The sequence below is a fragment of the Paenibacillus amylolyticus genome (genome assembly GCF_003719335.1).
Taxonomy (GTDB): Bacteria; Bacillota; Bacilli; order Paenibacillales; family Paenibacillaceae; genus Paenibacillus; species Paenibacillus amylolyticus_D.
Map to the genome: position 1 here is coordinate 57672 of NZ_RIAS01000010.1, position 222971 is coordinate 280642.

The 222971-nt window shown below is 46.5% G+C and carries 187 protein-coding genes, 1 pseudogene and 3 riboswitches (1 of these 191 only partly in view); of the genes and pseudogenes, 133 read left to right on the forward strand and 55 right to left on the reverse strand.

Annotation, left to right across the window (positions count from 1 at the left end; translation table 11 throughout):
• A protein-coding gene (locus EC604_RS17995) for a hypothetical protein (RefSeq protein WP_123065472.1) crosses the window boundary here: on the reverse strand, positions 1 to 15 show its start. 426 nt of this gene lie to the left of the window's left edge; only the first 15 of its 441 coding nucleotides appear in the window; it begins with the start codon at positions 13 to 15; the stop codon falls past the left edge of the window.
• 130 nt (positions 16 to 145) lie between these two features.
• Here EC604_RS17995 and cdaS point away from each other — a divergent pair, with 130 nt between their 5' ends.
• Together cdaS and EC604_RS18005 are read left to right on the forward strand one after the other, a co-directional pair.
• Complete coding sequence (cdaS, locus tag EC604_RS18000; protein ID WP_123065473.1) at positions 146 to 781, forward strand: sporulation-specific diadenylate cyclase CdaS; 636 nt, start codon at positions 146 to 148, stop codon at positions 779 to 781.
• Between the two features lie 389 nt (positions 782 to 1170).
• On the forward strand, positions 1171 to 2277 hold the full coding sequence (locus EC604_RS18005) for a Glu/Leu/Phe/Val family dehydrogenase (RefSeq protein WP_123065474.1): 1107 nt from the start codon (positions 1171 to 1173) through the stop codon (positions 2275 to 2277).
• 247 nt (positions 2278 to 2524) lie between these two features.
• Here the strand turns inward: EC604_RS18005 and EC604_RS18010 are convergent, their stop codons facing one another.
• Together EC604_RS18010 and EC604_RS18015 are read right to left on the reverse strand one after the other, a co-directional pair.
• Positions 2525 to 3913 carry an MFS transporter gene (locus EC604_RS18010; protein WP_161556972.1) on the reverse strand — a complete coding sequence of 463 codons (1389 nt, stop codon included), beginning with the start codon at positions 3911 to 3913 and terminating at the stop codon, positions 2525 to 2527.
• A gap of 84 nt (positions 3914 to 3997) precedes the next feature.
• Positions 3998 to 5239, reverse strand: a complete 1242-nt coding sequence (locus tag EC604_RS18015; RefSeq protein WP_161556973.1) for an ATP-grasp domain-containing protein — start codon at positions 5237 to 5239, stop codon at positions 3998 to 4000.
• 202 nt (positions 5240 to 5441) lie between these two features.
• Between EC604_RS18015 and EC604_RS18020 the strand changes: the two genes are divergently transcribed.
• A complete protein-coding gene (locus EC604_RS18020; RefSeq protein ID WP_090918912.1) occupies positions 5442 to 6005 on the forward strand; it encodes a hypothetical protein in 564 nt (187 codons plus the stop codon).
• Entirely contained in the window at positions 6002 to 6412 is a 411-nt protein-coding gene (locus EC604_RS18025; protein ID WP_123065477.1) for a DUF2000 family protein, read from the forward strand. The genes EC604_RS18020 and EC604_RS18025 overlap by 4 nt, the downstream gene beginning before the upstream one ends.
• Positions 6413 to 6654: 242 nt before the next feature.
• Here EC604_RS18025 and EC604_RS18030 read toward each other — a convergent pair whose 3' ends face one another.
• A complete protein-coding gene (locus tag EC604_RS18030) occupies positions 6655 to 7875 on the reverse strand; it encodes an MFS transporter (protein WP_123065478.1) in 1221 nt (406 codons plus the stop codon).
• A gap of 284 nt (positions 7876 to 8159) precedes the next feature.
• Here EC604_RS18030 and EC604_RS18035 point away from each other — a divergent pair, with 284 nt between their 5' ends.
• The 16 genes from EC604_RS18035 to EC604_RS18110 all read left to right on the forward strand — a co-directional run bounded on the left by EC604_RS18035 (position 8160) and on the right by EC604_RS18110 (position 25334).
• Positions 8160 to 8741 carry a TetR/AcrR family transcriptional regulator gene (locus tag EC604_RS18035; protein WP_123065479.1) on the forward strand — a complete coding sequence of 194 codons (582 nt, stop codon included), beginning with the start codon at positions 8160 to 8162 and terminating at the stop codon, positions 8739 to 8741.
• Between the two features lie 6 nt (positions 8742 to 8747).
• The gene (locus EC604_RS18040; protein ID WP_123065480.1) at positions 8748 to 8957 is read left to right on the forward strand and encodes a hypothetical protein; all 210 of its coding nucleotides are present in this window, start codon (positions 8748 to 8750) and stop codon (positions 8955 to 8957) included.
• Positions 8958 to 9235: 278 nt separating this feature from the next.
• The gene (locus EC604_RS18045) at positions 9236 to 10621 is read left to right on the forward strand and encodes a helix-turn-helix domain-containing protein (RefSeq protein ID WP_123065481.1); all 1386 of its coding nucleotides are present in this window, start codon (positions 9236 to 9238) and stop codon (positions 10619 to 10621) included.
• Between the two features lie 254 nt (positions 10622 to 10875).
• A complete protein-coding gene (locus tag EC604_RS18050) occupies positions 10876 to 12246 on the forward strand; it encodes a transcriptional regulator (protein ID WP_123065482.1) in 1371 nt (456 codons plus the stop codon).
• Positions 12247 to 12275: 29 nt separating this feature from the next.
• Positions 12276 to 13631 (forward strand): transcriptional regulator, encoded by a 1356-nt coding sequence (locus EC604_RS18055; protein ID WP_123065483.1) that lies wholly within the window; start codon positions 12276 to 12278, stop codon positions 13629 to 13631.
• A gap of 388 nt (positions 13632 to 14019) precedes the next feature.
• Positions 14020 to 14220 (forward strand): aspartyl-phosphate phosphatase Spo0E family protein, encoded by a 201-nt coding sequence (locus EC604_RS18060; protein WP_123065484.1) that lies wholly within the window; start codon positions 14020 to 14022, stop codon positions 14218 to 14220.
• Positions 14221 to 14390: 170 nt separating this feature from the next.
• Complete coding sequence (locus tag EC604_RS18065) at positions 14391 to 15074, forward strand: hypothetical protein (RefSeq protein WP_123065485.1); 684 nt, start codon at positions 14391 to 14393, stop codon at positions 15072 to 15074.
• An 81-nt stretch (positions 15075 to 15155) separates the two neighbouring features.
• Positions 15156 to 15425 carry a hypothetical protein gene (locus EC604_RS18070; protein WP_123065486.1) on the forward strand — a complete coding sequence of 90 codons (270 nt, stop codon included), beginning with the start codon at positions 15156 to 15158 and terminating at the stop codon, positions 15423 to 15425.
• Positions 15426 to 16255: 830 nt separating this feature from the next.
• On the forward strand, positions 16256 to 16444 hold the full coding sequence (locus EC604_RS18075; protein WP_123065487.1) for an aspartyl-phosphate phosphatase Spo0E family protein: 189 nt from the start codon (positions 16256 to 16258) through the stop codon (positions 16442 to 16444).
• Between the two features lie 302 nt (positions 16445 to 16746).
• Positions 16747 to 18618 (forward strand): sensor histidine kinase, encoded by a 1872-nt coding sequence (locus EC604_RS18080; RefSeq protein ID WP_123065488.1) that lies wholly within the window; start codon positions 16747 to 16749, stop codon positions 18616 to 18618.
• A gap of 5 nt (positions 18619 to 18623) precedes the next feature.
• On the forward strand, positions 18624 to 19400 hold the full coding sequence (locus EC604_RS18085; RefSeq protein ID WP_123065489.1) for a response regulator: 777 nt from the start codon (positions 18624 to 18626) through the stop codon (positions 19398 to 19400).
• A gap of 102 nt (positions 19401 to 19502) precedes the next feature.
• The gene (locus EC604_RS18090; protein ID WP_123065490.1) at positions 19503 to 20798 is read left to right on the forward strand and encodes an ABC transporter substrate-binding protein; all 1296 of its coding nucleotides are present in this window, start codon (positions 19503 to 19505) and stop codon (positions 20796 to 20798) included.
• Between the two features lie 110 nt (positions 20799 to 20908).
• The gene (locus tag EC604_RS18095) at positions 20909 to 21934 is read left to right on the forward strand and encodes a hypothetical protein (protein ID WP_240037002.1); all 1026 of its coding nucleotides are present in this window, start codon (positions 20909 to 20911) and stop codon (positions 21932 to 21934) included.
• A gap of 77 nt (positions 21935 to 22011) precedes the next feature.
• Entirely contained in the window at positions 22012 to 22845 is an 834-nt protein-coding gene (locus tag EC604_RS18100; protein ID WP_430538808.1) for a carbohydrate ABC transporter permease, read from the forward strand.
• A complete protein-coding gene (locus EC604_RS18105; RefSeq protein ID WP_123065637.1) occupies positions 22838 to 23683 on the forward strand; it encodes a carbohydrate ABC transporter permease in 846 nt (281 codons plus the stop codon). Before EC604_RS18100 ends, EC604_RS18105 begins: the two co-directional genes overlap by 8 nt.
• 268 nt (positions 23684 to 23951) lie before the next feature.
• On the forward strand, positions 23952 to 25334 hold the full coding sequence (locus EC604_RS18110) for an FAD-dependent oxidoreductase (RefSeq protein WP_123065492.1): 1383 nt from the start codon (positions 23952 to 23954) through the stop codon (positions 25332 to 25334).
• 577 nt (positions 25335 to 25911) lie between these two features.
• Here the strand turns inward: EC604_RS18110 and EC604_RS18120 are convergent.
• The 4 genes from EC604_RS18120 to EC604_RS18135 form a co-directional block, all read right to left on the reverse strand.
• Positions 25912 to 26562: an amino acid ABC transporter permease gene (locus EC604_RS18120; protein WP_123065494.1), complete on the reverse strand. Its 651-nt coding sequence runs from the start codon at positions 26560 to 26562 to the stop codon at positions 25912 to 25914.
• Between the two features lie 191 nt (positions 26563 to 26753).
• On the reverse strand, positions 26754 to 27476 hold the full coding sequence (locus EC604_RS18125; RefSeq protein WP_123065495.1) for an amino acid ABC transporter permease: 723 nt from the start codon (positions 27474 to 27476) through the stop codon (positions 26754 to 26756).
• Between the two features lie 267 nt (positions 27477 to 27743).
• Complete coding sequence (locus EC604_RS18130; RefSeq protein WP_123065496.1) at positions 27744 to 28583, reverse strand: transporter substrate-binding domain-containing protein; 840 nt, start codon at positions 28581 to 28583, stop codon at positions 27744 to 27746.
• Positions 28584 to 28820: 237 nt separating this feature from the next.
• The gene (locus EC604_RS18135; protein WP_123065497.1) at positions 28821 to 29549 is read right to left on the reverse strand and encodes an amino acid ABC transporter ATP-binding protein; all 729 of its coding nucleotides are present in this window, start codon (positions 29547 to 29549) and stop codon (positions 28821 to 28823) included.
• Between the two features lie 425 nt (positions 29550 to 29974).
• On the opposite strand from EC604_RS18135, the gene EC604_RS18140 reads away from it, so the two are divergent.
• A complete protein-coding gene (locus EC604_RS18140) occupies positions 29975 to 31591 on the forward strand; it encodes a glycoside hydrolase family 28 protein (RefSeq protein WP_123065498.1) in 1617 nt (538 codons plus the stop codon).
• Between the two features lie 214 nt (positions 31592 to 31805).
• Here the strand turns inward: EC604_RS18140 and EC604_RS18145 are convergent, their stop codons facing one another.
• The gene (locus EC604_RS18145; RefSeq protein ID WP_123065499.1) at positions 31806 to 32657 is read right to left on the reverse strand and encodes a helix-turn-helix transcriptional regulator; all 852 of its coding nucleotides are present in this window, start codon (positions 32655 to 32657) and stop codon (positions 31806 to 31808) included.
• Between the two features lie 278 nt (positions 32658 to 32935).
• Here EC604_RS18145 and EC604_RS18150 point away from each other — a divergent pair, with 278 nt between their 5' ends.
• Positions 32936 to 33394: a cupin domain-containing protein gene (locus EC604_RS18150; protein ID WP_123065638.1), complete on the forward strand. Its 459-nt coding sequence runs from the start codon at positions 32936 to 32938 to the stop codon at positions 33392 to 33394.
• Positions 33395 to 33533: 139 nt separating this feature from the next.
• Here the strand turns inward: EC604_RS18150 and EC604_RS18155 are convergent, their stop codons facing one another.
• Positions 33534 to 34361, reverse strand: coding sequence for an aldo/keto reductase (locus EC604_RS18155; protein WP_123065500.1), 828 nt, complete (start codon positions 34359 to 34361; stop codon positions 33534 to 33536).
• A 437-nt stretch (positions 34362 to 34798) separates the two neighbouring features.
• On the opposite strand from EC604_RS18155, the gene EC604_RS18160 reads away from it, so the two are divergent.
• The 7 genes from EC604_RS18160 (at position 34799) to EC604_RS18190 (ending at position 53752) form a co-directional block, all read left to right on the forward strand.
• Positions 34799 to 40378: a type I polyketide synthase gene (locus tag EC604_RS18160; RefSeq protein ID WP_123065501.1), complete on the forward strand. Its 5580-nt coding sequence runs from the start codon at positions 34799 to 34801 to the stop codon at positions 40376 to 40378.
• Complete coding sequence (locus EC604_RS18165) at positions 40323 to 46862, forward strand: non-ribosomal peptide synthetase (RefSeq protein WP_123065502.1); 6540 nt, start codon at positions 40323 to 40325, stop codon at positions 46860 to 46862. The genes EC604_RS18160 and EC604_RS18165 overlap by 56 nt, the downstream gene beginning before the upstream one ends.
• Positions 46863 to 46913: 51 nt before the next feature.
• Positions 46914 to 47690, forward strand: a complete 777-nt coding sequence (locus EC604_RS18170; RefSeq protein WP_151458093.1) for a thioesterase II family protein — start codon at positions 46914 to 46916, stop codon at positions 47688 to 47690.
• A gap of 16 nt (positions 47691 to 47706) precedes the next feature.
• Entirely contained in the window at positions 47707 to 50733 is a 3027-nt protein-coding gene (locus EC604_RS18175) for an efflux RND transporter permease subunit (RefSeq protein WP_123065504.1), read from the forward strand.
• Between the two features lie 66 nt (positions 50734 to 50799).
• Complete coding sequence (locus EC604_RS18180; protein ID WP_123065505.1) at positions 50800 to 51078, forward strand: 2TM domain-containing protein; 279 nt, start codon at positions 50800 to 50802, stop codon at positions 51076 to 51078.
• Between the two features lie 190 nt (positions 51079 to 51268).
• Positions 51269 to 52198 (forward strand): NAD-dependent epimerase/dehydratase family protein, encoded by a 930-nt coding sequence (locus tag EC604_RS18185; RefSeq protein ID WP_151458094.1) that lies wholly within the window; start codon positions 51269 to 51271, stop codon positions 52196 to 52198.
• A gap of 297 nt (positions 52199 to 52495) precedes the next feature.
• Positions 52496 to 53752 carry a DUF445 domain-containing protein gene (locus EC604_RS18190; RefSeq protein WP_123065507.1) on the forward strand — a complete coding sequence of 419 codons (1257 nt, stop codon included), beginning with the start codon at positions 52496 to 52498 and terminating at the stop codon, positions 53750 to 53752.
• Between the two features lie 128 nt (positions 53753 to 53880).
• Here EC604_RS18190 and EC604_RS18195 read toward each other — a convergent pair whose 3' ends face one another.
• From EC604_RS18195 to EC604_RS18210, 4 genes are read right to left on the reverse strand one after another with little or no spacing between them, the layout of a single operon-like run.
• On the reverse strand, positions 53881 to 54234 hold the full coding sequence (locus EC604_RS18195; RefSeq protein WP_123065508.1) for a YxeA family protein: 354 nt from the start codon (positions 54232 to 54234) through the stop codon (positions 53881 to 53883).
• A 28-nt stretch (positions 54235 to 54262) separates the two neighbouring features.
• Positions 54263 to 54994 (reverse strand): ABC transporter permease, encoded by a 732-nt coding sequence (locus EC604_RS18200; protein WP_123065509.1) that lies wholly within the window; start codon positions 54992 to 54994, stop codon positions 54263 to 54265.
• Positions 54995 to 55006: 12 nt separating this feature from the next.
• Positions 55007 to 55756, reverse strand: coding sequence for an ABC transporter permease (locus tag EC604_RS18205; RefSeq protein WP_123065510.1), 750 nt, complete (start codon positions 55754 to 55756; stop codon positions 55007 to 55009).
• Positions 55756 to 56676: an ATP-binding cassette domain-containing protein gene (locus tag EC604_RS18210; protein WP_429351846.1), complete on the reverse strand. Its 921-nt coding sequence runs from the start codon at positions 56674 to 56676 to the stop codon at positions 55756 to 55758. The genes EC604_RS18205 and EC604_RS18210 overlap by 1 nt, the downstream gene beginning before the upstream one ends.
• 155 nt (positions 56677 to 56831) lie before the next feature.
• Here EC604_RS18210 and EC604_RS18215 point away from each other — a divergent pair, with 155 nt between their 5' ends.
• The 8 genes from EC604_RS18215 (at position 56832) to EC604_RS18250 (ending at position 67448) form a co-directional block, all read left to right on the forward strand.
• Entirely contained in the window at positions 56832 to 57545 is a 714-nt protein-coding gene (locus EC604_RS18215; RefSeq protein ID WP_123065511.1) for a response regulator transcription factor, read from the forward strand.
• Positions 57545 to 58930 carry a sensor histidine kinase gene (locus EC604_RS18220; RefSeq protein WP_123065512.1) on the forward strand — a complete coding sequence of 462 codons (1386 nt, stop codon included), beginning with the start codon at positions 57545 to 57547 and terminating at the stop codon, positions 58928 to 58930. Before EC604_RS18215 ends, EC604_RS18220 begins: the two co-directional genes overlap by 1 nt.
• 275 nt (positions 58931 to 59205) lie before the next feature.
• Positions 59206 to 59388, forward strand: coding sequence for a type A2 lanthipeptide (locus EC604_RS18225; protein WP_161556976.1), 183 nt, complete (start codon positions 59206 to 59208; stop codon positions 59386 to 59388).
• A 108-nt stretch (positions 59389 to 59496) separates the two neighbouring features.
• Positions 59497 to 62841, forward strand: a complete 3345-nt coding sequence (locus EC604_RS18230; protein ID WP_161556977.1) for a type 2 lanthipeptide synthetase LanM family protein — start codon at positions 59497 to 59499, stop codon at positions 62839 to 62841.
• The gene (locus EC604_RS18235; protein ID WP_123065514.1) at positions 62834 to 65056 is read left to right on the forward strand and encodes a peptidase domain-containing ABC transporter; all 2223 of its coding nucleotides are present in this window, start codon (positions 62834 to 62836) and stop codon (positions 65054 to 65056) included. The genes EC604_RS18230 and EC604_RS18235 overlap by 8 nt, the downstream gene beginning before the upstream one ends.
• A gap of 347 nt (positions 65057 to 65403) precedes the next feature.
• Complete coding sequence (locus EC604_RS18240; protein WP_151458095.1) at positions 65404 to 65745, forward strand: hypothetical protein; 342 nt, start codon at positions 65404 to 65406, stop codon at positions 65743 to 65745.
• A 17-nt stretch (positions 65746 to 65762) separates the two neighbouring features.
• Positions 65763 to 67100, forward strand: coding sequence for a hypothetical protein (locus tag EC604_RS18245; RefSeq protein WP_192895130.1), 1338 nt, complete (start codon positions 65763 to 65765; stop codon positions 67098 to 67100).
• A 75-nt stretch (positions 67101 to 67175) separates the two neighbouring features.
• Positions 67176 to 67448 (forward strand): hypothetical protein, encoded by a 273-nt coding sequence (locus EC604_RS18250; RefSeq protein WP_090918837.1) that lies wholly within the window; start codon positions 67176 to 67178, stop codon positions 67446 to 67448.
• A gap of 187 nt (positions 67449 to 67635) precedes the next feature.
• Here EC604_RS18250 and EC604_RS18255 read toward each other — a convergent pair whose 3' ends face one another.
• From EC604_RS18255 to EC604_RS18270, 4 genes are all read right to left on the reverse strand, one after another.
• A complete protein-coding gene (locus tag EC604_RS18255; RefSeq protein ID WP_240037004.1) occupies positions 67636 to 68418 on the reverse strand; it encodes a YcnI family protein in 783 nt (260 codons plus the stop codon).
• 75 nt (positions 68419 to 68493) lie between these two features.
• Entirely contained in the window at positions 68494 to 70209 is a 1716-nt protein-coding gene (locus EC604_RS18260) for a copper resistance protein CopC (RefSeq protein WP_161556978.1), read from the reverse strand.
• Positions 70210 to 70463: 254 nt separating this feature from the next.
• Positions 70464 to 71120 (reverse strand): response regulator, encoded by a 657-nt coding sequence (locus tag EC604_RS18265; protein WP_090918831.1) that lies wholly within the window; start codon positions 71118 to 71120, stop codon positions 70464 to 70466.
• Complete coding sequence (locus EC604_RS18270) at positions 71120 to 71950, reverse strand: sensor histidine kinase (RefSeq protein WP_123065518.1); 831 nt, start codon at positions 71948 to 71950, stop codon at positions 71120 to 71122. Before EC604_RS18270 ends, EC604_RS18265 begins: the two co-directional genes overlap by 1 nt.
• Before the next feature lie 319 nt (positions 71951 to 72269).
• On the opposite strand from EC604_RS18270, the gene EC604_RS18275 reads away from it, so the two are divergent.
• Positions 72270 to 72458 carry a hypothetical protein gene (locus tag EC604_RS18275; RefSeq protein WP_123065519.1) on the forward strand — a complete coding sequence of 63 codons (189 nt, stop codon included), beginning with the start codon at positions 72270 to 72272 and terminating at the stop codon, positions 72456 to 72458.
• 110 nt (positions 72459 to 72568) lie between these two features.
• On the opposite strand, the gene EC604_RS18280 is transcribed toward EC604_RS18275, so the two are convergent.
• The 3 genes from EC604_RS18280 to EC604_RS18290 all read right to left on the reverse strand — a co-directional run bounded on the left by EC604_RS18280 (position 72569) and on the right by EC604_RS18290 (position 77047).
• Positions 72569 to 74401, reverse strand: a complete 1833-nt coding sequence (locus EC604_RS18280) for a bifunctional diguanylate cyclase/phosphohydrolase (protein WP_123065520.1) — start codon at positions 74399 to 74401, stop codon at positions 72569 to 72571.
• 380 nt (positions 74402 to 74781) lie between these two features.
• Complete coding sequence (locus EC604_RS18285; protein WP_123065521.1) at positions 74782 to 75375, reverse strand: DUF5317 domain-containing protein; 594 nt, start codon at positions 75373 to 75375, stop codon at positions 74782 to 74784.
• Positions 75376 to 75619: 244 nt separating this feature from the next.
• On the reverse strand, positions 75620 to 77047 hold the full coding sequence (locus EC604_RS18290) for a hypothetical protein (RefSeq protein WP_123065522.1): 1428 nt from the start codon (positions 77045 to 77047) through the stop codon (positions 75620 to 75622).
• Positions 77048 to 77324: 277 nt separating this feature from the next.
• Between EC604_RS18290 and EC604_RS18295 the strand changes: the two genes are divergently transcribed.
• The 6 genes from EC604_RS18295 (at position 77325) to EC604_RS18320 (ending at position 83738) form a co-directional block, all read left to right on the forward strand.
• Positions 77325 to 78356, forward strand: a complete 1032-nt coding sequence (locus EC604_RS18295) for a BMP family lipoprotein (protein WP_123065523.1) — start codon at positions 77325 to 77327, stop codon at positions 78354 to 78356.
• 393 nt (positions 78357 to 78749) lie between these two features.
• On the forward strand, positions 78750 to 80249 hold the full coding sequence (locus tag EC604_RS18300) for an ABC transporter ATP-binding protein (protein WP_123065524.1): 1500 nt from the start codon (positions 78750 to 78752) through the stop codon (positions 80247 to 80249).
• Positions 80246 to 81313: an ABC transporter permease gene (locus EC604_RS18305; protein ID WP_123065525.1), complete on the forward strand. Its 1068-nt coding sequence runs from the start codon at positions 80246 to 80248 to the stop codon at positions 81311 to 81313. The genes EC604_RS18300 and EC604_RS18305 overlap by 4 nt, the downstream gene beginning before the upstream one ends.
• A complete protein-coding gene (locus EC604_RS18310) occupies positions 81297 to 82220 on the forward strand; it encodes an ABC transporter permease (RefSeq protein WP_123065526.1) in 924 nt (307 codons plus the stop codon). Before EC604_RS18305 ends, EC604_RS18310 begins: the two co-directional genes overlap by 17 nt.
• 92 nt (positions 82221 to 82312) lie before the next feature.
• Positions 82313 to 82984, forward strand: a complete 672-nt coding sequence (locus EC604_RS18315) for a sulfite oxidase-like oxidoreductase (RefSeq protein ID WP_123065527.1) — start codon at positions 82313 to 82315, stop codon at positions 82982 to 82984.
• Between the two features lies 1 nt (position 82985).
• Positions 82986 to 83738: a nucleoside phosphorylase gene (locus EC604_RS18320; RefSeq protein ID WP_123065528.1), complete on the forward strand. Its 753-nt coding sequence runs from the start codon at positions 82986 to 82988 to the stop codon at positions 83736 to 83738.
• Positions 83739 to 83842: 104 nt separating this feature from the next.
• Here EC604_RS18320 and EC604_RS18325 read toward each other — a convergent pair whose 3' ends face one another.
• Complete coding sequence (locus tag EC604_RS18325; protein WP_123065529.1) at positions 83843 to 84721, reverse strand: hypothetical protein; 879 nt, start codon at positions 84719 to 84721, stop codon at positions 83843 to 83845.
• A 223-nt stretch (positions 84722 to 84944) separates the two neighbouring features.
• Here EC604_RS18325 and EC604_RS18330 point away from each other — a divergent pair, with 223 nt between their 5' ends.
• The 8 genes from EC604_RS18330 (at position 84945) to nfsA (ending at position 92183) form a co-directional block, all read left to right on the forward strand.
• On the forward strand, positions 84945 to 85133 hold the full coding sequence (locus EC604_RS18330; RefSeq protein ID WP_123065530.1) for a hypothetical protein: 189 nt from the start codon (positions 84945 to 84947) through the stop codon (positions 85131 to 85133).
• 94 nt (positions 85134 to 85227) lie between these two features.
• The gene (locus tag EC604_RS18335; RefSeq protein ID WP_123065531.1) at positions 85228 to 85713 is read left to right on the forward strand and encodes a GNAT family N-acetyltransferase; all 486 of its coding nucleotides are present in this window, start codon (positions 85228 to 85230) and stop codon (positions 85711 to 85713) included.
• Positions 85714 to 85852: 139 nt separating this feature from the next.
• Complete coding sequence (locus tag EC604_RS18340; protein ID WP_123065532.1) at positions 85853 to 86239, forward strand: metal-sensitive transcriptional regulator; 387 nt, start codon at positions 85853 to 85855, stop codon at positions 86237 to 86239.
• Positions 86240 to 86308: 69 nt separating this feature from the next.
• Positions 86309 to 86509 carry a copper ion binding protein gene (locus EC604_RS18345; RefSeq protein ID WP_090918799.1) on the forward strand — a complete coding sequence of 67 codons (201 nt, stop codon included), beginning with the start codon at positions 86309 to 86311 and terminating at the stop codon, positions 86507 to 86509.
• A gap of 210 nt (positions 86510 to 86719) precedes the next feature.
• On the forward strand, positions 86720 to 89227 hold the full coding sequence (locus EC604_RS18350) for a heavy metal translocating P-type ATPase (RefSeq protein WP_123065641.1): 2508 nt from the start codon (positions 86720 to 86722) through the stop codon (positions 89225 to 89227).
• 304 nt (positions 89228 to 89531) lie between these two features.
• Entirely contained in the window at positions 89532 to 90692 is a 1161-nt protein-coding gene (locus EC604_RS18355; RefSeq protein ID WP_123065533.1) for a YhgE/Pip domain-containing protein, read from the forward strand.
• Between the two features lie 158 nt (positions 90693 to 90850).
• On the forward strand, positions 90851 to 91447 hold the full coding sequence (locus tag EC604_RS18360) for a TetR family transcriptional regulator (protein WP_123065534.1): 597 nt from the start codon (positions 90851 to 90853) through the stop codon (positions 91445 to 91447).
• Positions 91440 to 92183 carry an oxygen-insensitive NADPH nitroreductase gene (gene nfsA / locus EC604_RS18365; RefSeq protein WP_123065535.1) on the forward strand — a complete coding sequence of 248 codons (744 nt, stop codon included), beginning with the start codon at positions 91440 to 91442 and terminating at the stop codon, positions 92181 to 92183. The genes EC604_RS18360 and nfsA overlap by 8 nt, the downstream gene beginning before the upstream one ends.
• A 664-nt stretch (positions 92184 to 92847) precedes the next feature.
• Here the strand turns inward: nfsA and EC604_RS18370 are convergent.
• The 7 genes from EC604_RS18370 to EC604_RS18400 all read right to left on the reverse strand — a co-directional run bounded on the left by EC604_RS18370 (position 92848) and on the right by EC604_RS18400 (position 99527).
• Positions 92848 to 93486: a hypothetical protein gene (locus EC604_RS18370; RefSeq protein ID WP_123065536.1), complete on the reverse strand. Its 639-nt coding sequence runs from the start codon at positions 93484 to 93486 to the stop codon at positions 92848 to 92850.
• 13 nt (positions 93487 to 93499) lie between these two features.
• Positions 93500 to 94444, reverse strand: a complete 945-nt coding sequence (locus EC604_RS18375) for a hypothetical protein (RefSeq protein WP_123065537.1) — start codon at positions 94442 to 94444, stop codon at positions 93500 to 93502.
• Between the two features lie 414 nt (positions 94445 to 94858).
• Positions 94859 to 95668 (reverse strand): TatD family hydrolase, encoded by an 810-nt coding sequence (locus tag EC604_RS18380; protein ID WP_123065538.1) that lies wholly within the window; start codon positions 95666 to 95668, stop codon positions 94859 to 94861.
• Between the two features lie 105 nt (positions 95669 to 95773).
• Entirely contained in the window at positions 95774 to 96544 is a 771-nt protein-coding gene (locus EC604_RS18385; protein ID WP_123065642.1) for an ABC transporter ATP-binding protein, read from the reverse strand.
• A 299-nt stretch (positions 96545 to 96843) separates the two neighbouring features.
• The gene (locus EC604_RS18390; RefSeq protein ID WP_123065539.1) at positions 96844 to 97602 is read right to left on the reverse strand and encodes an ABC transporter permease; all 759 of its coding nucleotides are present in this window, start codon (positions 97600 to 97602) and stop codon (positions 96844 to 96846) included.
• Positions 97602 to 97892, reverse strand: a complete 291-nt coding sequence (locus tag EC604_RS18395; RefSeq protein ID WP_123065540.1) for an MTH1187 family thiamine-binding protein — start codon at positions 97890 to 97892, stop codon at positions 97602 to 97604. The genes EC604_RS18390 and EC604_RS18395 overlap by 1 nt, the downstream gene beginning before the upstream one ends.
• A gap of 594 nt (positions 97893 to 98486) precedes the next feature.
• Positions 98487 to 99527: an ABC transporter substrate-binding protein gene (locus tag EC604_RS18400; protein WP_123065541.1), complete on the reverse strand. Its 1041-nt coding sequence runs from the start codon at positions 99525 to 99527 to the stop codon at positions 98487 to 98489.
• A gap of 214 nt (positions 99528 to 99741) precedes the next feature.
• Positions 99742 to 99854, reverse strand: a riboswitch (TPP riboswitch).
• Positions 99855 to 99995: 141 nt separating this feature from the next.
• Here EC604_RS18400 and EC604_RS18405 point away from each other — a divergent pair.
• Positions 99996 to 100490: a hypothetical protein gene (locus EC604_RS18405; protein ID WP_240037006.1), complete on the forward strand. Its 495-nt coding sequence runs from the start codon at positions 99996 to 99998 to the stop codon at positions 100488 to 100490.
• A gap of 54 nt (positions 100491 to 100544) precedes the next feature.
• On the opposite strand, the gene EC604_RS18410 is transcribed toward EC604_RS18405, so the two are convergent.
• The gene (locus EC604_RS18410; protein WP_123065542.1) at positions 100545 to 100724 is read right to left on the reverse strand and encodes a hypothetical protein; all 180 of its coding nucleotides are present in this window, start codon (positions 100722 to 100724) and stop codon (positions 100545 to 100547) included.
• A gap of 713 nt (positions 100725 to 101437) precedes the next feature.
• Here EC604_RS18410 and serS point away from each other — a divergent pair.
• A complete protein-coding gene (gene serS, locus EC604_RS18420) occupies positions 101438 to 102736 on the forward strand; it encodes a serine--tRNA ligase (protein WP_123065544.1) in 1299 nt (432 codons plus the stop codon).
• Between the two features lie 71 nt (positions 102737 to 102807).
• Here serS and EC604_RS18425 read toward each other — a convergent pair whose 3' ends face one another.
• Both EC604_RS18425 and EC604_RS18430 read right to left on the reverse strand, forming a co-directional pair.
• A complete protein-coding gene (locus EC604_RS18425) occupies positions 102808 to 103425 on the reverse strand; it encodes a UbiD family decarboxylase (protein WP_123065545.1) in 618 nt (205 codons plus the stop codon).
• 15 nt (positions 103426 to 103440) lie between these two features.
• Positions 103441 to 103644, reverse strand: coding sequence for a hypothetical protein (locus tag EC604_RS18430; protein WP_123065546.1), 204 nt, complete (start codon positions 103642 to 103644; stop codon positions 103441 to 103443).
• 211 nt (positions 103645 to 103855) lie between these two features.
• Between EC604_RS18430 and EC604_RS18435 the strand changes: the two genes are divergently transcribed.
• The 20 genes from EC604_RS18435 to pstB all read left to right on the forward strand — a co-directional run bounded on the left by EC604_RS18435 (position 103856) and on the right by pstB (position 124392).
• The gene (locus tag EC604_RS18435; protein ID WP_123065547.1) at positions 103856 to 104968 is read left to right on the forward strand and encodes an Ig-like domain-containing protein; all 1113 of its coding nucleotides are present in this window, start codon (positions 103856 to 103858) and stop codon (positions 104966 to 104968) included.
• A gap of 123 nt (positions 104969 to 105091) precedes the next feature.
• Positions 105092 to 105643, forward strand: a complete 552-nt coding sequence (locus tag EC604_RS18440) for a GrpB family protein (protein ID WP_123065548.1) — start codon at positions 105092 to 105094, stop codon at positions 105641 to 105643.
• Positions 105640 to 106065 carry a DUF2809 domain-containing protein gene (locus EC604_RS18445; RefSeq protein WP_240037008.1) on the forward strand — a complete coding sequence of 142 codons (426 nt, stop codon included), beginning with the start codon at positions 105640 to 105642 and terminating at the stop codon, positions 106063 to 106065. Before EC604_RS18440 ends, EC604_RS18445 begins: the two co-directional genes overlap by 4 nt.
• A 16-nt stretch (positions 106066 to 106081) precedes the next feature.
• Positions 106082 to 106639, forward strand: a complete 558-nt coding sequence (locus EC604_RS18450; protein ID WP_123065549.1) for a GNAT family N-acetyltransferase — start codon at positions 106082 to 106084, stop codon at positions 106637 to 106639.
• A gap of 51 nt (positions 106640 to 106690) precedes the next feature.
• The gene (locus tag EC604_RS18455) at positions 106691 to 107020 is read left to right on the forward strand and encodes a DUF952 domain-containing protein (RefSeq protein WP_123065550.1); all 330 of its coding nucleotides are present in this window, start codon (positions 106691 to 106693) and stop codon (positions 107018 to 107020) included.
• A 24-nt stretch (positions 107021 to 107044) separates the two neighbouring features.
• Complete coding sequence (locus EC604_RS18460; protein ID WP_123065551.1) at positions 107045 to 107611, forward strand: DUF1572 family protein; 567 nt, start codon at positions 107045 to 107047, stop codon at positions 107609 to 107611.
• 28 nt (positions 107612 to 107639) lie between these two features.
• On the forward strand, positions 107640 to 108215 hold the full coding sequence (locus EC604_RS18465; RefSeq protein WP_123065552.1) for a histidine phosphatase family protein: 576 nt from the start codon (positions 107640 to 107642) through the stop codon (positions 108213 to 108215).
• A 9-nt stretch (positions 108216 to 108224) separates the two neighbouring features.
• Positions 108225 to 109037, forward strand: a complete 813-nt coding sequence (gene pxpB, locus EC604_RS18470) for a 5-oxoprolinase subunit PxpB (protein WP_240037010.1) — start codon at positions 108225 to 108227, stop codon at positions 109035 to 109037.
• Positions 109034 to 110059, forward strand: a complete 1026-nt coding sequence (locus EC604_RS18475) for a biotin-dependent carboxyltransferase family protein (RefSeq protein ID WP_123065553.1) — start codon at positions 109034 to 109036, stop codon at positions 110057 to 110059. The genes pxpB and EC604_RS18475 overlap by 4 nt, the downstream gene beginning before the upstream one ends.
• Positions 110056 to 110835 carry a LamB/YcsF family protein gene (locus tag EC604_RS18480; RefSeq protein WP_123065554.1) on the forward strand — a complete coding sequence of 260 codons (780 nt, stop codon included), beginning with the start codon at positions 110056 to 110058 and terminating at the stop codon, positions 110833 to 110835. The genes EC604_RS18475 and EC604_RS18480 overlap by 4 nt, the downstream gene beginning before the upstream one ends.
• A gap of 26 nt (positions 110836 to 110861) precedes the next feature.
• Positions 110862 to 111320, forward strand: coding sequence for an NUDIX domain-containing protein (locus EC604_RS18485; protein ID WP_123065555.1), 459 nt, complete (start codon positions 110862 to 110864; stop codon positions 111318 to 111320).
• A 523-nt stretch (positions 111321 to 111843) separates the two neighbouring features.
• Positions 111844 to 112260, forward strand: coding sequence for a pyridoxamine 5'-phosphate oxidase family protein (locus tag EC604_RS18490; RefSeq protein WP_123065556.1), 417 nt, complete (start codon positions 111844 to 111846; stop codon positions 112258 to 112260).
• A 473-nt stretch (positions 112261 to 112733) separates the two neighbouring features.
• The gene (locus EC604_RS18495) at positions 112734 to 115040 is read left to right on the forward strand and encodes a bifunctional 2',3'-cyclic-nucleotide 2'-phosphodiesterase/3'-nucleotidase (protein WP_430538805.1); all 2307 of its coding nucleotides are present in this window, start codon (positions 112734 to 112736) and stop codon (positions 115038 to 115040) included.
• A gap of 218 nt (positions 115041 to 115258) precedes the next feature.
• Positions 115259 to 116323, forward strand: coding sequence for an EAL domain-containing protein (locus tag EC604_RS18500; RefSeq protein WP_123065558.1), 1065 nt, complete (start codon positions 115259 to 115261; stop codon positions 116321 to 116323).
• Positions 116324 to 116523: 200 nt separating this feature from the next.
• Positions 116524 to 118614, forward strand: a complete 2091-nt coding sequence (locus EC604_RS18505; protein ID WP_123065559.1) for a methyl-accepting chemotaxis protein — start codon at positions 116524 to 116526, stop codon at positions 118612 to 118614.
• A 169-nt stretch (positions 118615 to 118783) separates the two neighbouring features.
• Positions 118784 to 120076 carry an arsenic transporter gene (locus tag EC604_RS18510; RefSeq protein WP_123065560.1) on the forward strand — a complete coding sequence of 431 codons (1293 nt, stop codon included), beginning with the start codon at positions 118784 to 118786 and terminating at the stop codon, positions 120074 to 120076.
• Positions 120077 to 120746: 670 nt separating this feature from the next.
• The gene (locus EC604_RS18515; protein WP_123065561.1) at positions 120747 to 121679 is read left to right on the forward strand and encodes a phosphate ABC transporter substrate-binding protein; all 933 of its coding nucleotides are present in this window, start codon (positions 120747 to 120749) and stop codon (positions 121677 to 121679) included.
• 145 nt (positions 121680 to 121824) lie between these two features.
• Complete coding sequence (gene pstC / locus EC604_RS18520) at positions 121825 to 122733, forward strand: phosphate ABC transporter permease subunit PstC (protein ID WP_090919026.1); 909 nt, start codon at positions 121825 to 121827, stop codon at positions 122731 to 122733.
• Positions 122734 to 122735: 2 nt separating this feature from the next.
• Positions 122736 to 123623, forward strand: coding sequence for a phosphate ABC transporter permease PstA (pstA, locus tag EC604_RS18525; RefSeq protein ID WP_123065646.1), 888 nt, complete (start codon positions 122736 to 122738; stop codon positions 123621 to 123623).
• A gap of 13 nt (positions 123624 to 123636) precedes the next feature.
• Complete coding sequence (pstB, locus tag EC604_RS18530) at positions 123637 to 124392, forward strand: phosphate ABC transporter ATP-binding protein PstB (RefSeq protein ID WP_123065562.1); 756 nt, start codon at positions 123637 to 123639, stop codon at positions 124390 to 124392.
• 133 nt (positions 124393 to 124525) lie between these two features.
• Here pstB and EC604_RS18535 read toward each other — a convergent pair whose 3' ends face one another.
• Complete coding sequence (locus EC604_RS18535; protein ID WP_123065563.1) at positions 124526 to 125152, reverse strand: HXXEE domain-containing protein; 627 nt, start codon at positions 125150 to 125152, stop codon at positions 124526 to 124528.
• 29 nt (positions 125153 to 125181) lie between these two features.
• Entirely contained in the window at positions 125182 to 125754 is a 573-nt protein-coding gene (locus EC604_RS18540; protein WP_429351828.1) for a TetR/AcrR family transcriptional regulator, read from the reverse strand.
• Positions 125755 to 126077: 323 nt separating this feature from the next.
• On the opposite strand from EC604_RS18540, the gene EC604_RS18545 reads away from it, so the two are divergent.
• The 6 genes from EC604_RS18545 to sdaAA all read left to right on the forward strand — a co-directional run bounded on the left by EC604_RS18545 (position 126078) and on the right by sdaAA (position 133417).
• Positions 126078 to 126788, forward strand: a complete 711-nt coding sequence (locus tag EC604_RS18545) for a response regulator transcription factor (RefSeq protein ID WP_123065564.1) — start codon at positions 126078 to 126080, stop codon at positions 126786 to 126788.
• A complete protein-coding gene (locus EC604_RS18550) occupies positions 126785 to 128290 on the forward strand; it encodes a sensor histidine kinase (protein ID WP_123065565.1) in 1506 nt (501 codons plus the stop codon). Before EC604_RS18545 ends, EC604_RS18550 begins: the two co-directional genes overlap by 4 nt.
• Positions 128287 to 129387 (forward strand): LolA family protein, encoded by a 1101-nt coding sequence (locus EC604_RS18555; RefSeq protein WP_123065566.1) that lies wholly within the window; start codon positions 128287 to 128289, stop codon positions 129385 to 129387. Before EC604_RS18550 ends, EC604_RS18555 begins: the two co-directional genes overlap by 4 nt.
• 161 nt (positions 129388 to 129548) lie before the next feature.
• Positions 129549 to 131291: a collagen-like protein gene (locus tag EC604_RS18560; RefSeq protein WP_123065567.1), complete on the forward strand. Its 1743-nt coding sequence runs from the start codon at positions 129549 to 129551 to the stop codon at positions 131289 to 131291.
• A gap of 131 nt (positions 131292 to 131422) precedes the next feature.
• Positions 131423 to 131549: riboswitch (glycine riboswitch) on the forward strand.
• A gap of 4 nt (positions 131550 to 131553) precedes the next feature.
• A riboswitch (glycine riboswitch) is annotated at positions 131554 to 131689 on the forward strand.
• A gap of 113 nt (positions 131690 to 131802) precedes the next feature.
• Positions 131803 to 132492 (forward strand): L-serine ammonia-lyase, iron-sulfur-dependent subunit beta, encoded by a 690-nt coding sequence (sdaAB, locus tag EC604_RS18565; RefSeq protein WP_123065568.1) that lies wholly within the window; start codon positions 131803 to 131805, stop codon positions 132490 to 132492.
• On the forward strand, positions 132482 to 133417 hold the full coding sequence (gene sdaAA / locus EC604_RS18570) for an L-serine ammonia-lyase, iron-sulfur-dependent, subunit alpha (RefSeq protein ID WP_123065569.1): 936 nt from the start codon (positions 132482 to 132484) through the stop codon (positions 133415 to 133417). The genes sdaAB and sdaAA overlap by 11 nt, the downstream gene beginning before the upstream one ends.
• 242 nt (positions 133418 to 133659) lie before the next feature.
• On the opposite strand, the gene EC604_RS18575 is transcribed toward sdaAA, so the two are convergent.
• Positions 133660 to 135414 (reverse strand): alpha-glycosidase, encoded by a 1755-nt coding sequence (locus EC604_RS18575; protein ID WP_123065570.1) that lies wholly within the window; start codon positions 135412 to 135414, stop codon positions 133660 to 133662.
• A gap of 362 nt (positions 135415 to 135776) precedes the next feature.
• Between EC604_RS18575 and EC604_RS18580 the strand changes: the two genes are divergently transcribed.
• The 6 genes from EC604_RS18580 to EC604_RS18605 all read left to right on the forward strand — a co-directional run bounded on the left by EC604_RS18580 (position 135777) and on the right by EC604_RS18605 (position 143515).
• A complete protein-coding gene (locus EC604_RS18580; protein WP_123065571.1) occupies positions 135777 to 136460 on the forward strand; it encodes a response regulator transcription factor in 684 nt (227 codons plus the stop codon).
• On the forward strand, positions 136460 to 138043 hold the full coding sequence (locus tag EC604_RS18585; protein ID WP_240037012.1) for a HAMP domain-containing sensor histidine kinase: 1584 nt from the start codon (positions 136460 to 136462) through the stop codon (positions 138041 to 138043). Before EC604_RS18580 ends, EC604_RS18585 begins: the two co-directional genes overlap by 1 nt.
• Positions 138044 to 138140: 97 nt before the next feature.
• Positions 138141 to 139055 carry an ABC transporter ATP-binding protein gene (locus EC604_RS18590; RefSeq protein WP_090918727.1) on the forward strand — a complete coding sequence of 305 codons (915 nt, stop codon included), beginning with the start codon at positions 138141 to 138143 and terminating at the stop codon, positions 139053 to 139055.
• Positions 139052 to 139768, forward strand: coding sequence for an ABC transporter permease (locus EC604_RS18595; RefSeq protein ID WP_123065573.1), 717 nt, complete (start codon positions 139052 to 139054; stop codon positions 139766 to 139768). The genes EC604_RS18590 and EC604_RS18595 overlap by 4 nt, the downstream gene beginning before the upstream one ends.
• Position 139769: 1 nt before the next feature.
• Positions 139770 to 140504 (forward strand): ABC transporter permease, encoded by a 735-nt coding sequence (locus tag EC604_RS18600; protein WP_123065574.1) that lies wholly within the window; start codon positions 139770 to 139772, stop codon positions 140502 to 140504.
• Positions 140505 to 140806: 302 nt separating this feature from the next.
• Positions 140807 to 143515 carry a PAS domain-containing hybrid sensor histidine kinase/response regulator gene (locus EC604_RS18605; RefSeq protein ID WP_123065575.1) on the forward strand — a complete coding sequence of 903 codons (2709 nt, stop codon included), beginning with the start codon at positions 140807 to 140809 and terminating at the stop codon, positions 143513 to 143515.
• 167 nt (positions 143516 to 143682) lie between these two features.
• Here EC604_RS18605 and EC604_RS18610 read toward each other — a convergent pair whose 3' ends face one another.
• Complete coding sequence (locus EC604_RS18610; RefSeq protein WP_123065576.1) at positions 143683 to 144636, reverse strand: L-lactate dehydrogenase; 954 nt, start codon at positions 144634 to 144636, stop codon at positions 143683 to 143685.
• 579 nt (positions 144637 to 145215) lie between these two features.
• Between EC604_RS18610 and EC604_RS18615 the strand changes: the two genes are divergently transcribed.
• A complete protein-coding gene (locus EC604_RS18615; RefSeq protein ID WP_151458097.1) occupies positions 145216 to 145911 on the forward strand; it encodes a hypothetical protein in 696 nt (231 codons plus the stop codon).
• Between the two features lie 133 nt (positions 145912 to 146044).
• Positions 146045 to 146875 (forward strand): serine/threonine protein kinase, encoded by an 831-nt coding sequence (locus tag EC604_RS18620; RefSeq protein ID WP_240037014.1) that lies wholly within the window; start codon positions 146045 to 146047, stop codon positions 146873 to 146875.
• 184 nt (positions 146876 to 147059) lie between these two features.
• On the opposite strand, the gene EC604_RS18625 is transcribed toward EC604_RS18620, so the two are convergent.
• Positions 147060 to 147269 carry a hypothetical protein gene (locus EC604_RS18625; protein WP_123065578.1) on the reverse strand — a complete coding sequence of 70 codons (210 nt, stop codon included), beginning with the start codon at positions 147267 to 147269 and terminating at the stop codon, positions 147060 to 147062.
• A 209-nt stretch (positions 147270 to 147478) separates the two neighbouring features.
• On the opposite strand from EC604_RS18625, the gene map reads away from it, so the two are divergent.
• Both map and EC604_RS18635 read left to right on the forward strand, forming a co-directional pair.
• Positions 147479 to 148225 carry a type I methionyl aminopeptidase gene (gene map / locus EC604_RS18630; RefSeq protein WP_123065579.1) on the forward strand — a complete coding sequence of 249 codons (747 nt, stop codon included), beginning with the start codon at positions 147479 to 147481 and terminating at the stop codon, positions 148223 to 148225.
• Positions 148226 to 148590: 365 nt separating this feature from the next.
• Positions 148591 to 149604, forward strand: a complete 1014-nt coding sequence (locus EC604_RS18635) for an NADP-dependent oxidoreductase (protein ID WP_123065580.1) — start codon at positions 148591 to 148593, stop codon at positions 149602 to 149604.
• Positions 149605 to 150027: 423 nt separating this feature from the next.
• Here the strand turns inward: EC604_RS18635 and EC604_RS18640 are convergent, their stop codons facing one another.
• From EC604_RS18640 to EC604_RS18650, 3 genes are all read right to left on the reverse strand, one after another.
• On the reverse strand, positions 150028 to 150513 hold the full coding sequence (locus EC604_RS18640; protein WP_192895131.1) for a CcdC family protein: 486 nt from the start codon (positions 150511 to 150513) through the stop codon (positions 150028 to 150030).
• Positions 150514 to 151558: 1045 nt separating this feature from the next.
• On the reverse strand, positions 151559 to 152134 hold the full coding sequence (locus EC604_RS18645; RefSeq protein ID WP_123065581.1) for a TetR/AcrR family transcriptional regulator: 576 nt from the start codon (positions 152132 to 152134) through the stop codon (positions 151559 to 151561).
• Positions 152131 to 152856 (reverse strand): MBL fold metallo-hydrolase, encoded by a 726-nt coding sequence (locus tag EC604_RS18650; RefSeq protein WP_123065582.1) that lies wholly within the window; start codon positions 152854 to 152856, stop codon positions 152131 to 152133. The genes EC604_RS18645 and EC604_RS18650 overlap by 4 nt, the downstream gene beginning before the upstream one ends.
• 431 nt (positions 152857 to 153287) lie before the next feature.
• Here EC604_RS18650 and EC604_RS18655 point away from each other — a divergent pair, with 431 nt between their 5' ends.
• Positions 153288 to 153749 carry an RrF2 family transcriptional regulator gene (locus EC604_RS18655; RefSeq protein WP_123065583.1) on the forward strand — a complete coding sequence of 154 codons (462 nt, stop codon included), beginning with the start codon at positions 153288 to 153290 and terminating at the stop codon, positions 153747 to 153749.
• 265 nt (positions 153750 to 154014) lie between these two features.
• A complete protein-coding gene (locus tag EC604_RS18660; protein WP_123065584.1) occupies positions 154015 to 154641 on the forward strand; it encodes a nitroreductase family protein in 627 nt (208 codons plus the stop codon).
• A gap of 342 nt (positions 154642 to 154983) precedes the next feature.
• Here EC604_RS18660 and EC604_RS18665 read toward each other — a convergent pair whose 3' ends face one another.
• A complete protein-coding gene (locus EC604_RS18665; protein WP_123065650.1) occupies positions 154984 to 155667 on the reverse strand; it encodes an S-layer homology domain-containing protein in 684 nt (227 codons plus the stop codon).
• Between the two features lie 622 nt (positions 155668 to 156289).
• Between EC604_RS18665 and EC604_RS18670 the strand changes: the two genes are divergently transcribed.
• The 4 genes from EC604_RS18670 to EC604_RS18685 all read left to right on the forward strand — a co-directional run bounded on the left by EC604_RS18670 (position 156290) and on the right by EC604_RS18685 (position 159774).
• On the forward strand, positions 156290 to 157375 hold the full coding sequence (locus tag EC604_RS18670) for a sulfate ABC transporter substrate-binding protein (RefSeq protein ID WP_123065651.1): 1086 nt from the start codon (positions 156290 to 156292) through the stop codon (positions 157373 to 157375).
• Between the two features lie 153 nt (positions 157376 to 157528).
• Positions 157529 to 158368, forward strand: a complete 840-nt coding sequence (gene cysT, locus EC604_RS18675) for a sulfate ABC transporter permease subunit CysT (RefSeq protein ID WP_090918690.1) — start codon at positions 157529 to 157531, stop codon at positions 158366 to 158368.
• Between the two features lie 135 nt (positions 158369 to 158503).
• Positions 158504 to 159382, forward strand: a complete 879-nt coding sequence (gene cysW, locus EC604_RS18680; protein WP_123065585.1) for a sulfate ABC transporter permease subunit CysW — start codon at positions 158504 to 158506, stop codon at positions 159380 to 159382.
• Between the two features lie 158 nt (positions 159383 to 159540).
• On the forward strand, positions 159541 to 159774 hold the full coding sequence (locus EC604_RS18685; protein ID WP_123065586.1) for a YezD family protein: 234 nt from the start codon (positions 159541 to 159543) through the stop codon (positions 159772 to 159774).
• A 139-nt stretch (positions 159775 to 159913) separates the two neighbouring features.
• Here the strand turns inward: EC604_RS18685 and EC604_RS18690 are convergent, their stop codons facing one another.
• Complete coding sequence (locus EC604_RS18690; RefSeq protein ID WP_123065587.1) at positions 159914 to 160834, reverse strand: hypothetical protein; 921 nt, start codon at positions 160832 to 160834, stop codon at positions 159914 to 159916.
• Between the two features lie 134 nt (positions 160835 to 160968).
• On the opposite strand from EC604_RS18690, the gene EC604_RS18695 reads away from it, so the two are divergent.
• The 13 genes from EC604_RS18695 to EC604_RS18750 all read left to right on the forward strand — a co-directional run bounded on the left by EC604_RS18695 (position 160969) and on the right by EC604_RS18750 (position 176290).
• On the forward strand, positions 160969 to 161778 hold the full coding sequence (locus EC604_RS18695) for an imm11 family protein (RefSeq protein ID WP_123065588.1): 810 nt from the start codon (positions 160969 to 160971) through the stop codon (positions 161776 to 161778).
• Positions 161779 to 161888: 110 nt separating this feature from the next.
• On the forward strand, positions 161889 to 162716 hold the full coding sequence (locus tag EC604_RS18700) for an imm11 family protein (RefSeq protein ID WP_123065589.1): 828 nt from the start codon (positions 161889 to 161891) through the stop codon (positions 162714 to 162716).
• A gap of 101 nt (positions 162717 to 162817) precedes the next feature.
• Positions 162818 to 163603, forward strand: a complete 786-nt coding sequence (locus tag EC604_RS18705) for an imm11 family protein (protein WP_151458098.1) — start codon at positions 162818 to 162820, stop codon at positions 163601 to 163603.
• A 68-nt stretch (positions 163604 to 163671) separates the two neighbouring features.
• Positions 163672 to 164085 carry a GNAT family N-acetyltransferase gene (locus EC604_RS18710; protein ID WP_123065591.1) on the forward strand — a complete coding sequence of 138 codons (414 nt, stop codon included), beginning with the start codon at positions 163672 to 163674 and terminating at the stop codon, positions 164083 to 164085.
• Positions 164086 to 164342: 257 nt separating this feature from the next.
• The gene (locus EC604_RS18715) at positions 164343 to 164723 is read left to right on the forward strand and encodes a hypothetical protein (RefSeq protein WP_151458099.1); all 381 of its coding nucleotides are present in this window, start codon (positions 164343 to 164345) and stop codon (positions 164721 to 164723) included.
• Complete coding sequence (locus EC604_RS18720; protein ID WP_161556980.1) at positions 164701 to 165996, forward strand: MFS transporter; 1296 nt, start codon at positions 164701 to 164703, stop codon at positions 165994 to 165996. The genes EC604_RS18715 and EC604_RS18720 overlap by 23 nt, the downstream gene beginning before the upstream one ends.
• Positions 165997 to 166169: 173 nt before the next feature.
• Positions 166170 to 166307, forward strand: coding sequence for a hypothetical protein (locus EC604_RS29950; protein ID WP_161556981.1), 138 nt, complete (start codon positions 166170 to 166172; stop codon positions 166305 to 166307).
• A gap of 120 nt (positions 166308 to 166427) precedes the next feature.
• Positions 166428 to 169178 carry a lanthionine synthetase LanC family protein gene (locus EC604_RS18725; protein ID WP_123065594.1) on the forward strand — a complete coding sequence of 917 codons (2751 nt, stop codon included), beginning with the start codon at positions 166428 to 166430 and terminating at the stop codon, positions 169176 to 169178.
• Positions 169156 to 169956 carry a hypothetical protein gene (locus tag EC604_RS18730; RefSeq protein ID WP_123065595.1) on the forward strand — a complete coding sequence of 267 codons (801 nt, stop codon included), beginning with the start codon at positions 169156 to 169158 and terminating at the stop codon, positions 169954 to 169956. The genes EC604_RS18725 and EC604_RS18730 overlap by 23 nt, the downstream gene beginning before the upstream one ends.
• Entirely contained in the window at positions 169953 to 171545 is a 1593-nt protein-coding gene (locus EC604_RS18735; protein WP_123065596.1) for a hypothetical protein, read from the forward strand. Before EC604_RS18730 ends, EC604_RS18735 begins: the two co-directional genes overlap by 4 nt.
• On the forward strand, positions 171527 to 173314 hold the full coding sequence (locus tag EC604_RS18740; protein WP_123065597.1) for an alpha/beta hydrolase family protein: 1788 nt from the start codon (positions 171527 to 171529) through the stop codon (positions 173312 to 173314). Before EC604_RS18735 ends, EC604_RS18740 begins: the two co-directional genes overlap by 19 nt.
• A 404-nt stretch (positions 173315 to 173718) precedes the next feature.
• On the forward strand, positions 173719 to 174351 hold the full coding sequence (locus EC604_RS18745; protein ID WP_123065598.1) for an NAD(P)-dependent oxidoreductase: 633 nt from the start codon (positions 173719 to 173721) through the stop codon (positions 174349 to 174351).
• Positions 174352 to 174544: 193 nt separating this feature from the next.
• The gene (locus EC604_RS18750; protein ID WP_123065599.1) at positions 174545 to 176290 is read left to right on the forward strand and encodes an NAD(P)H-hydrate dehydratase; all 1746 of its coding nucleotides are present in this window, start codon (positions 174545 to 174547) and stop codon (positions 176288 to 176290) included.
• 872 nt (positions 176291 to 177162) lie between these two features.
• On the opposite strand, the gene EC604_RS18755 is transcribed toward EC604_RS18750, so the two are convergent.
• From EC604_RS18755 to EC604_RS18770, 4 genes are all read right to left on the reverse strand, one after another.
• Positions 177163 to 178815, reverse strand: a complete 1653-nt coding sequence (locus tag EC604_RS18755) for a methyl-accepting chemotaxis protein (protein ID WP_123065600.1) — start codon at positions 178813 to 178815, stop codon at positions 177163 to 177165.
• Positions 178816 to 178839: 24 nt separating this feature from the next.
• Complete coding sequence (locus tag EC604_RS18760) at positions 178840 to 179847, reverse strand: BMP family lipoprotein (protein WP_123065601.1); 1008 nt, start codon at positions 179845 to 179847, stop codon at positions 178840 to 178842.
• Positions 179848 to 180374: 527 nt separating this feature from the next.
• Positions 180375 to 181985, reverse strand: a complete 1611-nt coding sequence (locus EC604_RS18765; RefSeq protein ID WP_123065602.1) for a gamma-glutamyltransferase family protein — start codon at positions 181983 to 181985, stop codon at positions 180375 to 180377.
• Between the two features lie 188 nt (positions 181986 to 182173).
• Positions 182174 to 183073: an SDR family oxidoreductase gene (locus EC604_RS18770; protein ID WP_123065603.1), complete on the reverse strand. Its 900-nt coding sequence runs from the start codon at positions 183071 to 183073 to the stop codon at positions 182174 to 182176.
• A 160-nt stretch (positions 183074 to 183233) separates the two neighbouring features.
• On the opposite strand from EC604_RS18770, the gene fosB reads away from it, so the two are divergent.
• Together fosB and EC604_RS18780 are read left to right on the forward strand one after the other, a co-directional pair.
• Positions 183234 to 183656 (forward strand): metallothiol transferase FosB, encoded by a 423-nt coding sequence (gene fosB, locus EC604_RS18775; RefSeq protein WP_123065604.1) that lies wholly within the window; start codon positions 183234 to 183236, stop codon positions 183654 to 183656.
• A gap of 319 nt (positions 183657 to 183975) precedes the next feature.
• Positions 183976 to 185787, forward strand: coding sequence for a S9 family peptidase (locus tag EC604_RS18780; protein WP_123065605.1), 1812 nt, complete (start codon positions 183976 to 183978; stop codon positions 185785 to 185787).
• A 239-nt stretch (positions 185788 to 186026) separates the two neighbouring features.
• Here the strand turns inward: EC604_RS18780 and EC604_RS18785 are convergent, their stop codons facing one another.
• The 4 genes from EC604_RS18785 to EC604_RS18800 all read right to left on the reverse strand — a co-directional run bounded on the left by EC604_RS18785 (position 186027) and on the right by EC604_RS18800 (position 192290).
• Entirely contained in the window at positions 186027 to 187061 is a 1035-nt protein-coding gene (locus tag EC604_RS18785; protein ID WP_123065606.1) for a phosphotransferase family protein, read from the reverse strand.
• Positions 187062 to 187081: 20 nt separating this feature from the next.
• Positions 187082 to 188455 (reverse strand): Imm51 family immunity protein, encoded by a 1374-nt coding sequence (locus EC604_RS18790; RefSeq protein ID WP_123065607.1) that lies wholly within the window; start codon positions 188453 to 188455, stop codon positions 187082 to 187084.
• 237 nt (positions 188456 to 188692) lie between these two features.
• Positions 188693 to 189724, reverse strand: coding sequence for a ribonucleotide-diphosphate reductase subunit beta (locus EC604_RS18795; protein ID WP_123065608.1), 1032 nt, complete (start codon positions 189722 to 189724; stop codon positions 188693 to 188695).
• 232 nt (positions 189725 to 189956) lie between these two features.
• Positions 189957 to 192290, reverse strand: a complete 2334-nt coding sequence (locus tag EC604_RS18800) for a ribonucleoside-diphosphate reductase subunit alpha (RefSeq protein ID WP_123065609.1) — start codon at positions 192288 to 192290, stop codon at positions 189957 to 189959.
• Positions 192291 to 193060: 770 nt separating this feature from the next.
• On the opposite strand from EC604_RS18800, the gene EC604_RS18805 reads away from it, so the two are divergent.
• Positions 193061 to 193387 carry an MTH1187 family thiamine-binding protein gene (locus tag EC604_RS18805; protein ID WP_090918642.1) on the forward strand — a complete coding sequence of 109 codons (327 nt, stop codon included), beginning with the start codon at positions 193061 to 193063 and terminating at the stop codon, positions 193385 to 193387.
• Positions 193388 to 193770: 383 nt separating this feature from the next.
• Here the strand turns inward: EC604_RS18805 and EC604_RS18810 are convergent, their stop codons facing one another.
• Entirely contained in the window at positions 193771 to 194892 is a 1122-nt protein-coding gene (locus EC604_RS18810) for a PsbP-related protein (protein ID WP_123065610.1), read from the reverse strand.
• Between the two features lie 516 nt (positions 194893 to 195408).
• Between EC604_RS18810 and EC604_RS30590 the strand changes: the two genes are divergently transcribed.
• The 7 genes from EC604_RS30590 (at position 195409) to EC604_RS18835 (ending at position 200852) form a co-directional block, all read left to right on the forward strand.
• Positions 195409 to 195513, forward strand: coding sequence for a hypothetical protein (locus tag EC604_RS30590; RefSeq protein ID WP_017690880.1), 105 nt, complete (start codon positions 195409 to 195411; stop codon positions 195511 to 195513).
• Between the two features lie 41 nt (positions 195514 to 195554).
• The gene (locus EC604_RS30595; protein WP_240037016.1) at positions 195555 to 195659 is read left to right on the forward strand and encodes a YjcZ family sporulation protein; all 105 of its coding nucleotides are present in this window, start codon (positions 195555 to 195557) and stop codon (positions 195657 to 195659) included.
• A 538-nt stretch (positions 195660 to 196197) separates the two neighbouring features.
• Positions 196198 to 196326, forward strand: coding sequence for a YjcZ family sporulation protein (locus EC604_RS31065; RefSeq protein ID WP_429351941.1), 129 nt, complete (start codon positions 196198 to 196200; stop codon positions 196324 to 196326).
• A 1142-nt stretch (positions 196327 to 197468) separates the two neighbouring features.
• Positions 197469 to 198065, forward strand: coding sequence for an RNA polymerase sigma factor (locus EC604_RS18825; protein ID WP_123065613.1), 597 nt, complete (start codon positions 197469 to 197471; stop codon positions 198063 to 198065).
• 97 nt (positions 198066 to 198162) lie between these two features.
• A complete protein-coding gene (locus EC604_RS30605) occupies positions 198163 to 198342 on the forward strand; it encodes a hypothetical protein (RefSeq protein WP_240037022.1) in 180 nt (59 codons plus the stop codon).
• 16 nt (positions 198343 to 198358) lie between these two features.
• Positions 198359 to 199054, forward strand: coding sequence for an anti-sigma factor (locus tag EC604_RS18830; RefSeq protein WP_430538809.1), 696 nt, complete (start codon positions 198359 to 198361; stop codon positions 199052 to 199054).
• Between the two features lie 274 nt (positions 199055 to 199328).
• Complete coding sequence (locus EC604_RS18835; RefSeq protein ID WP_123065615.1) at positions 199329 to 200852, forward strand: HD-GYP domain-containing protein; 1524 nt, start codon at positions 199329 to 199331, stop codon at positions 200850 to 200852.
• On the opposite strand, the gene EC604_RS18840 is transcribed toward EC604_RS18835, so the two are convergent.
• Positions 200845 to 201498, reverse strand: a complete 654-nt coding sequence (locus EC604_RS18840) for a phosphatase PAP2 family protein (RefSeq protein WP_123065616.1) — start codon at positions 201496 to 201498, stop codon at positions 200845 to 200847. The genes EC604_RS18835 and EC604_RS18840 overlap by 8 nt on opposite strands.
• Before the next feature lie 237 nt (positions 201499 to 201735).
• Here EC604_RS18840 and EC604_RS18845 point away from each other — a divergent pair, with 237 nt between their 5' ends.
• From EC604_RS18845 to EC604_RS18860, 4 genes are all read left to right on the forward strand, one after another.
• Positions 201736 to 203145 (forward strand): sensor histidine kinase, encoded by a 1410-nt coding sequence (locus tag EC604_RS18845; RefSeq protein WP_123065617.1) that lies wholly within the window; start codon positions 201736 to 201738, stop codon positions 203143 to 203145.
• A gap of 106 nt (positions 203146 to 203251) precedes the next feature.
• Complete coding sequence (locus tag EC604_RS18850) at positions 203252 to 204517, forward strand: MFS transporter (protein ID WP_123065618.1); 1266 nt, start codon at positions 203252 to 203254, stop codon at positions 204515 to 204517.
• Between the two features lie 75 nt (positions 204518 to 204592).
• Positions 204593 to 205273, forward strand: a complete 681-nt coding sequence (locus tag EC604_RS18855) for an oxidoreductase (RefSeq protein WP_123065619.1) — start codon at positions 204593 to 204595, stop codon at positions 205271 to 205273.
• Between the two features lie 130 nt (positions 205274 to 205403).
• Entirely contained in the window at positions 205404 to 205778 is a 375-nt protein-coding gene (locus tag EC604_RS18860; RefSeq protein WP_090918620.1) for a RidA family protein, read from the forward strand.
• 135 nt (positions 205779 to 205913) lie between these two features.
• Here EC604_RS18860 and EC604_RS18865 read toward each other — a convergent pair whose 3' ends face one another.
• Entirely contained in the window at positions 205914 to 206672 is a 759-nt protein-coding gene (locus EC604_RS18865; RefSeq protein ID WP_123065620.1) for a tryptophan-rich sensory protein, read from the reverse strand.
• Between the two features lie 229 nt (positions 206673 to 206901).
• Between EC604_RS18865 and EC604_RS18870 the strand changes: the two genes are divergently transcribed.
• Positions 206902 to 207867 (forward strand): arsenic resistance protein, encoded by a 966-nt coding sequence (locus EC604_RS18870; protein ID WP_123065621.1) that lies wholly within the window; start codon positions 206902 to 206904, stop codon positions 207865 to 207867.
• An 82-nt stretch (positions 207868 to 207949) separates the two neighbouring features.
• Here the strand turns inward: EC604_RS18870 and EC604_RS18875 are convergent, their stop codons facing one another.
• Both EC604_RS18875 and EC604_RS18880 read right to left on the reverse strand, forming a co-directional pair.
• A complete protein-coding gene (locus EC604_RS18875) occupies positions 207950 to 209578 on the reverse strand; it encodes a response regulator transcription factor (RefSeq protein WP_123065622.1) in 1629 nt (542 codons plus the stop codon).
• A gap of 5 nt (positions 209579 to 209583) precedes the next feature.
• Positions 209584 to 211422, reverse strand: a complete 1839-nt coding sequence (locus tag EC604_RS18880; protein WP_123065623.1) for a cache domain-containing sensor histidine kinase — start codon at positions 211420 to 211422, stop codon at positions 209584 to 209586.
• Positions 211423 to 211565: 143 nt separating this feature from the next.
• On the opposite strand from EC604_RS18880, the gene EC604_RS18885 reads away from it, so the two are divergent.
• The 9 genes and pseudogenes from EC604_RS18885 to EC604_RS18920 all read left to right on the forward strand — a co-directional run.
• On the forward strand, positions 211566 to 212447 hold the full coding sequence (locus EC604_RS18885; protein ID WP_090918610.1) for a carbohydrate ABC transporter permease: 882 nt from the start codon (positions 211566 to 211568) through the stop codon (positions 212445 to 212447).
• Complete coding sequence (locus EC604_RS18890) at positions 212447 to 213283, forward strand: carbohydrate ABC transporter permease (protein WP_090918608.1); 837 nt, start codon at positions 212447 to 212449, stop codon at positions 213281 to 213283. The genes EC604_RS18885 and EC604_RS18890 overlap by 1 nt, the downstream gene beginning before the upstream one ends.
• Before the next feature lie 222 nt (positions 213284 to 213505).
• Positions 213506 to 213670, forward strand: a complete 165-nt coding sequence (locus EC604_RS30285; protein ID WP_205127938.1) for a hypothetical protein — start codon at positions 213506 to 213508, stop codon at positions 213668 to 213670.
• A 66-nt stretch (positions 213671 to 213736) separates the two neighbouring features.
• Positions 213737 to 215038 carry an ABC transporter substrate-binding protein gene (locus EC604_RS18895; protein ID WP_123065624.1) on the forward strand — a complete coding sequence of 434 codons (1302 nt, stop codon included), beginning with the start codon at positions 213737 to 213739 and terminating at the stop codon, positions 215036 to 215038.
• Positions 215039 to 215308: 270 nt separating this feature from the next.
• Positions 215309 to 215965: a TetR/AcrR family transcriptional regulator gene (locus EC604_RS18900; RefSeq protein ID WP_123065625.1), complete on the forward strand. Its 657-nt coding sequence runs from the start codon at positions 215309 to 215311 to the stop codon at positions 215963 to 215965.
• A 144-nt stretch (positions 215966 to 216109) separates the two neighbouring features.
• Positions 216110 to 218068 carry an alpha/beta fold hydrolase gene (locus tag EC604_RS18905; RefSeq protein ID WP_123065626.1) on the forward strand — a complete coding sequence of 653 codons (1959 nt, stop codon included), beginning with the start codon at positions 216110 to 216112 and terminating at the stop codon, positions 218066 to 218068.
• A 462-nt stretch (positions 218069 to 218530) separates the two neighbouring features.
• Positions 218531 to 218962, forward strand: coding sequence for a chemotaxis protein CheW (locus tag EC604_RS18910; RefSeq protein WP_161556982.1), 432 nt, complete (start codon positions 218531 to 218533; stop codon positions 218960 to 218962).
• A gap of 202 nt (positions 218963 to 219164) precedes the next feature.
• Entirely contained in the window at positions 219165 to 222347 is a 3183-nt protein-coding gene (locus EC604_RS18915; RefSeq protein WP_123065628.1) for a DEAD/DEAH box helicase, read from the forward strand.
• A gap of 122 nt (positions 222348 to 222469) precedes the next feature.
• Positions 222470 to 222971: pseudogene (locus tag EC604_RS18920) on the forward strand (hypothetical protein); the annotation flags it as partial.

Consider the following 222971-nt stretch of genomic DNA (forward strand, 5'->3'; position numbering starts at 1 on the left):
ATTACGTTTTTGCATCATAACTCTCCTTCTTTTATCGTAATACATTCATTGTAACATTTATCCAAATGGTAATGCATAAAGCTTCTTTTCTCTGGGCAAGGTATGGGTACTCAAGCTTGTAATCCAAAGAGGGAGGCGGCACAAGATGAACCGGCATACAGGACAAGCGGACTGTGACAGTTCTTTGATGCGGCAAAAGTTAAAGGCTGACCTGCACCGCGTAGCAGAACGAATGAATCTGACATTATCGCGTTTCGATCATGACAGTGTCTGTTTGCTGGGGCAGTTTGCGGAGATTCGTGCCGAGATCAAACACATTGAAGTGCTTGCTTCTTCTTTTTATCTCGACTGTTATTTGTCCCCGTTTACCGAGAAGTTTGCAGAACTGACGTCCAGTGTTCAGCATCTATCTGACCGCAGGTATGGAGCGCTGATTGTCATTGAACGAGAGGTTCCGCTGGAAACGATGATTCATTCCGGTGTAGCGGTGGATGCCAGAGTAACTCATGCGTTGCTCGAATCAATCTTCATTCCCGGTGCGCCACTACATGATGGAGCTGTGCTGATTCGTGGCAACCAGATTGTATCTGCTGGCAATGTGTTGCCGTTATCCCAAGCCGAAGCCCACGAACGAAAGCTGGGCACACGCCACCGGGCAGCACTCGGATTAAGCGAGCTGACCGATGCGGTAGTGCTGGTGGTATCGGAAGAGACAGGACAGGCTTCTTTTGCGGTGGACGGGGCGTTGCATCCGATTAATGTGGTCGAAACGCTGACCTAGAGGATATAGCGGGATGGCGCGGGTACATAGGTACATAAACATGAGTACATGAGCACAAGCATATGGGCACGAGCACATGAATACATGAATGCATGGACATGTCTATGCATCCAGATCGAGTTATTGGAGAGGCTAACCAGTCACAGGGTGACAGGCAGAGCCTTTTTTTGCTGTGGAGAGATTTATTCCTGAAGGTATCCAATCTGATTGTTTGGCTTGGATACGAATTCAGAGAGAGTTTAAAAAGCGAACATAGTTATGTCCGTTTTGCACAAACTGGGTGGATATGGGTACAATAGAGGGTGGAGCGTAAATTAGAACACTGCGATTCGACGCTATGATTCGAAGCTGCGATTTTCGCAAAAATGGTTAGAGGAGACGGTTAGCACATGAGTTGGTTTGAAGCAATGGAGCAACATGATTATGAGGAACTTGTCCTGTGCCAGGATCGAAATTCAGGCTTGAAGGCCATTATTGCCATACACGATACAACACTTGGGCCTGCGCTAGGCGGTACACGGATGTGGACGTATGCTTCAGAGGAAGCAGCCATTGAAGATGCCCTGCGTCTTGCTCGGGGCATGACATATAAAAATGCAGTATCCGGTCTTAATCTGGGCGGAGGCAAAACGGTAATTATCGGAGATCCGCGTCGTGATAAAAATGAAGCGATGTTCCGCGCCTTCGGCCGCTACATTCAAGGGTTGAATGGCCGTTACATCACCGCCGAGGATGTCGGAACGACGGAAGAAGACATGAATCTGATCCATCAAGAGACCGATTATGTCACAGGGATCTCGGCTAGCTATGGCTCATCCGGCAACCCTTCCCCGGCAACTGCTTGGGGGGTATACCGCGGTATCAAGGCTGCTGCGAAGGAAGCATTCGGTACCGATTTGCTGGAAGGCAAAACGATTGCCGTTCAAGGCGTGGGCAACGTAGCGATGCATCTGTGCAAGTATTTGTACGAGGAAGGGGCGCATCTAATCGTAACCGATATCCATAAGGATTCCGTGAAGCTGGCGGTGGAACGTTTTGGTGCCAAGGCGGTTGATCCGGCGGACATTACCAGTGTGGCATGTGATATCTATGCGCCGTGTGCGCTCGGCGGTACGATTAACGACGATACACTCAAGACACTGAAAGCCAAAGTGATCGCGGGTTGTGCAAACAATCAGCTGCTGGAGCCACGCCATGGGGAGGAGCTGTATCAGCGGGGCATCGTGTACGCACCGGATTATGTCATTAACGCAGGCGGTGTGATCAACATTGCGGATGAGCTGAACGGATATCATGAAGATCGAGCATGGGCAAAGATCGGAGAAATCTACACGACGCTGGAGAAAATTTTCGAAAGTTCCCGCACCGAAGGCATCGCGTCTTATGTCGCGGCAGACCGTCTTGCCGAGCAACGGATCGAGATGATGAAGAACACGCGCAGCACCTTTTTGCAAAATAGCCATCACGCATTAAGCGCACGCAGACTGCGTAAATAAATCCTACCGGCCGAGCAACCGAAAGCTGGATTCATGTAAGACAATGTGTAAGACGATAGGTAAGACGAGCAGTGAACTAAAGGGACAATCCTGACGGTTTGGTCAAACGAACGTAGTAACATCCGAAAAATCTTTTTTGGATATCCTCCGTGCAGACCCAATTCAGTGTTGTCCCTTTTTGGTGTGACTGCTTTTTTTCGTATTAGCATAAGCTTAAGCGGAAGCTCTTATAAACCGAGGCTTGGACTTAAACACTTTTCGAGTAATCAGGTGATTCGATTCCACGTTTGTTCGAAGCGTTTTTTTCAATATACCAGAGAAGCACCATACAAATCGCATAGAACAGACTGATACCCAGAATAATGATCCATACACTCTTCATATCCACACTTCGAATGAACAGGCCCGTTAGATAGGGGCTAAGGGTATATCCCAGACAACCGACAAACAACAACAAGCCGTTAAATCTCCCCTGATGGCTGTCGGGTACGCGGGATGCAATATACAGATTGATATTGGTCTGCACCAGAATCTCTCCAATCGTCCAGAGCACCGTGGATACTACAACGATAGCAAATTGAGGCCAATCCCCGAGCAGGTATAGCGCACCAAATCCGATGCCATAAAAGAGAGCACCCGCCGCGATCGAGTTTAGAGCCGTGAAGTTGCGTGTCACGGACAGTACCAGCGTGGTCAGAAGGATGACGCTGATTGCATTAATGGTCATGACTGAGCCGTAGTAAGCTGCTCCATGTTCACCAAACGTATGATTCATCTGTAGTGGCAGGCTGAACGAGTATTGCATGTAGATAAAGTAGTTGAGGAAGGATACCACAATGAAAAAAACAACGAGCGGGTTCTTCAGCAGCAAAGGAAACAATGGCGAAGGCAAAGACTCTGATTCTTGTTGCTGCCTGGATGGATAGCTGCCTTGTTTATGTTTTTGCTGTTCCGGATGCTCGTGTTCTTGCTGTTGTTGCTTCCCATGTGGCTGTTGTTCTCCCTGCGGTTGCTGTGTGTGATGTCCCCGTTCCCCAGTCATAGTCTGCGTTATTTGGTCGCTCGCACCAACATGAACCTTTTTCCAAATGATGAAGGTAGAGATCAGAAATACGATACCGATACTCAGAAATACGATATGCACGTAATCCTTGATAAAAAAACCGGCAATCAATGGCCCAAGCGCGATACCGAGGTTGGCTCCGAGATACATCAGGGAAAAGGCTGATTTGCGCTCCTTCTCCTCCGGGCATAATTGAATAATTAAGGCGTTATACGCCGGGCGTGTAATACTGATGAAGAACATGACCGCAATCAGAAGATAACCGATGGTCATCGTGCCTGACCAGAAGGAGCAGCTCATGATCATAAGGGCAGACAAAATCTGCCCGGAGACAATGATCGTTTTTTTGCCAATCAGATCACTTAAATAACCGCCAAGCAGTACACCGGGGCCGCTAATCAGAGCCGCCATGGATACAAAAATCCCCGCACTGACCACACTCATGCCCATCTGTAGCGTAAGCACCAAGGTGATCAGGGAGAAAATAAAATCCCCCGTGCTGTTAATGGTTCTCGCCAAGCAGAGATAATAGATGTCGCGGCTGAGTCCCGCGTATGTTTTGAATAAAGACAATCGTTTCAAACCTCCCCAAGAAAAACACAATCCCAGTAAAAAAACTACTACGTTAAGTTCGTTCTCTACTGCGTATTCACGATCTTATACGTTTTCGGGAACCGCCACCTCAATGACAAATCGATCGTACATCTCCAGTAACGTCTGACGTAATTCCTCGAATGAATCACCTTCCACAATAGCGAACCCTGAGCGGGTCATCGTGTCGTTTACAGCCCCGGCGTGTTGCCCCACTTCATAGGAGACGTTAAATTCAATGATGCCTGGAACGTCCGTATAATCGTCTCTGCCGGAGATGTGCTGGATCACTCCTGCGCGGGAGGGGAAGCAGATCATACCCGTGAATTTGTTGCTGGTTTCCTGCTGCATAAAGGTATATGTACCGAGTTCCAGATCCGTCACTGCTTCGAAAAAGTCCACACCATGCGTGTTCTTGATGCAAGGCGGCATCACATGTGAACCCCCGATTCTGGCTCCAATCTCTCCGAAAACCACTTCGCCTTCCGGCGTGAGGAACAGCTCCGCATGGGTTACCGATTGATTGATGCCAAGCGCGGCGATGACTTGTCTATTGATGTCCTGGATACGCTGGATAAAATCCGCTTCTGTGTCTCTGGGGAAGGTAATGCTAGCCGGAGGTTTCTGCTGCGTTGCGATATCCAAACAGTTGTAGAGGTACTGGGAAACGGAAGCAAATACCACTTCTCCCTTGCACACAATGGAGTCACAGTGGAACTCTGTCCCGTAAATGAACTCTTCAAGCAGATCTCTTTGCTGTTCTTGTCTTGTATGTTGCAGATAATGGAGGAGTTCCTCCATGCTGGACAGCTTGAATGTGTTGATACTGCCGTAACCGCTGAGCGGCTTCACAATGATAGGGAACCCATATGTAGCGGAGAAACGAAGATAGTCCTGTTGCTGGAGCGCAATGGCCGTTCTGGACGTGCGGATTCCGCGCTGATGCAACATTTGTTTCATAATCCACTTGTTCCGAACCGCCTCGGCCTGATTGCGCTGCATGCCCGGAATGCCGAATTCGGAACGGAGTTGTCCGCCGATCTCAATGGCATTCTCACCCGGAGTTAACAAAGCAATGATGGAGTGAGATTGCAGAATATGCTGGATATGTGCCCGGATGGCGTCCACAGATTCGAGATAATCTACGTACCTAATCTCATCAAAATAAGCTTCAAGCCGTTCGGGATGATGTAATTGATGGCGTTCAATAATCAGAATCTTTCGGCAGTCTGTATATTTGGTCAAGGGTTTCACGAAGTTTAAACCAAAGGGTAGCCTGAAATCAGATATGAATACGATCGTTTTCATATATCCTCCTGGATAAAATTTGAAATAATGAATGGTTTTCACAATATTATAGCTCATTATTTTCAGTTTTCAATACATTTTTTGTAAAATTTTATGCACAATTGTACATATTTTTGTTGCGTTGAAGTGTTAATTGACAGCAGGAATTTTTTGGTATAGTATCGTACCGAATTGGAAAATAAATGGGAGGTAATGGAGATAAATGGATATAAATAAAGAGAAATATGCCATACTGGGCACATTGGGTGACGATGAAGGATTCTTGACTTGCAGCATGCATATTGCAAAAAAAATGGATAATTCTGATATGATTAAGCCATACCCCGAATTCGAAGCGGCCGCAGAAGACCTGAAATCCGGCGCGATTTCCTGTCTGCTGGTGCCTGGAGCGTATCCCAAGCTGAACAGCTTCATTATGGATTCAGATCTGGTCGTGTCCGAAAGTTTTGTAGAGAAAATCCCTGCACTGGTGCTGTCCGGCTTCCACGCCGCTTGCCCGGAGCAGATTGATACGATTTTTCATCATCCGGCAACGACATACTTGTTATCTGAACTGAATATTGCCTATAGAGAGAACAGCACAGTATCATCCAACCCGGAAGCTTGCAGGCAGGTTATGCTGAATACAGAGACCTCCATTGCGCTCACGAACCAGCTCTGTGCGGATCATTACGGACTGGTAACGTATAAAGTGCTGCGTGAAGGCATTCAAATGCCATGGGTATGTTTTACGAAAAAACCACAGAGGGTGAATGCACTCGTATGAAGAGAATCGCAATTATATTGGAAAAAAATCTGGAGCAGGGAGCCGCAGCCAACGTGGCAGCCCTGCTCATGGGACAAGCTGCCCTCAACGAACCGGGGTTATATGCGGATCAGCCTGTACGGGATCAGAGCGGCATTCAGCATGCAGGAATCCGCTACAGCACCGTTATTCTGAAGGCGGGGGAGAATCAACTGGTCAATCTGGCCAAGACCTGTGCTGAGAATCAGGACGGATTGAAACATCTTGTTTTTACACAGACAGGACAGTCCCTGAATAACGCTTTTGAACAATATGCAAGTGAAATTGCATCGATGACATTGGAGGCAGCCAAAGTCGTAGGTGTCATTGTATGGGGAGAAGACGAGTCCGTTCGGACGGCGACCAAGAAGTTCAGTGTGATGAAATAGTGTAATGAAATAAGGCAGGTTTGGGGATACGCTTTTAAGAAGGATAAGCTAGGTTACAGCATTCAGCATTGTGGCGGCTGACAGAATAGAGTAGCGGATAATAGCACAGCGGATAACAGCGCAGAACTGGGCAGAACAGAATGGTTTGTACGCGCGGGGTACGGACATAACAATAAGGTCAGAGGCTATCTTATGGATGGCCTCTGACCTTATCTTGTATAGAGCGTTTTTTTAGATGAAGGTTATGTGCGGCTTACAGCCGAGATCTTTTTCTCCGTAAAGTAGTATAGCAGCGCGAGCAGGGGCATGATCAGACCAATGAGTGTCGTGAGGCTCCAGCCGCCATGGGCATATGACCAACTTCCAAGTGAAGAACCGATGGCACCACCAATGAAGAAAATGGACATGAACAGACCATTCACCCGCCCCCTTGCTTCGTTAGCCAGGGAATAGATCACCCGCTGACCGAGCACCAGATTGCCCGAAACAGCCATATCCAGGGTGATGGCGACGACGACCAGCAGAATTAATGAAGCTGTGGAATGGCTCTGGAACAGATAGGCTAGACCAAAGGAAGCTATAGCAATAACCATAGCGGCTCCGGTGAGCACCCGGGTAAAACCGCGATCTGCCCATCTCCCCGCGATCGGAGCGGCGATTGCACCGCCTACCCCAGCCAGAGCGAACCAGGCAATGCCCTGCTGGGACAGGCCGAAGTCGTCTGCAAGCCGGAGCGGCACCGTTGTCCAGAACAGGCTGAATGCACCGAACAAGCTGGCCTGATAGAATGCCCGCCGCCGCAGCATAGGCAGGGTACGAAGCAGTGTGCCAAGGGAGATAATCAACTGTCCATAAGTCAGGTTTGGTTCAGGCTGACGGGCTGGAAGTGCACGTGACAAGAGCAGCATGAGCAAGGCGATCACCACGGCCGAGAAAGCAAACACCGCCTGCCAACCCATAGCACTGGTGATAAAGCTGGCGACAGGGCGTGCGAGCATAATGCCGAGCAGCAGTCCGCTCATGACATTGCCGACGACCTGCCCACGCTGTTCTTCGGAAGTCAGGTACGTGGCATAGGGTACGAGAATCTGTGCAACGACAGAACCAATGCCGATGAGTAGTGAAGCCGTCAGAAAGAGGAAAGCACTGGTGGAGAAGGTGGCTGTGATCAGCGCTAGCACGAGTACGACAAGAAATAGCACCATCAAACGGCGATTCTCGATAATGTCGCTGAGCGGTACGATGAACAGCAGACCAATGACATATCCGATCTGTGTCAGTGTCACGATTAATCCAGCTGCGGCAGACGAGAGACCTGTGGTGGTGCTGATTGGCCCAAGAACCGTCTGAGCATAATACAGGTTAGCTACAATCAAACCACAGGAAGCGGCGAGCAGGAAAATAATCCAGGCAGGCACGGTAGCCTGAGTCTGGCGTGCACCTTGTTTCTGTTTCGTGTTCATAAGATCGACCTCCAATAAAAGTTTATGATGATTCAGTTGACATTTGTATCGCGAATTACGGATGGGATGAAATAATGAACGTTCCGTTTACTAATTACACCTAAATAATATACGATACGTTTGGTATTGTAAATAGGCAATTACAGAACAAAGTGATTTCACATAAAGAAGACGGAAATATAATGACATTGCCGGGAGCTTAAAAATGTATATTGACGCTTCATTTTAGTATAATGAACGTATCGTTTTTTATTACATAGATGATGACAATGGAGGGGTCTGCAATGACTGCAAAAAGAGGACGTCCCCGCAACATGGAAACCCAGAATGCCATTCTTGCGGCAGCCTATGAACTGCTGCTTGAGGATGGGTTCGCTGCGGTGACAATCGAGAAGATTGCCGAACGTGCACAGGTAAGCAAAGCAACGATCTACAAATGGTGGCCAAGCAAAGGCGCTGTTATGCTGGACGGGTATATGTCGGCGTTAACGGCCAGGTTGCCTGTGCCGGATACGGGGGCAGTATATGAGGATTTGCGTGCTCATGCAGGGAACCTGGTTCAATTTTTGACAAGTGCCGAAGGGAAAGTCATTACACAGATTATCGGAGAGGGGCAGTCTGATCCCACCCTTGCGGAAGAATACCGAAGCAGATATATTCAGCCGCGCCGCCGTGAAGCATGGGGCATTCTGGAGAAAGGTGTGGCACGTGGCGAGTTGAAGCAGGGACTGGATATTGGACTGTATATCGACATGATCTATGGGCCAGTGTTCTACCGGATGCTGGTCACGGGTGAGCCGATGGATGATACGTTTGTGGAGCTGCTGCTAGGCGCGGTATTCAAAGGCATTGGGTCTGAGGTATAGCAAAAATTGCAGCAGCATGTGATAAGTGAAGGAAGAGAAGAAGAGGAAGAGGGCAATACGGAGGCATTCCGAATTACCCGGGAAGCGGTTATGTGTTGCAGGGCGAAGTTATTATACCTGAAAGATCGGGGAGATGGCAGAGGGCCATGTGTCAGTTGGTTTGGGGACGAAGGAAACTTCGTGCTCGGTCAACAGGGGAGGATCATTCCACACTGAACTTGGCAGTTCGCGTCTGTCCGTGTTGTATAATCTTATGGAAATAGTAGGATATTGAAGTTGGAATAACTGTATCATGTTCCTGTCCATCCTTCTAATGGATTTTTTCTATAAGCAATTCGGGGCGAAGGCAAGCTGGAGATGTAGAAGTTCTTGTGCTTGCATAAAAATGTAAATTTATTGCCACGATTGTTATTGACCACTGTAAAATTTAGGATTAAAATTGGTCTAATCATATAAATTCAAATTTCTGGATTTTAATTGTGGAGGTGGGATACATGGAACCTGCAACTACGATACGCTCAACGATTGAGGATTACATCAGGAAACAGGGATATACCCTTCAATATTTTGCAGATATATCGGGAGTGAACGCTGGGACGCTTAGCGCCATTATTAAGGGAACACGCCCCATCGCCATGGCGCAGCTTGATCTGATTACCCAGGGCATGAATCTGGAGGAAGGCTATTTCTACGAGACGTATGGTGGGGAGTGCTTCGTAGAGTCGGCTCCACACTGGCGAAGGCTTGAGCCTTTCCTGCAAAGATGTGCAGAATTGGACAAGCTGGACTGCATCCAGCGGGTGATCCAACAAGTAACGGACGATCGCTCCTATATCTCCGAACTGTTCGAGATGGCCGAAGGTATGCTGGAGCGCGGTCAGCAACAAGCTGCCCGCATGTTATATGAATGTGTAGCGGAGTGCGAGAAATACCAGCATTCCGAGCGCTTGGCCCTCTGCCAGTACCGCATCTTCACCCTCTCGCTCGGCCAGAATCAACATGATAACCTCCGTGCCGCCGTGCACTTCGAGCCGTATATTAATCGGCTGGATGAAGAGAGGCAACTGGATGCGATTAAGGATTTGGCGAATACGTATCTGGCCTTGAAGTATTGGGACAAGGTATTTGATCTGTCTGAAGAATTAGATCAGAAAACGAAAATCTTGCAAGCATATACAAAGAAAAAAATAGACAAAAGTGATAGACTCACTGCCTATCCTTTGTTCGTATATAGAGCTTATTCCAATTTGCTTAAATCAATGGCATGTGAAAGGCAGGGACGTTATGAAGAGGCTCTGCTCTATACAGAACTCTATGCCAAGCTTGCTAAAGTCTCTGAACCGGATGAAGAAGATCAGATCTACATTGACAAATTTGCCGGTTGGACAGAAGCTAACACTTATTTATATAAATTAATGATAGGTGATTTCAGAGTTTTACCTGCTTACGTAGAATTTATTGAACAAAATGAAGAGGAAATTTTACCTGCATTAATTAATATTTTAGAAGCAGCTAATAAGTTTGAACAAAATGTTGATGAGACTTTGTATAAATTTAGCGACCGCATTAACTCCGAAATTAACCATTCAAAAGGATATACAGAACAGATAAAGAGTGAGATGTATGCTACATTTTTACTAGAACGTTCTCTATATCACTTGAATCGTCATGAATATCGCGAGGGTTTGAAGCAACTTATGGACTGTCTATGGGAGTCTGTAAGATTAAATAATCAAACGGATATTATTCATTGTATTTCTTTATATGAGAAATACAAAAACATGGGCAACACTGAAATCGAGCATCAATACAAACTTATAATGATGGAGGTTCAGAAATCTTATGAAAAAAAAGAAAATCTTATATGTAATCTTGCTTAGCTTTATGATTATTAGTTTGGGTGAAATGGGGAATTTTGATAGTGATGTAATTATAAAAATGTTAGCTCATCATCATGGTGGAGGAAGTCTATAACGCCATAGATATATTAATTTGTCAATGAGGTTTACTTTCAAGTATTGAGAGTAAGCTTTTTTTGTATTTTCATAGATTGACCAATGTAAAATACAGGATTAAAATAACATTTATTATATGTTATTGAATTATAAGTGATTTAGGTAATGGAGGTGAAATCGTGGAAGCGGTACCTACGATAACAATACATATTGAGAAATACATAAGAGAGAACGTTCTCAAGTTGCAGCACTTTTCCGATATTACTGGGATTAATGTTGGGACAATAAGTGCCATTCTTAAAGGTAGCAGACCGATGTCTATGAACCAACTGAATCAGATCACTTCTGCAATGGGATTAGAAAAGGGTTATTTTTATGAAACTTACGGAGTAGAATCCTTCATTGAATCATCGCCTCACTGGAGACGTTTGGAACCATACCTACACGAGTGTGCTGAATTAGGTGAATTGCACTGTATACAACAAGTAATTACTCATGTAACGGATGATCGATCCTACATAGAAGAGTTATTTGATGTAGCTGAGAGCTTTTTTGCTAAAGGGTTAAAAGAAGCAGCTCTTATTCTGTATGAATGTGTTGCAGACTGTGAGAAATATCAACACTCAGAGCGGTTGGCCCTTTGCCAGTACCGTATTTTCCTGCTTCAGAAAACATTGAATAAACTCATTAACCTGAATGCAGCAATAAAGTTTGAATCCTATATTGATAAATTGAATGAGGAAATGCAATTGGATGCGCTTAAAGATTTAGCTAACCTGTATAGCACAATGAATCTATGGGATAAGGTTTTTGAGCTGGCTGAGGAGTCAATTCGAAGAACTGACTTACAAATTCATCTTCAATCCTTGAGCCGGAAAAGGAAAACTAGAGTTGCCTTTTATCCTCTATTTACTTATAAAGCGTATGCTAATCTGCTCATGGCAAATGTATCTGAAGAACGTAAGCAATACAAACAAGCTTTGAAGTACACAGATGTTTATGAGGATATTGTGGATGGAATTAAAAACCCGACAGAGGAAGAACAAGAATTGATAGAGCGATTCAAGGGCTGGGCTGAAGGGAATCGATATTTATACAAGATACTATCTGGTGATTTCGAATTATTATATCGTTATTTGGATTACCTAGATATTAATCATGCCGAAATTTTAACAGTACTCACGTATATTATACAGGCGGCAAATCAGTATTCTTACAATATTGACTATACATTGAATAGATTCCAAAATCACATTGATCAAATTAAAGAAGAAAGCTATGTACAAGGATTATATAACGAACAGGCAACAAATTTTAAGTATATACGCTTATTCTACGAACTAGCAAAATACAGATTAAATCAAAGCCAGTTTGAACAGGGAATAGAACATCTAATTACTAGTTTGGAACGTTCCTCCTCATGTAATGAAGATCTAATGTGTATCAAATGCATTGACTTATATGGAAAATACAGAAACCACGCCAGTAAGACCCAGGAAGAGCAGTATACAAAACTAATAGATAAGTTAAGTGTACCAACTTTTCAATAGTAAAACATCTGGGGAGGAGGATGAAGACAATGTCCAATATACGTTCCTACATTGAAGATTACTTGAAGAATGAGGGATATAAGCTACAGAAATTTTCAGAAATTGCTGACATTAATGTGGGTACATTAAGTGCGATCATCAAAGGAACCAGACTTATGTCAATGAATCAACTAGACCAAATCACATCAGCAATGGGTTTGGAACAGGGATACTTTTATGAAATGTATGGAGTTGAATGTTTTATTGAATCTGCGCCCCATTGGAGGCGATTAGAACCTTTTATATATCGTTGCGCTGAACTTGGTAAGCTAGATATTATACAACAAGTTATTACTCATGTGACAGATGATCAATCCTATATTGATGAGTTATTTAATGTGGCAGAGAGTCTCTATAATAAAAGCATGAATGAAGGGGCACTCATTTTATATGAATGTGTGGCTGACAGTGAGAAGTATCAACACTCGGAACGGTTGGCCCTCTGCCAGTACCGTATCTTCCTGCTTCATAAAACACTGAGTAAATTTGATAATCTTAATGCCGCAGCAAAGTTCGAACCATATATTGATAAATTAAATGAAGAAGTGCAATTGGATGCAATTAAAGACTTGGGTAATGTGTATATTGCGATACATATGTGGGACAAAGTTGATGCATGGGCACGGGAACTGGAGCGGAAAGCAGAGATTCAATTAAAAATGCAATTTCGTAGGCGAAAAAATAAAAGAAGACTAACAGGCTATCCTCTTTTTACATATGCAGCTTACGCAAATTTAATGATATCAACTGTATATGAGACCGGCAGGGAATTTGATAAGGCCATAAAGTATATGCAGAAATACATGAGGATAATTGAAATTGAGAATCCTACACAAGAGGATCAAGAAATAATAGATTTATTCAAAAAATGGGGGGAGGGTAATCGACTGTTGTACCAATTAATGCTTGGTCAAGAAAATGTAATCGATTCTTATTTGGATTATATCGAAAAAAACCCGCCAGAAATATTAGCTGGATTGGTTAATATATTGCAATCAGCTAATCAGTATTCCTTTAACATTGACTATGCTTTGATTCGATTCGAGAATCAGATCAAATTAATTAATACGGATATGCATAATAAAAGTGGATATAACGATCAAATGTTTAACCGCCTGCATCAAGAATTTTATTATGAATTGGCAAGGTATCAAATGAAAAAACGTAATTATTCATTTGGATTGGATGCCTTACTTATATGTTTAGAGCTCTCATCTTCAAGTAAAGATGATCTGATGTGCATTAAATGTTTGGATATGTACGGAGAGTATCGGAGCGAAGCCAATGAAACACAAATGAAAAAGTATAAAAATGTAATAGAAAAGTTAAGCACACCAACTTTTTGATAATTAAATGTCCGAGGAGGAAGGTGAAAAACAATGCCAAATATACGTTCTGAGAAATAAGAGATCCAAGACGATCACATGACAGTAAAATGTGTTGATTTATACGGAACTTACAGACAGCAAGCTAGTTTGTCTCAGCAAGAGACGTATTCACAATTATGCAAGACGATAAATATTAAATAAAACAAACAGCCTATCTGCTTCTAAGGTAGGCTGTTTTGTGTTTTGAAAAAGGATTAGGCAGAGCGCAATGCCTTTTCTAAAGAATTCTTTTTACAATATTATGCAAAACATAATATGTTCTAAAAAGCACCTGTAGTCATTAGTAAAACTAAATAGCTTACTCATATTAAATGTTTTTCTAGAATGTCCTAGAGGGGTACACGACATGAGAGAACTGAGTATCTTAAAAGACCAAATCGAGCAAGGTCGGCAAGAATTGAGTCGCTTGGTAGATCAATATGGAATCCCGAATGTGAAAGTGCTTGAGCAGTCTATGGCGTTGGATGAGCTAATTAATGAATATAATCGATTTACTCTAGGAGTGAACATAAAGAAAAAAAGATTTGTGGCATTAAAGAAAACGTAGTCAAACTAAAAGTAGTGTTTGGATGGTAAGGAGGATGAGCCTCTAATAACCAGTTAGAATTTAATGATTATTATATTATTCATAAAAAGTATATATAAGTATATTTTGAAAACAATTATATAATTGTTTCGGTAACAATCTCAATTATGAAAAAAATGGAGGTTTTATCTATGAAAAATTATGGGAAAATTTTATTAACAGCACTTATGATTTCTTCCGCATGTTCAACGGTGGCAGCTGCTTCATCTGAAGGACAAGTTTTAAGTACAAATACGCCTGAAATAGTGATTAATAATGATATTTCTCAAACAAGTACAATAGGTATTTTTGATCCTAATTTTAAAGAGAAAGCTATTTCACAAGGACTAGATTCTGAAACAATTATTGCGGGGTATTATGTTCCTTTTGATAAGACGCGTTCCAATCTATCAAGCGATCAGGTGCATCCTTCTGCGTTAGGAGATTACTATCTGAAAAACATTGATATGACCCAAATTACTGGAAACGTTATTGAGCGTGCGGTTGGAAAAGGTCCAGCACCTTTGTCCTTGTCTGTTGTTGATGGTGTGGCTACTACGTTCTCTGCTGAAATTTCTTCTAAAGCAGGGTTGGGAGGTGCAGAGATTGCTGCTAAGCTAGGCACAACCTACCAGGCAACTCGTAACTTTAACAAAACATACGGCCCAATCCAAATTCCTGCGAATAAAACATACACCATTTACTGCGCACCAACATATAACTACTACTCGTTTCAGATATGGAAACAAGGCTTTTTTTCTGATTCTTATATTGGTACTTATGAATGTAAAGAACCAACGGGGTTATACTGTTACTGGCGAGATACTATTGGTTGATGACTAGACTTGATTTCACAATTTTGGTAATTTAATAACGCATACAATAGCAATATTATATTACTAAAGGAGAATTTAAATTTGAAAAGTAAAATGAATTTCTTAGTTCCCCTTATCTGTTCTATTGTATTATTTGTTATTGGATTTCAGTTTATTGCTCAAAGTACTGATTGGGGTATGGACAAAGCTATGTTGGTTTTTGCAGAATACCAAAATGTAAAGTCTGATACCTTTGGTATCTTTGGTAGTTTTATAAACTCAGAGATTTGGTCGTATAAAATTGAAGGAATATTATTAATATTTTTAGGGATGTTAATGTTGTATTTAGCAAATTCATTACGAAATAAATAAGGCAGGGGCTGTCCCATAAGTCATAAAATTGGCTAGGGACAGCCCTGTTTTCTAAATTGTAGCAGCAAAAAAATGGGTCTGACAAAAAGACTTTATTTGATCTGATCGCAAATGTGATTAAACGTCCGTCAGAAATACAAGGTATTCCTGATGAGAAGGAGATCATCTACCAGCTTTGCCACTTGCCTTTTACTCAAAATTGTACGACAATAATTACCAGTAAAGAGTTAACTTGTGCAACAAACTGTGCTAAACTGGAGATAATAAAAAAAGAGCAAGGATGCGATAACATCCCTACTCTTTACAACAGCCGCTTCTAAGGGCGGTGGCTGTGCATAGGTAGCTGAAATAGACCATACCTTAGCGGGGCGGTCTATTTCTTTTTGTTTTGATTATTTAAGGCAATTAACACCGAATCACCACAGGAATCACTTTTGCAGCAGTTAGAAAATATCTGATTGATATGACAGGAATTGCATTCGACCTCAATGGGTTTCATTCATCAAGGGATCATATGAGACATTTATTAAAATGGGTGATGGGGTGAATCCTGACTTGGCGTTTCTGAATCAAGTAGGAACAAAAACATAAGGATAATCTAAATCATAGTGTGATATTTTTAGTGAAATGTGGATGGATCACGATATGTGGATAAAACATAAGATCACGTATCCATATGTTGTAGGTGGTTTGGAGTAATGGGCACTTTTAAAAATACTAAACTTATGAAACTAAACCTTTGCAAACAATCATTTGATTTTGCAAAGGAATAAAATATGAATTTTTTGGCAATGTATCCTAAAATGATGTAAAACGAGGGGGTGCATGCTATGGGTGAACCGAAGCAGATCAAAGATCGAATTGAACGGGATAGGCAGAAGTTACGTCGGTTGGCGGAGAATCATGGCATGCAGGATAACAAAGTCCTCGAACAGTCCATGGTGTTGGATGAGCTAATCAATGAATATTATCGATTCCAATATAAAAAACATATGATGCAGAGACAACCGATTGCTTAATGCAGTCGGTTTTTTATTGTGACCAAAAAGAAGTCGACCGCAATGCTGAAGTCGGCTTTTTAATGTTTTCCGAAAGTTAAATCACGCTCCCGCCAATTCCCCTGATAACAGCGCTCAAGCCTCTTCCTCTTTAAATTCCGTACTAAATCCATAGCTTACAGGATCGTCACGACATCTCTAAACTGGATATGATGACCTCAATTCATCCGGAATGGATGCATCTGTTGGTTCCAACGGATTGAACCGTCTCATCGAACAACAGCGAGGTCTCATACAATGAAACGAAGGAGGGGGACAAGTGAATGGCAGAAAGGACGTTGAACTTTGTTCGTTCAATCCGAAAAAGCATAAACCTGCGCTCCAAGCTGCTAGTGCTTTTTCTGGCATTGACTCTCTTGCCGCTTAGCTTGCAGGGGGTGATGAGCTACGCCCATTTTTCGCAGACACTGGATCGCAAGACAGAGCAATTCACCATTGATATGGTGCGGCAGATCAACACCAATCTGAACCGAATGCTCAAGGATTTTGAGCGGTTGTCGCTCTTGCCGCTCTATGACCAGACCGTTCTTGGCATCCTGAGGAAGTACGATGGTTCGATGGGTTCAGGGACGTGGGCGAAGTCGGATGATTATCAAAAAATGAAGCTGTATACGTCAGCTCAAGCCTATGATCGGCCAGAGATTCGAGGCATTCATCTGATCAGCAACAGCGGTATCCTGTTCTCCAATCTGGACTCCCTTGCGGTCAAACCCGTCTGGGACGGCAGCCAAGAGAAATGGTTTTCCGAATTGAGGAGCACCGAAGGCATATGGCACTTGCTTCCCCCGCATATTCCCGGCTACTACGTAAGTGGTCAGGAAGCGGAATACATCACCGTGGGCAGAGAGCTACGTGATCCGGGGACGCTCCAGCGGCTGGGGTACATTTTGATCGATATCCGGCTGGAGGCCTTTGGACAGCTATTATCCAATCTGAATTTTGAGCAAAAGGCAAGTCTGATGATCGTGGATAGCCAGCATCGTCTTATTTTTGAAAAAACGTCTACAGACGGGTTATCCGCTTATGCTCCTTTGTTATCCCATGGAAAGCTTCAGGATTATGCAGACAATCAGAAGATAGAACTGGATGGACGTTCCTACCTCCATGTAAGGCATCATTCGGGATATTCGGGGTTGTCTGTGATCAGCCTGACGCCAATTACGGTCATTCAAAAGGAGTCGGGGGAGATGCTGACCTTTACGATGGGACTTGCCCTTCTCTGTATGGCGGCTGTAGCGACCCTTGCCGTACTCGTATCTTATAGAGTCACGCGTCCGCTTATTCGTCTGAAACATCATATGATTCGGGTGGAACAGGGTGATTTCAGCCAGCGGGTTACTCAATACAGCAGTGATGAACTGGGGCAGATCAGCAGAGGATTTAACCGCATGATGGAGGAGATTCACCGCCTGTTTCATGAGGTGTATATGCTCGAAATTCAGGAACGGGAAGCAGAGCTGTCGGCGCTACAGAGCCAGATGAACCCTCATTTTATATACAACACACTGGAGTCGATCAACATGATGGCTGTCCGCCAGAGGCATGCCGAAGTATCTGCAATGGTGACAGCGCTTGGCAGGCTACTGCGATATACCATTGATAAGGCAGATCGCATGGTGACGCTGCGGGAAGAGCTGGCGTTTGTCGATTCTTATGTGCGAATTCAGCAAGTGCGTTACAACGGTGAACTGGAGATCATCTATGACATGGAGGAAGAAGTTAACGACTGTCTTGTTCCCAAGCTGATCCTGCAGCCGCTGGTGGAAAATGCGATCTGCCATGGGATTGAAGGACGGCTAGCAGGCGGCGGCACGGGAGGTATGATCTGGGTATCTGCCGTTTTATTCGATCAGGAACTGCTCATCAGTGTTAGGGACAACGGCAAAGGAATGGAACAGGAGGAGCTGGATCGGTTAAATGCTTCTATCTCTGGACAGACCTTTTCTGGACAAAACGTGCACTCACCCGCTAATCCCATTCTGCATCGTCGTGCCGGGGAGAGCCTGGGCCTGCACAATATCGCTCAAAGGCTGCATCTGGTGTATGGAAAAGACAGCGGACTAAGTGTTGATGGCAGCCCCGGGCAAGGGCTGGTTGTTACCTTATCCATTCACCTTCAACGGAAAGGGGATTGATACGCATGTATAAAGTGCTGCTGGTGGAGGATGAAACGGTAATTCGTCAGGGATTACGAGAGTTGATTGTACAGGCGTCCCCTCAGTTTCAGGTGGTGGGGGAAGCGGCAAGCGGAGCCGAGGCACTGGAGGTACTGCGTTGTGAAGTGCCGGATGTATTAATCACGGATATCCGTATGCGCGAGATGGATGGATTGACGTTGGTTTCATTAGCAAGAGAGATGTACCCTGATCTGCTGATGCTTATCATTAGCGGGTACGGAGAGTTCGAATATGCACGCAGGGCGATGGAACACGGGGTATTAAGTTATCTTTTGAAGCCAATCGAACGTCATGAACTGGTGAAATGTTTGCAAAAAATGCAATTGCTGCTGGACCGCAGAACCGGTCTCTCTACACTTCCTATCCCCGAAACCTCTGGCGCAGCCAACCCGGAACACGGGGAACCACGCAAAATTATTCGCAGCGTGAAAGAGCATATCCATCAGCATCCCGATGGTGATCTGCGGCTCCAGACGGTTGCTTCACTGGTCAATCTGAACCCGACGTATCTGAGCCAGTTGTTCAAAACCGAGACAGGCATCAACTATTCCGAATATATCGCGGAGGCACGAATGGAGCGGGCCAAGTGGCTGCTGGCCAACACCGGACTCAAAATCTATGACGTTGCCCGGTTATCCGGATATCAGAGTCCGAAACATTTCATGTTGGTTTTTAAACAGCAGATGGGGTGTACGGCAGGGGAGTATCGTGATGGATACAGTTCGAAAAAACCTCTTTAAAAAACGTACCATTTCTGCAACTGACGTGATTTAGGAGCAAAGAGCGCTTTCGATATACTGAGGTGGCACAGGAATACCATAACGTCCATAAGGGGGATTTCCATGAAAAAGGCAGGACTGATGCTGATTCTCGCGCTTATGATCACAGCTTTAATTGGATGCACAAGCAGCAATACGGGCGGGGCTTCTAACGCCTCTGGTGGAGAGAACGACAAGGTAGAACTGAAATTCATGATGTGGGGTAATCAGGCACACATTGATGTGTACAACAAGCTGATTGATGGCTTTACCAAAGAAAATCCGGGCATCAAGGTAACGATGGAATCAGTACCCTTTGCCGATTATCAGCAGAAAATATCGGTGCTTGCCGCTGGCGGCTCGCTCCCTGATCTGGCCTGGGTATCGGAACGCATGATACCGCAGTTCAAGTCCAATCACATCCTGGCCGACGTGTCGGCGTTCAAGGATGATGCACAATTCAAGCTGGACGATTACATTCCCAGCACGCTGGATCTCTTCCGTGAGGGAGATCAACTGTTAGGCTTGCCGTTTTCCACACCGCCTGTGGTGATGTTTTATAATCATACGCTCTTCGACAAGGCTGGGCTGACCGATCCGAATACGTTGGCTGCCAAAGGCGAGTGGACGTGGGAGCAGTTCGAGGCTTCTGCCAAAGCAATAACCAGCAAGGATGCGGCGAATCGCATCTATGGGGCTAACTTTTTTCGGGACTGGAAGACCTGGGCAGTGCTTTCTTCATATTCCTGGTCTAACGGAAGCGGGCCGTTCAACGAAGATATGACAGCGTTTACCTGGAATGATGAGTACGGAATACAGACCTTTGCCATGCTGGAGCGCATGATGTTTACCGATGAATCCCACCCGAAAGCGGGCGAGCAGGTGAGCTTTGATGCAGGCAATGTGGGCATGTTCTTCGATAACTACAGCTACGTGTCCAAAGCAAGGGAGATCAAGGATTTTGAGTGGAGTATTGCACCTATGCCGTCTGGCTCACAGGGCAGCGTACCGATGCTGGGGCAAGCGGGCTATGCGATGTTTAAGGATAGCAAGCATCCGGAGGAGACGAAAAAATTGCTGAAGTATTTTGCCAGTGAACAGGGAACGCAAGCCACCGCGACGTACTTTGTGCCTGCGCGTACTTCGGTGCTGAACTCTGATGCCTTCATCCAGCAGCCGAACAACCCGAGCAAAGAGCATATCGTGCAGGCGGTCATTGATGAAATGCCGAAAGCCCGTCTGATCCCGGGACATATCCGCTGGCAGGATATTGATAACGCGGTACTGCAAGGTTTTGACCGATTATTCGCCCGTACAGCCTCGCCAGAGAATAATTTGGAGCAAATGCAGACGGAAGTGCAGCGCATATTGCAGCCCTGACGAGGTGGAGAGTGAAGGAGTGCGGGAGATGAAGCGTAAATGAGAATAGAGCGTAGGGAGGACAGGAAAAGGACGGAAAGAAAAATGACGGAAAAAAGTGAATGAGGCGTATGAAGAGTGAGAGAAGTGAGGGGATGAACCAGGTGGAAGACATGAAGAAGGGTCAGCAGACGGAGAAGATGCAGTTGCGGTCGCAGAGGACGGAACAGACACAGGAGTCGCAACAGATGCAGCCTTCTCAGAGTTGGCAGAACGCGCAGAACTCCCAGAACCCGCAACATTCACATCAAGTCGGTCAACTTTGGACTAAGCAAAATACGCCAAAGACAGGTCAACTGCAAGCTATGCTGGAGCAAAAACCGCTGTCGCTCATCGTCAGTCTGCCCGGGAATGATCTCGCACTGGCTCAGGCGGCACGGGAGGAAGGTGCGGATGCTCTGAAGGTGCACTTTAATGTGGGCCATCGCGCAAGCGGCAACCATTTTGGTTCGCTGGATGAATACACCGAGGTATTTCGGGCGATCCGCTCGGAGTTCGCTGGTCCATTCGGCGTTGTGCCATCCGGGAGTATCGAAGGGACACGGAGAGAAGATGTGGAGCGCCTGGCGGATCTAGGCTTTGATTTCTACTCGATCTATGCGCATCATCTGCCTTCTTTTATGTTGCAAGACCATGGGCTGGAATCTACGTTTGCGATTAACAACGAGTATGATGTGTCTCTGGTGGCATCTGCTGCACATTTCGGTTTTACTGCACTGGAGGCTTCGATTGTACCCGGCAAAGAATACGGCACCCCGCTCAGCTTTGCGGACGTGCTTCATTATCGGCAGCTGGTCTTGCAGGCCGGAGTACCGGTACTTGTTCCTTCCCAGCGTAAGTTGGTACCGGAGGATGTTCCCGTGCTTCATCACAGTGGCATTAAAGCTATTATGCTCGGGGCAATGGTTACAGGTAAAACGGAGGATCAACTGCGCAGAGCGGTGAATAGCTTTCGCAATGCGATTGACCGTCTGGGGCAAAAGGAGCCTTTGGGCTCGGAACGGGATGTTCCGGAATCATCTGCGACTGGACATTCTGACCCTCCCGATCCTACGGAACTTTTAGATGGTTTGGGTTCAGGGAGGGATGGCTCGTGAGCCGATCCAAAAAGCGGAGACGTGGAGGGCCGCTCGCCAGGGAAGCGCAGACTGCTGGCTGGTTGTTTATTTCACCGATGCTGCTGGGCTTTACTTTGCTGCTTCTGTTTCCAATGGGGCTTGCGTTTTATATGAGCCTGACGGATTGGCCACTGCTTGGGGAGCACCATTTTATCGGACTAGACAATTACCGGGATATTATGACGGATGCCATGTTCTGGGAAGTGCTTGGCAATACGGTTTACTTTACGGCAGGTCTGGTGCCGCTGAATATAGTACTCGCTTTGCTGCTCGCCCTGCTCTTATCTAAAAGCATTCGAGGGATCGGCCTTTTCAGAACGGCCATTTTTGTCCCGGTTATGACATCATTAATTGTTTGGGCCATCGTGTGGAAGCTGATGTATGCAACGGAGTCGGGGTTAATCAATCAGCTACTATTGATGATGGGCATTAAAGGTCCTGCTTGGCTGTACGATCCGGATCTGGCGATGCCTGCCGTTATTGTGACGAGTGTGCTGAAAAATGTCGGTCTGAATATGGTGCTGTTCATTGCAGCACTTCAGCAAGTCCCGCGTTCCTTGTACGAAGCGGCGACACTGGACGGCGCGGGTAGGAGGGCTTCTTTTTTCAACGTCACCCTGCCTATGATCACGCCGACCGTATTTCTGACCGTCGTGATGACCGTCATTGGGTCGCTCAAAGTATTTGGACAGATCTATGTCATGACCCAAGGCGGGCCGAGCAACAGCACGAAAGTTCTGGTCTATTACATCTGGGAAAAAGCATTTAAGCTGTTTCAGTTCGGCTATGCTTCATCCCTTGCATACGTGCTGTTCCTGATTGTGCTGATTCTGACGCTGCTGCAATGGCAGCTCCGAAAGAGGTGGGTATTTGGTGAAGGCGATGCCTAGATTGACAGGCCGGAGGTTCGGGACTGCTGTTGGCACCTATTTGATACTGACGGCAGTTTCGCTGATCATGATTGTTCCGTTGATCTGGATGGTCTCGACATCCCTCAAGGAACCGCAGAGCATATTTACCTATCCACCACAGTGGATACCGGACAGCTTGCAATTTCAGAATTATATCGATGTGTTTCGATTGATTCCGTTTCACCGTTTTTACGGGAATAGTGTGTATATCTCTGCGTTGGTGGTGCTTGGCACGGTGTTTTTTGCCTCGCTTGCGGGGTATGCCTTTGCCAAGATTCCGTTTAAGGGACGGAATGTGGTTTTTCTCATTTTGCTGAGTGCGATGATGATTCCACATGAAGTCACAGCGATTCCGATGTTTCTGTTTATGCGGCAGCTGGGGTGGATTGATACGCATCTTCCTCTGATTTTACTGCCGATCTTTGGCGCGGGCGGTGTGTTTGGCATCTTTGTGATGCGGCAGTTCTTTATTACGGTGCCCACCGAGCTGGAGGAAGCGGCGATGATTGACGGCTGCAGCCGGTTTCGGATTTATTGGCAGATTATGCTTCCCCTTGCCAAGCCGGGCATGGCGACTCTGACTATTTTTACATTTGTGACGAGCTGGAATGAATTCTTTGATCCGTTGATTTTTATCAATTCGAGAGAGCTGATGACATTGCCGCTGGGGTTGTCCCTGTTCACGGATGAGGTGGGCACGGCCTGGCAGTATTTGATGAGTGCAACCGTGATGGCGACGGTGCCTCTATTGATCGTCTTTTTCCTGGCGCAGCGGCGTTTCATTGAGGGTGTGGCGATGACGGGATTGAAGGAGTGAGTGGGATTGGGAAGCGGAGTAAGTAATAAATATGAGGGGGTGTGAACATTTGTAACGGTTTGGGAAAAGGGTTGTGGTGGAGTGAGGAGATTGTGTAGCTACTGGGAGGGAAGGGGAGAGTGAGAGAGAACTGAAAGGTAACAGAAGGATGGATTTAGTACGGTGAGAGCGGGATGAGCGCAAGAGGATCGGGCGAGAGTAGGTAGAGGGATTCAATCCATTATTCATATGGAAGAGCAGCGTATCGTATGGAAGGGAGAGGGCTCATTTGAATGAAGTGGCGAATGTCAAAAGGGAAACGGCGGATGTTGTCGTTGTCGGAGGCGGCCCCGCGGGAATAGCGGCGGCGATTGCAGCAGGGAGGCAGGGTGTTCGCGTGGTGCTAGTGGAACGCTACGGATTTGTTGGCGGGATGTCAACGGCTGCTATGGTTTATCCGTGGATGACGTTTCATACCGAGCAGGGTGAGCAGGTCATTCGGGGGATTGCACAGGAGATTGTGGATCGCTTGCAGGCACGCGGCGGTTCTCCCGGGCATCTGCGTGATACGGTTGGTTTTGTGCATAGCGTGACACCGTACGATCCGGCCGTCTATCAGGTGGTCGCGGCAGAAATGTTGAAAGAGGCGGGTGTTCGGCTGTTGCTGCACAGCTTCGTAGATGGTGTTACTGCGGTGGATGACCGAGTAGAAGCGGTGCGAGTGACGAACAAATCCGGTCAGCTGGAGATTCAGGCGAACGTATTTGTCGATGCGAGCGGTGATGCGGATGTGGCTTATCTGGCTGGGGCCGCTATAGCGAAGGGGCGGGAGGAAGACAGCCAGTCTCAGCCCATGACGATGAAGTTCCGTATGCGCGGCGTGGATCTCGGGCGTGTGAAGCAGTATATGCAGGAGCATCCGGAGGATTTTTATGAGAAAACACCGTTTGCCGAATTGGATACGATTCCGTTGACGGGCGTGAGCGGCTTCTATTCACACTGGAAGAAAGCGGCGGTGCCGATTCAACGCGATCAGGTGTTATTTTTTACCGGACCGGCGGCAGATGAAGTGCTGATTAACTGTACCCGGGTGCAGGGGCTTGATGCCACCAATGCTGTGGATTTAACCGAAGCTGAACAGGAAGGACGAAAGCAGGTGCTGATGATTGCCGAATTTCTGCGGAACGATGTGCCGGGTTTCGAACGAGCTTCGATCTCGGCTGTAGCCCCACAGATCGGTATTCGTGAATCCAGACGTGTCATTGGGCTTTATGCGTTGACTCAGGACGATGTAGTTGCAGGGCGGAAGTTCGAAGATGTGATCGCCAGAAGTGGCTATCCTGTTGACATTCATGATCCATCTGGACAAGGCGTGACGGCAGCTTTTATTCAGGGTGATGGTGCGTATGATATTCCCTATCGTTCTCTGCTCTCGCAAAATATCAGCAACTTGCTGGCTGCCGGACGCTGTATCTCCACGACACATGAGGCTCACGCTACAACCAGACTGACTCCAAGCTGTATGGCAACGGGAGAAGCTGCGGGAACAGCTGCGGCTATGGCAGTAAAGCTGAAACTTGCGCCTGCGAATCTTCCTGTATCACTGTTGCAAGCAGAGTTGCGCCAAAATGGTGTGGCAATTGGAGTGGAACAGGGAAGTGAGGGCAAATGATGCTACGGTCTGAGCAAAGAGTCGGGGGAGAATGAGCGTTGAAGTGAGGGTAAGGGAACAGGGGGAAAGCGAGGTATGACGACAACGAAGGAGAGTGATACTCGCCTAAAACATTAAGTATAAGATTAGCGTAACCGCACAGTGATGAAATTCTAACGATCACCAGAAGCCTTATTCGGGCAAAAAAGTAGTCATAAACATTCTAACGATCCCCAGTGACGCTATTTTGCCGAGATTGCTCCGAATGGGGCGGAAAATGATCGGAATCAGCAAAATAAGCTTCCTACGGATCGTTAGAATTGAAAATGCCTCAAAAATGGCTAAATAAGCTCATCTGAGATCGTTAGAATTCAAAAGCTCCAATTCCATGAAAAATGTGGAACTGGAGCTTTTAAACTTCGAACCGTTGCTTTGCTTAGCTCATATTTTGGGCGGTTCCACTTCGAGTATTGAAGCTGGAAAGTTGAATCGCGAGCAACCGTAGCGGTTGCCTCAAACTGTTCAACATGGAGCACTAGAGCAGCTTCGCTTCGAACCGTTGCCACAAGCAACTGAAACAAAACAACGGTTCAACTCCCTAGTTCATTCGCGCCTCAAGCCTTCTGGCGACGATCGAGAGGGAGTAGTTGATGATGAAATACAGTGCAGCAGCGAGCAACAACGCCGGGATGATGTAATCGAAGCTTTGACCGCCGAGGATCTGCACATTGCGCATTAGCTCCGGCAAGGAGATGATGATTGCCAGTGACGTATCCTTCAGCAGTGAGATGAACTGGCTTACCATGGGCGGAGACATGCGGCGCAGAGCCTGTGGCATGATGATGCCGCTGAGCGTCTGCATGTAGCTTAGGCCAGAGGAGCGGGCTGCTTCCACTTGACCACGTTCTACAGACTTAAGGCCGCTTCGCACGATTTCAGCGATCATGGCGCCTTCAAACAAACTTAATCCCACCACCGTGGACCAAAAGGGTGGCATTTTAATGCCAAGCTGTGGCAGCACGATATGGATAAAAAAGATGATGAGCAGCAGCGGCAGGTTACGAATGGTGTCTACGATGACCGCCACAATCTGGGAGAGGACGGGGATTCGTGTAAATCGTATGGTACCGAGCAGTGTGCCCAGCACAAAGCTGAACACAATGGATAAGCCCGCGACCTGCAGGGTCACCCAAAATCCTTGCAACAGGAAACGAAGGTTAGGCCATTCATAGGCCCCGCTAAAGTCCATACATCCGATGCCTCCTTCGGTGAGCAATATATGTTCAATGCGTGATGCGCGTAGGCTGTGGTACATGTTCAAGACGAAACATATGCAACATGGAGACGGAGCATAGAATATAGAGCATTCCAAACGGCATGTGGAGCCTTGTTTAAGGCTGGTCTTGGGGAATCACCACATGTGACTGGATTAGATATGCCCTACATCGTAACCTGCCCGGCAGGTTTGTTTTTCTTCGGTTTCCCTTTGGGTTTGCGTGCTTCTGCATCACTCTGTCCAAATCTGCGTTCCATATAATGCACCAGGAAGCTGAGCGGTAAGGTCAGTGTCAGATAGAATAGGGCAACGATGGTGTAGACGCTTAGGGGCTGGAACGTATCGGAGTTCACAATGTCGGCAAAATACATCAAGTCCATGCCCGCCACAACGGCCAGGATGGATGAGTTTTTGACCAGATTAATAAATTGGTTGCCAATGGAAGGCAATACAATTTTGATCGCTTGCGGCAGGATGATCAGGTTCATGGCCTGTACATAAGACAGTCCCGATGAACGTGCCGCCTCCAGTTGACCGCGAGGTACAGTTTGAATGCCTGCCCGAATCGCTTCCGCGATGAAAACGGCCGTATAGATGGTTAGTCCCAGTGTGCCTGCGACAAATCCATCCAGCGAAATACCCAGCGAGGGCAGTCCAAGATAGAAAAAAAACACCACCAGCAGCAACGGAATGTTGCGGATAAACTCCACAAAGGCCGTACCAAACCAGTTCAACGGTTTGACCGGTGAGATTCGAAAGATCGCCAGAATGGCCCCCAGCACAAAGCTGCCAATCAGAGCCATCACGCTCACTTGAATCGTATTCAGAAATCCTTCCATAAAGCGATCGGAGTGTCTGAACAGTACGCTGAAATCCAATGTGCCCATAACAAGAGCCCCCGTTCTCCAGGTGTGAAAATAAAACAACAGCGCATCTGCTGTATGCGAATCTCTCACATACAGTAGATGCTTGCAGTACATATGGAATGTTTAGCCGACGGTGGACTATTCCATCATCAGGTACATGGACTATTTCCTTCGTTAGTTGCATAAACTGCCTTGTCATCAGGGTCTATACTTCGCGTCATCAGACGCATAGAATAACTCACAACAAGCCCTCAATACACCGCGCCACTTTAAGTAGTCTGTTAAACGTTATTCAGGCTTGCTGCCCAGCCACTTTTCATGCAACGTGTCATACTCACCGCTATCCTTCAGGGATTTCAGCATCTTGTTCACTTCTTCTACAAAAGCCGTATCGCCCTTGCGAATCGCCATGCCATAAGGCTCGCTTGTGAAGTTGCCGCCAACCAGCTTGTAGTTGTTGTCCGTCTGTTGCATGCCAATGAGGATGATGTTATCGGTCGTCAGCGCTTCACCTTTGCCTGCTTTCAGCGCTGTAAACGCATCTTGATAATTATCAAACTCCAGCACTTCGGCTTTCGGTGCTTTCTCCCGAATGTTCTGTGCAGACGTAGAGCCTTTCACGGCAAGCACCTTCACACCATCCAGGCTCTCCAGACCAGCGATGGCACTATCATTTTTCACCAGAAGGGATTGGCCTGCTTCGAAGTACACATCACTGAAATCCACTTGCTCTTTCCGCTCATCCGTAATGGTCATCGTAGCAATGATGATGTCGATATCTCCGTTTTGCAGCATCGGTATCCGTGTTTTGGACGTCACTTCTTTCAGTTCAACCTTCGTTTCATCTCCCAGAATCTGCTTGGCGAGTGCCTTGGCAATATCGATATCGAAGCCTTCCACATCTCCGCTTGCCGGGTCTTTGAGTCCAAATAACTTCGTGTCATATTTCACGCCAGCAATCAGCTTGCCGCGTTCCTTAATCCGTTCAATCGTTCCTTGTGCTTCTGCGTCGCCCCCACCGCTCGCGGAAGGTGTATTTGTACCAGTGGAGTTACAGCCAGATAATACGAGTGATAGCATAAGCACCAACACTAAGGTTAAAGACGGGAACTTCATCATATTTTTCATCAATTTAAGACCCCTTTCAAAATGTGGAGTGAGCATAAATGATTGATTAACGTCTAAGTGAGAATAGCTTTTGTCTGTAAAGCCAAGCTTTATTTTTCCTGAGTTTAAGGCTTACCTGTGTTTACTTCGTGGTGGTTGATCTGATGTGAGTTTAGGAGTGTTGATTGGAGTTAAGCCTAACCATTGCTCATTAGCCATGGTAGTTATGCATCTGGATGAAAGAAATATGGTGCTAATCTAATGATGGATCAGGCGGCTAAGAAACTGTTGTGCTCTTTCTTCTCGGGGGTTGTCAAAAAAATCTACTGCGGATGCCTCTTCTACGATACGGCCCTCGTCCATGAAAATGACCCGGTCTGCCACCTCGCGGGCAAAGCCCATCTCGTGGGTAACGACCACCATGGTCATGCCATTGTGGGCAAGGGAGCGCATCACATCCAGAACCTCTCCGATCATCTCGGGATCAAGGGCGGACGTCGGTTCGTCAAAAAGCATAATCTTCGGCTCCATGGCGAGTCCTCTCGCAATGGCTACACGCTGCTGTTGTCCACCGGACAACTGGGAAGGGTAACTGTCTGCTTTATCGGCAATGCCGACCCGCTCCAGGTATTTCATAGCGGTCGCTACGGCTTGGGCTTTAGGTTGTTTACGCACCTTGACGGGTGCAAGAGTGATGTTGTCGATGACTTTTTTGTGGGGATACAGATTGAAATGTTGAAAAACCATGCCGATGTCGCGGCGGAAGAGGTTGATGTCCACCTTTTTCTGATGCAGAGGAACGCCGCTGACAACGAGCTCACCTTCACTGATGGTCTCCAGGCGGTTAATACAGCGGAGCAGCGTACTTTTGCCAGAGCCCGAAGGTCCGACAATAACGACCACTTCTCCTTCTTCGATACGAAGATGAATATCCTTGAGGACATGGAAATGACCGAAATGCTTTTGCACACGTTTAAATTCAATCAAGAACACACACCCTTTCTGCAATGGAGAGTATAAATGGAATAAAAAGGTATTATTGCAAAGTGGTTATTTAATCATACATAGACATCCTGCTAATAGCAATTGGTCTGTAATAAAACGTGACATAAGTAATGGGTTTAATAGGGCTGAAGCCCAAATTTACGTTATATATATGTTATATAGTTAATTTTATTGTGACGAATGCTGACAGAAAAATGATTCGATACTCCTAGTTTATTTACAATGACTGGAATTGATGTATGTTGTAAACTGGAATTGGTGTCCTGTTTTTATAAACGGGCTAACAAAATATAAATAACAAATAACATCAAGTTCACTCCGTACATGGCAAAAAAGCTTAACCCGTCACTACAGTACCGTTGATATGATGAAACGAGAGAATCGAGTAGAGAGGATGACTGCGTACCATGAATATTTATCGCTCCCCATTATCTGCAGGGTCAGGCAGCGCAGCTGAACTTCAAGCATACGAAGTGGATCTGCCCGTTATTCCTGACAATGATTTTCATATTACTGAGTATGGTGCCGTTGGAGACGGTTTGACAGATAATACAGAGGCTTTCCGGCTGGTTATTGCCGCATGTGCAGACGCGGGTGGAGGCAGGATCATCATTCCTGCCGGAGTATGGCTCACTGGACCGATCGTGCTTCGCAGCCGAATTGAACTGCATGTACAAGCCGGTGCGCTGGTGACATTCAGTCAGGATTTCAACAAATATTCTCTTATTGCATCAAGCTTCGAGGGTTGGCAGGTTGTGCGTTGTCAGTCTCCGATTGATGCAGACGGGCTCGAAGATATTGCGATTACAGGTGAAGGCATCTGGGATGGCGGCGGTGAAGCCTGGCGTCCGGTGAAACGTTCCAAAATGACAGCGGCTCAGTGGAAGCGACTGCTTGCCTCTGGTGGTGTTGTAGAAGAGTCGAATACGACGGATGAACAGATCTGGTGGCCTTCCCAATCTGCGATGGACGGCAGTGCCATTGCCGAGAAGCTCTACCAGGAAAAAGTACGTGATCTCACTGCGCATGAAGAGATCCGGGATTTCTTGCGGCCGAACATGGTTAGCTTGCGCCGATGCAAACGGGTTCTGCTGGAAGGGCCTACATTCCAGAACTCGCCGGCCTGGAACCTGCATCCCTGGGCATGTGAGCATGTGACAATTCGTAAAGTGAATGTGCGAAACCCTTGGTTCTCCCAGAATGGAGACGGGCTGGATATTGAGTCATGTCGTCATGTTCTGGTTGAGCAGAGTATGTTTGATGTCGGTGACGATGCGATCTGTATGAAGTCAGGTAAAGATGCCGAGGGGCGTGAACTTGGGATGCCATCGGAGTACGTTACGATTCGGGATTGCACGGTGTATCATGGTCACGGCGGCTTTGTAATCGGCAGTGAGATGTCGGGCGGTGTACGGCATGTACGGGTAACGGATTGTACATTTATCGGCACGGATATTGGTTTGCGTTTCAAGAGCGCACGCGGACGTGGTGGTGTTGTAGAAGATATTCAGATTGAGCGCATTTATATGAAGGATATCATTATGGAAGCTATTTCGTTTTCCTTTTTCTATGCCAATATGGAGGGGTCTGCCCGCGGTGGGGATCTTGCAAAAGAGGTCAGCGAAGAAACGCCGGTGTTCCGCGATATTCGCATCTCGGATGTGGTCTGCGCGGGAGCCGATACGGCATTATTTGTTAGCGGTTTACCTGAGATGCCCCTGGACAGCGTGAGTATTGAACGTTTCGGCGTGGAAGCTCGTACAGGCATTCAGTGTGCTCAGGCGAAACATTTACAGATTACAGGCCTTCAGGCACAGATCACCGAAGGTCCGCTCATTCATCTTCACAACTGCAAAGGCGCTACACTGGAGGACATAAAAGGTGTGGGTGCGGATGGGAAGCTGCTGAAAGTCACTGGACTTGAATCTGCGGGGATCGTATGTCGGGAAACGGATGCAGACATAGAAGGGCGACAGATATCGGTAAGTCCAGAAGTCCGAAATGGAGTTATCATTCGTAGATAAACGGTGTGATTTTTTCGTGGTGAGTACTTTGCCAGCCTTTTAAAATAACACAAGAAGTAAGTAACCTAATAGAAGTGTAGTAGGGCAGCTATGTATGCAGTCCAGTTATCGCCTGAACTTTTCCTGAGATAGAGAAGGGCACATAACTGGAGCTGGAGCACGGCTGCCCAATTGGCTTTGTATAGGTAGAATAGGCCAGGACAACATGTTACATTCATCGATGCTCTTTGCGATAACGCAGCGGCGTTGTGCCTGTGATCTGTTTAAAGGTTTTGTTAAAATGAGCGGTATGTTCAAATCCGACCTTTTCTGCGATAAATTGAACTCGCTCTTGTGTCGAAAGTAATCTTCGCTGTGCCTCTCGAACTCGAACGATACGCAAGTATTCGCTGAAGCGAAATCCGGTAAGCCTGCTGAACATTCGGCTGAGATAAGACGGGCTGATATAAAAGCGGGCTGCTGCACCTTCCAAAGTGAGCGGTTCAGTATAGTGTTTATTGACATAGGTTACGATCTCACTGATCTTGTCCTGCATCGGGTGCAGCGAGCCTGGATTGGATTCCCGGATAACCTCCTGTGCCCGGTGAACATGAATCAGAAGCTGAGCCAGAAGACTACGTACAGCGATCTCATAGTGAGGGCGTCGTTCTTTGCATTCCTGGAGCATCTGCCACAGGATGCGCTCAATCTCAGGTTGGTCCGACTCGGGAAGGCGAAGAAGGCTGGAGCATTTGAATGGCAACAGGCCACAGATGCCTAGCTCCATACCAGTGGCAAAAGCAGGCGAAAAACCAATGAGAATGCGTTCGAAGCCGGGTTTGTTGCCTTTGGAAGTGGTGTGTACATCATGCGGGTTGATGAGAACCAGGTCACCTTTTCGAGCAGGCAAAATCTGTCCATTCATGGAGTATACCCGTTCACCTTCGAGCAGGTAATATAATTCGTAAAAGGGGTGAGCATGAGGCTGCGGCATCGCACTTCCGTCATGTCTTCGCATATATTCTATGGTAAAGGCATAATCACCAATTCGATACTTGGGTCCGATTCGATCCTCAATGAGACTCATTAGGCAACTCCTCTCAACTTCAGCTTGGCGTTGATACTCATATCATAACGGAAAGTAGATATTTTTGTAAACGCTATCATTTAGAGTGAGATTGTTTTTTGGCTAGATAGATATCAACTGTTAGGGATAGAGAGATACTGTGGAAAAGGTGGACAAAATGAAAGGTTATCCGTTGTAAAGGTGACAAAACGGACATGTTGTTTTAGAGTAAGGAGGGCGAGGTCATGCTCCAGTTTGGGAGTATCCCCGAAAATGAATTGGAAGGAAGGAAACAAGTTATGACAACACATGAATTATCACCTCTCGTAGCTGCGCTGGATATGCAGCCTCACGTTGAGGGTGGTTGGTATAAGGAAGTTTGGAAAGCATCTTATCAAATCCCGCAATCCGTATTGCCAGATGCTTACTCTGGTCCACGCTTCTCGGCAAGTTCAACGTATTTCTTGCTTCATGCTCATGAAATTTCCGAGTGGCACACGGTGCTTTCGGATGAGCTGTGGTTATGGCACAGCGGCAGTCCAATTGAATTGAAATTGGGTGGCAACGGAGAAAACCCGGAGAATGAGGAAGTGCTGATTCTCGGCATGGATATCGAGGCAGGACAATCTCCGCAGGTACTTGTGCCCGCAGGTGTATGGCAGACGGCACGGCCACTGGGCGATGAGCCGGTTCTGGTCACTTGCGTCGTAGCGCCAGGTTTTCACTTCGATGACTTCAAGCTGGTGTCCAAAGGATAAGAATGTTAATCAGGATTGCATAACAAAAGGGACGAGGCAGGGGAATAATCCTGCTTCGTCCTTTTTTGTTAATTATGTTGGTAGGATGTCCCAGACACTGTTTGAAGTTGCCGGATCTGATCTGGACGGGATAACGCTCTTAAAAGTTAAAATTGTCCGGATCGGAACCGAAACGCTTATTCTCGTTCAGACCGTTAATCTGTTCAATCTCCTCAGCTGTTAACTCGAAATCATATAGCTCGGTATTGGCATGAATGCGCTCAGGTGTTACGGATTTCGGGATGGTCACGATGCCGTTTTGCAGATCCCAGCGTAATATGACTTGTGCCGGTGACTTGCCGTATTTGGCAGCGATGTCCTGGAGCAAAGGATGCTCCATCAGATTACCCTGTCCAAGTGGAGACCAGGCTTCAATCTGAATCTCATGTGTACTGCAATAGTCGCGCAGTTCCTTCTGAGTCAGGAGCGGGTGCAGCTCAACCTGATTGACCGCAGGTTTGACGGTGGCATCCATCAAGAGATCTTCCAGGTGATGAGTCTGGAAGTTGCTCACGCCGATGGCCCGAACACGCCCTTCCTTATAGAGCTTTTCCAGCGCTCTCCATGTATCTTTATATTTGCCTTTAACAGGCCAGTGGATCAGATAGAGATCGAGATATTCAAGCTCCAGACGTTTCATGCTCTCTTCGAAGGCAGCAAGTGTGCTCTCGTAGCCCTGGTCACTGTTCCATACTTTTGTTGTGATAAACAAATCTTCACGAGCAATGCCAGATTCACGAATGCCTAGAGCGACACCGGATTCGTTATTATATACTTTGGCGGTATCGATGCTACGGTATCCAGCTTCTATCGCTGTTTTGACGGCACTTACAACCTCATCTCCGTCTTTCACTTTAAATACGCCAAAGCCAAGCCATGGCATCTTAACTCCATTATTTAGTGTGGTTGTGTCCTGAACGTGTTTCATGATCGGTCATTCCTCCTCTGATTCATCTGTGAATTTCCTATATATAGAGTACTACGATATAAGCAATTGGTCTAATTTTCGAAATAGGATTTGTTAAAAAGAGATAGTTAAATTTTAATAATTATTACTTTGAGACATATATAGTTATGTTGGACTAGTTATTTAAATAAAAGTAACTATTTACAACAAAATGGTTTATGGTTCCAAAAAACTATGATATAGTAAACTTGGTATATATAACCTATATTGTAATCTCCATATTCACAATCGCGCATTCATAATAGGGGGATTACCCCAAAATGGCTTGGGGAAGGGATGATGGTTAAAGTTGAATTGCCTCAGATCTCGTTTGTCGTAAAAAACATTTCATGATGCATGTTGATGAGTATGTCACGATTTAATATTTCTGTGTTCATATAACAATGGAGGTAAGTGATATGAGTGGTTTTGCTGAGCATAAGAATGAGCCTATTGCAATTATTGGTGTGGGGTGTCGTTATCCGGGTGGTGTGCATTCTACTGAGTCATATTGGAAGTTGCTTGTAGATGGAGTTGACACTATTTCTGAAGTGCCAGAGGATCGTTGGAACAAGAATACATACTACAATCCTAAGAAGGAAAATATGGGTAAGACACAATCTAAGTGGGGTGGATTTTTAGATAGAGTGGATCATTTCGATGCTGCTTTTTTTGGTATTTCTCCAAGAGAAGCGGCTTTGATGGATCCGCAACAAAGGTTGCTGCTGGAAATTTGTTGGGAAGCAATGGAGGATGGGCTTCAGGTTCAGGAGAAAATGGCAGGTACCGATGTAGGCGTGTTTATTGGTGCTTTTACATTGGACTACAAACTACTACAGTTTTCAGAATCAAACAGACACCTTGTTGATGCACATTCGGCTACCGGAGCAATGATGACTTTGTTAGCCAATAGAATCTCATATGTCTATGATTTTCGTGGGCCTAGTTTAACAGTAGATACTGCTTGCTCTTCTTCACTTGTTGCTGTACATCTGGCCTGTCAAAGTCTTTGGAATGGCGAAAGCTCCATGGCGTTTGCAGGGGGAGTAAATGTAATTGTAAAACCTGAATATTATATTGCGGAATCAAAAGCAGGGATGTTGTCACCAGATGGTCGCTCCAGAGCGTTTGATTCAAGAGCTAACGGTTACGTTCGTGGGGAGGGGGCAGGAGTAATTCTACTTAAACCCTTATCAAAAGCTTTGAAAGATGGAGATCCTATACATGCTGTAATTCGAGGAACTGGTAGCAATCAAGATGGAAATACACCGGGAATTACTGTGCCAAGGGGTGATTCGCAGAAGCAGTTGATTCAGGAAGTTTATAGCAGAAGCGGAGTTAATCCTCAGAACGTAAAATATGTAGAAGCTCATGGGACGGGTACTCCAGTGGGAGATCCAATTGAAGCTAATGCACTTGGCAGTATTTTTGGAAATCAGGCTGAAGGCCAACAATGTTATATAGGATCAGTCAAAACAAATATCGGACATACAGAAGCTGCTGCGGGTATAGCAGGGTTGATCAAAGCAATGCTATGTCTTAAAAATAAACAGATTCCTGCACATCTGCATTTTGAGAATCCGAATAAGGATATTGACTTAGAGGCATTAGGGATAAAGATACCGACAAAACTGACCGAATGGCCGACTAGGGAACATGAACCAGCTATGGCGAGTGTCAATTCCTTTGGCTTCGGGGGAACGAATGCTCATGTGATTTTGCAAGAGTACAATGATAAGCCACAAGATGCGAAGAATTCAATAATTAAAGATAAGGGAGATTCAACACCTGAAAATGTGATCTGTCCCATTGTAATTTCGGCACGTAGCCAGGATGCACTTAGAGATTTAGTACTTGCTTTTAAAGAAAAATTCGCCGGATCTACATATAGTCTTCAAGATATAGGATACAGTTTAGCTCGCAAAAGGAATCATCATGATCATAGATTGTCTATCTCTGCTGTATCCATTAATGACTTAAACGAGAAAATTGATCAATTTCTAAATGGAGATATTGGTGATGGAATCAGTTCTGCAATTTCTTATGGGAAGCATAAGCAACCGTTAGCTTTCGTATTTACAGGTATGGGTCCTCAATGGTGGGCTATGGGAAGAGAATTATTAAACGAAGATGTGGTATTTCAGAATTTTGCTAAAAAATGTGATGAATTATTTATGAAATTATCAGGTTGGTCTTTAATTGATGCTATGAATGCGGATGAAATGCATTCCCGTATGGAAGATACGGAAGTCTCTCAACCCGCCAACTTTCTCTTACAGGTTGGCCTTGTGGAGCGATGGAAGGCATGGGGCATTGAACCTGATGCGATCGTAGGACATAGTGCTGGTGAAGTAGCTGCTGCATATTGTGCAGGTGTACTGAGTTTAGAGGATGCCATCAAGGTTGTCTATTACCGAAGCCATCTTCAGCAGAGAACAACAGGATGTGGACGTATGGCAGCGGTTGGTTTATCCCACGAGGAAGCAAAGATTGCGATCCATGATATGGACCAGATATCCATAGCGGCCATTAATAGTCCAAACTCGGTCACACTAGCAGGAACACCAGAATCGTTGGAAAAAGTTATTCAGTCATTGGATAACAAAAAGATTTTTTATAAATATTTACATGTTAACGTGCCATATCACAGTCATTACATGGATCCATTGGAAGATGATTTGATTCGTGGGTTAAAAGATATCCATGTTATGGAGGGGCATACACCGCTATACTCCACTGTTACTGGGAAAATAATGAGTGAAGGAGATTTTTCAACCCAATATTGGTGGAAAAACGTAAGAGACTCTGTTCTTTTTGCAGAGGCTGCAGGAAATATGATCAAGTCTGGTATTTTGAATTTTATAGAAATTGGCCCTCATCCTGTGTTAGCAAGTTCTTTAAAAGAATGTTTGAGTCTGCATAACTCTAAGGGTGAGACATTCACATCCTTGCGCAGAAAGGCAAATGATAGAAAGACATTAATTGATTCATTGGGAGCAATATATAGTAAAGGTTATAACATAAACTGGCCTGCGATATATTCGGAATCAACAGAAATGATAGCTATGCCTATTTATCCTTGGCAAAGAGAACGTTACTGGCAGGAATCAAAAATCTCGGAAGAAGAACGGGTTATTAGCCCCTCGCATACTTTACTAGGAAGAAGATTGAATACACCTGATCCTACTTGGGAGAACGAATTGGACTTGTGGTGCTCTCCATTTCTGGAAGATCATCAGATTCAGGGTACGATTGTCTATCCGGGAGCAGCTTATGTCGAAATGATGCTAGCTGCTGCTAAGGAATTATTTGGGGATACAAGGTATATCTATGGTGAAGATGTCAAGTTTAGAAAAGCACTCTTCTTGTCTCCATCCGAAATAATTAAACTCAGATTGATTTATGTTGAGCAAACTTCAGAAGTTGAAATTTATAGCCAAAAACTAGGGGCATCCGAAGGGTGGACTTTGCATGCCACAGGTTCAATTCGAACAGACGCTGGAACAAATAAACCTGGTTACGAGCTTGCAAGTTTGAAAGAGCAGTGTGAGTTAGAGATATTCAAAGAAAAATGCTACTTACAGTTTAGAAAGTTTGGACTAGAGTACGGGGAAGGCTTCCAAGGGATCGAAAGGTTGTGGCAAGGAGAACATTGTGCACTTGCTCAGATTTTGGTGCCTGACTGTATACAGTCTGAATTGGACAAATTCCAGATTCATCCGGCTGTATTGGATCAATGTTTTCAGGTTCTTGCTGCTGCACTCCCTTTTCAGCAAGAAGACGAAAATTCTTCAGTGTACATGCCTGTTGGGGTTTCTAAAGGTGCGCTTCATGCACCGTTAAAATCCAATATGTGGATATATGCATCTATCACAGAAAAAAGTGAAACTCTACTTAAAGGTGATATCTTCCTCATGGATTCTGATGGTAAGACTATTATGGAAATTTTAGGGTGTGAAGCTATGTCATTGAAGGATGATACTGCTTCAAACTCTGTCAAAGTACCTCAAAGTATCTATGAAACCCAGTGGATTTTGGAGCCTAGGCATAATCCAATTGATTATGCACCTGTGAATCATAAAGAGCAAGGTGCATGGATCGTGTTTTCTGATATGCAATCTATTAGTTCTATGCTCATTGAAAAATTAGAGGGGAAAGGCGAATATTGTTATCGTGTAAGTCACGGTTCAACCTATGGGAGAAACGGTGAGAACTTCATCTTAAATTCTTCCAGGTCTGAAGATTTTGTTAGTTTACTTCAAAGTGTAACCTCTGAAGGCAAACGGTTAAAAGGGATAATATATAACTGGGCCTTAGATATTTCTGAGGGCAGTATGATAAATTCGGAATCTTTAAATGAAGCAGAACAATTGGGCAGCATCGGTATCCTCTATTTAATGCAGGCCATAACACATAATCGACTTCAAGATAAAATTCGTGTATGGGTGGTGACCAAAGGAGCACAACAGGTCGTGGATGCTGCTCCTCTAAGTCAGATTTCTCAATCTCCGATTTGGGGATTGGCTAAAGCGATCGGTCATCAGGAGTATATGGATCAATGGGGAGGAATTATTGATTTGGATGATAATTCTTCAGCTGAGGACAATTCATCCAATTTATTTGAGGAAGTATGGCATACGGATGGAGAAGATCACCTAGCTTATAGAATGGGACAGCGGTATATCCTCCGATTGGAAGAAGATATTACATTGAATAGTTCCATTCCTGCCAAATTCCGTGGCGATGTGAGTTACCTTATTACTGGTGGTTTCGGTGGATTGGGACTGCTGACTTCCAAATGGATGATTGAGCATGGGGCACGACGCTTGATCCTGATGGGGAGAGCGGAATTTCCAGAACGTAAGAGTTGGAGGGATATAGACCCTGACTCTGTACAGGGAAAGAGAATTGCTGCTGTAAAAGAATTGGAGAAACTGGGTGCGACGATTCATTTTGCCAAGGCTGATGTATGCAATAAGGAAGAAATTGAACGTGCTGTTCATGAATATAATGAAGCTGGCTGGCCGGAAATACGTGGTGTCATTCATGCTGCTGGAGTTGCAAGACCTCAATTACTGTATCAGATGAAGCAACACGACTTCATTAATGTCTTGCGCCCTAAGGTGCTAGGGGGCTGGAATTTGCATGAACAATTTAAAGATGATCCTCTCGATTTCTTTATTTTATTCTCTTCGGTCGCATCTATAGTGGTTATGAGCGGGCAAGCAAACTATAGTGCAGGCAATTCATTCCTGGATGCACTTGCGCATTATCGCAGAGCACGAGGGATGCATGGATTAAGTATCAACTGGGGGCCTTGGCTTGAATCAGGTATGGCAACACAGTTGGATTTACTTAACTTTTTTGACACGCGTGGATTGTTTGCAATGACCAATAGCCAAGGTCTCGAAGCCCTCAACCATATTCTATGTCAGACTCGAGCGCAGTTCACTGTGTTAGGAGCTGATTGGCCAAGAGTTGCGGATAAAAACTATCCTTTAGGTAATGTACCGCCATTGATTGCATCTCTTGTATCGAAACATAGAGCTCTGCAAGCTCAATCTGATTCTGAAGGTCAGCATACAGTAAATTTTGTCGAGGAGTTAATGTCCGTTACTGAGCCCGAAGAAAGGTTGGAAATGCTTGTATCTTATCTTTTGGATGTTTCAAGTACTGTACTTCGAATGAATAGATCCAGTATTGAGGCGTCTTCTCCGCTCAATTCTTTTGGGCTAGATTCAATGATGGCTATGGAGCTCAAAGGAGCTATCGAATCTGGGTTACAGGTTAGTGTCGCAGTAGTTGATCTTTTAAGAGGAGTAACCACTGAAGATTTGGCTATTAGTATCATGGAAATGCTGATTGAAAAACAAGCTGGTCAGTCTGACCAAACGGTAGAAGAACTATTATCTGAGATGGAAGAGTTGCCAGAAGATATGTTACATGAAATGCTTAGCCAAATTGCAGCCGGGAGTGAACAAGTTGGGAAATCTCAATGATCGCATTTCAGCCCTGTCTGAAGAACAAAAGGCTTTATTGAAGCTGAAGCTTCAGTCAAAATTACATCAGGAAGCTGAAGTGCAAGAGCTTAAATTGGATGTTGATCATGAAACATTGTCCTTTTCGCAAAAGCGCCTCTGGTTTCAGAGTCAATTGGATGTGGAGAGTGCAGCATATAATATTCCTTCTGCATTTTTGTTATTGGGGGATTTGAATCCACATATATTAGAGCGTTGCTTTTACGAATTAGTAGAGAGGCATGAAATATTACGTACAAATATCGTTGTTAATACAGAAGGTGAGCCTAGACGTAATCAGCTGTCTAATGTAGAGGTAACGATTCCGGTTGTAGATCTAACGGACATGTCAAGAGATGACCAACGGAAAGAAAGAACTCGAATTGTACAGGAGGAGATCGGGAAACCGATCTCTCCAACTTCTTCATCCGTTCTGTGGCGGTTGTTATTGATACGTCTGAATCAGGATGAGCATTATCTTGTCATTACGATGCATCATCTGATCTTTGATGGATGGTCAGTTACATTGATGCTTCAGGAGTTAAGTGCGCTTTATACTGCGTTTAATAAACAATTGTCCTCACCTCTGGAACCATTGACAGTTCAATATTCAGATTATGTTACTTGGCAGAAACATCATAAATCGGAACAGGTCTTGCAGAAACAATTAAAATATTGGTCAGATTACTTGGAAGGGGCGGCATCCGTTCTTGAATTGCCTACTACATATGTACGTCCTTCTCTACAAACCTTCAATGGAGCTTCATACGTTCTGGAATTGTCAAAGGAATTAAATGAGAAGCTTAAAAATTTGTGTGTTTCTGAGGAAGCAACACCATTCATGGTCACCCTTGCAATATTCAAAACCTTATTATATCGATATACGGAGCAGTCAGATATCACATTAGGTGTTCCTGTTTCTGGCCGAAATGAACGTCAGTTTCAGCAACTGATCGGAGTTTTTGTTAACACACTCCCGATTCGAACTGTTTTTTCGGAAGAAATGAGTTTTAGAACGCTACTTAGAACAATCAAGATGAACTCTTTAGAAGCATTTTCTAATCAGGATATACCTTTTGAGGATATTGTTCAGGCGGTGCAGCCTAATCGAAGTGCAAGTATGAATTCATTGTGTCAGGTGCTTTTTACATATCAAAAGGCAGTGCCCAATTTTCAGCTAGATCATGTTCTAATGAACTATCAGCCTATTGATGGAGGTACTTCAAAGTTTGACTTATCACTAGACATTTTGGATGGTGGGAATCAATATCCACCTAAATGTATCTTTGAATACAATACTGATCTGTTTGATTTCTCGTTTATGAAACGTATGGCTAGTCATTTTGAGATTTTGTTGGAGAGAATCTCAGCCGATCCTGATGCTCTTCTGGGGCAATTTACATATCTAACTCCTGAGGAGATAAATAAACTTAAGTTTTGGCAAGGTACTACGATTAATTATTCGGAGAATGATAATTTTTGTACATTGTTTGAGAAAAACGCTATGTATAAAGGGGATTCCATTGCTTTAAGTTTTAATGGTGAACAAGTTACTTATCGTGAATTACATGAACGTTCCAGCAAACTGTCCACATATCTAATCGATAAACCAGTGGAGGCTGGAAGTGTAATCGGTATATGTCTACCTAAGTCCATAGAATTCATTGTTGCTGTCATGGGGATTCTTAAAGCGGGAGCGGCTTTTCTACCCATGGATCCTTCGTATCCTACCAGTCGTTTAGAACACATGGTGGTGGATTCAAAGATGGAACTCGTGGTCACGAGAAATGATGTTAGTTGCCTAGATTTCGGCTCTTGCGATGTAGAGAAAGTCTTGATTGAAGAAGCGGTTTTACAAATATCAACTAACAGTTGTACTCGTATGGTTTCAGGCGATGATCTTGCTTATGTGATATACACATCTGGTTCTACTGGGCTGCCTAAAGGCACGATGGTGACTCATCGTAATCTAATTCATGCTTATCGGGGTTGGGAACACGAATATCGTTTATCTACTGAAACGACTTCTCATTTACAAATGGCCAGTTTATCCTTTGATGTATTTGTAGGTGATGTGGTCAGAGCCCTTGGGTCGGGTTCAAAATTAGTTTTATGCCCTTCTGATTTGTTGTTGGAACCCTCTAGATTGTATAAATTGCTCTATCAAGAAAAAGTAGATTGTGCAGAGTTTGTACCCGCAGTGATCAGAGGGCTTATGCAATACCTTGATGAGAGTAATCAAGATCTTGACTTTATGAAGTTAATCATTGTTGGTTCGGATACATGGACCATGGAGGAGTATTCTAAATTAAGGAGTTTCTGTGCGAATGATGCTCGATTGATTAGTTCCTATGGGCTAACAGAAGCTACAATAGACAGCTCTTATTATGAGTATCAGAACGATTCTGCTCATTTTAATGAGACTGTTCCGATAGGGAAGCCATTTCCCAATACACAATTACTTATTCTAGACAGACATAGACAAGAGGTCCCGATTGGTATTACTGGTGAATTATACATTGCTGGTGATGGGGTAGCAAAAGGCTATATCCATAAGTCTAACTTAAGCAAAGAACGTTTCTTGACAATTTCCACAGGAATCAGACAAACATTGTCTGTTTACAAAACTGGTGATTTAGCCAGATATCTAGCTGATGGGAATATTGAATTAGTAGGACGTTCTGATTTCCAGGTGAAAATACGTGGGTATAGAATCGAGATTAGCGAGATCGAAAAAAATATTCTACATGTACCAGGTGTCAGCCAATGTGTGGTCGTTGTCAAAGAGGATAAACATGAATTAAAATATCTGGTTGGATATATAATTTGTGGAAAAGAAGCGGTCGCCACGAGTAAAGATGTACGAGACTATTTGAAAAAACAATTGCCTGATTACATGGTACCCTCTTCTGTTGTTGTGTTAGAAGAATTCCCATTAACAAGTAATGGGAAGGTAAATAGATTACTTCTTCCAACGCCAACTGTTTTTGATATGAGTGTAGATACAATGTATGTGCAACCTCGAACAGAACTAGAAGAAATCATAAGTGGAATCTGGAAGGATGTTTTTGGGGTTTCGCGAGTTGGCATTCAAGATGACTTCTTCGAGCTTGGCGGATATTCCTTGTTGGCTATGAAGATTGTTGCCCTGATCCGTAAGGCTACTCAGGTTGAACTACCCTTGCAAGCTTTATTTCAAGCCCCTACTGTAGAAGGGCTTGCGGAGACGGTAGCATCACTTCTTAATAGTCATTCGACAAATATAAGTAAGACAAATACAGATTTAATGCTTATGATCCATGCTGATCCTATAAATAAATATAAGCCTTTCCCGCTTACTGACATTCAACATGCCTATTGGATCGGTCGCAACGAAAGTTACGAACTCGGAAATGTTTCCACACATAGCTATGATGAGTATGAAGCGCAATTTCTGGATATAGAGAAATTTGAGAATGCTTGGAATGTGTTAATCAAGCGCCATGACATGTTAAGAACTGTAGTTACATCCGAAGGGATGCAGAAGGTTCTTTCAGAAGTTCCGTTCTACCAAGTGAAAGTTACAGATCTTCGAGGTAAAAAACAAGAAGAAATTAAAAATTCAATTGATACAACGAGACAAGAAATGTCGCATCAAATGTTGAATCCACATCAATGGCCTGTTTTTGATATTCGGATCACTTTGTTGGAAGATCAAAAGTCACAGATTCATTTTAGTACAGATGCCATAATGTGGGATGTATGGAGTTTTGTTATATTAATGAGAGAACTTGTTTTGATATATACAGGGAAAGAATCGGAACTTAGTCCTTTAGAAATTTCATTCCGGGATTATGTGATGGCTCAACAAGAATTTAAGAAGTCAAAGCAATACAAGGAAGCTTTTGAGTACTGGAAAACTCGAGTACCTACAATGCCTCCGTCACCTGAACTACCCTTATCACGAAATCCGACAGAGATTATAAAACCTAAATTTGTTCGCTACCATGAAAAACTGGACATTGAATCATGGACTCGCTTGAAAACCAAAGCAATGAAAATTGGTATCACAACAACAGGGATCTTATTAACTGCTTTTGCAGAGGTCATTCGAAAATGGAGTAAGAATCCTGATTTCTCATTGAATCTAACCTTTTTAAATCGAAATTCATCTCATGCTCAAATTAATCAAATTGTTGGAGAATTTACTTCGGTTCTATTATTTGAGGTGAAAAACAATAGAACATCCACTTTCATTGAGCGTGCTAGACAAATTCAAAACCATTTATGGAATGATCTCGAGAACAATTACATTAGTGGCGTAGATTTAATCAGAGAGTTGAATGCTATTCATGGCGGAGGCAATCAAGCAAAGATGCCTGTAGTGTTTACCAGTGCCCTTGTCGTTCCAATCCCGGACGAGAAAGAGATGCCTTTCCCTATCAAACCTGTAGAAAGCTTGGGAGTAACCCAAACTTCACAAGTTTGGCTGGATTGTGGAGTATGGGATGATCGTAATGGTCTCTATTGCAACTGGGATGTCGTAGAAGAAATGTACCCCCCAGGCTTTATTAAGGAAATGTTTCATGTATTCTGGTCGTTAGTGAAGCGGCTTGCAGAAAATGACGAAGTCTGGAACCAGCGGTGTATTCCATTAGTTCCTATGAAGCAATTAGAAAGAAGGAACGAAACTGATCCCCGACAGCAGTTGCAATGCGCTGAGCTATTACACACATTATTTAATAAGAGTGCACTTATTTATCCTAATCATCCTGCCATTATTAGTTCTCATAACATACTGACCTATGATGAACTTTTTAGAATATCGAATCAGATTGGTAGACAGCTTCGTTCGTATGACATTCTGCCGAATCATCTGGTGGCAATATACATGAATAAGGGCTGGGAGCAAGTCGCAGGCGTTCTGGGGGTTATGCAAGCTGGTGCAGCTTATTTGCCGATTGATCCAGATCTCCCTGAAGAAAGATTGAGAGAATTATTTGAATTCACAGATATAAAATATGTCCTAACTACGAATGAACTATTGGAAAAACTACGGAACTTACCTAGTGTTTTTGCAGTGGCTATTAGTGAAGAATCGCTAAAAAGTTGGTCGGATGAACCTCTAGATTCGGTGCAGGCTTCAAGTGACCTTGCGTATACCATCTTTACATCAGGCACTTCTGGTAAACCAAAAGGTGTAATGATCGATCATGCAGGGGCTGTTAATACGATTATGGATGTTAACAGAAGATTTGCCGTAGATCATAACGATAAGGTGCTTGCTCTATCAGCATTTCACTTTGATCTCTCTGTGTATGATATTTTTGGAAGCTTGGCAGCAGGGGCTACAATCATCATTCCAGATCATCATAGGCTACTGGAGCCAGCACATTGGGAAGATACCATAAAACAAAACGGAGTGACCATCTGGAACTCTGTGCCTTCGCTAATGGCGATGTATGTGGAGCATTTAAGAAACCACAATAAAAGTTCAACGACACTGCGATTAACGTTGCTTAGTGGCGACTGGATTCCTCTATCTTTACCAAGTCAAATTAGATCTGTATCAAAAGTGGAGGATATTGTCAGTTTGGGGGGAGCAACAGAAGCTTCAATATGGTCAATCTTCTACAGAATTAATGAAGTGGAGCCAGATTGGAAAAGCATACCCTATGGGAAAGCGCTATCGGGACAGAAAATTTATGTGTTAAGTGATGCACTTGAACCCTGCCCTGACTGGGTCACAGGACAAATCTATATCGGAGGAGTCGGGTTGGCTAAAGGGTACTTCAAAAATGAGGAAGCAACCAAGTCGAGTTTTCTTTATCACGCCAATGAGCACATCTATCGAACGGGAGATTTAGGAAGATACTTACCGGATGGAAATGTTGAATTTCTGGGTAGAGCAGATATGCAACTGAAAATTCAAGGATATCGAATAAATCCCAATGAGATATGTTATCAACTGCTAAAACATCCTTTAGTAGATGATGCGGTTGTATTATCAGTGGGTGAGCCAAAAGCTTATCAGAAGTTAGTAGCCTACTATCGAGCAACTGAAAATCCCAACAATATTAGTGATGAATTAAGAAGCTTTTTGGCGTTGAAATTGCCGAAATATATGATCCCTGTAGCTTTTGTAAGGGTAGAATCGTATCCACTTAATGCAAATAACAAGATTGATTATGATTCTCTGAGGGACGGAGTAGACTGGAAGTTGCACATAATCAATAACTATCAGGCTCCTTCTACAGCGTTGGAAAAAAGTATTGCCGCAATGATATCCAATATACTCCAGCTCCCTCTTCCTGGGGTAAGAGATACTTTTTATGAGTTAGGAGGGGATTCGCTACAATTAGTCAAGCTTCTTACGAAGTTAAGAGAATACTATAGTATTGATTTGCTTGTGGGAGAACTATTACAGAACCCGACAATAGAGAAGCTTGCTATATGTTTGAACCAGAAATATGGCATTGAAAAATAAAATAGTTAAATTCTCCACAGAAGGGGCTGCTGATTTTTGAATAGAGTTTCTATGAAAAAGTATAATTCATGGATTGTAAGTTTCTATCCTGTAGCAACCCCCCGGCTTCGTATTTTTTGTTTCCCCTACGCCGGGGGGAATGCCATTGCTTACAAAGACTGGGGAGATTATTTCCCAGAAGATATTGAGGTTTGCTGTATCCAGCTTCCTGGAAGAGGTGACCGTTTGCTGGAGTCTCCAATCTCCTCGCTCCCTGTAATAATGGAGAAGTTAGGTGAATGTTTTCTTGATTTTGCAAAGGGGATACCATTCGTTTTTTTTGGTCACAGTATGGGTGCGTTATTGGCCTTCGAATTTACGCAATATCTAAAAAAACATCATCAGATCGAGCCGGAGGCGCTGTTCGTTTCTGCTCATCGTGCTCCCTATCTACCTAGAAAAGATAATTCTATATATTATAATTTGCCCGATGATGAATTATTGATGAGGTTAAAAGAATTAAACGGGACTCCTGACTGGTTTTTTAACGAGCCTGAACTGGTTAAACTTTCACTGCCAACGATCAAGGCAGATCTTGAATTATGCGAATGTTACAGTTATCAAGATTATCCCTTATTAAACATCCCAGTATATGCTTTTGGTGGAACAAGAGATCCTGAGATCAGTGAAGATAGTATTAAAGCATGGGAAAAGCATACGATGTCAGAATTTCATGCGAAGTTCCTGCCAGGTGATCATTTCTTTTTACATAGCTCAGAGGAGTTACTTGTTTCTGAGATTTATAAGGTAATGAGGAAAATTGTGTTGTCTAGTGTCAAACAATCGTAATAAGAGGAGTAGAGCCATGTCCTTTCTTTCAAGATTTAGTGTCAATAATCCGGTTGCCATATGTATTGTAATTATTTTGATTGTTGTTGCTGGGATTTATTCTGTCCCTCGATATAAACAGGAGTCTCTACCATATGTTGAGATACCATACTTACACGTGACTACAGTATATGGCGGGGCATCTTCACAAGAGGTACAAAATGAAATCACAGTACCTATCAATCGTGCGTTAAAAAACGTTGAGGGTATAAAGGTATCTCAATCCACCTCTGCAGCAAATTTTTCTGATATAACGATGGAATTTGGATTTAAAGAGGATATGAATGAAAAGCTGAAGCAGGTTGAGGAAGTGTTAAGGTCGGTTACTCTTCCGGCTGGCGCAGACAAACCACAGACCAGTAAATTTACGATTGATGATAAGCCGATTATGTATCTGTCTCTCAGTAAGCAAAATGATATTCAGGACAGTGAGTTTCAACAAGTCATAGCAGATGAGTTAATGCCTAAATTAGAGAATGTTAGTGGTATAAGTCAATTAAAAGTGTATGGGCTCGCATCTAAAAATGTTTACGTCAAGCTTGATCCCATTAAGTTAGAAGCTAATAAAATTGCTCCCCAACAAGTGATCCAGTTACTGAGGGCAACCAACACAACAATTCCATTTGGCACCATTATGTTAAATAACTCTTCGACAGAGATACAGATAAGCGGTAATTTTGATACTATCGAAGAATTGAAAAAATTTGCACTTGAACCCTCAGGGCAATTAAGACTTAGCGATGTAGCAGTGATAAGTGAAGGTTTTGCTCAACAAGACACAATCACTAGACAGGGTGGGGCAACGGGCAGCTTGATACACATTATGAAAGATGCCAATGCGAATGTTGTTGAAATATCTGATCAAATACAAAAAATTTCCGATGAATTTGACTCAGGTAAAGTTAAAATGGAAATTATCTATGACAGTGCAACGGATGTAAGAAAGTCGGTTGGTGGATTAACTCGTGAAGCCATACTTGCTGCTATATTTGCTTCATTATTTATATTTATTTTCCTAAGAAATGCAAGGGCTACGTTAATCGCGATTGTTTCTATTCCATTGTCGATATTGATCACATTAGCTTTTCTGAAGTACTTTACGGATATTACGATGAATGTGTTAACTCTTGGTGGTATAACCGTTGCTATTGGTAGAGTTGTTGATGATAGTATTGTTGTGATTGAAAATATAATAAGAAGATCTAGAAACGAGAAAATAACGAAAGATCTTGTCGTTGAAGCTACAAAGGAAGTTGGTAAGGCAGTTACAGCCTCGACGGTTACAACTGTTGCTGTTTTCTTACCGCTAAGCGTGGTCAGCGGATATATTGGCAAAATATTTGCTCCGTTCTCGTTAAGTGTCATTGTCGCTCTGGTTGCTTCTTTAATAGTTTCGCTAACAGTAGTACCTATGTTGAGCTTTGTACTTCTTCGAAACGCTAAAGTTGAGCAACACAAAGAAGAGGGGCTTCTTATTAGAAGTTATGTCAGATGTCTTAAGTGGTTCATTACGCACAAAAAAACTGTGCTTATTGGAGCTCTAGTATTCATTTTACTTAGTATTCCTTTGGTGAAATTAACAGAAATTACATTTTTTCCGCAAAAGAGTGGTAAATATATTAAGTTAATATATAACCTTCCCAAAGGTGTGAGCCTTCCTGAAGTAGACTCGAAAGCACGGGAAATTGATACTTTGATTAACCAGTCATCAGATGTAAAAAAAGCCGTTGTAACCTCTGGTTCACTTCCAGGTGAACTTGATCCTAATACGTATTTAGCCAGCACTGGTAATAAGGCCGAATGGTTTATTGCGCTCCAAAATGATACAGACATTCAGAGCTTTATTGCGAATACGAAAGATCAATTAAAAGAGTATGTCAGCGGAAATAATTTAGAGATTAGAGAGATTATCGATGGACCCCAAGGGCCTGATATTTCAATTGTAATTAACGGGTCAGATTTGAAGGATATCAAATCCTCGACTGAACAAGTCATTGCTGCGTTAGAAGGAATTGAAGGAACAGCAAATATCGCAGGCAGTATTTCTGATTACACCAAAGCGGTTGACATCAACATTCGCGCAGAGGATGCATTGAAATATGGGCTTACAACCGGACAGGCATGGGAATTGATTAATCCCATTTTCTCTCAAAATACTGTGGGCAAACTGGGGAATCAAGAGAATGCTTCTGATATTGTTGTACAGTATGACAAAAAGAATTACTCCATAAATGAGTTAAGAAATCTTCCTATTCTATCACCGACTGGTCAATGGATTACAGCAAAAGAAATTGCTGATATTAAGGAAGTTGAACATCTGGGATTAATTCAATACCAAAATGATGAGCAATTTTCTGTAATTACAGGGCAGATTATTGCTGAAAATAGCAGTGAGATTAATTCAAAGATTAAAGAAAAACTAAGCTTGATCCAGTTTCCGGATAATGTAGATCTTGTGCAAGGAGGAAGTAGTAAACAGGTTGAAGAAATGATTACAGATATGGTACTCGCTATCATTATTGCTGTAGGACTTGTGTATATGGCTATGGTAGTAACATTTGGAGGGGGGAAAATACCTTTTACGATTTTGTTCTCGTTTCCTTTAGCTTTTACCGGAGCGATACTTGGTACTGTACTGGCAGGCCAGCCGATCTCTATAGCTAGTTTAATTGGTTTGTTAATGCTTATTGGTATTGTTGTGACTAATGCTATCGTACTGGTAGATCGAGTTCAACAAGAACGCGCGTCAGGCTTAACCATTCGTGAAGCTTTAATTCATTCGAGTAAAGTGCGAGTTCGTCCAATAATCATTACTACAGTCACTACGATTGCAGCGTTATTGCCGCTTGTCATTGGTGTAGGCGAAGGTGGTTCTCTGGTTTCCAAAGGATTGGCTGTCGTGGTCATTGGTGGATTAATTACATCGACTATTCTTACGTTGTTTATTATCCCCACTCTTTATGAGGTGTTCCATTATCGAAAATTACGAAGTGAAACGAAGTAATCTCAGGCCTTCAGTGAAGTCTATTTTGCTTGTAAGCAACGTCCCTATAAATTTGAGAAGGTAGGTATAACTTTGGAAAAAAATAATGAAGAGTATGAACAGGCACTAAAACGGGTTAAAGCCCTTAAGGATTTTTATATTCATCTGGTGGTATATATTCTGGTGAATACTGGATTAATAATATATAACCTAGTATTTTATCCGGATAGCATATGGTTTATATATACGTTGTTGGGATGGGGAATTGGAGTGATCGCACATGGGTTTACCGTCTGGGGTGGTGGATCTATATTTGGTGCTGAATGGGAGAAGAAAAAAATAGAAAAGTACATGAATAAAAAGTAATTATGGGTAAACTGGGCTCACTAATGCATAAATGATAGTGGGTCCAGTTTTTTTATGAAGGACTGTCACAAAAAATAAGATTTAGATGTAACTATTTCTATATATTTACTTAGGTGTGAGTGATGTATATAATTTGTATAGAATACATAATTATGGATAAAGGGAGTTGTTGATAACGGAAACGAGCGAATTGCACGTTGTAGTAGGTACAGGACCATTAGGGATGGCAGTCATGGAACAGTTATTATTAAGAAACAAGAAAGTGCGAATGGTTAACCGAAGTGGCGAGATTGATTCATCGGCTAATGTAGAAGTAGTTAGAGGAGATGCGACCGATGAATTAGAGTTCAGCGAGGCTTGTTCGGGGGCTTCTGTGATCTATCATTGTGCCAAGGCTCCATATAAGGAATGGCCTGAGAAGTTTCCGCCAATTATGGATGGAGTGATACATGCAGCTCAAACTGAGAATGCGAGAGTTGTATATGCAGATAACTTGTACATGTATGGACAGACGCAATCCCAAATATCTGAGGACTTGCCTAATCGAGCTACAGGACGTAAAGGCGTGACTCGTGCTAAAATGGCAGAGACATTAATGGATGCACATAACAAAGGAAAAGTGAAAGCTGTGATCGGTAGAGCATCGGACTTTTACGGTCCAGGAGTGTTGGATTCTGCTCTGGGGGAACGTGTCTTTGGAGCTGTCCTTAATGGTAAGCCTTCAGAGGTGCTAGGAAATATAGATTTGCCTCATACTTATATTTACATTAAGGATTTTGCAAAGGGACTTGTGGAGTTGGCAGAGGACAACGAGTCATATGGACAGATATGGCACATCCCGGGTGCAGAGACAACGACGACAAGGGATATAATCACGCGTATCTATAGATTGAAACATCAGGAGCCGAAGTTTCGTGTAGCCCCTAAATTTTTTGTGAACGTGATGTCCTTTTTCAATTCTGATATGAAGGAGCTCAAAGAAATGTTATATCTGTATGAAGCTCCTTTTGTTGTAGATACAGAAAAATACGAAAGAAAATTTAAGAAGAATGTAACTTCACATGACGAGGCCATATTAGAGACATTAGCATGGTTTGAACAAAGAGCCTCTGCAAGATAGTATGTTCAGTGTATTACACGACCCTTCTATATCTATAGAGGGGTTCTTCGATTTTATCGGGGATAAAAATGAAGGTTTGGTTTTGACGTTTGTGGGTGATAAGATGAGATATACGAAAACCGAACGAGGTGTAGCATGAATAGTGGATCTTGATCATGATTATTGGAAGGTTACTTTAGGAGGAATCTTATCCAAACCATGAAGTCGTATGCTTTTACATAATCTAACCCAATAAAGCACGGCTAAGCCGTATGACAAGCCCGGTCGTGCGATTAACAATAAAGGAGCAAGATAATCATGGCTAAACCTAAACAAACCAAAACGGCAGCAGCCTGGTCTCTCGTTATTATGGGAGCGGGTTTTGCAGCATCATTGCCCTTCCAGGGAGTGCCGGTAGGTAAACTGCTGGTAGGTTCGTTTGAAGCAGGACTTGTTGGTGGACTGGCGGACTGGTTCGCGGTAACTGCGCTATTCCGCCATCCACTAGGTATTCCGATTCCCCATACGGCGTTACTGCCGAAGAACCGGGATAAGATGACGGAAGGTCTGGTCTCCGCTGTGGAGAATAATCTGCTCAACAAGGATAGCATTACGGAAAAAATTGCTGGCTTCAAAGCAGCTGAGATTGTGTTGGATACATTGGGGCGGGAGCTGCATAGTGATGGCATCAAAACCATGATCGATACGCTGTGTAAACGTATTTTGGCCGGGCTTCCGCTGGAGCAGATCGCTCCGATGGTTGCCAAAGAGATCAAGTCACAGGCGGGAGCTTTTGACTTGGGGCCGATTCTCGAACGGGCCGCTGTACAGGTAACGGAGCGAGGGTATGATGCCCAGGCTTTGGATTATGCGTTGAAACAGGCGGAGGAGTGGCTGGTCAAACCGGAAACGATTCTGTTTCTGGGTGAAAGTGGCATGAAAGCCATTAGTGGTATCCAGATGAATGGACTCATGCAGTTTGCGATGAATGCGTTCATGGGGTATTTGAATGAAGACCGTCTGGGCGGCATTATTCAAGGATATCTTTTTGACCGGGTAGAGGATATGAAACGGGAAGGCAGTGCACTTCGTTACAAAGTACTGAGCACCCTGCGCACACAGGCCATGCGACTTGCGGTGAGCGAAGCTGTTCAGGATGGCCTGAACGGATGGAAAAATAACCTGCTGGATGGCTGGGACGCTGAGGAGACTGTACTCAACAAACTCACAGAGCTGCGGGATAAAGCACTGGTGGCGATGGAGGATGGTCGTTACGTAGATACGTATGCGCTGCCTGCGATAGAGAAGGTTCTAGCAGATCTGCGTGCAGATGATGCGTTAATGACAAGCATGAATGGCAAGATTGTAGAAGGTGTCACCACACTGCTGGAGAAAAATCACTCCAAAATCGGAAATCTCGTGCGTGAAAATGTAGATAAAATGGATAATGCTTCACTCATCTCGCTGATTGAAGATAAGGTGGGTCAGGATCTGCAATGGATTCGGATTAACGGTGCGGTGACCGGATTTATTATCGGGATTGTACTGACCGCACTGCGGATGGTGCTGGAATAACAGAGAAGGCCGGGCTGATCTTGCCGGACAACAAGAAGAGCCGCTCGTTTGTAGAGCAGGCTCTTTTTTTAGTGTCATCGTAATGATGTGGTTTGTTATTTTGTCGTTGGCTTGGGATGAGAGGTGGATTATTTGGAAGTTAGCTGCTTTGCTTGTGCGGGCAGTTCATCTGCCGTAACTTCTTCCCAGTGCGTTACACCACGTATTGAGGCAACATAGAGCTTCAAATATGCACCACTTTTGAGTAATTTTCCGGTAGAAAAGTTCAATGTTTTGGATTTCCCCTCATCCGTATAACCGACTAGTTCGTAGCTGTATCGTCCATTTTCATCCTTGTTTACTTCAGTCTGATTCACAACCGTATAATAGGTTGTTTTGCCTGCCGGATTATCAGGTGTCAGTTTAGCCGGGTCCATGAAAATAAGCCACAGGCAGGTCAGAATCACAAGCACTAATGCGAGAATACTGAGTGATTTTTTCATCATAGTGCACTCCTTTGCAGATTGGAATTCAGGATGATGCAATATCTTTGTATTTCAGGCGGCGAATCGACCAGATGGCGAATAGAAGAATGAACAAGCTGTTCATCAATAGAAATACCATATTCTCTGAGGTAGTCAGCCCTTTCTGACTAAGCACACCCATACCGATCGTGAGCAGGGAAAACGGGAATAACATGCCAATCTTCAATACATACATGCCTAATCCAAAAAAGACTGCGCACAGGCTGATACCGATAGGTGTAGCAAAACTGCGTATCCGAATGGATAACCCAAGTTGAAGTGAGGCGATGGAAAGAGAAGCAAACCACCCTCGTAGGCTCCAGACCAGGATTTCTGTTGGAAACTCGCCCGGAATGTTGAACATCTTGCCCGCTGCCCAATACATCAGCATGAAAAAGGCTTGTGCGAAAAAGATTAATAGACCAACAATGACCAATTTGGCAACAAACAGACTGGTGACACTTAACGGCGAAGCCAGAACCATGTTCCAGTTGCGGTTGCTATGCTCCAGACGGCATACAAAGGCACAACAGATGGCGATCAGAATAGGCAGAAAGAATTCCCCGTAAAATAAACTGACCTGTGTCCACAAGCTGAACCATCCATTTTGCAAAGCGGCCTGATTAAAATAAAAGTTAAAACATCCGATGAGCAGGCTGATAATAGGCAGGATTGCCAGTACCAGACCGATCCGGGAACGCCGAAGTTTAAGCCATTCGGCAGAAATACTCCTCAGCATATAGTTCCCTCCTTAGATTTCTTGTCTCGAGGCATGAAAATTGCCAGCAAGATAGAAGATGATCGTCATGCACAGGGCCGCTAACAATAGGCCGACGGGCAACATTCCAGATACATAGGTTCCTGAAGATGCGCTGTAAATGTAAGTGACCGGGTTCAAATCCAGATAATAAGACCAGATAAACAAGTGACGAATTGCGGCTGGGAACAAACCGGATGTGGTTCCAATGAATCCTCCCAGCATGCCCAGACACAAAGCAAACGCCTGATTGCGGACGGTCAGCGACAACCATTGCTGGAGTGCTGTAATGGCAAGTGTAGTTAATAACGTCCCAACAACAAATTGCACAAGCAGGGAGAGTGGGATGGAACCAGAAATGTTTTTGAATAGACCAAAGCCCACGATAAAAACGGCCTGCGCTATGATGCCATACAGGATCAGACTGTTTGCACAAATATATTTGGCGGTGTACACATGATTTCGTCCCGTATTGGTTGCCATTAACATCTTCCATGTGTTTCCCTTATGCTCCATATCACAGATGCGGGACACCACGATCGCCGAAATGATTGGCAGAAACAGACCATTCATCGAAGCGATGCTGAAGATGAGTGCTTCCCAGCTGGCATTACTCGCGCTTCGAGAGATCGATATGCTCATGGACATGGCGGCCCAGATCATCTCTGCAGCAAGGAACAGGGTAATCATGATCCAAATCTTTTTGCGCCGGATTTTGTAATACTCCAGAGATAGAGCTTTCATTACAGGCTCCTCTCCTTTCCAGTCAGGTCAAGGAAAATGTCTTCCAGACTCTTTTTGTGCTCCTCAATGCGAGTGACCGGAATGCTCTGTTCCACAAGCGCTTTATTCAGCTTCGATACTTCTTCGTCGCGAAGATACTTAAATATGAGCTGATTTCCATGAACTTGTGGCATGTAGCCATGCGTTAATAGAAGCTTTTCTGCTTTTGCCGGCTCGGGGGTCTGAAAACGGATCGTGGCCTGATTATTAGCCTGAAGACTCTGCATGGTACCTTGAAACAACAATTTGCCATCACTGATAATGCCCACGGAGGTCGCGATCTGTTCGATCTCGGATAACAAATGGCTGGAGAGCAGAACGGTGATGCCATATTGACCAGGCAGGGACTTGATCAATTCTCTGATTTCACCGATACCGGCAGGGTCAAGCCCATTCGTAGGTTCATCCAGAACAAGCAAGTTGGGAAAAGCAAGTAAAGCCATGGCAATGCCCAGCCGTTGTTTCATACCGAGTGAATACTGATCGGCCTGTTTATGTTTCTGATTTTCCAGTCTTACAATTTTTAAGGCTTCATCGATATTTTTGCTTGGTACATTTCGCAGCCGCTGCATCACCTTCATATTTTCAAGACCGGTCAAGTGACCATAATACGAGGGGGATTCAATCAATGAACCGGTTTGGCTCAGAATGGCAGGTCGATGTGTGGTCAGGTCTTTCCCAAAGACCTTGACCGTACCTTCACTAGGTTTGATCAACCCTAGCAACATTTTTAACGTGGTCGTTTTTCCTGCTCCGTTCGGGCCTAGAAATCCAAAAATCTGCCCCTTCTCGACCGACAAATTCACTTGATGCACACGATTCATACCGCCGTATGATTTGGACAGATTATGCGTTTCGACAATGGGGGAAGTGTTTATCATTGATTTCATCTCCATTTCACGGTGATCTCTGTTAAGTTCAATATAGATCAGACGTCTTGCTCTTGGCTGAAGATAACCTTACATTTACCTTAAATAGAATTGGAAAATATAGGATTGTATTCGTGTCCTGATGTATAATGAAAAGGGTGATACGAATGGACATAATGAAAAACAAGAAAATACTGATTGTAGATGATGAACCGGAAATCCGCGAGATGATTGAACGCTTTTTGCGTAAGGAGGGCTTTTTCAGAGTCTATACCGCAGGTAATGTGGCCCATGCTCTGGCGATGTGCAGAATAGAGAAGCCGGATGCAGCCATCCTGGATATCATGTTGCCAGATGGAGACGGATTCTCTTTATTGTCTTCTATCCGTTCCTTCTCGGACATGCCTGTGCTATTTTTGTCAGCGCGAGGGGAGGATGAGGATCGTTTACTCGGTTTAGGTTTGGGAGCAGATGATTATATGGTCAAACCTTTTCTTCCAAGAGAGCTGATTCTTCGGCTCATGGGCATTTTGAAAAGGGTATACGCTTCCAATACGATAGAGAGATTGCCTGTATTTCGTCTAGGTGGATTAACCATTGATTTGGAGAGCGCTGTCGTTCATGGGAAGGAAACAGAACTTCCACTGACAGCCAAGGAGCACGCTATACTGGTCAAACTTTATGAGAATCAGAACCGGATTGTAACCAGTGATGCACTATGTCAGGCCGTTTGGGGAGATGAGAGTTACGGATATGAGAACACCCTAATGGTTCATGTTCGGCGGATTCGGGAGAAAATCGAAGAGGACCCGTCTAAACCAGCGTATCTGTTAACCGTCCGTGGGCTTGGTTATAAACTGATGACTCAGGAGACTCGATAATGGATGGTTTGGTTCGCATTCTAAGAAGATTTGTCGGTTCTACCATTCTTGTATCTGTTGTACTGCTTTTATTTAATCTCGTATTGCTGGGTTCATTGATCTTCAAGGAAATTCACGAAGGTCCTTCCCCCAGTGCTGTTGTCAAACAGGTCGCAGGCAGTTTGAGCAAGAGCGAGCAGGGGGACTACACGTTACAGAGTAAAGGGGTGGAGATTCTCGCTGAACATCAAGCCTGGGCGATGCTTTTGAATCAGGAGGGCAGGGTACAGTGGAGTGAGCGTCTTCCAGCAGAAATCCCCCGTACTTATAGTGTGACTGATGTTGCTAAATTTTCTCGATACTATCTTAAAGAGTACCCGGTATATGTGTGGGAACGGGAAGATGGACTTCTGGTGTTGGGGTATCCCAAAAATACGTATGGAAAATACCAGTTCGATTTTTTGGCGGATTGGCTCAAGTCTCTACCGCTAAGGATTGTACTGTTATTGATATGTAATGTGGCACTTGCGCTACTTATCTCTCTGCTAATCGGAACCCGTGTCATACGAAGCATTCGCCCGTTGATCGATGGCATTCATGCACTTGCTAAAGGAGAGCCGGTGCAGGTTGAAACCAAGGGCATATTCAATGATTTGTCTGAAAGCATCAACTCGACCTCCCATATGCTACAGGAGAAAAATGATGCGCTAAAGGCAAGGGATGAGGCACGATCCAACTGGATATCAGGGATATCGCATGATATACGGACGCCATTATCCATGATTTTGGGATATGCCAGTGAACTGGAGGAGCAAGCGGATCTAACAACCGAGCAAAAGCAACAGGCATCCATTATTCGGCGTCAGGGGGAGCGTCTGCGATCACTCGTCAGTGATTTGAATCTGGTATCCATGCTGGAGTATGAAATGCAGCCCTTGCAGATGAGATCCATTCGATTGTCTGTTCTGGCAAGGCAAGTTGTATCTGATTTTTTAAATAATGGTCTGGACGAGCGTTATCCGATATCGCTGGATGTTCAAGACGAAAGTCTGTATGTGCAAGGGGATGAACGATTGTTATACCGAGCGGTAACCAATCTGGTGCAGAACAGCATCAGACATAATCCAGAGGGGTGTGCAATCGAATTGATGATCAAGCGTGAAGTACGAAGTGGTTACGCACAATTCATAGTTTCCGATGATGGGAAGGGAATTCCGGAGGAAGATCTGCATGATGTATTGGTTCTTCCTTATACGGCAGGTCGCATAAGACCTCCACGTCATGGGCATGGTCTCGGACTTCCGATGGTATCACGGATTGCTCAAGCCCATCGGGGGAAACTCCTGCTCCAGCGTAACAACCAAGGAGGGCTTCAAGCGGTATTACAATTGCCTGTAACGGTGTGAGAGTTGCCTGTCTCAGGACAGGTTCTTTACAAGCATATGCGTATAACAACGTAATATGAAGAGTTTGAAATTGAAGTATGATCTAGTCGATTTTTGGGATGATCCAGAGAAGGAAAAATAAGGATTTACAAAATATAGCAAAGTATGATAGAGTGAAGACAGAAATGAATTACATATTTTATATTTAATGTAAATATATGTTTTGTTTGAATAAACTCCGGTGTTTAGCTTATTTAAGCTATACATATACAAAAAATTGAATGGAGGTTTTTTCAATGAAACAATTCAATCTCGAAGCATTGGCAGCAATCGAAGACATCAGTGATGATGAACTGATGGTGGTTACAGGGGCGTTAGCCGCAATCGAGGATAAGAAAAGCGGCGGTGTATTTTGCACAGTGAGCCATGAGTGCCATTATAATTCTGTTTCACCTTCTTCCTGGTTGACTTGTTGTTAATTCTGCTTCGATTTTCTTCAAGCACATAGCTGATCTCAGTTATGTGCTTGAAGTATTTATATGGCGTTTTCCTGTTTACAACCATTGATTAGAAAGGGAGAGAAAACGATGAGCATACAGGAGCAGTTGAATAACTCCCGCTGGGGTGATGCTTTATATTTGACAGAGAAATACAAGCAGTTTGAACCTGGAGTTGCTGCCGAGCCTTCCGCTCATGGAGCCGCACTATCCTCAAACGATGTAAGAATGAAGTTGTGGCTGGATCAGTTCTTTCAGGATCAAGAGCAATTAGCGGATCGATTCCAGGCTGAATCTATGGAAATGAATAAGGTGAATAGTCTATTTCAAACTCCAGGTTTCCAGTACGCGTTTACAGATATGGGCTGGCATCAGGAGCTTCGGAAAACGTTTCTTGAGAATGAGCATGAGGATATTACATATTTCATCGAGGGCAATACAGAGGAAATCCCTTTTTTTGAATTTTCACAACCTTTTCTGCAACGATCTATTCAGATCATGACAGAAGGTCTGTCAGAAGGATATGAGTGGCTGGATCGGCGCCGTGTCATCGGGCTTGTACTGAAGACTGTCTCGGATAAAGTGTTTCACTTGTCTGCGAAGACACTCATCTATGAACTAAATAAAGCTAGACTGCAGGAGGAATTGATAGGTGAAGATTCCCGGCAGAGGTATTTGCATTTTGTAAGCGAGAAAATTCAGTCCAGAGAACAAATTCTCAATCTGTTACTGGAATATCCGGTTCTTGCCCGAGGCATTGCCGAGCACACGTTGCGGATCAATCAGAATATGATTCGGGTTCTGGAGCGATTGACGGCCGACCGTCATGAACTGGAATCTTTGTTTGATTTTACACTGGACAGGCTGGAGGATATCGTATTTCTGGGAGATTCCCATAATGGCGGAGCCAGCGTGCTGCGGTTGAAATTTACCGGGGACGTTAATGTCATGTACAAGCCGAGAGACATGGCAATTGATACTGCATTTGCTGGTATACTACAGTGGTTTAATGAACAGGAGATTGGATTGCCTTTCCGGATTACCAAAACGCTGGACCGTTCCGAGTATGGCTGGCAGCAATATATTTCTTACGAGGAAGTAACCCTTCACGAAGAGGCAGAACGCTTTTTTGAGAGACAGGGACAATATTTAGCGATTCTATATGCATTAAACGCAACGGATATGCACATGGAAAATATCGTTGCCCAAGGAGAGCATCCGTTCTTCGTTGATCTGGAGTCTTTGCTGCACAATCAACCCTTCAAGTATATGGATGAGAAGGAGCAATATACGGCACTGGAGAAGACCCTTTCGATATTGAATGATTCCGTATTAAAAACAAGCATGCTCCCTACGCTGGACTCCAACGCCTTGTATCATAGCGATCTGAGCGGGCTTGCCGGAGATGTGGAACAGATTCTCAATACCTACGAGGTTCACGATAAAAACACAGATATGATGAGGATCAAACGAAGCAAGATTGCTGTAAGTCGGTTCAGTCACCTGCCTTCTTACAATCAATCGCCGATACAACCCGAACGCCATATTCATCGTTTGAAAGAAGGGTTTTATCGCACTTATCGTTCCATCATGGAGCAAAAAGACCGTTTCATCATGGCGGTACGCCACCATTTTCATGGATGTGCTGTGCGGACGATCGTTCGGCCGACGGTGACCTATTTTACATTAATCGAAGCCAGCTCCCATCCTAAATATTTACGCAATGGGCTGGACAAAAGTCTGCTGTTTGACATGATGTGGGCCATCGTCCGGCAGGATCGTAACCGTGAGAAACTGGTCAGCTATGAATGCCATGATCTGTTGCACGGAGATGTACCTATGTTCAAAACGTTGATTGGTGAGAAGGTGCTGTTTCATCATTCGGATAATGAAGCCATTGAAGGTGTATATGACTCGGATATCTTGACCCAGACGGAGACGAAGGTTCGGGCCATGAATGAAGATGATATGGATATGCAGTGGGAATTTACGGAACGCACACTGCAAACGAAGTATGTACTGGAGCGCTCATTCGCTATGGAGAAGAGTACAGAGCGTGTAAGGCCAGAGGCGTTGAATGGGCATCCAATCTCCACGACCCGAGCCGATTATTTACGTGAAGCCGTAAGAATTGGTGATTATATTAAGGATATCGCTATTACGGGAGATGAGGGTAGCACCGTATCCTGGATCAGCATGGGCATGGACGCGGACGAGAAACTAATCTATAAATCCTCCGAACTTGGTTTATACAATGGGGTCACTGGCATCGCCTATTTCTATCTTTATCTGGGTCAAGAGACGGGTGACGGGAAGTATACGGAGATGGTCGATTTGTGTATCCAGACAGCTTGGGAGATGATTCGCAAAAACATGGACAGAAATATCTCGCTGTTTACAGGTTACGGATCACTTCTCTATTTGTTGGTGCATAAAGCGAAGGTATCCTCCGAACAGGATGTTCATCCGGAACTGCTTGAACTGCTGGATATACTGGATGAGATGATTGAGGAAGATGAGCGGCTGGATGTCATCTCAGGTTGTGCAGGCACATTGATGGCATGTGTGGATCTGTATACGATGTTCCATCTGCCTAAAGCACTGGATACAGCTACACGATGCGCAGATCGGCTACTTGAGCTGGCTCAGCCGATGGAACAAGGCATGGCGTGGGTGACATCGGCGATCAATAAAGTGCCCCTTAGCGGCATTGCACATGGAAACGCAGGCATATGTCTGAGTCTTGCCCGCCTGTACCGTGTTACAGGTCACCAACCTTATTTTGAAGCTTGTTTGGAAGGAATTAAATATGAGGAATCGATCTACAGTTACGAGGTGAATAACTGGAAGGATCTCCGGTTCACGGATGGCAATATGTCGGAAGAACATTATGTCATGTATTGGTGTAACGGTGCACCTGGTTTGGGCATTGCCCGCGTAGGAACAGCACAGGAGTTAAGCTTCCGTGGGCCTATAGAGGCCCTGGAAAAAGACATTCGCCGAGCGGTGAGCAAGACCATGGAAGATGGTTTTACAGAAGTCAGTTATTCACTATGTCACGGAGATATGGGGAATTTGGAGCTGATCTTGCTCGCAGCCGACTATTGGCAGGATGAAGCGTTGGAAGCATACGCTTATCAAATGGCTGATTATATCATGACCAAGGTTAGACAGGATAACGGTCACTGGAGATGCGGCATTCCGAGTCGCCAACAAATACCAGGACTTATGCTGGGGCTGGCCGGAATCGGATACCAATTACTGCGGCTGTATAATCGGACACTGCCTTCTGTGCTTATGATGGAAGGGCCAGTAAGCCATGAACCGAAGGATGTAAAGCAGGTCACGCAGCAAGATAGGGTAGAGATGGCTTTTACCAGACAGCAGGGGTATACGGCAGAGCCGTCATCTGAACCGGGACAGTCTTATGCCTAAACGTTCCGTATTTAGCCGTCTGCGTGGCAAGACACAGCGAAAAGTTCCTGTTAAATTGCAGATGAATCAATATGACTGCGGGCCCAGCTGCTTGCACATGTTGCTTGCGTACTACGGCTATGAAGCCGATTTTACCGATCTGAAGGAACGGTTTGCCATGCTGGGGAGCGGTCGTGACGGAAGCTCCATGTTGAAAATGAAGGAGGTAGCCGAAACCTATCATCTGAAAGGTGTAGCCAAAAAGGCACCTGTGCCTTCGCTCAGCAATGAGTTCTTGCCAGTCATCTGTTTTTGGGAGCAGCGACATTTTATTGTGCTTGAGGAGATTAAGGCTGGCAAGTTATATACCATTGTTGATCCTGCCATGGGAAGAATCACCATCACTAAACAGGAGTTCGAAGAGAAATATTCAGGTATTTTTCTGCTGGTATACCCGGATGAGTCGTTTGTCCCTTTTTCAGATAAAAAGATGAGTAAAGTAGCGTATTTCAAAGATTTGATTCGCAGCAACAAAAAGTATTTTGTGTGGGCCGTACTGCTTGCTTTGGGATTACAGCTTGTATCGGTGCTTTTTCCGTTCCTGATGCAGGTTTCGATTGATGCGGTAACGGGCAATGAGGGATACTCCATTTTTCCCGTGCTGATCACCAGTGTGGCCTTATTAACCTTGTTTCAGATCGGTTTTGGATACGTGAAGGATATGTGTATCGTGCGTCTTCAGGAAGTGCTGGATTCGCAGTTAACCACCAATTTTGTGTCCCACATGTTGAAGCTCCCGTATCAATATTTTGAGATTCGCTCTCGCGGAGATCTGATGATGCGAATCAACAGCAATGTTACCATCCGGGAAATTTTGTCGCAAAAAATGATTTCCACGTTCATCAATTTATTTTTAATCGTGGTGACGTTTACCTACATTGTCATTCAATCACGCATTATTGCGTTCACGTTGCTAGGTATAGGAATAACACAGGTTCTTATTTTTGTATACACGCGCAGCAGGTTCAAAAAACTGACGCAAACTCAGATTGTAGCTCAGAGCTTGGCAGGATCTTTTATGACCGAAGTGTTGGAAGGAATTTCAACGATTAAATCGCTGGGTATCGAGCAGCGCACGGAAGAAAAATGGCGGGAGTTATTCAAACGCCAGCTTGCCACGGTGAAGGAAAAGGCTATTTTTCAAACTCGAGTTAACACGATAACAAACACGTTGAATTTTATGACACCGATGCTCATTTTGCTCGTGGGTTTGTACCAGATTATGCAGGGCAATATGACGTTAGGTATGCTTGTTTCATTCCAGTCTCTGGCTGCACTGTTTCTGGGGCCGCTTAATTCACTTGCCTTGATGCTGAACGAGTTCGTGATGGCGGATGCGTTGCTGGATCGGATTTATGATGTGATTTTGGCAGAAAAGGGTCGGTCTTTTCAGAAGAAATCAACGGAGATGGTGCATGTTGCCGAGCTTCAGGGTGATATCACGATTGACCATGTGAGCTTCAAATATACGGAATACAGTAATCCTGTACTAAATGGCATCAGCATGACCATTAAAGCGGGACAGAAGGTTGCTCTCGTTGGCAGATCAGGCTCAGGTAAAAGTACTCTCGCTAAATTGCTAGTGGGGTTGTACACCCCTACACATGGAAATATTTATTTCGATGGCATCCATGCGGAGGAATTAGATCCTCAACATATTCGTGATCAAGTTAGCATTGTTCTTCAGGATAACTTCGTGTTTAATAATACCGTTTACGATAACATCAAGCTGCATGCGGAAGAAGCAACTGCAGAAGAGGTGATGTTTGCTGCAAAACTTGCCGATATTCATTCAGATATCGAGCGCATGCCGATGAAATATAACACGCTGATTTCGGAGGCAGGCTCTAATCTGTCCGGGGGACAGAAACAACGGGTAGCTCTTGCGCGGGCGCTCGTGAGCAGGCCCAAAATTCTGCTTTTGGATGAGGCAACCAGTGCACTGGATACGTTAACGGAATCTACGATTGCCGGGAACCTAAGCATGTTGAAATGTACTCAAATTATTATTGCTCACAGGCTGAGCACAATTCGAAATGCGGACACGATCTATGTGCTGGATCAAGGAGAACTTGTCGATGCCGGAACACATGAAGAACTGGTTGCAAGGTGTGATGCGTATCAGAGACTCGTAGGTGAGCAGCTGAATGAGGCCCAGCTCAGACAATATGGATAGAGCATGTTATTTATGAGGATGGCACTGCTTCGCTGGGCCTGGATAAGAGGTGTGTCACGTATAATCAAGCTTTCTTTTTGACACCAGCCGGTGTTCGGAAGAAAGTTTTTTTGCTTTTTATAAGGAAAAGTTAGGGCCTAATTGGTACAACAGTCTTAGGATCGGGTAATATACACCCAAATATAGGCATGAATCAACTAGGAGAAAAGTTTCAGGAAAACGCTCCTGTGAGCGGATGTGTCTTATGTTGATTTTGTACTATGATGCATGTAACAGGTGAAGGGGGCGCTCTTTACTTACAAAGGTTTGAGCCAAAAGGGGGAATTGCTATTCCGCGCACGAAATGGATGAGAAGTTTATTTGCACTGATGATGGTGTTCACTATATTGCTGGGAGGGTGTCAGAAGATGACGGAGAGTGAGAAACAGGCGTTGTACCAGGAGGCTGAGAAGGTTGTGGTGCAGCACTTCAAAGAAAAGTTTGAACTGGATGTGGTCGTGACGAGCAAGGAACTGCTGCCAGAGATGGCGATGTCGCAGATCGGACTGAAAGGGCATGTGAAGGATCATGAGGATCAGAGCTTTGGCATATCGTACGATTACAAGAAAAAAATCACTAAAAATCTCGTGATTAGTCCCGAGCTCGAGGAAGTCATTAAGGCTAAAGGACATGATCCATACGCTAAATAAAAGGGGAGGTGCAGTGATTGAGTAACGGCAGGAACATCGATGATGAAACGTACAAAACCTTATCGGAGTTAGCCTATCAGGATCAAAAGGCAGGTGACCGTCTAACGGAGCTTCCCGGCTGGCAAGTGCTGGAGGGCACAGAGAGCAATAAATTTTCCGGCTTCGACGCCGTGACATTCTATAATCCCGAGACCAAGGAGGCGGTCATTGCCTACCGAGGAACCGAGGGAAGTGCATCTCTGGATCGCTCGGTGCCCGATTTCGTGATGGATGCACGCATCGGAGGCGGAGAATTGATCCGCAAAGGGCAACAAGACACGGCACAATTTGTAGACAACCTGACACCGGATTGGCTGGACAGAGGCGTTCAGAATATCAAAGATTCCACAGGTATTTCCAAAGTGGAGAACTGGGCTGGCGACCGGGTAAGAGATGTAGAAAACTGGACGGGCGATCGCGTAAAGGATATTGAAAAGACCTATTCGCCTACGGGCTGGGCTAACCAGATGTATCAGTCGGAAGATTATGCGAACCATATGAAAGAAAAGTATGGCGATCTGAATTTCTCTCTGACAGGACATTCTCTTGGAGGTGGGGATGCACAATATGCTTCCGCTTATACAGGTCTTCCTGCGGTTACATTCAGTGCACCTTCAGTGATGGGCAACTTGACTCCTGAGATGCGTCGACGGGTTGAGGCCGGTGAGTTGGATGGGCAAGTGACGAACTATGCGAGTCCGGGTGATCTGGTCGCTAGCGGAACGTTAGGCGGATATGATCGTCATGTAGGTTCTACGTATTATATTGATTCGAATTACGCAGATGCCAATAATGGTGTAAGTCTGATTGATAAAATTAAGAATACATTTGGCGGAGAAAACTACCACAGCCTGGATCAGTATGACTTCAAGAATGGTTATATTTCCAACGAATTGTATGATCCGATCACGGGTGAGCGGGTTCGTTATTCGCCAAGACTTATGGAGAATCTGGGGCCACTTAGCAAAGCGGTAGGTCCGATGGGACTGAGAGGCGGTGCAGGCAGAGGCGCGGCCGCAGCACTGGGATCGGGTCTAATCCAGGTTACCCCGGAAGAGCTGAAAAGTGTGGCTTCTCGCTGGAAACAAAATGCCCAGCAATGCAATGCCGAGCTGAATCAGGTGCGGACACGTATGGCTCAATATTTACATTCAAGCCGCAGTCGCAGACTGGAGCCTATTGTGACCCACTTGGATGCATCCATCCAGGAGCTGAGCACGTGGCATATGAAGCATACGAGTCAGTTCCTGAACTTTATTGAGGAAAAGGCAGAGGCTTTCCGGCAAGCGGATGAGAGTCCGGTACATTTTAACTAGTTTTAAATGGCAGGCTGGAGAGATAGCAATGAGCATTCAAGGTGAGAACGTGCACTGAGGGGGAGGGAACCACGGATGAGCGGACAATTGCTGGTGGAATTGAATGACCTGCGGATTGCGGAAAAAGAGCTGTCACAGCTACTGGTTCGCATGCAAGCGGATGAGCAGGAGGCAAGAGCGCTGTACAGCCGTCTGAACGATTGGAAAGGGCAATCTGCGGATCATACGAGGCAACAGATTGAAGAGTTTTTCGCAGGTCTCGCCAAGCGTATCCAATCCATCGAAATGCAGAAAAAAAGTCTGATCCAGTACATTGAATTTATGATTCAAACGGATCAGCAACGTTAAAAAGCAGCTGTGTGCCATATGCGGATGGCACATGTAGTATGTAAGGCAAGTCATCTGAATTCTGAATATGCGTTAACCAAAAAAAAGGAGTTTGCAGCAAAACGGGGTTATCCCGTTTGCTGTAAACTCCTTTGTGCATCTTATTACAATATTCTCTTCGGGTGACCCCGGGTAAGAGAACTGCGAATTAACGCTTTTTGCGGCGAGTGGCTAGTGCGATGCCCAGGAAGGACATGATCAGAGCCAGGATCGATACGATTAACGTTGCTTGTTGCAGCTTCAACGTACCTGCATCGGAATCCGTGTTATTCGGTTGACCAGTTACTGTATCGGAGAGCGCATCGCCGAGAGTAGTGTCATCATTTCCTTTTTTGCCATCAGTCGCAGTGTCAGAAGCTTTGTCACCTGTCGCGGTGCCAGCAGTACCTGCACTGTCATGCCCATTACTTGTGCCACCTGCTGCGGCATTGCCAGTAGTTGCAGGATCTTCGCTGATGGTTGTAATGCTGTGAGGCGAGTTCGCCCCCGGCTGGCCTGTCCACTCGACAATGCTGCCATCACTGTAATATTGGAAGGCATCCCATGCCACTTCTGTTTCTGTCTTTGGGTTTTGTGCAACAAAGTTAAACTGTTGGAACTGTCCAGCCAGAATCCCTTGGTTATCTCCATCAATCTCCCAAGTGATCGAGGTTACTTCTTTAGAATCGTTTTTCTCGGTTGTGATCTTCCACCCAGCCAGCGGCTGATATTGCTTAAATGCAACACCCTCGGGAATTTTGAGTGTAATTTTAGTTGTTGGCAGCTCTTTCTCGGACGGTACTTTAATCGTATACGTCTGCCATGCACTAGTTTGTGCAACGGACGGATTTACTGTGACGTGAGCGCTGGCCAAACCGGAGAACAGCAGGAACGCTGCTGCCCCTGTTGCCATAGCGGATGTTAGTTTGGATACCCATGTTGTCTTCTTCAAAATGATAACCCCTCTCATTCTTATGCAAATCGTTTTTAGATACACTTCACTCTTTTAAAGATGTTTTGTTGTTTACTACGGCTTTACTGCCTCAATCTTGAACTCGGCATCTAGGGCGTCAAGTGACCGAGTTAGGGCATGGACTTTAATGTTCCATTTGCCCGGCATAGAGATGTAGTCCTCTGCCTTATATATACCCGTATCGTTCTTCGGAATGGTGATTTCATAGATGCCCATATCCATATCCAGATGGATCAGGGACAACGTCACCTGTTCGAGATCCTTGACGATATTGCCATCCGCTCGCTTTATGCTGACTTCGAACTGATTTTCTCCCACTGCGTTTGGACTTACCTGAAGTGTTATCACGGAGCCATCTTCTGTTGTCTGTGTGCCCTTATAAGGACCGACGGGTGCTGGCTGACCTGGGGACAGATGAGTCAATACAGCCGCGAGCGCAAGAATGATGGCACCTGTAGCAAGTTCAGCCTTTAAACTGCGAGACAGCTGCTTACCCGTAGCGGCTCTTGCCCGTTTGGCATGAATCAGCGCGAAACCAATCATCACAATAAGCAACAGGATTTTACCGATCAGAACCAGGCCGTATGCTGTCGTGAACAAGGAGTTCAGCAGCGGATCGGGCAGGATGACCAGACTGCTGTAGATCCCCGTAGCGACCAGAACGGCTACAGCACCAATCCCCCAAGCGGTAAATCTCCTTAACGCAGCCCAGTAGACCTCACCTCGCAGTTTTGCGGGTAATCGGTCGGTGAGCGGTGGCAGGCACACCGCCATAGCGGTGAGAGCCCCAATCCAGAATGCGGCAGCGACCAGGTGTACAAAGTCCATCGTGACAGCTAACACACGCTGCTCCGCAGCAGCAGGATGTCCTGTCATGGCATGGGTAAGCAGCCAGCCTAGCGCAAGCAGCAATGATCCGTAAGACGACCAGATGCGCACACGTATGGATCGATCCAGATCATAGCCGGATAGAAGAGTGACGGCGAGCAGCATGGCAATCAGCATCTGCAGCATCCAGATATGACCGAAGGAGGTCAGTTTGAGCGCACTGCCTAATAAGGCCCAACTGAATTCGCCGAGAGAGACGCCTGACTCATAGAGTGTGTTCAGCGGAAGGCTTATTAATGCGGCAAAAGAAGCAGCAGCATAGCTGATCCATAGCAATTTGTAGCTACCCGGTGCCTCCATCGGTTCCCGTAGCAGTGAAGCTGGCGCAATTCGCAGCAGCAGGAAGGCGAGCGTACCCAGAATGACGGACAGACCGAGATATTGAATCCAGTCCGTGAATGACACGATCCATTTCAATGGGCCGCCGGTGGCACCCGAACCGGATGCCAGATCCTTCAATCCAGCAGGTGCTCCGGTAGGCTCGCCGATATGGAACACATACGCTCCAGAGATTGGATGACCATCGGCAGATACGGCCTTCCAGTTGACGAGATATGTCCCGTCAGCAAGGCCTTGCTTCAGACCCGTTTCCAGAATGTGCGGGCGTTCTGAGTCAATCTGGACGTTACCATCGTCCGCTTGATTTCCGTCAGGTCCGGTAATTTTAATATCATAAAAGGCCGTCTGCAGTGTTTCATTGAACTCCAACGTCAGCCGCTGCGGTGCGGTAACGAGCAGTTCATTCTCTTCAGGGGAAGCCTTCACAATATAAGCATGGGCAGATGCCCATTGCGGCATCACAAGGAAGAACACCAGGAACAGGCTGGTGAGTAGCGCCCAGTGACGTTTGCTCCAACGCAGGGCTAAGCTTCTTACTCTCAAAAAAATCATCACCCTTGGGTTATAGATTTACAATTATCCATAATTCATCGTTCACACATAATCTATACCATTATAACTTTGTCCAAAATGAAGGCGTATGACTACATAGGGCTATAAAAAATCATGGATTACTGCATATTTGTGACAAATGCTTGAAATAGTGCACGTTCATATGCGGTGCTATGACATAGCGCATATCAGAAGTGGATCGTTTTGTGATAAAATTCCCTATTCTATTCCCTCTGAAACCTATTTTATTTGCGAGGCTTGCGGCCGGCGAGCCCACTCTCTAATGCATAGCGAGTGAGCTGCACCCGGTTCTCCAGCTGCAGCTTCTGCAGGATGTTCTTCAGATGGTTCTTAACGGTCTGATCCGAGATGCCCAGCTGCTCGGCAATTTCACGATTGGTATACCCGGCAGATACCCATTGCAGGATCTCCAGTTCGCGGGCTGTTAGCGGATTTTCCTGTACATCTTCACTGCGAGGAGCGGGGAATTCCTGCAATATTCGGTACGCTAGCTCTTTGCTGAGCGGTGCATCGTCACTAACAATGGCGCGAAGGTATTCCAGCCAAGTAGAAGGAGACAAATTTTTGCGCAGATAACCTTGAGCTCCTTGTTTCAATGCTTCAAAGAGGTAAGTGACATCATCCGATACGGTGACCATTACAATCATGACGTATGGGAAACGGAGTTTAATCTGCCTTGTTGCTTCGAGTCCATCCATATCGGGCATCTGTACATCCATCAGAATCAGGTCGGGCATCCAGTGTTCGGTTAGTTCAATCGCTTCCTGCCCATTTTTGGCTGTACCAATGACTTCAAACAGGCTATCCTCGGATAAAATGGTGCATATCGCCTCGCGCGCATGCGCATGATCGTCCACGACCAGTACACGTACCAGTTCCATCAAGTCTGCCCCTTTCCAATGATCATTTGTGTATCACCTGGTGCCGAATCAAGCTGGAATGTCCATCCCATCTGCTCGGCTCGTTCTTTTGTGATTCGTAAACCGTACCGATCCTTGAACTGCATCGGGTCACCCTGAATTCCAATACCATTGTCACGGATATGAACAGACCAGCGAGAGGGATTGCCTTCAGCGTATACTGCCACCTTGGTGGCTTGGGCATGTTTGCGCACGTTAAGCAGTGCTTCCCGAATACAAGCAAGCAGTTCTACCTGTTCTTTAGCTGAGAAGGAAACTTCGGTCAGATTCCATTCTACATCTGCTTCCGGAACGGTATCACTCACGATGGATTCGACCTGAGCCTGCAAAGCAACCGCTTCGGGATCAGCAGTGGGTGAAGGTACATAACGCAATTGGGCAATGGCTTGCCTTACATATGTATTGACCTCGTGCACCGTTTTTTGAATTTCGCGCAGATCCTGCTCATGGCTGGTACCTGCAAGACTGCGCCCTGCTTTGTCTGTCTTTACCGATAGCAGGAATAACGATTGTGAAATGCCGTCATGCAGTTCCCGAGCAAGCTGGTCACGCGCTTCAAGCGCGGTTTTGGATGCTCGCTCTTGTTCGAGGGCAGCTCGCGCCCCTTCTAACATGAGGAACAAACGGCTAAGCAGTGTCACACTGACAAGATAAACGATCACAGGTGTCAACCAGTTTCCGGCATCCATCGATAGATACGGCATCAGAAACTGGTGGCGAATATATTCCCAGAGCCCCACGGTGATGGTGGGAATCAGCAGGATCATCCATTTAATCTGTTTGTAGGACATATATACATAACTCCTTTTAAGGGCTGGATATATCATACTGTAGCAAACTGTATCTTTTCCACAATGAGGGTAATGGGATCATTATAACGCAACCTTGTCCAAGACCCTAGTCCGGGCTGTTTACAAGAAATGGGGGAGCATCATGGAGTATTTAGAAGGATATCTAAGAACACGAAGGGGTGAAATGCTGTCATGCTAGGTGAGGGTTGATGTACTCTGCTCAGGAGGGCTCTGCCCGTTTTCGCTATGGAGTAAGGTCATCTATACTTATATAGAACGCAAAATCATTACAAAACATGTTAAGGAGTGACGCAGCAACATGAGTCAAGAAGTATTGGAACGTCGCAGTGAATTGCTCAAGAAAAACATTCACCAGATGCTTATTCAAGACAATCAGCACGGGATCAGTCGCCAAGACAACATGTTTTTGCAGCAGATGATCAAAGAGTTACATCAGACTTCACATGAACTGAATACGATGAGTAACGAAGAGTCTTCACAAGACTGAACATGCCCCTGATGCATCCGATGCATCAAATCACGCTTCACATCACGATGAAAATGAAAATGGCGCTATCCCTCATGGGGTAGCGCTTTGGTGTTTATTCACATATCAGACTACTGCAATAGTTGATGAGCCGCTCGTTTTTCGATATACCGAATGAACAACTCCGCCAGTTCCGGATCAAATTGCGTACCTGAGCATGCCCGTAACTCCTCTATAGCCTCATCCACGTTTTTGGTTTTCTGATAGGGTCGCTCGGTGGTCATGGCATCAAAAGAATCGATCACGGTCAGCATCCGGCACAGCTTCGGAATTTCATGACCCTTTAAACCGTAGGGATAACCATGCCCGTCATAGCGCTCATGATGCAATTCAATATACGGAATCAGATCGGCGAAGCGATCGTTCGTCATCACCATTTTTTTGCCCCAAGTCACATGACCCTTGATGGTATCCCATTCCTCACATGTCAGCTTGTCTCTTTTGTTCAATATGGACCAGGGAATCTCCAGCTTGCCAATATCGTGAATCAGCGCCCCAAGCACGAAACGCCGCTTTTCTGCATTGTCTAGTTTGAGCACTTCGCTAATATCGAGCGCGTATTTATAGACCCGTTTGGAATGTTTGAACGTATCCATATCCTTGTATTGAAACAGGTTCAGCTGCTGCTCAATGTCGCGGACGTCTTGAACCAGATCGATCTCGTGCTCCATACCGTCATTGCTGCCATGGCGGTGCACATTGTTTTTGCCCTGCTTTTTGGCATAGTAAAGCGCTTTGTCTGCCTGATCCACCAGTTGAGACTTGTTATACATATCCACTTGGTATGCAGCAATTCCGGCAGAGAAAGAGAGACAGCCATGCGGTAATACCTCGACACCTTCAAAAGGGGTATCATTCAGCTGTTTACGTAACTTGTTCATAAATCTGTAGGCCTCATCGAGTTCCATGCCTGGCATCAGCAACGTGAATTCTTCTCCACCATATCGAAAAGCGGTAACCGATGTGCCTTCCGTCTTCCGGATGAGAAAATCCCCGAGCAATGCCAGCAGGCTATCGCCTTGAAGGTGACCAAACTGATCGTTATATTTTTTGAAATCATCAATATCAAGCAATCCTAGACAGAGGGGCGTTCCTTGCGTTCGAGCTTTGTTTAGCTCAGTTTCCAGCATGCTTTCGAAATAGCTATGGTTGAACAATCCTGTACGCTGATCCGAATTCGCCTTCTCTTCGATGGACTGGTACATGATGAACAGCTGTTTGAACGCATGGGACAACAAGATGCTGAGACTGAGATACAAAAATAGACCGAGCACACCGTTATGTACAACCAGAATGGTGAGCACAAGCGCCAAAATAAGCGTACAGAGATAGACCAGAAGGGATTCGGTTACGAATGCCCGTTTCATCTGTTGCAATGCATCTTTGGTTGAGAAATGAAAGAACAATCCTAGCGTAATGGTATTAATAATGAAATAGGCAGCCAGGGCTGCAACATAAGGAATCAGGTTATAGCTATCAATTGCACCGGTCTGACCGCCTGTCCATTCGAACACAGTAGCAGCCCCGGTAATCATGAGACTATAGATACTGAAATTGACGACATGTTTCCACCAGGTAAGCTTGCGGTCTTTAATTAATAGAATGATAGAAATCGGCAACAACACCGAGAGGCTGAATGCCCCGCCAAACATAAATATGCAGGCCAGATACACAGAGGAGTCCATCGATTGCTGGTTACCCTTCGGGGGAATCTGGAATGTAAAATAGTCGAGGATGAGCGCGGCTCCCAGCATGGTGTAAACCATGACCCAATCGGTTGTAGTCAGATGTATATAAGACCACTGGTTCATATAGATAAAAACGCCAATCCCGGTGCAGCTAAGCAATAAAACATACATCATGCTTCGATCTGCTTTGCGGATAAGGTTACGAATAAAGTTCATAGAAAATCTCCTGCTTGGATTTAGTCAACTCGTGATGTTAAGTATAAACCAACGATGCAGTATCACGTCTTTTTTGAAGATAACAGACTCCTGCTCGATGCATTTATATTGGTTATTCTTGTATAGGTATATACTATATTTTTTTTAACATAACAAGATCGCTTGCAAAAATCCAGCAAGAAAAAACAGGCCGCTCGCAGCCTGTTTGTCTGGTGTGGCGGCAGAACCTAACCGCCGAGCTTGTATCCCGAAGTAAGTGCTACAACGACAGACGCTACGATGATGGCGTTGATGACAATGCGGGAATATTTGATACCCTCGAATTTCTTCATGGAAAAGACCTCCCTTCCTTGGAGTCTGGTCCGATGCTTACCCTATTCTCACTGGGTTTGGTATGTTTCTGCGGACGATACATCTTCTTTGCCCCGATTCACCATCATGTACTGGATAAACAGGAATATGCCAACATTCATCACGACATCACCAATGCTGATGACCTGTGTACGCGGATAAGGACTCGATAGCGGGATGATGTCACCGAGAAAAGAGAGGTGAGTAGACGCGTCCATCATATAATGCTTGGATACAGCGCCGCCTTCCCGAAGCAGATCGACATAATAAGGACCGAGCACAGCAGAGGCTTCCACCGAAACGGGCATGCGACCACCATTAAAAGCCATCACGATGAAGTTGAGAAACACCCCGATCCAGATCAGCGTGAAACCCCGATGATGTCTGTTGAGCCATAAAAAGATGAGGCCGGTAATATACACAGCGGCAAACAGATAACCATTAATGGATGCTACCCAGCTCAACCGCTCCTGCATATAGAAAATGCCAAACTGGAAAAGTAACAGCAGCGGAAAGATCCAGCCGCCGCGCAGCTGGAGTGTTGCAAACTGGTTGAGCCCATAACGGACTCCACCCCTGAACAGACCAACAATCAAGCCGATCAGAATACCGTCGTATACCATGATTAACCCCTGTTCTTGCGGATGTGCGCAACAATACTTGCGTGTTTGTGTACATAAGAAATTCGACCTGATATTGGCAATTCCTGCATGGTTAAAATGATTTTTAAGAAGAATTTTGTAATTGTATACATAAAAGCCGTCTTCCCGAAAAATAGAGGTCGAAACCTGAATCCGAATCGGTGAAAACGGCTTTATATTTTGCTAAAAAATGATCATTTCAGTCAAGTGGTTATCTAAACGATATTTACTCCGAACCGCCATTCAAGTAATTAAAGAAAGGCTGATCCACCCAGAAGTTGTATGAGGTGATATTGGCTTCAGGAGCGAGCTTGCGGAATCCTTCCTGAATAGCCTTGGCATTTTCTTTCAGCGAGAAAGATTGGGCATAATAATGACCAAGTGTAATTTTATTGTTCGTAATCACTGGGAAGTTAGCCAGTGCGGTTGGCGAATAATACAGCGGCTGCCACCAAGAGTTGATAATCAGTGGAGATTGACTGTTGCTGTTCTTTTTGGCAAATTTCAGAACGATGTCGTTGAAACGGGCTTTGTCAGCCGTATTGTTAAATTCAAACTGAATGTCATATTCCTTCGCATAAGCGATATAGTTGCCATTCTCAATCTGTGTAACTTTGTAGTCTGGTGTTTCCTTCGGATCGCCCCACTCTTTCAAATAGATAAAAGCAGATGTCTTCGGCTGGAATTGCACATCGGCATCAATGCCTTCGCTGCGAAGCAGGCCAATCAGCTGTACTGCATGATTAATGCTGTCATGACCATAAGTTAACGTCAGTTCATCGATAAAGTTGGAGTCGAAACGGCTGTCTTTCAGGTTGTACCCTGTAACCAGATCTTCCCGCAGTGCCTGATCCACAATTTTTCTGAGTTCAGGAGCTTCAATCAGATCTGCTGTGCGATATGCAGCATATAGCTTGGCGTAGATATCTGCATCATTGGAGCGTCCAATTTCATTTTTATATTTACCTTGGCTGATCAACACACGTCCAAGCAGTATGTTCGCTGCATCCTTGCTTGCTGCGCCGCCCTTAACCAGGATAGGATACAGACTCTCCGGAACCAGTCCTGTATCAATGGCCGCAGCCAGTTCTTGCCCAGCTTGTCCTTGCAAACGATTTGGCTTGATGCCCGCTTTGGCAAGGGCTTTCGCTGTTTTGTCCGCAGGGTAGGTGTAAGCGAGTTCTTTGAATCCAGCTGCTTTGACGGCGAGGAATACCGCTGTGTAAATGCTCAGTTGATCATTCGCACGTACCTCCGTTGATGTTAAAACACCGTTATTGAACAGAGCAACAGCTGCCTCGTAGGCATCGTCACCCGATTTCAGGTCGCTGAAGGCAGGCGCCTTTGCGGCATCCGTACTTGTAGTGGTAGCGGAACTTGCTTCCGTAATAGCTGCTATGGCTTTGATAAAATCACCCTTGGATGCTTGCTGTGGCAATTGGATGCTGTACTTGGCTTGCAGGAATTGAGCGAAATCTGCTGCACTCTCTGTGTAGACAGCTGGTGTTTTTACTGCAGGGGGGCTCACATGCAACGTTTTAGGAGCAACTGGCGTTGCGGATGCTGCAGAAGCAGAAGCGGGCAAACTAAGACTGCCGAGAGTTACTGGAGCGGCGAGCAGAGCCGCCAGCGTGATCTGGGTGATTTTTTTCAAATGAAAGGCCTCCTTAAAATAGGGTTGAAAATGATAGGTGAATGCAATATAATCCTGACAAATCCTATCAGAATAGAATAATTGGATTGACTTTAGCACGGAGTCGCGCCAAATGTCAACGAAAAAAAGCCAGCCGTAATGCGGCTTCCAGAGTCTGGAAGTCAGTGTTGTTACGATGATCTTCCATATGAGTGTATACGCTGAAAGTTTTATTGACAAGGATCGACATTATCCGATAGGATATAAAAAAAGATTATTGAAAAGGGGAATTTTCAAAATGAAAAGAGGTTTATCGTTCGTCTTATCAATTGTTATGGTCGCTATTTTGCTGGCTGCTTGTGGGAATTCAGCTACTAAAGACGAACAATCCGCTCAAGGCGGCGATTCTGGAAAATCCCTGCGGATGGCATTAGTACTACCTGAAAAAATAGGGGTCAACCCTTTCTTTGTACAAATGGATGAAGGTTTCAAAAAAGCAGGTAAAGAGTTTAAGGTGGATACCAAAACGATCGAATCAACAGACCCTGCAGCATTCGAGCAAAACCTGCGTGCAGCTGTTGCTGAGAATTACGACCTGATTATTACAGCAACGTTCCAGGCAGAAGATGCACTGAAAAAGGTCGCTGCCGAGAATCCAAACAAATCATTTGCTATTGTGGACACAACTGTAGATTTGCCTAACGTTCGCAGTGTTGGTTTCCGTGAGTATGAAGGAGCGTACCTGCTGGGTGCTGCCGCTGGACTCTCCACGAAAACAGACAAAGTGGGCATGATCGCTGCAATGGACGTACCTTTAATCAAGAAGTATACAGAAGGTTTCAAAGCGGGTCTGGAATCCGTTAATCCAAAAGCAGAATTCCTGGTGAACTATGTTGGTGGTTTCAATGACCCGGCTAAAGCGAAAGAATTGGCACTGGTGCAATTCGGTAAGGGTGCTGACTTTATCGCAGGGGCATCTGCTGTAGGTGACCTTGGTGTGTTCGAAGCAGCCAAAGAAAAAGGCTTCTATACTTCTGGACAAGATACAGACCGTACGGTAGAAGATCCGGAGCATATCGTACTTTCCCAGTTGAAATCTACGGATACGGTTGCGTACGAAACGGTGAAGGACTTTGCAGAAGGTACATTCAAAGCAGGTGCAGTGAACTACGGCCTGAAAGAAGACGGTGTTGGTCTGACATACGTTACGCGTGACAGTGAGTCTCCGCTGAATGCATTTGTTGGTCAAGAAGTTATCGACAAAGTAAAAGCGATCAAAGATGATATCATCTCTGGTAAAATTGTAGTGAAAGATCCATTGCAACAATAGTAGACTTAGAAAATCATATCTTGAGAATGATCTGAAAAGTTTCATATGAAGAAGAGCAATGAATTGATGGATGTGTAATCAATCTAGTAAGCCGGCTGCCCAACCAGGCAGCCGGTTTTGCTACTGTTTACAGTGACCTTATATGTTGAACGTAACGTTTACACGATAACGGATAGGACAGAAGAAACCTGGAGAAGCGGAGCGGTTGCCTAAAAGCTTTCTGCAAGAAAGCTACATGGGAAGCATACGCTTATCACCGGATTTTCCCCTTATAAAAGGGAGTTCAAAAAAATCTGGGGATAACAGCGATCGAAAGGTTGTTCTGTCATCGGAGTGTCCAGTGTAACCATTTCACGTTGAACTTACATCACCCGAGAGGAGCGAACGCAAGATATGCTGTTGGAGATGGAGCAAATTACGAAGAAATACGGCAACTTCACGGCGAACAAGGAGATCCATTTTAATCTGCGCGAGGGGGAGATTCATGCTCTTGTCGGGGAGAATGGAGCAGGGAAAACGACGCTAATGCGTATGCTGTACGGGATGGAGCAGCCGACAACTGGCACGATTAAAGTCCGTGGGCGCGAGGTGAACTTTGCAACACCATCCCAGGCTATGGCGAGCGGGATCGGCATGGTGCACCAGCATTTCATGCTGTTTCCATCCTTTACGGTAGCGGAGAATATTGTCATTGGACGTGAGCCTGCGGCGGCAGGGGTATTTGATCGAAAAAAAGCGGCAGCTCAGGTCCATGAATTGGGCAGACAATACGGTATGCCGGTCGACCCGTGGAAAAAAGTTGCCGAATGTCCTCTGGGTATGCAGCAACGTGTAGAAATTCTCAAAGTGCTTCATCAGGGAGCGGACATTATTATATTGGATGAACCTTCTGCGGTGCTAACTCCGCTCGAAGTGAAAGAACTGCTGGCGAATATGAAATCGCTCGCGAAGCTAGGCAAAACCTTTGTCATCATCACACACAAGCTGCAAGAGGTGATGGATGTCGCGGATCGAATCACCGTACTGCGGGATGGACAAGTCACAGGTATATTGGAAGCAAAGGATACTAATGTAGAGGAACTGTCTCGCCTGATGGTGGGACGTGAACTGGTGCGTATGGATAAACCGTCATCTGTTCCGGGTGAAGCGGTGCTCCAGGTGGAAGGCATTCATCTCTCGGGAGCTAAAGATCGGTCTGCCCTCAAAGACATTCATATGCAAGTCCGAAAAGGTGAAGTCGTCGGGATTGCGGGTATTTCCGGCAACGGTCAATCCGAATTGATTCAAGTGATTGCCGGGCTGCGGAAGCCGGATGGAGGACGCGTGCTCTTATCCGGGCAGGACACGACCAACTGGCCGGTACGCCGCATTCGTGAGCATGGACTGGCGCATATTCCGGAAGACCGTTACATGTGGGGAGCAGCGAAGGATGCCAGTGTGAAGGAGAATGGACTGATGGGGCACCATCATCGTATGCAGAAGCGGGGCATGATCAAAGCCAGAGCAGCCAAAGCAATGGTGGAGAGCTGGATCAAGCAGTTTAGCATCAAGACAGGCTCGGCGGAAACGAAAGCCCAATTTCTATCAGGTGGTAATCTGCAGAAGCTGATTGCAGCACGTGAATTTGCGCAGGATACACCGTTCCTGATCGCAGCAGAGCCTACACGTGGGGTGGATATCGGTGCGATGGAGACCATCCATGCGGAATTGTTGCGCAAACGGAATGAGGGAGCAGGTATCTTGCTGATCTCATCCGAGTTGTCAGAAATTTTGCAATTATCGGATCGCATTATTGTGATGTATGAAGGCGAGATTGCCGGAGAACTTCCGGCAGCGGAAGCGACAGAAGAACAGATCAGCTTGTTGATGGCAGGAGGGAAAGAGCGGGTATGAATCGGTTAAAAGAAACACTTCGCGGACTTGTACAGCCGCTGCTTGCCGTATTGATCGGCTTACTCGCCGGGGCGATCGCCATTCTGGTCGTTGGCGGCAATGTCGTGGATACGTATGCCGAGATGTGGAAGGGTGCCTTCGGCAACTTCTACTTCTTCACCAATACATTGGCTCGTGCCACACCGATTATTTTGGCGGGACTCGGTGTGGCACTGGCATTCCGTGCCGGATTTTTCAATATGGGTGCGGAAGGTCAGATGATTCTGGGCGGACTCAGTGCGGCGCTCACAGCTCTTTATCTGCCAGGGCCGGGCTGGTTCGTATGTATTGCTGCCATTCTGGCGGGAATTATCGCCGGCGGGGTGTGGTCCCTTTTTGCAGGCTGGCTGGATGCACGCTTTGGGATGAACCTTTTGATTACCACACTACTGCTTAACTATATTGCGACGTATTTTGGCGGTTACATGGTTTCGTATCCATTTAAAGATCGAACGGGATCGGCAGCGATGGCGCAGACACCAATGATTGATCAGAGTATCTGGCTACCGAAGCTGTTTCAGGGCATGGGACTGCACGCAGGCTTCATTATAGCGATTGTAGCGGCGGTGCTGATCTACTGGTTTACGCACAAAACGGTAACGGGTTATGAAATTCGTATGCTGGGCAGCAATCCGTCTTTTGCGGCTTATGGGGGTGTTCGCCGAATTCGTATGATGATGCTGTCCATGGTGATCAGTGGTGGGCTTGCGGGTCTTGCTGGTGCTGGTGAAGTGCTCGGTACACAGTACCGCTTCCTGGATGGCTCGCTATCCTCGGCTAGTTATGCGTGGAGTGGCATCATGGCTACACTGCTTGCACGCTCACATCCACTGGGCACAGCTGTAGCGGCCATTCTGCTCGCGGCATTACAGACAGGTGCAATGGGCATGGAGCGCAACACGGATGTCCCTCTGGAAGTTGGCAGTGTAATTCAGGCAGTGTTGACACTGTTTGTCTCGGCACAGATCGGTTATTCCTTCCTGAAGCGGAGAAAGGAGAAAAAGTCCAATGCAACAACTGTTTGATGCAGCCATGTTTGGCTCAACCTTGCGGATTATGACGCCGATTCTGCTCGCAGCACTTGGTGGGGCCTTATGTTCGCGCGTAGGTCTGTTTAACGTGGGTTTGGAAGGACTGGTGCTGATCGGGGCATTCTCCGCGATTGTGGGCAACTACCTATTCGGTAACGTACTCTTGGCAGTGCTGTTTTCCATTATTATCGTGATGCTGTTCTCGGCGCTATTTGCATTTATAAGTATTAATCTAAAGGCTAATGCCATCGTCGTCGGTATATCGTTGAACTTTCTGGCGGCGGGACTCACGACCTTTGCCCTGCGGGCGATCTTTGATGTAAAAGGTGCATACTACGATAAGGATATGGTGGGACTCCCGAAATGGGACATTCCGCTGATCAAGGATATTCCTTGGGTGGGCACGGTGTTCTCAGGCCATAGTCCGCTCGTATATCTCGGCATTATTATTGTCATTGCTCTACAGTTCTATCTATTTAAAAGTGTATCCGGCTTCCGTCTGCGTTCCGTGGGTGAGAATCCGATTGCAGCACAGAGCATCGGCATCAAGGTACGCGGCATTCAGTATGGTGCTGTACTGATGTGCGGTGTACTGTGTGCACTGGCTGGAGCGCAGCTGTCGCTTGGTCAGGTGACGATGTTTACCGAAGGCATGACCGCAGGTCGGGGCTTCATCGCTTTGGTTGCTACGATGCTTGGACAAGCCAACCCGCTTGGGGTGATGGGGTCTAGCGTGTTGTTTGGATTCATGGAAGCACTTAGTATTCGTCTGCAAGGCTTCTCTCTGCCAACCCATTTCACCATGATGTTGCCGTATATTGTAACACTGGTGGCGATGTTCTTTTTCAAAGACCGGACGTATGCACAGGATGCATTGAAAGCGGGCGGAAGCTCACGTTAATCCTGTTGTGAACCCTAGCTATGATAGGATAGATATGTGAGTAACGGTTTCAGTTGCATAGTGACATCGTGAACAAAGGAGGAATCAGGGACGTGCATAACAAAGCTGAGCGTTTGAAAAAAACCAAAACACCACTACCGAAAGCTGGTGCCGATTACGGAGATCGGTTGCCGCCAGGTCAGGTGCTGACGGAGAAATTCCCGATTTTGCATGAAGGGGAGGTGCCGGAGTATGACCTTTCCACTTGGGATTTGAAGGTTTTTGGTGAAGTCGAAGAAGAGAAGGTGTTCTCTCTGGCTGAGCTTCAGGCGATGCCGCAGGTGAACATGGTTAGTGATATTCACTGTGTTACGCGCTGGTCGAAATTTGACACACCTTGGGAGGGTATTCGCTTCTCCGAATTCATGAAGCTGCTCGGGGTTAAACCAGAAGCGAAGTACGTCATGATTCACGCGGACCATGATTACGAGACCAATGTGCCACTTGAAGAACTGATGCATGATGATGTATTGCTTGCGTTTAAATATAATGGTGAGCCGCTCACGCCGAAGCATGGGTTCCCATTGCGACTGGTTGTGCCACAGCTGTATTTCTGGAAGAGTGCAAAGTGGGTGCGTGGACTGGAGTTTATGACAGAGGATCGCAACGGCTTCTGGGAAAGCAATGGCTTCCACCATTTTGCCGATCCGTTTAAGGAGCAACGCTTCTCGGGTGAAGATCTGCCGATTCCTGAGGATGAGTGGACGAAAAAGGAGTTTGATTAATATGTTGATGCCGATATTGCAGATTCATTCGGAAGATATGCCAGCTTATGCTATCGTGTGTGGCGACCCGGCTCGTGCGGAGAAAATTTCCCGCAAGCTGGAGAATGCCAGAGAGCTGGCGTTCAGCCGCGAATATCGCACATTTGTAGGAGAGTATGAAGGGGTTCAGATGGCGGTGGTCAGTCATGGCGTAGGTTCACCGGGCGCAGCGGTGTGCTTCGAGGAACTGATTCGCGCAGGAGTGAAAACCCTGATTCGAGTAGGCACAGCAGGCTCATATACAGCCGATTATCCAGCAGGCAGCGTTATTGTCAGCACTGCGGCTGTACGCTCCGATGGACTGACGCGTCAGCTAGTACCCGATGGTTTCCCTGCGGTAGCCGATATTGATGTAACCAGCGCATTGGTTGCTGCTGCACGGCAGACAGATCGTGGCATAAGTGAGGTTGCCAAAGTTGGCGTGGGTATCACGGTAACTTTGGATGCCTTTTTCACAGGGGTAGAAGAGATTCCTCACCGTAAATACAAACAGGCTGGAGCGCTTGCCGCCGAGATGGAGATCGCTGCGCTCTATATCGTCAGTACGTTGCGTGGTGCGCGAGCTGGAGCCATTGTGGCCATTGACGGCTTCGCAGACAGTGATCTTGCGGCTGAGTATGATCCGCATACCGATGCGGTCGCTAAGGCAGTAGAGCACGAGATCGAAGCTGCGCTTCGTGCGCTCGCTGCCCTTGCTCGCCAGGATCAGGCATAGGCAATAATGGAATAGAGTACACAAAATGGCGTCCCGAAAGGTCATAACTTGACCACCAGGGACGCCATTTTATGTTGTCGTTTTAAAAGCGAGGATCGTCACAGTTATTTATAGACAATATGCATGGAGTAGAAAGACCCATCGGAGTTGAAGCGGCCCTCCACGGTAGGAGCTCCTTTTTTCGTAAACAAGGCACGATCAGAAGGGAATGCTTTTTTTTCCACCATATGACCATTCAGATCTATTCCGAACAGCAGCTCGGCTTGTGCCACACCGCTATCCTGTAATTGTCTTGCCGTGATAGCCTTTATTTTTTTATGATACTCATCAACAGCTTCCTGTCCTTTGTTAAAATAATCATCTGCCAGAGCCCTGGCATTAACCGCAACAACTTTATGCGTGGCTTTGTCTACCCCAATCCAGGTTCCGTACTTATCGTTCGTGTACATCAATTCAATGATTTGTTTCTTTCCTTTGTGCTGTAACACAGCACCATCCAGTTCTCCCGATGGTAAATCTAGTTTGCTGAACACTTCTTCGGCTGCTTGAATGTCTTGTTCGGCAACGTCATTCATGTCTATGTTCTGTTGAGTGTAGCTTATTTTGTTGTTTTCAATGTAAAAGGTGATATGTTCTTCTTGTATATGTCCGGATTGAATATTCCCCTTCAAGTCCACCAGCAGTTGGCTTGGGAAAGGTGTGCCAAGGATGTTGAAATCCCAGCCGTAGTCGTCAATATAACTGCCTTTATCAAGCTTGTACGCTTTTTTGGTCAGTTTTTTGAGTGTTTGTTCTACTTTTTTAACAACCGCAGCTGACGCCTTTGTGTTTTTATTTGATTTTGTTGATGCAGTGTCAGCTGTCGTGGATACTTCAGCTTTGGTTTTTGCAGCGCTCGCTGGAGTGGGATAAGAAGCAATGGACATTGTGCCGATCATTCCTGCCAGAGCAATGGAGTTGATTACTTTATACATGGGTTTCACGATAAGATACCTCCAAGTCAAATAATTAGTCTATCTACTTATATAACTGGTTGAGGTGGCGCTTTTGTGACACTTATCCATACTAATTTTAGAAAAAGTGTTTTACCTCGAATGAGAAGAGTCATCGGTTTGCATGGATCAACTTCGAATGATTTTGAAATCATTGGGTAATTATATACAGGAACAGAATCCAACATGAGATTACAAAAGGAGGACTTACACGATGACACAGAACAATCAACCTCAGGATGAAGCAAAACTCCGCAATAAACTGGATGAAGATGGCGACTCCTTGATGGAGAAAAAGAAGATCTTGAATGGCGTGGACATTGAGCCACAGGCGGATGATTGGGCAGCTAAACCATCTCCGGTTGCTTTTAACGAAGAAATCAATACATCCTCTAAAAAATAGGATTGATCGACAGAGCGGATACCGTATGGTATCTGCTTTTTCGTCCTTGTATAATGTTGTAAATACAGCATAAGGAAGAGTGGAGGGGAGAAATATGAAAAATAACATACAGATCCGAGATGCACAGCTTGCTGACTATCCTGGTGTAGCCACGTTATTGGATCAATTACATGAGTTACATGTACAGGCAAGACCGGACATTTACAAACCTCTGCACCCAAGGCTTGGGGAAAAGGAATATGCCGATTGGCTTGCGAAGGATGACCGTTACCTCTATGTAGCGGAACATGTAGAGGCTGGGAAGATTGTAGGCTTTAGCAGCGCACAGCTGAGCGCCATTCAGGATCATTCGCTTTTTGCGGATCGCAGGATGTTATACATTCACGAACTTGTGGTGGATTCAAGCCACCAAGGACATGGAACAGGTAAACGGTTAATGCAGACCATGCTGGATCTGGGGAGAGAGCTTCAGGCAGACCACATAGAATTAACGGTTTCTACATTCAACTCGCATGCACAGGCTTTTTATGAACAGATGGGGCTAAGGGTGCGTAGCAGCAGAATGGAGTTCCCATTGTAATTGTAAGCCGAGTAGTGAAATAAGTCTGTTCATCAAAACTACATACACAAAACGTTCGATAATAAAAGAAAATAAACCCTTGAATACCCCATGGGGGTATGTTAATCTGGAAGAAGAACGTAAGAAAAGGGGTGTTATGATGGAAGATCACAGCCATCCCGAAGAGTCTGTACAGACTGCGGAACAGCAGTCCGAGCAACAAGCGGATTCATGCCATGCTTTGAACTTAGATAAGGACGGCAAAACTGTCCGTAAAAGCCACCATTCCCAGGAGATGAAGGGCAATCTCATCTCCAGGTTGAACCGGGTGGAAGGCCAGATTCGCGGCATCAAAGGGCTGATTGATAAGGACACATACTGTGATGATGTGTTAACCCAGATCGCTGCAGCACAGTCCGCGCTTAATTCGGTAGGCAAGCTTTTGCTGGAAGGACATATGAAGAGCTGTATTGTGGAACGTATTCAGGCGGGCGAACACGAAGTCGTGGATGAATTACTGGTTACTGTTAGAAAGTTGATGAAGTAGTACGACAAGGATAAGACCTGGTAAAGACATACCCATTTACGAACATATTTAACTAAGGAGGAATAGAACATGTCTAATGTTACGTTGAATGTCAAAGGAATGTCTTGCAATCACTGTGTAAAGTCCGTTGAAGAAGCGGTGAAAAATGCAGGAGCAAATGGTCAGGTGGATCTGGCAGCCGGTACGGTAGCTGTAGAATATAATGAGCAGGCTGTTACCGTGGATCAGATCAAAGCCGCAATCGAAGATCAAGGATACGACGTCGTTTAATTGATCCGAGGGATTGTTCATTAACAAATGATAGCAGTAAAGGCTTAGCCCTCTTGATTCTCAGTTGGACTTGATTATACAAGGGACGGTTTAAGCCTGATTTTCCGTCCTGAATATACCCCTATAGGGTATAAAATTCATTTGAAAGGAGCTGACATGATGACATCGAGCGCATCTGAAAATATAGAACCTGCACCAACTCCTGTACCTATGGAGAATTCGGGTCTCAAGACAACCTTGCACATCACGGGTATGACCTGTGCCGCATGTTCTACGCGTGTGGAGAAGGGGTTATCCCGGATGGAAGGCGTACATCAGGCGAATGTGAACCTTGCCATCGAACAGGCAACCATCTCTTATGATCCCAAAACGACAAGTGTAGGCGCATTGCGGGACAAAGTCGCGGCACTTGGCTACGGTACAGTGACGGAATCCGTCGATCTGGATATTACGGGCATGACCTGTGCGGCCTGTTCTGCACGTATTGAGAAAGGGCTGTCGCGGTTGCCGGGTGTCTCCCAAGCTAACGTTAATCTCGCGCTGGAGACAGGGCATATTGAATATGCAGCGGGTACCCTCAAACCGTCCGATATTACAGCCAAAATCAAGCAGCTAGGCTATGGCGCTACATTGCAATTAACCCAGGAGGAATCGACCTCTGTTCGGGAACGGGAGATACAGCGTAAGAAATGGAAATGGATGATCTCCGCACTCTTGTCCATTCCGCTATTGTGGGCAATGGTTGCCCATTTCTCCTTTACCTCGGGCATTTATGTACCTGAGCTGTTTTTGAACCCATGGTTTCAGCTGTTACTGGCGACACCAGTCCAATTTGTGATTGGTTGGCAGTTCTATGTAGGTGCATATAAGGCGCTTCGCAATGGTAGTGCTAACATGGACGTACTTGTGGCACTTGGAACAAGCGCCGCCTTTTTCTACAGCCTGTATCTGACGCTCACGAGCGGGTATTTACCTGATGCCAGTATGGGTCAGAGTATGGATCATGGTGCAATGGGAACGGATGTAGGAACTGCTGCAGGAGTTACCGCTATGCCGATGGTGGAGCTGTACTATGAGACAAGTGCGATTCTGATTACGTTGATTTTACTTGGAAAATGGTTTGAGGCTGTGGCGAAAGGGCGCTCTTCACAGGCGATCAAAAGCTTGATCGAACTCGCTCCCCGTGAAGCGCGTGTTATCCGTGACGGACAGGAAGTTTTGATTCCGGCTTCCTATGTAGCCGTTGGTGATCTGGTTTTGGTGAAACCTGGGGATAGCATTCCGGTGGACGGTATCGTAGAAGAGGGTCAATCCTCTGTCGATGAATCCATGCTGAGCGGTGAAAGTCTACCTGTAGATAAAAAGCCTGGCGACCCGGTCACAGGTGCAACGCTGAACAAAAACGGTGTTCTTCGTATTCAGGCGACCCGAGTTGGCTCAGATACGGCTCTATCGCAAATTATTAAAGTGGTCGAACAGGCGCAGGGATCAAAAGCACCTATTCAGCGGATTGCCGATGTGATCTCGGGTATATTTGTCCCTATTGTGGTGGGGATTGCCGTACTAACCTTCTTGATTTGGTATCTGTTTGCAAGTCCGGGAGATTTCGCCGGATCATTGGAAAAAGCGATAGCTGTACTCGTTATCGCCTGTCCGTGTGCGCTTGGGCTGGCGACACCGACCTCTGTCATGGCTGGATCAGGTCGTGCGGCGGAATATGGCATTCTGTTTAAAGGCGGTGAACATCTGGAGTCTGCTCAGCAGATTCAGACGGTTGTGCTCGACAAAACAGGAACCGTTACCCAAGGCAAGCCTGTATTAACTGATGTTATTGCTGCACCCGGCTGGACAGAATCAGAGTTGCTTAAACGTGTTGGAGCGGCAGAGCAGGGCTCCGAGCATCCGTTAGCCGAGGCGGTTGTGAGCGGTATTCGGGAGAAAGGTCTACTTTTGGAACCGACAGAATCGTTTGAGAATATCCCTGGTTACGGTGTTCGTGCAACGGTATCTGGTGAAGAGATTCTCGTGGGAACGCGCCGCTTGCTGGCAGATGCGAACGTAGATGTACCGGAGGAAAGCATACAGCAGATGAACGCTTTGGAGGAACAGGGACGTACGGCCATGCTGGTTGCTGCTCAAGGCCAGTGGGCGGGTATCATTGCGGTAGCAGATACGATTAAGGATACTTCTCGGGAGGCCATTGGACGGCTTCAATCTATGGGGATCGATGTCATTATGATTACGGGAGACAATGAACGGACAGCTCGTGCGGTAGCAGAGCAAGCGGGCATCCAGAACGTTTTGGCAGAAGTTCTCCCGGAAGGCAAGGCATCCGAAGTGAAAAAGTTGCAAGAGAGTGGCCGAAAGGTGGCGATGGTCGGAGACGGTATCAACGATGCCCCGGCACTGGCTACAGCCGATATCGGCATGGCGATTGGAACCGGAACCGACGTAGCGATGGAAGCGGCAGATATTACGTTGATGCGTGGTGACTTGAACAGCATTGCAGATGCAATCGAGATGAGCCGCCGCACGATGGGCAATATCAAGCAGAACCTGTTCTGGGCGCTTGGATATAATGTGATTGGCATACCGATCGCAGCCGCAGGATTTCTGGCTCCGTGGCTGGCAGGTGCTGCAATGGCATTCAGCTCGGTTTCGGTGGTACTGAATGCCCTGCGTTTGCAGCGGATGAAGCTTGCTCGAACGAAGTCATAAGATAAGAGACTAACATATGGGTAAGAAGAGCTATGTAATAGATCAATGAATGATCCGTTAAATGCGCGGCTCGCTTCACGGCGAACCGCGTATTTTTTACGCAAAAGTGGTCATAAGCCAACCAAGATTGACATTCATGAAAATAAACCCAGCTTCATTCATGAAAATACGTTGAACTTTTCTGAATATTACGAAAGTATGTTGACAATATAGACATATGCCTTTAAAATTTAAACGATCGTTTGATTCAAACGGATGTTTAAATCAAATTTGAACTATTTTGAAAATGGAGGAACATAATTATATGCTGCAAGCTCTACGTACATTGTTTAAAAAACCACCAGTGATCATAGGCATTGTTACTGCACTGATGTTTCAGGTTATTTTTAGTGTAATCTGGATGACTGCATATTCCGGTGTAAATGACCGGACGAAAGAATTAACGGTGGCTATTGTGAACGAAGATGGTGAACTGTCCAAAGGTATTGCGGATCGGTTGGCAGAGACATTGCCTTTCCACACCGTATCGAATTTAAGTGCGACTGAAGCGCTGGATCAATTGAACCATCATCAAGTGCACATGGTGCTGGACATTCCGGCAGGATTTAATGTTGCTCTTCAAACAGCTGGCGCCACTGCCGAGATCAAATATACGATTAATGAAGCCAATCCGGTAACGATTAAAAGCATGATGCAGGGTGTCTCACAGAGCGTGACCAACACGATTAACAAACAAGCTTCCGCGCAAGGCGTACAAACTGTTTTGACTGCTTCAGGTGCTCCTGCGGAACAGGCTGCTCAGGCCGCTGCGAACCTGACCAACCGTGTAGAAGGAAAAACGACATCCATTAACCCGGTGAACGGCATGAACAATCAGATGGTGCCGATGATGATGGTACTTGCCTCTTATGTAGGTGCCATGATTATGGGCATGAATCTTCAGGTAGCTATGGGCATGTTGTCTTCGATGTATTCTCGCCTGACTTTGTTCGGTGCCCGGGTCATCATTAATGTAGGTTCTGCGCTGGTTGTTTCCTTGCTGGGATCTTCTCTGATTGTGGCTCTGGGTGGACAGATTGCACAAGGGTTTGTGGCCTTCTGGTTGTTCCAGGCACTGTTCCTGTGTACCTTCATGTTCTTCTCCCAGTTTTTCCTGATCTGCTTTGGACCAGCAGGAAGTGTGTTTAACATCATCTCGCTATCCCTGCAACTGGTGTCATCCGGTGCGATGGTGCCGCGTGAATTGTTGAACAGCTTCTACAGCGGAATTGGTCAATACTTGCCTGCAACCTATGCGGTTCAGGGTATTCTAAGTGTGCAACTGGGTGGCCCAGGCGTGCAGTCTGCCGCAGGTTCCATCGTTGTTGTACTGCTCATTGCTGTTGCATTGTCCCTCGTTGTGACGCTGCTCAAAAAAGGTCGCAAACCGGCTGGGATGCCAAGCCCGGCTCCAGCAAACAGCTAATATATGTAGTCGTTACGAAGCTTCATCGTTTGTACCAAGCACCCCGATGATTTTCATCGGGGTGCTTGGTGTAATATAATAGATGGGATGAAGTGAGGGCTGCAGTCCGGGGAAAATGCTGCAGCAACTGACACGAACGGATAAGAGGAGAGAAACAAATGACGGAACCGGAATTGGATATCAAAACAAGGATATTGCTTGCAGCGAAGAAACTTTTTGCATTACAAGGGTATGATGGGACGAGTGTTCGTCAAATCTGTGATGAGGCAGGTGCGAACGTGTCGCTGGTGTCTTATCATTTTGGCGGTAAAGAGAAAGTGTTCGATGCACTATTTGAGCACTTTTTCCCCGAACATATTCTGAGTAAGCTGGCTACAGAATCGATGTCCCCTGTAGAAGGTATCCGCCGAATTGTTGGTGAAGTCGTGAGGTTTACGATGACAGATCGCGAGATGAGTGACATTGTACAGTTGGAGATTACGCTGCGTACTCATCGGACGGCAACGGTGTTTCAATATCTAGATCCCGTCTGGAATAAAGTGAGAGAGTATCTACAGCAAGGTAAAGATGAGGGACTGTTCAAGATCGAATCCTCATCCTATGCCATGCTTCAGGTTATGGGCGTAGCGCTTGCGCATAAGCGGGCCAAGCACTCGCGTTTTGGTTTTGATTATCAGGATATGAATACAGAGGAACTTGCCGAAGAGACGGTGGAGTTCGTACTTCGAGGATTAGGAGTGAACAGCCATGAATGAAACGATTGAACTGATGATGAGACACCGCTCTGTACGCAAATTCAAGCCAGACCCGGTCAGTGAGGAGCAACTCGCAGCTATTGTTGCGGCGGGACAGATGGCATCCTCTTCAAGCAACGTACAGGCGTATTCCGTGATCGCTGTGACAGATCAAGAGCAGAAAGCCAAACTGGCTGAACTTGCCGGGGGCCAGGCTTACGTCAATGAATGTCCGGTCTTTCTCGTATGGTGTGCTGACCTGTTTCGATTGAAGGATGCAGCGGCACGTCACCTTCCAGAGAAGGAGTCTTATGCGGACTCCACCGAGAATTTTATGGTTGCTACGATTGATGCTGCACTGGCTTCTCAGAATGCTGCCCTTGCTGCCGAATCGCTCGGTTTTGGCATTGTATATATCGGCGGACTTCGTACTCGGATTGAAGAAGTGGCAGACCTACTCGAATTACCGGATGGTGTATATCCGGTATACGGGATGTGTATTGGGGTTGCAGATCAGGAAACGGGCATTCGGCCACGTCTTCCAATGAAAGCCGTATTACATCATAACCGCTACCAGCCTGCCCAGACCTTGGAAGGTGTTCAAGAGTATGATGTGACCACGACAGAATACTTGAAAGAACGTACCCACGGTGAGCGTACAACCCCGTGGTCTGAACTCATGGCGAAACGTCTTACCGAGCCAGCACGTTTGCAGGTGAGAGCATTCCTTGAACGCAGAGGGTTTATGAAGCGGTAATCATTCTGAGTATTTAATGGAACCACCATCTCTTACACTGGTATATATCGAATGTAATTCCTATTAAATTTATGAGGAGGCAGTGAAACATCAGATGGAAAAAGAAAAAGGTAATCAACGAATACCCCTGTATGACAAAGATGGCAAAACAGTTATTGGTCAATTTGAGATTACAACAACTGAATAGTTTTTACATCCTAGAGAATCTGCGTAATAGACATACTTCATACTTATTTGTATACATCGTAACGATCCTACTAGTATCTTACTTTTGAATGGAGAGAATCTTCTGAAAAATTTATTCGTCGGATTTTCTAGGGTGCTCCTAACAGTTTGTTTAGTTGGTTCATTAAACTTACCCTACGCAAGTGCGGCCAACTCAGACAAACAAGAACTATTCTCAGTCTAGCGACTCTTCATCTGCCCCATATTATGCTTACACCACAATTGCTAGAAAAAATTCTTCTGAGGAGATTCCTGTTGGTTATATGGGTGCGCAAGCAAGGATCTACGATTCGAACGATCACGAAATAATTAAAAAAACAGCGAACATCAGGATTACCAGTGTTCGCTGTTTTTTTGTTCTCTCTATGGCAAGTACTTGAAACTCACCCTTCAATATTTTAAACAGAGAGCTTCTGTTTACCTATGTTATTAATGAAAATTATTGAGCACTAGTAGATTGATTATTCTCCTCTATTAAAAATTCAAATACTTGTTTTTTTAAGGAAGAGTAATGATCTATTTGTTCATCTTCAAAATGAACTGTTTCAATACTGTTTCTAGCAAGGCTCTGTACACTAGAATTGGTATCAATTTGATACTGACCTTGATACATTCCTACGATCCGATAAGTTCCAGTATCAGTAGCAGCTAGGAAAAGAACATAGTTATCAAGATTGTTCATTAAGTTATATCCTTCGATTGTGTATACAGCCTCTTCATCTTCATAAGCAGGCTCCACTACGGTGATGACACTCTCTGGTTGTTTTCCCTTGTAAACTTGCTCGATTTGAAATTCTGATTTGCTCGCCTTAACAACGACTTCACCTTGATCGTCAGTTTGGAAGTATTCGTTTCGGTTACCAGTGTACTTTCCAGAAACAATAAGATCTGCATGTTCTTCGAGCTCATTCACGTTATTGACAACAGGGTAGTCTGCATGAGCTGAATAAACCTTTTTCTCACTTTGAACAGCTGTAGCTGCCTCACTATTTTCTGGAGCATAAAGCGTATAAGCCACAACTGTAAAAGCAACCAACGTGAAAAGAATAGTTATCTTTATACTTTTATTAATATTCATATTTAATTCCTCCTTACCATCTGTATTGAATATTGGCAATATCGAGTGGAGTGAATGATGTAATATTCTTCTTCCCTTTTTGCATGATGGAATTTACATCATAGTTTTCCTGGTGCTTCATAGAAACAAGATGCCCTGTTTCGTGAGTTACCGTTCCTTGTTTGTTATTTGCATTAAATCCCCAAGCTGTCATGACGCCATGATTAAGAACCATTGTTGCGTAGCTCCAAGTTTTTGTCCCCAATTCATCTATGGGTTTTCCACTTGAATCGTATGCTTGCACAATTGCAAAGTAATCTATATCACGGCTATTGTTTGCAGAAATCCTGACTTGGGCTGCAGTAGATGATGAGTTAGTGAAACCAATGTTTGCATTTGATATATTTTTCAGCTGGTTTAATGCTGTTGAGACATAGGAAGAATACCCATACGTAGAGACCGAAGGTGACTGGTAAACGGAAATATTACTCACAGAAGTGAATGAGTTAGGGAAAAATGCACTTGAATTAGTGAGTGGTGATGATGACCCATTGAACTCAATTTTGTCAATAAGATAACCGGTGCTTGTTTGACCATCATTGTTTACAATGAGGTTTACGTAAGCTGGTCCCGTTATCCAAGGTGTCCAAACATCAGTGGTGTATCCTCCGCCAGCAGAGTAGTAGATAGTACCAGCTTCTTGAGTTGTCTTACTGTAAGAAGAAGATACGGATACTCGATCTCCGTTAGCTAAAGCAATTCTATTAAAATGGAGCCTATAACTCGTAACTGTTGGAGATAAAGTAACAAATTTATCACTACTTCTTGAGTTTTCTTTATAATTACCAGGATACCCTTCTGATCTCAAATCAATCTCTTGAACAGTAGCAGCGTTTACTGGTGAGACAGAGATAATTGGAGATAATACAAACAAAAATACTAAAAAAGAGCAAAACAATTTATTGCGATAAAAAGCCATAAGTTTTTCCTCCTGTTGAATGTGTTGTATTTACAAAGTAGAATATAGGTTAAAATCCAAAATTTATCAATACACGGTGTAGAAAAAGAGAAAAAATACCTATATGTTCAATTTTTTTGTCAGTATGATCAAAGAATCTTTGACGAAATTTGTAGAAAATGAACGAAAAAGATTTGAATATATTTTAAAAACTAGTATGAATTGCTCCTTTCACTTGGTTTAACAGTGCAAATTAAAGCATATATGGTATAAAAAATGCTGATTTCTTGCACAATTTTGATCTTATTTTCAAACGAAGCTAATGTAAAAAATAAACCCACTATGGAAGGTGATGACCTACACAGTGGGTTATGCTTGCAATGAGGTTTAATAATTGCATACGAAGATCTATAAAATATCATGTTTCTTCTTCTCTTACTCCGGCAGGCGATAAAAGCGCTTGGTGTTTCGGTAAAAAAGACGTGCAGCTCGCTCGATTCCCATACCGGTAATCTCACTCCAGGCCTGAATCACCTGACGTGTCATAGCCGGATGTGTCATCTTGCCTTGAAACGGCCCTTCGAAGGGCCAAGGTCCATCGGTCTCGGCCATCACTTGCTCTGCCGGATATTGCCTTGCAAGCTCACGGATCTCCGTCTCGTATAGAATATCGGGTGTGAAGGAGATGTAATACCCGTTGTTTGCCATACGCCGAATGGTCTGCTTTGATCCTTTGAACCAGTGGAAATGGGCGCGTGTAAACTGATGTTTCTCCAGCAGTTCGCAGGCTATATCGGCATCCTCATACACAGCATGCAGGATGATGGGTTTATGGTGTTTTTTGGCGAGTATGATGAACTGCTCCAGCAGATCAATATATCCGCTTTGGTCAAAGCTAAGGCCTGCATGCCCTGCTTCTTCACGGCTGTAATAAGGCAAGCCTATCTCACCGATGGCAATAGCATGTCCAATGTGTTCTTCAATCCAAAGAAAGAACTTTTCCTGCTCGTTGAGGGAGGGGAGCTGCTGTTCGGGATGATAGCCAAACGCCGGGTAGATGTAACGCGCATGCTTTTTAGCAAGTTCCAGATTGGCCTGAGCAGAAGCCAGGTTCATGGAAACTGTAATGACCGCTTCGACCTGATGCGACGGTAAGCTTAGCAACATCTTCTCCTGTTCCTCCGGTGTGTATTTATCAAAATGAATGTGGGCATCGATTAACGGTGCAAACGTTGGAGAATGCATGGGGGAGAGCCTCCTTATATCGTAGGTATTCATATATATATAACGCCGAGTTCATGGTGTTGGATCACCCATATCAGGAAAAATATAACTAAAAAACCCGCACTATCAAGATAGGCGGGTTTTCTGCTGTTCTTCTTTCATCCACTGGGCAATTTGCCGTTTGCGTTCGAGAAAGGCAGGCTCTTCTGTTATTTCATCTCGTCTTGGGCGATCAAAAGGAACATGAACCTCGTGCAGCACAGCCGCCGGTCGATTGGATAACACATAGACCCGGTCCGCCAGCGACAGTGCTTCCTCGATATTATGGGTGATGAACAGCACAGAGCGGCGATTCTGTTCCCAGATATCCAGCAGCCAGCGCTGCATGTCGCTCCGCGTCAGAGCATCAAGCGCGCTAAATGGCTCATCAAGTAACATCAGTTCCTGCGGGCTGAGCAATGCACGCAGGAAAGCAACGCGCTGTTGCATTCCACCTGAGAGCTGATGAGGGTATGCCCGCTCGAAGCCTGCAAGGCCAACGCTGCCCAGCCACTGCCTTGCCTCGGCGAGCGCTTCGGCACGTGGAGCAACGGGGGCGGTATGCGCTGTAGCAGAAGCGATCTCGCCTGCGAGCAGCACATTGTCTTCAATGGTTCGCCATGGGAAAAGGGCAGGTTGTTGCGGCATGTAGCTGATATGTCCGCGTTGTCCCGTAACCTGCTTGCCGTTCATAATCACTTCGCCATTCTGAGGACGGAGCAAACCGCCGATGATGTGGAACAGGGTGCTTTTGCCGCAGCCGGAAGGGCCGACGATGGCAACAAACTCCCCTTTTTGCACCGTAAGGGATAAGCCGTTCAACACAGGAAGTTTCCGCCTTCTTTCCTTGAAGGACATATGCACGTTAACGATGTCTAGTGCAGGTGGAACCGAGATGGAATCCGGACCATTCGTTTTAGTGTGAGTCAGACGTAAAGGCGAATCGATCGTTTCACTGTCCGTCAATGTGGAAACGGAAGAAGATACTGCGGGCGGTGCAGATCCCGCTATGGAAGCCTGAGCAGATACGGAAGCTGCGTTGGCATCTCCGAATGGTGTGCTTTTAGCTTGTGCGGATTGCTCCAGTTCCTTCGGGTATCTTTTCATAGGGAATCACATCCTAATGTACATATTACGTTAACCTCTGATATGCAGAACTAACGCTTCTGTGGGCGCCAGCGAATGAGAAGCTTCTCTAATAGCGCAATGAGCAGGAAAAGCAGCAGGCTGAGCGCCACGATGATCATGATGGCGACAAAAAGGCGATCCGTACGGTAAGCTGATTTCTGTAGCATCATATAATAGCCGATGCCTTTGTCGGCACCAATCCATTCCGCAATGATAGCACCCATGACACTGTAGGTGGCGGCAATTTTGATACCGGAAAATATGGATGGCAGGGCATGTGGAAGCTCCAGTTTCCAAAAGATATGACGGCGATTCGCACCTGCCATGCGCATATAGTTCATCATCGCCGCATCCGTGCGTGTTAGACCATCCATGGCAGCGACCGCTACCGGGAAGAAGCAGACAAGAACGATGGTAATCAATTTGGGCAGCAGGCCAAAGCCGAACCAGATCAGCAGGAGTGGTGCGAGTGCGATGGTCGGGATATTTTGACTAAGAATAAGCAGTGGATACAAGGCCGATTTGAGAAAAGGGATCAGATGCAGTACCATCGCAATGAACAGACCGACCGCTGTCCCGGCAACAAATCCAATGAGGGTCAGCTGAATCGTTGCAGAGGCGTGCATACCCAAACGGTCAGCCTGGGAAGCTGCTTCGCGAGCAATATCGGACGGCGCAGGCAACATCCATTTCTCAATGTGGAATAGGGAGACGGCCCCTTGCCAAATCGCAATAAAGAGAATAACCGCCACGAGGGGCGGCCATACACTTTTGAAATAGGTAGACATTAGCGATATTTCTCCGTTAGTGTATCCATGCTGAATCCGTCCGGGCTATGTGCGATTTTGATTTGGGAGATGATGCTTGGACTGCCTGCTTCTACAAGCACCTCGTGCATTTTGCGGACAACCTCCAGCAGTTCATCCAGTTCGCCTTCCATGGTGGTATCCAGTGCGTTAACCTGATATTTTAGGCCGGATTGCTGAATGACTTCAATGGCGCGGTCTACGTAAGGATAGGAGCTCTCGCCGTGTGGTGTTTTGGGAATAACCTGTATGCTGAGTAATGTACTTGCCATGAGAGATCCATGCTCCTTTCGGGTGTGGGTGGATAAGTTGATACGCCATTGCACACGTTACCACTTTGATTGCAGTCCCCTCTTTAGATCGCTGTTATCCCCGAATTTTTAAGTCCATCTTATAAAAATTTTTCAATGTTTACACGGACACTTCGATGACAGAATAACCTTTCAATCGCTGTTATCCCCAGATTTTTTTGATTCCCTTTTTCAAAGGGGAAGATCCGGTGATAAAGGCGAAGCGTATGCTTCCGATGCTAGCTTTCTTTCAGAAAGCTTTTAGCTCCGCTTTTTCAGGTTTTTTCTGTCCCCTCCGTTTTTGTGTAAATAAATAGTTTAATTATCAAGACGAGTAAATTCGGGGATGCGGGCGACTGCTTCGCTTCTGTAGAGGGGTTCTGCCCTCTCCGATTCTTGTGTACAAAAAGTTAACTTATCCATTGAATTGTGGGAAGAAAATTCAGGAGAAAGCGTGCTTCTGGGGTAGCTTTCCATTGAAAACCTTATGAGTGATTGCTTCGCTCCAATGTTTTCCTGCCCTCTTCTTTCAAAACGTGTAAATAACAAATTTCATGGTTACATTTAGATTTAATATTACTGAGGTAAAAATTCGTTGGTGTAGGCTTTCGTTACATCGATCTCTTTATCCAGCAGTTTCTTGCTGAACATCCAGTCGGTGTAGTTCTTCCATACCTCTTCCTTTTGTTCACCCCAGCGTGGTGCATCATCTTTGTATTTCGGGCTGAGCCACTTTTGGCTTGCGATTACTAATTCTTTGTCCAGATCGGGAACAGCTTTGAGCAAAATGTTCGCTGCTTCTTCAGGGTGATCTATCGCATATTGATATCCTTCAGAAGTGGCCTTTAGGAAAGCTTTCACCAGTTCAGGGTCTTTCTGAATCGTCTGTTCATTGGTCACAAGTACAGGGGTGTAATAGTCCAGCGCTTTGGCATAATCTTTTACATATAACATGTCAATCGGTTCTCCGCGTAATTCCGCCTCAATTCCCGTCCAGGCATAGAAAATCCAGGCAAAGTCGATGTCCCGTTTCACAGCTGTGAAGAAGTCGGCATCGCCCATGTTAATCTTTTTGACTTTGGATACGTCAGCACCTTCGCCCTCCATAATGGATTGCATCACCGCTTCTTCTACCGGGGAACCCCAGCCGCCATAAGTTTTACCTTCAAAGTCTTTAGGTGATTTGATCTTGCGATCTACTGGAGCGGCAAAACCAGAAGTATTATGCTGAATAACTGCGGCAATCGACACAAGTGGAACGTCCTGCGTACGTGCCTGAGTGACACTTTCCTGATAACTGACGCCAAACGGTACCTCACCCGAGGCAACCATCGTATCTGCACCACCGGCTCCTGGCTGTACAATCTCCACATTTAAACCTGCTGCTTTATAAAAACCTTGGTCCACCGCTGCATACAGACCGGTATGATTCGTATTTGGAGTCCAGTCGAGCACAACCTTCACATCTTTCAGTGCAGTGCTGCTCTCCTCATTGGTTTGCGCCGAACCAGTCGCACCTTGCTGCTCTGCTGGAGCGGCTTCTTTGCCACCACATGCAGCCACGGTAACTAGTAGCACACACATGAGCAACATTCCCATCGTTTTACGCCAATTCATCGTGATTCTCTCCTTCGTTATGTCCGGCCGGATGGCACGGGGTACTCCTTGCTTCATATCCAATCCTTTTGCATAAATCGACAGATTTATACTCGCGGGTTATCCGAATAACGTCATTTTTCTGTTTCTGCTTGTCAAAAGAAAACAAAAAAAGCGCCCCGTAATCCGGGACGCGTGCAGGCGTGAGAGAGTGGCATTCAGCTTATAGCTGTGCCGTTCCAATATACTCCGATTCCTACGCTGGCATGATCCAGATCAGGTCTAAGGGTTAGTATCTTGATGGGATACACTCTCAGCCGGCCAATTCCGACTCCCCTGGGAAACTATGAAGTTACGGGCATTACTAGATGTAATTATAGGCCAGGGACAGGATTGTGTCTACATGAGTTGGACTAAAAAAGTTTTCACAAAATGTTCACTTATGTGAGGGGAGCCCGATTGTCTATAATGATCCAAGTTACAGAAAGGATGAGTATATTGCCAGTTAGCAAGAAAGAACAAGTTGTTTTTGGACTTATGATGTGTACAGGAATGGTCGTAGTAATGATGACCTTCAATCTATGGCATACAGGCATGCTAGGTCAGATGTCCGTCATGCAGCTATTTCTCCAATTTGTGCTTTGTTTTGTTATTGCCTTTTTTGTGGAATCGTTTATCGTGGGGCCGATAGCGAGAAAAATTACATTTTCCTTCTCATTTGCGAGGTCGAGTAAAATCAAAGGTGTAGTTACGATGTCCTTTTTCATGGTGATCGGCATGGTTTTGCTTATGTCTTTATATGGCATCATTACTGCCTATACTGCAGGTCAGCTAGAAGGAGATTCCGTAATCAACGCTTATCTTCATACGATTGTACGTAACTTCGGTCTGGCATTGCCGTATCAGTTGATTGTATTAGGGCCGCTAGTGCGTTATGTATTTGGCAAGTTGTTCAAGGGACCAGCAGCCGTTGTGTCGGTTTAAATCATCGTATCGCAGTCCATTATGACAAAAGTATTTCCTGGGCAATCCTATGATTTAAGAAGTTCTACCGTAAGCGATCCAAAATAAAATACCAATAATCACAGCAGCAATAATGATCGTGGTGAAAACTCCACTCAACCATGTGCCTCGCTGAGCTTGGCGGGCAAGTTCATCTGCTCTTTGTTTGGCGGCTTCGCCTTGGGGTGTATTCAGTTGGTTGGGTTCCATATTCATGAAGCAACCCCTCCCTTCAATATACTGATTTTACCATAGTGCGTTCTGTTTACTGAGACACTGTAAATCTTGATAAATGATTACTCGACTAATTGTTTAATCGAGGCTAAAGCCATCACGATGCTAATCGCAAGAAGGAGAACACCTCTAAATTTAATACTGACGATGTCCGATTGAAGTAAATCGCCTTTATTACGATTGAATGGCCAAGAATTCGGTATGAGCAGGGCCCTGGTTCCAAAGACGAACCCGAATATGCTAATGAGCAGAAAGATGATGAAGTAAAACATGCAATCACTCCTTGTTGTCTTAGAAGTTATTTCAATTTTACTTGATCCAGCTTTGGAAAGATACGTAAGAGGGAACTGTAACGGCTTAGAGTTTGGACAAACGTGATAAAAAAGGAAGCTTCATTTTTTATTAAAATTGGGCATCTAGCAGTTGCAATGTTGTTCCGTCTTCGTATATACTGAGAAACACAATTACAGATCGGATCATGCCGTTGAAGAGAATCCAACTCGGAGGCGTTTTCGCCAGGGAGCGAATTAAAACTTTCCCAAGTTAACCGGAACCGCCCGTTATCGCGGACCAAGAGGCTGAATCAGGAGATTTGAACCGATTCGGCAAGTTGGGTGGCACCGCGAGCAGAGCGCTCCTCGTCCCAAGGGATGAGGGCGCTCTTTGTATTTTTTTAGCCAAAGGAGACGGTGACCATGTTAGACATGAAGTGGGTTCGGGCACATGCAGAAGAGGTACAGGCGGCGGCAGACGGGAAGAAGATTAAGGTTGATATTGCTGTGTTACTACAGCGGGATGACGAGCGTAAATTGCTTTTGCAACAAACGGAAGAAGCGCGTCGTCTGCGCAATACGCTGTCGGCTGAGATCGGGAAGCTAATGCAGTCGGGTGAGCGTGAGCAAGCAGAGAAGATGCGGGCACAGGTAAAACAATTGAATGAACAGCTGGAGCAAGAGGAAGCAAAGCTGGCATCAGTGCAGGAGGAAGTGACCAGACTACAATGGCTGGTACCCAATATTGTGTCGCCAGATACACCTGTGGGCTTGTCGGATGAAGATAATGTAGAGCTAAGGCGAGTTGGGGAGCTACCTGTGTTTGACTACCAGTTCAGAGATCATGTCGAGCTGGGGGAGATGCACGAACTGATCGACATTCCACGCGGCGTGAAAATCGGTGGAACGCGAAGCTATGTATTGAAGGGAGCAGGTTTGCTGTTACACCGGGCGGTACAGCAACTTGCACTGGACCTGTTGCTGAAGCAGGGATTCACCCCGCTGGAGGTTCCGCTCATGGTCAGGGAGGGTACTTTGGTGAACACCGGATTTTTCCCGACAGGCCGGGATCAGGTGTATGAGTTGCAAGGAGAGAACAAATGGCTGGTTGGCACATCGGAAGTACCGCTGGTTTCGTATTACGCAGATGAAGTAATTGATGTGAAAGAACCCGTGAAGCTGGCCGCAGTATCGACGTGTTTCCGCAGTGAAGTAGGCTCGGGAGGACGGGATGTACGAGGCTTGTACCGTGTACATCAATTTGCCAAAGTAGAGCAGGTCATCCTGTGTGCGCCGGATGCGGCTGAATCGGAACGGATGCTGCAGGAAATTACGGGACATGCGGAGGAATTGCTGCAACAGCTTGAATTGCCTTATCGTGTAGTGGCGGTATGTACGGGTGATATGTCGCAGAAAACGTACAAACAGTATGACATCGAAACATGGATGCCAAGCCGCGAAGCATATGGCGAAACTCATTCGTCGTCGAATTTGCATGATTTTCAGGCTCGCCGTTCGAACATTCGCTGCCGTGATGAAGACGACAAGTTGGTCTACTGCCACACGCTCAACAATACAGCCGTAGCTTCGCCGCGTATTTTGATCCCGTTACTGGAGAACCATCAGCAGGCAGATGGCAGCATTTATATTCCGGCAGCTTTGCGTCCATATATGGCAGGGGCCGAACGCCTGATTTTGCCAGAGCATGAGCAGGGTAAATAGAAGAAATACAGTGGTTTCAACTTAATGAAATGAAAGGAGCAAATAAAGAGGAGCCCGCATCGGGTTCCTCTTTATTCAAACATATGGTCAATAACCCATTGATATTCTTTTTCAAACCGGGATGCCAATTTGATATTTTCTATGTTTACCGTATTCCTTATATATGTCAGGTCAATGTTATCGAATTGGCTATACATGAGGTAACGAGCCCATTCCAGGCTACGGGCATCAGACCAGAACTCGGCTGCTCTTAATCGATCTAGGATCAGATCATCTATTCCAATCACATAACAATAACCTTCTGGTGTGTTTAATTTGATTATTTTTTCTTTCGAACCCTCAAGTGTATCCGAAGGGATTTCAATTGGTATATCCATCTCAGATACATAGTAATGCCTTCCTTCTCGGACGAAACCTAGTTCATCAAATAGGGCTCGTGCTAAATCATCTCGGATCATTACAAGATCAACATCAGCTGTCTTATAGCTTCCAGATGTATATAGTTCAACGGCATGTCCACCAACAATGATTGCTGGATCTGCATCTAGTTCATCAAGTATAGGAGTTATGATCCCCATGACATAGAATTCTTTAAGTTCTCTTCTGGATACATCGCCTGCAAGTTCAATAAGCTTTTCTTTAGCCCATTGAATTTTTTTCTGAATTTCTGGTGTTTTTATACGATCCATGATTCACCTGTATTCTTAACGCAGCTTCCATTCAAGCTCGTTAATAATTTCGATTTTTCCGGATTGCAATGCCTTTTCAAAACGATTGCGGGCCGTTCTCATCAGTAAGACCATCTCATCTTCTGAGCGTACCTTCGTGGATGTTGAAGTGGAAATGGTTCTCATGCGTTTGCGATTATTGGTGACAGCGACCACGTCCAGCAGATTCTTTTCGATCATACATGCCTCACCTCACTTGGTCAGCTTTATTAGAACAGTATTTCGTCGCTTATATATATTATACAATGAAAATCATAAAATGGTTCTACCTATCCTTGTACTTGTCATTTAACTTTAACCATCCAATGTCCGATATAAAGTATAATAGACAGTAAAATATTAGGCGAAAGAAGAAATTAAACGGTTGCATGATGGGAGAATGAGGCTGGACATGGACAAGAATAGAATCAAATGGTCGTTACGGGGTATGCTTGCTCTGATTATTGCACTCACGGTTGTTGTACCTGCATCAGTTTGGGCGGCAGCAGGTGATGTCATCTCCATTGAGATTCCAGGCAGCAGTCCGCGGAAGATGAATGTGGGAGAGACTACATCCTATCAGGTGCTCGCGACGGTGGAAGGCGCGGATCATAAACAGGATGTTACCGGCGGAGTAACCTGGTCCACTAGCAATACTGCTGTGGTGACAATCACAAAAGGTAAAGTCAAAGCGATCGCTGCAGGCGAAGCTACGATTGTTGCTCAAGTGAGCGGGGTTAAAGCACAGGTGGTTGTTCAGGTGCAGGATAAAATCAAAAGCATCAAGGCTTCACCTAATGCGTATACGTTTGTAAAAGGAAACGAAGGCACGCTCCCGAAAGTCAGCATTACGCGTGCTAATGGCAAGGAAGAGGAGGTCACATCCGATATTGTATGGACGGTGTCCAGTAACCTGGCTGTGATTGAAAACGGAAAGATCAAAGGCGTTACTCCTGGCAAAGTGATATTGCAAGGGAAGTACGGGTCAACTCTCGTTAAAGTGCCGATAACGGTGACAGACATCATTAGCAAGATAGAGGTTAAGCCTGCAACAATCCAGTTAACGATCAAAAAATCTACCCCACTTAAGGTGATGGGGGCGTACTCCAGTGGCAAAACAGTCAACCTTTCCAGATCGGTGATATGGACGTCATCCAATCCTGGCGTGGCTGCAGTGAAAAATGGTACGGTCAAAGGGCTGAGTGAAGGACAAGCCACCTTGACTGGTACGTATCAGGGTCAGACTGTCACTGCTGTAGTCAACGTGGTGCCTACGCTCCAGAAGCTGATTATGGGTCAGAAAAGTTTGGTTTTGTCTCCGCAGTCCAGCTGGGCGCTAGGGGTAATGGCTCAGTATGATACAGGGAAAACGTTGATGGTGACGGGAGGCGCGGTGTGGAGCAGTTCCAAGCCGAATGTCGCCACCGTAACGAATGGCAGAATCGTTGCTGTAGCCAAAGGTAAAACAAGCATCACCGCGAAGTGGGGCAATAAAAAAGTGACGATACCTGTGACGGTAAAATAATGTTCCCTTTTTCCATATAAGTGTTGATCAGATCGAATTGAATCCATGTATACTATGAGGGAGGCGTACTTATGCGTCTCCTTTTTTGAACATAGAATCCAGCTTCAAGGAGTGATTATGGAAATGAACGATCCCATGAACCCGGAGAATTGGCCTGCATGGGCCACGGAACCTGTAGAAGTTGTAGAAGCTAACTCCGCTTGGAGTAAGCAGGCTGAGGAAGAAATTGCGCAGTTAAGAGAACTTTTGAAACACCTGGATATACTTACATTCGAACATATTGGGAGCACATCCATACCTGGTTTGTCTGCCAAGCCAATTATTGATCTGATGGGGGAAGTGCAGTCCTGGGATGATATGGGGCAAATTGCTGTGCAGTTGAACCCTCTAGGCTGGAATTATGTCCCCCCTGAGCTGGATGGCCGGGAATACAGACGGTTCTGGGTCAAAGTTAAAGATGGGAAACGAGCTGTACATCTGCATCTTATGCGTCCAGGTGAGGAACGTTGGGAGCGGCAGATCTGGTTTCGTGATGTACTGAGATCTCGACCGGATTTGGTGAAGGACTACGCCGAACTGAAAATCAAGCTTGCAGATGAGAATAAAGACGACAGAGAATCCTATACCACTGCCAAAACGGAATTCATCTTAAAGGTTCTGGACGGACGGCTGTGAAGCATCAGCACGGGCTGTTCATTAAGAACAGATGGGTCTACTTCATCGCCGTGATCATCACGATGGCAGCAGGACTAGCTTCCAGAACATATGGAGCGGTTTTGCCGTACTGGGTGTACGAGCATTTTGGAGATGCGCTATGGGCTGGCATGATCTATTTTGGCGTACGTATGGTATTCATCCACTTGAGCCGAGCCAGGGCAGTCTGGATCAGTGTTATGTTCAGTTGGGGCGTTGAATTCTCTCAGATGATTCAGGTACCTTGGTTGAATGAACTACGTTCTACCTTATGGGGCGCGCTCATTTTGGGCCGTGGATTTCTAGTCATTGATCTCATCCGATACCTAATTGGCATTTTATGTGTTTATCTTATAGACCGATTTATCCTGACTCGACTAATGCGCTATCGCATCAATTCATAGATAGGAGGTACGTGGAATGAATATCGATAAACTTTTTGCAGCATCCCCTGAGTTTGAAACCGAACGGTTGTACCTCAGACGTCTTACGATGGACGATCTCGATGAGTATTATGCGTTTGCGTCTGACCCGAAAGTTAGTAAGCAAAGCTTGTGGCAGTGCCACCAGAGCAAGGATGACTCCATCGGTTATCTGGAGCGCGTGCTGCGAAACTATGAGCAGAAAACGGTATATCTCTGGGCTTTTGTGCTGAAAGAAACGGGCACGCTGATTGGAAGAGGCGGCATTTTCCATCTGGATGAATTCATGCAGAGTGGGGAACTGGGGTACGCCATTGGTAGCGCCTATTGGGGCAAGGGGCTTGCCGCGGAAGCCATGCAACCTATCGTTGATTACTGCTTCGAGCAGCTGGACTGCAACCGGCTGGAAGGAAAATGTAATGCGGGCAACATCGGCTCTGCGCGTGTGATGGAAAAGCTGGGCATGGTGCAGGAAGGGGTGCTACGCAAACAGTTGAAAATTAAAGGTGTGTTTACCGACCAGAAATTGTACGCCCGCATCCGGGATGATCTATAATAGTTGTTTAATACGAGCTGTCTTACAGTGACGACCAAGGAGGAAGACTCTATGATCTACAGCATTATTTCCCGTTCAGTGTGGGAGGAAGTATCCAAAGGAGACACATATGCACCAGAGAGTTTAGAAACGGATGGCTTTATTCACTGCTCTACCGCAGAGCAGATTCCGTGGGTAGCTGGACAGTATTATGCAGGACGTACCGACCTGTTGCTGCTCGGGATCGAAGAGAGGACGTTGAAGGCGGAGCTGGTCTATGAAGATTTATATGAATTGAACGAGTTATTTCCGCACATCTATGGAGAGTTAAATCTGGATGCTGTAAGTAAGGTCCTGAACTTTGAACCGAATGAAGACGGCACGTTTTCTTTCCCGGCATAACTTTTTGAAATGGGGGTAAGACGGATGGACATGAATAAGGCTTTTTTGGAAACGGCAGAGAAACAGTTCCTTTACTATAAGCAGCTTGGTGAACGCGCAATGGAGCAATTGGAGACGGACCAATTGTTCCAGACATGGAACGAAGACACCAACAGCATTGCAGTCATTGTAAAGCATTTGTGGGGCAATATGCGATCCCGCTGGACGGATGTGCTGACAACGGATGGTGAGAAACCATGGCGTGAGCGTGATGCCGAATTCGTGGGTGATTTTCATACCAGGGAAGAGCTGCTTGCTAAATGGGAAGAGGGCTGGGACTGTCTGCTGGGAGCGCTGCGTTCGTTTACTCCGGATCACATGTCTCAGATCATATATATTCGGAATGAGGGTCATACCATTATGGAGGCGATTATGCGGCAGTTGGCGCATTATCCATATCATGTGGGACAGATTGTTCACACGGCCAAAATGTTAAAAGAAACATCGTGGGATAGTCTTTCTATCCCCAGAAACGGGTCAAATACTTATAACGAAGGCAAGTTTTTGAAACCAAAGACCAGAAAACATTTTACAGAGGACGAGCTAAAATGAGCTTTAGAGAAAAGAGGGAACGAGCACGATGACACAAATTGCGTTGATACGTCACGGCAGTACGGCGTGGAATAAAGAAAAGCGGTCGCAGGGACAGACGGACAACCCGCTCGATCAGGAGGGCAGAGAACAGGCGGCTTTGCTGGCGGCGAGGCTGGCGGAGGAATCCTGGGATGCCATCTATGCCAGTGACTTGGTGCGGGCAAGTGAAACGGCTCGTGTTATCGCAGATCGGCTTGGGATTCAGGAGATCCATCTCGACCCGAGATTACGCGAAATGGGCGGAGGTCAGGTGGAGGGCACAACAGAAGAGGAACGTGTCGCGAAATGGGGAGCAGATTGGAGTTCACTCGATTTGGGAAAAGAACACTCGGACGCAGGGGCTTCCCGAGGGAAAGCGGCACTAGAAGATATTCTTCAGCAACATCCGAATGGACGAGTCATCGTGGTGAGTCATGGGGCTGTGCTTCGTAATACAATGCGGGCACTAGTACCGGAACTGGATATCAGCGTAAAGCTGGGGAACACATCAATTACACGAATGGTTCATCAGGATCAGGCATGGCAGTGTGAATTGTACAATTGCAGCACGCATCTGGAGTGAGGGAAGGCCATGAACACAATCTCCTATAACTGGACAGCGGACATGTTATCTCCACTAGGAGAGCGTGGAATTATAATTCGCTGCGGCGATGAGCTGTCTGAGGTGGTGCATCAGAGAGTGATGTCAGTATGTGCTCTCTTGGAAAAGGAATCTGTGACAGCTGTGGTGGAGTGGGTACCTTCTTATTTGTCTGTTACGTTGTTTTACGATCCTTGGATATCGTCTTATGAGGAAACAAGTAGGATTCTGCTACAACATTTGCGACAACTCAATGAAAAGTTGCAGCCAAACGAGCTGAATGAACTAGATATGAAACCAAATGAACTGAACCCATCAAATCAATGGAGCGAATCTAATGCTTCGGAGTCCATTGAGATGGGGACTCCCCCTAGAATTGTGACTATTCCGGTATGTTACGGCGGAGAGTTCGGGCCGGATTTGGAATATGTGGCTAACGAACATGGCCTGACAATAGAGGAAGTCATTATGATCCATTCATCCGTTGATTACCTCGTACATATGATTGGATTTGCCCCCGGCTTCCCTTATTTGGGAGGGCTGCCTGAACAAATAGCCACGCCAAGGAGAGCAACGCCGAGGCTTCAAGTAGAGGCAGGAACGGTGGGCATAGGTGGTTCTCAGACGGGGATTTATCCGATAACGACACCGGGTGGGTGGCAATGTATAGGACGGACACCCATCTGTCTTTTCCGTCCGGGAATGAATCCTCCAAGTTTGCTTGAAGCGGGGAACTTTGTTCGCTTCAAGCCCATTACAATGCAAGAATACTTGCAACTGGCGCGGAAGGAGGGGAAGGGATGAGTATACAGATCATTCGTCCTGGCTTGTTAACAACCGTCCAGGATGAAGGTAGATTCGGGTATCGCCGTTATGGTGTGCCGGTAGGCGGTTCAATGGACATGTTCGCGGCCCGAGCAGCCAATGTACTTGTCGGTAACTCTCGGCACGATGCAGTACTTGAGATTACGATGTCCGGGCTGGAACTGCAAGTGCAAACCAATCAACTGATTTCGCTATGCGGTGCAGATCTCAGTGCCACGGTAGATCGACAGCCTGTACCTTTGTGGCGACCCGTACTGTTGCGGGCTGGCAGTGTATTGAAATTTGGCGCATGCCTTCATGGCCTGCGTGCATATTTGGCGTTTGCTGGAGGGATCGATGTACCAGAAGTGATGGGCAGCCGCAGTACGGATGTTAAGAGCGGGTTTGGTGGTTTTCATGGGAGGGCGCTGCGTGCGGCGGATGTACTGGATACGGCGGACATCCAAGACAAGGTTCGACAATGGATGTGTGGTATGGAAGGGCAATTAGGTGAAAACAAATCCATGGTCGCTCCGGCATGGCTATTATCGGAGCGGGAAAGACCCAACTATTACGGTAAATCTGTCATTCGAGTGATGCAAGGTCAAGACCATGCGGAATTCAGCGCAGAGAGCCTGAAACGATTTTATACTGAAGATTATGTGATCTCTCCCCAATCTGATCGTATGGGATATCGGATGCAGGGTTCACGGCTGAAACTGGTTCGGCCATTGCATCGTTTATCCGAGGCGGTCACCTTAGGCACGGTGCAGGTACCTGCGGATGGGCAACCTATCGTATTGATGGCGGATCACCAGACCATTGGAGGATATCCTGTGATTGCACAGGTAGCTGCGGTTGATTTGCCCATTCTGGCTCAGGCCAGGCCTGGAAGTCGCGTTTCTTTTGCAGAGATTACGCATGAAGAAGCACGTGATCTCTACATAAAACGAGAGCGGAATTTACGACTGCTGGATCAACTGATTCGCAGGAGAATGGCAGAAACGGAGGTGATATCATGAGCGTTTCATATTCACTAGATATCAATTGTGATCTTGGTGAAAGTTATGGTGCTTATCAGACGATGATAAGTTCCGATGAAGCCATGTTGCCACTGATCACTTCGGCGAATATTGCCTGCGGATTCCATGCGGGTGATCCCTCCGTCATGCGGCTGACGGTAGAACGTGCAATCGTGCATCAGGTAGCTATTGGCGCGCATCCCGGGTTGCCTGATTTGCAAGGATTCGGACGAAGAAATATGGAGATTACTCCTCGGGAAGCCTATGATATGGTGGTGTATCAGATTGGGGCTTTGCATGCTTGTGTCTGTGCCAGCGGAGGTCGTCTGCATCATGTGAAACCACATGGAGCACTTTATAATATGGCGGCGACAGATTCGAAGCTCGCTGAGGCCATAGCCGAAGCGGTTTATCGAGTGCAGCCTGAGCTGTATTTATATGGTTTGGCAGGCAGTGAGTTAATTGTGGCAGCAAATCGAATTGGTGTGCGAGGCGTGAATGAAGTATTTGCAGATCGGACGTATACTTCAGATGGCAGATTAACGCCTCGCAGTCACGAAGGTGCACTTATAGAACGGTCCGATGAAGCACTGGCCCAGGTGATTCGGATGGTTAAAGACGGAGTGGTCGTATCTACGGACGGAACCGCAGTTCCTATTATGGCAGATACAGTTTGCATCCATGGTGACGGCACACATGCTCTGACGTTTGCTCAAGAAATTCGTCTCATGCTGGAAGCTGAGGGTGTTGCATTGACCGCTTATCAAGCGAGATAAAGATGGAAAATGGAGAGGTGTATATCATGAAACCCATACGGAATTCGGCCAAAGCGATCATTGTTCAGGACGGAAGGTTGTTACTGATTCGTCTACAAGATCAGTATGGTGATGCTTATGTTTTTCCAGGCGGTGGGCAGGAGAAGGGTGAGGAACTGAAAGATGCGGTAGCACGGGAGTGTCTGGAGGAGATTGGGCAGGCGGTGCAGGTAGGTGAGTTATTACATATCCGGGAATACATCGGTGCCAATCATGAGTTTGCTGAGTGGGATGCAGATATCCACCAGGTGGAGTTTTATTTTGAGTGCAGTCTTGTTGATCCAAAAGCTTTAGTCTTTGAAGGCTCTAACCCGGATGATCATCAGGTTGCTGTAGAATGGATTACGCTTGAGGAACTGCGCAACATCCGTCTGTATCCCAAAACCATCGGTGAATTGCTGTTGAAAAAGGGAGAGCAGCGCATATACCTCGGGGATCTTAATTAAATAACATAAGTAACATTTCCAAAATTGTCACGCTTACGTTCTGGTTTAGGGATTCATCAAGGGTGAGGCGGGTACACTATAAGTACAGGCTTTTGTTACAAGGAATGGTTCTTGAAACATATCTGTATGGCTTACATTACGGTGTCTTTGTCCAATGTAAAGATAAAGACTTTTACAATTAATCCAAGCAGGATTTTTAAAATCTTTTGGGCTTTGAACCGCTTCTACCGATGGAAGAATTGCAGCAGTAGTGAAAGGGACGAAATCGATCCTGAAGAAGTAAGTTAACCGCTCGTTGTTTTGAATTTTAAATTCTAACTCTAATTTTGAGGAATTGTGCGTAGCGGAGAGAACGGAATCGATTCTGAAGAAGCGAAGCGTTCGCCTTTATCACCGGATTATTTACCATTAGAAAAATCCAATAATAAATCCGGGGATAACAGCGATCAAAAGAACGATCCGTACTCGTAACGCTTCAGCACGATTCCTCAAATACTCCCCCATCCCGAAAGGAGCAACCCCCATGAACCAGAACGAATTGGAACAAAACATTGTGAAGGCTTTGGAAAACAACCCGTATTGCAGTTTCTCCACCGTAGAGAATGGCAAGCCGAAGTCCCGTTATATGGCTATTTTCAATGATGGGCTGAATATTCATCTGGCAACCAACCGTCAGACGCACAAAGTAGAGGAACTGGAGAACAACCCCAATGTTAGTTTGCTGCTTGGTTACGAGGCCGGAGGCACCAAGGAAGTGTTGGAGATCGAGGGAACATGTGAGGTCACTAAAAATGAATCCTTGCGTGAGCAAGTGTGGAATGATGAGTTGAAAGCATGGTTCGATGGACCTAATGATCCCAACTATGTAATCTTGGATATTACCCCCGCTCGCATAGAATATACAGGGAAAGACCATGAGCATCATGTGTGGGAGCAATAAATTCAGGCGTAGTTTCAAGGTAACGCCAATCACAACATCATTTTAGCGAATCCTCGTTGTCAGACGACGAAAATATAGAGGACGTTCAACCGTGAATGCCTGTTCTAAGGCTTCGCGGTTTTTTATTAGATTCCAAAAGGCATGATATGAGCTCGATGTAACAGTGATGTAACATACGTGAATTTGAGTGATTATATCCTAAACCCTTCCTTTTATACTGCAAAATATGTCGAAATCACGCATGAAAACGTAGATTAGACTAGTTATGTGCGGATAACGTAAAAATTAATGCTTTTCATTGTTTTAACATTACGTTATGATTTGATATGTAAATACACGCACAGATATGAATAGATGTTCATGTGAGATAAACTTACCTGAAGACACCGATGAATGCTCATTGGATCATCAGTACGCACAACCCATGAAATCTATTATTTTCTGTGCCTGTGTTTGCGGTATGGCATGATTTAATGTACATAAACCGGGAGGGGTTATTTTTGAAGAAAAGTAAGAAGTTGTTATCAAGCCTGACTGCCGCTTTCGTTGCATTTAACGTGCTTGCGGTATTTCCAGTACCTGTATCGGCTGCCGATGCGGCCAAAGTCAAATTGCGGATCATGGAAACAACGGACATTCATGACAACCTGATCAACTATGACTATTATTCAGACAAAGCGACGGATCAATACGGACTGGCCAAAACGGCTACGCTGATCAAGAAAGCCCGTGAGGAAGCGAAGAACAGCCTGTTGTTCGACAATGGTGACTTGATCCAGGGTAACCCGATGGGAGACTATGTTGCGAAGATTGATCCTCTGAAAAAGGGTGAGACTCACCCTGTATATAAAGCGATGAATCTGCTCGATTATGATGCAGGCAACATCGGTAACCATGAATTTAACTATGGTCTCGATTTCCTCGACATGACATTGGAGGGAGCAAACTTCCCTTACATCAATGCCAATGTCTATGTAGACGATGGTGACAAGGATGAAACAAACGACAAAAACTACTTCACTCCTTATAAAATTTTGGACAAAAAAGTAACGGATGAAAATGGCAAGGAGCATACCATTAAAGTGGGTGTGATCGGCTTTGTGCCGCCGCAAATTATGCAATGGGACAGTGCCAACCTTGAAGGTAAGGTTATTGCCAAGGATATCATTGCTACGGCAAAAAAATTCATTCCGAAGATGAAAGCCGAAGGTGCGGACATTATCGTAGCGATTCCTCACTCCGGATTTGAAGATATTCCCCAAACCGACCTGATGGAGAACTCCGTTCTGTATCTGAGCCAGGTGGAAGGCATTAACGCCATTTTGTTTGGACATGCCCATAAAGTATTCCCTAGTGCTGATTTCAAAGGTAAAAAAGGAGTCGATCTGGAAAAGGGTACAATCAATGGTGTTCCTGCTGTAGAGCCTGGCTTCTGGGGTGATCACCTCGGAATCATTGATTTGGATCTGGAGCAAGTGGATGGCAAATGGAAAGTGGTTGATTCCAAAACAGAAGCACGTCCCATCTACGATACAGCGAACAAAAAACCGTTGGTAGATGCGGATCAGGCGATTGTAGATGCGGTTCATGATGAACACGAGGGCACACTGGAATATGTACGTGGTCCGGTTGGCGAAACGACAGCACCAATCAACAGCTTCTTCGCTCTGGTGCAGGATGACCCATCCATTCAGATCGTAACCAATGCACAGAAATGGTACGTGGAAAAGAAACTGCAAGGCACCGACTATGAGAACGTTCCAGTCTTGTCTGCGGGTGCACCTTTCAAAGCAGGTGGACGTTCCGGTGCGTCGTACTACACTAACATTCCTAAAGGCACAATTGCCATCAAAAACGTGGCAGACCTTTATGTGTATCCAAACACGGTACATGCTGTAATGGTTAATGGTGCTGAATTGAAAGAGTGGTTAGAATGGTCAGCAGGCCAATTTAACCAGATTGATCCAGCCAAAGGCGGCCAGCAGCAATTAATCAATATGGATTTCCCAACGTATAATTTTGATGTTATTGATGGTGTAACCTACCAGATTGATGTTACACAACCAGCCAAGTACGATAGCAAAGCGACAGTTGTTAATACATCGGCCAGCCGGATTAAAAACTTGAGCTTCGAAGGCAAGCCAGTAGATCCAGCACAAAAATTCATCGTAGCAACGAATAACTATCGTGCTTCTTCATCCAAATTGGCTAACCCGGATGGTAAACGTATCGTTCTGGCTGCACCGGATGAGAACCGTCAAGTGATTATCGACTATATCCGTGAGAACAAAACGATTAACCCGACAGCGGATGGCAACTGGTCACTGGCACCAATTAAACCTTCTGCTGGTGTAACAGCAGCAACACTGAATGACCTTGAGGTGGTATTTGCTTCTTCCCCAGATGCGAAGGATCTGGTAGAAGCGAATCCGGCCATGTCCTTTATTGGTACCAATAAAGATGGGTTCGCAGAGTACGGATTGAAACTGACAGGTGAGGCAGCAGCGACACCAAAACCTGAACCAAGCCCGGCTCCGACACCTAAACCAGAACCAACACCAGCGCCGGCACCGGCGCCAAAACCTACACCAGCACCAAAACCACAGCCGGAGAAACCAGCTACAAACCATAAAGTCGTATATGTGGTGCAAAAAGGGGACAACCTGTATCGCATCGGTTTAAAACATGGTGTGGACTGGCGTGTCCTTGTCAAAACAAACAAAATCACCAATGTGTATAACCTGAAAGTTGGACAAAAAATTGTCATTCCTGTTTCATAGAGTCTAATAAAGGGTATAGTCGAAAGACTGGCAGTCATCAGACTGCTGGTCTTTTTTGTGGCAAGAAAGAATACAAATGTTTCTGTATACATCATATAGGAAGTCATTAAAACATTAGAGATTAATTTCTGGACCCATGATATACTATTTACAAACTTTGGGTATAAAACTTGGTAACATTAATGATGTAGCTTGATAAACTGGCAAGGGGGTTCTACATGAATTGCAGTGGCTGCAGTCCAATCTATCCGATAGAGGGCCAAGGTACGGTGTACCTGCGTCCCGTCTCCCCTGCTTTGCTGGAAGCGCTGCAAACCAAGGGAAGGCATGTTGATTATTCAAAAGAGATGCTTTGGTTCCATTTTTCAGATGTACAGGAGTTACAGGATCGGATGGAAGAGATTATAGATATGGAGAAGGTATTAGCGATCACCCTGGCCGTTCAGATAAAATCTGCTGCGGATCCGTTCACGGATGATCTAGAGGGTGAGTGGATTAGTCTATCCATGCAGCATGCCAGAATCAAATATGCTGATATCGTTTCTACTATTTTAGAACGTCAGTTTACCAGTTATATGCAACCGATTGTAGATGCCTCAGAGTGCATTATCGGATATGAGTTTTTGCTTCGTCCGGCTGAACATGGAAGAGCATTTAGTTCCTATGAATTGTTTGAAGTAGCTCACGAAACGGGACTGCATTCGTTTCTTGACCGCACTGCTCGTATTAAGGCCATTGAAACAAGCGCCAAATATTTGCCTCGCGGTGTGAAACGTTTTGTTAATTTTCTGCCTTCCTCTATTTATAACCCCGAATATTGCCTGACACATACATTTGAGGCGATAGAACGTCTCTCGCTTGATCCGAAAGATTTCGTTTTTGAAGTCGTGGAAACTGAACAGATCCAGCAATTGTCTACATTGCAGCATATTTTTGAAGTTTATCGTTCTCGCGGTATGTCCGTAGCATTGGATGATGTAGGCGCTGGATTTTCGACGATCGAATTAATGAACCGCTTAGAGCCTGATTTTGTGAAAATTGATCGCAGCCTGATTGACTATTGTGATCAGGATGAAGTGAAGCAGCAGAAGATCAAGAACATTGTTCAGTTATCCAATCGATTTGGAGGCAAAGTGCTTGCCGAGGGGATCGAACGAATGGAGGAGTTTGATTTCTGCCGATCGGTTGGAATTGAACTTGCACAAGGATATTATTTTGGTAAACCCGCAGCACAACCTCTTGATGGTCCATATTCAGATCCATCGTACAAAGCAGCGAGATAACGACCGTTCACCTTTGGACTAAACACTAATATTCAACATTAACATTACAGCACAAGTCACTTTCCCCTTGAAGTGACTTGTTTGTTGTGAACTTTGTTTCTATTCAAAAAAACTCCGTCATTAGCCGATATATAGTATAGACCAATAGAAGTTCATACATATCTGGGAGCATGGTGACATAATAAAAGGGGGAGAACCGATTGAAAGAGACTAAAGAATACCAGCGTGAAAAAACGAAGAAACCCGTCAAAACAAAAGAAAATAAAAACAAAAAGAAAAGTAAAAAGAAACCTTTTGTCTGGAATATCCGAAATAAAATGCTCGTTTCGTTTTTGGTTGTTCTCTTGGTACCGAGTTTGGCAATTGGCTTGGTATCTTTGTATATCGCGGAAGATACAGTACAAGGACAATTGAACGACAGTGCCCTGCAGAGCGTAAGTACGGCCAATAAAATTGTGGAAAGTCAGGTTAATAACAAAATCTTTGACATTAATTTCTTCTCGGATTCACTCGATTCTTCCTTGATCAAAGGAGAAAATGATAGCACGGAGCTTCAAGCCAAGCTTGTTCAGTATCTGGGGTTGCATCCAGATGCTTTGAATATTTTTGTAGGTTCGACAGAAGGAGTCATGGTTCGCGGCAAGCCGACAGCGAGCAGCCAGCGAGGAGAGGCTTTTGATCCAAGGGAGCGTGAGTGGTATAAACTCGCGATGGATAAGCCGGGTACGGTTGCTGTCTCACCTGTCACCAAAAATACAGATGGGGTAGCGGTTGTTTTTATCTCCAAAACGCTTAAGGATCAATCTGCTGTAATTGGTTTGTCACTTGATTTGGCCGAACTACGGGATCAGGCCGCGATTAAGGTTGGTAAAGAAGGGTACGTTATTATTCTGGATAAAGATAAACATGTTGTTGTTTCTCCTGTACAAGAAGTAGGTACACAGGAAAAAAGCGGCGTGTTGGATCAAATGTATGATGGCAAGGAAGGTCAATTTGACTATGATTACGAAGGTCGCTCCAAAACCATGATTTTCTCTACCAATGAAGCAACTGGCTGGAAAATTGCAGGTACGATGTTCAAAAGTGAAGTTACCGACGCGAGTAAGGAAATAAGGCTTGCTACGCTCATTGTCCTTTTGGCTTCTGTGTTCCTGGCCCTTATCTTTATTATCTGGTTCACTCGTTCGTTATTGCGTCCGATTAAACGGTTACAGGAAAATGCAAGAGCTGTAAGTAAAGGCGACCTTACCGTGAAGATGGATAGTAAACGTAAAGATGAAATGGGTGAACTCGCGAAGTACTTTGAACGTATGGTGGATAACTTACGCATGATGATTCTGGGTGTGCAAGAAACGGCAGAACAAGTATCCGCTTCTTCACAAGAGTTGTCTGCAAGTGCAGACCAAACGACCAAAGCCATCGAGCATTCAACTATGGCCATCCAAGAACTGGCCGAGGGTGCAGAGCTACAAGTGAATAGTGTGAAGGATGGCTCTGGACAGATGAGCCGTATGGCAGAAGATGTTCGTCTGATGTCAGAGCGTGTTCAATCCATCACCACAGCGATGCGAAATACATCCGGGGCAGCATCCTCAGGGAATGAAGCAGCGGGAGAAGCCGTTGAACAGATGAATATCATCCAGGAAACGGTAGAACAGTTAGGAGATGTTGTACAGTCCCTGAACGCCCGTTCGGTCGAGATCGGTAGTATGGTCGATGTCATTGCGTCCATCTCGAAACAGACTAATCTCCTTGCATTGAATGCATCTATTGAAGCAGCAAGAGCAGGGGATGCGGGACGTGGATTTGCAGTCGTAGCTGGAGAGGTGCGCAAGCTGGCTGAAGAATCGGGTAGCTCCGCGGCTCAGATCGGTGAACTTGTGCATAATATTCGTCAAGACATGGATTCTGCGCTGATAGCGATGAATGCAGCCCAGAGCCGTGTCGGTGAGGGAATACAGGCTGTAAATACGTCTGGACAATCCTTCGCTCAAATCCGTGAAGCGGTGGAGGATGCCGTTCATACACTGGATGAACTATCTGAAACGACGAAACAATTGGAGAAGGGTGCCTCCCATGTGGCTCAAACGATGACGGATATTTCAAACGTCACTCAGGAATCTGCGGCGAGCACCGAATCCGTATCGGCTTCATCGCAGGAACAACTGGCTTCTGTTGAGGAAATTGCGTCGTCCTCCGCACATTTGAATAGTATGGCTGAACAGTTACAAGGATTGCTGGGTATGTTTAAAATGATGGATGATCCCGCAGAAGATAATAGCAAATCCTGACCGCAAAGGGTCATCCAACCCTTATTAAAATAATAGAAAAAAATAAATATAGACAATCCCCCTGCAGCCCTGTATAAATATATCGTCTGGTTCTTACGGGCAATCGTACGATGTATTTTAAATATGTAACGATCAATAAGCATATTGAGTCAGGACAGCAGGAGGAACTATGGTATATGTAGCAATATTAATATTTGTTTTGACCATTACGATGGTGATCTGGCAGCCTCGTGGCATCGGCATTGGCTGGAGCGCTTCAGGGGGAGCAATCCTTGCTCTGGCAGCAGGAGTAGTTAGTTTCAATGATGCTTCGGATGTGGCCTCAATTGTATGGAATGCTACGCTGGCCTTTGTTGGCATTATTATGATTTCATTGATTTTGGACGAGACTGGATTCTTCGAGTGGGCTGCCCTTCATATGGCCCGACTGGCCGGAGGTAACGGACGTAAATTATTCCTTTATTCTATTTTTCTGGGGGCCGCAGTGTCTGCCTTGTTTGCCAATGATGGCGCTGCGCTGATTCTGACACCAATAGTTCTCGCAATGGTTCGTGCATTGAAGTTTGATGAGCGTATGGTGCTGGCATTTGTCATGGCAAGTGGATTCATCGCGGATACGACCTCATTGCCACTTGTTGTCAGTAATCTGGTGAATATTGTTTCTGCCGATTTCTTTGGCATTACGTTTGTAGAGTATGCGGTGCGTATGATTGTGCCCAACCTGTTCTCCATTGCAGCGAGTACGGCGATGCTGTTTTTGTTTTATCGTAAAAGCATCCCGCAGACGTATGATGTCACTACCGCTCGTGACCCCAAGGAAGCCATCCGTGATCCACGGGTGTTCAAGATTGCATGGTTTATGCTGGGGCTGTTGCTCGTAGCTTACGCCTCCAGTGAATTTCTGCCGATTCCCGTCTCCGTTATTGTAGGTGCGGTGGCCCTGCTTTTCGGTATACTTGCACGCAAGAGCGAAGCGGTGGATTTGAAAAGAGTGGTTAAGGAAGCACCTTGGTCTATTGTTGTCTTCTCGGTAGGAATGTACATTGTTGTGTATGGTTTACGCAATGCCGGATTAACGGATCATCTGAGTAGCTGGCTTGATGCTATAGCGGATTACGGTCTGTTCGCAGCATCGCTAGGTATGGGCCTGATCGCTGCGGTATTATCATCCGTAATGAACAATTTACCAACGGTATTAATCAATTTGCTCGCCATTCAAGGTGCACACACTGAGGGTATTGTTAAGGAAGCCATGATCTATGCCAATGTCATTGGCTCTGATCTAGGTCCAAAGATGACGCCGATTGGGTCGCTCGCAACCTTGTTATGGCTACATGTATTGTCTCGCAAGGGCGTTAAAATTACATGGGGATATTATTTCAAGGCAGGCATTGTTCTAACCATTCCAACATTGTTGATTACGTTGGCGGGCTTGGCACTATGGCTGTGGATTTTGGGATAATTATAAGCATCGAGCTTAAATTTAAAAAATAGTTATGATTCAAAAAGGCTGTTCTCATCAGATGTGTAAAACACATCCGTTGAGAAGGCCTTTTTTGTTTGCAATCATAAATACCGTGTCCGTTCTTCTCTTATATAAAAGAGGCTAATTATCCTATATCTATTTCCGAGGCCAGCCTTGTTTGAGGCAGGTCTTTTATTACTACCACCCATAGCTGGAATCAAAGCTTTTGGAATTCCAACAAAGTGATCAAGTGCAGGAGACGGAATCGATTCTGTAGAAGCGAAGCGCTCGCCTTTGTCTCGGAATGTGTACATTTGAAAAGTATAATCTCTAACCATTCGGAACCAAATAAGGCGCCGAATCAGCGGAGGGAACGGAACGATTGTGGAAAAGCGGAGCGTTCGCCTTTATCCCCGGATATATTCCTCTTAAATATACAATCAAATATATCCGGGGGTAACAGCGATTGAAACAACGTCCGTTCCCGAAGCGGCTGCCAGCGCACAAAAATATGTTTCGTATTTTATCTCCAGCCTATATTTTTAACATTGCGTTTACAAAACATTGATTTTCAGATGACATAACGAAACTACAATGATTAAAGAGTTGATGGTGATCACACAAATTCACAAAACGCCATCACTACATTGGGGGAGGAAAACAAAAAATGTTTAAAAAGTTGCCGTTTATTTTGATGACCTTAACGTTCGTACTGGTGCTTGCGGCATGCGGATCGAAAAACGACGCAGGTACTACTAATGGTGCTGCAAGTAATGGATCAGGAGAAGGTACTGCTGCTGAACTCAGCGGTAACATTCTGGCTGTTGGATCAACAGCACTGCAGCCTCTGGTAGAGCAAGCTGGACAAAAATTTATGGCAGTTGATCAATATAAGAACGTGACAGTACAAGTGCAAGGCGGCGGTAGTGGTACAGGTCTGACTCAAGTATCTGACGGACAGGCTACCATCGGTAACTCTGACGTATTTGCTGAAGAGAAGTTGAAAGACGAAGCAAAAGCTAAAGAATTGGTTGACCACCAAGTAGCAGTCGTAGCGATTGCACCAGTAAGCAATAAAGATGCAGGTGTAACGGATTTGACGAAGGAACAACTGGTTGATATTTTCTCCGGTAAAATCAAGAACTGGAAAGATGTTGGCGGTAAAGATCAAGCCATCGTTATCGTTAACCGTCCAAGCAGCTCCGGTACGCGTGCAACTTTTGAGAACTTTGCGCTGGGAACGAAAGTAGAAGATATCCAAGGTTCGATCCAAGAAGATTCCTCGGGTACAGTTAAGAAACTTGTATCTGAGACTCCAGGAGCAATCGGTTACCTGGCTCTGTCTTACCTGGATGACAGCTTGCAAGTTCTGAAATACGGCGGTGTTGAAGCTACTGTTGAGAACGTGGAAGCAGGAAAATATCCAGTATGGGCATATCAGCACATGTATACAAAAGGTGAGCCGGATGCAGCAACAAAAGCATTCCTCGATTACATGCTCAGCGATGAAATTCAACAAAATGACGTTAAGGAACTGGGCTACATTCCGGTATCCGGCATGAAAGTAAAACGCGATGCAGCAGGTAATGTGACTCAGTAACATTCTTTGAACTTGCGCATACTGCGAAAGAGGCGGACCCAGGTCCTGCCTCTTTGCGCGGTTTGCTCAAAAATTATCCCATATTTTGCACTAATTCTACTATAGAAGGATGGTTGTTATGGAACAGACCGAAGGGGGAACGGTAATGAACAATAAACTGAAACCACGCCGGCCCTTGAGAGAGAAACATTACTGGGAAGAGTGGACGGGACGGATTTACACGTCGATATGTGTCGTTTTCCTGATCGTTGTCATGTTTTCCATCGTATATTTTGTCGCATCCAAAGGATTGTCTACCTTTTTCCAGGACGGCGTCAGCCTGCGTGAGTTCATTTTCGGGAAAACGTGGAATCCAACAGGTGAGCCTGGCGTTTATGGTGCATTACCGTTTATCACGGGTTCCTTTACAACCACCTTGCTTGCAGCATTGATTGCGAGTCCGCTTAGTCTGTGTGCAGCGCTCTTTATGACCGAGATTGTACCGGGTAAAGGTAAAAAGATTTTGCAACCCGCGATTGAATTGCTTTCCGGTATCCCATCCGTTGTGTACGGATTTATTGGCCTGAGCGTAATTGTTCCTATGTTGCGCAGTATCTTCGGAGGACCCGGCATCGGGATTGCAGCCGGATGTCTGGTGTTGTCCGTCATGATCCTGCCTACAGTTACGAGTATCATGGCAGATGCGTTGTCTGCTTTGCCTAAAGGTTTGCGTGAATCTTCTTACGCGCTTGGCGCAACACGCTGGCAAACGATTTATCGTGTAATCATTCCGACGGTGCTGCCTGCATTGCTGACAGGTATTGTCCTCGGTATGGCTCGTGCATTTGGTGAAGCACTCGCTGTACAGATGGTTATCGGTAATGCGCCGCATGTACCGACATCCTTGCTTGAGTCGGCTTCAACATTAACAAGTGTAATCACCCTGAGTATGGGTAACACCACGATGGGTTCCGTTCATAACAATGCATTGTGGAGCATGGCGCTTGTCCTGCTGGTAATGACCTTCGTCTTTGTCATTCTGGTTCGCCTGCTTGAAAGGAGGAACCGGGTATGAGAATGAAGCCAAAAACAGCGGATAAAATTGCAACAGTAGTTATCGTCGTTCTGGCTCTATTCATTGTTGTGCTTTTGCTCGGTTTACTCGGATTTATTCTTTTCCGGGGGATCGGTCAGATCAACTGGCACTTCCTGACGAGTGCACCGCAATTGCTCAAAGGTGGCGGCGGAATTGGACCGCAGCTCTTTAACTCTATCTTTTTGCTTGTATTAACGTTGATTATTACGATTCCGCTCGGCTGGGGCGGAGGAATTTATATGGCGGAATATGCCAAACCGGGTCGAATTACAAGCTTCATTCGACTGGTTGTCGAAGTTTTGTCATCTTTCCCTTCCATTGTAATTGGTTTGTTTGGACTTTTGCTGATTGTAAATAAGTTCGGCCTGGGCTTCTCACTCTTATCGGGTGCGATGGCACTGGCGATTTTCAACTTGCCACTTATGGTACGGACGACAGAGCAAGCTTTCCGAGCTGTTCCCAAAGAGCAGAAGGAAGCAGGACTTGCTCTTGGTTTGTCCAAATGGAAGATCATTACGTCCATATTGCTACCGGTGGCACTGCCAAGCTTGATTACGGGAACGATTCTGGCATCCGGTCGGATCTTCGGTGAGGCGGCAGCCCTGATGTTTACTGCGGGCATGAGTAGCCCACCGCTCGACTTCACGGACTGGAATCCAACAAGTCCAAGATCACCGATCAATCCGCTGCGTCCTGCGGAAACACTCGCTGTGCACATCTGGAAAGTCAACAGTGAAGGCATAGGACCAGATTCCAAAGAAATTGCAGCAGGAGCTTCTGCCGTGCTGGTCATTCTGGTACTGGCTTTCAATCTGAGTGCACGCTGGATCGGCAGGGTTGTGTACCGCCGTATGACAGCTTCGAAATAAGGAGGAAATCCACATGGCCATACCTTTTGGTACGGAACAGTTAAGCATATATTATGGGCATTTTCAGGCCGTGAAGCAGATCAGCCTGACTTTCCCCGAAGCCAGTGTAACGGCCTTGATTGGGCCGTCCGGTTGCGGGAAATCCACATTTCTCCGATCATTGAACCGGATGAATGATGAGATTGCCGGGTCCCGCACGGAAGGACACATCTGGATGGATGGCAATGACCTCAACGAACCGGGGACGGATGTAATTAAGCTTCGTCAAAAGATCGGCATGGTATGGCAGAAGCCCAACCCTTTTCATAAATCCATCTACAACAATATCGCATTTGGCCCCCGCTACCGCGGTACGAAGAGTAAGAAGGCACTGGATGAAATTGTGGAAAAAAGCTTGCGCCGTGCTGCCCTCTGGGACGAAGTAAAAGACAGGCTGCATGATTCAGCCTTGGCACTTTCGGGTGGTCAGCAGCAGCGTCTTTGCATCGCTCGTGCGTTGTCTGTTGATCCACAGATTCTGTTGCTCGATGAGCCCGCATCTGCCCTTGACCCGGTATCTACAGGTAAAGTTGAAGAACTGATCTCGGAGCTGAAACAGGAGCTGCGGATTGTTATTGTTACCCATAACATGCAACAGGCGGCCCGTATCTCGGATTATACAGCTTATTTTTATTTGGGCAGTTTGGTTGAGCATGGGGAGACGGAGCATATTTTTACCAACCCGGACAACCGATTGACGCAGGAATATATTATGGGGCGTTTTGGTTAATTGTTACATGGGTTAGAGTAGGTTTAGACTGTACCCTATGGAGTAGACACTTCTTAAGAATGTCTCTCTATAGGGTATTTTTCCTATGCCAGGAAAGAGCAGGGTCCGGGAAGTGGGTTTGGTTTTCATATAGTCATTTGGTCAGATATGGTCCCATCTGTTTGTCGGAGAAATGATATGGTGAGTGGATATCTTTCATCCACATATTTCCTTTAATGATGAAGAAATATACAGCGACTACAAAATATACGAACCCGATGATCCAGTCGGTTGTGCTTGCCAGATTGTGCACCGTGATGTAGTACATATACCATCCTCCAATCGGAAAATGGAAAACCAGCACAGCGAACAAACCGGGATTATACCATGTTTTGGCTTTGATATTGGCAAATATACCATGCCAGATGAACTGGAAAAATCCCATAAATATAGGAGCCAGTGCTAGCCAAAGGAGGTTCGGGAAGAAGACTGGAAGGAGATAAAAAATATAGGCTATGACCAGATTAATGATCATCGCTGAATGCGGATTGAGCGGGTAATGCTTGGGCTGTTCACTCTTAAATATAACAATGTTGAATAACCCGCCAAAATAGCCAGGCCAACGATATTCTTCAAATTGATGCACCAGGATTGCAATGAAGCTGAGCCACAAAATTATACTTAGTTCGGACATGGAACGATAATTCATCATGATTCCGATCACGGTTGCCGCCACGACCAGCATCCCCAGATCAGGCCAGTATTTTCGCAATACATTCATGATTTATCTCTCCTCAGCACCTTAGATTTTTATAAATAACGTTGCAGCAGCAGGTCAATCTGACGTTCGACGGGTTTCATTTCTACGCCAGACCCGGCTTCAAGAGTCCGTCTCATCAGTGCAGGCATGAACACAGCCCCAAAAATTTGCGTCACCATCATCATGAGAATGTCTTGATCCTGTTCATTCGTTAGTTCCTTGAGAAGACTCTTGACTTTATCAAATCCGATCCTCCGCATAAACTCCCCATATTCCTGCTGCGACGCAAATAAAGCAGTGCCCATTGTAATTATTCGCGACAACAACTCCGGATACTGCTCCACTCCCCGTACATAATGCAGCAGAAAAACCTTCAAGCGATGCTTCGGTGGCAGAGACAGATCATCCAGCACATCAAACGATTCATGAAAACCCGACAGCAGGATCTGTACCACTTCGCTGATCAGCTTATCCTTGGAGCCGAAGTAATAGTTCACCAGTGCAACGTTCGTATTCGAATGTTTTGCAATATTGCGGATCGTGATCTTTTCAAACCCATCCTGCTTGATCATCTCTAATGCAGTTTGAAGAATGATTTCTTTGGTTTCATTGCTTTTATTCATATGTATACTCTTCCGCTTCCTTTCCAATAAATTAAACAATGTTTAAAACGGTGTTTAATTTACATTAGCACTCTTTACCTTTTGAGTCAATAATCGCTTTTCCACACATACGGAGAGACCTCTGGAATTGACCATGAATGGAAAAAATGCGAGGCTTGATGTATCTCTATGGATATATTTTCTTCATAAAACATTCGTGAATTTGGCGTTTTGGATGGCAAGCGAGAGCATGTTCAATATGCTCAGTTATAAAGAAAGTATTAACTTTTCAGAATCATATGTAATCTTCGCTACACTGTAGACATGGGAGGATGGAAAGCACAATGAATGACAAGGATAAAATCCTGCTGGTCGAAGATGACCCGGAAATTGCCCGTATTTTAATGGACCATCTACGCCGTGAAGGGTTTGCAGTAACCTGGGCATCAAGCGGACTGGAGAGCTGGGAAGATTTCAGGAAGGGACAGTACCATCTTGTCCTGCTTGATCTGATGCTGCCGGAGATGGACGGTTTCACTGTATGCAAACATATCAGGTTAACCAGTGACGTTCCGGTATTGATCATGAGTGCTCGCACACAGGAGGAAAGCAAGCTGAAAGGGCTCGGCTTGGGGGCAGATGATTATATCACCAAACCATTCAGTCTGGCGGAGCTTACGGCTCGGATCGAAGCTCACCTGAACAGATACCGCAGATATCAAGGTGGCCAGTCCAATTCAGTGCTTCAGCAATATAATGATGGTTTAATGATCCACCCGCTGAATCAGCAGGTAAAGCTGCATGATGTCGAGCTTCAGCTCACGGGAAAAGAAGGAGCACTGCTTATGCTGCTGGCTTCGCATCCGAATCGGGCCTTCACGAAAACAGAGATTTACGAGCATGTGTGGGGTCAACCGGCTGAAGGAAGCTCAGGCACAGTTACCGTGCACATCAAAAGTTTGCGGGCGAAGCTGGGGGATGAGCCGCATCAGCCACGCTGGATTCAAACGGTCTGGGGCAGTGGTTATCGTTTCATCGGAGAACGAATCAAATGAAGCTGAAATATTGGCTGATGGTGGCATTCCTGATTGTTATGCTGCTTCCTGTGGCAGCAGGCTGGGCTTTATTTTCCTTGTATAACTACTATGAAAACCAGCGTTCCGTAGCTGAGTACGTGGAGTTATCCGAACGTCTCGCCCCTATTGAGCAGGTTCTGGATGATCCAGCGCTTTACCAGCTGCAGTCTTCCGAGCATCATCTAAACCTCTCTAAGCTTGCGAACGAACAAGTAAGTTTTAATCTGTATTTGCCCTCGGGTATTCGGGTGTTTACTTCTGGCGGAGATGCCTGGAAAACGAGCGGATATACCATCAGAAGCTCAGAGTTATATCGAAATCTATATCAACTGCAGATTCGGCACCGCACGTTTTCACTGAAAAAACCGGTCTGGCATCAAGGAGAACTGGCGGGTATTTACGAAATAACGATGCTGCGTCAAGACTGGCTGGACGGAATCTCTATTCGGACAACCTGGGTCATTAGCGGAGCCGTGCTATTCTTTGTGCTGTTGTATGGAACAGTGTTGTGGTTACTGTCTCGAAAGCTTATCTCTCCCATGAAAGTGTTGATGAATCGGATGCATACCTTTGCTCGTGGAGAAGAACCCGGTGATATAGGAGGCACCATTCGCCGCGATGAGATGGGCACGTTGTTACAGCAGTTTGATGCAATGCAACAGACCATAAGACAAACCCATATGGAAGTGGAAAAGCAACAAAAAGAAAAAGAGATGATTGTGGCTTCTCTCTCCCATGACCTGAAAACACCACTGATGTCCATCAGTGCCTATGCAGAAGCACTAAGTATGGATGTACGTTCTGAACGATTAGAGAGACAGGAGTATAAAGAGGTTATTGCTAGGAATGTTGAGCGTATGAAACAGATGATTGGAGAGCTTGAGATGTATACCGCGCTTGGCTCCGAGGATTCGGAACTCGCTATGGTTGAGGTAGAAGGGGGAGAATTTTTCGAAATGCTCCTTGGCAGTTACAGAGAACTTGCGGAACGTGAAAAGCTCAACATGCAGATGTCTGTACGGACCAATCATTTCTACCGGGTTCACCCTGAATCAATGATGCGTTTGACTGATAATCTGGTGCATAATGCACTACGTTATACTCCGCCCAAAGGAAAAATTGGTCTTGCAGTAATCGACTCATTGGAGGAGTTGCCTGAATGGATCGATTTGTCACTGAGAGCAGAACTGGATATGTACAGAAGCGGGATGACTATAATTGTGGTGCAAAATGAAGGTTCAGCAATTCCGGCAGAACAGCTGGAACGAATATTCGAGCCTTACGTTCAGTATCAAAACCAGGAAATACTCCGCTTCGCAGGAGGCTCTGGATTAGGACTGAGTATAGCCAGAAGAATTGCATTGAAACATGGAGGGGATATACGTATGTGGTCTTCAGAAAAGCAAGGGACTGCAGCTGTATGCCGATTGTTGGAACTAGAAAACGGCGATGATCCACAGACATTATCTAAGAAAGGATGATAGTTATGATTAAAAATGGATGGAAGCTAATAGGAGCGGCTTTGATCGCGGGTTCACTGTTTGCAGGTTGTGCAGAAAAGGGTTTGCTTGGGATGTCAGGGGACGACATGATTGAGAAAATTATTACTGCCGAGTCGGAGCCAGCTTCTTACTATGCAGAAGGTGTGTTAAAGATGTGGACGGATGAGGAGATCACCAACACCATGCAAGTGAAAGAATGGGTGGACGGAAGAACCGGGCAACAGCGGATTGAGACAGAAGACAATGGAAATGTGAGCTATGCCGTTCATAACGGGTCAGAGATTCTGATCTATGAGAAAGAGGCAAAGACTGCATTTTCGATGGACTCATCCTCGCTTCAACAAGAGCCTAACCAAACCCAAAAGCAAATGTTAGTGGATCAACTGGAGCGGATGCGTGATACCCATAACGTGAAGATGTTGGGGCAGGAAGAGCTTCAAGGTCATGAAGTAATCCATATTGAACTGACCCCCAAGGACAACAATTCGTTGGTGATGTCATCCCAGTATTGGGTGGACCCCAAGAAATGGATGGTTGTTAAAGCTACTAGTACGTATGGGGATACCAGATCCGAGGTTTTGTACGACCTGATCGATTACAATCCTAAGTTCACGGACCAGACGTTTACACTGGATATCCCTGCAGACGTTGAAGTGAAAAACATGAATGATGTGATGAATACCAAGGAGGTTACATTGGAAGAAGCAGAGCAGGCTTTGGGCCAATCTTTCCTGCAATATGGTGGGAAGGATCTGGAGTTATCGAGAATCGAGTTAACCTCGTCCTTGGGTGAACATAGCCGGGATGAAGTGACATTATACTATGTGAAGAATAACAAGCCTGAGGTCAGTATGACCATATTCAAGGCGACAGATGAAAATATGGATGAACAGCTTCTGCCAGAGGAAAAGAAAATAACGGTCCGAGAAAAGGAAGGCTCATACATGTCGATCATTCGGAATCTGTCATGGAGTGAGGAGGACCTGCGTTATTCGGTGATGGGGGATAGTGGGGCATGGACGCTCGAGAAGCTTCAAGCATGGGCGAAGGAACTGAAACTGCCTGATCAGTCTTGATCAGCGGGCATGCAGAGGTGGCCCATTATTCATTGTTATCTTCCAATCTCCATTCCTAAAAGAAGTGGTGGTTAAACTTCACGGTTGCCATGCGATAAGCATATCTTTATAAGATAAAGTTGATCTGGCGATTGGGAACGGAGAAAGGTAGGTATCCGAATATGGCTGTTCTATCAACGGGGCCGATCGAAAATAATGTTGTCGATGGAAGTGGGCGCCCCACCCAGAGAATTACAGTAAGACTGGATAATCGGAATCCAATCAGCATTTATACAGTCTTAATTCAAGGTTATTATTTGGCAGGCACACGTACGTTATATGTTGAAGAGCTGTTCAACGTTCTCCCGAATCAGGTAATAACCAGAGACTTTTATGCAGATTTGGACGGGTTTGAATTTGTCTTTTCAACAGGGGATGCTGCTGTGGAGGAAGTTCAGATTTCAGTCTGGGGGAAAAATCAGAGTGGAGAGCTTGTCACTGCCCATCGTCTCGTATCGCAGGAATTACTTGGAGCCGAAATTGCCCTTTCGGGCGTAACGGGAGCCACGGGTGCAACCGGATCGACTGGTGAAACAGGAGTAACCGGAGCAACTGGTGAAACTGGGGTAACTGGAGTGACCGGCGCTACTGGAGTGACTGGTGAAGCAGGAGCAACCGGTGTGACTGGAGCTACGGGACTCACGGGAGCGACAGGTACGACGGGTGTAACCGGATCGACTGGTGAAACAGGAGCGACCGGTGTGACCGGTGCTATGGGACTTACGGGAGCGACAGGTACGACGGGTGTAACTGGAGCAACTGGTGAAACAGGAGCAACCGGTGTGACTGGCGCCACGGGAGTAACGGGAACGACAGGCGTGACAGGTGCTACTGGAGTGACTGGAGCTACGGGGATTACTGGTGAAACAGGTGCGACAGGAGCAACGGGATTGACGGGGGGCACTGGCGATACGGGTGTAACAGGGGTAACAGGAGCCACAGGAACGGCGGGCACGACGGGAGCTACGGGGGTTACCGGGGGAACCGGAACGACAGGAACGATGGGTGTAACCGGATCGACTGGTGAAGCCGGTGTAACTGGAGTGACTGGAGCTACGGGGATTACTGGTGTGACTGGGGCCACGGGACTTACGGGAGCGACAGGAACGACGGGTGTAACCGGATTAACTGGTGAAACAGGAGCAACCGGTGTGACAGGGTTGACGGGAGCCACTGGCGTCACAGGAGCGACAGGTATAACCGGAGCCGCGGGAGTGACGGGAACGACAGGCGTGACAGGCGTGACCGGATTAACTGGTGAAACAGGAGCAACAGGTGTTACTGGAGCTACGGGACTGACGGGAACAACAGGTGTTACGGGGGCGACCGGAGTCACTGGCGTCACAGGAGCGACAGGTATAACCGGAGTCACGGGAGTGACGGGAACAGCAGGCACGACAGGTGCGACCGGAGCAACGGGAGTCACAGGTGCTACGGGTGCAACAGGATCTACAGCGGCTTCTGCGCCAGCGAGCTCCTCTTTGTTTGCTGACAGTCAGACATCATCATTAGCTCTTTCGTTAGTGGCTGAAACGACAATTCAGACACTCAATGTACCTGTCGTGACAGGCCAGAGAGTGAAAATTGATAACAGTACACAAATTTCAATAGTTGTGGGGTCCAACTGGAGTGTCGCATATAATATTAACCTCAGAGTGAACGGAGTGTTGATTAACCAACTGTTGCTCTCCAGGACGGGGAATGCTGCAGGTACAGTAACCTTCCTTTCTTCCAACACTTACGTAGATACAGCGACTTCTACAACAACCAACGTTTATACTATAAGCATTTCGTTTGTTACAACTACAAGTGTCACAAGTGCTTCAGCACAAGTGAGAAATATCAATGCCATTGCATTCAGTTAAAATGAGTGTCCGTTTTATGATACGGGTCACCTTTGTTGACATATCCGATACTGTACATTACTCTAATCTTATACATGGTTCGTAAATTCAGCGTTCAATACTTCACTAGAATTAAATGATATAACAGCGAATGATAACGAGCGGGAGAGACTTGAACGTGCCAGGCATTATTGGCGTGATGTTCAGGCACCGAAGGAGCAAGCTCCTGCGCACCCGGCGCAGTGGTCAATCTCTCAGGTAAATGTACCGTCGTTGGACGCAGCTCTGGAGAGTGCGCAACATGCGCCACCCAAGGGGTATATGATTCTTAGCTTGGAGAACCGTCTTGTACTGAAACGCACTTGACCTCGTTCTCCCGATTGCTGTGATCATGAAACTCTCAGGTATCAAGGACAGAGGGAGGGCTAACGGCCTTCTTCTGTCCTTTTTTAATGTCATCATTCAGTAAATCAGGAACATTGTGGTGGGTCTTGTCCAGATGTTGATGACAAAACCAATTGGAGGGTTAAAAGTGCGATTTAAAGATGTTTTTTCAATTATTGGCCCGTCGATGACGGGACCGTCAAGTTCACATACAGCGGGTGCTGCAAGGCTGGGCCGGATTGCACGTCAATGGCTGGGATGCACACCGGATCGTGCGCGGCTCACGTTATACGGTTCATTTGCGGATACCTATCAAGGGCACGGGACGGATCTGGCGCTCATTGGCGGTTTGCTCGATTATGTCACGGATGATCCGCGCATCCCTGATGCAGAGCAATATGCGGCCGAAGCGGGCATGGAGGTTGAATTTTACACCAGCGGTCTGCCAGCGCCTCATCCAAATACAGTGAAGATTGAATTATGGCACGGAGAACGGGAATGCTCATTAGTAGGTGCTTCCATCGGCGGCGGCAGTGTGTCTGTACATGCGTTGAATGATTTTCGCGTACAGATCAGTGGAGAGTTTCCAACACTTGTGTTGCGTCATGCTGATAAAGCAGGTGTGCTGGCATCCGTGACCTCCGCCATTAGCTCATCCGGAGTGAATATCGGCTATATGCAAGTGGATCGAAAGGCTCGTGATGGTGAGGCACTAACAGCAATGGAGATGGATGCACCACCGAGTGAAGACACGTTGAACAAGTTGCGTTCTTTGGATCATATGCTGGACATTCGTGTGATTGATCTGAAGAGAGGGGGTGATTCGGATGCGGTTTAAACATCTACATGAATTGAACACCATCTGCACTGCGGAGTCCAAAACAATTGCACAGTTGATGATTGAAGAGCAGGTACAGGAGACCAATACACCCGAAACAGACGTGGTAAAGCAGATGTCGGAGTACTATCAGGTGATGAAAGAAGCGGTACGCAAAGGACTTACAGAAGATACCACCTCACGTAGCGGACTGACGGGTGGGGATGGGAAGAAGATGGCCGAATATATTCGCCAAGGTGAAACATGCTCTGGCGATGCTTCAGCCCTTGCCATGGCCTATGCGTTATGTGTATCGGAAGTGAATGCCTCTATGGGACGGATCGTGGCTACGCCAACAGCGGGCTCCTGTGGCATCATTCCTGGTGTATTTATCAGCTCCCAAGAACGATTTGGCTGGACGGATGAACATCTGGTGAATGGATTGTTTTGCGCCGGAGCTATCGGTTACGTAATTGCCAACAATTCATTTATCTCCGGGGCTGAGGGCGGTTGTCAGGCGGAGGTAGGTTCGGCGATCGGCATGGCTGCCGGCGCGATGGTAGAGCTTCGCGGAGGAACACCAGAGCAGGTGGTGCATGCTGTAGGATTGGCTTTGAAAAATACACTAGGCCTCATCTGTGATCCGGTTGCTGGCCTTGTAGAGATTCCATGCATCGTTCGCAATGGACTCGGTGCCGTTACTGCACTGGCTGCCGCAGATATGGCACTTGCTGGTGTACGCAGTGCCATTCCGTCTGACGAAGTCATCGACGTTATGTTGGAGGTAGGCAGTGCGATGCCAAGTCGTCACCGCGAGACAGCACAAGGTGGGCTCGCTCAGACACCTACAGGCCGCAAGATGATGGAGAAGCTGGCGAAACCCAAAGCCAAACGAGTGCCGGATGAGACATCCGAAACATCACAAACAGGCTCAGAGGCAGAATAGCAAGTCGGATCATATACAGGATAGGTCAGATAGCTCAGGAGCATACAACCAGGACCCGATCAACAAGTAGTAATAGAGCATGCTAAGTCGTTTTTCCATCATAACAAACAAGCGTCCGCGAACCTGGTTTGCTCAGGTTATGCGAGACGCTTGTTTGTTCAGTGTGCCTAAACCAGCCAGATAGCAATCAACCCATCATAATTGGAGAAGGCAGTTAGTTATGGTGAGTTTCAAAATTCCATCTACTTTATTTCTGTGCGAATCACGGCATATCCGTAAGCAGGCAGTTCAATCGCAAGCATACCGTCTTCCAGAGCGGTGCGATGGTTGCCCTCAAACAGTTCCGTCCAAGGCTGCTCCCCTGCGTCCAGTTCAACGATGGCCGTTTCCTCAGAACGGTTGAACAGAATGAGGATGCGTTCCTCGTCACTTTGCCGCTCCATCACAAGCTGGCTGCCGCCTTCCTGAGCTTGCAGGAAACGAATGGTTCCTGCTGCACGCAGTGCAGGATGAGCATGGCGCAGAGCAATCAACTTTTGATAAAAGTGAAGTAGCTCCCGATCCTGCTTCGCTTCGTCCCACTCCATGCATTTGCGGCATCCCGGATCATGTTCGCCGTCGAGCCCAATCTCGTCACCATAATAGATACATGGGGCTCCCATATAACTGAACTGGAACAAGGCAGCCAGCTTCATCTTGCGTTGATCGCCCTCACACAAGGTGAGCAGGCGCGGGGTGTCATGACTGTCGAGCAAGTTGAATGCCACCTCGCTCGCTTGAAGTGGGTAGCGGGATAGCTGGCGGCCAAGGGCACTCGCGAATTGTTCCGCGTGCATCTTATCTTCCACAAAGAAATGATTGACGGCAGCGGTGAACGGATAGTTCATGGCGGCATCGAACTGGTCACCTTGCAGCCAGGAAGAAGATTCATTCCATATCTCACCCAATATATAGGCATCCGGGTTGGCCGCTTTAACAACTCGTCTAAAATCTCTCCAGAAAGCATTATCCACTTCATCAGCCACATCAAGACGCCAGCCGTCCGTACCAACTTCCTTGATCCAATATTCGGCTACTTCGAGCAAGTAGGCCTTCACATCTGGATTCTCTGTATTCAATTTGGGCATATGAGGTTCAAAGCCAAATGTCTCATAAGTTGGAATGCCATCCTTCACGTCCAACGGGAATTCATGTACGTGAAACCAGTCCTTGTATTTGGACTGAGCACCATGCTTTTGTACGTCAACAAAAGGAGCAAACGTTTTACCAGAATGATTAAACACGGCATCCAGCAGCACACGAATACCACGTTCATGACACAACTTCACCAGACGCTTCACCGTGTCAGCATCACCGAAATGGCGGTCTACACGCAGATAGTCTTCGGTATCATATTTATGATTGGTTGTGGCTTCAAAAATTGGCGTGAAATAAATCGCATTAATGCCCAATTCACTGAGGTAATCGAGGTGGTCGATTACGCCCTGCAGGTCACCGCCAAAGAAATTAAAGGGTGTGGGTTCACCACCCCAAGGTTCAACCTCTTCGGGATTGATATCCGGGTTGCCATTGGCAAACCGCTCGGGGAAAATCTGATAAAACACAGCATCTTTCACCCACGCTGGGGGTGTGAATACAGCTCCGGCATGAAGATACGGGAATTGGAACATGCGGCCTGGATCATCCGGCTCCTCCTCTTGGAAATCCGTCTCGGTCATCCAGATGTGTTCTTTTCCACTTTTGAGCAAAAAAGCATACTTCAATCGATGATACGGAGGTTTCACTTCCCCCTCGTAGTAGTCAAACATAGAGTCTGACGTCAATTTGGTCAGAGGAACCATATCTCTTGTTTCCTCCCACGCGTATTTGTCTCCAGTCAGAGCATACACCTCGGTGAGATCATTCTTTTTGGCACGCAGACGCAGACGAATCGTATCCTGATCATAGGCATAGGCCCAGTTTCGTTTCGGTTGGTGAAAGATGGCTTCAAGCAGCATATGTAATTCCTCCTGTCCGATATGAATGAAGTAAGCAGAAACCAATTAATTTAATGTAGATTAAATATGCTAGTAGTACAGGTGGTATGTAGACATCATGCTCAATGGTATAGCTTCATATTACGTGACTGCAGATTGCGTTATAATAGGGTATGAACAGAGGGGACTGGCTCCAAACGAGTGACATGGAATGCACTGAAACCTAGACAACGAACATTGTAGCTTGTGCATTCGGGCTTGAATTTAATCTGGTGCGAAAGCTCGCCCATTCAAAATTAAAGGGCATAAAATTCATATAGATAAGTAATGCTGCCCAGGTATATCATTAACCCAATGAGGATGGAAAGGAAACGAGTACATAGATGAAAACCAAACTGTTATACATTGAGGACGATACGGAAATCGCAACATGGGTGAGAGAAGACTTGGAGGAGCGTGGGTATGAGGTCGTTTGGCTTGGGAGTGGTGAAGGGGCCACCGAGGCAGTGGCAGACTGCGCCCTAGTCATCCTGGATGTCATGTTGCCAGGGTTGGACGGATTTACGGTAGGCCAGCGATTAAAAAAAGAATATCCTGCTGTGCCCATCGTCATGCTCTCGGCCAGAACATCCATTGATGACAAGTTGCATGGACTTGATTTTGCCGATGATTACGTGACCAAACCGTTTCATCCGGACGAGCTTGCAGCGCGAATTGAGGTTCAACTGCGGAAGGCAGGAGCGGTAGCTTCAAGTGAAGCGGTACTTAAACTGGATCATCTGTCGATCTATGAGCGGGATAACCGGATCGTCAATGAACAGACAGGGGAAGAGATTATTTTATCGGGTAAACAGTTCCACATCTTCGCTTATTTACTTCGGCATATGGGCATGATCCGCACCAAAGAACAGATCTATGAGGCGGTTTGGAACGAGTCTTATCTGGATGGGGACAAAACGTTGATGGTGCACATCCGGCATCTGCGCGAGAAGTTGGAACTTGATCCGGCCAATCCTGTCATTATTCAGACGGTACGCGGTGTTGGCTATCGCGTGAAGAAACCATGATGAAGTGGATTAGAGAACGGAAGTTAAGAAAGTCTGAACTGAACAGAGGCAGTAAAACAGAACAGCCTATCCGTCCCAAAATAAAGTTTGGGCGATCTCTGATGTCCAGATACATGCTTCTGATTTTGGCAGCGGTACTGTTTGTACCTGTTGTGGTGCCGCTGGTAGCAACGGCTTTTATTGTGGTCATCAATAACGTAAGCTCTAGTGAAGAAGCGCCTTACGGAAACGCTGACCAAATTACCGAACTGTGGGCCATGGAATCCAAAAAACTGGGCGGGGCTTCTGACCAAATCATAGATAAACGGATGAAAGAACTGCAGGAGAAATACCCTAAATCAGCTATGTATCGTGTAGATGCGGCAGGCAGAACGATGTTAGTGCTTGGTGGTGAAGAGGCGGAGGTACTAAAATCTAAGTCATTAAATCCTTCAGTCACCTCGGAAGGGGAGCCGGAGTCTTTAAATACAGATGTCATTCTGAAGTGGTCATTGGCAACTGGAGAAAAAGCAGAGACTCGGATCCCGGCAATATGGACACCAAATGATGCGGTTCAGTTTATGAAGCAAGCCTTCTATCGCGATCCTCTAACCGTGGTTTCTTTTATTGGCGGAGGAAATGTGAATAAGGGACAAGGGTTTATGGTGATTGAAGTCCCTCGTGAGCTCATTCAAAACCTCACCAATAACGGGCTATTAGAATTCATCTATTTTGGAGCAGTGATGCTGATTGTGTTTGTGATCTTTATTGTGATGTCCGTTCTGTTCTTTGCTAAAATTCGCAAACGACTGATTCACTTGCAATCTGCCATGGTTACCCCGAGCAAGGAGGGCATACCGCTTCCAGTGGACATTAACAGATCGGATGAAATTGGACATTTGGAGGAATCCTTTAACCAGATGGTATATCAGTTAACGGATAGCCTCCAGCGTGAGCGGGAAGAGGAGCAGCTTCGCAAACGGCTGGTGGCGGGTTTATCACATGATCTGAGAACACCGTTGACGGTAATTCGCGGACATATGCATGCACTGCATAAAGAAAACCTAAGTGAGCAAGGCGTGCGGGCACTGAGTCGGATGGAAGGCAAGATACAGGATCTTGGTGAACTGATCGACAATTTGCTCACGTATAATCTGCTGACTAGTGGAAGATACACTTTAAAACTGGAGCAGAAGGATGCACTGCGTATGATAAGAGAAGCTGCTGCTTCATGGTATCCGGTGTGGGAGAAGGAAGAGTTTGAGATCGATATCGATCTGCCTGAAACTCCGCTAATCTGGGATGTAGATGCGCAAGGGCTACGGCGTGTGCTGGATAATCTGTTCCAAAATGTAGTTCGTCATGCGGCGAGCGGAAAGTATATTCGCATTTTCACGGAGCAGATTCAGGGCCGAACTGCCGTAGTGATCGAGGATCGCGGGCCGGGGATTCAACCGGATTCGGGTACGAAGGGCACAGGACTTGGCTTGTCCATTGTCGATTTGCTGATTCGTGAGATGGGTTTGCGGAAGCGGGTAGATAGCTCGGATGCGGGTGTCCGCACCTATCTATACAGCGGCAAAGAGAATGATCGGGAAGTTTGAACGCAGGGAGAAGAGGTTTCTTTTTAAACTAAACTTAACCTTGGACGTACGCTTGCTTTAACCTTGGAGGGTTACGATAGTTCCGAGGTGATGATGAATGAGCGAAAATATTATTCAAACAGCGAATTTATGGAAAACATACAAGGACCGCGCGGCGGTTCGTGAACTTGATCTTCATATTAAAAAGGGAGATATCTACGGCTTCCTTGGTCCCAACGGTGCCGGCAAAACAACAACGATCCGCATGCTTCTTGGCTTGATCAAACCGACCAAAGGGGTCATCAGGGTCTTCGACAAAGATATTCGTAAGGACCGTATGGACATTTTGCGTCGCGTAGGTTCTTTGGTAGAGTACCCCTCGTATTATGGTCATCTGAATGCGGTAGAGAATCTTGAGGTGCTGCGTCGCATCATCAATGTACCCAAGTCAAGGATTGCGGAAGTGTTATCTATTGTTGATCTGACGAAAGATGCTAAACGAAATGTAAAAGGGTATTCCCTTGGCATGAAACAGCGTTTGGGTATTGCCAGCGCGCTGCTCGGTGAACCGGAATTGCTTATTCTGGATGAGCCAACGAACGGACTTGACCCAGCGGGGATTCAGGAGATTCGGGAACTCATCAAACGTATGCCGCTGGAGCATGGCATCACTGTTCTTGTATCCAGTCACTTGCTGAGTGAAGTCGAGCAGATGGCGAGCCGTGTCGGCATTATACGAGATGGCAAAATGGTGATGCAGGATACGATGGCAAGTCTGCATAGTCAGACAGGCAGCTCAATCAGGCTTACGGTGTCGGAACCGGAGGCAGCCATGAAGCTTGCTCGTGAGCAGGGGCAATTTGGTCAGAGGCAGGGTGCTGAGCTTACCTTCCCCTACATGGATAACAGCGCAGTTGCACTGCTGGTGCGTCGTTTAATTGAACAGGATCATGATGTATACCGGGTCGAAGAACAGAGACAGTCTTTGGAGGATCTCTTCATGCGTGTCATTGGCGAGGGGGCTTCGCTATGACAGGACGTGCATTGTCAGCCGACTGGCTTAAAATTCGTGGTAAAGGCATCTGGTTTCTGGTGTTTCTTGCCCCAATCGGGTTAACGGCCATGCAGGCTTTGAATTTCGGATTACGACTGGATTATCTGAAAGAGCAGTATGCCGATAATTTGTGGGGAGGTCTGCTGGGTAACGTAATTGTTTTTGTGCCACTCGCTTTAATGCTGGGTGCGACCATTCTGAGTTCGATGATAGCTGGAATAGAGCATGAGCAGGGGTCGTGGAAGCAACTTTTGGCGATGCCGATTAAAAGACCAGCCGTTTATCTTGCAAAGTTTCTGCTGGCTTGTGTGCTGCTAATGATATCATGTCTGTTGTTAACCGCGGGGGTTGTTGGACTGGGGCTTGTGCTTGGTTTCGATGCCAAAGATATACCGTGGGCACAGGCGCTGAAGCTGGGGCTTATGCCGCTTGCAGGCGCACTGCCTGTATTGTCCATTGAATTATGGTTTACGCTGGTATCCAAAAATCAGGCGCTACCGGTTACATTCGGCATTATTCTTGCCATCACCGGTATGTTTTCACTCAGCATCTCTCCACATTTTCCACTTGCTTGGGCACAAATGGCTTGGAGCGCGCCTAACGCGTACCTATATGCAGGAATGGGTGCAGGTTTAGCAATCATCATTCTGCTGACAGGTATGATACACTTCAGCCGGAAGGATGTGGCCTGATATGAATTTTGCAGCAACCTATTTTCGTATCTTATCTGCGGAACGTTTGAAAATGGCAAAATCGCCGATCTCGCTTTTGGTTCTGATCAGTCCGTTAATCGCACTGCTCATTGGTCTGCTGTCTTCCCCATCGGGTGACTGGAGAGCATTGATGTCAGCCATGGTGATGATTCATGGTATGCTTTTGTTACCGATGCTAACAGGTGTATTCACCTCATTTGTATGTCGTTTTGAACATGCAGGGGGCGGATGGAAACAACTCTTGGTTTTGCCACTTACACGTACAGGTGTGTATTTAGGCAAATTCACGATTGTGTTACTGCTCCTGGCTGGTACACAGTTGCTTCTATTCGGAAGTATCGTATTGACAGGGTTAATCCATGGCATGGCAACCCCGGTACCTTGGGGATTCCTTGTCAGCAAAATGCTGCTTGGACTTCTGGCATGTATCCCGCTGGCGGCATTACAGATGTTTGTGTCTCTGATCTGGAGCAGCTTCGCCGCGCCGCTTGCCTTGAATTTTGCGCTAACGATACCTAATATTTTGGTTGCAAACTCCGCAACGTATGGGCCATATTATCCATGGGCACAGCCGATGATTCTGATGCTTCCCATCGAGGGCACAGGGTTCGGTGCATTCAATGTTCCGCTCGGTACACTTTTGACCGTAGTTGGGGGGAGCGCCGCGTTGTTTATTGCGATTGGCATGATTTATTTTTCGAAGAAGGAAGTATAAAGCTTAAGTACGATGAGAATAACAAATGAACCTTCCTGAGGCTGCGCATCCAATGATTTGGTATGCAGACAGTCTCAGTTTTTTTATATTATGCGATAAAGATATAATTCCATCTTTTGCATGCCCAGTGATGTGAATTTTATCCTATTTGATAAGCAAAATGAGACGAGAATCTGGTAAAATAAAAAAAGCTGTTTCTAGTCAGTCGAACATGGTTATTCGAGGGTAAGCCTGTTACAGCCAGAAGTGGCGTATATGCAGTGTGAAAAGAAGATTTTGGCTGAGAAAAGAGGGGTAAGCCTTTGGAGCGTAATAAAACGGAAACCCTGAAACGAATTATTTCTGAGGGTAGCTCTTACCGATCATTGTTTTTTAACCACCCGGATGCCATCTATGTGATGGACGTTGAAGGGAATCATATGGATGCTAACCCTTCCTTTGAACGGTTATCCGGCTACAAAATTGGAGAGCTTGCAGGGGTGAGTCGGGATCGCATCAGCCCGCCTGAAAGTGAAAAGAGACGAGTACAATTCATTGAAGAAGTGCTGGCTGGACATTCAGTCAGTGAATCGATGGCGTTTTATCATAAAGATGGTACTGTGAAACATGCACAGGTGACCTATATACCTATAACAGAAGGTGATGAGGTCGTCGGCATCTACGGAATTGCCAAGGATGTCACGGACAAGGTTATCATCGAGCAGGAACTGCAGGAGACACAGGAGAAGTATCAGGTGCTGGCCGAGCATGCACAAGATCTGATTACAACCTGTGCCATAGATGGCGAACTCCTGTATGTGTCTCCATCTGTTCGTACACTGCTTGGTTATGAGCCGGAGGAAGTCACAGGAAAATCATTTAAATCTTACTGTTACCCGGGGGATTATCCTGACCCTTTGCCCATTTCGAATATTGGTAATGGGTGCAAGATGAGGGTGCTGCACAAGGATGGTCACTACATCTGGATGGAGACATTGGCGAAACCCGTGGCTGGCGAGCTTGGCAAGATAACGCAAATTGTCAGCATCAGCAGGGATATTACCCAGCAGATGGATGCTGACAGACGTCTCCGCGAGAGTCGTGAACGTTACAAGTCATTGTTTGAATATAATCCGGCTGCGGTATACTCCCTCGATCTGGAAGGGAACTATAGTGCTGTGAACAGTAATATGGTGCAGATGCTTGATATCCCGCGCAGCAAGCTGATCGGGCAGTCCTTTCTGTCGAATTTGGATAAAAGAGAAATGCACAAAGGTGAAGCCTGTTTTGAGCTTGTGAAGCAGGGGCAAGCCCAATACTATGAGTCTCGTGTTGTGAGTTCCAGTGGCCGAAAGATCGAAGTTTCAGTAACCAATGTGCCCATCATTGTAGATAACGAAATGGTGGGTGCTTACGGTATAGTATCGGATATTACGGAGCGCAAGGAATACACAGAGCGTATTCAGGAGCTGAGCAAGCAGCATGAGTTGATTCTCAATACCGTTACCGAAGGAATCTACGGCCTCGATGCGGATGGTATTACGATGTTCATGAATCCGGCGGCGGCATCCATGTTTGGTTATGAAGCACATGAATTCATTGGCAAAAGTTCACACCCGATTATCCATCACACCCGTGCAGACGGAAGTTATTTTCCAAAAGAAGAATGTCCGATTCATATGACGGTGCTCGATGGTCATGCGCGTTCAGTGACGGAGGATGTGTTCTGGCGAAAAGACGGGAGCAGTTTCCTCGTCCAATATCAGGTTACTCCGATTATTGATGAAGGTCAGATTCGTGGTGCGGTAGTTGTCTTTAATGACGTTACCGGTGAACGTGAAATTGTTCGCGCCAAGGAAACGGCTGAGCTGGCTGCACAGGCCAAGTCCGAATTTCTTTCGCTCGTCAGCCACGAAATCCGGACACCCATGAACGGCATTGTAGGAATGACCGAGCTATTGGTGGGTACAGACTTGTCAGAGGAGCAGCGGGAGTATGCTCAGATCATTCAAGAGAGCGGCGATGCACTGCTGAACATCCTGAATGATATTCTGGACTTCAGTAAGCTGGAGTCGGGTAAAATGGCCCTGGCCTACGAGCCGTTCTCGCTGCGCAAGATGCTGGAGCAGGTCGCGGAGCTGTTCAAGCCGCGGGCAGACGAGAAACATCTGGATATTCGTTTTCGTCTGAATCCGAATATCCCCGATTATATGGCAGGAGATTCCATGCGAATAAGGCAGATTCTAGTGAATCTTGTGGGCAACGCACTGAAATTCACAGATCAGGGAAGTATTGATGTCACGGTAGATATCATCAAGGGGAGCAAGCCTGAGGATACTGTCCTTGATTTTGCGGTGGAGGATACGGGTATTGGTATTCCTGCGGACAAGCTGGATCAGCTATTCCAGTCGTTCTCGCAACTACATCCGGTAATTAATCGCAAATACGGCGGTACTGGACTTGGGCTGGTGATCTCCAAGAGACTTGTTGAAATTATGGGTGGAAGCATTAGTGTGGAGAGTACCGAAGGAGAAGGTTCCGTTTTCCGGTTTGCCATTCCGACGACGCGAGTTGAAGCATCAGGTGAAAAGTCAGCAAGTGAGTTCCAGCATGACCGCACACGTCAAAGTGACAAGGTGGCAATGCGTATTCTCGTAGCGGAAGATCATCCGGTCAACCGGAAGATTCTACAGGAATATTTGGAGAAGCTGGGCTATGAGGCTGATGTGTGCACTAACGGTGTAGAGGCGATTGATGCCATCTCGCAGAATGCCTATGATATTGTGCTGATGGATATTCATATGCCTGTTATGGACGGGCTCAAAGCTACGAATTTGCTGCATCGGTTAATTCCACAGGATCGGATTCCTCCGATTATTGCCGTAACAGGCAATTCCAGGCGGGAAGATAAAGAGGCCTGTCTGGAGATTGGCATGCGGGACTTTATCAGCAAGCCGGTGATGCTAAGTGAATTGAAGCGTGTCCTCCAGCAATGGGGACCGTCTGATGAGCCGCGAATCGGGCCTAGTTAAGTGGATATGCATGTGATTATCATTGGATTAAGTCCAACGGATTAAAAATTTAGTGTAGAAGAACAACCTTCATTTCCACAGTGTGGTGAAATGAAGGTTGTTTTTTGTGTTCTATTTTGTAACAAGCTCATGGATTAAACCTGTTGTTATTCAGAAGTTACGGAGACTCAGGCTAGGGTTAGGCGGTTAATATTACCGGACAAAATTTCACAGGAACGCTCGAATTTCTCAACCTCTGCTTGATCGAGATTTAATTCGATAATCTCTTGAATGCCGCCTTCCCCGATGATTGCAGGGACTCCTGCACAAACATTCCGCTGTCCATATTCGCCATCGAGAATCGCGGATACGGCAATAATTTTATGCTCGTCATTCAGGATGGAGCGAGTAATATGGGCAAGTGCATTCCCGATGCCAAATTGGGTCGAACCTTTACGGGTAAAAATTTCCCAGCCCGCATCCTTCGTTTTTTTGGCGATATCGTCCAGATCCAGATGTTTGAACCGTTCCTTGTGTTGATCCAAAATATGCAGAATAGGCTTGCCTCCGATGGTAACATGTGACCAGGCCACGAATTGGGACTCGCCGTGCTCACCGAGTGCGTAGCCGTGTACGCTGCGCGGGTCGATGGAGAATACCTCGGAGAGCAGTGTTTTGAGCCTTGAAGAATCAATCGAAGTCCCCGTCCCGATAACACGCTCACGTGGCAAACCGGACAATTTCCATACCATATACGTAACAATGTCCACGGGGTTGGCTGCGACAACAAAGATGCCGTTAAAACCACTGTTCATGATCGGAACTACGATATCTTTGGCAATGGACTCTGCTTCCTCCAGAACATCCAGTCTTGTCTGTCCAGGCTTTGGATTGGCTCCTGCGGTCAAAATAATGACATCCATACTGCCGCAATCGGCATACGTTCCCGCGTACACTTTCGTTCGGTTATGTGTAAAGTCCATGCAATGGGAAAAATCGAGTGCCTGTGCTACAGCACGGTCATACGTCCGATCGACCATCATAATCTCCCTGCATATCGATTGATTGATCATCGAATATGCACAACTTGAACCTACAAGACCCGCCCCGATGACTGCTACTTTCCCTGATTTGCCTAACACTGCCTTCAGCCTCCGTTTACATTGGATTTATCCGTTACTTGATTATTGTTATGTTAAGTATAGTGCTTTATTTTATGCCGACATTCAATTCTACGTTACATAAGATAACACAAGGGAAAGCGATACAGCAATGATTCCCTCTGTCGCGGGAGCGTGTTGGAGTAGTGGAGTTAACAAAATTGACATCAATTCGATGCACTCCGAAATTTAGACGGCATTTTCATATACTGTTTTCGACACGACAGCATTCCTGTAGCTTGTCGGATGAAGGAGATTTTATGCGAAATATATACCTGACAAAAGTTCTTATGAATCCCTAGAAACAGAACTAAACCGTCAAAGGGTTCTGCAAGTAGACTGACGAATACTTACCGACATGCAAAGAGAGAAGCACTGGCGGGTTACATGAGGAAGGTTGTTTTGGGTTGTTTAAGGTTTCATGTTTCATGTGCATAGTCCAATGTTGTGCAAGACAAAGTGTAAGAGAAAGGTCACCCGATCCGATGACAGTTCGTTGCAGGAGCGCTAAAGTCGTTATTTTGCAAGCCCAAAAGACTTCATACCGGGAGGGAATTTATGATGATTGAAGAAGTAGGAGCAACGACGGAAACGGCCAAGAGCCTGGGTATAGGTGCCAGTACTCTTCGTAAATATGCGGCAGCACTTGAGGAGCAGGGATACCGCTTCGAACGTTCTGCGAATAAATCCAGATTGTTCAAATCCGATGATATCGAGTGCATTGAACGTCTGATGACTGAGCTTAGAGAGCATAACCTGCCTCTGGCTGATGCGGTGGTTACGGTGCTGTCTCCAGCAGAAGGGAAAACAGAACAGCAGTCTGTCCAAGCCATTCGTGAGCAAACAGAGCAGGAATGTGCTGTAGCCAGTACGGTCTTATCTGGATCTAATCCGTTACCGCCGCTGGAAGTGGATCAGTATGGGCAATTGAGATCCTATGAAGGGCTCGGCCAGCTTGTAAGTGAGGTCACCTACGGTGCGGTAGAACCCAAGGAGGAACAGGAAGATCGCGTTCAGGTGCTGCAGCACCGGGTGGATGAACTGGAGCTGACACTCCAGCATCTGGCGGAGACTCATCTTGCGCTTCAGGAACAGATGGAGAAGCAACGTCAGTGGATGAACGAAAAGCTGGAGGAGGAACGAGACCGCGAACTCGTGACGAATTTGCGCAGTTATCAGGGACGTAAACGGAAGTCCAAAATCACTTCGCTTCGCATGTTATTTGGCTTGATGCCAAAGAAACATAAAGAAGCCTAAGTGATTCTGCATGATGGATGATCGTGATTTCATATGTATAGCCTGCTATAATTAGCTCCAATACAACATGAAGTCCAGCCGCTGATCAGCCGTTTCTCATGACAGGAAACCGGATCAGACATCAGAAGCTGGCGTGGGAGGCAACGTGGAGCTGGAGCGAAGCTGGCAAAGATTGCTCGGTTTATTTACAGATCGCCCTAGGCGGCAAGGAACGGTTGTAGGGGATCGTTATGTGATACGGGAGCTTCTAGGCATGGGGAGTTATGGACTGACCTATCTGTGCGTGGATCAGCAGACTGGAAGGGAAGTCGCGTTGAAGGAATCGAAACCGAGTAAGGGGAAGCTTGCTGCGAGGCTGCTGAACAGGGAAACGGATGTATTACAGCATCTGTATCACCCGGCAATTCCTAAGCTTTTGGATACTTTTAACGTGCGAAGACAGAATTATATGGTGACAGAGTATGTCTGCGGACAGACGCTGGAACAATTGATCTTCGAAGAAGGTCAGCAATATACAGAGCGTCAATGCGTGGAACTCGCTTCTCAGCTATTGGCTCCGGTAGCTCATGTACATGAGCAGGGATTCATTCATGGCGACGTGCGAATCCCTAACGTCATTATACGAGAGGGACGAGTGCATTTAATTGATTTTGGCCTGGCAAGACGCTTGGGGGAGCCGTTGTTGCCAGAGTTGAAACGCCGAATGAAAGATGTGCCTGAGCCTGAAGATGAACCGGCTGTACCAGATCAGGATCTGCAGGATATCGGTCACTTTTTGCTTTTCATGCTGTACTCCGCCTATGAGCCGCAGGTAGGCAGCACTCCTGCCAGCTGGCAAGAAGAGCTTCGGCTTACGCCTGAACTGCATGAGATGCTGGAGCGATTGCTTGGGCTTCGCCCAGGTTATGTTGGCGGGACGGAAGAGTTACAGCATGAGATGGATCGTTTGAGAGCGTTGCTGTAGAAGTAGAAGAGCGAAGTAAGGGTTCATATCAAATAAAAAGCAGGGGTGTTCCGAAGACCGTGTGTACGGTATCGATGGAACACCCCTTTGTTATATCTGGTGGTTAAGAGTCAGATTCAATCAGAGTTGAGCAAAGTTAGACCATAGCTCATTGGGCATATAAATTGGGCAGGTTCAGTATCGTTTAGCTGGAGCTATACTTTCTGCTTTTGTAATACCCTGATCCATGGCGCTGATCCCTGTACTTCATATCGGATGAGGAATAGCGCTTGTAGCCGCGTTTGCCAGAGGAACTGCTGTATTTTTTATAGGAACGTCTGTTGGAAGAACTGTAACGTTTGTGGTGAGATGAGGACTTGGAGTCGATGAGTTTGCCTATGAGCTTCTTAAACATGAGTCGTTCATCCTTTCGTTTTCAGTTATTTTTATGCTAATACGTGGCTTGCCCAAGACGGTTTCGTGTTTTTGGAGAAAAAAATACTCATTCATTCACAGCTTGGCGTATAATAGGATGTTGGTTCAGTTATCGGAATTTTTTATTTTGAGCGTTTCGCGTTACAATAGAAGACAGGATAAGATCATAACGGACAAGGAGTAGTTGGCATGATCACGATAAAGACGAAAGAACAGATTGAACAAATGAGAAAAGCTGGAGAAATTCTGGCTGCGTGCCATAGAGAAATCGCAAAACTGATTCGTCCGGGGATCACGACACAGGAAATTGACCAGTTTGCAGAGGCATTTATGAAGAAAAATGGCGCTATACCGGAGCAAAAGGGATACAACGGGTACCCTTATGCGACATGCGCGTCGGTTAATGATGTGATCTGTCACGGCTTTCCGGGAAAATATGTGCTGAAAGACGGCGATATCGTTACCATCGACATGGTCGTGAATTTGGATGGCTGGCTGGCAGACTCAGCTTGGTCTTATGCTGTGGGGAATGTAAGTCCTGAAGCGCAGCATTTGCTGGACGTGACGAAAAACTCTCTATACAAAGGCATTGAGTTTGCTATTGTCGGTAACCGGATCGGAGACATCTCGCATGCCATTCAAACGTATGCTGAAGGAGAAGGTCTGTCCGTGGTTCGTGAATTTATTGGACACGGTATCGGAGAGAAGATGCATGAAGAACCTCAGGTTCCTCACTATGGCCCACCGCATCGTGGTCCGCGGCTTAAGGAAGGCATGGTCATCACCATTGAACCGATGTTGAATATTGGGACATTCCGCAGCAAGCTGGATTCAGACGGTTGGACTGCGCGTACATTGGATGGGAGTCTGTCCGCTCAGTATGAACATACCATTGCCATTACAGCCGATGGACCGGTCATTCTGACTGCGCAATAAGATGGGGTAGGGATTCAGATGGGTGGATTACACGCAACAGATGTAAGGCTACCCGCCCAGTATGAAAAGATGGTGTCATTTCACTATTGGCTAATTCATTATCACTGTGTGGTAAATTTAGTTCAGAAAAGCTATAAGGCTGGGTGACTGAGATTCCTAATAAGGATACTTGAAAAAACGATACGAAGCATGGTTTAGAACTATAATTTGACGATATTTGTATATTTCCGGGCGGCCCACGTTTGTGATCCGCCTGTTTCGGTTTAAACTATTATGAAGATCAACATAGAGCCAGTGGTGCGCCTGTGTTACTGCAGATGACAAGGGCTGACCTTGAAGCCACTGGGAATCAGGAGGTTATTTTGATGAGTGTAAACAAACAGATCGTACTGGCTTCCCGTCCTGAAGGAACCCCATCCAAAGAGAATTTTGAATTTGTTGAGAAATCGCTACCTGAACCGGAAGCTGGACAAGTGCTGGTTCGTACATTATATTTGTCGGTCGACCCGTACATGCGGGGACGAATGAAAGATACGAAATCCTATGCACCGCCGTACGCCCTGAATGAAGTCATTAAGGGAGGCGCGATCGGGCAAGTTGTGGAATCATCCGAGCCAAATTTACGCAAAGGTGATCTAGTGACGGGGATGTGGGGCTGGCAGCAATATGCTGCGGTCAATACAACAGATCTGTCACTGATTGATTCAGACGAGGCTCCAATTACAGCCTATCTCGGTGCATTGGGCCTGACAGGTTTGACCGCGTATTTCGGCATGGAGGATATCGGCAAACCCAAAGATGGAGAGACCGTTGTAGTCTCTGGTGCGGCAGGAGCTGTGGGTATGATCGCGGGTCAGATCGGTAAAATCGTCGGTGCGCGGGTGGTCGGTATTGCAGGTTCTGACGATAAATGTGCTTATCTGAGAGAAAAGCTTGGTTTCGACGTTGTGCTTAACTACAAGACGGAGCAAGATATGTCGGCAGCGATTGAAAAGGCTTGTCCTGACGGAGTCGACGTATATTTTGACAATGTTGGCGGCGATATCTCGGATGCTGTACTGCGTCATATCAATCGGAATGCACGTATTCCGCTGTGCGGACAGATCTCGTCTTATAATCTGGAGAAACCGGATATCGGCATGCGTCCACAAACGCTGCTGCTAACGAACACGGCGCTGATGAAAGGTTTTCTGCTGGGCGACTATACGAAGTCCTTCAAGGAAGGCCGTGCCAAGCTGGCTAAGTGGATTCAGGAAGGTAAACTTCAATATGAAGAGAACATTGTGAATGGTTTCGAACGGACGCCAGAAGCTTTCATCGGTCTTTTTTCCGGAGATAATCTGGGCAAACAGCTGGTGAAGGTTGCAGACCCTCAATAGATGAAGTGAAGTTAGATCATATGGGTTGATGGATGAATTAATTCATTCCGCCTATCAAAGCGACTTCCGCATGACAGTTCTGATCAAGTGGTTGCAGCCTGCGATTCTCCTATTCTCATGTTGAAGATAAAAGTAGGCATAGGAGTATAAGAGCAAAGGCTAGAACGAAAGTAAAAGTGAAACCAAAAGCGCTAAACAAAGGTTAGAATAGAAGTAGAGCAAAAATTAGAGCAAAAGTAGAGCAAAAGCAAAAGACACGTTCTCGGCACCTTTTGAAGGTGTGTTGAACGTGTCTTTATAAGTTGATGTTGATGTGATCAATGTGATTGGTAGATGCTTAATACCTTGATTGTTTAAATGTTAAAACTTTATTGCTCTAGACCTATAAAAATCATGGCAGAGCCGGAGTATTTTAGCTACCATCTAGTTCTGAACAGCGAGCACTTCCTTGTAATGTTTGTACATATACACACGCCAGCGCACAATCATACCGAACGCCAGCAGGAAGAACAGGCCGCCGGTTTGCGGAATGCTGACATATTTCTGGATGACTTCATGCAGAATCAGGCGTACAGCCAGAAGTCCTAGCAAAATGAAGGCAAAGCTGCGGGAACGTGTGGCAAAAATCTCTTCCCCTACGCGTTCAAACCGAGTACTGCGAATGAGAGGATACGAGAAAATAAACCAGCCAACCAGGAGCGCGATGAATGCCCACAATAGCGGAACATGTGTCTCTGGTACAACAAACATAAAGAAGCCTGTGCTCATGCCGAGCGGCGGAATAATAATTTTACGGATGGTGACCGGCCGGTGGCTGGCTTTCATACGAATGAAGATGGCAAGTAAGGCCATGACAAGCATGCCAACGGTCGCCCCGATTTGAAGATAGTACGGAGAGATTTGAGCCACGTAAACGCCTTCTTTCTACAATGATATGTAATCCGTAAAATCGGATAAGTACAAAATGACCTGATTTTTCAGTTCCTATTATAGCACAAACACAGGAACTCGATAGAACACATATCTTTTAAAAATGCAGGCCATGTTGATCGTTTTTATTTGGAAAATATGTAGGGAGTGTCTGTAAACTCTGAAGAAAGCAGATTTTGCCGAATTTTCGTTCCAAGCAAGGAAGTTTCCCGCAGGCGTGCCGGGGCACGTCAAGGGAAAGTGACGTAGCAGGGGGCGAAAAAGGGGGAAGATGCACTTCAGTAGGTTTCAAGACACGCCCTAGTATTGTTCCCGCTGAGTTGTCGTTTATACGAATAAGAGGAAATGAAGCAGATATACTAACAAGCGATTACTACAGATGGACAGACGTTGCACGGTATATCTCGACTATCCCGACTCAATTATCTCCTGCACACAAGCCTTGCAGGCTAACGATCGCCAGGAAGCTTATTTGCCGCATTTTGTGCTCATTTAATTCTAACGATCACGAGAAACCTTATTTTTATGAATTTCGGTCTTTTTCACGGTTTTTAGCCCAATTTTGAGAGAATAGCGTCTCTGGTGATCGTTAGAATTCCAAAAGGCTGTTTATCGAGTATATAAGGTCTGTGGTGATCGTTAGAATTTTGGCAGACGTATGGAAGTCTCACTTTGTTGAGAGGAAATTGTAGTAGTTGTAGTAGTCCGGTCAGATTCAATTAATCTGACCGGGGTTAGCTTAGTCGCGGACATGCTTGCCATGAAGTGGGGCACCGCTTGTGCTAGGAGCTGCAAGCGGTGCGGGGAACTTAATTCGTTTGGTTAGACGGGCTTCGATTACTTGGTGAAGATCAGCTCCCGAGAGTATCTTCTTTCGTTCGGTTGCTTACGAGTGTCGCGGCTGTTTTCTCTTGCTTGGATACTTAGCGTTAGCGTTGTCCAGAAACGTTTACCTTTCTGTTCATAGGGACTATAAGCTATAGATGCTAGCGTATATCCCGACAGAGTTAGCTTTTCCCTTCGTTTATACGTCTTCGGACAGGTGGCGCAGCCCGTGAAGAAAAGCGGACACGGTCAGACGCAGGCTGTCGTCCGGACTGAAATCCATGCCGAAGCCACCTTGCGCCTCAATGGAGGCAAAACCATGGCAGAGGCTGCGTAATCCCCGAACAGCATGCAATGCTTGCGCTTCGGTAAGGGGGTATGGCTGCAATGTATGCAGTAGCATGTTCAGCAGATCTGTTTTGCATGCCGCGAGCTGCGGTTCATTCAGGTCGGGTGCATGGTATGAGGCTTCATAGAGCCCGGGATGCTGGCGAACGAAGCCAATATAAGCGGCGGCGATGGCTTGAATGGCCTCGTCGCCGGTGCGGTCCGCCGCAGCCTCGTTTACGGCAAGGCCAAGCTGTTGCACTGACATCAGCGCCAGTTCCTGGCGAAGCCCCGGGAGCCCGCTGATGTGGTTATAGAGCGACGGCGAGCGCACATCCAGCCGCTTCGCAAGAGCGGCAAGAGTCAGCGCCTCAAAGCCGTCGCTGTCCGCGATCTGGATCGCGGCGTCAAGCAGCGCGCCGCGATCCAGACCTTGCCGGGGGCTCATCGCTGCCCCCCGGCTGGGTGCAGTCGCTGCTGCGCATCAGCGACTGCCGCGCGCATGCCCGCCGCGGGCTGGCGGAGCATTCGTCCGTGGCCAACGGCCAGCACGGACGGCTCCAGCTCCGCCAGGCGCTTCGCGCTGGCTAGTGCCGCTTCGCGATTCCACGTGGCCAGCGCAGGGAACGGGAAGAGCGGGCGCACGCGGCCGGACACGGCGAGGCCCCCGCGCACTTGGTACGCATCGCCGACGATCAACACTCGGCTGCGTGTATCCATGAAGGCCATATGCCCAGGCGTATGGCCTGGAGAAGCAATAGCGACCAGCGATCCGATCTGGTCGCCATCTTTGAGCAGGCGATCCGGCTTCGTACGGATGCCTTTGGGCACACTGCCGCGTACCGGGGTCTGCGGCTCGTGCGGCAACAGCGATGTGTCCCCGGTTAACAGCTTGGCATCTCGGCTGGAGATGCATACCTCAGCATCGGGGAGCGCATCCTTAAGACCATCAAGCGCCCCAACGTGGTCCGCATGGGCATGAGTCAGGATGATGGTGGTGATGGGTTTCCCCAAGGAAGCGGCTGTCTCCAGAATACCTTTGAGACTAAAGGGCATTCCGGCATCAATCAGAGTCAAGGCTTGATCCTCTTCAACCAGGTAGACATTTACCGGAAAGAGACGGGGAAGGAATGAGATTTGGTGAACATCGTACTCACGGGTGATACGCATCGGAAATCCTCCTAAAACTAATGATGTTAGTAATATAACTAATACCATTAGTTTACGCAATATAAATTTTCAGCATAACGGGATAACTCCTAAATCAGCTTAAAATCAAACTTTACAAAAAAAGCGTTTTCAAAATGAAGATTAGCGATTATAATAATCACGTAAGCCCTTTCATATGTCTATCTTATTGGAGCCCTTCGCGAAGCGAAAGGCTCACTTTTTTATGCATAGAACGTTTTCAACCTCAGGTTTTGAATCAGCCTTCGGCAGATCACCCGCGAGAGTGTAAGTATTGATATAACAGGGAAATCTATGATCAAATGACGTTCAGGAGCAAATGTTGACAAACATAACTGTTACTCATATAATGACAGTTATACTTACCTTGGAATGAAGTTCATCGGTGTTGTATGCCGGGAAGGGAGTAAGTTATGAACAGCGAATTTACCATTGCGGTGCATTGTCTTGTTTTTCTATCAATGAGAAGCGAGTGTATGGCCAACAGTGAAGACCTGTCTCAAAGTGTGGGCACACACCCGGCCAGAGTCCGCAAGGTACTGAGTGTTCTGCGTAAACATGGTTACTTGACGACCAAAGAAGGTGCTCATGGGGGATACCTGCTTAGTCGGCCAAGTGAAGAGATTAAGCTTGGAGAAGTGTACAGACTGGTCGCCGGAGGTTCGCTCGGGCCAAGCTGGTGTTCAGGTGAATCGGGTTCACCGTGTAAAGTTTCCTCTAATATGCAGGGTGTGATGGGGGCTATATACGATGGAGGGGAAGAGGCGCTGAGCGCTTATTTCGACCGCATATCGATACTTGATGTGAAGCAAAGCATTGAGCGTGGGGAAGGACCGTTTCCGATGGAAGGTGTATCTACCAAAGAGAAGACTTGAATGGGTGCTGTCAGAGTCATGGCTTTAAGTGCATGATGATGTGGTTAAACAGGCATGGGAGAAAAGTGTAAGAGAGGCGTATGCTCCGGTGTGAAAGAGTTTGAAAGTTGAGGTAATTCCGGGCATAACGTGAACACAGATGGGGAGCGTTCGTCTGCGCTGATGTTATTTTCGGAAGGCCTGTGCTTGGGGCGGATTGGCTTTCAAGGCGTGCTTTGCGAACGTAAAAATATAATATTCCAAACAGAACTAAGGAGTGGAACACATGTCCGTTACTGAAAAAAATGAAACACTCAGCGTCATTAGCGAACGTCACGCAGTTAAAAAGTATGAAAAAGGTTTTGTATTGCCAGAGGCTGACCTGAACGCAATCTTGACTGCAGCTTCCGAAGCCCCGTCTTCCTGGAACTTGCAACACTGGAGATTCCTCGTGATTGAATCCGAAGCAGACAAAGCAAAGTTGTTGCCTATCGCTTACGGACAAACACAAGTAGTGGACAGCTCTGTTACGATTGCCGTTCTTGGTGATCTGGAAGCGAACCGCAATACATTCATTTACGATCAAGCTGTTGAAGCTGGCGCGCTGCCTGCTGAAGTTCGTGACGCGTTGGTGGGTCAAATTAACGGTGCTTACCAAAACCCGCAAATCGCTCGTGATGAAGCAATCCGCAACGCTTCTTTTGCTTCCCAAAACATTATGCTGGCAGCACGTTCACTGGGTTACGACACTTGCCCAATGGGCGGATACAACCCACAACAATTGATCGAAGCGTTCAACATCCCTGCACGCTTTGTGCCAACTTTGCTGATTACTGTAGGTAAAGCTGCTGAGCCAGCTCGTCCATCAGGTCGCTTCCCGTTGTCCGAAGTCGTTGTAAAAGGTTCTTTCTAAGTCCATCTAAACGTGGATTATAGGCAGTAATATTCTAAGCGAGTACATCCTCTTATCGGAGGGCAGTACTCGCTTTTTTGCTATTTCTACAGCTCGTGGGTACTGATTACGGCTTGCTGTGTGCTCATTGAAGGACCGTGGTAAAGGCGCTCTTTGTATGACTGGAAATTTTTGTGCATGATAAAATAGGATATGAATACAGGATCAGGCAAAGCTGATATCAGAACATAATCCCAATCCTTAGGCGCAGACTTACACTCAGGCTGTACACAAAACCCCGCACTTTCCAAAGAAGAAAAGATGCGGGGTTTGCAATTCTATTCTTTTGCCCCGAGATACCTTTTACTTCTCCGGTGTTTCCGGGATTTGCGGTGTGAAGAAGGATTCCATGTGCTGAATGGCATTGTACATCATCACGGCAGCCTCAGCGCGAGTAATGGCTTGTTTCGGATGGAACTGTCCGTTCGCATCAAGTGCGCTGATCTTCAGCACCAGAGAACGCTGTACGGCACCTTGGTACTCTGGTGTAAGCTCATTCTCGTCCGCAATGTCTACGGGCTGTATTTTGATCATAGGCAGACCACCTTTGGCCTCAATCGCTTGCATGAGGAACAGGGTGTACTGCTCGCGAGTGAGCGGTTTGGATGGATCAATATTTTGCGGTAGCTTAATGCTGTTGTATTGTGCGCGGATGAAAGCATCGCTGTACCAGACGCCGTCTTTTACATCAGAGAAATAATCACTAGGCACAGGCATTTTAATAAAACGAATAGCGTTCAGGTTTAAGTCCAGCCCGTCTACGATCAATTGAACGCCTTGCGCGGTACTCAGCTGTTCTTCTGGCTTGAACAAGTTATCGCTAACCCCTTTGATTAATCCATCCTGATGGAGAGATTCGATTTTGTCTGCACCCGGAATACCTTGAATATCCGTAAATTTTGACGGCGCAGCATGGAGAGGGCCCGCACTTAAGGAGAGGGTAAGTAGGGCTCCTGCCGTAAAGGCTGCTATAATATTTTTCTTCATTTCAGTATCGCCTCGCTTTTCCAGGAAGTTCATATCCCTTTGTTTTAAAGTGATTTGCTCCTATAGACGACCCTTTTGTGCAAAAGGTTGCTTTAATTTTCCACAAATTTATTCTTTGGATTGGTTCCGGTAATCGGTGGCGATTGACTCATCATTTTGCTGAACAGTCGTGAAAATAGTACGGTTACTGGCCCCGGCTCAGCGCTGATCTGTTTAATGGTTCAGTCGTTATCGTTCATTGTCCTCTTTTTTGTCAATGGTACAAAATTTCGGTAAAAAGCGGAAAAAACGTTTGACAGTCATATAGACTGCCTTTATTATACGTATATAACTTACTAAACAGGTAGGAATAATAAAAATGACTGATTGTTTTGCGGAATGGGTCATGACAGACACATGAGTGCAAGCACTTGAACAGCATAGCGTTCTCACCGTATAGACGGAGGAACACCACAGTGCATTTTACCGATGAAGCATACACGACTTTAGGGTGCGGTATGACTTAATGAAGGGAAGAGTGCGCAGGGGGTTCCTCCGTCTTTTTGTCCTTTTCTGGTGCGTACCGCTGTTCTGCCGACCTGTAGTTGATCATGCAAGTTTATATCGGGGGGAGTGTAAGATGATGAAAAAGAGAGTTCACAAAGGAATTCTAATTGGGCTGGCATTGGTGTTAACGGGGGTGCTGGCGGCTTGCGGATCAGATAACGGCGGGTCAAGTGCGGCAGGTGCAGCAACAGGAACGGGGACAGATGGGAATAAGGAAGGCAATAAAGCAGTTGAACTGCTCAATGTCTCCTATGACCCGACAAGGGAACTTTATGAAGAATATAACAAAGCATTTGCCGCCCATTGGCTGAAAGAGAAAGGCCAGGAAGTGACCATTAAACAATCTCACGGAGGTTCGGGTAAACAGAGCCGTTCCGTCATTGACGGTCTGGACGCAGATGTGGTGACACTGGCACTGGGTTACGATATCGATGCGATTGAGGATAAAGGTCTGATTAACGCAGGCTGGCAGGACAAATACGAGCATAACAGCTCGCCGTACACGTCCACAATTGTGTTCCTGGTGCGCAAGGGCAATCCGAAAGGCATCAAGGACTGGGACGATCTAATCAAAGGAGACACCCAGGTCATTACACCGAACCCGAAGACATCGGGCGGAGCGCGGTGGAACTATCTGGCGGCATGGGGTTACGCCCTGAAGCATAACAACAACGATGAAGAGAAGGCAAAGCAGTTCGTGGCAGAGTTGTTCAAGCATGCGCCTGTGCTGGATTCGGGGGCACGCGGGGCAACGACAACATTTGTGGAACGAGGTATTGGCGATGTTCTGCTGGCTTGGGAGAACGAGGCATTCCTGTCGGTAAAGGAGCTTGGGCCGGATAAATTCGACATTGTTGTGCCTTCGATCAGCATTTTGGCTGAACCTCCTGTAGCGATCGTGGATAAAAATGTAGACAAAAAAGGCACTCGCGACGTGGCGGATGCTTATCTCAAATACCTTTACAGCGAAGAAGGCCAGACGATTGCTGCCGAAAATTACTACCGGCCTACGCTGGACAGCGTAAAGGAGAAATTCAAAGATCAGTTTCCGAAGCTGGAGCTGTTTACGTTAAAAGATGTCTTTGGTACTTGGCGGGATACTCAAGCCAAACACTTTAATGATGGAGGTATCTTCGACCAAATCTACGTGCCGGGCAGCTAAGAATAACGGGGCAACAGCATCAAAAGCGAGTAAAAGAGATCAATCAAAGCAAACTGATCAAAACAACCAATCAAAGCAAACCAGTCAAAGCACACATTGGGCTGTACGCGGCCAACCAGCCCGACCGGCTGACGGCAGAGAGGATGAATAGGCATGAGCAAGGTTATCGCAGCCCGGGGAAGGCGGACGCTGCCGGGATTCGGATTAACGATGGGGTACAGCGTGTTATACCTGAGTCTGGTGGTGCTGATTCCGCTGACGGCACTGTTATTTAACTCCACGGGATTAACCTGGGCAACGATGGTGGAGGTGGCTACCAATCCTAGGGTGCTGGCTTCGTTCCGGGTCAGTTTCTTGACAGCTGGTGCGGCGGCGCTAATCGATTTGTTTCTGGGCCTGCTCCTGGCCTGGGTGCTGGTTCGGTATGAATTCCCTGGTAAGAGATTGTTCGATGCGGTGATTGATCTTCCATTTGCGCTGCCCACGGCCGTAGCCGGGGTGGCCCTGACGGCGATCTATGCCGGAAATGGATGGATCGGACAATTTGTAGAACCGCTCGGCATCAAGCTGGCATACTCTCAAGTGGGGATTACACTCGCACTTATGTTCATCGGCATCCCTTTTGTCGTGCGTACAGTGCAGCCGGTGCTGGAAGAGCTGGAAGCTGAGGTGGAAGAAGCAGCGGCGACGCTGGGGGCAGGGCGATGGCGGATATTCCGTGCCGTTTTGCTGCCGGATTTAATCCCACCGCTGCTAACGGGTTTTGCGCTAGCTTTTGCGAGGGGCATAGGTGAGTATGGTTCGGTTGTATTTATTTCAGGCAATATGCCGATGAAAACGGAAATCGCGCCGCTGCTCATCATGTCCAAGCTGGAGCAGTTTGATTATGCAGGAGCTACAGCCGTAGCCTTGCTGCTTTTGTTGATCTCGTTTATCTTGCTGCTCATCATCAATTCCCTGCAACGCTGGAGTCGGAAGGCAGGGAGGGTGTGATCGGAGCAATAGGAGAGCCAGAAGAGTGCCTGATCACTTCACATTCTGTCCGTGCGGCTTGCCCATTCGTGGCGGCCCGGATGGATTTACATTGCCACAACGTGGCGCACTCACCAAACCGAAGGAGGTGTAAGTATGGCGGGTTCTGTCCCTCTTAGTTCTGTCTCACCCGTAAAAACCAGCCGAAGTACAAATCGCGCCACAACAGAAGCGCCTTGGGTAAAATGGCTGCTGATCGGACTTGCGAGTCTCGTCCTGATCTGGTTGCTGATCCTGCCGCTGTTTATCGTGCTTATGGAAGCGTTGAAGCAAGGCTGGGGGGTCTATATCGCTGCACTGACGGAACCGGATGCCTGGTCTGCACTGAAGCTGACGTTGCTGGTTGCCGCAATAACCGTTCCGCTCAACACGATCTTTGGCGTGGCAGCGGCTTGGGTCATCACCAAGTTCCAATTCAAAGGTAAAGGATTGCTCATCACACTGATCGATCTTCCCTTTTCCATCTCGCCTGTCGTTGGCGGTTTGATCTTTGTACTGGTGTTTGGCTCAAACGGATGGTTTGGCCCCTGGCTTGCCGAGCATGATATCAAAATCATTTTTGCACTGCCGGGAATCGTGATTGCGACGTTATTTATCACCTTTCCTTTTGTGGCGAGAGAGTTGATTCCACTGATGGAGGATCAAGGCACGCGAGAAGAAGAAGCGGCTGTAACACTTGGAGCCTCCGGGTGGCGCATCTTCTGGAGCGTGACACTACCCAATATTAAATGGGGACTTCTCTACGGAATTATCCTGTGTAATGCACGTGCTATGGGTGAGTTTGGAGCAGTGTCGGTTGTATCCGGACACATTCGTGGAGAAACCAATACCTTGCCGCTTCACGTAGAGATTTTGTATAACGAATATCAGTTTTCCGCCTCATTTGCCGTTGCTTCGCTACTGTTAATCTTGGCTTTAGCTACGTTGCTGCTCAAGAGCTGGCTTGGTCATAAAGCTGTTTCGGAAAAGGCATAGTGTTGCATCAAAATATCAATTGACAGCTGCTGGAAGCCCTGATATTGTATAAACCAAGTATATAGGTTGGATAAGGATGAATTATAATTCAACCTTTGAAACACAGGTGCGTACAGGATTAATAACGGGTGATCACCCGAGAAGAGGAGGCGGCTCAAGTGGCTAAGCCGTTAAAAGTGGATGAGGTATGGTTAAACCGAATTGCCGGGCAGCTGGATGACATGGAATTTGGTTCTTTGCACATCGTGGTACATGAGGGACAAATTGTGCAGATGGAGCGAACCGAGCGTAAGCGTTTTGAAAATACGTCCTCAGGCAGCGCCTCCAAATCCGGGGCTAGAAGCAGCTCCGCCCGTTCCGTTCGTGGATCAAACGCGAGTGCGAAAGGGTAATAGTCGTTCTTCCTAAGAAAATCCTGTGTTACATGCTTGATTCGGAAAATAAACAGGCTGTCCCTATCGTCGTGATGACATAGGGACAGCCATTTTTGTGTGCATATGGAGGCTGGGCTTTTCACTTCGAGCCTGTGAACTAGTCGGATGCCGATACAGATCTGCGAGGTGTCACAGGGGAGTGAGTATCCTCTACTGCAGCCTCATTTCCTGGTGTAGCCATACTGCTATAGCTACTGTTCTCATCTATTTCTGCGTGTCCGGCATATGGGCGTTCACTGCGGGAGCGTGATCCGGTTAACCCGAATCCGGAAACAAACAGAATAAGCTGCAGAGCAAGGGCATAAGGTGCCGCCGCAAGTCCGATCAGATGAAGCAAAGAGCAGAGTGCGATCAAGAGGGATAGCCATTTGACCAGTGCTCCTGAAGTGCCACGCTTTGGACTGGACCAAAGCAGATAACCGTATAGTATCGTAAGCATGAGGGAAATGGCCTGAAACCACGGCAACAGGTTATCCCAGGAATCTACGGACGTACTAGCGATACGCTTTGTGTAGAACAAGTTTCCGATTAAAAGTGCCGTGGCTGCGAGTGCAGCAGGTTCGGCGGCAGGCCTGAGAATGGCCCAGATCACACGGCCCCAGTGCAACGAATATGTATTTCGGCTGAGTTCATCCGATAGTGCAGTGCACTCCCGTTCAAGTGCTTTACCCATCAGAGCAAGCCTGGCGGCATCTTCATTTTTAACGCAGTCACGAATCTGATCCTGAAGCTGCGGGGAGAGGCATGAGGCCGTTTTGCAGGCTTGCATCGCTTGTAACAACTCATGATGTTCCTGCGCGGTAGCTTCATATTTTCGTTGTTCCCAAATGGTAAGTAGTCCCAAAAGGCCTGTGCTTATGTATAATGTATCTCGTATCCTCTGCATATGCCTTTCATGGCTGCGCCGAATTTCTGTGGCGGACCATAGATAAGTTGCCAGAAGCAAAGCAGCAACACCAAGCAGTATAAACGTAGCATCGGGATGTGATAACAGGTTATCCAACCAACGTTGAAACACGATATTTCCTCCTTTACAACCAACTTGACGTATCTGAACACGCTTTACGCAAGCCTTCTCTCACTATTACACAGGAAGTAGATGAATTCAAGCAGTTGAATCATTGGATCAAGAAAAAATGAGGAGGGGATTTTTTGAAGTTATATGAACTAAGACATAAAGATAGTTGTATGGAGTTGCAGATTTTAGATTGGGATCACGAGTTGGCTTCAAGATTTAGCGGGGATATAAAAGGTGGAATCTGGACTCCAACTACTGTGAAAACATTGTACAAAAAAAGACATAGTGACTTTCCTAGCTTGATTATAGGGAAACCAATTATAAATGGAAACGTTAAAACTGTGCTTGAATCCTACATCTCCAAGGAAGTAGAGATTCTCCCTTTAAAGCATAATGAACTAGAATTATATGTAATAAATGTTACAAATGTATTGGACTGCGTGGATTGGAATCGTTCCGATATAAGGAGGAAAAGAGACGGATCATGGGCAGGGTTTGATAACATAGTGTTTGATTTTATTAAAATCCCAGCGGATACATATATGTTTAAAATAAAAGAGACCGCCACCGTAGAGGTGTTCGTTACCGATCTATTCAAACAAGTGGTGGAAGAACATAAATTCAAAGGTTTGAATTTCAACGTAGTATATGACTCCGAGTTTACCCAAGAGAAGGAAGACGAACAACAACGATTGTATGAGCAAGCACTTGAATCGATCGAACAAAACAAAGGAAAAGAGTATGCCTATGAGGATGCCCGTGAACTTGTGGACCAGGGAAAAACGATGATTAGCGGGCGATGGAAAATGAAGCTGGATGATCAAGGGCAATTTTGGCTGGGTGAGTTGCTGAAAGATTTGTCCTATCAATGGATGATGCCAACGTATATTCCACCAGTGTTGTTATTGGAATCTTGGCATGAATCTAATCTTCTGGAACAATGAACATGTGAAATTAACCTATTTCTATGCTCCTACCCTATAGAATTGAGTGTGTGCGTAAGGGGTTACTCGAAGGAAGATTAGAATTGGGGATTAGGTAATTTATTAGCGAGGTGGACAATATAAAAGTTTATAAATTTACAAATGATCAAAAATCGAAATTATTAGCAGCAGTCGATAATGATGATCACCCAATTAATAGTGATTTTCATGGTGAATCTAAGTTAACGGAATGGACCAGTATAAATTTAGAAACTCTCTACAAAAGAACGTATAATGATTTTCCTGATTATGTTATTGGTAAGCCTATAATCTCAAAAAGAGTGAAAGAGGCGATGGACAAAGATCAATTATTAGAAGGTGAAGTGGAGTTTCTACCTTTAACAAATGATAATGAAGAATTGTTTATGCTCAATGTCGTTAATGTTTTGGATTGTGTTGATTATAACCGTTCTGAGATTGGGAGATTTAAAGACGGATCATGGGCCCGTTTTAACAAGCTTGTATTTGATCCTGCCAAAATACCTCATGGAACGTGTATGTTTAAGATTAAGGAAACTCCAGGTGTACAGGTTTTTGTTACTGAAAAGTTTAAACAATGGGTTGAGGAGCATAAATTCAAAGGACTTAGTTTTTCCCAAGTGTATGATGCTGACTTTACTGAGGAAATGGAAGCGGAGCAGCAGCGAATATATGATGCTGCACTTGAATTGATAGAACAAAACAAAGGAAAAGAGTATGCCTATGAGGATGCACGTGAACTTGTGGATCAGGGAAAAACGATGATCAGCGGGCGATGGAAAATGAAGCTGGATGATCAGGGAAGATTTTGGCTGGGTGAGTTGCTGAGAGATTTGTCCTATCAATGGATAATGCCAATGTACATTCCACCAGTCTTGTTATTGGAATCCTGGCATGAGGCTGATCTTCTGGAACAATAAGCACGTGAAATTAACCTATTACTATGCCCCTACCCTATAGAAATGTTAGAAAGAAGATGAGGATACTGAAAGTCTACAAACTGAGTGGCCATCAGAAAAGTATGGATATAAATTTAGAAAATTCAGAGCACCTGCTTAATTCTGATTTTAATGGTAGCCCGTTAAAAGAGCTTTGGGAACCAGTTAAGGTAGTCACGTTAAAAAAAAGAGTTTATCATGACTTCCCGGATTTTACGCTAGGAAAACTCATTGTGACAGGTGAAGTAAGAGATGCATTGGTTTCTTTGTTACAGTCACATGTAGAGTTTCTTGAATTGTTGCATGACAGCTTGGATCTATACGCTGTTAATGTGGTCACTATCCTTGATTGTGTGGATTGGAAACGTTCGGATGTGATGTATACCTCTAGGGGGCGTTTCTCCAGGTTCAATAAAATATTCTTCGATGTATCTAAAATACGAAACGGGACAGCGATTTTTAAGCTGAAGGAAACCGCATCTCACCAAATTTATGTAACAGAAGAATTTAAAGAATTAGTGAATCAGCATAAGTTTAAAGGGCTTGATTTTACGCTAATTTTTGACTCCGAATTTACCCAAGAGAAGGAAGATGAGCAGCAACGATTGTATGATGCTGCACTTGAATTGATAGAACAAAACAAAGGAAAAGAGTATGCCTATGAGGATGCCCGTGAACTTGTGGATCAGGGAAAAACGATGATCAGCGGGCGATGGAAAATGAAGCTGGATGATCAAGGGCAATTTTGGCTGGGTGAGTTGCTGAAAGATTTGTCCTATCAATGGATGATGCCAACGTATATTCCACCAGTGTTGTTATTCGAATCTTGGCATGAGGTCAAGTCATCAGAAAAATGTCATAGGTTATGAAGGAATTAAAAGCTAGGATTTAGAATTAATTCTGGTTATAGAGATTCTAACAGGAAGGGGAGCATTGGATGGATGAGGTAAAAATTGAACATGCACCGCCGGCTGCGGTTGAATATTTGGCATTGCGGCAGATTGCCGGACTGAGTCCGATGAGCCGGGAGGGGGCTGAGATTGGGCTGCCGCGCAGCTTATTTGCGGTATGTTTGCGAGAAGCTGATGTTCTCATCGGGATGGGACGTGTCATTGGGGATGGTGGTTGTTTTTTTCAAGTGGTCGATATTGCAGTGCATCCTGATCTTCAAGGGAAGGGATACGGGAAACTGATTATGATCGAAATTATGAACTATTTGCGTGAAGCCGTGCCTGCGCGGGGGTTGGTCAGCCTGCTGGCCGATGTGCCTGCGGATCGTCTGTATGCTCAATTTGGTTTTGAATATACGAGCCCGAAATCAGAAGGCATGTGGTGGAGACAGGGAGAGTAAAGTTTTAACCGGAACCTAACAACAAAAAGCCGATGTCATAAAAATAACGACCATAGACCTTTGGGAAACCAAAGGTTTTTTGCTTTACAACCATATTTTTACATGATAATGTAAAATAAATACAATTTACGATTTACGAATTACAAATTATAAATTCTGAATACAAGTTCAACTACTTAAACTAGGTTATACAAATCTAACGAATGATCTTTTTGTGACCTATGCCAGCAATTCACAATGAGAATGGAGGAAATATGTTGAACAAAAATCAAAAAATACAGTTCAATCAAATGGTCGAGCGATCGATGGAGCAGGCCGCTAAAAATCTTTCAGGCACCAAGGGGGTGGTTTCTGTTCGATTAAGTCAGGATGAGATTGATGTGATCGACCAAATGGTGTTTCTGGAACTCGCCAAAAACCGCTCGGATGCGACTGCGATGCTGATTCGGGAAGGAATTCGCACTCACCAGACGCTGTTTCACGAGATGCAGGAGTACACGGCAGAACTGGAACAAGTCAAAGCCAAAATGCAACGCAGAATACAAGAATCGGGTCTGGTTGCTCGATTAAAACAAGCGGATGAACGTGGAGAGATTCCGATCGGAGGCGATGGAAATGAACCAGAAAACAACGAATAAGACTGGCGAAGACGGCTACCTTGCCGTGTTGCGAATACCTTCCTTTACAGTGCTACTCGTGGGCAGGCTTGTCTCCGGTGCAGGTCAGATTTTATTTTCCATGGCCACGATGTGGTACATCTTGCAGTTAACTGAATCCGCACTTGCTGCGGCATTGATTCCGATGCTTCCCTATTTGATCTATGCCTTCCTGGGCATCCCGCTTGCAACGATTAGTGACCGTCTGCCAAAGAAACAATTGCTGATCTGGACCGACATATGGAGAGCAGTTATTGCTTGTATCCTTGCGATTCTATTTCTGACGGGCAGCATGCTTCCGTGGCATATCTATGCGGCCAATCTGCTCATTGCGATTCTCGGTTTCATGTTCAACCCTGCCACTCAGACGGTCATTCCGGCGATTCTGCCCAAACCGGCAGAGCAACTCGCTCCAGCCAATGCCCTATTGAACTCTTCCTCCAAAACGATAGAACTGCTCGGTTATGCCTTGGGAGGAATTTTAATTGCCTTCATCTCCGTACAGTCGATCCTGTTCATCTATGCGATCACTTTTCTGTTATCCGCACTTGCTATTGCCTTTATTCGTATCCCTGCGACCAAAGTGGTCAAACAAAAAGGATTTTCAGGTTTTGTCAGAGACAGCATGCAGGGCATCACCTTTTTATTTTCGAACAAAGTTTTGGCATGCTGTATTATCTTTGGTGCCATTATCAATTTTGCAGGAGCCCCGCTACATATCTTCACGCCGATTTTTGCCAATATGGTGCTTGAAGCCGGGCCACAAGGATATGGGTTGCTTCAATCTGCTTTTGCCGCTGGCAGTATCGTTGGTTCTTTGCTCAGTGGAAAGTATGCCAAACGTCTGTCACTAGCCCACTGGTTCTTAATCAGTTATCTGATCTCTGGCGCAAGCTTGCTGTTGATGCCGATGGTTCCTAACTTGTACTTTGCCATTGCTTGCTCTTTCCTGTTAATGCTGGGGCTTGCTCTTGTAAATGTACCGTTAGTCACTTCCATTCTGTTATCTACACCGGAAGAAAAAAGAGGACGTGTCATGAATAGTATGGGGGTACTTATGAGTGGGGTGAGCAATCCGCTCGGCTTGTTACTCGGAGGATGGTTAATTGAAGCCTATAGTCCATCCTGGGTGTACATGGGAATCGGCATATTTGTTATTTTTATGGGCACAGCTAGTCTGTTCGTCAGACCTTTTCGAGAAGATCGAGCAGGACATACCTCACACAGAAAATCCTCGATTCCGTCTGAAATTTGATGTTAGATCATTCCTTTTTTTGAGGAAAAAACAAAGGTTATGACAGGTATTACAACTATATATGGATTACGTAAATAATTTTTGTAAAAAAATTCAATTAAAAAGAAGGAATTTAAAATTTTATGTAGAATTTGGTTTATTAAGAGGGGGAGACAAATGGGAGGTAATTTATCATGGAAAACAAGGAAATTTTATCTGTACAGGATTTGATGGCTCTGGAGGTTGAAGAGGATAACAACATGTTCGAAGAAACTAGCTTGTGTACAGTGTGCAGCTGGACAAGCTCACAAACAATCGTTGTAGAGGCTTAGAACTCTTCATCGTCTCGAACCACTGAATGATTCTTTAAGATAAGTCTTTGATTTCGCATTACTAAACTAAAATAATTGTACCTCCCCCTCTTACTCTACTTCAAAAAGGAGTGATTCTCATTGAAATCAGCAAGCCTGACTGAAAAGAAGGACGCCTATGAGAACGCTTTGCAACATATAATCCGGGATCTCCCCGACTCCATCCAATGGTCGAATGACGGCCATTGGATTTGTTTTAAACCGGGACAATTAACACTTCCGGCACAGGGCTGGAAAATTCATTTATCGGTTATCCCTGTGGAGGGAGCTGAATTGCTACGAAGGATTACACCGATTCTGACAACGTATGGTGTAATGTGGAAAGTCGTAAACAGCGGGCTGAAGTTAATTGAAGCATCCAATGGTTCTACACCGCTGCCCCAAACCGGGAAGTGTATGACGATTTATGCACGCAGTGATGAACAATTTATACAATTGCTTGAGGAGATGTATGCATGTACGGGTGATCTTAAAGGCCCCGCGATCCCTACAGATCGGGCTTACCGGGGAAGTTCATGTGTATTTTATCGCTACGGGGCTTTTGTAGACCGATTCTATTATGATCGTTACTCTGGCGCTAAGGTATATGCCATCCAGAACCCGGAAGGTAAACTGGAGGAAGATCGAAGAACACCTGGCAGATACAAACCCGAGTGGATAGATGAGCCGGAAGAACTGGTGAGCATACAGACCGGATGGAAGCAAGAAAATGAGGCAGTAAACAATCCGAATAATTCTAGTAACAATGAATTTGGAATACGTAAAATCCGTGTGAGGCGGGTGCTCAAAAAGTCAGGTAAAGGAGGCGTATTTCTTGTCTCCACGTCCCGGCATGAGCAGGCTGTTATGAAAGAAGCGGTTCATCTCATGCGTGTGGATGGTGCCGGACGTTCTGCCCATGATTATCTGGATAACGAGTATCATGTGCTAGATCTGATGAAGGATACAGGGTATACTCCGCGGCCAATCGATCTGTTCAGCGCAGAACGGAATCGATATCTGATTCTGGAATACTTCGAGAGCATCAGCTTGCGCGAGTACATCCACCGCAGACATGTAGCTGCCGATGGCAATGAGGCAGAATTTTACCGAATCGGCTCAGATATTCTGGATATTGTGCACGAGTTTCACGCTAGAGGTATTGTCATCAACGATCTCACGCCGAACAACATTGTGGTGTTGCTTGACGGAAGTGTGCGGTTGATCGATCTGGAGTTAGCCTATGTGAAAGATAACAAAAGTCAGGTAAAACCATTAACAGGGCACACGCCTGGTTATGTGCTTCGAGGAAGAGAGCACAGTCAGCGATCGGAATACTCCGATGATCTCTACGCGCTGGGAGCCGTTTATTATTACATGGCAACCTCCATGGACCCTTATCTGAAATACAGACAGTCTCATCTGTCTGCTGGACAAGCATACTTGGACAATCTCAATGATAGACAGCTACTTGGGCTGGGGAGTCTGGGGATCGAGATCATGTCTGGACGATATAACGATTTATCTGAAATACGTGAACAGCTAATACGTATGTGTGAGCAAGAGAAGGGCGATTTAACAGGGAGCGAGCAATCTTCGCGTACGAATGAAGCAGGCATGACGGACGAAGAAGTACTTCATCAAGCCGAGCTTATGGCTAACAAATTGTATCAATCCCTTGATTTGAACAATGCTCACCAACTATATCCCGAAAATAGTATGAGCAAAATGTTCCACCCGGCCAATTTCAACTTTGGATGGACGGGCATGGCCTACGGTTTTCATCAACTTGGTCAGATCACGCAGAACAGACAGTATCATCAGTATTCACGTGAAGTATTGGAGTGGATATTAAATCATACGCCGTATGTTCCCGGAGAAACGCCAGAGAGCCTGTATTTCGGTTATGGTGCTGTTCCTTGGGCGCTGGCACAGACAGCAGATGCGCTGGATGATAAACCGTTATTTCGCATTGCTGAAAATCTTGCCTTGGAGATGACGAGACATGACCCGGTTCAAACCAATATCAGTCATGGAGCAGCAGGTTTGGGGTTAATGCTGCTGGAGATACATCATCTTGGGGACTGTAACGAGCTTTTGACGAGAGCTGATGAACTCGGTGAAATGATTTTACAACAAGAAAAGCGAACAGAAGACGGGATGAGCATATGGGAAGTGAAGGACAAGTCGGATAAAAAAAGCCACCACTCGTATGGGTTCTCGCATGGCGTTGCAGGAATCGGTTATTTCTTGCTTGCCTTAGCGAAGCTAACGGGGAAAGCCGAGTATTATTCGGCAGTGAAGCGCATTGTGGACACGCTGGAACGTGCAAGTCACGAAGGAAAGAATGGGGTAAGGTTATGGCCTGCTTCCCTCGAAAAGCCGGACGCTCTCTGGGTTCATTGGTGTAATGGTTCTGCGGGTATAGGTCGGTTTTTACTGACTGCAGCCGAGGTTCTGCAAGATCCGGTATGTTACAGACTTGGTCAGCAGGCCGCAGATGCAGTCGCCCAGTCGACCATATTTGCTTCTTTCGGCCAGTGTCATGGGATTGCAGGTAATGGAGACTTTTTGATCATGGCCAATCGGAGTTTTCCTGGCAGATATGAAGGAAAATTGAAAGAGTATACACAGAGTCTATACGTGCTTCGCAGTGATGAGCAGGAAGACTTGTGGATGTGGCCACTGGAGGATATGGAATCCTTCTCTCCGGACTATATGACAGGATACATGGGGATTTACTCTTTTCTGCTTCGTCGATTTTATCCTGCGGTCTCTTTTGAACCGCTGGTACATTCAGGCTTCGACCAGACCAGGGAGGTACAGGTATATGATGCAAACATCCATAGCTGATATCCTGCCCCAATGTCAGCATGAATCCGGAAAGGTCGGGGATCGATACTACGCAAGTGAGCCTGGCAAAAGAGAAGCGATTTCTTCCATTCTGGTAATAGATCATGGGGAAGGTCAATATATGATGGATCTGTGGAGCGAAGCTTCATCTCATGCATATTGGGAAGGACAGATCACAACCTTATTGGACAAGTTGTCTTACTCCTCTATATATGTAACTGCACCTGCCTCGTTTCCATGGGAAAGGCTCGGGTATAAGGCAGATGTGCTGGCTCAACGATACCGGTTTTACGGTAAACGGAAGCACATTTCTGTTCCGGTAATGCCGGATCAGGCTGGAAGGTGGCAACCCGCTGATGGTCAAGCGGAAGCTATGGCTCATTTGCTTGATACCAGTGATTTAACCTGCCCCGGAATCCAAGCTGCTCGCAAGGCAGTGGAGGATATCTATGAGGGGGTGTATGGGCGTTTACTGGACGGATCGGGACTTGTGGAACTGGAAGGAACGAAGATCGGAGGCTGTCTGTTAAGTGATGAGTTCGGTAGCATCCTTCTGTCACATATATTCACCATCCCTGCGGCAAAACGCAAGGGCTGGGCACGGTGGCTTGTTGCCTATGCTCTCCATCAGTGCAGTTCCGACCCGGAACTGCAGATCAAAGCTTCTCTTGATGCAAACAATCAGGGCAGCTATCGCTTGATGAGTGCATTGCCATTACAGCAGGTGCCTGAACTAATACATGTATGCCGGATCAGGAAAGAGGGGGAGTCCTCATGAAACCTGTTTTGCTGGAAAGTACGGACTATCATGATCTGAGAAGTAAATGGTTTCGTGCGAGCCATGAACCAGGGTTATTTGTGGTTGAGGGACGTTCGGATCTCGTGCAGCATGAACTTCAAAAGTTAAGTATGCATTGGCAGGATCAGGCGCTTCACCTTCTGCTTGATGATGCGTATCACACGCTGCCACTCATTTATCAGTTGAACCCGGTTCACCCGATTGATGATCTGGTGGCGTGCAAAAATGCATTGCTCCGATTTCATCGAGCCGGCTGGGCACCGGGACCACGGAAATGGATTTTGGTCGAGGTGGTCTCTGGTCTGCACCCTGCAGACCTTGGAGCCATTCATCATCTGCTCTATCGTCAGAAACTAAAGGACGTAAGCGTATTGTTATTTTTTCACCAATATCCCGTGAGAGTTAACCTTCCCCGACATGTCTCGAGGCTGGCTGTTTCACTGGTGAGAGATACGCCGGAACAGACCCGGCTTTTGTTAAATGAACAGCTGCGAATGGCTGGTAGACACGATGAGGCCGAAGAAGAGGACAGCCAAGGGGAAACGCAAACGACAGTGCGAAGTACGGAGGAAGTCCGAAGTGAAACCCAAGATCAAACCCAAGATCAAACCCAAGATCAAACCCAAGGCAAACTTCAACATAAAGCACATCGTAAAGCACTGGCTCTCTATAACAGGCTGGCTTGGGTTTTGTTGTGCAAATCGGATAATCGCCTGCGGTACAGGGCTTGTTTTCGCTTTTTTAGTCAAAATGCCATATTCCAACAATTATCGGCCGCGCAGCAGGCCATTCTGTGGTTTGAACTGGGTCAGCTATTAACCAAAACTGGGGATGATTATGCCGCGGCAAGAGAATGTTATGCCAATGCCCGGGCCGTTCTGGAGCATGAAGAATTAAACGAAGTCTATCGCATTGGAAAAGAGGCGGCACTAGATAATGGTGAAGCATTAATTGAGATGCAGGAAGGCCATATCTCACGTGCAATTGAACTGGAGAAGCGGGCTGGTATGCGTATTCGTGAACTCCCCCCAGGGCCGGATCGGCATGTTTTTCAGATTCAAACGGCTCTGAACATTGCTGGGCTGCAAATCCGGGCAGGACTTCTCATGGATGCGGAAACGACACTAATAGCTGCCGAAAAGCTCTGCACAGGTGTGTACTCGGGTTGGCTCGGGCATATACTTCAATTAAAAATGTCGGTATATCAACAACTCGGCGAACAGGAGTTAGAATACAAGATGTTGATTCAGGTGCTAAGGATGAAGACAGGTTCAATTCCTTCCAAATTGCTGCAACGTTCCATTGAATTGGCTGGGGTGCTGATCCAGCAAGGGGAAGAGGAACGTGCAGCGGAGGTGTATCGTCTTCTGATTGCGGGATTGCCAGCATCCAATCTGCAGCAAATCCGTTTGATCCGGCAAGCGTTAAGTAGTTTGGGAACAGAGAGCGCCGCAGCAGCGGCCACACATCATCAGCTTACGCTCAAGTTGGAAATACAGCTCGATTCCTGGGAGCAATTCAAGCATTGGCATGAGGGGAGGGAATCCGGTTGGGCGATCCATTCCTGAACCGAATGAGTGTGAACCGGGAGCGGACGAGCATGATCCTGTGTTATGACGACCAAACATGCGAATGGTGTGAGCTTGACGATGCTGGCGATGTCCAAGCCAAGCATTGTCTTTCCGATCATTGGATAGGATTGGGCCAGACTGTACAGCATGTTCTATTTATCGGTACAGGTCAAGTGGCGGCGATTACCAAGGAGAAGACGGAGAGATGGATTCATGTATTCCAAAAAGAACGGGAGCACATAAGAGTGATTCAAACGCTCTCTCTAAAATTACCGTTTCCGGTGATGCAGCTTGCCTGGCAAGATGGACAACTCCAGCTACTTTTTGCGGTTAGGCATCGTTCAGGGACTGTGCAGATCGGGCTGTATGATCCTGTACAAGAAAAAGCCGAGTGGGTTACTCCGGAACTGGATAACCTGCAATTTGTGTTCTGGGCCAAGACTGAGCGAGAGATTGGTGTTAATGTGGGTGGAGCCGGCAGAGTTTATTTTTACGGGAAAGCTAACGGATCATCTCGGGAAATTCCTTATCAGGAGTATGCTTATCCGGTGATGGACAAGCAGGGTGATCGGATTGCTGTCTGCATTCCGATGGAAGATGGTTTTTGTCCTGGCTGGATGAGCGTTCAGGAGCGTGTTGTTCATGGCAGTCTGGAGCACAGTGAGCCGTTCTCTGAGCTGATTCGTATCCAGCTGGATGTGGATCAACAGCATATCTTATGCGAGGGAATATTGCGTGGTAAGTGGCAATACATTCAGTACACGCTGGATGGAGAAAAAACATTTGAACTGTGTGATTATCCGGGAACGTTAACACAAGCGGTTCACAGCAGGGACAAACAAAACCTTATTGGAAAATACGAGTCCATTACGACCGCCCCGGTGCCCGCAAGATGTAGAATATCTGAATCGTTTGGTCACATTACTCCACTTTCTGTCAAGCATGGAGATGGGCCTATAAGTAATCTTGTAAAGCAACCAGAGACCAAGTACAAACACATGCGTTACGGGAACGCGTTCATTCCTTATATGGATATCCATCCGGAAGGTAAAGAACAGGCAGTCATCTATCTGCACGGTGGGCCACATAATTGCCTTCTGGATAGTTACAGTCCGGTTATTGCACGTTTATATGAGGCTGGAGTGAGGGTGATCGGGCTGAATTATCCAGGCAGTTCAGGATTCGGTTCTGATTACAAGCAACGTATTCAGGATGATTGGGGCGGTGTGGATGCGGACGTTATTCGGTTGATCCGAGAGCAGGTTCTAGGTTCCTATTCGGCAGTTTCACTGTACGGCGTCAGTTATGGAGCTTACCTAGCGCTGTTAGCTGCGGGCAGAAAGCCGGAGCTGTGGAGCAACGTCGTGGCTTGTGCACCGTTTACAGATTTGAGCAGCTTGTACGCCGGTGGTGGTGCGAAGCTAAGATCATTTTTGCAAACGGAAATTGGAGAACTGTTACAGGATAAATCCGCACTGCGGGATAGAAGTCCTTTAACCTATGCGTCTGCATTGTGTGAAGTGGATCTACAGCTTGTTCACGGCCGGAATGATCAGCTCTGTCCGGTGGAACAGACGGAGCACTTATATCGGGAGATATTGAAGCGGAAAGAGCCTGTAGAGGCGAAAGGCAGGCAACTTGAGATGCATATCATTGATGATCTGCAGCATGAGGTGTATGCAGAGCGAATCTGGGCGGCGAGGGCGGTTCATTTTTTAACTCAAAACAGGGTAATTCAGCCAGAACAGGCAACGAAGTTAAGATGAACAAGAGTAAGCAACCAAGATAAGCAGCCAGGATAAGATGATCAAGGAGAACTGTGGAAGCCGCCTGTGCGGCTTTTTTGGCGTACGCGATATTAGTTTGGATGAGAGAAGAGGGGCAAAGCAGGGATGAATAGAGAGGTGGATGGAGAATGGATTAGAGAACAGATCTGAGCTAGAGAAGGGCAAGAAACCTGTAAGAAAATGATGAAGAACTTGATCATGCATGGATGAAATAGGAATGCTCGGCTGAGGCGCGTTGGCAGCGCTAATGAAGATTCGAGTTTACAAGTGGGTTTATCCGGTTTAAGATGGCGTGAGCCGTTTAAGGTATATAACAATAGGATTAAGTATTAAAATAACGGTATGTGAATTAGATGACATCGATAGAAAAGAGGGATTCGGATATGAAAGTAGCGATTTTTGGAGCGACCGGAGCGATTGGCAAGACGATTTTGTGGGAATTGATGGATCGTGGGCATGAAGTGACAGCAGTCGTACGTGATCCGTCCAAGGTGGAGATGGTGCATGAGCGCTTGCGTGTGGAGCAGGGAGATGTGCTTAACCCGGATCAGGTTGCTGATTTTGCAGCGGGACAAGAAGCGGTAGTGAGTGCTTACGGGCCGAAGTTTGGCGAAGAAGAGGAACTGCTGGAAGTAACGCGTTCACTGATTGAGGGCGTGCGCCGCGCAAATGCTGGACGTCTGGTTGTTGTTGGCGGAGCAGGCAGTCTGATGACCGATTCAGGCGAGATGCTGATGAATACCCCCGGATTCCCGGAGGAAATCAAACCTCTTGCGCAGGCTCATGCGGATGCTTATGGACTTTTTGAAGAATCGAATATTCACTGGACGTATATGAGTCCGGCAGCAACGATTACTACTGGGCGCAGAACAGGTCAATTCCGGATTGGCATGAACCGTGTCATTACGGATGATTTGGGCGAAAGCAGCATTTCTGTAGGTGATTTTGCCGCAGCTCTGGTGGATGAACTGGATGATCCGCAGTTTATTCAAGCGAGGTTTACGGTGGGGTACTAACGAATCATACGTTGCGGAAAACTAATGAGACATGAATGGATGGAAAACCCATAAGGCATGCATGATCGGAAAACGAGTGACACACGATTGATGGTGAAGCTAATGGCAATGTAAAACTTATGAGAAGGGGAGAACCATGTTTGTGATGCTGTAAACAGTGCTATTCATTAATGCGACCGGGGAGGGATGAGTGTTGTTTATCGTAACCGCTGATCAGATGCGGGCTGTGGACGAGTATACGATTCAGCAGCTTGGCATTCCTGCGGTCAGTCTGATGGAGAATGCGGGCAGAGCCATCGCCGAGGAAGTCATCAAGCTGTGCCGGGAAGGAATGCTTGATAATGATCTTGGTGGAGGCAATTGCGGAGAAGTCGATAAAGCTCAGCGTGGAAATGGTCAGGTTGAGGGCGGTGATGGGGGTTATGGCTGGCCTAATCGTGGCCAGCAGAAAGAGGCTTGGCGGGCACATACCGGGCCCGGCGATCGTGTCGGTTACTGGGGTGACATCCTCGCCGATCCGGCGCTGGTGATGGCGCATCCCGGTGATCAGCATTGGTACATGCTGATCGGCAAGGGCAACAATGGCGGCGACGGGCTGGTTGCGGCGCGCCATTTGGTTGAAGCGGGGCTGGGCGTGACGTTAGTCTACGCCGATGCCCCCGTTGCACTGCAGGGCGAAGCCGCAGTGCAACGGGATGCCGCTGCGAAGCTCGGCATCCCTGCCGTTGTCCACGGGCGCGAAGCCATGGACTTTAGCCGGTGCACAGGCATCGTCGATGCGTTACTGGGCACCGGCTCGCGGGGGGCGCCGCGCGGAGCATACGCGGCGCTGATTCGCGCGGCGAACGACAGCGGTAAGCCAGTCGTGTCCGCCGATGTGCCAAGCGGGCTGGACGCCGACACCGGTGAGGTGTACGAGCCGTGCATTGAAGCCCGGGTGACGGTATGCCTTGCGCTGCTTAAGCGTGGCTTGGTACAATACCCGGGCGCTTCTGCCGCGGGGCGTATCGTTGTGCGCGCCATCGGCATTCCCGCGCGCCTTGCGCCAGAGCATGGCCCCTCGGTCCGTTTGTTAACGGACGAGGTGCTGCGGGGTGCGCTGCGCGTGGACACAGGCCGTCGCCGGGCACCGGACGGCCATAAAGGCACCTACGGCCATGTATTGCTGGCCGCAGGAAGCATGCCGATGAGCGGCGCTGGCCTGCTCTCGGCCAAAGCCGCGCTGCGCGCTGGTTGCGGGCTCGCCACATGGGCGCTGCCCGCGGCACTGCTGCCGCATGTCATCGGCACCGTGCCCGAGCTGATGCTCGCCGCTGCAGCCGATGGCAACAGCGGCGAATGGAATGCGGCTTCCGCCGCAGCGGTGCTACGCCTTGCGGAGAGCCGCGACGTGCTTGCGACCGGCCCGGGCCTTGGTCGCTTCAAAGGCGACACCGACTGGCTGCGCCGTCTGTGGCAACAGACGGATCGTCCGCTCGTCATCGACGCGGACGCCCTCAACATGCTGGCAGATGCAGGCCCAGATGGGCCACGCACCTGGGGCCAGCGCAGTGCGGCGACCATACTGACGCCGCACCCTGGCGAGATGGGCCGACTGCTGCGCATGTCGACCCCCGAATTGCAGCGTGACCGAATTGGACACGCTGCGCGGTACGCCCGCGAGCAGGGCGTGACCCTTGTGCTCAAAGGAGCACGAACGGTCATCGCAACGCCTTCCGGCGAGGCGTACATCAACACCACCGGCCACGCCGGCATGGCAACGGGCGGCGCAGGAGACGTGTTGACCGGCATCATCGCCGGTCTGCTCGCCCAAGGACTAGGCGCGGAGCAAGCCGCCGCGTTCGGTGTATACCTGCATGGACAGGCCGCCGAACGGGCAGCATTGCATCGCGGCGATCCATCTTCCCTGCTGGCAGGAGATATTATCGATGCACTGTAAAGATATTTTCGAACCAGTGTGCAACATCATACGGAAGCAATAAGGTTTAAGTACAGTACGTATCACATAAAAGTATAAACATATCAAAAGGAGCCCCATCCAGAAATGGCAGGCTCCTTTTGATATGAAGTTAATTTATTATAAATGAAAGAACATCACAATAGCGCTGCTTTTACAAACGTTGCTGCAGTATCAACCTGTCTCATGAATCTACCTATCGCATATTTCGTCAGCTCGACTCATGAACCTAAATATTGCTGTTGCACATACCGTCAATCCAACTCATGAGCCTGCCCGTCGCACACTCTGTCAGCTCAACTCACGAATCTAACTATTGCACACATTCTATCGTCCCAACTCACTAAGATAACCTACTACCTACTCAAGTGTTGACCAGGCAACGTTCCAAAGTGCCAATCCCAATTGTTCAGGGTGAACATTTCTAACGATCATGAGAAACCTTATTTGGCACGAATTCACCCATTTTCTTTTCTAACGATCTCAGGGAAGCTTATTTCAATCATTTATTATGAGAAGAGGATGTTTTCCTCCATTTTGGCCTAAATAAGCTCTCTGGTGATCGTTAGGATATCAAACGACTCAAAATCAAGCAAATAAGCTCATCTGAGATCGTTAGGATAAAACTTTCGCTCATACCTCACTCACATAATCCTCATATTCCACGCTTATATATACTGCAATTTCATCGATTACTTTACTATGCGGTTGAAAGGCTATTTTCTCATCCCCCATATGACCAATGGGTAACTTATGCGGTGACTCCGTGCGGGCGAACGATTAATCACTGGTTTCGACTTCCCCGCTCGTGAAGATGAGCCACTCCTGAAGCAGAATTGGTTTTCGGACTCCTCTTACAGACGGAAACGCTGGAGTTCCTGATGCATCTCGGCACTAATATCACGAAGTGACTTGACCTTGATACTGGCTTCGGAGAAAGAGCGTTGTTGCTCTGCGGTGGAAGCGGTGATTTCTTCACTGCTGGCTGCAGATTGCTCGGTGATCGCGCTGATGTTTTCAATCGCTTGTTGCACCTGTGAACTAAGTTTGCTCGATTGTGTCATGTCCTCAGCAAGCTGCTGAATGCCTTCGCTGATGCGCTCCACACTCTCACGGATCGCCGAGAAGGATTGTTGCGTCTGACCGGTGGCGTGTTCCTGTTCGCCAAAGAGCTGCATGCTTTGCACCACGGAACTTTTTACTTTTTCCATTGAGGCTGTTATCTCGTTTACCGCGGCATAGATATGTTTAACCGATTGAGCAGACTGCTCCGCGAGCTTGTTCACTTCTCCAGCCACAACAGCGAATCCGCGTCCGGCTTCCCCGGCACGTGCAGCTTCAATGGAAGCGTTCAGGGAGAGCATGGTGGTCTGCTTGGCGATCTCGGATACATATCCCGTCATCGTTGTAATGCGAGCCGCGCTCTCTTCCAGCTCCAGCACGGTCTGCTCCACTTCGGACATGGCGTGGCGGTTTACTTCGGCGAGTCGCAGCTGTTCTTCAATCGCCTTATTCCCCTCTTCCACTGTGGTTAGAACATCGCGTCCATCCTTAGCAGATTGGGAGGTAGCCTCCAGATTATAGTTAAAGGTTGATTGCATTTTGTCTACGACCATAACCGTTTCGCTGAGATCTTCCGCAATTTTTTGACTGCCCACGGACAACTCTTCTGTGGTACGTGACACCTGCTGTACGATAGCTTGTACCGTATCATTACCGCGATCAATATCCTGAGCCATCTGATCCACTCGCTGCCCCGCCGTGTCAATGGATTGGATGATTCCGCGAATATTATTCGTCATTTGTCCAAAGGAACGACTCAGATCGTCCAGTTCATCTTTACCCCGAGGTTCCGGCAGCATTTGGGTCAGGTCACCACTGGCAATATGCCCGGCAGCATCCTTAATCAGACGAATACGCTTGGATATCTGACGAGAAGTATACATATTAAACAGCATGACTGCGATGAACAAAAGGGCAGCCCCGCCAAGGGCAATCTGCCATGTCTGCTGGATGTCACTCTCCAGATCGAGCGTATATTGAGTGTAGCGCTCCCGCGTTATCTCATTCAGCGAGTAGATGTCATTTTGTATGCCTCGAACCCGGGCACTGTAACGTTTGGCTTCTGCACTGTCCATGTTGCTCATCGCTTGGGTTGCGCCTTGATCCAGTGCTTGCAGCTTCGTTTGAACCGTTTGGATGAGCTGTAGCTCCTGATCCGTTTCCAGCAATCCACCTTTGAGTTCCTTAATCATGGCTTGGCCTTCTTTTAAAAGAAGCAGTACAGCTTCCTGATTGCCGGCAGTCATCGAGAAGGAGTAGACATCCAGCGCCTGCTGGGTTTGAATCTGATTGGAGTTCAGTTCACTTACCTTGAGCATCGCAGGTACCAGGTTTTGATTTTTTGCATTCATACTGAGCAGTTCCATAATAATATAAGCGACCAGCGCAAGGCATAGAAGCAGTGAGATCAGAGCGTTGACAATAAGTTTTCCCTGTAATTTCATATGCGAACCTCCTCGAATCGTGGGTTATGGATTCACTGTAATTTTGATTTGACCCGAAGAAATTTTGGCTTTCAGATCATCGAAGGTCCGCTGTTGTTCATCACTCAGCGTGATGTTATGCAGCGCGGTTAAGCCTACAGCATCCTCGGCAAGTCCTTCTACAATTTGTCTTTTCGGGAAGGTATGTTTGTTTTCAATAAACGACTTCACGGCATTGTAGATGGAGACATCTACATTTTTCAGCATGGATGTAAGAATTGCTTTTTCCGCCAAAAAGAATTGATCCGTATCTACACCAATGGCGTATTTGCCGAGTGCTTGAATCTCATTCAGTGCGCCGACACCGGTAAGGCCAGCGGCCACATAAATCACGTCAGCACCTTTCTCTTGAATCATTTGCTCTGCAAGCTGCTTGCCCAGATCGGCATTTCCAAAGTCACCAGCGTACACAATATCTACAGCAGCTTCCGGGTCAACGGCGAGCACACCCTGTTTGAAGCCTTGTTCAAAATTTTTGAGCACGGGAATTTCCATTCCACCCAAGAAACCGACATGTTTCTCCTTGGAAGCCATACCTGCGATTACACCTGCCAGATAGCTGCCTTCCTCCGCACGGAATGAAATAGAAGCGATGTTAGGAAGGTCAGACGTACTATCAATCAGAAGGAATTGCTGGTCAGGATATTTGGCAGCGACCTTTTCCATACCTGCTTTAACGGTATCGCTGAGTCCAATAATAAGATCGAATTTGTCTTTGGCAAATTCCTCAAACGAAGCTTCCGCAGTTAACTCCTTGCTTGGTTCACGATAGTCAAAAACAATGCTTTTCTCGTCTCTCGCTTTGACTAGTCCGTTAAAAGCTGCGTCATTAAACGAGCGGTCTCCCAGACCTACCTCTGTAAGAACAATCCCCACTCTAGTCTTTACGTCAGTGGCTGCTGTTTTAGAGCCGGTTGAACAAGCCCCCAATATGATCAGCGTCAGGGCTATAAGCATGGTTAGTCCCATACGGACGTACATATTTGTTTTCATTGAGATGCCCTCATTTCTGTATCTTTTATGTATCGATCTGGAAATATACTGGAAGATGGATGAACCGCAATCATCTATGCAACGAGTTTTTCCCTTTATCTATATCGGTGAAAAAATCCGTTTTTTTATGATCTACAATGAAAATTTACAGAAATCTTAGCCTATTTCATGAATTAAACATAGTTTTTACAAATGTGTTGTTAAATCTGTCTTATATGAACTTATGAGCTGGCATTGAAATGCCGTAAGAAAACAAAAAAAGCAAAGAAGAGCGGGAATCCTACTCTGCTTTGCTTTACACTGCCTTGCTTATCTTTCCATACATCGCATCTGATGATGTCTCTGTTCCGGTTTGCTCAGGCGATTTAATAGCACCTTTAATAGCTTGTTTTCATGCTTTTATACATTTCTTCACTTGCCACTACCTAAGACCCATCCTACAAGACCATTCTATATAACTTGTCTTATATTATCCGCTCATGGGTCACCTTTCGTACATTATTTCACCATCACGTTATGCATTTTTCCTACCATGCCGCAATCGATCCGTCCGTTCGACTTTCCGTTCCTCCGCATAACACACCTGTATCCGGGTTGCGCCAGATGATCTGCCCGCGTCCGAATTGGGACGAATCAAGCTCGGTTTGGATATCATGTCCTTTGCGAGCTAAGGCTTGCGCAATGTGAGGAGGGAAGCCTTGCTCGACCAGTATCGTTTTGTCTTTAGTCCACTGCCAGCGAGGTGAATCGAGTGCGGCTTGCGGATTCAGATGATGATCAATCGTATTCATAATGACCTGTACGTGACCCTGAGGTTGCATAAAACCGCCCATGACCCCGAATGGTCCAACGGCTTCACTGCCTTGTGTAAGGAATCCAGGGATAATGGTATGATAGGTGCGTTTGCCCGGCTCCAGTGCGTTGGTGTGCTGCGGGTCGAGCGAGAAGTTATGTCCGCGGTTCTGAAGTGCGATGCCTGTGCCCGGCACAACCAGACCTGAACCAAAGCCCATATAGTTGCTCTGAATAAAAGAAACCATGTTGCCTTCGCCGTCTGCTGCGGCCAGATACACGGTTCCGCTTCCGCGCGGATCACCTGCCTCGGGTGCACGTGCGGTATCCCCAATCAGCTTGCGCCGCTCTGCGGCGTAGGCTTCGGACAGCAATTCTTCCACGGATACGCCCATTTTTCGTTCTTCCGTAATGTATTTTTCTCCATCGGCAAAAGCCAGCTTCATCGCTTCCAGCTGCCGGTGATAACTCAGAACGGATTCCTTCTCGGCAAAGTCGAATCCCTTCAGTAGATTGAGTGCGGAGAGGGCAATAAGTCCTTGCCCGTTCGGAGGAATCTCCCATACATCATAACCCCGGTAGGAAACGGAGATCGGATCAACCCATTCCGGCTGAAAAGCCTTCAGGTCTTCCCGTGTCAGGTAACCGCCGTGCTCGGCCATAAAAGCATGAATGCGTTCCGCCAGTTCTCCCTCGTAAAAGTCTCGCGCTTCGCTCTCGCCAATCCGGCGCAACGTGGCCGCATGGCCCGGCGAGCGCCACAGTTCCCCCGCCGCGGGTGCACGCCCGCCAGGGGCAAACGTCTCAAACCACGCACGCCCTGCAGCCGCATCCCCCTGGCGTGCATAGACCTCGGCTGCCCGTGCCCAGTGGCGGGCCAGCCCCGGCGCAAGCGGGTAACCTTCTTCCGCATAGCGGATAGCGGGTTCCAGTACTTGCGCCAGCGGGAGCCGTCCAAACCGACGGCTCAGCTCCGCCCAACCCGCCGGTGCGCCAGGCACCGTCACCGGCACAACTCCCAGCTTCGGCATCTCCGAATAGCCTGCCGCTTGAAGCGCCTCAATCGAAATGCTCTGAGGCGCAGGGCCACTGGCATTCAGGCCATGCAGCTTGCCCTCCGTCCAGACGAGGGCAAAGGCATCGCCGCCAATGCCATTGGAGGTCGGCTCCAGCACGGTGAGTGCTGCCGCTGTGGCGATGGCGGCATCAATCGCATTGCCGCCTTGCTTCAACACATCCAGACCAGCCTGCGCAGCAAGTGGCTGCGACGTAGCGACCATGCCTTGCTTAGCGTATACCGGCACACGGTACGAGGAATAAGGTTGGTAGAGGGGATCAAAGTTCATTCGTCAATCAGCTCCTTGTCGCGAGATGTCAGATTCCGTTGTTTAACCGGAGTGTAGCTTCTAACCCTTTTCGGAACCGACAAGCCAATCTCCTGCCACAACATCCAAATCCAACCTGACATTAAGGGGCAGGAACGTAGAAAATAAGCAAAGTCGTTTGAACGTACACATACTCATGCCAGTAGCCCTTACGTTGTCACCATGTCCCCGCCATTGACATGGATGCATTCGCCGGTGACGTAGGAGGAATCACGTGACGCCAGATAGACATAGGCTGCAGCCAGCTCGTAAGGTTGACCTGCTCGCCCCAGAGGCGTATCGGTACCAAATACCTGCACATCTTCAGCCGAGAAGCTGGCAGGAATAAGCGGCGTCCAGATGGGCCCAGGAGCCACGGCGTTTACACGGATGCCTTTGTCAGCCAGCGATTGGGAGAGAACCCGGGTGAGAGAGACGACAGCCCCTTTGGTCGATGAATAATCAATTAGTCGTACATCCCCTTTGTAAGCTGTAATAGAGGCGGTGTTAATAATGGAAGCCCCTTGGCACAGATGGGGAAGGGCAGCCTGGATCAGGAAGAAATACGAGAACACATTCGTTTGAAACGTATGATAGAGCTGTTCCTCGGTGATGTCGACAATGCTTTGCTGTACATACTGTACGGCGTGGTTGTTGACCAGTACATCGATTTTCCCGAACGTTTCCATGGTCTTGTGAATGACCGCTTCGCAGTTTGGTTTTAGTCGCAGATCCGTCTCGATGAGCAGACAGCGCTGCCCCAGCTCCACGATTCGGTCACGTGTCCATTCTGCGTCGTTTCGTTCATATAAATAAGCGATCACAACATCTGCACCTTCTTTGGCAAAAGCAATGGCTGCCGCCCGCCCGATACCACTATCGCCGCCCGTGATGATCGCAACTTTGCCTTGAAGTTTGCAACTGCCAATATAAGCAGGGTCTTCACTTATCGGTTCGGGAACCATCAGCGATTCCAGACCGGGCTGTTGTTCCTGGTGTTGGGGCGGAAAAGCTAATTTTTGTGGTTTGCATACCGTCTTCTCACCGTAAAATGGATAGACAGGGTTCATGGTTTGGATATCCTCCTTGAACGTTCCTTGATAAGCCTACCCTATGCATTCCTCCATAAAAAGATGCAGTCTGGCGGTGCTACAAGCTTGTTTTCTACAGAAAATATATACCATAATAAGAGGGTAACCCTTTAAATTTGGTGGAGGTGTCAGGAGCTCTATGAACATTCAGGGAATTAATCATTTGTGCTTTTCCGTATCGAACCTGGAGCGGTCTATTACGTTCTTTGAGCAGGCTCTCGGTGCCCGAATTCAGGTGAAAGGACGCAAACTGGCCTACTTCGAACTGGCGGGTCTTTGGATTGCTTTGAACCAGGAGGATGTCCTTCGGAATTATACGGAACGAACCTATACCCATATTGCGTTTACGGTAAAAGAAGAAGAGTTTGACGTATCAGTGGAGCAGCTGCGAGCTGCAGGAGCCGATATTATTCCCGGAAGAGCAAGAGATGAGCGGGATGGGAGATCGGTTTATTTTACAGACCCGGACGGACATTTATTTGAACTGCACACAGGCAGCTTGAAGCAACGGTTGGACTATTATCGTGAGGATAAACCGCATATGACCTTTTATTCGGAATAACGTATACATCAGCACTATGATCAGGCGGTTATCTATTAGATAACCGTTTGTGTGGTACAGATGGAGGTAGAACAAGAAGATTAGATAAATCTTCAGATGTTCAGGTTTTTAATAGAATAGCAAAAATGAAAGTAGTAAGGGCGGCATCGACCAAGATGCCGCCTTTTCATTATTTACCGTTCGTTCGCTTTTATAAAAGAAAATGGAATTAAAGCTCACATATCTATTGTGAATATGATGGAAGAAACGATAAACTGGACAAATAGCACCTTAATTTACCAATGTTAAATTCATGGGTTTCATCTTAAGGAGGTTTATCATGATTCAGTTTCCGAAACCGGATGTGGAGCAGTATTTCCAGACGTATCGTATTTCGCATTTTGCCGTATCAGCAGATGAGAAGAAGTTGTATATGGATAGCAACCTGAATGGTCAACCGAATATTTGGGCGATGGACTTGCCTGGGGGATATCCTTATCCTTTGACGTATTTGAACCAAAGCAGTCAATTTATTAAGGCTGATCCGCAGGGGCGTCATCTGCTCACCGCTTTTGATCGAGATGGGAACGAAAACTATCACCTCTATGCGTTGCCACCGGAGGGGGGAGTTCCGCTTCCGATTGTTCCAGCTGATCCGAGTGACCGCTGTTATTATGCTCATTTATCTGAGGACGGAAAACGGTTGTATTATAACACCAGTTCGGGTAATCCGAATTATATGAATGCACGCCTTCATGACCTGGAGACTGGAGAAGACGAGCTCTTGTATCAGGGAGAAGAGGTAACCAGCAGCCTTATTGCAGTAAGTCCAAATGAAGAAGCCTATGTTATCATCAAAATGTATTCCAACACGTATCAGACTGCCCATCTGCACCGGAACGGGGAATCTCATTCCATAGTACCGGTTACGGAGCGGCAGAGTCAGGTTCCCTATGTTTTGTTTGCGGGGAATGATCGTTTGTTGCTGATTACGAATGACAATTCGGCATATGCCTATGTAGCTGAGTATGTCATCGATACAGGAGAGTTCCGTGCGTTGTGTCATATTGAGGGTGAAGATGTAGATGAAATCCGCTGGCATGAGGCATCTGAAACGTTATATATTTGGACACTGACCGGGCCGGAGTATCACATGTATGTGTTGGAAAAAGATGCTGAAAAACCTCGCCGCATGGACATGCCGCTCGATACCATTGAACAGGTAAACGTGACCAAATCCGGTAACGTGTACATTCTTGGACGCGGCGCTGTGCAGCCCCACAACATTTATCGCCTCATCGTAGGCTCTGAGTCCTGGGAACCGTTAACAGCCAATCGAGTAACCGGTCTGAACCCGGATGACCTCGTATATCCAGATGTGGTGCGATACAATTCCTATGACGGGCTGGAGATTGAAGCGCTGCTCTTCCAAGCGAAGCCAGAACAGGCGAACGGATACAGTGTATTCTGGCCGCATGGCGGGCCACAGGCATCGGAAGCCAAGTTTTTGCGTCCTATGTTTCAATTGTTGCTCGCACAAGGGTACAATATCTTTGCTCCGAACTTCCGGGGCAGTACGGGATATGGTGCTGAATTCGTGAAGATGGTTGAGCGGGATTGGGGAGAAGGGCCGAGACTGGACTGTGTTGCAGGCATTGGGTGGATGTTTGATCAGGGGATTAGCTCGCCAGAGCGTTTATTTGTGGTAGGCGGCAGTTATGGGGGTTATATGACCCTGCTGCTTGCAGGTCGTCATCCAGAGCTGTTCCGTGCAGCTATCGATATTTTTGGCCCAAGCAATCTGTTTACTTTCCTGGAATCTGTACCGGAGGACTGGAAGCCAATGATGGATAAATGGCTGGGGGATCCGGTGCGCGACCGTGAACGCTTGACCAAGGACTCACCAATTACGTATCTGGATCAGATGGTGAACCCGATGCTGGTCATTCAAGGAGCCAATGATCCAAGGGTGGTTAAGGCTGAATCTGACCAGATTGTAGCCGCACTACAGGAGAAAGGTGTAGACGTCGAGTACATCGTATTGGATGATGAGGGCCATGGTTTCTCCAGAAGAACAAATGAAATTTTGGTTTACCGCAAAATGGTAGAGTTTTTGCAAAAACATCAAGAGACTCCTGTTACACAGGTTTGATTCGAATGGTTCGATCACGATATAACTCAGCGGATCATTCATATGTTGACTAGAGGCAGCTCATGCAGACATGGAGACATCGACTCTACTATAGAGCAACAAAAGATAGCCAGTGATCACTAGGATCACTGGCTATCTTCGTTTTAGGACGTCAGGTACCCTTTATTTTACCATAGTTACTTGGAGTGATAGAGTCCTTTAGCATTTGCAAGTCGCAAGCGGGTTTTACTTTCTGGACGTTAGTCCAGCAAAGTAAGTACCTTCTCGATATACTGCTTAGCCCACGGAGCAAAAGACAGATCCGCTTCCCAAGTTACCTGTCCCGTCGCCTTCGCTTCACTCCACCACAGAATACGTTGATATAATAAATGAATAAGAAGGCGCGAACGAAAATGAATACATTTTTCCACATCGTCTGCACAGACCTTTTCCCGGTAATGATGAAGAAATCTCGCAGCCAGATCAGGCCGATCTTCCCGGAGGTATCTTGCGGTTATTTTAGTCAGATCGGCTGTGCCATCACCGAAATAAGCCGTCGTCAAATCAAATAATCCACTGATTTTCCACGGGGACGCAGGCGGGTCTGCTTTTTGCACAAGAAAATTCTCAACTTTGAAATCTCCCATGACAAACTCATGAACCGACGAGACTAAAAATGCAGCTTCGGACTGCTTCAATTGCTCATCCACCCAGCGTACATCATCGTCAGTAATCACGGAATACTTCTCCGCATCGTGTAACCAGTGGCGGATGCTTCCGTATAGCCAGTCTAGATACGAGCCGGCAAAAGGCATGATTTTGTCTGCCACTGGATCGTATTCTCCGGCATCTGGAACTTTCCAGTGATGTAGTTCGGCTAACGTTTCAGCCAATACATCTGCAATTTCTTCATGATCTTGTGAAGTTAGAGTCGTTTGAAAAACAGGATCATATAAATGGCTTCCAGGCAGCTTCGGCATCATTACGTAACTCCAACCGAGTAGCTCTGTGTCTTCCTGAATCTGATAGGGAACAGGCACAGGGATGGTTGTGCGCGCCGCTAATTGCTCCACGAAAAATTGCTCTTCCTGAAACTGTCCATTGTATAATGGATTGCCTTTCAGAATAAACTCACCTTCCGTGGTTTGAACGAGCAAGGTTTGCCCCATCACCCCTTCAGCTGTCCGGTGGAATTGGACTAGTGCCCCGAGATTGAAACAATCAAGTGCCTGTTGCAGATCTTGTTCCGAGATTTGACCGAGGCCTTTGGTGGCAAAGTAAATACGAGTCGTCATAGATGGCTCCTTGTCTCTTCTTAGTCCAGCTCAGCTCGGGAAAATAAATCAAGAATAAGGTCGTACTGCTCACAGGCTTGCTTAAAGCCAAGAATAAAGGATATGAGAGCGTCCTTGTCATTCGTATATGCACAGAACATATCGGCTTCCGGATCAAAACGAATAACCGAAGTCAGATGCGGCATCTTTTCTTCAAGAAACACAGATGCGAGGGAGGCCCAATCGTAACCGCCACCTTCGAAACCTTCATCTGCACGTGAGTCAAATACGTCTTGAAGATATGTACCCGCATTCAGAATCACGGAATAGGAATTGGTTCCTGCATCAATGAACCTAAAAGGGGCAATGGCTTCTTTAGAGAATGTTGTCACGCTTTGGTTCTCTGTGAATACAGCAGTAACTGCTTGTTCTTCATCAAGAGGGTCAAAGTCATTCTCGTCAAGCAAATCAAAGTTTTCTTCGTCCAGTAAACCCCGAATGAAAACCTCGAAGTTCGGCGCCAGATACGTGATTTCATAATCGCTCTCCTGATCCACATGAACGACACAAGGTTCGCCTTCTGGCCCGCAGAAGCGATAGTCGAGCATAACGACGTCATGACCAGCGGAAGGGCAATCGCAGATGACAACGCCGAGGTCAGGATACCCCCAATCTTCAATCATAAAGCGACTGCCGAACTCCCCGCCAAGGGAATACATCTTATCCCGTCCAATACCCAAGATGCTTGAAATGGCGATATGATCCTCTGCCCAACTTGTACCTTCTTGGGTCGGAAACGTTGTGCGCGCAGGAAAACCGCCATTTTGCGTTTTCATTAGTTGAATATAGGAAGCTGGCAGTTTGTAGCCGAGTTCCTGTTCAATGGATTGAATTAATTCCTCGTCAAAAGGAGCAGACACATGGTTATCTTGCGCATAATCGCTATACCGCCAGAACGTTGCAGGATCGTATGTGCCTGAAGCAACCTCAAGCTGGTTTAGTGTTCCGCTTTGCTCCCACTCTGCCTGCTCCGTCTCCCAGCGAATGCGATCCCGATCCATTTTAGCTGCTTTGGGGCGAATCCAGTCCAGATATTCCAGGGTAGACTCATCATCGGGCTCAAGTCGATTCGCTTCTTCAAAAGCTGCCTGTGCCAGCTTGTATTCAGCGACGTAACAGTAGGCATAACCTAACCGGAAGTGCCATAACGGGTCTAGTTGGCCTTGTTCCTTAACGCCTTGTAATAGTTTAATGGCTGTGCGATACTCTTCCAAATTGTTATATGCTCTTGCAAGCTGTCCGATCGTTTCGGCATCCTGCTCGGATTCGGGTAATGCCTCAAGACGTTTAACGATGAGAGCATAATCTTCCTGCGCATGCCAAGTGTTGATCTGTTCCAGTAACTCTCTATCCATGATGAGACCTCTTTTCATAGTAAAAGAATAGGAAACTCTTCCAACTATTTTACAAGGTTTAGAGACAAAAAAACACTCCTTTCAGCTGGCAGCTTTGAAGCTTTTCCAGCAGAAGGGAGTGGTTGGTTTTAGGTGGTTCATTTACATAAGCAGAGCATTCAAGAAGCAGGTATCCTGCATATACATAGAAAGTAGCTTCCGGATAAGCATGGGCTCTATATCGAGATTGTAATGTTCTTACAGATCGTCAAATCCGTTATCGTCGCCGACTTTACCGTAGTTACGGGATTTGGCTTCGAAGAAGTCCGTTTTCGTTGCATTCAGCGCTTCGTCGGAGAATGGTTTGATCCAAGGCATACAGTTCACGTCAACGCCTTCATATGCCTTTTCCATACCCATCAGACGCAAGCGTTTGTTCGCTGTGTATTTAATGTAGTCTTCCAGCTCGTTCAGGTCGATGCCGCGAACGTTGCTAAGTGTATAATGTGCCCAGTTCGTTTCCAGCTCAACGGCGCGGTCAATCGTTTTGTACACGTAGTCCATGTTTTCAGGTGTGTTCAGTTCAGGGAAGTCCACAAGCAGCTGTTTGAACACTTCCGCGAAGAAGTAGCAGTGCTGGTTTTCGTCCCGCTGGATGTACGAGATCATCTGGCTGGTTGCCATCATTTTCTGGTCACGAGCCAGGTTATAGAAAAACGCAAATGTACTGTAGAAGAAAATACCTTCTAGAATCAGGTCAGCAACCATCGCTTGGAAGAACGTCTGTGGAGACGGATTGTCCCGGAAGTTTTGATAGATATCGGCGATGAAACGGTTGCGATCGAGCAAGACTGGATCATGCTTCCAATACTCGAAAATCTCTTTCTGCTCCTGATCGGATACGATCGAAGACAGCACGTAGGAGTAAGATTGGTTATGCACGACTTCCTGTTGTCCAATAATGGCAGAGATTGCTTCAAGGGAAGAGTCTGTAAAGTAACGTTTCACGTCGCCAACAAACATCGTTTGCATAGAATCCAGTACAGCCAGCAGGGAGATATTGATTTTGAACGTACGTTTTTCTTCTTCGTCCAGTTGGGCAAACTGGGAAGCATCTTTGGACATAGGGATTTCATCCGCAATCCAGTGGTTGAGTAGCAATACTTTGTACAATTTGTACATATGAGGCATACGAATGTCGTTCCAGTTCAGGATACCCGAGCATTCACCTTCAATAATACGGGTCGACTGGTTAGGCGCTTCGGTATTGAAAATTTTCTGTACTTGCATAGTCCGTTCACTCCTTGAATGAATTTACACTATAAAAAGACGATGACAGAACAAGCGTGTATCTGTCTTGGCATATAGTTAACATCTTGCGATGCTATGGTCAGGTTTTGGGCAAAAAAGAACCAGGGCAACGCTATTTTGCATTCAAAACAGGATGCCCCGGTGGTCATCTTAGTCAGCGTGGCAGGATGGGGGACCCATGTCTATCACGATGTTACAATGCTTATGCGGATCAGCTTGCGCAGGAATCACATTCCTCAATCGTTAATGCACGGCTTCGAACATAATAGGTCGATTTCATGCCGGCTCTCCAAGCGTGAAGATGCAATTCCAGGAATTCAGTCGCCTTGATATCCGGACGAACATACAGGTTGAAGCTTTGACCCTGGTCAACGTGACGCTGACGAGCTGCCGCCATATTGATGGATGCATGTTGGTCTACCATAAATGCCGTTTTGTAGTACCAGATCGTTTTTTCGGATAGATCCGGTGCCGGGTTGGCAATTTTGTATGTTGTTTTCTCTTCATAGGACAACAGCTCATACAGTGGATCGATACTTGCTGTTGAACCGGCGATGATGGAGGTGGAACCGTTTGGTGCGATAGCAAACATCCATGCGTTGCGTACACCGTTTTGTTTCACTTGTGCTTGCAGTTCTTTCCATTGATCTGTAGTTACAAATTCGCCTACGCGCTCACCCGTCGTGTACTCACGTTGGTCGAAGTAATGGCCGCTTTCCCAATCGGAGCCTTTGAACTTCGGATAATGTCCTTTTTCTTTGGACAGTTCCATGCTGGCTTGAACGAGCAGGTAATTAATTTTTTCATACAGATTATCGTTATATGTGACAGCTTCCTCGGACTCCCAACGAATGCCTTCGAGTGCAAGCAGGTGATGCAGTCCGAATGTTCCCAGACCGACAGCGCGATACTGACTGTTCGTGTACTGAGCTTGAAGCACCTCAATGTTGTTGATATCGATCACGTTGTCCAGCATGCGAACCTGAATCGGAATCAAGCGCTCCAGTACATTATGAGGTACTGCACGAGCCAAGTGGATTGAGTTCAGGTTGCAGACCACGAAGTCACCAGGTACTTTGGAGATCACGATGCGTGTCTGACCATCTTTAGTCACCAGTTCTTCTTTTTCCACCACGGTAGCGGATTGGTTCTGCATAATTTCAGTACACAGGTTGGACGAGTATACCATGCCATGTGCCCGGTTCGGATTCGCACGGTTTACAGTGTCACGGTAGAACATGTACGGCGTACCTGTTTCAAGCTGCGATTTCATCACACGTTTCATGATGTCGATCGCTTGTACCGTAATACGGGACAACAGCGGATGATTCACGGCTTCTTCATACTTCTCGCGGAATGTACCTTGACCCTGAGTTTCATCGTAGAAGTCTTCCAGACCCAGTGCGCGGCCGTTCTCATCTTTCCAGCCCATCACTTTTTTGGTCTCGTGCGGGCAGAACAGGCTCCATTCACCACGACTTTCGACACGCTCCATGAAGAGGTCAGGCAGGCAGATACCGTGGAAAACGTCATGCGCACGCATCCGCTCGTCACCATTGTTCAGCTTGAGATCAAGGAAAGCCAGAATATCTTTATGGAAAACGTCCAGGTAAACCGCGATTGCTCCTTTACGTGTTCCGAGCTGGTCTACGCTAACTGCTGTATTGTTCAACTGGCGAATCCAAGGGATAACGCCTGAGCTTGTATTTTTGTGGCCACGGATGTCTGAACCACGCGCTCTGACTTTACCGAGGTATACGCCGATGCCGCCGCCCATTTTGCTCAAACGGGCTACGTCTGTATTGGAATCAAAGATCCCTTCGAGTGAGTCATCTACCGTATCAATGAAACAGCTGGAGAGTTGTCCGGCTACCTTTTTACCTGCATTGGACATTGTCGGTGTAGCTGCCGTCATATACATGTTGCTCATTGCCCAGTAGGCTTCTTTCACCAGATCCATACGCTTCTCGGCAGGCTCTTGGTGCATCAGGTACATGGCGATAACCATGTAACGCTCCTGCGGCAATTCCATGACTTTTCCATCAAAATCGTTGGCGAGGTAACGCTCAGCCAGTGTGAGCAAACCGATGTAATCGAAGAGCAGATCGTTGCGGTAGTCAATGCACTCCGCAAGTTCGTCGATCTGTTCCTTGGTGTAACATTCCAGCAACTCTTCGCGATAGATGCCTTTTTTGACAAGGTCAACGATCAGTGGATGGAATGCACCATAAGGTTCGTCCGGGTAGGATTTGTATCTGCGGTTGGTCGCCGCTTTTTTGTAAAGGGAAGTAAGCAGGGATCTCGCTGCTGCAAATTTCCAGTTCGGCTCTTCTTTCGTTACCAGTTCCAGAGCGCTCATCATAAAAGCGTTGCTGATCTCATCTCCGGTAACTTCGTCACGACGAAGTTTGCTCGTTACTCCGCGAACCAGACGTTCCTTGTCGAGCATGTCCAGTCCTTCCAGGATACGGTCGGCATATACCGAGATGCGCATCTCGTCAAAGGCAAGCTGGCGATTGTTCGGCTTGGTCACAACTTGTGGCATGAATATTCCTCGCTTTCACATGATAAAAAAATAATGATAAAAAAATAAATTAAACAATTCTTTGAAAATAAGAATTGGAGGTCTACAACGGTGAGTAGAAAACGGATTTTGCGGACTACAGTGGCAGTAACCAGATACGTTTGGGATGAAATCATGCGACAAGGAGTGGTCAGAACCTGCTCATACAAAAAGCATTCCCCTTGCCTTACGGCTGAAAATGCCCATTCATGTTCTGGTTTTTAACAGTCTTATCTATGCATGCCTTCTACAGAACAAGTTGCTGTATGTAAGCTGTTGTCTGATCATTTACGTACCTGTGAATAAAGATAACGGACGCAGTCTAAACAGCCCCGTTAACCTCCAAGCCAGCCCTGTCTTCGAGAAAGCGATTTACACCTACAGGGACGTGCCTTTGGAGGTGATTTCATCTTGTTTTTCGATAGATTCCAGATGCTGGATATAAGAAGTGGGGTATCCCATTTCACTATATTTTGTTGCTGTCATACTAATGTACCCCAACATATAGTGTTTGTAAACAGGGGGGAAACCATAAAACGTAATTCCGAGTATACCATTTAAGCAAGGAATCCGCAAAGGAAAAGGACTGGAAGATTTGAAGATTCTGCGAAAAAAAATTTACGGGATTTGGAATGACGTCATCACGTCAGTTTGAATTGGAGTACTTTAAACTGGTAAAATAAAATCAGTCAAAACTCGACTAAAACTTGAGCGGCAACGGTTCAAACGGTGCCCAGAGGAGGCAGAGCGAAGTGGCAATTGCAGAAGTAACCGTTATTCCGATTGGAACAGGAACCACCAGTCTGAGTAGTTATGTAGCAGACATGCAAAAGATATTGGAAAGGCAACGCGGCATTACATACCAGTTGACTTCGATGAGCACCATTATTGAAGGCCCGCTGAACGAAGTTTTCACCGCCATCGCGGCTTTGCATGAAGCTCCGTTTCTGTCAGGAGCCCAGCGTGTCTCCACATCCGTGAAAATCGATGACCGGCGTGATAAACCGGACGCTTCCAGTGTGCAGAAACTGCAATCCGTACAGGATAAGCTGATTTCACTACACAACAGGCCGAATTGAGAAAAGACATGGAGTGGAAAGAAGATAGGCTGTGGGCAACTCATGGTGGATTATTCCGCTCCCAGGCTGAGGTTTTCTAAAAACTGCATAAAATTATTTTACGCGGCGAGTTCCAATAGGGACTTGCCGTTTTTGAGTTTTTGACCGTGTCTCACAATACGTGCTGCTCTGCTCTATATCAAGAACGATAAGCCATATGCCAAAAGTAAACGGGGGCATCAACTCATACGTTTATTCAAACTTCGTTTTCTATCCATTTTTATCCAATTGAGAAAACAGTTCAAGGTTTTGTGATTATGTGGCGTTCAAAAAAGAACTCTACAACAAACAGGCCAGCTTAATTATAATTAAGCCGACCTGTTCTTGTCCATTTATTACCTTGACTATTCAGCAATGATTAAAGAGGCACCCATTATAGTAGAATTGGTGTATCCGCCACCAACATTATCGAAGGAGTAGTTAGCAATAGGTACGCCAATAACAGTGGCATAGTCCCCATCAAGCAAGTCTCCGGTCGAGGCAGGATATATGGCTGTAATATAATTTGCGTAATCGTCCTCTAGTAGCAAGATAGAAATGGGTGATCCGAGTGAATTGTCTTCTTCCACCTGAATAACCTGTCCGCTTATTTTCACAAAACTTTCATAGTAGTTGGCTACATTTTTATTGAGATGTCGGGTGGTCACATCGGCTTTGACAAGTCCTTTTACCTTTTTGCGAAGCTCAGCAGTATCTGCAGGGAACAGTCCGGTATGTTTTGCGAGAAAATTATAAGATTCCTGCTCCATCACGGCTGTCTCAGATGAGATGGATGATGTAAGATCGTTAAAGAAATCAGCGGCAGTTGCTGCGGACGATGAATCTCCGGCAGATGTAGTTACAGCTGTTTGCGTCAGCGGAGAAGTAATGTTCAAGGAATTAAGAATATCACTGACTTCATCTGAACGATATGAATCTTTGCCATAAGTTAAGGTTAAGGTATACAGGTCTGTATTTGTTGGAATCATGTACTGAACTAGAACTACATTAGTACCGGTGGAATTAGTGTAACTTCCTTCAAGTACACCAGCATTTATGTCTTTATAAGGCTTAATACTAAAATTGGTCTTCTTATAATCGGAGATACCAATCGACGCACCATTTTGCACATAATAGTCTGCTGTATTGTTAGCAAGCTCCTCAGGGTTGATTGAACCTGACGTGTTGGCTTCGATCGTTAAATTAATGTTATCTGCAAACTTCTTTGTTCCTGATTGGTCTGAGAACGCGCCCTTCACCGCAGCGTGCATTTGACTTGTATCTACACTTTTCCAAGACTCAGGATATGAAAATGAAAATCCTTCCCCGTTATATGTAGTATATTTTGTTTCTTTAGCTTCAGCTTTGACAGTTTCAGCAGCATTCGTTGTTTCTGAGGGTTTGTTGTCAGCTGTTTTCGTTGTTTCCGAATTACCGCAAGCGCTGAGCAGTACGGTTAAAGCAAGAATCATAACCCGTGTTTTCATTTTTCTAATCCCCTAGTATGCTTCCCATCGGTTGGGTTTTTTACTCCAGTCATCAGGTGAAATGCCAAACTCTAAAATTTGTACTTTTTTAATTCTTCAGGATAAAGGTTGGTCATTCGTACGTTATTAACAATCTAATCAGACTTTAATAATTGATATGGATTGATTCAATCTAAAAACTACTGCACCTCGTAACAAATGGATACATTGCTTAAGACAAGCAGAAATACTCCTTTCCACATAGATTTTAGAATAGCAGCCCTCCTGAATAAAGGGGTAGCAAATGTCCCAATATTAGGAACACAAATGCCGCAAATCTAATAAATTATAACACTAAGTAGTAATTAAGATAAGTGAAAGGCGATAAAGGATGTATTTATAAGCTTAACTAATACATTTCTTCTTGGTGAAAAATATAGTCTAAACTGGAAATCTGCCCATTTTACATCTGCGCCCGGTCGGTTGTGTGTCTGATGCATATAGTGAACTGTACCTCAAATCAAAGGAGGGTTTTACATGAGTGGAGTAGTTGGTGGATACGGCGGTGCATGGACATCGACTGGCGCGATTCTGGTTCTCTTTATCTTGCTGGTGATCATCTCTAAAGCATTCCTGATCTAATAAACGGTTTTGGTAAATTCACACGTGGGGGAGGGTTTAAGATGAGTGAAGTAGGAGGAATGGGATACGGCGGCTGGACTTCCACTGGAGCAATCCTGGTGTTGTTCATTCTGCTCGTTATCATCACGAAGTCGTTCTGGGTATAATGTGTCGTGCTCTGCCGGTTAGCCGGCAGGGTTTTATGAGACTGGACAAGCTGCGTTAAGTAAGAGAAGAGAGTCCAATCTACTAAACGTTGTAACGTTGTTCATTTTGGGCGCTCGTTAGAAGGGGATATGAGAAATAATAGTGGCATGAGACGAAGTAGGGAGTTCTACGACTTGTAACAAAGCAGGAGTGGGATGATCAGAAAAGGAAAATAGGGAGATAGTGGAGAGTAAGAACAAGTGGGAGCAGAAGGATGAGAGAATGCAAATAAAGATAAGGGTCAGGGTTAAACGCCTATTTTGTGATCATGAGGGCCATAGCCCGGTCGCCTTGTAGGGCAGATACATAGCTTAAGGTGTAGGCAAATGTTAAGGAGGCATGACGATGAGCGAAGTTAAACCGAACTCACCGAACGGACAGGGGCAAGTTTACGGACAACAAGGAGGGCATGAACATATGTACGGATACCAATATCCAGGTCAAGAAATGTACAATTACGGAACAATGCCTTATGGCTACCAGCCGAATCAAGCACCGATGGTGCAGGGGTACCACCATGGTTGCGCACCTGCCTATGGTTATGGTGGAGGCATCTGGAGCTCCATGGGAACCATTCTTGTTTTATTCATTCTGCTCGTAATCATCTCCAAAACCATGTTTATCTAAAACCTCTGTTGAGAGACCGTAGTTCAAACGTGAACTGCAACATCAGGCCAATCGGAAAGCCTGACTGGATTTACTCGATTACAGATACGTTTCTCCCAAGAGTCTTTCTGACAGACAAAGAATATAAGGAAATTATAATTATTTACATGATAACTCCGGCAGTAAGCCGGGGTTATCTTTTTTTTGGTGTGCTTTGTTGCGGAGAGGGGGACATGGCTAAGGAGTTGGAGTAACTAACGGTCACAAAGGTTTGTAACGTCCAAATGAAATTTAATACTGTAGACTTACATAACTCGATGTTGGTTTACGAAATTTAGAGACGTTGGTTTACGAAATTTAGAAAAGAAAGTTCACCGCCAGCTCACCCGTGCATGTGTAACGATCCTGAGGCAGATTGTAGGGCGCTTGCTTGGTGAGCATAATGTGGAATCTGTTCGATTTGGGAGGAGAGTGCGGCAAGTTGGCTAAGAGGATTAGAATATAGAAAAGCACCCGGAACCCAATTCCGGGTGCTTGATGTATGTTCTCAATCTTCTCAAGAATAAATGATATCCAAAACAACAAAAGCCCTACCTCTCTTTTGTCCTTGCGGCTCCGATGACCGCGCCAGTGTGAATGGGAACATCTTGTAAACCCTTAGTCTACCGGGTTATTGTGATTCAGGTTCGTCAATCTCCATAGGTTAGTTAGCATATTCGCTGCGGTCGCAGCATGAAGAAAATATTCCGGGGTTAAAAAGAAGACAGAAAATCATATGAGGTTGTTTATACAACTTTTATATCATATCACAGTCTGTAATTTATTGCAATAAAAAGGAAGGGTATTCCTTGAAGCACGAGTTTAGGTCTTCATTTGAGTCTGGAGTTTCATGCTCAGCGAAGGATTGTGAGTAAGGTTAATATTATTTTGATGCATTATATTTATGAAAGAAAGAGAAAATATTTTCGGAAAAATCAGAAGAAACACCTCGAAAAGTATGTTCTGAAAAAATAACACAAAAAAATGCTCAGAAGAAATAACTTGAAGAGTATATTCGGAATGTTTGGAAGAAATATCTCAAAAAAATGTTATTAAGGGTAATCCTCTTCAAACGTTTCTACGTAGGTTATAATATGAGGGAAGATACAGAAAGGGGCCCTCGGATGACTGAATCGATAGAGGACAGCAGGTTGATGCAACGAATTGCAGAACGTGATGCTTCTGCACTGGAACTGCTATATGACCGATATGAACGGGCCGTCTATTCTTTTGCCTACCGAATTGTTGGTGATTCGATGACGGCAGAGGAGACCGTGCAGGAACTTTTTCTGCGCGTCTGGAATAAAGCGGAACGATTTGATGCCTCACAGGGGAAGCTGACCACATGGATGTTTGCGATTACGCGCAACATCGCGGTGGACATGCTGAGGCGGAGATCGAAAGGAGCAGCGGCCACTTCAGTTGAGCATGAGACATTGGCGGCGTATGCTGACGAATATACAAATACAGAAGAAGAGGTCCAGCGCAAATGGGAAGGTACACGCATTAAAGAGGCGTTAACCCAATTGAATGAGGACCAGCAGCAAGTGATTGAATCGATATATTATGCAGGTTTAACGCAACAAGAGGTATCCAGCCGATTCGGGATTCCGCTGGGTACGGTGAAGAGCCGTGTCAGGCTTGCCATGCGCCAGCTCCAGAAGTTACTTGCTGATGCTGAATTGCATCCGGACGCGGGAAGGGAGGGCATACATCCATGATAGAACGACATGAGGAGTGGTCTGATCTGGCACCGATGTATGTGCTGGGTGGACTGGAAGCAGAGGAAGTGGCGGCATTCGAAGCACATATGTCGAATTGCGAAGCTTGTCGTCAGGAGGTAAGGGAATTGCAGGAAGTAACCGGCTTCCTGCCACTTGCGGCGGACCCTGTGGCACCGCCGCCGGGCATGCGAGCACGCGTGCTGGGCAGCGTGCTCGGTCAGGCGCAGGAGAGCGCCGGCGAAGCGCCGGCGGCCGCTCGTACGCAGCAGTCTGAAGCACCCGCATCCGCGGTGCTTCAGGAAGACCTTGCGCCGCAGCATGAGCGTGCGGCGCAGCCCGGGCCTGGCCTGCCGCCTGTGGCGGTGCCTGCGGCCCGGGCCGAAGAGGCTGCCCAGGCGCAGCTGGGACAGCCACAAACGCGCGCGCGTGCGCGCGGTGGCCGCGCTTGGCGCGCAGCCAGTGCGGGCCTCGCGGCAGCGGCGCTGGTGCTCGGCGTTTATGCGGCGCAGCTGCAGAGCCGCATCGACTTGCTGACGCAGCAAGCCGAAGGCGTATCGGCCGCGCAGGAGCAGCTGGCTCAGGCGCAAGCGCAGAACGCACAGCTGCAAGAACAGCTCGTCTCAGCGCTGGCGCCGGCGCAGGGCATGCAAACGGGAGAGGCCGTCAAACTGAGCCCGGCAACACAAGATATTGTTGCGCAAGGTCTAGCGACCATCGTGATTGACAGCAAAGGCACACATCTCGTGGTACAGGCAGAGAAACTGCCCGCACTGGAAGGCAATCAGGCATTTCAGGTCTGGCTGATCAAGGGGGATACCCCTAAGAATGCGGGGACGTTCTTAAGTCATGACGGTACAGGTGCGGTCTATTACACGCTGGATTCCGCGAACGATTATGACACCGTAGCGATCACGCTTGAACCGGATGCTCTGGGGGATCAACCACGAGGCACAATGATTTTGGCGGCTAAAATGAAAACAAGCTAGAAGCCAAATCGCCAAAGGAGCTTTAATGGAAAATTCGTAACGAAACCTTCATAAAAGGCCGCTCCCCCAGGGAGCGGCCTTTTATGAAGCAATCCCCGAAGCAATCCCCGAAGCAATCCCCGAAGACAGTTAAGCAGAATATTGCAGCATTATTCGCATGGATCTTATTAATTTTTTTCGTGGGAATAGCCGATAAACATATAGGAGGAAGCATCCTTATTCTCCCTTTTTTATCTAGGCAGAATGGGTTAGACATAGAGAGCGAGGGATTGGATTGGAAGTGTATCGTTCATTTATCTTCCGTCTGCTACGCAATTATCTCATTGGTTCGTTATCAGCCATTTTTATTGTGGGCACCGTGGTGATGATTTCAACCTTGCAGATACCCAATATTCAATATGTTCGATTGGTTGCCATTGTGCTCATTTCGATTCTGTTTATGCTGGTTGCAGAAGTGATTACGCTGTGGGCTCAACTAGGACCAATAGGTCAATTCTTCGCTGCCGAGCATCATGAAATGGCTGAATTAAATCGGACGTACGAACGAATTCACCGCTTTCCGGGACAAACCATATATCGTATTCTTGGGCCGCACATGCTAGGTTTTTCTGTGCCTGCGGCAGGGCTTACACTGTGGATGATATCCACAGGCTGGCTTGAAATACCCTATGGATATGTCATGATTGCAGCGATGTGTGCATTGTTGATAGCCAATATGCATGCCCTGATTGAGTATTACCTCACAGTGAGGGCAGTGAGGCCGCTACTTCTCGAAGTTCGCCGTAGAGGCAAGTTGTTGTATGGAATGGAACCTTCGCTTGGCGGACGTATCCTGATCCCGATACAGCGGAAGTTTCAGACCAGCACTGCACTCATCGGTTTATTTCCGCTTTGTTTATTTTTTCTGGCTACCTATATTCGGCTCCAGTACATAGACCCGCTGTTTGCGAAAGAATATACGTTGTGGGGTGTGCTCATCGTCATTTTGGGCGCAGGATTCTCCATGGTTGGCAGTTGGCTGTTGATTCGGGATGTCCGTGATCCGGTTGCAGAACTGACACATGAGATGAACCGAATCCAAGAAGGAGAGTTCGGCAGAAGAACACCGGATTTGTATTCAGATGAATTTTCGCAGTTGATCTCGGGATTCAATATGATGATTAGTCGGCTAGAGATGAGGCAGGAGCGTAATCGGCAACTGTTGCAAAGTTACTTCTCTCTGCTTGCGGCTGCACTGGATGCCAGGGATAAGTATACGGCGGGACATTCCATGCGTGTAGCGGAGTATTCCATTATGATCGGCAGGCTCAGCGGCATGAATGACGAACAGGCCGACTTGTTGTACAAGTCAGCTTTGCTTCATGATATCGGAAAAATTGGTATACCTGACGAGGTATTACTCAAAGACGGCAAGCTCAGTGATGAGGAATTTGCAATTATTCGTACGCATCCTGTATTAGGAGAGAGTATTTTGCTTCAGATTGAGCCTGTGGATGCTATGGCAGACTTCTTACCTGGAGTGCGATCCCACCATGAGAGGTATGACGGCAAAGGTTATCCTGATGGCATGGCAGGCGAGGAAATTCCGCTGTTCGGCCGTATTATTGCGGTAGCAGATGCGTTTGATGCGATGACGTCAAATCGACCGTACCGGAATGGAATGAGTGATGAGAAAGCGCTTATGATTCTGGAAGAAGGAAAGGGGACCCAGTGGGACCCCTATTATGCAGGTTTATTTATTGACGAGTGGAGACGACAGAAACAACTGGACCAAAAGCCGGAAGAGGGGGTTAGTTGATCCCCTCAGTCCATTTGGACTCTTTTCTGCGACGGCGATAAAGGGATAGACCCGTAATGATCGTGAAGATACACTCACCAAGAATAATTGCACTCAGTGCGTCGTAAATGACATGTTGCTTGATGAGCAGTGTAGAGATGATAATCAGGGATGCACCGGCAGCTACCGCCACCTTGACAGATTTACGGATGGTTGAAACCGATAGAACGGCACGCATCACCAGATAAGAGTGCAGGGCGTGAATACTGGGAAAACAGTTATAAGGACGATCCTGGCTGTAGAGCCATCCGATGACGACTGCACCCAAGCCAGAGCCATTTAATTCCGGCCTAGGAACCATAGTTTGGAAGTTGAAGTAGATTAGGTAACAGATCCAGACACAGATGTTCATGGATAACAAGACCCGATAATACATAAGTCGATCCTTGGCACACAGATAGGCCAGCACGCCGAATACAAACGGGTACCATCCCAGATAGGGAATCGACATTGCGGGTATAAAAGGAAGCATCCGGTCAATTGGAGAGTTCAGGATAACATATCCACGATCCGGACTGTTCAAAATATCATAGAAAAGTCCCATGACAGCCAGGGATAACATCAGACTAAGCGACAGCCAGTAGGATTTATCTTTTAACAATTGCACAGCTGTAAATCTCCTTTCATCATGTTTCAAGCAAACATGATTATAGCGATAAATATAAAAAATGAAACAACAATATATTTTACTATGTCTTACACACAAATTGAATCTTGATTTTGTGTATTTTTTTGTTTCTTTTTGACGATGTTTCCATACTGGGGCAGGTCTAGCATGATATGATGTAAAAATACGAACGAAATAAGCATTGGGGTTATAACGTCGAACAACAGGAGTGAATGCATGCAATTTTCGAAAATGTTCGTACTCAATATGGGGATGCTTATTACGATTGCTTATCTTGCAAGTGTTTTCTATAAATATATCGTTATACGCACCTCTTCCCAAGTGAAACAGGTCTGTTCCGTGCTAGTGCTTATATTTGCAGGCTGGATCAGCACGGTGTTTGGATTTCAGTTGAATGATGAAGTTGTGTTTGATCTTCGTTATGTACCTCTAATTGTTGCTGTTCTGTCGTACAGGCAACCCTATAGTGTCATAATTATAGGTGTGGGAATCGGTCTGTCTAGGCTGACCTTTGGTATTTCCGATGCAACCGTCGCCGCGGTTATTAATATGTCTCTTCTTGGATTACTCTGTGCGGGCCTCAATATTTGGATGCGGCGCAGCAACTACAGGCTGATTGTCAAAGGCATCATCGTTACAGTGATTGTTAATGTTGTTAACAGTGTGAACATCGCCTTAGTAGGTGTCATTCCTACCGCATATTTCTTCTCACACATTATGCCTTATACGCTTCCTAGTGGAATCTTGCTTAGTCTTATATTTGCGTTCATCTTACGGGATTTTCAGAATGAACAAAATCGGATTCTCTTGATCCAGAGTACGAATCGGCTTTTATCTGTGCAGAAAGAGGAGTTGCAGAAAGCGCAAATTGTACTGGAGGAGAGAGCCAACCAATTGACGATTGCCTCACAGTACAAGTCCGAGTTTCTGGCGAATATGTCGCATGAACTGCGCACACCACTGAACAGTGTGATTAATTTTGCCCAGATGATTAGCGAGAATGCGGATACGATGGACCAGGAGGAAATTGTACGTTTTGCAGACATGATTGATCAGTCTGGACAAGAGCTTCTGAGACTGATTAACGATATTCTGGATTTGTCTAAAGTCGAAGCTGGCCGACTGGATATTGTACTTGAAGATATCAGCCTGAGCCAACTGATTGAAGATGCTATGAATCATTTTGGGCTCGTTGCTGACAAAAAAGGAATTGAACTGGTGCTGGAGAAACAAAAAGGACTGCCAGATACAATCTGGTCTGATCCACAGCGCGTGCAGCAGATTTTGCGGAATTTAATGTCCAATGCCATCAAATTTACGCCGAAAGGGAAGGTTACTCTAACCGTGAGTACCCAACAGACTAAACAGGCAGATATGGTTAGTCAGTGGCTTGTTTTTTCGGTTCAGGATACAGGGATCGGCATTCCGGAGGACAAGCATCATTCCATATTTGAAGCATTTCAGCAGGCTGATGGTTCGATTAGCCGTAAATTTGGGGGAACCGGACTTGGCCTCTCGATCAGCAGAGATCTGGCGAGATTGCTGGGTGGATCCATCAAACTCGAGAGTGCTGCGGGCAAGGGAAGTATCTTCCATCTGTGGCTTCCACTCACCGTGAAAAAATGAGTTGACAACCTCTGTGCCGTGAGTAGAATTTGGGGTGACAACTAGTATCGGCCGGCAAAGCTTTACCCGGTCTAAGGAGTGTATCCCCATTCAGAAGACGGTCAAGATGAACCCCTCTTCGTTCATAGGCAAGCCACGGCGCAAGGGTTCGACACAACGCACGAATTTATCAATTGCAACATGGGAAGGCGTACCGGCAATTATTTTGCAAACGTTGCTGGGTGGTCCATTTCTAACCGGATTTTTGCTGTATCTTGGGGCCGGGTCGAGACATATTGGCTTTGTGCTCGCGATTACCACGTTTGTAAACATTGCGCAGATCGGCGCGGCATACTGGATGCAACGTATTCGGAGCCGTAAGCGCGCGCTTTTGCTGTTCGTTGGAGGTCACCGTATTTTGTGGAGTGCAACAGGATTAATTCCGTTCATTTTCCCTAAGGAATGGTGGGTCAGTGTTTTTATTGGCTTGTATACGATTGCATTCATATGTAATACCATCGGTGGTATGATCTGGACATCCTTGATTGGGGATATCGTACCTGCCAAGGTAAGAGGACGTTATTTCGGGATACGAAATACGATTCTGAATGCACTTGGAAGCGTTTGTTTATTTGGCGGCGGAATTTTGCTGGATCGTTATCCGGGAGAGACTGGTTTTCTGATTTTGTTTATTCCCGTATGGATCTGTGCCATCGCCAATACGGTTATTTATTTCTTCTATCCGGATCTGCCCTTTGAACGGTCGACCGAAAAGTCGTTCTCACGGATGTTCATCAAACCGTTTCAGGATCGGGTTTTCCTGAAAGCGACCATTTTTCTGGCGGCATGGCTGTTGATCCAGACATTAATTGTTCCTCTCTATTCTTACGTTATGCTGGATCTGTTAAATGTCAGCTATCAGATGGTCTCTCTGATCACGGTTGTGCAGACGCTGGTGATGATGGGAGGATTCTATATTTGGGGCAACCTGAATGCCAGATACAGTAACAAAACGCTATTGTTCTGGACGTTGCCTGTCATCGCCTTGTCCTGCCTGTCGTGGGGATTGATGTCCTTTGCCCCGGTATTGGTTGCGTTGTTCCTGTCCCACATCTTTCTCGGGATTGGCGTTGGCGGTTTCAACCAGCTCGCGTTTAATTTTACGATTGGCGATACACCGAAAAGTGAAAGACCGATGTTTATAGCCGTTTATTCAGCTCTGACTGGCGTAACGTCGTTTATTGGCCCGCTGATTGGCGGCTGGCTGTACGAGAAGATGGAAACTCTCTCGGAAGCGATGGTTTGGATATCCACCTACGGATTCCAAGTGATGGTTGGTACAGTGATGCTGCTGCTTACGTTTACTTTGGGACGTCGGGTTCTTTTAAAATAGAAACAGAAAAGCGGATCACGATACTCATCAATAGGATACTCAGCTATATATGATTAGATTGGGGTGGTTGAAGAGATGCATCATCCTGAACGCAAAGCGATGGTGATCGGGGCTACCGGACTTGTGGGTGGGCTTTTGGTTCACAGTCTGCTGGGGCACCCTGCATACAGTGAGGTTCGCATTCTGGTCAGGCGCAGACTTGATCTGGAACATCCCGGGCTGAAGCAATACGTTGTGGACTTCGAACAGCTTGAAGGTCAGGGGCACTTGTTTGCAGGGATCGACGATCTGTATTGCTGTCTGGGCACAACGATTAAAAAAGCAGGCAGCCAAGATCAATTCCGTGAAGTGGATTACCACTATCCGGTTCGTGCAGCGACGCTGGCAAAGCAGCATGGTGTGGAGCAGATGCTAGTGATTTCCTCCATGGGAGCGAGTGCGGATTCGCGTGTGTTTTATAGTCGGACCAAAGGTGAGATGGAGGATGCACTTTCGAGTATCGGGTTCCGTGCGTTACACATTTTCCGTCCATCCCTTATTCTGGGGGATCGCGGGGAGAAACGTCCGGGTGAACAATTCGCTGCGCATGTTATGACTTTTCTGGACCGCTGGATGAAAGGCCGTTTAGACAAATACCGGGCCATTCAAGCGTCAACGATCGCTCAAGCCATGAGAAACGTCGCTATGGTGCAGACAAAGGGCAATCATGTTTATCCCAATGAAGTGATTCATGTGCTTGGGGTGCAGGACGCTTGAGACTTGCAAGGGCGCAGGCAATAAGCGTTTCTTGTCAGAACGGGTGCATGGTATAATAGGTTTTAAAAATAAAAGCATGCCTTGTCTCCATGTCGTGGCAGGGCAGCGAACGCAAAGGAGTACCTGTCGAATGAAAAAAGCAATCTCGACCGAGCAGGCGCCGGGCGCTATTGGTCCATACAGTCAGGCAGTAGATGCAGGGGATTTTATCTATACATCTGGTCAGCTTGGTCTGAATCCGCAAACCGGTGAATTTGGTGCAGATGTACAGGAACAGACTCGCCTGTCTCTCAGTAATGTTAAAGCGATTCTGGAAGCAGCAGGTACAAGCATGGATAAAGTTGTGAAAACAACCGTATTCCTGAAGGATATGAATGACTTCGTTCCTGTCAATGAAGTATATAGCAGCTTCTTTACGCAGCCTTATCCTGCACGTAGTGCTGTGGAAGTTGCGCGTTTGCCGAAAGATGCACTGGTGGAGATTGAAGTGATCGCGCTGAAATAGGATGATATTTCAGCCTTGCCACAGGATGAGCGATCGAATCCTGTGGCGTATACAATTACAGCAAAAAGCCGATTAAGGTCGTTTGACCGAAATCGGCTTTTTGCTTGCGGTTTATTTTATAATAGAAAAGGGTGCTCAATCGCGGTCTTGATTGCGTGCAAGGAACAGCCACACGGCGTAAATCGCCAGAACGATGGCAATGATAATCCCCGTATAGTAGACAGAAATGACATCCTTTTGTTTGAGAGCGATAGCAATGTATGCCCAAGTGAATACGAGTGGGTACACACTGTCACGGTAACGGAAGCTGACAAGCACGGCCAGAACCATACCGACGATCAGCATGATAATCGTCCACGCCGTTTCACTGATGCCGAATCCATCCCATCCGATTTTGTACAAATAAACGGCTGTGTTAACGATGGTTGCTACGCTAACCCATCCGAGATAGATGCTGAACGGCAGTTTGACTAGCCAGATTTCAGCCGTTGTTGGCATGCTGATCGCACGTGTTTTGACGTATAGCATAATCAGAGTAAGCAGCAGCAATACGATAATCAGCAGCGCGAGTCCGGTCTTTAGATTTTGAAAAGCGAAAATCCATGCGACATTAAAGGCGCAGCTGGCGAGAAACCAGTATCCTAGACGGGTAATCGAGTTGTTTTTCCAGGACGCGGGGGTGAACTGATAGATGATAAATCCGGCGAGAAGGAGGTAGATCAGACCCCATATCGCAAAGGCATAACCCGAAGGGGTCAGCAGTACAGGGTACATATCCGAAACTTCCTTGTTGGTCTTGCCGCCAATGGGCAGAGCATTGGAGAGATAATTTACAATAATAACAGCAATAAAACCGAGGGCGTTTAACCACTTATACGGATTGTTACGGGACATGACGTTTCCTCCTTGGTTTAACAAATGTAATGAACCGTGGGTCAGTCTACAATGAATATACCCACTAAAGACTCGTTTTAATAACATGTGTACTAAATTTGAGAACGTACATCTTCCGAAAACCTCGCTCGGTCAAGCTTATTGGAACGGAGTTGCACTCTTCCCAATGTACGCAGATGCAGGTGTGAATATGTCCTTATGAGTTTTTTCAGGCAATAGGGGGAGAGAGATGATAATAAGAGAAACAATGGAGAGACAACAGACCTGGTTCTATGTGATGGCTCTATGTGCAGGTGCATGGATTGGGCTAGCCGCTCCAGCTTGGGGGAGTCTACTTCATAATGCGGTGTCACCGGTTCTTGCTGTGCTCCTCTACAGCATGTTTGTGCAGATTCCGTTTACAGAGCTTCGGGCATCCTGGTCCAATCTGCATTTTATGGCTGCGCTGCTCATCGCGAATTTTATCGCTGTTCCTATTGTGGTTTGGCTGCTTACGCTTGTTTTTCCGCAATCGTCTGGTGTGTTGATGGGAGTCTATCTAGTCTTGTTAACCCCCTGTATCGATTATGTCATCGTGTTTACACAGCTGGGACGGGGGAACGAGAAGCTGATGCTGGCAGCAACTCCACTGTTGTTTGTAGTACAGATAATTTTGCTTCCAGGGTATCTTTGGTTATTCATGGGCAGTGATGCAGCCGCAGTAATGAGGGCAGGGCCATTTGTAGAGGCTTTCTTGCTACTAATTGTGGTTCCGTTGTTGCTCGCATTGATGACACAAATATTAGCCAACAAAGGCGGAAGTGCGCAGCGGTTGCTTCATGTTACGGCATGGTTTCCGGTTCCAATGATGGCAATCGCGTTGGTCGTCGTTGTAGCTTCCCAGATTGGCAAGGTCTACAATGATCTGAACAGTATTGTGGATGTCATTCCGATCTACGCTGCGTTCCTTATCATTATGCCCTGGATATCGAGAATTATTGCGAAACTTTTCCAACTCGATACGGGTGCTGGCCGAGCTATAGTCTTTAGTGCTTCAACCCGAAATTCGCTGGTTGTTTTGCCATTGGCATTGTCGCTCTCACCAGAGTGGGCAACCATTGCGGCCGCGGTAATTGTCACGCAGACGATGGTGGAGCTTGCAGGAGAGCTAATCTATATCCGCCTTGTACCGCTTGTGATTTTGCGAGATCGGTAAGAGGCTGTGTAAACGTAAGGCATAAAGAGGACTTCCGACAGCATGTGTCGAGAAGTCCTCTTTTGGAATCGAAACAGGTTTGTTATGAACCTCTTTGTAGGATGGTTTTACGATATTCCGCAGGGGTCATTCCCTCTATTTTTTTAAATACTTTGCTGAAATACTTTTCATCCTGAAAACCGACCATTTCCGAGACTTTGGCAACTCGCAGGGAAGGGTTTTGGAGCAGGAGTTTGGCATTGTTAATCCGCAGCTTGCCGAGATATTCTGACCAGTTCAATCCGAACTGTTGTTTGAATTTACGAGAAATGTACTCCCTGCTCAGATAAAAGCGTGCAGCAATCTGTTGCAATGACAAGTCCTCCTGATAATGAGTTTCCATGTAGCGAGCGATTTCACGCATAGGATCAGGATCGGCGTGACGCTGAGCTGTGAGTGCTTTTCCGGCTGCAAGCAATCGTTGCTCTAGCAGGGAACGAAGAAGCGGGAACGAAAGCAGACCTTCAGGATCGAAAGGCAATTCGGCAAAAGGAGGAAATTGATCTTCGGCACTTTCTTCCTCCGGGGAGAACTGACCTTCGGCATCATCCAGCCAACGGCTCAGCATCCATTCCAGCTCTTGCATCCATTGTTGCAGCTGCTCTGCACCGATCACCTCTAGCTTGGTAAACGGCTCAAGCCACTCTGTGACGGTATCGGTTACACTGGCAGCATGACAACTTAAGGCTGCTATGCGCATAGGCTCTTCAAAAGCAGTCAAACGTTGGCCCTTATTCCTGCTCGAAGATTCAAGGGTAGAGTGAATACGCCGCCGCGTACCAATGGTGTTGCGCCTCCACAATTTGGAGCTGGCATCCAAATAGGCTCCCGAAATACCGGCAGGGTAGTTTTCACAGGTAGATACCCCAAAATGAAGCCTGCGCTGAATCGTCTGTTCCAATCCATCGTTAATGCTATCCAGGATGCGTGTCAGTGAGGACAGTGCTCCCCAGTGAAACAGTACAATTTCATCCGGCTGGTTGAGCTGACGAAATGTAACCCCTTCTGTCGGTGTACGCATCATCTCCGCACAGATGTTGAGCACGGAGAATACGAGCAGATCTGGCTGACTGCGATATTTAGCTAAACAATCCGCATCCAGATGAGACAGACTGGTGACGGCTACACAGCACATCGGAATGAGGCAGGGGAGATTCAATTCTTCCTGTAATCGCTGAATATGTGCGGAAGTGTTACCTCTGCCAATGGCCAGCTCGGTGAGCAAGCGATCCTGATAATGCGGGCGCATGCGATTAACCACGATGGATTGTTTGGTGGACTCTGCGCGTAGGGTATGCTCCTCTTCCCAAGATTTCACTGCCTTCATCAAAGAGGCATTCAGTTCGTCTGCTTCGACGGGTTTTAGTAAGTAGTCCATGCCGCCATGCCTTATTGCATGTCTCACCAGTTCAAAATCGTCGTATCCGCTAATGACAATGACTTTACAATGTGGGGCATGTGCTGAAATCCATTCAAGTAGTGCCATTCCATCCTTGCCGGGCATGCGCATATCGCTCAGTATAATCTCAGGTTGATGCGCTGTGATTGCCTCGATCGCTTCATTTCCGTCTGCTGCTTCGAGCAATATGTCGATCCCCAGGTCATCCCAATGACCAAGGAGCTGGATGGCATGGCGGACATGCTGTTCATCATCAACAAGCAGTGCTTTCATGTTGTTCACTCTCCCGCGTATAGTTTGACTTGAAGTTTTACACCGCCTGCTTCTAAATTATCGATTTCGATCCTGGCAGGCATGCCGGGATGAGCGTTGAGTGCAAGTCTGCGTACCACATTGCGAATGCCGATGGATTCGGACATGGCAGAATCCGGAGAGGACATTGCAGATTCTGTCTCTTGGGGTTGCAGCCATTCGCGTATTTCAATCAGTTTATCTTCAGGAATAACTGGACCGTTGTTAATCAGTTCAATCTCTATCCAGTGCTCGTCAACCCGGCGGCTAGTGATGGAGATATATCCTTTTCCTGGCTGTACATCGGCTCCGTGTTTGAAATAGTTTTCAATTAATGGCTGCAATGTCATGCGAGGCATCTGAACAGATAATGTATCCTCTGCAAAATCCATGTGTACCTCCAGTCGTTCACCAAAACGTTCCTGCTGCAGCTCCAGATACAGCCGAGCATGCTCTGCTTCCTCGCGGAGGGTTACACGGGTCTGATCCCGCATGCTGTAGCGCAGCATTTTGGACAGGGAAGAAAGTAAGGTATACGCTCTTTTCCCTTGCTGTTGTAACGCCAGAGTCCCAATGGATTGTAAAGTGTTATATAGAAAATGCGGGTGAATCTGTGCTTGCAATGCTTTGAGCTGATTCGTTTTATTCGCAAGTTCCAGCTGGTACTCTCGCAAGATCAAGTTATTCACAGTATCCATCATATCCCGGAAATGTCTCGCAAGCACCCCGAATTCATCCCGGCTCGACAGACGGATATCTACATGCAGGCGGCCTGCCTGAATCTGATTCATGTATCGCATGAGCTGCCTGAGCGGACCTGTAATACGTATGGAAATGAATAGCGTTGCCACGATTACAAGGAGTAACGCAGCAATGGCAATCATCGCATTGTTCCAAGTTAGCGCTGTAGCTCTTGCATATAACGTTTCATTCGGAATTTCTTTCACAATGGTCCAATCCGCATAGTTGCTTCCGAGCTGCTGATATACATACATGGAATGATCTTGTTCAAAATGACCAGCAGCATTCCGTGCCGAACCGGCAAGGGTTCGTCCATCTTCAAGCACACTTCCTGCCACTTGCTGCAGATGGCCAGCCTCATTGGCCGCTTGTACCTCGGTTCGTCCTTGATAAACAATCCGGTTCTGCCCATCGACCACATAGATCTGCTCTTTAGCTGGATCATACAGTCTGCTGCAGATTGCGGCAATACTGTTCATGTTAAGATCAATGGCTAGAACGCCCAGCCGTTCAGGAGATGGGATATCCCGAATGATCCGATGCAGGGTAATCACGGTTCTTGGTGAATCGTCAGGAGAGGCCGCCTTGAAACCATAGGTATGACTCATATGTGCAGATTCTACCCAGATATCCGATCCTCCGTCCCCCGTTTTACCATGCAGTGAATCGGAATAAGCTTGCTTGCGTTCCTCGCGTTTTGGGAAAGGATTGGTAATCAAGGTGGATTGGTTGGATACAAAAGAATGCAGATAGAGCTGGAATACATCCGGTACAGCGGCTCTGATCGTTTGCAACGTTGTGTATACCTCAGCAACAGCCCGATAATCCCCCGGCAATTTAGCCAGATTCCGCAGGAAATTGGGATCATTGTATACGGCGAGCGAGGCCCGTGCTACGTTATCGACGTAATTGTTGAGATTGGTTGAAGCCTGATAAATAAGACGTTTATTCTCTTCCAGTGCTTGTTCTCGCAGGGCTGTCTTGGTCTGAATAAAGGTCATGCTGATCGAAGCCAGCAGTGGAATCGTCGTTGCGATTAGCATAAAGGCGATGAGCTTGGTGCGGATACTGTAATATTTGGACATCAGTACACCCCTTCTGGTGACTCGTCAAGAGAGGACAATATTTTACACCCAACTGTTCACGAGTGTCGGTGTTTCCCTTCACGATTTTGGAGTTTAATAGAATAAGAGACCAATATCATCCATCTATAGAAGGGGAGAACGATATGAAGCATCGCAAATCTTCACAGCTGTTACAGCAGCTTGTGTTCGTGGGTCCCTCCGTTGTATTTTTTATTCTCATCATCGTGGTCCCTTTCCTGCTTGGCATGATGTATTCCTTTACGGATTGGAATGGAGTATCTGCCAGCATTAACTGGGTTGGGCTTGATAACTTCGTGCATATTTTTGCAAACGATCCCAAGTTCCAGAATGCATTCTGGTTCACAGTACGCTTCACCGTTGTAGGGGTGATCCTCACCAATGTCATCGGTTTTTTCCTGGCCTACTTCCTGACCAAACCGCTCAAGACGAGAAATATTCTGCGTACGATCTTTTTTATGCCTAACGTAATCGGTGGATTGCTGCTCGGGTTTATCTGGCAATTCATATTTGTGAAAGGGTTTTCAGCAGTAGGCGACGTGACGGGCTGGTCCTTCTTCAATCTCCCGTGGCTGGGAGATGAGCCGACGGCCTTCTGGGGAATTGTCATCGTGTTTGTATGGCAGACCGCCGGTTATCTGATGGTCATCTATATCTCATCCTTAACGAATGTCTCACCTGATCTGCTGGAAGCTGCCGAAATTGACGGAGCCAGCCGCGGGCAGGTGCTACGGAGCATTATTTTACCGCTCATTATGCCTGGTGTAACCATCTGTCTGTTCCTGGCGATTTCCTGGTCGTTCAAAATGTTTGATCTCAACTTGTCACTCACGAAGGGTGGTCCGTTTGGCTCAACCGAGTCGGTTGCACTCAATATCTACAATGAGGCCTTCGTGAACAACCGGTACGGTATTGGAACCGCTAAAGCATTTATATTTTTTGTTATCGTTGCCATCATCACCATGGTTCAGGTTCGTTTGACGAAGAGCAAGGAGGTTGAAGCCTGATGGAGACAACAAAAAATTATCGCTTCGGTACCGTAATTACCGAAATTGTGATGGTGTTGATCGGATTGTTGTTCCTGATTCCGTTTTACTTCCTGTTTGTGAATTCGGTCAAAACCTTCGGTGACCTGCTTACCAATTCGGCTGCCTGGCCGGAAGTGTTCCAGTGGGGCAACTACGCGAACGCTTGGGAGAAAATTAGTTTTCCATCGGCGCTCATGAACTCGCTGATCGTAACGATCGTCAGCAATCTGTTGCTTGTGCTGATCAGTTCCATGGCCGCGTACCGCATGGTTCGCAGCAATACAAGGTTCAACCGGATATTATTCGGCCTGTTTATTGCGGCAATGGTGATTCCGTTCCAGTCTATCATGATCCCGCTTGTTACGGTAACCAGCAATCTGGGATTGATCGACAGTCTCGGCGGACTCATTATCTGTTATCTCGGGTTTGGAGCACCGATGTCCATCTTCCTGTTTCATGGATTCGTTAAATCGGTTCCCTTAGAGATTGAGGAAGCAGCCCGTGTCGATGGAAGTTCGGCCTATGGAGTATTCTTCCGCATCGTATTCCCGCTGATGAAACCGATGTATGTAACCGTCATCATTCTGAATACGCTCTGGATTTGGAATGACTATCTATTGCCATCATTGATCCTGCAAAGCTCCAATCTGCGCACCATTCCAATCGCAACCTTCGCGCTGTTCGGTCAATATACGAAACAGTGGGATCTGGCTCTGCCTGCTCTGGTACTTGGGATCATGCCAATCATTATTTTCTTCTTGCTGATGCAGAAGTATATTATTCAGGGTATTACTGCCGGCTCCGTTAAAGGATAGGTGCGAGGGCGGGTCGCTCCGGGGAGAGTGCGGGGGAAGTCACTCCGTCATCATGTGCGCTTTCGGTCGCTGTTGCTCCTGGGGGGCCTGAATGTATGATGGCTAAGGAAGCCCCCGAGGTTCAAAGGCGAACGCTCCGCTCCTCCAGCGCATCATGATGCCTCCGCTCCTGCCTCGCACGGTGGCGGGCAAAAGGCACATCTGCCCGCAGGGCTTGGACAGATGCGCCGGAGCAGAGCAGGGAAAGACAGTGAGAGACAAGAGTCGGCTTGTTCGTTAATCCGTGATCAACTGCGCATACCATTTGTGGGCATTGCGTTAGTTCATCTATATAGTAAGCAAAAGAATTATAAACAAAGACTGGGTCATCTTAAACAAACGAAGTAAAGAGTAAAAGGGTAAGCAAGAGGTGCAGGCGGTAAAAGTGAAACTACTTACAGGGAGAGTGTATCTATGAAAAGAATGACAAAGTTAACATTGCTAATGCTCATTGCTTTTTCAGTCATGCTTGCAGGTTGTGGAAACGGGGACAAAAGCGGTAGTCCCGTGAATACAGATGCTCAAACGGGTGGTGGTGAAGCGGCGGCTGGCACCAAAACGATTAAAATTTTTCAATACAAAGTTGAAATTGCCGAAGCGCTTAATCGTCTCAAAGCAGAGTATGAGTCTTCCCACCCAGGCGTGAAGCTGGACATTCAGACGGTCGGCGGTGGCAGTGATTACGGAGCTGCACTAAAAGCGAAGTTTGCCGCAGGTGAACAACCGGACATCTTTAACGTAGGTGGATACCGTGAACTCGATACCTGGCTTGAATATCTCGAAGACCTATCCAGTGAACCGTGGGCTAAGGATGTACTGGAAGTGGCCAAAGAGCCGATGACTAAGGATGGCAAGCTCTATGGACAGCCACTCGCGCTGGAAGGGTACGGTTTTATCTATAACAAAGATTTGTTTGCCAAAGCTGGCATCACTGAAATCCCAACAACACTGGAACAACTGGATCAAGCAGCAAAGAAACTTCAGGACGCAGGCATTACACCGTTCTCCAACGGGTATCAGGAGTGGTGGGTGCTTGGCAATCATAATGTCAATGTAGCATTTGCGAATCAAGCCGATCCGGTAAAATTCATTCAAGGTCTGAATGAGGGGACGGAGAAAATTCCGGGTAACCCAGTCTTCGAGGAATGGATCAACCTGCTTGATCTGACGCTCAAATACAGCAACAAAAATCCGCTCACCACAGACTACAACACACAGGTAACTCTGTTTGCTAGTGGAGAAGCGGCGATGATGCAACAAGGGAACTGGACACAAGTACAGATTGACGGCATTAATCCGGATCTGAATCTGGGTATTCTGCCTATGCCGATTACAAATGAACCGAATGATAAGCTGTTCGTAGGCGTGCCTAACTACTGGGTTGTGAATAAAAACTCCCAAGTGAAGCCAGAGGCAAAAGAGTTCCTGGAATGGCTCGTCACTTCCGACATTGGTAAAAACTATTTAACTAAAGAATTCAAGTTCATTCCGGCGTTCAGTTCAATTCAGGCATCGGAGGAAGAGCTGGGTGACCTTGCAACAGATATCATGAAATACAGTCAGGAAAATAAAACGTTAAGCTGGAACTTCAACCGTTTCCCTGAGGGCGTTCCACAAGAGTTTGGCAGCACCATTCAGGCGTATGTGGCAGGTAAATCAGATAAAAAAGCATTGCTTGATGCATTACAGCAGAACTGGGATAGTCTGAAAAAATAAGTAAATCACGTGCACTTGAAGTCAGTTGCATCTTTTGCAACTGGCTTCTTTGCATTTCCTGCTACAGCACGGTGTTCAGCTTAAAAATGTGGATAACTGCTCACCTTTACAAATCAAAAAAATAACTTTTACATCGGCTTAATACTATATGTGGATATCCTGTGTGTATATGTTCTAAATGTGGACAACTTTTCAGAAAATAATCTGATGATCTGATTTTATCAACAGACATGCTTGCTTTTGTTAAAATAGTACTATATAGTTCTAGTTATGAACAATGACAATATATCACATCAAGGGACTCCTAAATCTTCTAAACCATCCAAACCTAGAAGCTCCAGTCCCAGAAGCTCTAGTCCAGTTAACCGCACCAAAGCGGTGGAAGTTGCTGCGCAGCTATTTCTCCAGCAGGGTTATGCTTATGTCAGCATGGATGAGGTGGTGCGTGTTAGCGGCGTATCCAAATCCAATATCTATTATCATTTTAAAAACAAGGAGGAACTGCTTCAGGCGGTTGTGCAGTTCTGGATTGCCCAATATGAATCCGAGCTGTATCTGCTTCTAAGTCAGCGTGAGCGGGGAGTGGAGGAACGGATGAACTCTTTCCTGGAATTGCTCTCGGCAGGTATAGAACATAGAAACTTTAAAGGCACATGCCCGTTTGTCACTCTTTATATGCAGGCACCGGAAAGTGCTTCCCTGGCGAAGGAGAGTATCTCGATCTTTTTCCGGGAGCTTGTACCTATGGTGGAGAAGCTGTTCCAGCAAGGGGTAGAACGCGGAGAATTCCGCAAAGGGATTGAGCCGGGGGCTGTAGCTTCCCTATTTGTTGCAGCACTTGAAGGTTCGCTGATCTTGGCCGGAACTTCACGTGATCTGGGTATTATCGAGCAGTCCGCACGAACGTTTTGTCAGATGCTTCGTTAAACGAAGCTCTTTTTTTGGAAGTTAATAGTACTGATTAGTACTAGTTTATATCTTGGTAATAAACGAGATCAAGAGAAATTTTTGACGGACTAAAACTAAAAATAAATAAAGAAAAAAATAAAGAAATATTATGGAGGCATATCGATGAACCAGGCAAGGTTGGAGCAAACCGTTCTTTTTATGACAGGTAGTACAGGTTTTATTGGAAAGGAAACAGTGAAACAACTGGTAGAGAAAACAGATATACATATGTTGCTGCTGGTTCGCTCTGAGCGGCGCGCCAGATCAGTACTGGAGAGTTACGGTGTGAGAAGTTTTGAACGGATTACGTTTATCGTAGGTGATTTATCTTTGACAGGTCTGGGGCTTGTTCAAGCGGATCGTGAACGCATCGCCAAGGCACATGTCATTCTTCATTCAGGGGGAACGATGGATATTACGCTGGGACGAGAGACAGCAGAAAAAATCTTTATGCATGGAGCGAGAGAGATTGCTCAGCTGGCTCAGGATATGAAATTTAGCGGAAGTTTGCGTCACTTCATTCATGTGGTTGGTTTTATGAGCCCTTATGGACAAGGGAATGGGCAAGAGAAACAGGAACAGGAACCGGTTGAAATGAATCATGCCGGTAGCCAAGAGAGTGCTTATGAAGAGATGAAGTTCAAAGCCGATGCTTATATAAGGGCGCATGCCAAACAGTATGGTTACCCTTTGTCCGTGGTAAATCCCAGTACGGTGGTCGGGCCACGCCCAACAGGTGAAACCGAGCAGACTGGCGGTATCGGGTTGCTTATTGGAGCCGTTCAGAAAGGTTTTATGCCTGTTGTTCCTGGTGGATCGTCTTACTGGCTGCCACTCGTGGAGAATGATGTGGTGGCAGAAACACTGGTCTTTCTAATTCGGGATGAGGCACCGTTGGGGGGGACTTATCCACTGCTCGCCCGTAAGGATGAGAGTCCAAACATGAAGGAGTTGCTGCATGTGATCACGAAGCAACTGGATGTTCCCAGACCGACAGGATCATTGCCATTATCCTGGATTCAACGCCTTATGAGCCTTGGCGGAAGTCGTGTCAGCGGTATACCTTCACAGTCACTTGCTTTTATCACAGACAGAACATTTCCGGTAGAGGAGACCGAGGGACTGATGCAACGAATGGGGAGCAGCTGGCCTGATATTCGGGAGCAGCTTCCCTTCATTATTGCTGATCTGGACTATCGGCTTCTGTCCAAGGCTGAAGTTGAACATGAACATGTTCTAACCGATTATATCCGTGTGCGTTTGGGAAATCTGGCGAGTTTAGGCTGGGAAGGGGAGGGGGAGCCATGGGTGATCGTGCATGGTTTGCTCCAATGTGCGGATGACTTGCTTCCTCTGGGATCACAGTTGCACAGACTTACACGCAATCCCGTCTGGATGGTTGATCTCGCAGGATTTGGTCGCTCACCTGTTCACCAAGAAGAAGATGCATTTACAGGTCAGGTTAACGCACTGGTGGAAGCTTTGTCTGAAATGCAGGGTCCAATCAAACTCGTTGGTCACTCTGTAGGTGCAGCTATCGCGGCGGCAGCGTTAAAGCGAAGCGGGCGTACCGATATTCGTTTGGCGCTGCTCCAGCCTGTTGCGGACAATGGAAGGGATGCGCGTTTAACAAAGATACTTCGGCTACCGCGCCTTGTGGTCAGAACTTTGCTTCGTGCCAGGTCACAACGGAGTTGGGCCAATGTTTTCCGTGCGAGTGGCAGTACATCATTGGATGAGAGCAGGGTTACGAGGCTGGCTAAGAGGATACAAGCCTATCTCCGTTCACCTCGTATAGCGGGTGCGCATGTAGATTTGTTGCGGTGGATTCACTTGGGACATAAGCAGACGATAGGCTTTTGGGATGAATTCGGAAGCCCTCGGCAGACAGAGGTTGACGCAGATCGACTGGTAGTTTGGGCTGAAAAGGATCGAGAGTATCATTTTCCTGCTCGTTTACATGCGGGTTATAAAAAAGTGGAACTCCCCTATGGTCACTATTTCCCAGCCTTTCAGGTTGAACAGACAGCGGAAATCCTTCTTGGTTGGGCTGGTGAAAGCGATGTGAATAACAAAAGGTAGAAAGTTTGAAATCCAGTATTGTTATTGAAAGGCTTTCCACAATATGTCCACAGTAGAGGATAAGCAGCCCGGAAAGCGACAAAGTTTACGTTAGATTTACAAACAAATACACAACATGTCCACATTAAAATAATGAATATCCACATAAATAAAGGTATATATCCACAGACTGTGAGCAATATGTGCACAACTTATCCACAGAAGGGGTATAACGTTATGTTTTTATTCACGATAAGCAAATTTTAACGGTTATTTAATGAGTTATCCACAGGAATGAGGGTTAAATCGTTTATTTTTCAAAGAAAACAGGGAAAGAGATGTAACTGCGATTCTTCTTGTTGAAAGCCTAAACAATTGCGCTAAAATTGCCGATACAACATGTAACGACTCATCGTCTAAAGTTCGACAGCCAAAAGCGTGTTGAAGATCTGATTTTACGGAATGAGAGGGTATGGAGACATTATGGATGAAGTAATGCAATATATTAATTTCTCGGTGGGAGAACAAATTTTTGCACTTCGCATTGATCAGGTTCATGAAATTATTAGAATGGTAGAGGTTACAACGGTTCCTTTCGGAAGTCCTGAGATCAGAGGATTCGCTTCATTGTACGGAAAGGTAGTTTCTGTCGTGAGTCTGCGTGTGTTGCTCGGCATGCCCGAGAAGGAAGATACCTCATCTACACGAATTATTGTGGTCCCTTACAAGAACGGGTTTGTGCCTCTGATTGTAGACATGGTAGATTCGGTTGTGACGTATGATCGTTTCGAAGAACCCGCAGAAGAACACCGCCGCTTTATGCTTGGTGTTTTTGATAAAATCGGATTCTGTGCGGATCACCGTGCGGGTATTTTGAACCTGGATGTACTGCTAGGCAGTCTGGTCAGATCTTGATTAGATCAAATGGGTGACAGTCTGACGGCCCACATCATTAAATGATTAAACAAAATGTTCCTCATCCGAATTCTGGAGAAGGGGCATTTTTTTGTACAGAAAAAGAGCGTGATCAGCACTTTTTATACGTAAAGGTTTTTAAATCCGTTCATTTTCGTATATGATGGAGAGTAACAATGCGAAGGGATGACGGGAGACTGTAATGATGCAATCGCTGTATGGAGTATGGCTTGGAGACGTGTTTTTTTGTTTTTCCGGTGAAACATCGGAACCGCGCGTAGATGCTTGGAGTCACGTGGTACGAAGGCTGCAATTTGGCGACGGGGGTCGTCTGTTTCAGCCTGCCGCGTTGCGTCTTGCGGAACTGCGCTGGCCGAATCCGCTTCGAAATGCGGCAGAAGCCAAAAACGTAAAGCGGAGGCAGTTGCTTGGACGAACGTTGGAAGGATTGGCGGTTTCACCGAAGGATGCGTTCAGACTGTTATTGCAGTGGGACGATCAGATGTTACATGCAGCTGGGATTCAGGCTGGAGAAGAGATGCGTTACTGGGTCAAGGCAGCACAGTTCACACAGGAATTGTTGCTGCGAGGGGCGATTGCTCCGGCGGCAGCATTTGCCGCTAAAACAGGTGCAAGACGGCGAACGGGTCAAGAGACCCTCTCAGGAGTGTGGCGTCCGCGTTTGCAGCTTGAAGAAGATCAGGAGCGTTTCAAAAGCCTTGCCGAATCGATGCCTCCCATTGCTCTGTCAGCGCCGGGGGCCTATGCCTCCACGGAGCCGGAGACACGTGAGGAAGCGGCAGGCACGGTATTGTTTTCATTTATGAGCGGCATCATTCATGCGGTGGTAACCAATGAATTGGAAGGCATGGATAGTGAACTTTCCCGTTACCGGACATCGTTCAGACGTGGCTCTTCACCGGTGTCTGAGCTATGGTGGAACAGCCTGATCTCTATATTCCGCCCAGTCACTGTGCAAGGACCGACGGAGGATATGGCGGATTTCGTCGATGCGATTCATGAAGCCGGGGGTACAACGATGCCTGCATTTGGTGTCGAAGAAATGCCGCCTGCGGAAGGCAAGTTCAGACTGGTCCTGCGATTGGAACCGCCGCTGGGAGAGCAGGAGACCACTTGGGGGATCAGTTTCTGGGTGGACAGTGATCAAGAAGCAGGCCTTAGGTTGCCTGCACGAAGCATTTGGGCACACCCGGGGCGTGATCTGGATCGGGGAAAAGTTTACTATGCCTCTGTGGCAGAGCAGTTACTGATGGCCATTGGTCAGGCGTCTGAGCTGGCACCGGAACTGGAAACTGCTTTGCTGCATGCTCGTCCCGAGGGGATACAGCTGCAGCAACAGAGCTTTTTTGAATTTCTTACCCATGCGGTTCCCAAGCTGCAGAAGGCTGGGGTAACGGTTCTTATGCCGTCAAGATGGAGCCGCGCCGGGAAACGACGCGCAGGTCTGCGTTTGCAGATGATGAACGGAGCGCCGGAGCGTCAGCCTGGAGCTGTATCTACACTCGGCATGGAGCAACTCGTTTCCTTTACAGCAGAGCCGATGCTGGATGGTAAGCCGATTACGGCAGAAGAACTTGCCGCACTGGCTGAATCTGCCGTTCCCTATGTTATGTTTCGCGGGGAATGGATCGAAGTAGATACCAAAGAGATTCGCCAAGTGCTTCGATATATGAAAAAAGAAGAAGAACAATACATGCCGCTTTCCGAATGGCTGCATCTTGCCGCAGATGAAGGGGAAGATTCCATTTGGAAAGGGATGTCTGTTTTCGGTGCCGAATCCGAAGGCATGCTCGCTTTCCTGCTTGAGGGACAGGTGCTGCGTAACATTGAACCTCGCCCAGTGCCAGCGGAGCTGCATGGTGAACTGAGGCCGTATCAGGAACGTGGATTTCAGTGGTTATCTGCCATGGGTGAACTGGGTTTCGGGGTGTGTCTTGCCGATGATATGGGACTTGGAAAAACGGTTCAGGTCATCACGTGTCTGCTCGATCGCAAAGAGGAGGAACGCCAGGCCGCACTGAAAGAGGCACAAGAAGCACAGGAGTCCGTTGATGACCTCGATACAGATATGCCGAAGGGTCAGTGGCCTACACTTATTGTCTGCCCAACCTCTCTACTGGGCAACTGGCAACGTGAGCTGAAGCGTTTTGCGCCAAACTTGTCACTGTACATTCATCATGGTGGACAGAGGTTACATGGAGATGCTTTCGAAGAGGAAGCACAGAAGCATGACATCGTGCTCACAACCTATCATTTGGCAGGTCGTGATGGCCCGGATTTGGCTTCGTTGCACTGGTCAACCGTGGTGCTGGATGAGGCACAGTATATTAAAAATTATCGGACGAAGCAGGCGCAGAGTGTCATGCGGCTGTCCACTTCTCATCGGATTGCCATGACAGGAACACCGGTGGAAAACCGTTTGAGTGAACTATGGTCTATTTTCCAATTCCTGAATCCGGGATATCTCGGTACATCTTCTTCGTTCCGCCAGCGGTATACAGGCTTGGCGCCTTCGGAAGAGAACGCGGCTTCGCTCCGCGAACTGCACAGGCTGGTGTCGCCGTTTATGCTTCGCAGGCTGAAGAGTGATCCGGATATTCGCAAAGATTTGCCCGAAAAACTGGAACTGAAATCCTATTGTTCATTGACACCGGAGCAGGCCATTCTATATCAACGGGTTGTGGATGATCTCATGGGCGGTCTGGACGGACGGAACGGTATTGCACGTAAAGGTATCGTGTTATCCTCTCTAACCAAATTGAAGCAGATCTGTGATCACCCTGTTCTGGCGGACAACAGCCGGAAGGAGCACGGCAAGGCTGAAGCATCGGGCAAGATGGAAAGGCTGCTGGAACTGCTGGATGCTATTCGGGACAACGGAGAATCGGCGTTGATCTTTACCCAGTATGTTGCAATGGGGAATCTGTTGGTTTCGAGACTGAACCGGCGTTATGAGGAAGAACCTTACTTCCTGCATGGTGGGGTTTCGAAGTCGCAGCGGGACGAAATGGTGGAGACATTCCAAAAAGGGGAAGGCCCGTCTATGTTTGTTCTGTCTCTTCGTGCGGGCGGCGTAGGTCTGAACCTGACACGGGCAAGCCATGTCATTCACTATGACCGCTGGTGGAATCCGGCGGTGGAGAACCAGGCGACAGACCGGGTATTTCGGATCGGCCAGAATCGCAACGTTCAGGTACACAAGTTGATCTGCCAGGGTACATTGGAAGAACGAATCGATGAGCTGATTGAGAGCAAGAAAGCCCTCTCCGAGCAGGTTGTAGGTTCAGGGGAAAACTGGCTGACCGAGATGTCAGACGAGGAATTGCGTAGTCTGATCTCGCTTCAAGGAGAGACTTGGTTGTAAGGTTAACGCTGAGGTCGGTAGTGGATAAGGTGATTCACACTACATTTGAATGCTTGGCAATGAAGAATCGGCTTGATGTTGGTAAAGCTGGTTTGCGCGATTAATGAGAGAGGGGGATGATGATGAGCGAAAAATGGAACATCGAGCTGCATATGTCCCCCGGGGTGTGGACGGCAGAGGTGAATACAGTGGCGGATTCGGGAGAGACTGTGCCCGGGTCCGCTGATGAAGATCAGAGGGGAACAGCCGCATCCGGCGTGTTCACGGTCACAGGCACGCTGCCGCAGCTAAGCGAGGCGCAGCGCGAGGCCGTGCTGGCGCAGCTGCGCAAGCGCCCGCTGGCGCTGTACGCCCTGCTGCGCGGCGGCCCGGCGCCAGAGGAGCTCGCCGGGCTGTTGCCCGCGGCGGCGCCTGCTGGCACGCCAGGCGAGGCCGTGCTCGGCGCAGCGCCTGCAGCGGCGTGCACCTGCGGCCGCGCAAGCTGCGCGCATGCCGCGGCGGCGGAGCACGCCGTTGCTGCGCGCCTCGCGGCCGAGCCGCTGCTGCAGCTGGCGCACGCCGGCCTGCCGCTCGAAGCGCTGCTCGCCGGCGTGCTGGGGTCATGGGCAGAGGAAGATGCCCATG

Coding starts and splice junctions, on each gene's coding strand:
- cdaS (WP_123065473.1), top strand. CDS start 146: ATGAACCGGCATACAGGACAAGCGGACTGTGACAGTTCTTTGATGCGG.
- EC604_RS18005 (WP_123065474.1), top strand. CDS start 1,171: ATGAGTTGGTTTGAAGCAATGGAGCAACATGATTATGAGGAACTTGTC.
- EC604_RS18015 (WP_161556973.1), bottom strand. CDS start 5,239: ATGAAAACGATCGTATTCATATCTGATTTCAGGCTACCCTTTGGTTTA.
- EC604_RS18020 (WP_090918912.1), top strand. CDS start 5,442: ATGGATATAAATAAAGAGAAATATGCCATACTGGGCACATTGGGTGAC.
- EC604_RS18025 (WP_123065477.1), top strand. CDS start 6,002: ATGAAGAGAATCGCAATTATATTGGAAAAAAATCTGGAGCAGGGAGCC.
- EC604_RS18030 (WP_123065478.1), bottom strand. CDS start 7,875: ATGAACACGAAACAGAAACAAGGTGCACGCCAGACTCAGGCTACCGTG.
- EC604_RS18035 (WP_123065479.1), top strand. CDS start 8,160: ATGACTGCAAAAAGAGGACGTCCCCGCAACATGGAAACCCAGAATGCC.
- EC604_RS18045 (WP_123065481.1), top strand. CDS start 9,236: ATGGAACCTGCAACTACGATACGCTCAACGATTGAGGATTACATCAGG.
- EC604_RS18055 (WP_123065483.1), top strand. CDS start 12,276: ATGTCCAATATACGTTCCTACATTGAAGATTACTTGAAGAATGAGGGA.
- EC604_RS18060 (WP_123065484.1), top strand. CDS start 14,020: ATGAGAGAACTGAGTATCTTAAAAGACCAAATCGAGCAAGGTCGGCAA.
- EC604_RS18065 (WP_123065485.1), top strand. CDS start 14,391: ATGAAAAATTATGGGAAAATTTTATTAACAGCACTTATGATTTCTTCC.
- EC604_RS18075 (WP_123065487.1), top strand. CDS start 16,256: ATGGGTGAACCGAAGCAGATCAAAGATCGAATTGAACGGGATAGGCAG.
- EC604_RS18080 (WP_123065488.1), top strand. CDS start 16,747: ATGGCAGAAAGGACGTTGAACTTTGTTCGTTCAATCCGAAAAAGCATA.
- EC604_RS18085 (WP_123065489.1), top strand. CDS start 18,624: ATGTATAAAGTGCTGCTGGTGGAGGATGAAACGGTAATTCGTCAGGGA.
- EC604_RS18090 (WP_123065490.1), top strand. CDS start 19,503: ATGAAAAAGGCAGGACTGATGCTGATTCTCGCGCTTATGATCACAGCT.
- EC604_RS18095 (WP_240037002.1), top strand. CDS start 20,909: ATGAAGAGTGAGAGAAGTGAGGGGATGAACCAGGTGGAAGACATGAAG.
- EC604_RS18100 (WP_430538808.1), top strand. CDS start 22,012: ATGCTGCTGGGCTTTACTTTGCTGCTTCTGTTTCCAATGGGGCTTGCG.
- EC604_RS18105 (WP_123065637.1), top strand. CDS start 22,838: ATGCCTAGATTGACAGGCCGGAGGTTCGGGACTGCTGTTGGCACCTAT.
- EC604_RS18120 (WP_123065494.1), bottom strand. CDS start 26,562: ATGGACTTTAGCGGGGCCTATGAATGGCCTAACCTTCGTTTCCTGTTG.
- EC604_RS18125 (WP_123065495.1), bottom strand. CDS start 27,476: ATGGGCACATTGGATTTCAGCGTACTGTTCAGACACTCCGATCGCTTT.
- EC604_RS18130 (WP_123065496.1), bottom strand. CDS start 28,583: ATGAAAAATATGATGAAGTTCCCGTCTTTAACCTTAGTGTTGGTGCTT.
- EC604_RS18140 (WP_123065498.1), top strand. CDS start 29,975: ATGAATATTTATCGCTCCCCATTATCTGCAGGGTCAGGCAGCGCAGCT.
- EC604_RS18145 (WP_123065499.1), bottom strand. CDS start 32,657: ATGAGTCTCATTGAGGATCGAATCGGACCCAAGTATCGAATTGGTGAT.
- EC604_RS18150 (WP_123065638.1), top strand. CDS start 32,936: ATGACAACACATGAATTATCACCTCTCGTAGCTGCGCTGGATATGCAG.
- EC604_RS18155 (WP_123065500.1), bottom strand. CDS start 34,361: ATGAAACACGTTCAGGACACAACCACACTAAATAATGGAGTTAAGATG.
- EC604_RS18160 (WP_123065501.1), top strand. CDS start 34,799: ATGAGTGGTTTTGCTGAGCATAAGAATGAGCCTATTGCAATTATTGGT.
- EC604_RS18165 (WP_123065502.1), top strand. CDS start 40,323: ATGAAATGCTTAGCCAAATTGCAGCCGGGAGTGAACAAGTTGGGAAAT.
- EC604_RS18170 (WP_151458093.1), top strand. CDS start 46,914: ATGAAAAAGTATAATTCATGGATTGTAAGTTTCTATCCTGTAGCAACC.
- EC604_RS18175 (WP_123065504.1), top strand. CDS start 47,707: ATGTCCTTTCTTTCAAGATTTAGTGTCAATAATCCGGTTGCCATATGT.
- EC604_RS18190 (WP_123065507.1), top strand. CDS start 52,496: ATGGCTAAACCTAAACAAACCAAAACGGCAGCAGCCTGGTCTCTCGTT.
- EC604_RS18195 (WP_123065508.1), bottom strand. CDS start 54,234: ATGAAAAAATCACTCAGTATTCTCGCATTAGTGCTTGTGATTCTGACC.
- EC604_RS18200 (WP_123065509.1), bottom strand. CDS start 54,994: ATGCTGAGGAGTATTTCTGCCGAATGGCTTAAACTTCGGCGTTCCCGG.
- EC604_RS18205 (WP_123065510.1), bottom strand. CDS start 55,756: ATGAAAGCTCTATCTCTGGAGTATTACAAAATCCGGCGCAAAAAGATT.
- EC604_RS18210 (WP_429351846.1), bottom strand. CDS start 56,676: ATGATAAACACTTCCCCCATTGTCGAAACGCATAATCTGTCCAAATCA.
- EC604_RS18215 (WP_123065511.1), top strand. CDS start 56,832: ATGGACATAATGAAAAACAAGAAAATACTGATTGTAGATGATGAACCG.
- EC604_RS18220 (WP_123065512.1), top strand. CDS start 57,545: ATGGATGGTTTGGTTCGCATTCTAAGAAGATTTGTCGGTTCTACCATT.
- EC604_RS18225 (WP_161556976.1), top strand. CDS start 59,206: ATGAAACAATTCAATCTCGAAGCATTGGCAGCAATCGAAGACATCAGT.
- EC604_RS18230 (WP_161556977.1), top strand. CDS start 59,497: ATGAGCATACAGGAGCAGTTGAATAACTCCCGCTGGGGTGATGCTTTA.
- EC604_RS18235 (WP_123065514.1), top strand. CDS start 62,834: ATGCCTAAACGTTCCGTATTTAGCCGTCTGCGTGGCAAGACACAGCGA.
- EC604_RS18240 (WP_151458095.1), top strand. CDS start 65,404: ATGAGAAGTTTATTTGCACTGATGATGGTGTTCACTATATTGCTGGGA.
- EC604_RS18250 (WP_090918837.1), top strand. CDS start 67,176: ATGAGCGGACAATTGCTGGTGGAATTGAATGACCTGCGGATTGCGGAA.
- EC604_RS18265 (WP_090918831.1), bottom strand. CDS start 71,120: ATGGAACTGGTACGTGTACTGGTCGTGGACGATCATGCGCATGCGCGC.
- EC604_RS18270 (WP_123065518.1), bottom strand. CDS start 71,950: ATGTCCTACAAACAGATTAAATGGATGATCCTGCTGATTCCCACCATC.
- EC604_RS18275 (WP_123065519.1), top strand. CDS start 72,270: ATGAGTCAAGAAGTATTGGAACGTCGCAGTGAATTGCTCAAGAAAAAC.
- EC604_RS18280 (WP_123065520.1), bottom strand. CDS start 74,401: ATGAACTTTATTCGTAACCTTATCCGCAAAGCAGATCGAAGCATGATG.
- EC604_RS18285 (WP_123065521.1), bottom strand. CDS start 75,375: ATGGTATACGACGGTATTCTGATCGGCTTGATTGTTGGTCTGTTCAGG.
- EC604_RS18295 (WP_123065523.1), top strand. CDS start 77,325: ATGAAAAGAGGTTTATCGTTCGTCTTATCAATTGTTATGGTCGCTATT.
- EC604_RS18300 (WP_123065524.1), top strand. CDS start 78,750: ATGCTGTTGGAGATGGAGCAAATTACGAAGAAATACGGCAACTTCACG.
- EC604_RS18305 (WP_123065525.1), top strand. CDS start 80,246: ATGAATCGGTTAAAAGAAACACTTCGCGGACTTGTACAGCCGCTGCTT.
- EC604_RS18310 (WP_123065526.1), top strand. CDS start 81,297: ATGCAACAACTGTTTGATGCAGCCATGTTTGGCTCAACCTTGCGGATT.
- EC604_RS18320 (WP_123065528.1), top strand. CDS start 82,986: ATGTTGATGCCGATATTGCAGATTCATTCGGAAGATATGCCAGCTTAT.
- EC604_RS18330 (WP_123065530.1), top strand. CDS start 84,945: ATGACACAGAACAATCAACCTCAGGATGAAGCAAAACTCCGCAATAAA.
- EC604_RS18335 (WP_123065531.1), top strand. CDS start 85,228: ATGAAAAATAACATACAGATCCGAGATGCACAGCTTGCTGACTATCCT.
- EC604_RS18340 (WP_123065532.1), top strand. CDS start 85,853: ATGGAAGATCACAGCCATCCCGAAGAGTCTGTACAGACTGCGGAACAG.
- EC604_RS18345 (WP_090918799.1), top strand. CDS start 86,309: ATGTCTAATGTTACGTTGAATGTCAAAGGAATGTCTTGCAATCACTGT.
- EC604_RS18350 (WP_123065641.1), top strand. CDS start 86,720: ATGGAGAATTCGGGTCTCAAGACAACCTTGCACATCACGGGTATGACC.
- EC604_RS18355 (WP_123065533.1), top strand. CDS start 89,532: ATGCTGCAAGCTCTACGTACATTGTTTAAAAAACCACCAGTGATCATA.
- EC604_RS18360 (WP_123065534.1), top strand. CDS start 90,851: ATGACGGAACCGGAATTGGATATCAAAACAAGGATATTGCTTGCAGCG.
- nfsA (WP_123065535.1), top strand. CDS start 91,440: ATGAATGAAACGATTGAACTGATGATGAGACACCGCTCTGTACGCAAA.
- EC604_RS18370 (WP_123065536.1), bottom strand. CDS start 93,486: ATGAATATTAATAAAAGTATAAAGATAACTATTCTTTTCACGTTGGTT.
- EC604_RS18375 (WP_123065537.1), bottom strand. CDS start 94,444: ATGGCTTTTTATCGCAATAAATTGTTTTGCTCTTTTTTAGTATTTTTG.
- EC604_RS18380 (WP_123065538.1), bottom strand. CDS start 95,668: ATGCATTCTCCAACGTTTGCACCGTTAATCGATGCCCACATTCATTTT.
- EC604_RS18385 (WP_123065642.1), bottom strand. CDS start 96,544: ATGTCCTTCAAGGAAAGAAGGCGGAAACTTCCTGTGTTGAACGGCTTA.
- EC604_RS18390 (WP_123065539.1), bottom strand. CDS start 97,602: ATGTCTACCTATTTCAAAAGTGTATGGCCGCCCCTCGTGGCGGTTATT.
- EC604_RS18395 (WP_123065540.1), bottom strand. CDS start 97,892: ATGGCAAGTACATTACTCAGCATACAGGTTATTCCCAAAACACCACAC.
- EC604_RS18400 (WP_123065541.1), bottom strand. CDS start 99,527: ATGAATTGGCGTAAAACGATGGGAATGTTGCTCATGTGTGTGCTACTA.
- EC604_RS18405 (WP_240037006.1), top strand. CDS start 99,996: ATGAGTATATTGCCAGTTAGCAAGAAAGAACAAGTTGTTTTTGGACTT.
- EC604_RS18410 (WP_123065542.1), bottom strand. CDS start 100,724: ATGAATATGGAACCCAACCAACTGAATACACCCCAAGGCGAAGCCGCC.
- serS (WP_123065544.1), top strand. CDS start 101,438: ATGTTAGACATGAAGTGGGTTCGGGCACATGCAGAAGAGGTACAGGCG.
- EC604_RS18425 (WP_123065545.1), bottom strand. CDS start 103,425: ATGGATCGTATAAAAACACCAGAAATTCAGAAAAAAATTCAATGGGCT.
- EC604_RS18430 (WP_123065546.1), bottom strand. CDS start 103,644: ATGATCGAAAAGAATCTGCTGGACGTGGTCGCTGTCACCAATAATCGC.
- EC604_RS18435 (WP_123065547.1), top strand. CDS start 103,856: ATGGACAAGAATAGAATCAAATGGTCGTTACGGGGTATGCTTGCTCTG.
- EC604_RS18440 (WP_123065548.1), top strand. CDS start 105,092: ATGAACGATCCCATGAACCCGGAGAATTGGCCTGCATGGGCCACGGAA.
- EC604_RS18450 (WP_123065549.1), top strand. CDS start 106,082: ATGAATATCGATAAACTTTTTGCAGCATCCCCTGAGTTTGAAACCGAA.
- EC604_RS18455 (WP_123065550.1), top strand. CDS start 106,691: ATGATCTACAGCATTATTTCCCGTTCAGTGTGGGAGGAAGTATCCAAA.
- EC604_RS18460 (WP_123065551.1), top strand. CDS start 107,045: ATGGACATGAATAAGGCTTTTTTGGAAACGGCAGAGAAACAGTTCCTT.
- EC604_RS18465 (WP_123065552.1), top strand. CDS start 107,640: ATGACACAAATTGCGTTGATACGTCACGGCAGTACGGCGTGGAATAAA.
- pxpB (WP_240037010.1), top strand. CDS start 108,225: ATGAACACAATCTCCTATAACTGGACAGCGGACATGTTATCTCCACTA.
- EC604_RS18475 (WP_123065553.1), top strand. CDS start 109,034: ATGAGTATACAGATCATTCGTCCTGGCTTGTTAACAACCGTCCAGGAT.
- EC604_RS18480 (WP_123065554.1), top strand. CDS start 110,056: ATGAGCGTTTCATATTCACTAGATATCAATTGTGATCTTGGTGAAAGT.
- EC604_RS18485 (WP_123065555.1), top strand. CDS start 110,862: ATGAAACCCATACGGAATTCGGCCAAAGCGATCATTGTTCAGGACGGA.
- EC604_RS18490 (WP_123065556.1), top strand. CDS start 111,844: ATGAACCAGAACGAATTGGAACAAAACATTGTGAAGGCTTTGGAAAAC.
- EC604_RS18495 (WP_430538805.1), top strand. CDS start 112,734: ATGTACATAAACCGGGAGGGGTTATTTTTGAAGAAAAGTAAGAAGTTG.
- EC604_RS18500 (WP_123065558.1), top strand. CDS start 115,259: ATGAATTGCAGTGGCTGCAGTCCAATCTATCCGATAGAGGGCCAAGGT.
- EC604_RS18510 (WP_123065560.1), top strand. CDS start 118,784: ATGGTATATGTAGCAATATTAATATTTGTTTTGACCATTACGATGGTG.
- EC604_RS18515 (WP_123065561.1), top strand. CDS start 120,747: ATGTTTAAAAAGTTGCCGTTTATTTTGATGACCTTAACGTTCGTACTG.
- pstC (WP_090919026.1), top strand. CDS start 121,825: ATGAACAATAAACTGAAACCACGCCGGCCCTTGAGAGAGAAACATTAC.
- pstA (WP_123065646.1), top strand. CDS start 122,736: ATGAAGCCAAAAACAGCGGATAAAATTGCAACAGTAGTTATCGTCGTT.
- pstB (WP_123065562.1), top strand. CDS start 123,637: ATGGCCATACCTTTTGGTACGGAACAGTTAAGCATATATTATGGGCAT.
- EC604_RS18535 (WP_123065563.1), bottom strand. CDS start 125,152: ATGAATGTATTGCGAAAATACTGGCCTGATCTGGGGATGCTGGTCGTG.
- EC604_RS18540 (WP_429351828.1), bottom strand. CDS start 125,754: ATGAATAAAAGCAATGAAACCAAAGAAATCATTCTTCAAACTGCATTA.
- EC604_RS18545 (WP_123065564.1), top strand. CDS start 126,078: ATGAATGACAAGGATAAAATCCTGCTGGTCGAAGATGACCCGGAAATT.
- EC604_RS18550 (WP_123065565.1), top strand. CDS start 126,785: ATGAAGCTGAAATATTGGCTGATGGTGGCATTCCTGATTGTTATGCTG.
- EC604_RS18555 (WP_123065566.1), top strand. CDS start 128,287: ATGATAGTTATGATTAAAAATGGATGGAAGCTAATAGGAGCGGCTTTG.
- EC604_RS18560 (WP_123065567.1), top strand. CDS start 129,549: ATGGCTGTTCTATCAACGGGGCCGATCGAAAATAATGTTGTCGATGGA.
- sdaAA (WP_123065569.1), top strand. CDS start 132,482: ATGCGGTTTAAACATCTACATGAATTGAACACCATCTGCACTGCGGAG.
- EC604_RS18575 (WP_123065570.1), bottom strand. CDS start 135,414: ATGCTGCTTGAAGCCATCTTTCACCAACCGAAACGAAACTGGGCCTAT.
- EC604_RS18580 (WP_123065571.1), top strand. CDS start 135,777: ATGAAAACCAAACTGTTATACATTGAGGACGATACGGAAATCGCAACA.
- EC604_RS18585 (WP_240037012.1), top strand. CDS start 136,460: ATGAAGTGGATTAGAGAACGGAAGTTAAGAAAGTCTGAACTGAACAGA.
- EC604_RS18590 (WP_090918727.1), top strand. CDS start 138,141: ATGAGCGAAAATATTATTCAAACAGCGAATTTATGGAAAACATACAAG.
- EC604_RS18595 (WP_123065573.1), top strand. CDS start 139,052: ATGACAGGACGTGCATTGTCAGCCGACTGGCTTAAAATTCGTGGTAAA.
- EC604_RS18600 (WP_123065574.1), top strand. CDS start 139,770: ATGAATTTTGCAGCAACCTATTTTCGTATCTTATCTGCGGAACGTTTG.
- EC604_RS18615 (WP_151458097.1), top strand. CDS start 145,216: ATGATTGAAGAAGTAGGAGCAACGACGGAAACGGCCAAGAGCCTGGGT.
- EC604_RS18625 (WP_123065578.1), bottom strand. CDS start 147,269: ATGTTTAAGAAGCTCATAGGCAAACTCATCGACTCCAAGTCCTCATCT.
- map (WP_123065579.1), top strand. CDS start 147,479: ATGATCACGATAAAGACGAAAGAACAGATTGAACAAATGAGAAAAGCT.
- EC604_RS18635 (WP_123065580.1), top strand. CDS start 148,591: ATGAGTGTAAACAAACAGATCGTACTGGCTTCCCGTCCTGAAGGAACC.
- EC604_RS18645 (WP_123065581.1), bottom strand. CDS start 152,134: ATGAGCCCCCGGCAAGGTCTGGATCGCGGCGCGCTGCTTGACGCCGCG.
- EC604_RS18650 (WP_123065582.1), bottom strand. CDS start 152,856: ATGCGTATCACCCGTGAGTACGATGTTCACCAAATCTCATTCCTTCCC.
- EC604_RS18655 (WP_123065583.1), top strand. CDS start 153,288: ATGAACAGCGAATTTACCATTGCGGTGCATTGTCTTGTTTTTCTATCA.
- EC604_RS18660 (WP_123065584.1), top strand. CDS start 154,015: ATGTCCGTTACTGAAAAAAATGAAACACTCAGCGTCATTAGCGAACGT.
- EC604_RS18665 (WP_123065650.1), bottom strand. CDS start 155,667: ATGAAGAAAAATATTATAGCAGCCTTTACGGCAGGAGCCCTACTTACC.
- EC604_RS18670 (WP_123065651.1), top strand. CDS start 156,290: ATGAAAAAGAGAGTTCACAAAGGAATTCTAATTGGGCTGGCATTGGTG.
- cysT (WP_090918690.1), top strand. CDS start 157,529: ATGAGCAAGGTTATCGCAGCCCGGGGAAGGCGGACGCTGCCGGGATTC.
- cysW (WP_123065585.1), top strand. CDS start 158,504: ATGGCGGGTTCTGTCCCTCTTAGTTCTGTCTCACCCGTAAAAACCAGC.
- EC604_RS18705 (WP_151458098.1), top strand. CDS start 162,818: ATGGATATAAATTTAGAAAATTCAGAGCACCTGCTTAATTCTGATTTT.
- EC604_RS18710 (WP_123065591.1), top strand. CDS start 163,672: ATGGATGAGGTAAAAATTGAACATGCACCGCCGGCTGCGGTTGAATAT.
- EC604_RS18720 (WP_161556980.1), top strand. CDS start 164,701: ATGAACCAGAAAACAACGAATAAGACTGGCGAAGACGGCTACCTTGCC.
- EC604_RS29950 (WP_161556981.1), top strand. CDS start 166,170: ATGGAAAACAAGGAAATTTTATCTGTACAGGATTTGATGGCTCTGGAG.
- EC604_RS18730 (WP_123065595.1), top strand. CDS start 169,156: ATGATGCAAACATCCATAGCTGATATCCTGCCCCAATGTCAGCATGAA.
- EC604_RS18735 (WP_123065596.1), top strand. CDS start 169,953: ATGAAACCTGTTTTGCTGGAAAGTACGGACTATCATGATCTGAGAAGT.
- EC604_RS18745 (WP_123065598.1), top strand. CDS start 173,719: ATGAAAGTAGCGATTTTTGGAGCGACCGGAGCGATTGGCAAGACGATT.
- EC604_RS18755 (WP_123065600.1), bottom strand. CDS start 178,815: ATGAAATTACAGGGAAAACTTATTGTCAACGCTCTGATCTCACTGCTT.
- EC604_RS18760 (WP_123065601.1), bottom strand. CDS start 179,847: ATGAAAACAAATATGTACGTCCGTATGGGACTAACCATGCTTATAGCC.
- EC604_RS18765 (WP_123065602.1), bottom strand. CDS start 181,985: ATGAACTTTGATCCCCTCTACCAACCTTATTCCTCGTACCGTGTGCCG.
- EC604_RS18770 (WP_123065603.1), bottom strand. CDS start 183,073: ATGAACCCTGTCTATCCATTTTACGGTGAGAAGACGGTATGCAAACCA.
- fosB (WP_123065604.1), top strand. CDS start 183,234: ATGAACATTCAGGGAATTAATCATTTGTGCTTTTCCGTATCGAACCTG.
- EC604_RS18780 (WP_123065605.1), top strand. CDS start 183,976: ATGATTCAGTTTCCGAAACCGGATGTGGAGCAGTATTTCCAGACGTAT.
- EC604_RS18785 (WP_123065606.1), bottom strand. CDS start 187,061: ATGACGACTCGTATTTACTTTGCCACCAAAGGCCTCGGTCAAATCTCG.
- EC604_RS18790 (WP_123065607.1), bottom strand. CDS start 188,455: ATGGATAGAGAGTTACTGGAACAGATCAACACTTGGCATGCGCAGGAA.
- EC604_RS18795 (WP_123065608.1), bottom strand. CDS start 189,724: ATGCAAGTACAGAAAATTTTCAATACCGAAGCGCCTAACCAGTCGACC.
- EC604_RS18800 (WP_123065609.1), bottom strand. CDS start 192,290: ATGCCACAAGTTGTGACCAAGCCGAACAATCGCCAGCTTGCCTTTGAC.
- EC604_RS18810 (WP_123065610.1), bottom strand. CDS start 194,892: ATGAAAACACGGGTTATGATTCTTGCTTTAACCGTACTGCTCAGCGCT.
- EC604_RS30590 (WP_017690880.1), top strand. CDS start 195,409: ATGAGTGGAGTAGTTGGTGGATACGGCGGTGCATGGACATCGACTGGC.
- EC604_RS30595 (WP_240037016.1), top strand. CDS start 195,555: ATGAGTGAAGTAGGAGGAATGGGATACGGCGGCTGGACTTCCACTGGA.
- EC604_RS31065 (WP_429351941.1), top strand. CDS start 196,198: ATGGTGCAGGGGTACCACCATGGTTGCGCACCTGCCTATGGTTATGGT.
- EC604_RS18825 (WP_123065613.1), top strand. CDS start 197,469: ATGACTGAATCGATAGAGGACAGCAGGTTGATGCAACGAATTGCAGAA.
- EC604_RS18845 (WP_123065617.1), top strand. CDS start 201,736: ATGCAATTTTCGAAAATGTTCGTACTCAATATGGGGATGCTTATTACG.
- EC604_RS18850 (WP_123065618.1), top strand. CDS start 203,252: ATGAACCCCTCTTCGTTCATAGGCAAGCCACGGCGCAAGGGTTCGACA.
- EC604_RS18855 (WP_123065619.1), top strand. CDS start 204,593: ATGCATCATCCTGAACGCAAAGCGATGGTGATCGGGGCTACCGGACTT.
- EC604_RS18860 (WP_090918620.1), top strand. CDS start 205,404: ATGAAAAAAGCAATCTCGACCGAGCAGGCGCCGGGCGCTATTGGTCCA.
- EC604_RS18865 (WP_123065620.1), bottom strand. CDS start 206,672: ATGTCCCGTAACAATCCGTATAAGTGGTTAAACGCCCTCGGTTTTATT.
- EC604_RS18870 (WP_123065621.1), top strand. CDS start 206,902: ATGATAATAAGAGAAACAATGGAGAGACAACAGACCTGGTTCTATGTG.
- EC604_RS18875 (WP_123065622.1), bottom strand. CDS start 209,578: ATGAAAGCACTGCTTGTTGATGATGAACAGCATGTCCGCCATGCCATC.
- EC604_RS18880 (WP_123065623.1), bottom strand. CDS start 211,422: ATGTCCAAATATTACAGTATCCGCACCAAGCTCATCGCCTTTATGCTA.
- EC604_RS18885 (WP_090918610.1), top strand. CDS start 211,566: ATGAAGCATCGCAAATCTTCACAGCTGTTACAGCAGCTTGTGTTCGTG.
- EC604_RS18890 (WP_090918608.1), top strand. CDS start 212,447: ATGGAGACAACAAAAAATTATCGCTTCGGTACCGTAATTACCGAAATT.
- EC604_RS30285 (WP_205127938.1), top strand. CDS start 213,506: ATGCGCCGGAGCAGAGCAGGGAAAGACAGTGAGAGACAAGAGTCGGCT.
- EC604_RS18895 (WP_123065624.1), top strand. CDS start 213,737: ATGAAAAGAATGACAAAGTTAACATTGCTAATGCTCATTGCTTTTTCA.
- EC604_RS18900 (WP_123065625.1), top strand. CDS start 215,309: ATGAACAATGACAATATATCACATCAAGGGACTCCTAAATCTTCTAAA.
- EC604_RS18905 (WP_123065626.1), top strand. CDS start 216,110: ATGAACCAGGCAAGGTTGGAGCAAACCGTTCTTTTTATGACAGGTAGT.
- EC604_RS18910 (WP_161556982.1), top strand. CDS start 218,531: ATGGATGAAGTAATGCAATATATTAATTTCTCGGTGGGAGAACAAATT.
- EC604_RS18915 (WP_123065628.1), top strand. CDS start 219,165: ATGATGCAATCGCTGTATGGAGTATGGCTTGGAGACGTGTTTTTTTGT.